This is a genomic window from Actinomycetospora sp. 2LY8.5 (assembly GCF_057180585.1).
The window spans coordinates 1-227,907 of record NZ_JBXUHE010000006.1; the positions used below are offsets into that span (position 1 = coordinate 1).

The following is a 227,907-nucleotide window of genomic DNA, read 5'->3' on the forward strand; positions in this document are numbered from 1 at the left end:
GAACGTCCAACCCGATCCAACTACCCTCGCCAGGCACCGGCGCCTCCCTCGTAAATGCGGCACCGCCACCAACGACGGTGACCCGCGCCAACTTACGAGCGGAGGCGCCGGCCTCCATACGGTCTAGATCAAGCACCTTCGTTCGTGGCTCCGATTGCGGCAGTGGTTCTCTGTTCAATAGCGCGGCTCGGTCAAGAAGTCTGGTGTCACAACGAGTCGATGAAGCGAGCGGCTGACGAGTAGGCGCACAGGGTGAACGACTGTGTTGCTTGCCGTTGCCTTCGCCAACTGCCCTGCCGAATTCGGCTCTAGGAGATCAAGCGCGCCGCCTGCGGCGGCGCGTCGGCGAGGGCCTGGGTACGCGGCGGGCCGGCCTGGGCGGGATCGCGCCGCCGGACACGCGGCGCTGCGCGCGGCTGGCGCCGTGCTCGGCCGCGGCCCGTCGGCTCTTCCGCCCGGCCCGCCCGCGCCGCGAGACCAGACCTGCGGAGCGCCAGCGCAGGCGGCACGACGGTCTCAGAGCGCCGGCACCTGGGCTTCGTCGCCGTGCAGCCCCAGCCCCTCGGAGCGGTCCCACCGATACTCGCGTTCCACGCGGGCCACGCGCACGTGGTAACTCCGGTACCAGCTCTCCTGGCCGGCGTGCATCGTCATCCGGTGCTCGAGGTCGTCACGCCACGCACGCAGGCTCTCCAGGTCCCGCCAGTACGAGACCGAGACGCCGAAGCCGTCGGGGTCGCGAGCCGACTCCACGCCGAGGAAGCCCGGGTAGGTCTCGACGAGGACGCCCATCTGCGTCGCGGCGTCGTCGTAGCCGCCGGCCAGCGGGTCAAGCGTCGTCGTGATCACCACGGTGTAGTACGGCGGGGTGGGTGCCATCGCGTGACGGTAGGTGGAGAGGGCGGCACCAAGCGAACGACTTCCCCGGGCTCCGCCCGAACCCGACACCGCTCGGAGATCAGGGGGAGGGGCAGGGACGGCGGCGACCTCCTCGCGACGCGCCAGAGGCCAGCCAGACCGCGGGCCGCTCCGCGCCAGGCGGGAAGGAGTACCTGGCACTCCGGACCCACGGCCCGGCCGGGGAGGACCCGCGCCGCGAGGAGATCACCACCGGGACCGGTGCGGTGTCCGTGTGCGGACTATTCACGGGCGAGAGCGAAGATCGCTGACGTCGCCGCTGGTCAGACGCACAACGGGTGCGCACTGTAAATCCGTCGCGCAAGCTTCCCAGGTTCGAATCCTGGACCCGCCACCACCAGGCCCATCGCCCCGCTCACCAGCGACGATGGGCCTTCTTCATGATCACGGTCATGTTCGGCTCCGCCCGACTGTGACCGGCCCTGCGCGGGTGTCCACGGCCTATTCACGGGCCGATCTTGGTCGGTCACTCGGGGTCGTCCCCGCGGAGCGCGTCCTCGATCCGTCGCCGGGCGGCGTCCTCCTGGTCGACGATGCACTTGGCGTAGACACGCAACAGCACGTTCACGCTGTGCCCGGCCCACTCGGCGACCTGCGGTGCCGGGACGCCGGAGTTCAGCCAGGTCGACACCGCGGCGTGCCGCAGGTCGTAGGGCCGGCGCGCGAGTGGTGAGGCGACCTCGGAGGCCGTCAGGGCCTTCTCACCACACGCGCTGGTAGACACTGCCGGCGAGCGGGCCACCGTGGGCACCGCGAAACGGCCGGCCCTGCGGGCTCCCGCCCGCCCTGGCCGCGGCCCGGACAGCAGAGCGTCACCGGAGGCGGCGTTCCTGATCTGGCCGCTGCGACAGCGGCCGGACGAACTGCGCGTGGTCGTCGCACCGATCCAGGTAGCCGAGGCGCCGGTAGAAGGCGTGGGCCCCGGAACGCTCACGGGAGCTGTTCAGCGCGATCATATCGCAGCCAGCTTCGACCGCCCGCGCCTCGGCCCTGCGCATCAGCTCGCGGCCGACGCCCATCCGGCGGGCGGTCACGGCGGTGACCAGAGCGACAACCTGTGCCCACCAGCCGGCCCGCTCGAAGCGAGGCGTGAGGTACATGGCGACAACTCCCAGGAGCTCGGTTCCGTCGTCGGCGACCAGGACGTGACCCTGCGGATCGTCGATCCACGCGCGGAGCCGCGCGGCCACGCCGCCGTCCTGCCGGTAACTGAGCTGTTCCAGCAGCTCGGTCAGGGCGTCGGCGTCGTGCCCGCGAGCTGCCCTGATCTCGAACTCCACCCGGCCATGGTCGCCTAGGTGGAGCACCCGGGGTCGGGGAAGAGCACGAGACAGGCTCCGCCCCGACCCGACACCGCTCGGAGATCAGGCGAGTGCAGCACGGCGCCGTGGCGCTCGCCGTCCTCGACGAACTCGTACGACAGCGCGAGATCCATCAGCCGGCGGTACGGTCCACGCCGCGCTGCAGGTCGGCCGGCAGCTTGACGTGCAGGATCCGCGTCATCCTGACGCTCATCTCGGGAACTCCGTGAGCGAGAGGTTGTTGCGGTCCGGGTCGAGGAACCAGGCGATGCGCACGCGGCCCGGCGAGGTCCAGATGCCGCGCTCGTCCCTGCTCCATGAGCTCGTAGCAGGCGACCGTCACGCCCCGGGCCGCGAGTTCGTCGACGGCCGCCGCGACGTCGGGTACCGACCAGCCGAGCACCGTGTACGGCGCAGCGGCCGGTTCGGATCCCGGTGATCTGGAGCATCGTCCCGCCGAGGTCGCCGACCAGCGCGAATGGCCGCCACGAGGCCCAGCGGCCCCGTCCGCTCCAGTGTCCCTTCAGCATGCTCCGGTGGGTAAGACCTCGGGAGACGTACCGTCGCTCCGGTGATCGTCATCCTGCCGCGCGAGCAGTGCGCCGCCGCGGTCGCCCTCTGGCACGCCGTGGGGCTGACGCGCCCGTGGAACGACCCGGACGCCGATCTCCGGCGCGCGCTCGACGGGCCGTCGTCCACGGTGCTCGCCGCCACGGCGGGACAACGGCTCGTGGGGACGGTGCTGGTCGGTCACGACGGGCACCGCGGGTGGCTCTACTACCTCGCCGTCGCCGACGACCACCGCCGGCGCGGTGTCGGGCGCGCGCTCGTCGCGGCCGCCGAGGGGTGGCTCGCCGCGCACGTGCCGAAGGTCCAGCTCATGGTGCGCGACGACAACGCCGCGGCGGTGGGGTTCTACGAGCGTCTCGGCTACGCGCGCCAGGACACGGTCGTGCTCGGGCGGCGTTTCGACGGCACGTGAGCGCGTGGCATTACGGACACTCAACGTCAGCGACGCCACGCCGCTGACATCTCTACAGGCGCGCGGCCAGGTCCGCGACACCGGGGCCGTCGAGGGCGGCGAGGCCCGCAGAGCGACCGGCGGCCACGAGGAGCAGGTCGCCCGCGGGTCCGCGGAGCTCCCGGTCGCCGTCGCCGTGGGACCAGTCGGTGTCGGTCGCGACGAGGCGCAGGCCCGCCAGGCGCTTCGGCGCGCCGTAGAACGACGTCGACAGCACGAACTCGAGGGCGGGGACCGCGCGCTCCGGCGCGACCGCGAGCGTCCGGCGCAACGGGCGGGTGAGGTCCTGGCCGTGCACGAGGATGTCGACGAGCGGGTCCATGGGCTTCGCGCCCATCGGCCGCCGCGTCCACCCCGCCGACTCGCGGAACTGGGTGATCAGCTCCGGCGGGGTGTGATGGGCTGCTCGGGCGCGCGCGGCGTGGTCGATGAAGGCGTTGATGTCGAACCGGGCGGCGAGCACGCCCCGCAGCGCCTCCAGCCGCGTGAGCCGCGACGTCAGCGTCAGGTGCGCCACGAGGGTCTTCACGGTCCAGCCGGCGCACAGCGACTCGTAGTCCCACTCCTCGGTCGCGAGCTCCTCGAGGACGTCGGCCAGCCGGAGCCGTTCGGACGTGATGGCGGCGTGCAGGTCGGCGCTGTCCACGGCGTGCCCCCCGGGTGTCGGCAGGGCGCCGAACCTAGCGCGGCCGTCCGTCCACGTACATCGTCATGCGGACGGTCGTCCCGCCGTCCTCGCTGCTGTGCAGGCGGACGAGGTCGCAGAGCCGGTGGGTGAGGAACAGGCCGTACCCGCGGCCGTCGGCGTCGGCGGGCGGGTGCCGGCCGACGAGCGGGTCGGCGATGTAGCCGGAGTCCTGGATCTCCGCGACCACGCGGTCATCGGTGTGCCAGAGCGACAGGATGCCCGGACCCTCGGTGTGGACGACGGTGTTCACCGCGACCTCGTGCACGGCGAGGCAGAGGTCGGCGGCGCGCTCGGTGGCCAGCCCGGCGGCCCGGGCGTGGTCGGCGACGGCCCGGCGGACGGCGCGGGGACCGTGCGGGGCGGTGTAGACGAGCGTCTCGCCGAGGTCGGGAGGCTCGGGCAGGGGGCCGAGCACGGTCTCGGCGAGCTTGACGGGGTCGCCGTAGGTCGCGTTCGGCACCGCGGCGCCGTCCTCGACGAGCAGGGGGTGCGCGGCTCGGACGTCCGCGGCGGTGTCCGGATCCAGCGACCGCGTGTCGTACGGGCAGAGCATGGTGACGGCCCGCTCGGCGAAGGCGACGTTGGTCAGCGCGTCGTGCTGGAGGTAGGCGGCGCGCTCGTCAGAGGGCCGGCCGGCCCACAGCCCGCCGCCGACGGCACGCACGCGCCGCTCCGGGTGCTCGGCGAGGAACTGGTACAGCAGGGGGACGAGGCGGGCGGGGTTGGGGCCGAGCCGTCGCACGTCCTGGAGCACGACGGACCGTGCGTCCTCGCCGAGCCCCTCGCGGATCGGGCTGAGCTGCTCGGAGGGCAGGGCGATCACGACGGCGTCCTCGGCCTCGAGGCCCTCGCGGATGTGCTCGACGACGCCGGCGACGAACTGCGCGTCGTCGTCGACCAAGAGCGCCGCGTGCTCGAACCCCGGGGTGCCGGTACCGCGGCGATGACGTCCGGTGTGGTCCGACGTACTCACCCGTACTCACCCCCAGCCATCACCCGTCCGATGGCGTCGTCCCCCGACGAGTGTCGATCCTCGTCCGAGTTCCCGCGACCGCAACAGCGTGTACCGCCGGGCGGGTCGGTCGCTGCGGCAGACGGTCGTCACGACTGGGCGGGTCGACTCACGATGATTTCACACCGCGTCCTCGCCGCGCTCTCCGGTCCGGACCCGCAGGACGAGGTCCAGCGGCGTGACCCACAGCCGCCCCTCGGGATGCACGGCGGCGGCGATCTCGTTGACGACGCGGTCGACGAGCTCGTCGTGCACGATCGTCTCGAGTCGCAGGCACGGCGTGAAGCTGTCCTGGACCATCTGGCCGCGATGGATCGTGCGCTGTCCGTCCGTGTTGGGGCCGAGAACCTCGGAGATCGTCATCCCGAGCACCGCGTGCCGTTCCAGCGCACGTCGCGCAGCGTCGAGCGCGTGGGCCGGGATCATCGCGTGCACCGTCTTCACCGCGCGTCCTCCCGTCCGGTCGCCGTGACGCTACGGGCCCGAACGTGATCGGGCGAGGACCTCTTCCTACGCTGCCGCGGTGCCCACGCAGACACGGCCGGTGGTCCTGGTCCTCGGTGGCCGCAGCGAGATCGGGGTCGCGCTCGCGTGCCGCCTCGCCGGGACCGGTCGCGCCGGCACGGTGGTGCTCGCCGCGCGCCGCGCGGACGACCTCACTGCGGAGGTCGCGGCGGTCCGCAGTGCCGGCGCCGAGGTGGCGACCGTCGAGTTCGACGCCGACGACCTCGCCGCTCAGCCGGCGGTGCTCGACGAGGTCGAGGCCGCACACGGGGTGCCCGACACGGTCGTCGTCGCGTTCGGCGTGCTCGGCGACCAGGCACGCGCGGAGCGCGACCCCGCGCACGCCGCGGCGGTCGTGCACACCGACTACGTCGCCCAGGTCGCGGTGCTCACGGAGGTCGCGGCCCGGCTGCGCTCCCGGGGGCGCGGCGAGATCGTCGTGTACTCCTCGGTGGCCGGGGTCCGGGTCCGGCGCGCCAACTACGTGTACGGCTCGGCGAAGGCGGGGCTCGACGGGTTCGCCTCGGGCCTCGCGGACGCGCTGCACGGCAGCGGCGTGCACCTGACCCTCGTGCGTCCGGGCTTCGTCATCGGGCGCATGACGGCCGACAGCGGCCTCCACCCGGCGCCGCTCTCGTCGACGCCCGGCCAGGTCGCCGACGCCACCGCCGCCGCGCTCGCGGCCGGGAAGGACGTCGTCTGGGTGCCGGGGGCGCTGCGCCTGCTGTTCACCGCGATGCGCCTGCTGCCCCGCTGGGCCTGGCGGCGCCTGCCCCGCTGAGGTGCCTCAGCGATGCGTGATCTTCGGCGAGGCGCCGGGGCCGAGCTGCGGGCCGGTGACGGGGACGTCGCCGAGCGCCTCGTCGATCGCCGCGAGCGTGTCGGGTGTCAGCTCGATGCCCGCCGCGGCGGCGTTGGCGTGCACCTGCTCGGGCCGCGAGGCGCCGATGATCGCCGACGCGAGCTCCGGGCGACGCAGCACCCACGCGATCGCCATCTCGGCCATCGAGAGTCCCGCGCCCTCGGCGATCGGGACCAGGCGCTGCACGGCCTCGAGCGTCCGGTCGGTGAGCTTGCGGCGGATGAAGCCGTTCATCTCGTCGCTCGCCGCGCGGGAGTCGACGGGGACCGGCTCGCCCGGCTTGTACTTCCCGGTCAGCACGCCCTCGGCGATCGGCGACCACACGATGTTCGAGATGCCGAGCTCCGCGGTCGTCGGGAAGACCTCGGCCTCGGGCGCGCGCCAGAGCATGGAGTACTGCGGCTGCGACGACACGATCCGCACGTCGTCCGGGCACGCCTCGACGCCCGCGCGGATCTGCTCCGGCGTCCACTCGCTGACGCCGAGGTAGCGGGCCTTCCCGGCGCGGACGACCTCGGCGAGCGCCTCCATGGTGTCCTCGATCGGCGTGTCCGCGTCGAAGCGGTGGCACTGGTAGAGGTCGACGTAGTCGGTCCGCAGGCGCCCCAGCGAGGCGTCGATCTGCTTGTGGATCTGGGCGGGCGACAGGCCCCGGTCGGTGTCCGACATCGGGAAGTAGACCTTGGTGGCGAGCACGTAGTCCTCGCGCCGGTAGTCGGCGAGGATCCCTCCCCACGCCTCCTCCGCGGCGCCGCGGCCGTAGACGTTGGCGGTGTCGAAGAAGGTGATGCCGGCGTCGAACGCGGCCCGCGTGCACGCGGCCGTCGCGTCGGCCTCGACCCCGCCGGAGTAGGTCAGCCACGAGCCGAGGGAGATCTCGGATACCTGCAGGTCGCTCGAACCGAGCTGTCGATGGCGCACCCCCGTACCGTAGGAGCCGCACCCGATGACAGCACACGCAGAGATCGACTCGCAGAGATCGACTCGCAGAGATCGACTCGCAGAGATCGACACTGCCGGCCACCGGAAGGGCGGCGCCGAGCGGCGCACCCGACCGACCGGTTGTCGCAGTTCTCTGTGGCCGACGTGTGAATTCCCGCGACAGCGGGTTCCACCGCCGGGCACGACTGGCACGATGGAGTGCACGAACTTGCGGGAGCCCCGGCGTCGGGCGGCATCGGTGCCGCGACGTCGTGCGGGCCCTCGCCCGGTCACCGACCAGCCGAATGTCGTAGGGGTTTCGTTTCGTGAGCATGTTGCTGGCGCCGCTGCGCCCTCTGGCCGACGTCCTCGACCTGACCGCGGAGGCGATGGCCGCCGTGGGCACCGTGTCGGTCACCGCCCTGGGGCTGGTGCTCGCGCGGGTCGAGGTGCCCGAGGAGCGACGGCGTCTGAGCGTGGCCGGCGGGCGGCCGCCGCAGACCTGACGGGTCGTCAGGACCCGCCGCGCTCCCGCAGCAGCTCGTTCAGCGTGCGCAGCTCGTCGCGGATCTCCATGAGCAGCCCCGGGATCTCGTGGCTGCGCTCCCAGTGCGGGGTGACGTCGATGCCCAGGTCGCCCAGCTCGCGCTCGTAGAGTTCCGCCAGCAGCGTGCGATAGGGCTCGTCGGGCACGGTGCCGTTCTCCCAGCGCGAGAGCTGCGTCTTCAGGCTGGCGGCGCTGGCGACGTCGACCTGGCCGCGTTCGGCCAGCTCTCGGAGTCTCGCCACGGCCGTGGTCTGCGACCAGCCGCGGTCACGGCGGGCGTCGCGCAACGAAACCACCTCGTCACCATAGACGACACGGTGACGACCAGGACGTCAGTCGCGCCGCGGTGATCGTGACGCCCGCTTGGGCGGGGGCAGCCGCGAGGAGCGCCGCGCGGGGGTCCGCGCCGGGGGGTCCGGCTTCTCCGCAGCCTTCTCCACGGCCTTCTCCACGGCCTCGTCGGGTGGGGGCGTCGGACGCAGCGGTTCGACCGCCCGGGGCCGCGCCGCCGCCGGGCGCAGCGCGCGACGGCTCGTCGGGGTGCTGCCCTCGACGGTGGCCGGGGCGTCGTGACGGTCGAGGAACGCGCACAGCCGCGCCCAGGTCGTGTTCTTGGCGGCGCGCCCCGCGAGCACCCCCAGGTGACCACCCGGGGCCGTCGTCAGCCGTGTGTCCGCGCCGATGAGGCGCCGGGCCCCGGCACGGACGGCCCGGGGCGGCACCACCCGGTCGGTCTCGCCGGCGACGAGCAGGACGGGCCGGTGCAGGTCGGCGAAGTCGACGACGCGGTGCCCGACGGGGACCCGTCCGGCCTCGAGGTCCTCGGGCGCCACCATCGCGCGGAAGTAGGTGCCGATGAACCGGGCCTGCTCGCCGATGAGGGCACGCAGGTCGTCCACGGCCTCGAGCTGGGCGAGGAACTCCCGGTCGTCCAGGCGGGCGATCATGGTCAGGGGTGCGGTGAGCAGCTCGTCGAGCGAGCCGAGCCCGAGCGCGCGGAGCAGGCGCGGCAGCGGCATGAGCGCCAGCAGCGTCTGCAAGGTCGCGAGCACCGGCCCGCCCGCTGCGATCGCCAGGGGCCGCGCCCCGACCACCGGCGGCACGCCGTCGAGCGTGAACGGTGTCGCCACCCCGGTGACCGACGCGATCGGCAGGTCGGGGTGCCCGGCGACGCTGAGCACGCTGTGCAGGCCGCCGATCGACCAGCCGACGAGGTGCACCGGGATGCCCTGGTGCGCGGCGCTGACCGTTCGTACGACGTGGGGGAGGATCTCGTCCACCCAGCGCTCGAGGTCGGCGGCGCCCGGCGCGATCGAGCCGCCGTAGCCGACGAGGTCCTCGTCGTCGACCTGGTACACCGGCCGGCCCTCGCCGACGAGGTGCTCGACGAGGCTGTTGCCCCGCCGCAGGTCGAAGGCCACCCCACAGGCGCCGAGCGGTGACACGAGCACGGCCGGGGAGCCCCGCAGCCGCGCGGTCGGGTGGACCGCGTAGCGGTAGGTGCTCACCGACCCGGCGCGGGCCAGCCCGAGTGCCCGTCCGACCCCGTCGCTGCCGGCCTCGCCCGGGCCCGTGTCGAACGCGGTGCGGGGCATGCGGCGCAGGTCGGCCAGCGGTCCCTCGAGCACCCGCGCGCGCACGTTGCCCGCGGCGCGCCACGCCCCGGCCGGGGTCAGGATCACGGTGCCTCCTCGGGCAGGGTGCTCGGCGACCTCGAACGGCCGAGGGCACGAGCCTAGGTCTGGTGGACGACCCCCGCCTCCTGCAGCTTGGCGATCCGGTCGCGGTCGACGCCCCAGTCGGCGAGCGCCTCCGCGGAGTGCTGGCCCGGCGTGGCCGGGGGCGTCGGCGTGCCGCTGGGGGTGCGGCTGAAGCGCGGGGCCGGCGCCGGCTGCGTCACCCCGAAGGCCTCGATGTGCAGGCCACGGGCCTTGTTGTGCGGGTGCTCGGCGGACTCCTCCATGTCGAGCACCGCGGCCACGCAGGCGTCGGTCGCCTCGAGATCGGCGGCCCAGTCGTCCCGGGGCCGGGTCGCGAAGACCTCACCGATCCGCGCGCGGAACTCCGGCCAGCGCGCCATGTCCCACTGGCTGGAGGCGATCTCCTCGCCCTCCAGCCCCAGGCCCCTCATGAGCTCGGCGTAGAACTGCGGCTCGAGGGCCCCGACGGCCACGTAGCCGCCGTCGGCGCAGCGGTAGTGGTCGTAGAACGGGGCGCCGCCGTCGAGGATGTTGCCACCGCGGGCGTGGGGCCACAGCCCGCCCGCGCGCATCCCGTAGACCATCGCCATCTGCAGCGCGGCACCGTCGACGATGGCGGCGTCGACGACCTGCCCGCGGCCCGAGATGCCACGCTCCACCAGCGCGCCGAGCACGCCGACCACGAGCAGCATCCCGCCGCCGCCGAAGTCGCCGACGAGGTTGATCGGGATCGCGGGCGCCCCGTCGCGGCCCGCCATGTGCGCGACGACGCCGGCGGTCGAGAGATACGTGAGGTCGTGCCCGGCGCGCGAGGCCTGCGGGCCGTCCTGGCCCCACCCGGTCATGCGGCCGTAGACGAGGCGCTCGTTGCGAGCGTGGCAGTCCTCGGGCCCGAAGCCGAGGCGCTCGGCGACCCCGGGGCGGTAGCCCTCGAGCAGCACGTCCGCGGTCTCGACGAGGTCCATCAGCACCTCGATACCCTCGGGCGCCTTGAGGTCGAGGGCCACCGAACGCCGTCCGCGGGCGAGCACGTCCTTGTCGGTGTCGCCGAGCGAGAGCCCGCGCCCCCCGGCCGGACGGTCGACGCGCAGCACGTCGGCGCCCATGTCCGCGAGCATCATCGCCGCGAACGGGCCCGGCCCGATCCCGGCGACCTCGATGACCTTGACGCCGTCCAGCACACCCATGGGGCCCTCGTCCTCCTCGTGGTCACGCGGTCCAGCGTGAGCCTACGAGACAGTCAGGCCTGACGGTATGGGTGCGCGCGCTCGGGCGTCGATGACGCAGTGAAGGAGCTCGTCCGGGAGCTCCGCTTGGGCGAAGCAGTAGGCAGGCGTGGGCTTGCCCTGCGTACCGACCGAATAGACGATCACCGGGACGGCCTCACCGACCGCTCGACCGACCTGGACAGCGGTGGGGGTGCCCCGGGCGCCGGCGCCCCGCAGTTGGTGATCACGAGGTCGGGGTCCCACAAGCACCTGCTCGTTGGCTGTCCGCCCGTCGCGATGCGGCACGATCGTCTGCGTCCCGGTCCAGTCGTCGGGCTCCCAGCCCTCGGGCTCGACGACGATCGCGCCGACGAGCCCGTGGTGGCGGTGATTGCGGATGTCGCCCATGTCGTGCAGGTAGCAGACCTGGCCGATGTCCTTGCCCAGCTCGGGATCGGCGTACCACCAGTAGCAGCGCCAGTTCTGTCGGTCGTGCCCGTGGTCGTGCGCTCCGCCAGCGCGTCGTCGGGTCCGTGCCCGTGCGCGGCAGCAACGAGAACACCAACGGGCTGCGGCGCCGGTACTTCCCCCAGGGCAGCAACCTCGCCGTCCATAGCCAGGCCCACCTCGACGCCGTCGCCGACGAACTCAATGAACGACCCCGCGAGAGACGCTGGACTGGGACGACCCAGCCCAGCGTCTCGCTACCCTGTTCGCGAACAGCAACTGACCGCGGGTGTGGCAACCACCCCGCGAACCCGCCCCGACGCAGCGAGAGCGCCGTTCGCTCACGCCAGGCGCGCGCGGGTCACTCCCCGCGCAGGGTCTGGCCCTTCTCGGCCTTCTCGACCAGCGAGGCCGGCGGGGCGAATCGGTCGCCGTAGGCCTTGGCCAGGATGCGGGCGCGCTCGACGAACCCGGGCAGGCCGCCGGGGTAGCCGTCGATGTACTGCGCCACGCCGCCGGTCCAGGCCGGGTAGCCGATGCCCATGATCGAGCCGATGTTGGCGTCGGCGATCGTGTGCAGGACGCCCTCGTCGAAGCACTTCACGGTCTCGAGGGCCTCGGCGAAGAGCATGCGCTCCTGCATGTCCTCGAACGGCAGGTCGCCCCGGGCCGCGCCGAACTCCTCGGACAGGCCCGGCCACAACCGCGTGCGCTTGCCCGACTCGTCGTACTCGTAGAACCCGGCGCCCGAGGAGCGGCCCTTGCGGCCCAGCTCGACCATCCGGTCGACGATGGCGTCGGACGGGTGCCCGACCCAGGTGCCGCCGGCGGCCTCGACGCCCTTGCGGGTCTCCTCGCGGATGTGCTGCGGCAGCGTCAGGGTGAGCTCGTCCATCAGTTGCAGCGGCGGAGCCGGGTAGCCGGCCTGTGACCCGGCCTGCTCGATCGACGACGGCGCGGCGCCCTCGCCCAGCATCGCCACGGCCTCGTTGATGAACGTGCCGATGACGCGGCTGGTGAAGAACCCGCGGCTGTCGGAGACGACGATCGGGGTCTTCTTGATCTGCAGGGCGATGTCGATCGCCTTGGCCAGCGTGGCGTCGCTCGTCTTCTCGCCCTTGATGATCTCCAGGAGCGGCATCTTGTCGACCGGCGAGAAGAAGTGCAGGCCGACGAAGTCCTCGGGCCGGTCGACGCCGGTCGCGAGGTCGGTGATCGGCAGCGTCGAGGTGTTCGAGCCCAGGACGGCGTCGGGCGCCAGGTGCGGGAGGATCTCGTTGAACACCTTCTTCTTGAGGTCCGGGCTCTCGAAGACGGCCTCGATGACGAGGTCGGCGCCCGCGGCGTCCTCGGGCTTCTCGGTGGGCGTGATCCGGGCGAGGACCTCGTCGGCCTTCTCCTGGGTCGACTTCCCGCGCGAGACGGCCTTGTCGAGGATCTTCTTCGAGTAGTCCTTGCCCTTCTCGGCGTTGGCCAGGGCGACGTCCTTGAGGACGACCTCGAGGCCCGCCATCGCGCACGAGTACGCGATGCCCGCGCCCATCATCCCGGCGCCGAGCACGACCACCTTGCGGGCGGCGTGCTTCTCGTAGCCGTCGGGGCGCGAGGCGCCCTTGTTGATGGCCTGCAGGTCGAAGAAGAACGCGCGGGTCATGTTCGTCGACACCTGGCCGCAGGCGAGCTCGGCGAAGTACCGCGACTCGATCTTGCCGGCGTTGTCGAGGTCGACCTGCGAACCCTCGACGGCCGCGTCCATGATCAGGTATGGCGCGGGCATCGGGGCGTTCTTGAGCTGCTTGCGCAGGTTGGCCGGGAACGCCGGCAGGTTCGCGGCGAATTTCGGCGTCGACGGCGTGCCGCCGGGGATCTTGTAGCCCTTCTCGTCCCACGGCTGCACGGCCTCGGGGTTGTCGCGCACCCACTGCTTGGCGCGCGGGATCAGCTCGTCGGGGGTGTCGACGACCTCGTGCACGAGGCCCGCCTCGAGCGCGGCCCTCGGGGCGCGCTGCTGGCCCTGCAGCAGCACGTTCATGAGGCCGTCGGCCAGGCCGAGCAGGCGCACGACGCGCACGACACCCCCGCCACCGGGCAGCAGACCGAGCGTGACCTCGGGCAGCCCGATCTTCGAGCCCTTGGCGTCGAGGGCGATGCGGTGGTGGGTGGCCAGCGCGATCTCCAGGCCACCGCCGAGCGCCGCGCCGTTGATCGCGGAGACGACCGGCTTGCCGAGGGTCTCCAGGCGCCGCAGCAGGCCCTTGATCTCCTGCGACTGGTCGAAGACCTTCTGCGCGTCGGCCTTCGTGTACTTCACGAGGTCGTCGAGGTTGCCGCCCGCGAAGAAGGTCTTCTTCGCGGAGGTCAGCACGACACCGGTGATCGAGTCCTTCTCCGCCTCGAGGCGCTGCAGCGTCTCGGCGAAGTCCTCGCCCCACTTGGCGCTCATCGTGTTGGCCGAGGCAGTCGGGTCGTCCATCGTCAGCGTGACGATGCCGTCCCCGTCGGCCTCCCACCGGAACATGTTCTCGGACACTGCGCTGGCTGCTCCTTCGCTCTCGGGATGACGTTCCGGGGGTGGTTCAGACCCGCTCGATGATGGTGGCGACACCCATGCCGCCACCGATGCAGAGCGTGACGATGGCGCGGCGCAGGTCACGGCGCTCGAGCTCGTCGACCATGGTCCCGACGAGCATGGCGCCGGTGGCGCCCAGCGGGTGGCCCAGCGCGATGGCGCCGCCCGCGACGTTGGTGCGTTCGTGCGGGAAGCCGAGGTCGCGCATCAGCTTCATCGGCACGGCCGCGAACGCCTCGTTGATCTCGAGGAGGTCGATGTCGTCGATGGTCATGCCCGCCTTGGCCAGGACCTTCTCGCAGGCCGGCGTCGGGCCGGTCAGCATGATCGTCGGGTCGGCGCCGGAGACGGCGGTGGCGACGATGCGGGCGCGCGGGGTGAGACCGTTCTGCTGGCCGGCCTCCTCGGTGCCCAGCAGCACCAGCGCGGCGCCGTCGACGATGCCCGAGCTGTTGCCGGGGTGGTGGACGTGGTTGATCGACTCGATCCAGTGGTACTTCTGCAGCGCCACCGCGTCGAAGCCGCCCATGTCACCGATGCCGGCGAACGACGGCTTGAGGCCCGAGAGGCCCTCCATCGTCGTCTCACGGACGTGCTCGTCGTGGTCGAGCACGGTCAGGCCGTTGCGGTCGACGACGGGGACGATCGAGCGCTCGAAGGCGCCGTCGGCCCACGACTTCGCCGCGCGGGTCTGCGACTCCAGCGCGTAGGCGTCGACGTCGTCGCGGCTGAAGCCCTCGAGGGTGGCGATGAGGTCGGCGCCGATCCCCTGCGGAACGAAGCTCGTCTTGAAGTTGGTCTCCGGGTCCATCGCCCAGGCGCCGCCGTCGGACGCCATCGGGACGCGGGACATCGACTCGACGCCACCGGCGACGATGAGGTCCTCGAAGCCGGAGCGGACGCGCTGGCCGGCCTGGTTGACGGCCTCGAGGCCCGAGGCGCAGAAGCGGTTGAGCTGCACGCCGCCGACGTGGTCGGGCAGGCCGGCCGCGATGGCCGCGGTCTTGGCGATGTCGCCGCCCTGGTCGCCGATCGGGCTGACGCAGCCGAGGACGACGTCCTCGATCCTGTCCTGGTCGAGCGACGGGTTGCGCTTGCGCAGCTCGTCGATCAGGCCGACGACCAGCGACACCGGCTTGGTCGCGTGCAGCGATCCGGTCGCCTTGCCCCGGCCGCGCGGGGTGCGGAGGGCGTCGTAGATGAATGCCTCGGGAGGGGAGGAGGTCACGGATGAATCCCTTCGCGCGGGTGCGAGCCGACTGCTCTCAACAGTCACTATGGACTGTTTTTTGCTGGTGTCAACACGCGGGCGCGGCACGGTTACTCATCGGTAGGGGTTGCGCGGCTCGTTGACACACTGCCAACGGCTCACGAGGGTGAATCCCGTGGCCGACCTGCGTCCCGACCCCGGTGCGGACCCGACCCCGACCCTCGGAGCTCCGCGGTGACCGATCCCGGGACGACCTACCCGCCCGAGCCCTGGACCCTCGTCGGTCGGATGGAGCTGTCGACCTTCCTCGTGCCGACCGACCTGCCCGCCGCGACCTGGCCCGACGGCTGGAGCCCGCCCGTGCTCGGCGGGCGCACGCCGGTCGGGGCGGCGTCGGTCGACGACATCCCCGGCGGGTCATGAGCTATCGCGAGCTGCTGGTCGCCGTGGCCGGGCGCGTCGGCACCCGGGTGCGCCCGCACATCGTCGCGATCTGGGTCGACACTGCCGCGTCGCGCAACGGCGGGCGCGAGCTCCGGGGCACCCCCAGGGGACTCGCGACGTTCACCGGCGTCGACGAGGGCGCGCCGGCCATGACCCTGGACGGGGCCGACCGCTCCGCCCCCTCCGCGCGCCTGCGCCACGGCCCGCGCCTGCCCGGGCGCCCGCGGGTCGGCTTCAGCCTCGCCCAGGACCTCCACGGGCGCTGCTGGGGGAGCCCGGTGACCGCCCGCGCCGCCGCCCGCGAGCGATGCGGCATCGCTGGCGTCACACGCCAGGATCGCCACACGCTCGGTTCCGCGACACGCCGATGACCGCCCCGGTCCGCGGTCGGCGTCTCGACCCCGACGCGCGGCGCGAGGAGATCGTCGCCGGGGCCCTGCGCCTGTTCGCCGCGCACCCGTACGCCGCGGTCTCGACCACCGACCTCGCCCGCGAAGCCGGCGTCGCCCGCGGGCTGATCAACCACTACTTCGGCACCAAGCGCGGGCTCTACCTCGAGGTGGTGCGCCGGCTGACGATCATCCCCGAGGTCGCCGTCGCCGAGCTGCCGCCGGGCACGGTCGAGGTCCGGGCCGGCGCGGCCGTGGACTGGTTCCTCGACGCCGTCGAGCGCCACCGCGGCCTCTGGCTCTCGGTCGGCACGGGCGCGGCGGGCGACGTCGACGTCGACGCGATCCTCGCCGAGGCCGACGAGATCGCCGCCGACCGCGTCCTCGCCGCCCTCGCCCCGGACGCGCCCGACGCTCCCTCCCGGGCCCGCGTGCGCTCGTTCTTCGGCCTGGTCCGCTCGGCGTCCCGGGAGTGGCTGGTGCGCGGCACGCTCGACCGCGCCGCCACCCGCGCGTTGCTCGTCGACGTCCTCGTCACCGTCCTGAGCGGTCCTGCCCACCCCGACAGTCAGGTTTGACCGTTCGCGATCTCGGCGGCACGATCGTCTCCGCACGACGACCACACGGGGCACACGGGGCACACGGGGGAGGGATCGAGATGGTGAGCAGCCGCGCGGCGGCCGAGCCCGAACGGCGGTCCCGCGAGCAGCGGACGTCCGACAGTCGCACCCGCATCCTCGACGCGGCGGTGACCTGTCTCGTGGCGTCGGGCTACGCCGGCACCACCACGCTGACGATCCAGAACCGGGCCGGGGTGTCCCGCGGCCGCCTCCTGCACCACTTCCCGTCGAAGGAGACCCTGCTCGTCGCGGCGGCCCAGCACCTGGCGACCAGCCGTTTCGCCGAGGAGGGGCTCGCGCGGGCCGACCTGCCCGCCGCCGACGTCGATGCCGACGCGCGCCTCGACCGGGCCGTCGAGGTCATGTGGTGGACCTACCAGCAGGCCTACTTCTGGGCCTCGGTCGAGCTGTGGACCGCGGCGCGCACCGACGAGGCGCTCGCCGCGGCACTCCTGCCGGCAGAACGGCGCCTCGGGGCGGCGATCCGCCAGACCGTCGACGCGTTCTTCGAGGACTACGCCGACCCGGCGCGGGCCGCGCTGCTGCGCGAGATGCTGCTGACGAGCATGCGCGGGGTTGCCCTGACCTACGGCTTCGACCCCCGCGACCCGCAGACCGACCCGCACCTCGAGCAGTGGAAGCAGCTCGCTCGGATCATGCTCCTGCCCGAGGGCGGGTCGACCGGCAACTAGAGCAGGGACTTGAGGGTCTCGAGCGACGCCTTGACGGTGTCGTGGTCGGGCTCGAGGGGCTGGATGTTCAGCTGGGTGACACCGGCCGCCGCGAACTCCCGGACCTGCTCGGCGACCTCGTTCTCGGTGCCGATCAGCGACACGGCGTGGACGAGCTCCTCGGGCACCTTCTCCGCCGCCTCCTCCTTGCGGCCGGAGAGGTAGAGGTCCTGGATCTCGGCCGCCTCGTCGGCGAAGCCGTACCGCGCGGCGAGGTCGTTGTAGAAGTTCTTGCCCTTGGCTCCCATCCCGCCGACGTAGAGCGCCAGCTGCGGACGCACGTGCTCGCGCAGCTTGCCCGCGCCGGGGCCGACGGCGAACGGCACGTTCACCGAGGTCTGCAGCTTGCCCAGCGCCGGGTCGCGACGGGCCTTGCCGGCCGCCAGGGACTCGCCCCAGACCTCGTGCGCCTTGCCCGGGTGGAACCAGATCGGCTCCCACACCTCGGCGAGCTCGGCGGCCACCTCGACGTTCTTCGGGCCGAGCGCCGCCAGCATGATCGGGATCTGCGCCCGCACCGGGTGGTTGATCAGCTTCAGCGGCTTGCCGAGCCCCGTGCCCTGCTCGGGGGGCAGCGGGATCGTGTAGTGCTTGCCGGAGTACTGCACCTTCTCGCGCCGCCACACCTGCCGGCAGATCTCGACGATCTCGCGCGTGCGTGCCACCGGGGCGTCGTAGCGCAGCCCGTGGAAGCCCTCGATGACCTGCGGTCCCGACGCGCCCATGCCGAGCACGAACCGGCCGTCGGAGACGTAGTCGAGGCCGGCCGCGGTCATCGCGGTCAGCGACGGGGTCCGCGTGTAGATCTGGACGATCCCGGACTCGATGTGCACCCGCGACGTGCGCGCCGCGACGTAGCCGAGCTGGCTCACCGCGTCGAAGCTGTAGAGCTCCGCCACGCTGACCGCGTCGAGCCCGATCTCCTCGAGCTCGACGAGCTTCTCGACGGTCTCGCGGAAGCCGCCCCGGGCGTACGCGAGCCCCATCCCGACCTTGATCGCGCTCATCCGAGGACCACCCGCCCGATGATCTCCTTCATGATCTCGGTCGTACCGCCGTAGATCGTCTGGACGCGGGTGTCGAGGTACGCCTTCGCGACCGGGTACTCCTTCATGTAGCCGTAGCCGCCGTGCAGCTGCAGGCAGCTGTCGATGACCTCCTTGGCCGTCTCGCTCGACCAGTACTTGGCCATCGAGGCGTCCGCCGGCCCGAGCTTGCCCTCGTTCAGCTCGGTGATGCAGCGGTCGACGAACGTCCTGGTCACGGCGAGCTTGGTGGCCATCTCCGCGGCCGAGAACCGGACCGTCTGGAGCTTCGCGAGCGGCTTGCCGAACGCGGTGCGCTCCTTGACGTAGGAGATCGTCTCCTCGAGCACCTTCTCGGCACCCGCGATGGCGCCGACCGCGATCGAGAGCCGCTCGCGCGGCAGGTTCTGCATCAGGTAGATGAAGCCCTTGCCCTCCTCGCCGAGGAGGTTGCCGGCGGGCACGCGCACGTCGGTGAACGACAGCTCGGCGGTGTCCTGGGCCGACATGCCGATCTTCTCGAGGTTGCGGCCGCGCTCGAAGCCCGGCGTGTCGCGCTCGACGACGATGAGGCTGAAGCCGTGGGCGCCGGCGTCCGGGTCGGTCTTGCAGACCACGATCACCAAATCGGACATGACGCCGTTGGTGATGAACGTCTTCTGACCGTTGATCACCCACTCGTCGCCGTCGCGGACGGCGCGGGTCTGGATGCCCTGCAGGTCCGAGCCCGTCCCCGGCTCGGTCATGGCGATCGCCGTGATCATCTCGCCGGAGCAGAACCGCGGCAGCCAGCGCTGCTTCTGCTCGTCGTTGGTGAGCTCGTTGAGGTACGGCGCGACGACGTCGTTGTGGAGCGTGAAGCCCAGCCCGCTCGTTCCGGCCCGCGCGACCTCTTCCGTGACGATCCACTGGAAGCGCAGGTCGGGGATGCCGCCGCCGCCGTACTCCTCGGCGACGTCCATGCCCAGCAGGCCGGTCTTGCCGGCGGCCTGCCAGATCTCGCGGCTGACGTGGCCCTGCTTCTCCCACTCGGGGTGGTGCGGGACGGCCTCCTTCTCGAGGAAGTCCCGGACCATCTGCCGGAAGTCGTTGTGCTCGTCGGAGAAGATCGTGCGCTCCACCGGCTGGCCTCTCCTGCGGGGACGTTCGGACGCCGTCGCGGTCTCGGTGCGTGGGGACCGTGCCGGTGCGGCTCAGCGTGGCCGCACCGGCGGGTAACAGTCAAGCCTGACTCTTCCACCGCTCCGTATGAGCAGTTACGGTCGCGCGTGCCCTGTGGTCGGCGTCACGGCTGCCCGTTTCGTCCCCATCCGCGTGGAGGTCCCCGTGCCGTTCCGCCTGACCGACGTCGTCCGCCAGCACGCGAGCTCCGCCGATCTGGTGGCGATGACGTTCGACGGACAGAGCACCACCTACGCCGAGATGGACCGTCGCGCCGGCCTCGCCGCCCGCGCGATGGCCGCCGACGGCGTCGGTGCGGGCCACCGGGTGGTGTGGCTGGGCAAGAACCGGCCCGAGTTCTTCGACCTCCTCTTCGGCGCCCCGCGCGTACGGGCGGGCACCGCGCCGCTGAACAACCGGCTCACCCACGACGAACTGATCGCGATCATCGAGGACTCCGCGGCGCCGCTGGTGGTCCTCGGGCCCGACTTCGCCGACCTCCGCGGGCGCGTCGAGTCGCTGGACGCCGTCCGGCGCGTGCTGGTCGTCGGCGACGACTACGACGGGTGGCTCACCGCCTCCGACGAGGTGCTCGACCCGCCGGAGGACGCCGAGGACGACGACTGCGTGCTGCAGCTCTACACCTCGGGCACGACCGGGCTGCCCAAGGGTGTCGTGCTCACCCACGTCCAGTTCGCCGCCCTGCTCTCGGTCGGCGACCACTGGGGCTTCGACACCGAGTCCGTCGGACTGGTCGCGATGCCGCTGTTCCACATCGGCGGCTCGGGCTTCGCGTTGGTCTGCCTGTGGTTCGGGGCGCGGTGCGTGCTGATCGCCGACATCGTGCCCGACCAACTGCTCGCGACGATGGAGGACGAGGGCGTCACGAACGCCTTCCTCGTGCCCGCGGTGCTGCAGTTCCTCACGCAGGTCCCGGGCGCGGCCGACAAGGACTGGTCGAAGTTGCGGGCGATCGCCTACGGCGCCTCGCCGATCACGAGCACCGTCCTGAACCGCGTCCTGACGACGTTCCGTGCGCCGCTCTTCCAGGTCTACGGCTCCACCGAGACCACCGGCGCGATCAGCCAGCTCGACCCCGAGGACCACGACCCGGACGGCCCGCGCGCCCACCTCATGCGCTCGGCGGGCAAGGCGTACCCGTGGGTCGAGCTCAAGGCGGTCGATCCGGCGACCGGTGAGGACTCCGCTCCGAACGAGGTGGGCGAGATCTGGATCCGGTCGTCGCAGGTCACCCCCGGGTACTGGGCCCGGCCCGACGAGACGGCCCAGGCCCTGGCGGGCGGCTGGTTCCACACCGGCGATGCCGGCTACCTCGACGAGGAGGGCTATATCTTCCTCACCGACCGGATCAAGGACATGATCGTCACCGGGGCAGAGAACGTCTATCCGATCGAGGTCGAGAACGTCCTGTCCGGCCATCCCGACGTCGCCGACGTCGCCGTCATCGGCGTCCCGGACGAGCGGTGGGGCGAGACGGTGAAGGCCGTCGTCGTCCCCGGCGAGGGTCGCTCGATCGACACCGATGAGCTCCTCGAGTGGTGCAAGGAGCGGATCGCGGGCTTCAAGCGCCCGCGGTCGGTCGACGTCGTCGACGCCCTCCCGCGCAACCCGTCCGGGAAGATCCTCAAGAAGGACCTCCGCAAGCCCTACTGGGAGAACACCGAAGGACGCCACATCGGCTGATCGACCTGGTCGGTGCGGGCGCACCGGAGGCGCGACCCGAGCCCGGCCGGCCTGGGTCCGGGTGGTCCGCCGGTGAAGCAGGCCGCGAGGGGTAACCACCTCCGTGGATCCGCAATCGTCCTGCCCCCGGATTCGGTGTCCTGAACCGATCCAAGCCCATGCGCCCTGTTTTCGCTGCTCACGGCTCGGGCACGCTGACGTCGACTGGCCGCGTCGGGCTTCGGGGGCTCGACGGTCGGCCGTTCCGAGGTCGGCCCCGCTCCTGACGCTGGGGAGCAGTCAGGAGCGGGGAGCCGACCGTCTCCCGACTCGCCACGACGGGTGGACTGGACGACAGCGCCACGAATCGTGCGCGATGGATGGCGTCGCCGATCGGGCGTGCGGGTACAGCCTTCCCGTGACGGTTGAGAACACAGGCGTCGCGCTGGCCCGGCAGGCGACCGAGGCGCTACGGCGTCTCGACGACGAGGGGCGCGAGCTCCGGCCGGACGGCGTCGACCACTTCACGTGGACCGCGGACGTGCTCGACGAACTGGCGCGGCTGGCCGAGACGCTCGGCCGCGCGGTGGAGCACGTCTCGGGCGAGCAGGCCTCCGGTGCGGAGTCGCACGCCCGGGCGCTCGCGATCGCGATCGTGGCCCATCGCAACTCGTTGCTGCGGCACGGGCGCGGCGAACGCCCTTCGGGTGGCGATGACCGGAAGCTCCCCCGGGTCGTCGCCGAGGAACCGTGCGGGGGTATCACACCGGTGGCGGTTGCGGGATGACCTTCGCATTATGGCGTGGATCGCAACGCGGGCGCCACAACTCCGCCGTAACATGACCTGCGTCGGCCGCGCCCCCCTCGGCCGACCATGGTTCCGGGAGCGCATCCCCCCGCGCTCCCGGAACCCCCAGCTCCTACGGGCCCACGTGGTCCAGCACGAGATCGGCGAGCCGGTCCGGCGTCTCGTCGGGAATCCAATGGCTCACCCCGCTCAGCACCTCCAGCCGGTAGGGCCCCGTCACCCAGCGCGGCGTGCCGTCCACCGCCGCCCGGGAGATGGCGCCGTCGCCGTCGCTCCACACCAGCAGCGTCGGCGTCGTGACCGTCAGCTGCAGACCCTTGTGCTCCCAGTACGGCGTCGCCCGGTACCAGTTGATCGCCCCGGTGAGCGCCGGGCGCAGCCCGCCCTTCGCCGCCAGCGCCGCCTCGTCGCGGCGGGCCCGGTCCGGGGTCTGGCCGAGGCGGCGCACGGCCGCGGCGAGCCCGCCCGGCCGGCCGAGTCCCCGTTCCGCGAGCGCCGGGAGCTGGAAGACGTAGATGTACCAGGACAGCGCGAACTGCCTGCTCGTCACCATCGCCTTCACGAACGCCGCCGGGTGCGGCACGGACACCGCGGTCAGCGTGCGCACGCGCTCGGGGCGCAGCGCGGCGACTCCCCACGCGACGACGGCCCCCCAGTCGTGGCCGACGACGTGCACGGTCTCGGCGCCCGCGGCATCAGCGAGCGCGAGGACGTCGTCGACGAGCTCCTCGAGGCGATAGGCGCGCCGGCCCCGGGGCCGCGCGCCCGCGGAGTAGCCGCGCTGGTCGGGGGCGAGCACGCGGTACCCCGCCTCGGCGAGGCGGCGGGCGACGGGCTCCCAGCTCGCCGCGGTCTGCGGGAAGCCGTGCAGCAGCAGGACGGGCTCACCGTCGCCGGGGCCGTACTCGGTGACGTCGAAGCGCAGCGCGCCCCGGGTGAAGGAGTCCACGGCCCGATCGTGCCGCCCCGCGCCCGATCCGTCGATCTTGAGGACATCGATCGCGACACTCCGTCGAAGTGGCCACCCCGCGGGGGAGGGTCGCGTTACGGTCGGTGCGCGCCGCGCCCACCCCGGGACACGGCGCGGGGGCCGGGACGACGGGAGCGGCGCGAGCGCATGTCCAAAGGGTTGAGACGGTTCCTGATCCTGGTCGTCGTGGCCGTGCTGCTCTTCTTCGTGATCTCGCAGCCCGAGGGCGCGGCCGACGTCGTCCGCTCGATCCTGGCGATCATCGGCGACGCGCTGTCCTCGATCGCCCAGTTCTTCCGCTCGCTGTTCTGAGCGGGTTCAGGGCTGGACGACCGCGAACTCTCCGGCCGCGTAGCGCTCGCGGAGCCGGTGCTTGACGAGCTTGCCGGTCGGCGTGCGCGGCAGGTCGTCGGTGAACACGAGCCGCCGGGGCGTCTTGTAGCGCGCGATCCGGCCGCGGACGTGCTCGAGCAGCTCCTCCGCCAGCGCGCCCGACGGATCGTGGCCCGGCGCGGCCTGGACGACGGCGAGCACCGACTCGCCCATCTCCTCGTCGGGCACGCCGATCACGGCGACGTCGTACACCGCGTCGTGCAGTGTGAGGACGTCCTCGATCTCCTGCGGGTAGATGTTCACGCCACCCGAGATGATCATGAAGCTCTTGCGGTCGGTGAGGTAGAGGTAGCCGTCCTCGTCGACGTAGCCGAGGTCGCCCGTCGTCGTCCACGTCTCGTGCGCGGGGTGCCGGCTGCCGCGGGTCTTGTCGGGGTCGTTGTGGTACTCGAACGGCACCCGGTCGCGCTCGAAGTAGACGGTACCGACCTCGCCCGGAGCCAGCGCGCGTCCCTCGTCGTCGCAGACGTGGATCGTGCCGAGCCCGGCCAGGCCGACCGAGCCGGGCCGCTCGAGCCACTGCTGGGAGTTGATGAACGTGATCCCGTTGGCCTCGCTCGAGCTGTAGTACTCGTGGAGCACCGGGCCCCACCAGTCGATCATCGCCCGCTTGACGTCGACGGGACACGGGGCCGCGGCGTGGATCGCCACGCGCAGGCTGGAGACGTCGTAGCGGTTGCGTGTCTCCTCGGGCAGCTTGAGCATGCGGACGAACATCGTCGGCACCCACTGGCTGTGGGTGACGCGGTAGCGCTCGATCGCGGCCAGGGCCTGCTCCGGGTCGAACCTGTGCATCATCACGACGGTGCCGCCGCTCGACTGGATCGTGGCGCCGAAGCGCAGGGGCGCGGCGTGGTACACGGGCGCCGGCGAGAGGTAGACGGTGTCCTCGCCGAAGCCGTACATCGGCACGAACACCGCGAGGTAGAGGTCGCCGGGCTCGTCGATCTGACGGTCGACCAGGTTCGGCTTGATCCCCTTGGGGCGGCCGGTGGTGCCGGAGCTGTAGAGCATGTCGCCGCCGCGTGGCTGGTCGGCCATCGGCTCGGCGCTCTGCACGCCGACGACCTCGTCGTAGTCCTGGTGTCCGGCCACCGGGCCGCCGAACGCGAGGCGCAAGGTGACGTTCGGGGTCTTCCCGACGATCGCCTCGGCCAGCTCGTCCTTCGCCGCCGCGACGACCAGGGCGCGCGCCCCGCAGTCGTCGACGATGTAGGCGGCCTCGTCGGGGGAGAGGTGGTGGTTGACCGCGGTGACGAGCAGGCCGGCGCGCTGGGCGGCCCAGTAGACCTCGAAGACGCGGGGATGGTTGTCCGACAGGAGCGCGACGACGTCGCCGCGGCGCAGGCCGTGCTCGTGCAGCGTGCGCGCCAGGCGCACCGAGCCGTCCTCGAGCTGGCGGTAGGTCAGGCCCTCGCCGGTCTCGGCCATGATCACCGCGGGCCGGTCGGGGTGGGTGGCGGCGAAGGTCCCGGGATACATCGTCGTCTCCTCGGAGATCACGTCTGAACGGCCGCCGTAGAGTAGATTATGTTCTGTTCGAGGGGAACCGACCGCTCGCGGGAGGACGACGCCGATGCCCACGGCGACCCGGCAGGACTACTTCGACCAGGCCCTCCGCCTCCTCGCCCGCGACGGCCGCAACGGCCTGCGCATCGGGCGGCTGTGCACGGCCGTCGGCGTCACCAGCGGGTCGTTCTACCACCACTTCGGCAGCTGGGAGGGCTTCGTCGCGGCGCTGCTCGAGCACTGGGAGCACGAGGAGGTCGGCCGGACCGTCGAGCTGGTCCACGCCGGCGACGACCCCGTCGAGCGCGTGACGCTGATGAAGCACCTCGCCCTGACCATCCCGCACGAGGCGGAGACCGCGATCCGGGCCTGGGCCACGATCGACCCGGCCGTGGGGGCCGCTCAGCAGGCCGTCGACCGGGGCCGCGTGCAGGCGGTCGCCGACGTCCTCGTGCCCGTCGTCGCCGACGTGCGGGTGCGCGAGCGCCTCGCCGCGCTCGGGATCGCGGTGCTCGCCGGGCACCAGCAGATCGCGGGTGTGGTCGACGTCGAGCTCTCGGCGCTGCTCGACGAGTTCGAGGCGGCCGTGCGGGCGCACGCCGACCCGGCCTGGGAGTCGCCGGAGCCGGAGGCGGACCCCTGGCGGGTGGAGGCGGCGGCGCGCGAGGAGCGGTGATCGATGCGGAGTCCCTGGCGTGTGACGCCAGCGATGCCGCATCGCTCGCACCAGAGGTGCGTCAGTCGGCGTAGTTCGGGGCGCGGCCCTGCGTGACGGCGGTGACGGCCTCGGTGAGGTCGTCGGAGATCAGCGCCGACGCGTTCCACGTCGCGATCTGGTCGAGGCCGTCGGCGACCGAGTGGTCGCGGGCGTAGGTGATCGCGTGCTTCGTGCCGCGCAGGGCCAGCGGCGACTTGGCGGCGAGGCCGTGGGCGACCTCGGTGACGTGGGCGAGGAGCGCTTCGGGGTCGTCGGTCTCGACGCACTCGTTGGCCAGGCCGGTGGCCGCCGCCTCGGTCCCGCGCACGTCGCGGCAGGTGTAGGCCATCTCGCGGGCGCGGCCCTCGCCGACGATCCGGGGCAGACGCTGGAGCACGCCGACGTCGGCGGCGAGGCCCATGTCCACCTCCTTGAGCGAGAACTTCGTGCGCGGGGTGGCGTAGCGCAGGTCACAGACCACCGCGAGGTCGAGCCCCGCGCCGACGCACGCACCCTGGATCGCGGCGAGCACCGGGACCCGGCAGCGCTCGACGGTGGTCAGCACGTCCTGGAGGTCGAGGATCAGGCGCCGCAGCGCCTCGCGTGCCCGGCCCGGGTCGACGCCGGACGGTGCCATGCCCTGGATCTCGGCGAGCATCGAGAGGTCGATGCCGGCGCAGAAGTGCTTGCCGGCGCCGGTGAGGACCACCGCGCGCACCCCGGGCTCGGCGTCGAGCGCGCGGAACGTCTCGCGCAGCTCGTGCCACAGCGTGCGGTCCAGCGCGTTCGCCGCCTGCGGGCGCTCGAGGCGCACCGTCGCGACACCGCCGTCACGGGTCACGGACAGGGCCGTCGGGGCCTCCACGTCCAGCGTGCTCACCTCGGGTGCTCCCTTCCGCCGTTCACGCGAAGTCTCCGACGACGTTCTCACGCCCGGAACCACGGGGCTCGCGATGTGGCTGACCGGGGGCCGGCCGAAGGAGCTCGCCCGTCCGCCGCCGGAAGGGTCGCCGCGATGCACCGCCGACCGCGTCGGGCGCTGTCGCGCTCGCTGACCGTGGGTGGTCGAATGGTGACACAGGTCTCGCTCCCATAGCACAACGTACGTTATGGTCGCTTGCGCGGCCCTGGGCGAACGCCGCCGGTGAGGACACCACCCGCAAGGAGGGCACCGATGAAGATTCACGTGGACTGGGACAGGTGCACGGGCATGGGGATGTGCGAGTCGCTCGCCCCCGACGTGTTCGAGGTCGACGACGACGGCTCGCTGATCGTGCACGCCGAGGAGGTCCCGGAGGGGATGGAGAGCGACGTCCGCGAGGCCGTCGCCGCCTGCCCGACCGAGGCCCTCTCCCTCGAGGGCGAGTGAGCGCGTGACGCATCTGGTGGTGGTCGGCGCGTCGCTGGCCGGGCTCCGGGCGGTGGAGGCCGTCCGGCGCGACGGCTTCGGCGGCGATGTGACGCTGGTCGGGGCCGAGGAGCACCTGCCCTACGACCGACCCCCGCTGTCGAAGGAGTACCTCTCGGCCGAGGAGTGTCCCGACCCGCGCTACCGCGAGGAGGAGACGTTCGCCGGCGACCTCGACGTCGAGCTGGTGCTCGGGACGCCGGCCAGCGCCCTGGACACCGGCGCGCACACCGTCACCGTCGGCGACCGCACGCTGTCCTACGACGGGCTCGTCATCGCCACCGGTGCCCACGCGCGCGCCCTGCCGGGCACCGAGCACCTCGGGGGCGTGCACACCGTGCGCACCCTCGACGACGCGATCGCCCTGCGCGCCGCCCTGCGCGCCGAGCACGCGCGGCGGCTCACGGTGGTCGGCGCCGGGTTCATCGGCTCCGAGGTCGCCGCGGTCGGCCGGAAGCTGGGCCTCGAGGTGACGATCCTCGAGGCGCTCGAGACGCCGCTGGCCCGGGCGGTCGGCGAGCGCATGGGCCGCGCGCTGACCCACCTGCACCGCAAGCACGGCACCGACGTGCGCACGGGCGTGGCGGTGGAGGAGGTGCTCGCGTCCGACGGCCACGTGCGCGGCGTGCGTCTCGGGGACGGCACCGAGATCGGGACCGACGTCCTCGTCGTCGGCATCGGCGCCCGGCCCGCCACCGACTGGCTCGAGGACTCCGGGCTCACGATCGACGACGGGGTCGTCGCCGACGAGACCCTCGCGGCGGCGCCGGGCGTGTATGTCGCAGGCGACGTGGCGCGCTGGCCGAACGCCCTGTTCACCGACGTCGTCGACGGGACCATGCGCCTCGAGCACTGGACCTCGGCCGCCGATCAGGGCGGGCGCGCCGCCCGGCACGCCGTCGACCCGTCCTCGGCGACCGCCTACGAGACCGTCCCGTACTTCTGGTCGGACTGGTACGACGGCCGCGTCCAGTTCGTCGGGATCGCCGCAGGCGACCACATCGAGGTCGTGGCCGGCGACCCTGACACCAACGGGGCCGAGGGCGGGCCGTTCACCGCGATCTACCGCGCCGGCGACCGGATCGTCGGCGCGCTGGCCGTCGACATGCCCGCCGAGGTCATGAAGTACCGACGCCTCATCGGCGGGCGCAAGACCTGGGACGACGCCCTCGAGCTCGCCGAGCAGCGGCGACGGCAGCGGGAGGCGAAGAAGGCCCAGCAGCAGGGAGCGAGCACGTGACCACCACGGCGCCGAAGCCCGATCTCCTGGCACCGTCCGCCGGAGGGCGTGCCGGTGCCCGGCGAGGAGGCCCCGGGGTTCTGGCGCCCGTCGGTTTCGGGGGTGGCGGAGCGCACTTCTGCATGGGCAACATGCTCGCGCGCACCCCGTTGCGGCGGATCTTCTCTCAGCTCCTGACCCGGGCCCCGGGCCTGACCGTGGGGGAGCCGGCGATGCTGCGCAGCGACGTCGTGCACGCGGTGAAGACGATGCCCTGCGCGCTCGGGGGCTGAGGCTCGTCCCCGACGGGACGCGGGCGATGAGGGGGCGCGACGTGGTGCCGACGCGGGAGACGACGCCGGTCGGAGCTCGACCGTCGATGCTGGTCCTGTCCGGAGCGCGGTCGCGGGTCGAGCGGGAGCTCGTCCGCGAGTGGACCGCCACGACCTACGGCGAGAGCGGGGTGCAGGTCGTCCCCGACGGCGGCCGCGAGCTCGCGGGTGCGATCGACGGCGCCGGCCCCGACACGACCGTGGTGCCCGTCCGCGTGGTGTGGCCCCCGGCCGAGCGGGACTCCTCGGACCCGCCCGCGCTCACCGACCTCCTCTCCCTGAGCGCCCGCCGCCGCGCGCTGCGCCACGCGCACGCCCGGCTGCGGGGGTGGTCGGCGTCGCGGGGGCGGGTCGTGGCGGGGGACGCGGCGACGCTGGAGCAGCTGCGTCGCGAGGGTGACCGCGAGCTCGGGGCGCCGGACGGCGCCGGCTTCGTGGCGTTCGTGCGCCGCCGGGCCACGGTGGCCTGCGACCGCGCCGAGCGCCGGCTCACCGGCGACCGCTACAAGGTGCCCCGGCTCATGGCCGAGCAGATCGTCGCGTCGGCCGCGGTCCGCGAGCGGGCGGCGGCGCTGGCCGGCGAGCTCGGGCGCTCGGTCGACGAGGTGCTCGCGCGCACCTCGTCGTGCCTGACGGAGATGGCCGCGGTCCAGAGCCCGCCGGCCATCGAGGCGTTCCGCTCGGTGATGAGCCCGCTGCACCGCAAGGCCTGGGACGTCGACGTCGACGCGTCGAGCCTGGAGAGCCTGCGCGAGCAGGGCCGCGCCCGGCCGCTGGTGTTCCTGCCGTCGCACCGCAGCTACGCCGACCCGCTCGTGCTCGCCGAGGTGCTGCACGCCCACGACTTCCCGCGCAACCACGTCCTGGGCGGCAACAACCTCGCGTTCTGGCCGCTCGGCACCCTGGGCCGCCGGGCGGGGATCGTGTTCATCCGCCGCAGCTTCGGCGACGACGCGGTCTACAAGTTCGCGGTCCGGGAGTACTTCGGTCATCTCCTGGACAAGCGCTTCAACCTCGAGTGGTACATCGAGGGCGGCCGCACCCGGACCGGCAAGCTCCGGCCGCCGAAGTACGGGCTCCTGCGCTACCTCGTCGACGCCGCCGACCAGCTCCCGGCCGACTCGCCGGGCCGCGACCCGCTGCTCGTCCCGGTGTCGCTGCACTACGACCAGCTCCACGAGGTCGGGGCGCTCGCCGCGGAGCAGGGCGGGGCGGGCAAGAAGGCCGAGGGGCTCGGCTGGCTCGCGGGCTACATGCGCGACCAGCAGCGCCGCATCGGTTCCGCGCGCATCCGTTTCGGCGAGCCGATCGCCCTGCGCGCCGCCCTGGACGAGGCGGGGGAGGGCCGGTCGCAGCTGGAGAAGGTCGCCTTCCGGATCTGCGTGGGGATCAACCGGTCGACGCCGGTGACGCCCACCTCGGTGGTCACGTTCGCGCTGCTCGGTGCCGGCGGGCGTGCGCTGACCTTCGAGCAGGTCCGCGGGGTGGTCGAGCCGGTCCGCACGCTGCTGGAGCGGCTTCCGGCGATCGGTGACCTCGGCTCCGACGAGGCCCTCGACGACACCCTGGAGCGGCTCGTGTCGGTCGGCGTCGTCGAGCGCTTCGACGGCGGCCCGCAGACGGTGTGGTCGATCGGGGCCGACCGCCACCACGTCGCCGCGTTCTACCGCAACGGCGTGCTGCACCACCTGCTCCTTCGGGCCGTGCTGGAGCTCGCCCTGCTCGCGGTGGTCGACGCGGAGTGCGACCTCGCGGACGACGAGGTCCTCGAGGCGTGCTGGGAGGCGGCCCTCGAGCTGCGCGACCTGCTGAAGTTCGACTTCTTCTTCTCCCGCAAGCGGGAGTTCCGCGGCCAGCTGCTCGCCGAGCTCGACCGGCTCGCCCCCGACTGGCGCGACGCGATCGCCTCGCCGGCCGGGGCGGCGGTGATCCTCGACCGGGCCGAGCTGCTCGTCGCCCCCGGGACGCTGCTGCCCTTCGTCGAGTCGCAGTGGGTGGTCGCGACCGTGCTCGCGGATCATCCCGGCGCCCTCGACGACCGCGGGTCGTTCCTCGACGCCTGCACCGGGCTCGGGCAGCAGTGGTGGCGCCAGCAGCGGCTCCACGGCGCCGACGTCGTGTCCCGCGAGCTGTTCTCCACCGCGCTGCGGGCCGCCGACAACCGCGGGCTCCTCGGGGCCGACGCGACGGCGGAGTGCTCCGTCTCCCGGGCCCGGGCGGCCTGGCGCGACGAGGTCGGCACGATCCGCGACCGGCTGCGTCGCGCCGGGCGGCGTGAGGGCGAGCTGCGGGCGTCGGTGTTCGGAGGGGTGCTCGGTGGCGCGCAGCAGTGAGCTCCGTGTTCTCGACGCCCGGCGGGCGAGCTCGTCGCGACCTCGGCGGCGGTCGGGGAGGGCACGTACACCGGGGAGGTCACCGGTCCGGTGCTGCTCGGTGACCGCAGGGCCGGGGCGGAGCACCCGGTGGTGGTGTCCGCGACCCCGCGCGACGGCGCGCACCCCGTCCTGCCCGTCGCCCCCCGCGGCGGCACGCTCGCGACGCCCGGCGACGTCCCGCGCACCGCCGGGTTCTACGGCGCGCTGGTGAGCGCGGTGGGCACGGCCGCCGCCGTCGGGCTCGCCCGCCGCTCTCGCCGGCACATGATCGACCTGATGTGCTCGGTCACCGGTGACGTCGGGCTGGCGCTCGCCGGGATCGACGTCGAGATCACCGGCGCCGAGTACCTGTGGTCGGCGCGCGATGCCGGCGAGGTGATGTGGCGAGGGCACCAGACGCTGCGCGGCGGCACGGTGCACGTCGAGGTGCTCGAGCCCGTCGACACCTCGGACTGGACCGCCGCGACGCTGACCGAGCGCGTCGAGGACGTCCGCAACCGGTTCGTCGCCGTGCTGGAGGGAGCGCGATGAGTCTCGACCCGACCCCGCCCCGCGGCGACGACGGACGCCTGCTCTGGTCGCGCTCGGAGGAGCTGACCGGCTTCGAGGCGCTGATGTGGCGGGTCGAGGCGGACCCACGGATGCGCTCGACGGTCGTGCTGGTCGAGACGCTGGACCTCGAGCCGGACTGGGACCGTTTCGTGGCCGCCACCGAGTGGGCGTCCCGGGTGGTGCCGCGGTTCCGGGAACGGATCGTCACGCCGTTCCTGGGGGCGGGCACGCCGCACTGGGCGCTCGATCCCGACTTCGACCTGCACTACCACCTGCGGCGCCTCCGGCTCCCCGACGGCGCGGGCCTGCCGGGGCTCTTCACCCTCGCCGAGCAGATCGCGATGACGCCGCTGGACTCGTCGCGGCCGCTGTGGGAGGCGACGATCGTCGGCGGGCTGCCCGACGGCGGGGCGGCGCTGCTGTTCAAGCTCAGCCACGTCCTGTCCGACGGCATGGGGCTCGCGCAGCTGCTGGCCGGGATCCACTCGCGCACCCGGGACCCGATGACCGACAAGCCCCAGCCCCCGCCGCCCGAGGCGCCGCCCGGCGGGTGGACGCGCGAGGTGGCGCGCCAGGTCCGCAGCGATCTCGGGCTGGTCGGCGGTGCCGCCAAGGGCCTCCTCGGCGTGGCCGCGTCCCTGGTCCGGCCGGATCGCGCGGTCCGCGACGTGAGCGCCTACCTCGTGTCGGCGGCCCGGGTCCTCTCGCCGCCGCCCGCGCCGCCGCTGCCGGTGCTCGCCCACCGCAGCGCGTCGTGGCGCTTCCGCGCGCTCGACGTGCCCTTCGCCGACCTGCGCGCGGCCGGGAAGTCGGCCGGCGGGTCGGTGAACGACGCCTACCTCGCGGGGCTGCTGGGCGGGTTCCGTCGGTACTCCGAGCGCCGCGGCGACCCGCTGGCGCTCGATCGCCTCATGCCGGTGACGTTGCCGGTGTCGATCCGTCGGGAGGAGCACGAGCCCGGCGGTAACCACTTCGCGCCGGCCCGCCTGTCGGCGCCGGTCGGGATCGTCGACCCGACGGCCCGGATCGTCGACGTCCGCCGGCGGATGAAGGTGGCGCTCGCCCAGCCGGCGCTGGAGAGCGTCGAGGTCGTCTCGCCGTGGCTCGCGCGGCTGCCCGGCGCCGTCGTCGCGGGCTTCGGGGGCGGCGCGACGAAGAGCAACGACCTGCAGGCCAGCAACATCCCGGGCCTGCGCGAGGACGCCTACCTCGCCGGCGCGCGGATCCTGCGCAGCTACCCGTTCGCACCGCTGCCGGGGTGCGCGGCGATGATCGCGATGGTCACCCACGGCGACACGTGCTGCGTCGCCGCGAACCTCGACGCGGCGTCGTTCGACGACCTCGCGGGCTTCGAGCAGGACCTGGCCGACGGGTTCGCGGAAGTCCTGGCGCTGGCGTGAGCCGGGAACCGTCGGTCCTCCGGTACGGCGCCGGCGTGACCACTGTCCACCGTCCCGTCGTCGAGGAGACGTCCGCATGACCGGTACCGAGACCGACCTGGAGATCGACGGCACGCGCGGGCGGATCGTCGTGCGCCGCCGCGACCCCGACGGCGCGCCACGACGCGTCGTGCTCGTCGCCCACGGCTACGGCGAGCACTCCGGGCGCTACGGCCACGTCCTGGACCGCCTCGCCGCCGACGGCGCCGTGGTCTACGCGCCCGACCACGTCGGCCACGGGCGCTCGGACGGCGAGCGTGTGCTCGTGCACGACTTCGAGGAGGTCGTCGAGGACGTCGACCAGGTCCGCCGCGTCGCGCGCGACGAGCACCCGGACCTGCCGGTCGTGCTGCTCGGGCACTCGATGGGCGGGTTGATCGCGGCGCGCTACGCGCAGCGGTACCCCGACGTGCTCGCCGGGCTCGTGCTGACCGGGCCCGTCGTCGGGGGCAGCCCCGGGATCTTCGGGCTGCTCGAGCACGACCCGATCCCCGAGGTCCCGATCGACCCCGCGGTGCTCTCCCGCGACCCCACCGTGGGCGAGGCCTACGCCGCCGACCCGCTCGTGTGGCACGGACCGTTCAAGCGGCCGACCCTCGAGGCGTTCGTGGCCTCGGTCGACGCGATCGCCGCCGGCCCCGGTTTCGGCGCCCTGCCCGTGCTCTGGGTGCACGGCGAGGACGACCAGCTCGTACCGCTGGGCTCCACCCGCCCGGTGATGGACGAGCTCGCCGGCAGCGACCACACGACGCGCATCGACCCCGGCGCCCGGCACGAGGTCCTCAACGAGACCCACCGCGACGAGGTCCTCGACGACGTCAGCACCTTCATCGCCAGGTGCGCTCCGCGCAGGTGAGCAGAGATCCGGGCTGGAGCCGATTCCTGCTCACATGCCGTCAGGCACCCGTCAGCATGCGCCGGATCAGGTGCATCGCGAGCACGACAGAGCGCTCGCGGACGTCGCCGCGCTCGCCCGGCAGCACCGGGTCGCGGGCCAGGGTCCGCCCGTCGGCGGTGCGCACGCAGAAGCAGACGTAGCCGACCGGCTTCGCCTCGGTGCCCCCGCCCGGGCCGGCGACGCCGGTGATCGCTACCGCGATCGTCGCGCCGAAGCGGGCCAGCGCCCCGTCGGCCATGGCCGCGGCGACCTGCGGCGATACCGCCCCGTGGGTCTCGATGAGCTCGCGGGGCACGCCGAGCACGTCGGCCTTGGCGTCGTTGGAGTAGGACACGACGCCGCCGGCGACGTGCGCGGACGCGCCCGCCGGCGCTGTCAGGCGCCCGGCGAGCAGGCCCCCGGTGCACGACTCGGCCGTCGCGACGACCTGTCCGTCGAGCAGCTCGAACAGCAGCTCGTCGATCGTCTGGCCGGTGCGGGAGAACATCGCCTCCCCGTGCCGCCGGTCGATCTCGGCCACCACCGCGTCGCGGGCGGCGGCGCCTGCCGGCGACGCCGGGGCGTGGCGCAGGTCGACCTCGAGCGCGAAGTCGCGCAGGCACGTCGTGATCTCGAGCGGCTCGAGGTCGACCTCGGCGTCGACGTCGCGCAGGGTCGCGGCGATCTCGGACTCGGGCACGCCGAACAGGCGCAGGTGGGTCTCGGCGTAGGGCGCGGTGCGCGCGAGGATCTCCCGGACCGGCTCCGTCGCCAGTGCCTCGTCCCACATCGCGCGGATCTCGCGTGGCGGGCCCGGGAGCACCAGCACCGTCGGCCCGCCGCGCTCGGGGTGCGGCGGCACCGCCAGCCCCGGCGCCGTGCCGGCCGGGCGGATCGGGGTCGCGCCGCGCGGCACCATGGCCTGCTTGCGGTTGGCGGCGGCGAGGGCGTCGGCGTCCCAGCGCAGACGGTCGGCGAACCTGGCGATGATGTCGCCGACGACCTTCTCCATGTGTTCGTCGAGATCGAGCGGCCGGCCGGTCTCGGCGGCGACGACCTCGGCGGTCAGGTCGTCGGCGGTCGGGCCGAGCCCGCCCGTGGTGACGACGAGGTCGATGCCGTCGCCCGCGAGGAAGCGCAGCGCGGCTGTCATGTCCTCGCCGCGATCGCCGACGAGCACGAGGTGGGACACTTCGACGCCGAGCTCACCGAGACGTTCGGCCACCCACGGGCCATTACGGTCAGTGATCCGCCCGGTCAGCAGCTCGCTGCCGGTCGCCACGATCCCCGCTCGTACCCCGCTGACGGTCCCGTGCCCCTCGTCGGCCACGTCGCACCCCGTTCTCGATCGAGCTCCCGTCCGTGGAGCGCTCACGCCATCCCACCAGAGCGGCGTGCTCCCGGCCGCCCGACGGCGGCCTCGGTTGGGCCGGTCGGGTGGTCTTCGCCCGAACGACACCGAGGGGCGGCGGCTTCGTGCACATCTGTACCGGTGGGTCATCGTTGGAGCGGGTACAACGTGCATGATAGTCCGGGCGAGTGAACTACTGAGCAGTCGAGTGGTCACGATTTGTTGCGCACCGTGAACGCGGCGAGGATGGGGCGGCGGCACCGCGGGGCGCGCGAACGCGTGATCCACGTCCGGCGAACGTGGGGGACGACCGGAAAGGGGTGTGGTGCCGTGAGCCACGTTCCCGTGGCGTCATCAGTCAGCCCCGGTGTCACCCCTGCGCTCGCCGCGCCCGCCGACGTCTCGCCCGTCGCCGTGTTCGTGCTCGGCGGCCTGCTCGTCCTCGTGGTCGTCGGTTCCGTGATCGGCCTGCTGGTCCAGTGGGCCCGTCGCCGGCGGCACGATCTGGAGGCCGCGGCGCTCGCGGACCGGCTGCGCCGCGACGCGTATCGCGACCCGCTGACCGGCCTGCTCAACCGCGAGGGCTTCCTGCACGCGGACCCCTCGGCGGGCGGTGCGGTGGCCGTGGTCGACCTGCGCCTGCTCGGCCAGGTCAACGACACGCTCGGTCACGCCCGGGGCGAGCTCTTCGTGCGCCTGGCCACCGAGCGGATGGTGAGCGTGCGCCTGCCCGTCCTCACCGGCGTCCCGCCCGTCGCGGCGCGTCTCGAGGGCGACACCTTCGCCGTGCTCCTGCCCGGCGTCGACGGCCACGAGGCCCACACCGCCGCCGAGGATCTGCGCGAGCGGCTCCTCGCGCCCTACCTCGTCGAGGGCGTGCGCTTCGAGCCGCCGGTGGTCGTCGGGGTCGCCGCCGACGGGCCCTGGCTCGCCGACGTCCCCGCGGGCCCGGAGCGCACCGCCGCGCTGCTCCGCCGCGCCGACGTCGCCCTCGCCGCGACGCGCGACGGCGGCGACCCGGTCCGCTGCTACGAGCCGAGCATGGGGGAGCGGGCGGCCCGTCGGTTGCGTCTCATCCGTGGCTTCTCGGCGGCCGTGGCCCGCCGCGACGTCCGCGTCGACTTCCAGCCGGTCGTCTCGCTCGGCGAGCGCACCGTCGTCGGGGTCGAGGCACTGGCGCGCTGGGACCACCCGGAGCTCGGCCTCCTGCTGCCCGACGAGTTCGTGCCCGTCCTCGAGGCCACCGGCCAGATCGCCGAGCTCACCTCGTTCGTCCTCGACGAGTCGCTGGCGGCCGCGCGCCGCTGGCTCGACCGCGGGATGCGCCTGTCGGTGGCCGTGAACATCTCCGTGGGCAACCTCGGGGCGACGTACTTCCCCGACGAGGTGGCCTCGCTGCTCGAGGCGCACCGCGTGCCCGCCGAGCTGCTCACACTCGAGCTCACCGAGTCGGGGGTCTCCTCGGAGCGGGACGTGGCGCTGCCCGTGCTGCGCCGGCTGCACGCGCTGGGTTGCCACCTCGCCGTCGACGACTTCGGCACCGGCCAGTCCTCGCTGGCCCACCTGCGCCGCCTCCCCGTCGACCAGGTCAAGATAGACAAGAGCTTCGTGCTGGGGATGGGCACCGAGTACGGCGACGTCGCGGTCGTCCGCGCGATCGTCGAGATGGGCCACACGCTGGGCCTCACGGTGGTCGCCGAGGGCGTCGAGCAGGCGGCCGTGCGCGTCGCCCTGGCCGAGATGGGCTGCGACGTCGCGCAGGGCTACCTGGTCTCCCGCCCGTTGCCCGCCCGGTGCTTCGACACCTGGCTGGATTCGCTCGACGTGCACCCGGGCGAGCCCGGCGAGACGGCCGGACCCCGGACGCTGATCGCGTGACGCGCCCTGTAGTCTGACGTATGGCCCTCCGGGGCAGGCCCCTTTAGCTCAGTCGGCAGAGCGTCTCCATGGTAAGGAGAAGGTCTACGGTTCGATTCCGTAAAGGGGCTCTCGGTGAGCATGCCGGCGAACCTGGGTTCGTCCTGCCATAAGATCGTCGCAGTGTCGTGTGACGGCTGCTCACCGCGGCGGTGTAGCTCAGTCGGTAGAGCAAACGGCTCATAATCGTTGTGTCGCCGGTTCGAGTCCGGCCACCGCTACCACTACAGGGCCGCCGGGTCCAGGCCCGCGGACGCTGCTGCAACACCGTGACGAGAGGAACCTCCGTGGCCACCACCGACATCCGTCCGAAGATCACGCTGGCCTGCGAGGAGTGCAAGAACCGCAACTACATCACGCGGAAGAACCGGCGGAACGACCCCGACCGCCTCACGATCAAGAAGTTCTGCCCGCACTGCGGCACCCACCGCGGTCACCGCGAGACCCGCTGACGCGTGCCGCTCGACGCCTCGTTCGTGGGCCGCTCCTGGCCCGCGGAGACCTACGAGGTCTCGCTGGAGAAGATCCGGGAGTTCGCCACCGCGATCGGCGCCGACGACCCGGTGCACCACGACCGTGACGCCGCCGGGGACGCGGGCCACCGTGACGTCGTCGCCCCGACGACGTTCCCGGTGGTGTTCACCTGGCCCGCGACCCGGCGCGTCGTCGACGACCCGGCGCTCGGCCTCGACTTCACGCGCGTCGTCCACCGCGACCAGTCGGTCGAGATGACCCGCCCGCTCTACGCGGGCGACGTCGTCACCTCGGTGGTCGCCGTGGACGAGATCCGCGAGCTGGCGGGCAACGACGTCATCACCTTCCGCGTCGACGTCACCGACGCCGAGGGCAGCACGGTGCTGACCACCCGCGCGACGCTCGTCGGGCGCGCCGAGCCCGAGGGCGAACAGGCATGAGCGCGGTCGGCGACGCCCACGCGGGCGACCAGCTCGAGCCCCGCACGGTGACGATCACCCGTGCCGACCTCGTCGCCTACGCCGGCGCGTCGGGCGACCAGAACCCGATCCACTGGAACGAGCGCGTCGCGCTCGAGGTGGGTCTGCCGGGCGTCATCGCCCACGGCATGTTCACGATGTCCCTGGCGGCGACCTACGTCGCCGACCTCACGGGCGACCCCGCCGCCGTCGTGGCCTTCTCCACCCGCTTCACGCGCCCCGTCGTGGTCCCGGACGACGAGTCGGGCGCCACGGTCGAGCTCGGCGCCAAGGTCACCGACGTCGCCGACGACGGCGCGCGCACCCTGAGCGTCACGGCGACCTTCGACGGACGCGGCGTGCTCGGCAAGGCCGTCGCCACCGTCCGCCCCCGCTAGCCCCCGCTAGCCCCCGCTCCCCCCGGCGCCCCTCCCGTCCCGAACGTGCTGTTCGCTGCTTCTACGCGCGCGGGGTCCCCGTTCGCGAACGGGCGAGGAGCGCGCCGCAACCGCGAACGGGGACTTCGAACGCCTAGAAGCAGCGAGATACCCGTTCGCTGCGCCAGGGGGCGCTCAGGCGGCCGCCGGCTCGCCGAGGGTCGCGAGGACCGCGCGCGAGAGGGCGGCGGAGCCGGCGGCGTTCGGGTGCACGGGCGCGGCGGGCGCCGTGGGGACGAGGCCCTCGATCCAGCGCTCGGTGGGCAGGGCGCAGACGTCGTGGCCTCGGCTCGGGGTCGCGGTGTCGACGTAGGTCGCGTCGCCGTCCGACGCGGCGTCGGCGATCTCCTCGTTGAGGTGCGAGAGCACGCCGCGCAGGTACTCGACGTCCCCCGGGGTGTACGGCACGACCGGGTAGCAGCCCGGGCCCTCGGCCGGCAGCACCGAGGGGTAACCGACGAGCAGGACGCGCGAGTCCGGGGCGCGGCGGTGGATCTCGTCGAGGACGTGGTCGAGACGGTCGGCGAGGTCGTCGATCCGCGCCGCGAGCTCGTCGTGCGCGCCCTGGGTGTACTTGTCCCGGCACGGCGTCCCGAACGGCGTCGGGCTCACGCAGGCCTGCACGATCTCGGAGAACCCGATGTCGTTGCCGCCGATGCCGACGGTGACGAGCTGGGTGCCGGCGCCGAGGGCGTCGTACTGCGGCGGGTTCTCTCCGCCCTGCACGGCCTGCGGGGCCGCGAAGTCCCGGGTCCGGGCACCGCTGCAGCTCACGTCGGTGAGCGCGGCGCCGGTGCGCTCGGCGACGAGGTGCGGGTAGTTGTTCGCCGAGCGCAGGCAGCCCGGCGGCGGGCCCGCCGGCGCGCCGGTCAGCGGCGAGGCCGTGTAGGAGTCGCCGAGCGCGACGTAGGCCTGCCCGGCGGCCGACGGGGCGCCCATCGCCACGGGCGCGACGGCGAGTCCGAGGAGCGCGACGGCGAGGGGGACGAGCATGCGCAGGACGCTCGGCGGCGTCCCGGGTCGCCCTGCCCTCTCGGCGTGCACCCCTGAAGGCTTCGTCCCCCGTCGTCCCACCGGCACTCCTCTGACGATCCAGGGGTCCCGGCGGGACCGACGGCGCGGATGATCGCGGGTCTCAGCGTGCCTCCGCCAGCAGGTCGGCCATGCGGGTGACGCCGGCGCGCAGGTCGTCGTCGCCGAGGGCGTAGGAGAGCCGGAAGTACCCCGGGCTCCCGAACGCCTCGCCGGGCACGACGGCCACCTCGGCGTGCTCGAGGACGAGCGCGGCGAGGTCGACGCTGGTCTTGGGACGCTCGCCGCGGAGCTCCTTGCCGAGCAGCCCCGCCACCGAGGGATAGGCGTAGAAGGCGCCGCGCGGCACGGGACAGGTGACGCCCTCGATGCCCGAGAGCAGCTCGACGATCAGCCGCCTGCGGCGGTCGAACGCCTCGCGCATCTCGGCCACCGCGTCGAGCGGGCCCGTGACCGCCGCGAGGGCCGCGCGCTGGGCGACGTTGCAGACGTTCGAGGTCAGGTGCGACTGCATGTTGATGCCGGCCGCGACCACGTCGGCAGGGCCGATCATCCAGCCGACCCGCCAGCCGGTCATGGCGAAGGTCTTGGCGACGCCGTTGAGCACCACGCAGCGGTCGGCGATCTCGGGCACCGCGACGGGCATCGAGACGTGCTCGGCGCCGTCGTAGACGAGGTGCTCGTAGATCTCGTCGGCGATCACCCAGACGCCGTGCTCGGCCGCCCAGCGCCCGACGGCCTCGACGAGCTCGCGCGGCGCGACCGACCCGGTGGGGTTCGACGGCGAGCACCACAGCAGCGCCTTGGTGCGCGGCGTGCGCGCGGCCTCGAGCGCCTCGACGGTGGGCAGGAAGTCGGTCGACTCGTCGGTGTCGATCTGGACGGGGTTTCCGCCGGCCATGCGCACGGCCTCGGGGTAGGTCGTCCAGAACGGAGCGGGCAGCAGCACCTCGTCGTCGGGGTCGATCAGCGTCGCGAACGCCTCGAACACGGCCTGCTTGCCGCCGTTGGTGACGAGCACCTGGCGCGCCTCGACCTGCCACCCCGAGTCGCGGGCGGTCTTGGCCGCGATCGCGTCGCGCAGCTCGGGCAGCCCGGCCGCGGGGGAGTAGCGGTGGTTCCTGGGGTCCGAGCACGCCGCGATCGCGGCGTCGACCACCGGCTGCGGCGTGGGGAAGTCGGGCTCGCCGGCCCCGAAGCCGATCACTGGTCGGCCGGCGGCCTTGAGTGCCTTGGCCTTCGCATCGACCGCCAGCGTCGCCGACTCCGCGATCCCGCCGACACGGGCCGAGATACGGCGGTCGGTCGCTGAGGGGTGCAGGGAAGTCGAGGACGACGACGTCATGTCCCGGTATCCTAGGAGAAGCCTCCAGCCCGTTCCGCCGCCCGGGCTGCCGCGCCGCCCCGGCGCCGAACGGGCTCGGCGCTTGACGTAGCATTGCTCACCGGGACGGATCGTCCGTCGCTCCCGCGCGCTCGTCGTCGTGTGGATCGACCTCGGCCCGGACCATCGGCGCTCCCCCCGGGAACGCCACAGGGGCGTAGCTCAATTGGCAGAGCAGCGGTCTCCAAAACCGCAGGTTGCAGGTTCAAGTCCTGTCGCCCCTGCACCGCGACGGTGAGGCCCGCCGACGAGGCGGGTGGTTGGACGAGGACGGTGAGGACGGCGCAGTGAGCGAGGACAGCAGCCGGCGTCGGCGCGGGAGCGACGACGACGACGCGCGTCCGGTCACCGCCGCCGGCCGTCGACGGCGCGCCGACGCGGCCGGGAACGGCAGCGGTGGGGACGCGGACGCCGAGAGCGGTCGCCCGTCGGGCAAGGGCACATCCACCCCGACCCGGGACCGCACCCAGCCGGCGCAGGGGTCGGTGTTCGCCCGCCTGCGTCGCTTCCTGCGCGAGGTCGTGGCCGAGCTCCGCAAGGTGCACTGGCCCACCCGCCGGCAGATCGTGGTCTACACGTTCGTCGTCCTCGTGTTCGTGTCGTTCATGGTGGCGCTGGTCGCAGGCCTCGACTGGGTCTTCGCCAAGGCCGTGTTCGCCCTCTTCGGCTGACCGTTCCGCCGAGCGGCCGGCCGGGCACCGCGCCGCGGTGCCCGCCGTGCAAAGGAAGTGAGTGAGAAGTGACCTCCGCAGGATCCGGCGCAGAGCCCGAGAATGGCACCCCCGACGGCGGCGAGCCCGAGCTCGTCGGTGAGGCCCGCACGCGCGGCGTCATGGTGCGTGACGGCAGCGGCACGTACGGGGACATCAGCACCGAGGAGCGCCCCGCCACGCTCGACGACGGCGAGGTGGCCCGCGTCGCCCAGGAGGCGCGCGAGGCCGAGGACGGCTCCGAAGACGCCGCCGGGGACGTCGACGCCGAGGACGCCGCCGACCCCGAGGCCGACCTGAAGGCTGCGCGCGCCGCACTCGGCGCCCCGGCCGACGAGGACGACTCCGACCTGCCCGAGGAGTCCGCGGGCACGGGCGACGTCGCGGCCCGCGACGACACCGAGGACGACCTCCAGGTCGACGAGGCGCCGGTCTCCGCCGAGGCCGCCGAGGTCGAGGAGGAGGAGGTCGACCCGGCGCAGGCGCTCAAGGACTCGCTGCGTCTGGCGCCCGGCGACTGGTACGTCGTGCACTCCTACGCGGGCTACGAGAACAAGGTGAAGGCCAATCTCGAGACCCGTGTCCAGACCCTGGACGTCGAGGATTTCATCTTCCAGGTCGAGGTGCCCACCGAAGAGGTCACCGAGATCAAGAACGGGCAGCGCAAGCAGGTCCAGCGCAAGGTCCTGCCCGGCTACATCCTCGTGCGGATGGACCTCAACGACGCCTCGTGGAGCGCGGTGCGCAACACGCCGGGCGTCACCGGCTTCGTCGGTGCCACGTCGCGCCCGTCGCCGCTGACCCTCGACGAGGTCGTCAAGTTCCTCCTGCCCCGTCAAGAGACGCCGAAGAAGGCCAAGGGCGGGGAGAAGACCGGCACCGAGGACACCGCCGGCAAGCCCGCGGTCGAGGTCGACTTCGAGGTCGGCGAGTCGGTCACCGTCATGGACGGCCCGTTCGCGACGCTCCCGGCGAGTATCTCCGAGGTCAACGTCGACGCCCAGAAGCTCAAGGTGCTCGTCTCGATCTTCGGCCGGGAGACCCCGGTCGAGCTCGGGTTCAACCAGGTCTCCAAGATCTAGGACCCGGCCCTCGGCATCGGCGCCGGCTCCGCCGGCTCCGTGTCGCCCCACCCGCAACAACGAGGAAGTCATGCCCCCGAAGAAGCGACGGCTCTCCGCGGTCGTCAAGCTGCAGATCAGCGCCGGCGCGGCGACGCCGGCCCCGCCGGTCGGCCCGGCCCTGGGTCAGCACGGCGTCAACATCATGGAGTTCTGCAAGGCCTACAACGCCGCGACCGAGTCGCAGCGCGGTCAGGTCGTGCCGGTCGAGATCTCGGTCTACGAGGACCGCTCGTTCGACTTCAAGCTCAAGACGCCGCCGGCAGCCAAGCTGCTGCTGGCGGCGGCCGGCCTGAAGTCGGGTAGCCCGACGCCGCACAGCAAGAAGGTCGGTTCGGTGACGCAGGAGCAGGTCCGCGAGATCGCGCAGACCAAGATGCAGGACCTCAACGCCAACGACCTCGACCAGGCGTCGAAGATCATCGCCGGCACCGCCCGGTCGATGGGTCTGACCGTCGCAGACTGACCAGTGAGACCTGCGTCGGCCGGTGACCACCGGTCGGCACCTGAGTGGGAGGGCCGCGCAGCCCTGACCACACCTGATCCGTTCGAGAAGGACAGAGAGAAATGAAGCGCAGCAAGGCATACCAGAAGGCCGCCGAGAAGGTGGACTTCGACAAGCTCTACAGCCCGCTCGAGGGCATCGACCTGGCCAAGGACACGTCCACCACGTCGATGGACGCGACCGTCGAGGTCGCCATGCGGCTGGGGGTCGACCCCCGCAAGGCCGACCAGATGGTCCGCGGCACCGTGAACCTGCCCCACGGCACCGGCAAGACCGCCCGCGTCATCGTGTTCGCCACCGGCGACAAGGCGCGCGAGGCCGAGTCGGCCGGAGCCGACGTCGTGGGATCCGATGACCTCATCGAGCGCATCCAGGGCGGCTGGCTCGAGTTCGACGCCGCCGTCGCGGCGCCCGACCAGATGGCCAAGGTCGGCCGCGTGGCCCGCATCCTCGGCCCCCGCGGGCTGATGCCGAACCCCAAGACCGGCACCGTCACCCCGGACGTCGCCCGCGCCGTCAGCGACATCAAGGGCGGCAAGGTGAACTTCCGCGTCGACAAGCAGGCCAACCTGCACCTGATCATCGGCAAGGCCAGCTTCGACACCGAGAAGCTCGTCGAGAACTACGGTGCCGCGCTGGACGAGATCCTCCGGGCGAAGCCGGCCGCCGCGAAGGGCCGCTACGTCAAGAAGATCACCGTCACCACGACGATGGGCCCGGGCATCCCGGTCGACCCGAACCGCACGCGGAACCTGCTCTCCGCGGAGGCCTAGTCGCGACGGTCCCCCGGGGTGAAAGGCGCTCCGGGGGGACCGCGTAGACTCGATGACAGATCGAACCCCGATCCACCCGAGACCGCTGGTCGCCGTTCAGGCCCTGCTTGGACGGACGAAGGCCCCAACGAGGGGCGCCCGCGCAGGAGGACGAGGGTCGTGACCCGCCGGGCCTTCGTGCCCTGCGCCGTCCGACGCCCCGTGCACCTGTGCACGGGGCGTTTCGTCGTTCCGGGGCCGCCGACCGACCGACACGGTCTCCCGAGTACGAGAGAGGAGGCGCGCATGGCTGCAGATGGGACGAGAGCTCCGGCTGCCGACAAGGTGGCCGCGGTCGCCGAGATCGCCGCGGAGTTCCGCGAGGCCTCGGCGATGGTCGTCACCGAGTACCGCGGCCTGTCGATGAAGCAGATCTCGCAGCTGCGTCGTTCGCTGGGCTCGGACGTCACCTACACGGTCGCCAAGAACACCCTGGTCAAGCGGGCTGCCGCGGACGCCGGGGTCGAGGGACTGGACGACCTGCTGGTCGGCCCGACGGCCATCGCCTTCGTCAGCGGGGAGCCCGTGGACGCCGCCAAGGCGTTCCGCGACTTCCAGCGGGACAACAAGGCCCTGGTCGTCAAGGGCGGGTACATGGAGGGCCGCGCGCTCTCCGCCACCGAGGTCACGCAGCTCGCGGACCTCGAGTCCCGCGAGGCGCTGCTGGCGAAGCTGGCCGGCGCCATGAAGGGCAACCTGGCCAAGGCCGCCGGGCTGTTCAACGCCCCGGCCTCGCAGATCGCCCGCCTCGCGGCCGCCCTGCAGGACAAGAGGGCGGCCGAGGGCAGCGCGAGCACCGAGGACGCCGTCGCCGCCGTCGAGTCCGCCGACGCCGAGGCGAGCACCGAGGCCGAGTCCACCGAGGCCGAGTCCACCGAGGCCACCCAGGCCTGACGGCCACCCCCACCCCAAGCCCGCCCGGTCCGTGCCGGGCGTCGTACCAGGAAGGAACCGCCACCATGGCGAAGCTGTCCACCGACGAGCTGCTCGACGCGTTCAAGGACATGACCCTGATCGAGCTCTCCGAGTTCGTGAAGAAGTTCGAGGAGACCTTCGAGGTCACGGCGGCGGCCCCGGTCGCCGCCGCGGCCGCCCCGGCCGCCGGCGGTGCCGCCGCTCCGGTCGAGGAGGAGAAGGACGAGTTCAACGTCGTCCTCGAGGGCGCCGGCGACAAGAAGATCCAGGTCATCAAGGTCGTCCGTGAGGTCGTCTCGGGCCTGGGCCTCAAGGAGGCCAAGGAGCTCGTCGAGAGCGCCCCGAAGCCGATCCTCGAGGGCGTCAACAAGGAGGCCGCCGACGCGGCCAAGGCGAAGCTCGAGGAGGCCGGCGCGAAGATCAGCCTGACCTGATCTCGCGCGCGAGCGCAGCTCTTCCCAGACGGGGCGGGGACCTTCGGGCCCCGCCCCGTCGTCGTCTCCGGAGTGTCTTCGGGGCCGTTGCGGACACCCTCGCCGGTCGCGCGAAAGGGTGTCGCCCGATCCGGCGGCGAAGCGGCGATTCCTGGGACGAACGGTCCTCGGGCTCCACCGAACGCGTGGGAGCAGCCGCTGGTCGCCACCCGCTCGGCGCATCCGTCCTGACGCCTCCGGTCCAGGCCGACCCGGCCGTCGCCCAACTTGCCGCCCGAGTAACCTCCTCGGTCACCCGTCGTTGAAGACGTGACGCCCCTCTCTGGGGGTGCCGGCTCGATGACGTCGGTAACAGGGCGTTGATGGGTCGACACCACGGACCGCAGGAGGAACTGCATGGCCGGCGTCGAGGTCGGGATCAGGAACCTGTCGAAGTCGTTCGGCAGCTCCAACATCTGGTCCGACGTCACGCTCACCCTTCCGGCGGGTGAGGTCAGCGTGCTCCTCGGCCCGTCGGGCACGGGCAAGTCGGTGCTCCTGAAGTCGATCATCGGGCTGCTCAAGCCCGAGAAGGGCTCGATCTTCATCCACGACACCGACCTCGTGCGGTGCTCGGAGTCGAAGCTCTACGAGATCCGCAAGCTGTTCGGGGTGCTGTTCCAGGACGGCGCGCTGTTCGGGTCGATGAACCTGTTCGACAACATCGCCTTCCCGCTGCGCGAGCACACCCGCAAGGGCGAGTCCGAGATCAAGGACATCGTCATGGAGAAGCTCGACCTCGTCGGGCTCGGCGGTGCCGAGGACAAGCTGCCCGGCGAGATCTCCGGCGGGATGAAGAAGCGCGCCGGGCTGGCCCGCGCGCTCGTGCTCGACCCCGAGATCATCCTGGTCGACGAGCCGGACTCCGGGCTGGACCCGGTGCGCACGGCGTACCTGAACCAGCTGATCGTCGACCTCAACGCCCAGCTCGACGCGACGATCCTCATCGTCACCCACCACCTGGGCACCGCCCGGTCGCTACCGGACAACATCGGGATGCTGTTTCGCAAGAACCTGGTGATGTTCGGCCCGCGCGAGGTCCTGCTGACCTCGGAGGAGCCGGTCGTCCAGCAGTTCCTGCAGGGTCGGCGCATCGGCCCGATCGGGATGTCCGAGGAGAAGGACTCGGCCCAGATGGAGGCCGAGATGGCGGAGCTGAAGAAGAAGGGCGGCTCGGCGGAGTCCGAGGAGTCCTTCATCGACCCGCAGCTCGAGGTCAGCGAGGGCGTCCCCGAGCGCAAGGCGGTGCAGCGGCGCAAGGACCGCGTCATGCAGGTCCTGCACACCCTGCCGCCGAAGGCGCAGACCGCGATCCTCGAGTCGCTCACCGAGGCCGACCAGGAGCGTTACGGCATCTCGCGGGACCAGGACCGCACCGAGCTCATCGAGGTCACGCGCACCCAGCCGCCCGAGGACGCCGACCCGTTCGGCTACCAGGCCATGGCGCAGGCCGAGGACAACTCGCTGGTCGAGGGCGGGTCCCGCGAGGGCGACGGCGAGGGGAGCCAGGCCGGCAGCGGCGACCCGGACGCCGACGCCGAGGCGCGCAAGGCCCCGCCCGCCCCGCCGGAGTCCGACGAGCCGCTGGTCGGCGTGCCGGCGGACGACGAGGCCGGCGGCACGGTGGTGCTCCCGCAGGCCGGTGAGCACACCAAGAGCGACGACGAGCAGTCCGACGAGGCCGGTAACGCGCGCGACCAGCAGCAGGGCGGCCAGGCCCCGGCCGACGACGCCCGGACCGAGCAGTTCCAGGCGGTCCAGGACGACGGTCGGCAGGGACAGCAGCAGGAGCAGCGGACCGACCAGCAGCCCGGCCAGCAGCCAGGCCAGCAGGCGGCGGGCGCGGCCGGTGCCGCCGGTGTCGCCGGCGCTGCCGCGGCCGGGCGCCACCACTGGCGCGGTGACCAACCCGAGCACCCCGAGCAGACCGAGCACCCCGAGCAGAGCGGCGAGCAGGGTGTCGCCGGGCTCGTCCCGATGGCCGCACGTCCGGCGAACGACGGCGACGAGCAGCAGCCCCCGCCGCAGCAGGCCCCTGAGCAGCACGCCGAGGACGCGCACCAGGGCCAGGACGAGAGCCGGCGCGGTGGCCTGCGCCGCATGTTCCGGCGGGGCGACTCGTGAGCTCACGCATCGCCACCGGGAACTTCCCCGGTGCCGGCGCACTGTCGTCGACGGGCAAGCTGTTCGCGCTCGGCCTCGACGTGATCGTCGGAATCTTCCAGCGACCGTTCCAGACGCGCGAGTTCGTCGAGCAGTGCTGGTTCATCTCGCGGGTCTGCATCCTGCCCGCGGCGCTGGTGTCGATCTCGTTCGGCTCGGTCATCTCGCTGCAGCTCGGATCGTTGATCCGGCAGTTCGGCGCCCAGTCGTTCTCCGGCGCGGCCAGCACGCTGGCGGTGATCCAGCAGGCGGCGCCCGTCATCTGCGCACTCCTCGTAGCGGGGGCCGGCGGATCGGCGATCTGCGCCGACCTCGGAGCCCGCACCATCCGCGAGGAGATCGACGCGATGGAGGTGCTGGGCATCAACCCCATCCAGCGCCTCGTGGTGCCCCGGGTGCTCGCGTCGATCCTCGTGTCGGCGCTGCTCTTCGGGCTCGTCTCGATCGTCGGCGTCGCCGGCGGCTACTACTTCAACGTCGTGCTGCAGGGCGTCACCCCGGGCGCCTACGTGCAGGGCTTCTCCGCCCTGTCCAAGCCGACCGACCTGCTCGTCGGCTTCATCAAGGCAGCATTGTTCGGGCTCGCCGCCGGGATCGTCGCCGCGTACCGCGGCCTCAACCCGGCCGGTGGTCCGAAGGGCGTGGGCGACGCGGTCAACCAGGCCGTCGTCATCACGTTCATCCTGCTGTTCGCGATCAACGTGATCGTGACGGCCGTCTATCTCAACCTCGTTCCCCCGACCAAGTTCTGATCTTTCTGTTCTGACGTTCTGACCGCCGCTCCCCAGGCCAGGATTCGATGACGATCACTTCTCGCGCACGTCGTGCCGTCGACGCGCCGCTCGGTGTCCTCGACACCCTCGGCGACCAGGCGTCGTTCTACGCGCGCACCCTCGGCTGGATCCCGAAGTCCGTGACGCGCTACCGGCGCGAGGTTCTCCGGCTGCTCACCGAGGTGGCGTTCGGGTCGGGCGCGCTCGCCCTCATCGGCGGCACGGTCGTCATCGTCGCCACGCTGACCTTCTTCACCGGCTCGGTCGTCGGCCTGCAGAGCTACTCGGCGCTGAACCAGATCGGGACGTCGGCGTTCTCCGGCTTCGTCACCGCGTACTTCAACACCCGTGAGGTCGCGCCGCTGGTGTCGGCGCTGGCGCTGTCCGCGACGGTCGGCGCCGGCTTCACCGCCCAGCTCGGCGCCCAGCGTGTGTCGGAGGAGATCGACGCCCTCGAGGTCATGGCGGTGCCGTCGCTGCCGTTCCTCGTCACGACGCGCGTGGTCGCCGGCTTCATCGCGGTCATCCCGCTCTACGTCATCGGCCTGGTGGCGTCGTACCTGGCCGCTCGGCTGCTGGTCACGAACTTCTACACGCAGTCGCCGGGGACCTACGACCACTACTTCAACCTGTTCCTGCCGCCCCAGGACGTCCTGTACTCGTTCGGCAAGGTGCTGGTCTTCGCCCTGGCGATCATCCTCATCCACTGCTTCTACGGCTACAACGCCAGCGGCGGGCCCGCCGGCGTGGGCGTCGCCGTCGGCAACGCGGTGCGGAACTCGATCGTCATCTTCACCGTCCTCGACAACCTGCTCACGCTGGCCATCTGGGGCACCACGACCTCGATCAGGATCGCCGGATGAGCGCCCCGACGCAGGAGCGCGAGGAGTACGCGCCGCCGGTGAAGGACAAGCGCCCGCCGCTGAGCCCGCTGCGTCGCCGCCTCATGGGCATTGCGTTGCTGCTGGTGATCGTGCTGATCGTCGGGCTGTGTCTGGCGAACTTCAACAAGGTGTTCAAGTCGACCGAGACCGTCTACCTGCGTACCGCGACGGTGGGCAACCAGCTCTCCAAGCAGGGCGACGTGAAGGTCCGCGGCGTCATCGTCGGCGAGATCACCTCCGTCGACGCCGACGGGTCGGGCGCGGTCGTCGAGATGGCGATGGATCCCGACTTCCTGCCCACGATCCCGAGCAACACCACGGCGACGCTGATCCCGAAGACGCTCTTCGGCGAGCGCTACGTGGCGCTGGCGATCCCGCCGAACGCGAGCTCGCGGCCGCTGCAGGAGGGCGACACGATCGCCCAGGACCGCTCGGAGAACGCCACCGAGACCGAAGAGGTCCTCAACAACCTGCTGCCGGTTCTCACCGCGGTGCAGCCGCAGAAACTCTCGGACACCCTCGGCGCGGTCTCGCAGGCGCTCTCGGGCCGGGGTGAGCAGCTGGGCGACACGCTGGTGCTGCTCAACCAGTACGTCGAGGGGCTCCAGCCGGCGCTGCCCGACCTGCAGGCGAACCTGCGGGCCCTGGCACCGACCGCGGACATCTACAACCAGGCAGCCCCGGACCTGATCCTGGCCCTCGACAACCTGGTGACGACGAGCCGCACGCTCGTCGAGCAGCGCGCGGCGTTCGAATCGACGTTCCGCTCGGTGACGTCGGCGTCGAACGTGACGACGGACTTCCTCGTCGCGAACCGGGACAACATCATCGCTCTCGCGGCCTCGGCGCGACCGACGTTGGAACTGCTCGCGCGGTATAGCTCGGAGTTCCCGTGCCTGTTCCGACAGTTGACCGACGTCACCCCGTTGATCAACAACGTGTTGAGGTCGGATACCGGTATCCAGATCGAGGCCGAGATCACGATCGACAACGGCAAGTTCGTGCCCGGCGAGGAGCCGCAGTACCTCGACGACCGCGGGCCGCGCTGCTACCAGATCGAGGGCCAGGCCCCGCAGTTCCCGCCCGGCGGCCCGATCCGTGACGGGTCGATCCCGCCCGACCCGACGGCGGCCACCGAGGACGCCTACGCCGGCGGCCAGGACGACGCCATCGACGAGGACTCCCAGACGGGCGACGACTCCCAGGCCTCGGCGCGGCGGCCCTCGGACGGCGGACAGACCACCGGGCAGGCCGCGCCGGGCCGTGTCGACGGCGCCAACATCGGCCTGCCCAACACGCCCAACTCACCGCAGGAGCGGCAGTTGGTGACCGAGGTGACGGCCATGCAGATGGGCGTGCGCCCGGCGCAGGTGCCGTCCTTCGCCCCGTACCTGTCCGCGGCGACGCTGCGCGGCGCGCAGGCGGTGGTCCGATGAGAGGCCTCGCCGCACCCCTGATCAAGCTGGGGATCTTCACGCTCGTCACGGTGCTGTCGGTCGCCCTGCTGCTCACGGCGATCCAGAACACGTACTTCGGCGGCACCGAGGACTACAAGGCGCGCTTCACCGACGCGTCCGGGCTGATCGCGGGCAGCGACGTCCGCATCGCGGGCGTCCGCGTCGGCCAGGTCTCCGAGGTCGCGCTGGTCGACCGCAACGTCGCCGAGGTGACGTTCTCGGTCGACCAGAACCGGAAGCTCCCCGTCGGCTCGATCTTCTCGATCAAGTACCAGAACCTCGTGGGCCAGCGGTACCTCGAGGTCGCCCGCGGCAACGGCCCGATGAACGCGACTCTCCAGCCGGGCGCGACGATCCCGGTGAACCAGACGCGTCCGCCGCTCAACCTCACCGTGGTGTTCAACGGCTTCAAGCCGCTGTTCCAGGCGCTGAGCCCGAACGACATCAACCAGCTGTCGTTCGAGATCATCCAGGTGCTCCAGGGCGAGGGCGGCACGGTGAACTCGCTGCTCGCCCGCACGGCGTCGCTGACCGCGACGATCGCCGACCGCGACGCCGTCATCGGGTCGCTGATCAACAACCTGAACACGGTGCTCGACACGGTCAACGCCCGTGACGAGCGTCTGTCCGGGCTCATCGTGTCGCTGCAACAGCTCGTCAGCGGCCTCGCGGCGGACCGGGTGCGGATCGGCGAGACCCTGCAGCCGATCGCGGACCTCACCACGACGACGGCCGGTCTCCTCGAGGAGGCGCGCCCGCCGCTGCGCGACGACATCGTCCAGCTGGGCCGGCTGTCGGACAACCTCAACCGCAACCGGGGTCTCGTGGAGAACTTCCTGGTGAGAACGCCGCAGAAGGCGAACAACATCGGTCGTGCCGGGAGCTACGGCTCCTGGTTCAACTTCTATCTCTGCGCCGTCGGCGGCAACGTCAGCTTCGACCCGCTGCCGCTGCCGCCCATCGACCTCGGGTCCATCATCCAACTCCCGGATACGGCGAACCGATGCCAAGGATGAAGCCGTTCCGCAAGCGGAACCCGCTCCCCATCGGCGCGGCCAGCCTGGTGATCCTGCTGCTGCTCACCGCCGCGTCGCTGAACATCCGGGACCTGCCCCTCATCGGGCAGGGCCCCACGTACACGGCCCGCTTCAGCGAGTCGGCCGGTGTGCAGCCCGACGACGACGTCCGCATCGCGGGCATCCGCATCGGGACGGTCACCGACCTCACGCTCGAGGGCAGCGACGTCGTCGTGTCGTTCAAGGCGCCGGACGCCTGGATCGGCAACCGGACCTCCGCCTCGATCGAGATCAAGACGGTGCTCGGGCAGAAGTACATCGCGCTCGAACCCGCGGGCGACCAGCCGCTGGACCCCGACCAGGGGATCCCGCGCAACCGCACCCGGGCGCCGTTCGACGTCATCCAGGCCTTCTCGCAGCTGTCGACGACGGTCGAGGATCTCGACACGAACCAGCTCGCCCAGAGCCTCGGCGTCCTGTCCGAGACCCTCGACGGCGCGGCGGGCCCGGTGCGCGGCGCACTGGACGGCCTGAGCCGCCTGTCGCGCACGATCTCCTCGCGCGACCAGGAGCTCGCCCGCCTGCTGGCGAACACCCGGACCACCACCCAGGTGCTCGCCGACCGCGACGGCGAGATCGAGCGGCTCATCAACGACGGGAACCTGCTGCTCTCGGAGCTGCGCGCCCGCAAGGCCGCGATCGACAACCTGCTCGACGGGACGATCGCGCTGGCCGCGCAGCTGCGTGGCCTGGTCGCCGACAACGAGGCGACGCTGCGGCCCACGCTCGAGTCGCTCGACGGCGTGCTGCGCACGCTCGAGGAGAACTCCGCGAACCTCGAGAACGGTCTGCGGCTGCTGGCGCCCTTCGCGCGGGTGTTCGCCAACGTCGTCGGCAACGGGCGCTGGTTCGACGCCTACATCTGCAACCTCGACCCGCCGCTGGACCAGAACTGCGACCCGGGCTCGAGCCTCGACCCCGCCAGCCTGACCGGGCTGTTCGACCCGCAGCTGCTGACCCAGATCCTGCAGAACGCGCTCGCCGTGCTCGGGCTGCCGGCGCTGCCCACGCTGCAGGAGCTGCCGCAGGTCATCGCGGGCCTGAACCCGGCTCAGCTGACCCAGCTCCAGCAGCTCCTCGGGAGTCCGGACACCCCGGGTGCACTCACCCCCCAGCAGCTGCAGATCCTCTTCCCGAACGGAGTGCCGGACGTGAACGCGCTGACCGAGGCGCTGACGCAGGGCGCCGGCGGCGGCCTCCTGCCCGGCGCGGGCGCGGCACCCGCCGGCGGCGGCGAAGGCGGGGGCAACTGATGCCGAACCGCTTCGTCACGTTCTTCGAGAGCGCGGCCCGCACGCTGTCGGTCGCGCTGGTGCTGGCCCTCCTCGCGACCGCGGGCCTCTGGTACGCGCTGCAGCGCGGGAGTCAGCGCACGGTCACGGCCTACTTCGACAACACCGTCGGCCTCTACGTCGACAACGAGGTGACGATCCAGGGCATCCCGGTGGGGAAGGTCGACGACATCATCCCCCAGGGCGACGTCGTCCGCGTCGTGCTCAAGGTCGACAACGACGCCCCGGTCCGCGCCGACGCCCAAGCCGTCATCGTCGCTCCGACGCTGGTCAGCGACCGGTACGTCCAGCTCGGCCCGACCTACGAGAACGGACCGCAACTCGCGGACGGTGCCGTGATCCCGGTCGAGCGCACCAGCACGCCGGTCGAGCTCGACCGCGTCTACCAGAGCCTCGACCAGATCGCTCGGTCGCTCGGGCCGAACGGCGCGAACCAGGCGGGCGCGCTCAACGAGCTCCTGCGGTCGTCGGCCGGTGCCCTCGGCGGCAACGGTGAGCTGCTCAAGAGCACCATCCAGGAGCTCGGCGGCGCCGTCGGCACCCTCGCCGACAACCGCGACAACCTGTTCGCGACGGTCGACAACCTCGGCCAGTTCACGAACATGCTCGCCCGCAACGACGGCGCGGTCCGCGACCTCAACAACCAGCTCGCGGACATCTCCGGCTTCCTCGCCTCGGAGCGGGGCGACCTCTCCACGGTCCTCCGGACGCTGCCGCCGGCGCTGGACGACGTCGCCCGGTTCATCCGGGACAACCGCGACATCCTGCGCACCGACGTCGGACGTCTGCGGAACATCACGGACATCCTCGTGCGCCAGCGCCGGGCGGTCACCGAGTTCGCCAACGTCGCGCCGCTGGCGCTCGGGAACCTGACGAATTCGTACAACGCCCGCTCCGGGACGCTCGACGTGCGGCCGGTGCTGGCGCCCGAGCTCCTCGGCGGCGGTCTCGACCCGCGTGCTCTGCTCTGCAACCTGCTCGCCAACCAGCCCGGCCTCCCGGACGCCCTGGCCGGGCCCGCCGACCCGCTCCTCACGAACGTCGCTCGCGCGTCGGTCGTGTGTGGTGCGCTCCTCGGCGGGACCAACGCGGAGGGCGAGGTCGTCAACAACTCGCCGCTCGGCGTGTCCCTCGCCCCGATCCAGAACCTGCTCGAACTGCTGAACAGCCAGCCATCGCTCGACGCGCTCGTGCCGATCACCGCGCTCGCGAACGGTGGCCGAGCCGGCACGGGTGGACAGGCCGCGGGGGCGAACGGCGGGACGACCGGTGAGGGCGGCGACGGGGTCGGCGATGCGGCCCCGACCCAGCCCGGCAGCGGCATCCTCGGCTTCGAGACGGTCGGAGGTGACCGATGACCGCACGCAACGGTGCGCCGTCGGCGGGGCGCCGCACGCGGCTGGCGACGCTGCTCGCCGTGGCGGTGGTCGCCCTGTCGGGCTGCGGCCTCCAAGCGATCCAGGACGTCCCGCTCCCCGGCGGCGCGGCTCTCGGGCCGAACCCGTACACGGTGACGGCGCAGTTCACCAACGTCGTCGACCTCGTGCCCAACAACAGCGTGCGCGTCAACGACGTGCCGGTGGGGGTCGTCCGCGAGGTGTCGCTGGCGCCCGACGGCTGGACGGCGCAGGTCGTGGTCGACGTCAACGGCGCGGTCGCCCTGCCGGCGAACGCGACGGCACGGTTGCGCCAGACCAGCCTCCTCGGTGAGAAGTTCGTCGAGCTGCTGCCCTCGCCGACCGCGCCGCCGCAGGGCCGTCTGGCGAACGGTGCGACGATCCCCGTCGACCAGACCGACGTCGGAGCGCAGGTCGAGGAGGTCCTCGGCGCACTGTCGCTGCTGCTCAACGGCGGTGGTGTCGAGAAGATCCAGACCATCGCCCGCGAGGTCAACGCGGCGACGTCGGGCAACGAGGAGCAGCTGCGCGCCCTGCTGAACAACCTCGACACGCTCGTCGGGACGCTCGACCGGCAGAAGGCCGACATCGTGCGCGCGATCGACTCGCTCGAGCGGCTCACCCGGACGCTCGTCGACCAGCGGGCCCGGATCGCCAACGTCATCGACAACCTCGGACCCGGTCTCGACGTGCTCAACCAGCAGCGCGGCCTGCTCGTCGAGACGCTGCAGTCGTTGAACCGGCTCTCCGACGTCGGCACCGACGTCATCCGGCGCAGTCAGGCCAACACCGTGGCGGATCTCCGGGCTCTCCAGCCGATCCTCCGGAACCTCGTCGAGGCCGGGGACGCGCTGCCGGGGTCGTTGCAGATCCTGCTGACGATCCCCTTCGCGGACAACTCGCTCAACGTCGTCAAGGGCGACTTCGCGAACATCGACGTCAGCGTCCAGATCAACCTCCAGAGCCTCCTGACGACACTGCTGAACACCAACCAGGTGCCGGGCACCGACGCGATCTTCAAACTGCTGCAGCAGCCCGGCACGACGCCGCAACCGGGTGGCGGGACCGGTGATGAGGCGGGGCAGCGAGGCTCCCAGAACACCGCCGGGCTGGTTCCCCAGCTGCCTGGCCTCGGCGGAGGGAACTGACGTGATCGGGACGAAGACGCTGCGGCTCGTCGCGCTGTTCGCGGTCATCTCGATCGTGGGCATCGTCTACGTCGGCGTGCGCTACGTCGGCGCCGACTCGCTGATCGGTCTCGGCCCGTACACCGTGAAGGTCCAGTTCGCGGACTCGGGCGGCATCTTCCCGGACGCGTCGGTGAGCTACCGCGGCGTCGAGATCGGCAAGGTCGGGGACATGCGGGTCACGCCGCAGGGCCTCGAGGTCGACCTCGAGATCGAGCAGGACTCCCCGGACATCCCGGCGTCGGCGCTCGCCGTTGTCGCCAACCGGTCCGCGGTCGGCGAGCAGTACGTCGACCTGCGGCCGCCGAACGACGACGGTCCCTATCTCGACGACGGATCGATCATCCCGGTGGAGCGCACGCGCACTCCGGTGCCCGTCGACGAGCTGCTCAAGAACGTCAACGCGCTGGCGACCTCGGTGCCGTTGCCCGAGCTCCGCACGACCGTCGACGAGCTCTTCAACGCCTTCGACCGGGCCGGCCCGGACCTCCAGCGCCTGCTGGACGGCACCAACGCCCTGGTCCCCGCGGCCATCGCGAACCTGCCGACCTTCCGTCAGCTGCTGCGCGACGGCCGGATCGTGCTCAACACCCAGGCCTCGCTCGGACCGCAGATCACGTCCTTCAGCCGGGACCTGCAGCTGTTCACCGCGCAGCTCAAGGCCGACGACCCGAACCTCCGCCGCCTGGTGCAGTCGGCGCCACCGGCGGCCCAGCAGCTCGAGGGCCTGATCCGCGACGTCGGACCGGACCTGAGCCGGGTGATCGCCAACCTGCTGACGGTGTCCCGCATCCTCGAGCCCCGGCAGTCGGGGATCGAACAGGTGCTCGTCACCTACCCGGCGCTCTCGGCGGCGGCGCCGTCGGTGCTCCAGGACGCCGAGGACCCGGGACCCGACGGGCGCGTGCACTTCGGTCTCGTGCTCAACGTCGCCGACCCCCCGTACTGCCGCGAGGGCTACCTCCAGCCCGACGCGGGGTGGCGGCCGGCGACGGCGAAGGATTTCATCCCCATGGACACCAGCGTCCGGTGCAACGAGGCGCCGCCGATCAACGTCCGGGGCGCCCAGAACCTGCCCGCGCCGTACGACTCCGAGAACTCCCGGGGCCCCGCCGAGGCCGGTGGAACCGGCTCGTCGCAGAATGAGCAGCAGGACACAGCTGCGCTGGCCTCGCTACCGCCGAGCGGTGTCCTCGAGGGCAGCACGCGCGGCGCGCCCCCGGTGATCATCCCGGGGCTCGGCACCGACTGACCGGAGAGCACGACCCCGTCGGGCGCTCCCCACAGCCCGGCGGACGACCTGAGGAGCTGAGCGCCACGTCCCCGACGACGGCCCGGAAGGCCCCCGAGACCGACGCGTCCACGAAGAAGGCGGCGACCCCCGAGCAGCGCCGCCGGCGTCTGGTGACCGTGCTCGCCGTCCTGACGGTCCTGGCGCTCGCCGCCGCGGTCGCCAGCGGCGTCTACTGGTGGACCGGGACCCAGAGCGACGACGCGAGCGCCGCCGCCATGCGAGACGAGGCCACCGACGCCGCCGAGCAGATCGTCGTCAACATCAACACGGTGCGGCCGTCGACGCTGGACGCGGACCTCGAGGCCGCCCAGTCGTCGCTGACGGAGCCGATGCTCGGCGAGTACCAGCGGGTGCGGCAGCAGTTCGCCGAGAACCTGCGCCAGTCGCAGGCCGAGGTCATCGCAACCCCGGTCTCGTCGGCCCTGACCGCGTTCGACCCCGCCCACGAGCCGCCCACGGCCTCGGCGGTCGTCGCGATCGACGTCAACGCCCGCAGCGCCACGGCGCAGCCCCAGTCCAAGCAGCAGCTGTTCCTCGTCGAGATGATCCGCACGCCGGACGGCTGGAAGGCCGCCAAGGCGACGCCCTCGACCGGACAGCAGTAGCGCCGCGGCCGACCAGAGACTCGGCCCGTCTGAGAAGGGGAGAGTGACCGTGCCACCCCGCTCCCGCACCAAGCCCGGCTCCACGAGCCGCCGCCCGAAGGTCGCCGGACTCCGCCAGCACGCCCACGCGGGCGCCACCGCGCCGCCCGGCGACGACGTCGAGGCGCCCGAGGTCTCCGACCGCCTCGACGCCCCGGTCGAGTCTCCCGCCGAGTCGCCGGTCGAGTCGCCGACGGAGGCGGCCCCGGCCGAGACGTCGCCGGACGACGCCGAGCCCCACGACGCCGAGCCCCACGACGCCGAGCCCCACGACGCCGAGCCCGACGCGGCCACCGCGAAGGCCGAGACGACGGCGCTGCCGACGCCGGCCGACGCGGAGACGAACACCGAGGGCGGCGACACGGCCACCGCGGAGCCCGCGACGGCCGCCGACACGGCCGTGACGGCGGCGGAGACGTCCGCGACGTCCACGACGTCCACCGAGACGGCCGGGGACGCCGGGGACGCCGGGGACGGTGACGCCAAGTCGGTCGTCGCCACGGGAGCCACTGCCGCCACGGCCGCCACGGCCGCGACGCCCGCCACGGCACCGCGCACCAACCGCGCCCGCCGCGGCACGCGGATGACCCCGCGCGCCGTGCCCGCGGAGGAGCAGCAGCCCGCGAAGGCCACCCGCGTCCGGACGGCCCCGGCCAAGGCGAAGCCGCAGCGGTTCGTGCGCCAGCGGGAGGCCCTCGGCCGCTTCGCCGGGTCGCGGGCCCTGCCGGTCACGCTGGTCGTGGCGATCGTGGTCTGCCTCGTCCTCGGCGGCCTCGCCTTCTGGAAGGGTCGTGAGGCCTGGACGACGGGGCCGGTGAGCAACCAGGCCGTCATCGACGTCGGCGGCACCGCTGAGCTCGTCGGGCAGAGCCGCGAGGCGATCGAGAAGATCTTCTCGTACGACTTCTCCCGCCTCGACGACTCGGCCGACGCCGCGCGGACGATGTCGACCGGGCGGTTCGCCGACCGCTACATGTCGGTGTTCGACCAGACCATCCGGCAGCCGGCCCAGCAGCAGCAGCTGCGGCAGACGGCGGCGGTCGTGAACATCGGCGTGACGACGCTGCGCGGGGACCGCGCGACGCTCATGGCGCTCACCCAGTTCTCCGCTCAGCGCACCACGACGGGCCAGTCGACGAATGCTCCGGGGCTGCTGCGCCTCGACATGGAGCGCGTCGACGGACGCTGGAAGCTCGCCGAGCTGACCCCCCTCACGACGAACCGGTAGATCCGTTCCGCGGCGCGCCGGGCGGGCCACGCCCTGATCGTGGCCCGCCCGGTTTCGTCGGCATGTGCGCTGACCTGCGCCGGGTCCGCCGTGCTGGCCGGGCGACACCCAGCGCGCCCCACTTGACTCCGAGGGCACGGGCGGTCACTCTGTTCGCAGCGCGGCGCCCCTGCGTCAGACCCCGGAGGTCGATCCCGCTTCGTGCGGACGCTCCTCCTCCGGCGTGTCACGAGGGGGGCCCGTTCGACAGGTGCCATGATGCATGGCTAGACTGTCGGATCGCGCTGCCCTACGTCTGTTGTGCTCTCCCGTATGCCGACGCCCGGGCCGCGTCCACGCCGACCGGGGCGCTGCGCTGCCCTCCGGACGGTGAAGCTACTGACAGCGTTCAGACAGCGTTGTTCCGGAAGGACGCATCTTGGCAGTTACCCGCGCCACCAAGGTCTCGAACCACCACGCGTCGTTCCCCGGGGCGCCCACCCGGGTTTCCTTCGCCAAGCTGGACCAGCCCCTCGAGGTTCCCGACCTGCTCTCGCTCCAGACCCAGTCCTTCGAGTGGCTGGTCGGTAGCGAGGAGTGGTTCGAGCGTCGCGTGGAGGCGGGTGAGGATCTCCCCGTCGGTGGCCTGGAGGAGGTCCTCTCCGAGATCTCCCCCATCGAGGACTTCTCCGGCTCGATGAGCCTGTCCTTCTCCGACCCGCGCTTCGACGAGGTCAAGGCCTCCGTCGAGGAGTGCAAGGACAAGGACATGACGTACTCGGCGCCGCTGTTCGTCACGGCCGAGTTCACCAACAACACCACCGGTGAGATCAAGAGCCAGACGGTCTTCATGGGCGACTTCCCCGTGATGACCGACAAGGGCACCTTCATCATCAACGGCACCGAGCGCGTCGTCGTCTCGCAGCTCGTCCGTTCGCCGGGTGTGTACTTCGACCGCACGGTCGACAAGACGACCGACAAGGACGTCTTCAGCGTCAAGATCATCCCCAGCCGCGGCGCGTGGCTGGAGTTCGACGTCGACAAGCGCGACACGGTCGGGGTCCGCATCGACCGCAAGCGCCGTCAGCCGGTCACCGTGCTGCTGAAGGCCCTCGGCTGGACCACCGAGCAGATCCAGGAGAAGTTCCACTTCTCCGAGACGCTGCTGGCCACCCTGGAGAAGGACTCCACCGCCGGGCAGGACGAAGCCCTGCTCGACATCTACCGCAAGCTGCGTCCGGGCGAGCCGCCGACGCGCGAGAGCGCCCAGACGCTCCTGGAGAACCTCTTCTTCAAGGACAAGCGCTACGACCTGGCGAAGGTCGGCCGCTACAAGGTCAACAAGAAGCTGGGGTCGGACGTCGAGCCGTCCACCGGCACGCTGACCGAGGACGACATCATCAACACGATCTCCTACCTCGTGCGCCTGCACGCGGGGGAGACCGAGGTGTCCGCACCCGACGGCTCCGGCGAGATCCCCGTCGAGACCGACGACATCGACCACTTCGGCAACCGCCGCCTGCGCACCGTCGGCGAGCTCATCCAGAACCAGATCCGGGTGGGTCTCTCCCGCATGGAGCGCGTCGTGCGCGAGCGCATGACGACGCAGGACGTCGAGGCGATCACGCCGCAGACCCTGATCAACATCCGGCCGGTCGTGGCCGCGATCAAGGAGTTCTTCGGCACCTCGCAGCTCTCGCAGTTCATGGACCAGACCAACCCGCTCGCGGGCCTGACCCACAAGCGCCGGCTCTCGGCGCTCGGTCCGGGCGGTCTGTCCCGTGAGCGTGCGGGCATGGAGGTCCGCGACGTCCACCCGTCGCACTACGGCCGCATGTGCCCGATCGAGACGCCGGAAGGCCCGAACATCGGCCTGATCGGGTCGCTGTCGAGCTTCGCGCGGGTCAACCCGTTCGGTTTCATCGAGACGCCGTACCGCAAGGTCGTCGAGGGGGTCGTCACCGACCAGATCGACTACCTGACCGCCGACGAGGAGGACCGCTTCGTCGTCGCGCAGGCCAACGCGCCGCTCGACGGCGACGGGCACTTCGCCGAGGACCGCGTCCTGGTCCGGCGCAAGGGCGGCGACGTCGACCTCATCGCGCCGGCGCGCGTCGACTACATGGACGTCTCGCCGCGCCAGATGGTGTCGGTCGCGACGGCCATGATCCCGTTCCTCGAGCACGACGACGCCAACCGCGCGCTCATGGGCGCCAACATGCAGCGCCAGTCGGTGCCGCTGCTGCGCTCCGAGTCGCCGCTGGTCGGCACGGGCATGGAGCTGCGGGCCGCCGTCGACGCCGGTGACGTCATCGCCACCGACCGCGGCGGCGTGGTCGAGGAGCTCTGCGCGGACTACATCACGATCATGGACGACGAGGGTCAGCGGACGACCCACCGTCTCCACAAGTTCACGCGGTCCAACCAGGGCACCTGCATCAACCAGAAGCCGATCGTCTCGGAGGGCGACCGCGTCGAGGCCCGCCAGGTCCTCGCCGACGGGCCGTGCACCGAGGACGGCGAGATGGCCCTCGGGAAGAACCTGCTCGTGGCGATCATGCCGTGGGAGGGCCACAACTACGAGGACGCGATCATCCTGTCGCAGCGCCTCGTGCAGGACGACGTCCTGACCTCGATCCACATCGAGGAGCACGAGATCGACGCCCGCGACACCAAGCTGGGCGCCGAGGAGATCACCCGGGACATCCCGAACGTCTCCGAGGAGGTCCTGGCCGACCTCGACGAGCGCGGCATCATCCGCATCGGCGCCGAGGTCGCGGACGGCGACATCCTCGTCGGCAAGGTGACGCCGAAGGGCGAGACCGAGCTGACCCCGGAGGAGCGCCTGCTGCGCGCCATCTTCGGTGAGAAGGCGCGCGAGGTGCGCGACACCTCGCTGAAGGTCCCGCACGGCGAGACCGGCAAGGTCATCGGCATCCGGGTGTTCTCCCGCGACGACGACGACGAGCTGCCGCCCGGGGTCAACGAGCTGGTCCGCGTCTACGTGGCCCAGAAGCGCAAGATCTCCGAGGGCGACAAGCTCGCCGGCCGCCACGGCAACAAGGGCGTCATCGGCAAGATCCTGCCGGTCGAGGACATGCCGTTCCTCGCCGACGGGACGCCGGTCGACATCGTCCTCAACACCCACGGTGTGCCGCGACGGATGAACATCGGCCAGGTGCTCGAGACCCACCTCGGGTGGATCGCCAAGAGCGGCTGGGAGGTCGATCCGGACAACACGGCCGAGTGGGCCGTGAGCATGCCCGACGACATGCGCCGGGTGGAGCCGGACACGAACACCGCGACGCCGGTGTTCGACGGTGCCCGCCAGGCGGAGATCTCGGGTCTGCTCTCCTCGACGCTGCCCAACCGCGACGGCGTGCGGCTGGTCGGCGAGGACGGCAAGGCGCAGATCTTCGATGGACGTACCGGCGAGCCCTACCCGCACCAGATCGCGGTGGGCTACATGTACATCCTCAAGCTGCTGCACCTGGTGGACGACAAGATCCACGCCCGCTCCACGGGCCCGTACTCGATGATCACCCAGCAGCCGCTGGGCGGGAAGGCGCAGTTCGGCGGTCAGCGCTTCGGCGAGATGGAGTGCTGGGCCATGCAGGCCTACGGCGCGGCCTACACGCTGCAGGAGCTGCTGACCATCAAGTCCGACGACGTGCTCGGCCGCGTGAAGGTCTACGAGGCCATCGTCAAGGGCGAGAACATCCCCGAGCCGGGCATCCCCGAGTCGTTCAAGGTGCTGCTCAAGGAGCTCCAGTCGCTCTGCCTCAACGTGGAGGTGCTGTCGAGCGACGGCGCCGCCATCGAGATGCGCGACGGCGACGACGAGGACCTCGAGCGCGCGGCCGCGAACCTCGGCATCAACCTGTCCCGCAACGAGTCGCCGTCGGTCGACGACGTCGTGAATTAGTGCCTCGCGACCCCTCGGCGCCGGGGTGACCCGGCCCGGGGGGTCGTCGGGGGGCGGAGCCCTCCGACTGTGCGGACCCCTCTAGAAAACAGCTCACCCATCCAGGGGAGAACCTTTGCTCGACGTCAACTTCTTCGACGAGCTGCGGATCGGTCTGGCCACCGCCGACGACATCCGCCAGTGGTCCTTCGGCGAGGTCAAGAAGCCCGAAACCATCAACTACCGCACGCTCAAGCCCGAGAAGGACGGCCTCTTCTGCGAGAAGATCTTCGGCCCCACCCGGGACTGGGAGTGCTACTGCGGTAAGTACAAGCGTGTCCGCTTCAAGGGCATCATCTGCGAGCGCTGCGGCGTCGAGGTGACCCGGGCCAAGGTGCGCCGCGAGCGCATGGGCCACATCGAGCTGGCCGCGCCCGTCACGCACATCTGGTACTTCAAGGGTGTCCCGTCGCGCCTCGGCTACCTGCTGGACCTGGCGCCCAAGGACCTCGAGAAGATCATCTACTTCGCTGCCTACGTGATCACCGAGGTGAACACCGAGCAGCGGCACAACGACCAGTCGACGCTGGAGAACGAGATCTCCGGGGAGCGCAAGCGCCTCGAGACCCAGCGCGACAACGACCTCGAGGCCCGCGCGCAGAAGCTCGAGAGCGACGTCGCCGAGCTCGAGGCCGAGGGCGCGAAGTCCGACGTGCGTCGCAAGGTCAAGGAGGGCGGCGAGCGCGAGATGCGCCAGCTGCGCGACCGTGCGCAGCGCGAGATCGACCGCCTCGACGAGGTCTGGACCACGTTCACCAAGCTCGACCGGGGCCAGCTGATCTCGGACGAGACGCTCTACCGCGAGCTCTACGACCGCTACGCGGACTATTTCACCGGTGCCATGGGTGCCGAGGCGATCCAGAAGCTCCTGGAGACCTTCGACATCGACGCCGAGGCCGACAACCTCCGCGAGACCATCCGCAGCGGCAAGGGGCAGCGCAAGCTGCGCGCGCTCAAGCGGCTCAAGGTCGTCGCGGCCTTCCAGGCCACCGGCAACCGGCCCACCGGCATGGTGCTCGACTGCGTCCCGGTCATCCCGCCGGACCTGCGCCCGATGGTGCAGCTCGACGGTGGCCGCTTCGCGACGTCGGACCTCAACGACCTGTACCGCCGGGTCATCAACCGCAACAACCGTCTCAAGCGACTGATCGACCTCGGCGCGCCCGAGATCATCGTCAACAACGAGAAGCGGATGCTGCAGGAGGCCGTCGACGCGCTGTTCGACAACGGCCGCCGCGGCCGGCCGGTGACCGGGCCGGGCAACCGCCCGCTCAAGTCGCTGTCCGACCTGCTCAAGGGCAAGCAGGGCCGGTTCCGCCAGAACCTGCTCGGCAAGCGCGTCGACTACTCGGGCCGTTCGGTCATCGTCGTCGGCCCGCAGCTCAAGCTGCACCAGTGCGGCCTGCCCAAGCAGATGGCGCTCGAGCTGTTCAAGCCGTTCGTCATGAAGCGGCTGGTCGACCTCAACCACGCCCAGAACATCAAGTCCGCGAAGCGGATGGTCGAGCGCCAGCGCGGCCAGGTCTGGGACGTGCTCGAGGAGGTCATCAACGAGCACCCGGTCATGCTGAACCGGGCACCCACGCTGCACCGCCTCGGCATCCAGGCCTTCGAGCCGCAGCTGGTCGAGGGCAAGGCGATCCAGCTCCACCCGCTGGTCTGCGAGGCGTTCAACGCCGACTTCGACGGCGACCAGATGGCGGTCCACCTGCCCCTGTCCGCCGAGGCGCAGGCCGAGGCCCGCATCCTCATGCTGTCGGCGAACAACATCCTGTCGCCGGCGTCGGGCAAGCCGCTGGCCATGCCGCGCCTCGACATGGTGACCGGCCTGTACTACCTGACCCAGCGGCGCGAGGGCGCCACCGGCGAGGGCCAGGCCTTCTCGTCGCCCTCCGAGGCGATCATGGCCTACGACCTGGGCACGCTCGACCTGCAGGCCCCGGCGAAGATCCGCGTGGACGGCACCGTCGTGCCCGGCCCGGGGATGACCAACGGGGAGTACGAGCCCGGCAAGCCGTGGCTCGCCGACACCACGCTGGGCCGGGTGCTCTTCAACGAGCTGCTGCCGGAGGACTACCCCTTCGTCAACGACCAGCTCCCGAAGAAGCGCCAGGCCGCGATCATCAACGACCTGGCCGAGCGGTACTCGATGACCGAGGTCGCGATGACCCTGGACCGGCTCAAGGACGCCGGCTTCCACTGGGCCACGCGCTCGGGCGTCACCATCGCCATCGACGACGTCGTCGTGCCCCCGCGCAAGCAGGAGATCCTCGACGAGTACGAGGGCCGCGCGGAGCAGGTCAACAAGCGCTACCAGCGCGGTGCGCTCTCCTACCAGGAGCGCAACGACGAGATGGTGCGCATCTGGGGCCAGGCCACCGAGGAGGTGGCCAAGGCGATGGAGGACTACTTCCCCGCCGACAACTCGATCTCGCGGATCGTGGCCTCCGGCGCGGCCGGCAACATGACCCAGGTGCGCCAGCTCGCGGGCATGAAGGGCCTGGTCGCGAACCCGAAGGGTGAGTTCATCCCGCGGCCGATCAAGTCCAACTTCCGCGAGGGCTTCTCGGTGGTCGAGTACTTCATCTCGACCCACGGCACGCGCAAGGGTCTCGCCGACACCGCGCTGCGCACCGCCGACTCGGGCTACCTGACCCGGCGCCTGGTCGACGTCTCGCAGGACGTCATCGTCCGCGAGATCGACTGCGGCACCGAGCGCGGCATCCCGATGCCGATCGGCTCGGAGGACGCCGCGGGGACCGGGCTCGTCCGCGACGTGCACGTCGACACCAGCGTCTACACGCGGACGGCGGCCTCGGCCGTCACCGACGACGCCGGCAACGAGCTGCTCGGCCGCGGCGCCGACATCGGCCAGCAGGCGATCGACACCCTCCTGGCCGCCGGCGTCGGCAAGGTTCGCGTCCGCAGCGTCCTGACCTGCGACTCGGCCCAGGGCGTCTGCGCGATGTGCTACGGCCGCTCGTTGGCGACCGGCAAGCTCGTCGACGTCGGCGAAGCGGTCGGCATCGTCGCCGCGCAGTCGATCGGTGAGCCCGGCACCCAGCTGACGATGCGCACCTTCCACACCGGTGGCGTCGCGGGTGAGGACATCACCACGGGTCTGCCGCGTGTGCAGGAGCTCTTCGAGGCCCGCGTCCCGAAGGGCAAGGCGCCCATCGCCGACGTGGACGGCCGCATCCAGCTCGAGGACGGCGACAAGTTCTGGAAGATCACCCTCATCCCGGACGACGGGAGCGAGGAGGTCGTCTACGACAAGCTGTCCAAGCGCCAGCGGCTCGCGACCCTCACGGTCGACGGGTCCGAGCGCCCGCTGCAGGACGGCGACCACGTCGGCGTCGGCCAGCAGCTGCTCGAGGGCACGGCCGACCCGCACGAGGTCCTGCGCGTGATGGGCCCTCGCGAGGTGCAGCTGCACCTCGTCGACCAGGTGCAGAAGGTGTACCGGTCGCAGGGTGTGTCCATCCACGACAAGCACATCGAGGTCATCGTCCGGCAGATGCTCCGCCGGGTGACGATCATCGACTCAGGCGCCACCGAGTTCCTGCCCGGTGGCGTCGTCGACCGCGCCGAGTTCGAGGCGGCCAACCGCAAGGTGGTCTCCGAGGGCGGCGACCCGGCGGCGGCCCGCCCGGTGCTGATGGGCATCACGAAGGCCTCGCTGGCCACCGAGTCCTGGCTGTCCGCGGCCTCCTTCCAGGAGACGACGCGCATCCTGACCAACGCGGCGATCGAGGGGAAGTCCGACAGCCTCGTGGGGCTGAAGGAGAACGTCATCATCGGCAAGCTGATCCCGGCCGGTACCGGCATCAACCGGTACCGGAACATCCAGGTCCAGCCCACCGAGGAGGCGCGCGCGGCGGCCTACGCCCTGCCCAGCTACGACGACGGGTACTACGCCCCGGACGTCTTCGGCTCGGGCACGGGCGCGGCCGTGCCGCTCGACGACTACGATTTCGGGCAGTTCCGCTGACCGTCGAGCCGTAGTCCACGCACGACACCGGAGGGCGTCCCCGCACCGCGGGGGCGCCCTCCGTCGCGTGTGCGGGGTCCGTTGCTCACCCCGTTTCGAGCGAAGGTCACCTTCGGTCGGGTAGACGGGCGAAGGTCGCCCTCGGCCGGAACGAGCGGGGCCCGGTCGGCGTTGTCACACACGTGAGGTGACGGCGCGGTGCGGCTTGCGGGTCGCGGCGGTGTCGGTATCCTCGCGTCCAGTCCGGTCGGTGCGGTGCTCTCACCCGCGTCGGCATGGCCACCCGCGAGGGACAGGTCGAGGACGTCCGAGGGGCCGCGGCGCAGGACACCGACGGCGTTGCCGGGCCGCTGTGGGCGGCATCCGGACCCTGATCCGACCCGCTGCGAGCTGCTCTCGTGCAGGCGCGTACGCTGGGAAGCAGTGCCCGACGTGGTCGGGTCGTTCCGCGTGCCGGTGGGTGTGCGGTGCGCCGGCTCCCTCCCCGGGAGCCCGCGGCGCCCCTCGCCCTGGCCGGCCGAGACGCCGGTCCCTCCGGGCGCGGACACACGAGCCCGATCAAGACAGCAGCAGAGGAACGGAAACAGCCGGTCGATGCCCACCATCCAGCAGTTGGTCCGACGGGGCCGCGAGGACAAGGTCGAGAAGACCAAGACCGCGGCCCTCAAGGGGAGCCCGCAGCGCCGCGGCGTCTGCACGCGCGTCTACACCACCACGCCGAAGAAGCCGAACTCCGCGCTGCGCAAGGTCGCGCGCGTCCGGCTCTCGAACGGCATCGAGGTCACGGCCTACATCCCCGGTGAGGGCCACAACCTGCAGGAGCACTCGATCGTGCTCGTGCGCGGCGGTCGTGTGAAGGACCTGCCGGGCGTTCGCTACAAGATCATTCGCGGTGCGCTGGACACGCAGGCGGTCAAGAACCGCAAGCAGGCCCGCAGCCGTTACGGGACGAAGAAGGACAAGAGCTGACATGCCGCGCAAGGGACCCGCTCCGAAGCGTCCGCTCGTCGCCGACCCGGTCTACGGGTCGCCGCTGGTGACCCAGCTGGTGAACAAGGTGCTCGTGGACGGCAAGCGCTCGCTGGCCGAGCGCATCGTCTACGGCGCGATGGAGGGCTGCCGGGAGCGCAACGGCGCCGACCCGGTCGTCACGCTCAAGCGCGCGCTCGACAACGTGAAGCCGGCCCTCGAGGTCCGCAGCCGCCGCGTCGGTGGCGCGACCTACCAGGTGCCGATCGAGGTCCGGGCCGGTCGCTCGACCACGCTCGGCCTGCGCTGGCTGATCACGTACTCCCGGGCGCGCCGGGAGAAGACCATGATCGAGCGGCTCACCAACGAGCTGCTCGACGCCTCGAACGGCCTGGGCGCGAGCGTCAAGCGCCGCGAGGACACGCACAAGATGGCGGAGTCGAACAAGGCGTTCGCGCACTACCGCTGGTGATCGGGCGGGGCGCCCGGGTGCGAACCATCCGGGCCCCCCACCGATCGGGGAAGACCCGCCGCGGGACCCGCGGCGACGAACCGACGGGAAGAGGAATCTCGTGGCACGCGACGTGCTGACCGACCTGGGCAAGGTCCGCAACATCGGGATCATGGCCCACATCGACGCGGGCAAGACCACCACGACCGAGCGCGTCCTGTTCTACACCGGCATCAACTACAAGCTCGGTGAGGTCCACGACGGCGCGGCCACGATGGACTGGATGGAGGAGGAGCAGAAGCGCGGCATCACGATCACGTCCGCCGCGACGACCTGCTTCTGGAAAGACCACCAGATCAACATCATCGACACACCCGGTCACGTCGACTTCACGGTCGAGGTGGAGCGCTCCCTGCGCGTCCTGGACGGCGCGGTCGCCGTCTTCGACGGCAAGGAGGGCGTCGAGCCGCAGTCCGAGACGGTGTGGCGCCAGGCCGACACCTACAACGTCCCGCGCATCTGCTTCGTCAACAAGATGGACAAGCTCGGCGCGGACTTCTACTTCACCGTGCGGACCATCAAGGAGCGCCTCGGCGCGAAGCCGCTGGTCCTGCAGCTGCCGCTGGGGTCGGAGTCGGAGTTCTACGGCGTCATCGACCTGGTTCGCATGCGGGCGCTGACCTGGCGCGGCGAGGTCTCCAAGGGCGAGGACTACGCGATCGAGGAGATCCCGGCCGACCGCGCGGACGAGGTCGAGGAGTACCGCACCGCGCTGATCGAGTCGATCGCCGAGAACGACGAGGCGCTCATGGAGCGCTACTTCGCCGGCGAGGAGCTCACGGTCGAGGAGATCGAGCACGGCATCCGCGCCGTGACGGTCACCGGCGACTACTACCCGGTGCTCTGCGGGTCGGCGTTCAAGAACAAGGGCGTCCAGCCGATGCTCGACGCCGTCATCGCCTACCTCCCCGCGCCGACCGACGTCCCCGCGGTCAACGGCACGCTGCTCGACGGCGAGACGCCCGTCCAGCGCCACGCGACGACCGACGAGCCCTTCTCCGCGCTCGCGTTCAAGATCGCCGCGCACCCGTTCTACGGGAAGCTGACCTACGTCCGCGTGTACTCGGGCAAGCTCGCCCAGGGCACGCAGATCATCAACTCGACCAAGGACCGGAAGGAGCGCATCGGCAAGCTGCTGCAGATGCACTCCAACAAGGAGAACCCGGTCGACGAGGCCCGCGCCGGCCACATCTACGCGGTGGTGGGCCTGAAGGACACGACCACGGGTGACACCCTCTGCGACCCGCAGAACCCGGTGATCCTCGAGTCGATGACCTTCCCGGAGCCGGTCATCTCGGTGGCGGTCGAGCCGAAGTCGAAGGCCGACCAGGAGAAGCTGTCGACCGCGATCCAGCGCCTCGCCGACGAGGACCCGACGTTCCGGGTCAACCTCGACGAGGAGACCGGCCAGACGATCATCTCGGGGATGGGCGAGCTCCACCTCGAGGTGCTGGTCAACCGGATGAAGTCCGACTTCAAGGTCGAGGCCAACATCGGCAAGCCGCAGGTGGCCTACCGCGAGACCATCCGGAAGACGGTCGAGAAGTACGAGTACACGCACAAGAAGCAGACCGGTGGCTCGGGGCAGTTCGCCCGCGTCATCATCAAGCTCGAGCCGCTCGAGAAGACGGCCGACGGTCCGCTCTACGAGTTCGACAACAAGGTGACCGGTGGCCGTGTCCCGCGGGAGTACATCCCGTCCGTGGACGAGGGCGCCCAGGACGCGATGCAGTACGGCATCCTGGCCGGCTACCCGATCGTCGGGCTCAAGCTGACGCTGCTCGACGGGCAGTACCACGAGGTCGACTCGTCCGAGATGGCCTTCAAGGTGGCCGGTTCGATGGCGCTCAAGGAGGCCGCCCGCAAGGCCGACCCCGCGCTCCTCGAGCCGGTGATGGCGGTCGAGGTGAACACGCCCGAGGAGTACATGGGCGACGTCATCGGCGACCTCAACTCCCGCCGTGGCCAGATCCAGGCCATGGAGGAGCGGGCCGGCGGCCGCGTCGTGCGCGCGATCGTCCCGCTCTCGGAGATGTTCGGCTACGTCGGCGACCTGCGGTCGCGGACCCAGGGCCGGGCGAACTACTCCATGCAGTTCGAGTCCTACGCGGAGGTCCCGGCCAACGTGGCCAAGGAGATCATCGCCAAGGCGACCGGCGAGTGACGCCGGTCCGCGCCCCGGGTGTCGGCCCGGATGGCGGACCACGTCACGGGCCGACACGAGGCCTTCGCTAGCCTCGTGTCGGCCCTCTCGGTCCTCCGAGACACGGCAGGACCCACACCGACGAGCACCATCCGGCCCGCCCCACCACCAGGGGCAGGCCGGGAGAACAGAAGTCCAGGAGGACGAGAGCAGTGGCGAAGGCCAAGTTCGAGCGGAACAAGCCGCACGTCAACATCGGCACGATCGGTCATATCGACCACGGGAAGACGACGCTCACCGCGGCGATCACCAAGGTGCTGCACGACAAGTTCCCGGACCTCAACCAGGCCTCGGCGTTCGACATGATCGACAAGGCCCCCGAGGAGCGGCAGCGCGGCATCACGATCTCGATCGCGCACGTCGAGTACCAGACCGAGAAGCGCCACTACGCGCACGTCGACTGCCCCGGGCACGCCGACTACGTGAAGAACATGATCACCGGTGCCGCCCAGATGGACGGCGCCATCCTCGTGGTGGCCGCCACCGACGGCCCCATGCCGCAGACCCGCGAGCACGTGCTGCTCGCCCGCCAGGTCGGCGTGCCCTACATCGTGGTGGCGCTGAACAAGGCGGACATGGTCGACGACGAGGAGATCATGGAGCTCGTCGAGATGGAGGTCCGCGAGCTGCTGAGCTCGCAGGACTTCCCCGGCGACGACCTCCCCGTGGTCCGCGTCTCCGCGCTCAAGGCGCTCGAGGGTGACGCCGAGTGGGCCAACGCGATCGTGTCGCTGATGGACGCGGTCGACGACAACATCCCGTCGCCGGAGCGTGACACCGACAAGCCGTTCCTCATGCCCGTCGAGGACGTCTTCACCATCACCGGTCGCGGCACCGTCGTCACCGGGCGCGTCGAGCGCGGCATCGTCAAGGTGAACGAGGAGGTGGAGATCATCGGCATCCGCGCGAAGTCGACGAAGACCACCACCACGGGCATCGAGATGTTCCGCAAGCTGCTCGACGAGGGTCGCGCCGGCGACAACGTCGGCCTGCTCCTGCGCGGCATCAAGCGCGAGGACGTCGAGCGCGGCATGGTCATCGGCAAGCCCGGCTCGATCACCCCGCACACCGAGTTCGAGGGCCAGGTCTACATCCTGGGCAAGGACGAGGGCGGACGGCACACGCCGTTCTTCAACAACTACCGCCCGCAGTTCTACTTCCGGACCACCGACGTCACCGGCGTCGTGACGCTCCCGGAGGGCACCGAGATGGTGATGCCCGGGGACAACACGGAGATGTCCGTGCAGCTGATCCAGCCGATCGCCATGGAGGAGGGCCTCCAGTTCGCCATCCGTGAGGGTGGCCGGACGGTCGGCGCCGGTCAGGTCACGAAGATCAACAAGTAGGTCACCAGGGACCCCGGTGCGAGGCCGCGGAAGCGGTCGTGCGACACTGGTGTCCTAGCTCGCACGGGGCGGCCGGCTCATGCGGTATCGAGCCGGCCGCCCTGTTGTGAGCAGGGGTCCGTGAGCCACACCTCAGGGATCCGGGCCAACGGTCACGTGCCGGAGGTCCACCGTGCCGCCCCTGCGGGGTGCGGGACGAACACACGTTGAACAGCGCGGGGTCCGCGGGGCCGCCGGCGTGCGAGAGCACGCGGCGGAGCCTGCCGACGGATTCGACACGCCCGACCGCGTGGACCGGAGACGGTCCTGCGGGGGCAGGGGTCCGGCCGGCACGAGCACCGGGGGCGTCTCGAAGGACGCGAAGCGGAGCCGGAGCATCGGCACCGTCTGGCCAACCACCGGGGGTGCACATCTCCGGCGGGACGAGAAGAGGAACGGCAAAGCCACCATGGCGGGACAGAAGATCCGCATCCGGCTCAAGGCCTACGACCACGAAGCGATCGACGCGTCGGCTCGGAAGATCGTCGAGACCGTGACGCGTACCGGCGCCTCCGTGGTCGGGCCCGTGCCGCTGCCCACCGAGAAGAACGTGTACTGCGTCATCCGCTCGCCGCACAAGTACAAGGACTCGCGCGAGCACTTCGAGATGCGCACGCACAAGCGACTGATCGACATCGTCGACCCGACGCCGAAGACGGTGGATGCGCTCATGCGCATCGACCTGCCGGCGAGCGTCGACGTGAACATCCAGTGAGGTCGGAGATGACTGCAGCACACTCCCCGGCCAAGCCGGAGCGGAAGATGAGCGGCGTCCTCGGCACCAAGGTCGGCATGACCCAGGTCTTCGACGAGGCCAACCGCGTCGTCCCCGTGACCGTCGTCAAGGCCGGCCCCTGCGTCGTGACGCAGGTGCGGACGCCGTCGGTCGACGGCTACAACGCCGTCCAGATCGCCTACGGCGCGATCGACCCGCGCAAGGTGAACAAGCCCGAGACGGGCCACTTCTCCAAGGCCGGTGTCACCCCGCGCCGTCACCTCGCCGAGCTCCGCACGAGCGACGCGGGCGACTACGAGGTCGGCCAGGAGGTCACCGCGGAGACGTTCGCCGCCGGCAACGTCGTGGACGTCTCGGGCACCAGCAAGGGCAAGGGCACCGCCGGTGTCATGAAGCGCCACGGCTTCGGCGGCCTCGGGGCCAGCCACGGCACGCAGCGCAAGCACCGCTCGCCCGGCTCCATCGGCGGCTGCGCCACCCCGGCGCGCGTCTTCAAGGGCACGCGCATGGCCGGCCGGATGGGCAACGTCAAGACCACCACCCAGAACCTGACCGTGCACGGCGTCGACGCCGAGTCGGGCCTGCTGCTCATCCGCGGCGCCGTTCCGGGCCCGCGCGGCGGCCTCGTCCTCGTGACCACGGCCGCGAAGGTCGATCCCGCGAAGGGCGGTGCTGACCAGTGACTTCCGCAGTGTCCACAGCGACCACCACGTCACGCCGCAGCGGCTACACGGCCGGTGAGGCCCGCCGCCTCGCGCGCCGCGACGCCCACGCGCAGGCCGCGGGCGAGACCCGCACGGTGTCGGTGCACACGCCGACCGGCGGCACCGACGGCACCGCGGAGCTCCCCGGGGAGCTGTTCGACGCCCCGGCGAGCACCGCGCTCATGCACCAGGTCGTCACCGCGCAGCTCGCGGCGGCCCGCCAGGGCACGCACGACACCAAGACGCGCGGCGAGGTCCGGGGCGGCGGCAAGAAGCCGTACCGCCAGAAGGGCACCGGTCGCGCCCGCCAGGGCTCGGTGCGCGCCCCGCAGTTCGCCGGCGGCGGCACGGTCCACGGGCCGACGCCCCGCGACTACGACCAGCGGACCCCGAAGAAGATGAAGGCGGCGGCCCTGCGCGGTGCGCTGTCGGACCGCGCCCGCCACGAGCGCATCCACGTCTTCTCCGCGCTGGTCGACGGCGACGCCCCGTCCACCAAGGGCGCGCGCACCGCGCTCGAGGGCGTCGTGACGCCGAGCCGTGAGCACCGCCTGGTCCTCGCGGTCATCGCCCGCGACGACGAGGCCGGGCGCCGCAGCGTGGCCAACCTGCCGGCGGTCCACCAGATCACGCCGGACCAGCTGAACACCTACGACGTCCTGCGCGCCGACGACGTGGTCTTCACGACCGCGGCGCTCGAGGCGTTCGTGAACCGCGCGGCGGAGCGGAGCCGGTCCGAGACCGCCGCCCGCACCTCGGGCGGACAGGAGGCCGAGAAGTGATCGCCGACCCGCGAGACGTGATCATCGCGCCGGTCATCTCCGAGAAGAGCTACGGGCTCCTCGAGGAGCGCCAGTACACGTTCCTGGTGCGCCCGGACGCGAACAAGACGCAGATCAAGATCGCCGTCCAGGAGATCTTCGACGTGCAGGTCGCCAGCGTGAACACGTTGAACCGCGAGGGCAAGCGCAAGCGCTCCCGCCGCGGCTTCGGCAAGCGCAAGGACACCAAGCGCGCGGTCGTGACGGTGACGCCCGAGAGCCGGACCATCGACGTGTTCGGCGCGCCCGGGGCAGGGAGCTGACCAATGGGAATCCGTAGGTACAAGCCGACGACCTCCGGGCGGCGCGGCGCGAGCGTCTCGGACTTCGCCGAGATCACGCGCGACCACCCGGAGAAGTCGCTGATCCGCCCGCTGCACAACAAGGGCGGCCGCAACGTCACCGGGCGCATCACCACCCGGCACCAGGGCGGCGGCCACAAGCGGGCCTACCGGCTGATCGACTTCCGCCGGAACGACAAGGACGGCGTGCCGGCCAAGGTCGCTCACATCGAGTACGACCCGAACCGCAGCGCCCGCATCGCCCTGCTGCACTACGCCGACGGCGAGAAGCGCTACATCATCGCGCCGGAGCGCCTGAACCAGGGCGACACGGTCGAGGCCGGCCCCAGGGCCGACATCAAGCCGGGCAACAACCTGCCGATGCGCAACATCCCCACCGGCACGGTGATCCACGCGATCGAGCTCCGCCCCGGCGGCGGCGCGAAGATCGCCCGCTCGGCCGGCGCCCGCGTCCAGCTGGTCGCGAAGGACGGGCCGTACGCCCAGCTGCGGATGCCCTCGGGCGAGATCCGCAACGTCGACGTCCGCTGCCGCGCCAGCATCGGCGAGGTCGGCAACGCCGAGCACTCGAACATCAACTGGGGCAAGGCGGGCCGCAACCGCTGGCGGGGCAAGCGCCCCACCGTCCGCGGTGTCGTCATGAACCCGGTCGACCACCCGCACGGCGGCGGTGAGGGCAAGACCTCGGGTGGACGCCACCCGGTCAACCCCGCCGGTACGCCGGAGGGCCGCACCCGAGGCCGGAAGGAGAGCGACCGCCTCATCGTGCGTCGCCGCCGCACCGGCAAGGGCAAGAAGAAGCGCTGACGAGAGCAGGAGGGAGCGAAGCGATGCCACGCAGTCTCAAGAAGGGCCCGTTCGTCGACGACCACCTGCTCAAGAAGGTGGACGCGCTCAACGAGGCCAACCGCAAGACCGTCATCCGGACCTGGTCCCGGCGGTCGACGATCATCCCGGACATGATCGGCCACACGCTGGCCGTCCACGACGGGCGCAAGCACGTCCCGGTGTTCGTCTCGGAGTCCATGGTCGGGCACAAGCTCGGCGAGTTCGCCCCGACCCGCACGTTCCGCGGGCACGTCAAGGAGGACCGCCGCTCCCGTCGTCGCTAGTCGACGACGCGGAGCGCGGGACCCCCAATGGCCCGAGACAAGGAAGGTACGTCCCAGATGGCTGCACCAGCCGACACCGACACGGCCCCCCGCGGTGCCGTGGCGCGGGCGCGCTACGTGCGCATGTCGCCGATGAAGGTCCGCCGCGTGGTGGACCTCGTCCGCGGGATGCCGGTCGGCCAGGCCGCGTCGGTGCTCCAGTTCGCCCAGCAGAAGGCGGCCGGCCCGGTGGCCAAGGTCGTCGCGAGCGCGGTGGCCAACGCCGAGAACAACGTCGACCTGGACCCGAACGACCTGGTGATCTCGACGATCACCGTCGACGAGGGTCCGACCATGAAGCGGTTCCAGCCCCGCGCGCAGGGCCGGGCCTACCGCATCCGGAAGCGGACCAGCCATATCTACGTCGAGGTGACCGAGGTGGCCCCGGCGCAGGGCGGCCGAACGCGTGCGAAGAGGAGTGGCCGCTGATGGGCCAGAAGATCAACCCGCACGGCTTCCGCCTCGGTATCACCACCGACTGGAAGTCGCGCTGGTACGCCGACAAGCAGTACGCGGACTACGTCGCCGAGGACGTCAAGATCCGTCGCATGCTCTCCAAGGGCATGGAGCGCGCCGGGATCTCCAAGGTCGAGATCGAGCGCACCCGCGACCGCGTCCGCGTCGACATCCACACCGCGCGCCCCGGCATCGTCATCGGCCGCCGCGGCGCCGAGGCCGACCGCCTGCGGGGCAACCTCGAGAAGCTGACCGGCAAGCAGGTCCAGCTGAACATCCTCGAGGTCAAGGGCGCCGAGGCGGACGCGCAGCTCGTCGCGCAGGGCGTGGCCGAGCAGCTGTCCAACCGCGTGTCGTTCCGCCGCGCGATGCGCAAGGCCATGCAGTCGGCCATGCGCTCGCCGGGCGTCAAGGGCATCCGGGTGCAGTGCTCCGGCCGGCTCGGTGGCGCCGAGATGTCGCGCTCGGAGTTCTACCGCGAGGGCCGCGTGCCCCTGCACACGCTCCGCGCCGAGATCGACTACGGCCTGTTCGAGGCCCGGACCAACTTCGGCCGCATCGGCGTGAAGGTCTGGATCTACAAGGGCGACGTCGTCGGCGGGAAGCGCGAGTCGGAGCGCCAGGCCGCGCTCGACGCCGCGACCCGTGACCCTCGCGGCGGTCGTGGCGGCCGCGGTGGCGGCGGTGGCGGCGGTGACCGTCCGCGCGGTCGCCGGTCGGGCTCGTCGGGCACGACCGGGACGAGCACCGAGGCCGGGCGCGCCGCAGCCGAGCAGGCCGCCGCGGGTGCCAGCACGGGCGGCGCGCCGGCCGGTGCCGCCCCCGAGGCCACCACGCAGACGGAGTCCTGACCCATGCTGATCCCCCGCAAGGTCAAGTACCGCAAGCAGCACCGCCCGGACCGGACGGGCGCCGCCAAGGGCGGCACCCAGATGTCCTTCGGTGACTACGGCATCCAGGCCCTGGAGCACGCCTACGTCACCAACCGGCAGATCGAGTCCGCCCGTATCGCCATCACGCGGCACATCCGTCGTGGCGGCAAGGTGTGGATCAACATCTTCCCGGATCGGCCGCTGACCAAGAAGCCGGCCGAGACCCGCATGGGTTCCGGTAAGGGCTCGCCCGAGAAGTGGGTCGCGAACGTGAAGCCGGGCCGGGTCATGTTCGAGATGAGCTACCCGAACGAGGCGACGGCCCGCGAGGCCCTGCGCCGCGCGCAGCACAAGCTGCCGATGCGCTGCCGCATCGTGAGCCGTGAGGAGACCTTCTGATGGCCGCCGGAACCCCCGCCAGCGAGCTGCGGGAGCTCACCGCCGAGGAGCTCGTCGCCCGCGCCCACGAGGCCAAGGCCGAGCTGTTCAACCTGCGCTTCCAGATGGCGACCGGGCAGCTGGACAACAACCGTCGACTGCGGACCGTGCGTCACGACATCGCGCGCATCTACACGGTGATGCGCGAGCGCGAGCTCGGCCTGTCGGTCAGCCCCGATGAAGGATCTGGCTCCGATGAAGGATCTGGCTCCGATGAGGAGGGAGCGGCATGAGCCTGCCCCAGGAATCCACTCCGTCCAGCTCGGGGGCGACCGCCCCGGAGCGTGACGAGCAGGAGCAGGTCCGCGCCGAGCGCAAGCAGGGCGAGAACGCCCAGCAGAGCCCGGCTGAGGCCCGCAACGACGACCGCGGTCTGCGCAAGGTGCGTGAGGGCCTGGTCGTGTCGGACAAGATGGCCAAGACCATCGTCGTCAGCCTCGAGGACCGGGTGAAGCACCCGCGCTACTCGAAGGTCATCCGGCGCACGAAGAAGGTCAAGGCGCACGACGAGAACAACACCGCCGGCCCCGGCGACCGCGTCCTCCTCATGGAGACCCGGCCGCTGTCGGCCACGAAGCGCTGGCGTCTCGTCGAGATTCTCGAGAAGGCGAAGTGAGCCCTAGAAACCGTTCGCTGGTGCGGGCAGGTCAGGAGAAGAAGTGATTCAGCAGGAGTCGCGGCTGCGGGTCGCCGACAACACCGGAGCACGGGAAATCCTGTGCATCCGCGTGCTCGGCGGATCCTCGCGCCGCTACGCGGGCATCGGCGACGTCATCGTCGCGACCGTCAAGGAGGCCATCCCGGCCTCCGGCGTGAAGCGCGGTGACGTGGTCAAGGCCGTCGTCGTGCGCACCCGCAAGGAGAAGCGCCGCCCGGACGGCTCGTACATCAAGTTCGACGAGAACGCCGCTGTGATCATCAAGAACGACCGTGAGCCTCGCGGGACCCGCATCTTCGGCCCGGTGGGCCGCGAGCTGCGCGACAAGAGGTTCATGCGGATCATCTCGCTCGCGCCGGAGGTGCTGTAGCAGATGAAGGTCAAGAAGGGCGACACGGTCGTCGTCATCGCCGGCAAGGACAAGGGCGCCAAGGGCAAGGTCATCAAGGCCTTCCCCGACCGCGACAAGGTCCTCGTCGAGGGCGTCGGCCGGGTCAAGAAGCACACGGCCCAGTCCGCCAACCAGCGCGGTGCCCAGAGCGGCGGGATCGTCACGCAGGAGGCGCCCATCCACGTCTCGAACGTGATGGTCGTCGACGCCGACGGCGAGCCGACGCGCGTCGGCACGCGTGAAGGCGGCGAGGGCGAGCAGAAGCGCGTGCGCATCTCGCGCCGCAGCGGGAAGGATCTCTCGTGACCAGCCCAGGAACTGTCGAGGCAGCTCCCGAGACGACCCGTCCGCGGCTGCAGCAGCGATACCAGGACGCGATCAAGCCGGCGCTGACCGAGGAGTTCGGGTACGCGAACCCGATGCTCATCCCCGGCGTCGTCAAGGTCGTCGTCAACATGGGCGTCGGCGAGGCCGCGCGCGACTCGAAGCTGATGGAGGGCGCGGTCCGCGACCTCACCCTCATCGCCGGTCAGAAGCCGGAGATCCGCAAGGCCCGCAAGTCGATCGCGCAGTTCAAGCTGCGCGAGGGCATGCCGATCGGCGCCCGCGCGACCCTGCGGGGTGCGCGCATGTGGGAGTTCCTGGACCGGCTGCTGACCATCGGTCTGCCGCGCATCCGTGACTTCCGCGGCCTGTCGCCGAAGCAGTTCGACGGGTCCGGCAACTACACGTTCGGTCTCTCGGACCAGAGCATGTTCCACGAGATCGACCAGGACTCGATCGACCGGCCGCGGGGGATGGACATCACCGTGGTCACCTCCGCGACGACCGACGAGGAGGGCCGGGCGCTGCTCCGTCAGCTCGGCTTCCCGTTCAGGGAGAACTGAGATGGCGAAGAAGGCACTGGTCAACAAGGCCGCACGCAAGCCGAAGTTCGCGGTGCGCGGGTACACGCGCTGCAACCGCTGCGGGCGCGCCCGCGCGGTCCTGCGGAAGTTCGGGCTCTGCCGGGTCTGCCTGCGCGAGATGGCGCACCGGGGCGAGCTCCCGGGCGTGAGCAAGGCTTCCTGGTGAGCGCGGCGAACACCCCGGCGACCAGCTCCGAGCTCCCCGAGGTGCCGAGCGAGGGGCTCATCGCCCCCGAGCTCCTACGCCTCATCCAGCGCGTCGCCCACCGCGAGCACCTGCTCGACGGCACGGCCGACGTCCACGGGCAGCCACGCATCCGTACCACCGCTGACAGCAGCTCCACACGCCGCAGGCCCGCCATCGGGAGCGCCCGCACGCGCGCCACCCGGGGAACCACGGCGAGGAAGGTGACCTGGTCATGACGATGACCGACCCGATCGCGGACATGCTGACGCGCATCCGCAACGCCAACTCGGCGTTCCACGAGAGCGCGACCATGCCGCACAGCAAGCTCAAGGCCCACGTGGCGCAGGTCCTGCTCGACCAGGGCTACATCGCCGGCTTCCGCACCGAGGACGCGACCGTGGGCAAGTCCCTCGTGGTCGACCTCAAGTACGGGCCGAACCGCGAGCGCAGCATCGCCGGCATCAAGCGGGTCTCGAAGCCCGGCCTGCGCATCTACGCGAAGTCGAACGAGCTCCCCCGGGTGCTCGGCGGCCTCGGCGTCGCGATCATCTCGACGTCGTCCGGGCTCCTGACCGACCGGCAGGCCCACCAGCGACGGATGGGCGGGGAAGTCCTCGCCTTCGTCTGGTAGCGGGAAGGGGAACCGAACCATGTCACGCATCGGCAAGGCCCCGATCACCGTGCCGTCGGGCGTCGACGTCACCGTCGACGGGCAGAACGTCACGGTCAAGGGCCCCAAGGGCACCCTGAGCCACCAGGTCGACGAGCCCATCAGGGTCTCGCTCGACGACGGTGTGCTCTCGGTCGCGCGCCCCGACGACGAGCGGGAGAGCCGCGCGCTGCACGGCCTGTCGCGCTCGCTGCTCAACAACCTGGTGCAGGGCGTCTCGCAGGGCTACGAGCGCAAGCTCGAGATCCACGGCGTCGGCTACCGCGTGCAGCTGCGGGGCTCGGACCTCGAGTTCGCGCTCGGCTTCAGCCACCCGGTGAAGATCACCCCGCCGGACGGCATCACGTTCGCGGTCGAGAGCCCGACCCGGTTCTCGGTCCAGGGCATCGACAAGCAGCTGGTCGGCCAGGTGGCCGCCAACATCCGGTGGCTGCGCCGCCCCGACCCCTACAAGGGCAAGGGCGTCCGCTACGCCGGCGAGCAGATCCGCCGCAAGGTCGGGAAGACGGGCAAGTGATGGCAGAGAACGCGACCACCACCAAGGCCCGGGGCCACCTGGGCAAGAACGTCTCGGAGACGCGCCGCTCGGGTCGCACCCGGCGTCACGTGCGGCTGCGCAAGAAGATCGCCGGCACGCCGTCGCGTCCCCGCCTGGTCGTCACCCGCTCCACGCGGCACATCACCGCGCAGGTCGTCGACGACATCGCCGGCCACACGCTCGCGCACGCCTCCACCCTGGAGGCCGACGTCCGCGGGCTGGAGGGCGACAAGAAGGCCCAGGCCGCGAAGGTCGGGGAGCTGGTCGCCTCCCGCGCCAAGGAGCAGGGCATCGACGCGGTCGTGTTCGACCGCGGCGGTCGCCGGTACCACGGCCGCATCGCGCAGCTCGCGGATGCGGCCCGCGAAGGGGGCCTGCAGTTCTGATGGGAGACATCGAGAGCAGCACGCCCACAGGGAAGCGGAGCTCCGCCCGTCGGGACCGCACCCCCATGATCGACACGAACGGAAGGAACGCCTGATGCCGGGACGCACACGGCGCGACGGGCCCGCGGGCTCGGGCGCACAGGGCGGCGAGCGTCAGGGCGGCAGCGCCGGTCGCGACCGCCAGCAGGGCGGCCGCGACCGCGGGCAGGACCGCACCCCGCACCTCGAGCGCGTCGTCGCCATCAACCGCGTGGCCAAGGTCGTCAAGGGCGGCCGCCGCTTCAGCTTCACCGCCCTGGTCGTCGTCGGTGACGGCGACGGGATGGTCGGTGTCGGCTACGGCAAGGCCAAGGAGGTGCCGGCCGCGATCGCCAAGGGCGTGGAGGAGGCGAAGAAGAACTTCTTCCGCGTCCCCCGGGTCGGCGGCACCATCACCCACCCCGTGCAGGGCGAGGAGGCCGCCGGCGTGGTCCTGCTGCGTCCGGCCAGCCCCGGTACCGGTGTCATCGCCGGTGGCCCGGTGCGCGCGGTGCTGGAGTGCGCGGGGATCGCCGACGTGCTGTCCAAGTCGCTGGGCAGCCAGAACGCGATCAACATCGTGCACGCCACGGTCGCGGCGCTGAAGGGCCTGCAGGTCCCCGAGGCCGTCGCCGCCCGCCGCGGGCTGCCCCTCGAGGACGTGGCGCCGGCGCGCATGCTGCGCGCCCGCGCCGGACAGGGGGCCTGACAGTGGCGGAGAAGAAGGCCGACCTCAAGGTCACGCAGACCCGCTCCGAGATCGGCGGCAAGCGCAACCAGCGCGAGTCCCTGCGCACGCTGGGGCTGCGGCGCATCGGCGCGACCGTCGTCCGCCCCGACACGCCCCAGAACCGGGGCCTGATCCACACCGTCCGTCACCTCGTGACGGTCGAGGAGGTGTGACCGATGGGTGAGTCCCCCATCAAGCTGCACCACCTGCGGCCGGCGCCCGGGGCCAAGACCGAGAAGACCCGCGTGGGTCGCGGTGAGGCCTCCAAGGGCAAGACCGCCGGTCGCGGCACCAAGGGCACCGGCGCCCGCAAGAACGTCCCCGCGACGTTCGAGGGTGGCCAGATGCCGCTGCAGATGCGCCTGCCGAAGCTCAAGGGCTTCCGCAACCGCAACAAGGTGTACGCGCAGGTCGTCAACGTCGGCGACCTGGCCCGCCTGTTCCCGGACGGCGGCGAGGTCGGTCCGGCCGAGCTCGTGGCCGCCGGCGCCGTGCGTCCGGGGCACCCGATCAAGGTGCTCGGGACCGGCGAGGTCGGATCGGTGACGCTGCGCGTCAGCGCGCACGCGTTCTCCGGGTCGGCGAGCGAGAAGCTCTCCGCCGCGGGCGGCAGCGCGACCGTCGTCGAGTAAGTCCGCGACAGGCTTCCACCGGCCCCGTGACCCCCCTCCGTTCGTGCGGAGGAGCGGGCCGGGGTCGGTGGTGCTTGCCCGTGTAGTCTCGCCCCGGGCCGGCGCGACCGGTCCGGTCCGGCCCCGGCGCACCGTGCGAGCGGCGCGCGGTCGGTGACCACCGGCCCGCGCGGCCCCGAACCCCAACGAGCCCGCGGTGTGGCCGAACGACATCTGGAGGTCCGAGTGCTCGGCGCCGTGCGGTCAGCCCTGGCCACACCGGACCTGCGCAAGAAGATCCTGTTCACCCTGGGCATCGTCGCCGTCTACCGCCTCGGGGCCACGCTCCCGGCGCCCGGCGTCTCCTACACCAACGTCCAGGAGTGCTTGCGTCAGGTCCAGGGCAGTGACGCCGCGAGCGTCTACTCGCTGATCAACCTGTTCTCCGGCGGGGCGCTGCTCCAGCTGTCGATCTTCGCGCTGGGCATCATGCCGTACATCACGGCGAGCATCATCGTCCAGCTGCTGACGGTCGTGATCCCCCGCTTCGAGCAGCTGAAGAAGGAGGGGCAGAGCGGTCAGAGCAAGCTGACGCAGTACACGCGCTACTTGACCATCGCCCTCGCGGTCCTGCAGTCGACCGGCATCGTCGCCCTGGCCGACCGCAACCAGCTCTTCCAGGACTGTGACCCGTCGCAGTTCCCGATCCTGCCGAACGCCGACATCTTCGACCTCGCGGTCATCGTCATCGTCATGACGGCGGGCACCGCGGTCATCATGTGGTTCGGCGAGCTCGTCACCGAGCGCGGCGTCGGCAACGGCATGTCGCTGCTGATCTTCACCTCGATCGCCGCCCGCATCCCCGCCGAGGGCAACACGATCCTGCAGAACGCCGGCCCGCTGGCGTTCACCGTGGTCTGCGCGTTCGGCCTGGTCATCATCGCGAGCGTCGTGTTCGTCGAGCAGGGCCAGCGGCGCATCCCCGTGCAGTACGCGAAACGGATGGTCGGGCGCCGGATGTACGGCGGGACCTCGACCTATCTGCCGCTGAAGGTCAACCAGGCCGGTGTCATCCCGGTCATCTTCGGCTCGTCGTTGCTCTACCTGCCCGACCTGCTCTCACGGATCACGGGCAACCAGAACTCGGGCTTCTCGCGCTTCGTCCAGACGTACCTCGCGAACCAGTCCAACTGGCTGCACATCCTGCTGTACTTCGCCCTGATCATCTTCTTCACGTACTTCTACGTCTCGATCACGTTCAACACCGAGGAACGTGCCGACGAGATGAAGAAGTTCGGAGGGTTCATCCCGGGGATCCGTCCCGGGCGCCCCACGGCCGAGTACCTCAGCTACGTGCTGTCCCGGATCACATTGCCGGGATCCATCTATCTCGGCATCATCGCCGTCCTGCCGAACTTCTTCCTGGGCCTGACCGGTCAAGGACAGAACCAGAACTTCCCCTTCGGGGGCACGGCTGTTCTGATCATGGTGGGCGTCGGGTTGGACACGGTCAAGCAGATCGAGTCCCAGCTGATGCAGCGCAACTACGAGGGTTTCCTGCGCTGACCCGGGGCGGTCGGCGGCGGTCGGTGTTCACAGGGATGTCAGGCGAAGGAGTGTTGTCGTGAGGATCGTGCTGGTGGGCCCGCCGGGTGCGGGCAAGGGAACGCAGGCGGCGCGGCTGTCCGAGCGCCTCGGCGTGCCCCACATCTCCACCGGCGACATCTTCCGCGAGAACATGAAGAACGAGACCGAGCTCGGCCAGGAGGCCCAGCGCTACGTCGACGCCGGCGACCTGGTGCCCGACGAGGTCACCGTCCGCATGGTCAAGGACCGTCTCGCCCAGCCCGACGCCGCGGAGGGCTTCCTGCTCGACGGCTTCCCGCGCAACACGGCGCAGGCCGAGGAGCTCGCGAGCGTCCTCGGCGACCTCGGCCAGCGCCTCGACGCGGTGCTCGTGTTCGAGGTCGACGACGAGGAGCTCGTCAAGCGGCTCACGGCCCGCGGGCGCTCCGACGACACCGAGGAGACCATCCGGCACCGCCAGGAGGTCTACCGCTCGGAGACCGAGCCGCTGATCGAGCACTACCAGGACATCGCCGTGCGGGTCGATGCCGTCGGCACCGTCGACGAGATCACCGACCGCGCCACCGATGCGCTGGCCGACGAACCCGACGACTGAGTGGGCCACCCGAGCCGCCGCCGGACCGGTCTCACCGAGGCGGTCTCCGCCGGGGTCGGCGGTCTCGCCGACCGTGTGCGGGGGCGCCTCGTGGAGATGAAGACACCCGGGCAGATCGAGGCGATGCGTGCCGCCGGTCTCGTCGTGGCCTCGGCGCTCGCCGCGGTCACCGAGGCCGCAAGGCCGGGTGTCAGCACCGCCGACCTCGACGAGGTCGCCGAGGCGACGATCCGCGAGGCCGACGCCGAGCCCTCGTTCCTCGGGTACCAGGGCTTTCCGGCATCGATCTGCGCGTCGGTCAACGAGCAGATCGTGCACGGCATCCCGTCGCGCGAGCTCGTGCTCGCCGACGGCGACCTGGTCTCGATCGACTGCGGCGCGATCCTCGACGGCTGGCACGGTGACGCGGCGGTGACGCTGCTGGTCGGCACCCAGCGCGCGGACGACGTGATGCTGTCCGCAGCCTGCCGGTCGGCGATGGAGGCGGGGATCGCGCGGCTGGTGCCGGGCGGCCGGCTCGGCGACGTCGGGCACGCGGTCGAGGAGGAGGCCCGCCGTCGCGCCGACGGGGACGGCCGCGAGTACGGGATCGTCGCCGACTACGGCGGGCACGGCATCGGCACGTCGATGCACATGGAACCGTTCGTCCCGAACGTCGGTCGGGCCGGCACCGGGATGCGCCTGCGCAGCGGGATGGTGCTCGCGATCGAGCCCATGCTCACCGCGGGCACCGACGAGACCGAGGAGCTCGAGGACGGCTGGACCGTCGTCACCGCCGACGGCAGCCGGGCCGCGCACTGGGAGCACTCGGTCGCGGTCACCGACGACGGGCCCCGGGTCCTCACCGCACCGGCGTCCTGACCGCGCTCCTTCTGCGCGGGCGCCGGTGGCGGCGGCGAGGGGAGCGAGGGACGCCCTGGGTGCGTGGGGCGTAGTGAGGGTGACCCTCGCTTCGGGGCCGGTGGCGCCGGCGCCCCGGGTGGCGCGTCAACCTCTTTCGGATAGCGGAACTATCCGCTCGCTGTTATCGTGGACCCGTTCCGAGGGAGACGGGGTGGTCGTGGTGGCTTCCGAGCAGATGCGGGTGGCCGACGCCGAGCGCGAGCACGTGGCGACGGTGCTGGCGCAGGCCCACGCGGAGGGGCGTCTGACGCTCGCCGAGTACGACGAGCGCGTGCGTGCGGCGCACGGCGCGGTACTGCGCGCGGATCTGGAGCCGTTGACGGCGGACCTGCCGTCCTCGCCGGTCGCGGCGCCGCCGGCCTCGTCGCCTCGTCGCGTGCCCTCGCGACTGCGCCCGGCCGTCGCCGTGTGGGCGGCGGTGTCGGTGGTGAACCTGGTGATCTGGGTGGCCGTGTCGGTCGGGTCGGGCGAGCCGGTGACACCCTGGTGGCTCTGGGTCGCCGGGCCCTGGGGCGTCGTGCTCGCCCTGCAGGCGCTCGCGATGCGGGCCGGGTTCGCGCCGCCGATGCCGTTCGGCTATGGGTCCTTCCGGCGGTGATAACCCCCCGGTGACGAGGCTCTCGACACGCCGCGCGTACACTTGATGGCTGGTGCGCGTGTCGTGCCGGTGCCCGCGCGCGTGTGCGTCACGGACATCGAGACGCCGCGTTCCGGTCCCACCGGCTCCGCCGCTCCCGAGCGGGGGAGCAACGCGGGACGACAGCGTACGTCGATAGGAATGCGGAGGACATGGCGAAGAAGGACGGCGCCATCGAGGTCGAGGGCCGGGTCATCGAGCCCCTGCCCAACGCGATGTTCCGGGTGGAGCTCGAGAACGGGCACAAGGTCCTGGCGCACATCAGCGGCAAGATGCGTCAGCACTACATCCGGATCCTCCCCGAGGACAAGGTCGTCGTGGAGCTGTCGCCCTACGACCTGTCGCGCGGCCGGATCGTCTACCGCTACAAGTGATCCAGACAGCAGCGAGGAAGAGGACGTGAAGGTCCAGCCGAGCGTCAAGCGCATCTGCGCGAAGTGCCAGGTGGTCCGCCGTCACGGGCGGGTCATGGTCATCTGCGACAACCTGCGCCACAAGCAGCGCCAGGGCTGACGCGCCCGCCCAGGGCACCGCGGGCCGACGCGCCCGCACTCTCCAGATACCTCCCCGCACCTACGTCGGCACAGACCCGGCGGAGCACCCCCGGCACGGGAGGCCGGGGCCCGGACCGTCACGGTCCCGGGACGGGCGGGGAGCCAGACCTCCCGGACGACACGAGGAGCACGTCGCCCCATGGCACGACTCGCCGGCGTCGATCTCCCCCGCGAGAAGCGGATGGAGATCGCGCTGACCTACATCTTCGGGATCGGCCGCAGCCGAGCCCGCGAGATCCTCACCGAGACCGGCATCGACTTCGACCTGCGGTCGAAGGACCTGTCGGACGCGGACGCCGCCACGCTGCGCGCGTACATCGAGAACAACTTCCGGGTCGAGGGCGACCTGCGCCGTGAGGTCCAGGCGGACATCCGGCGCAAGGTCGAGATCGGCAGCTACCAGGGGCTGCGGCACCGCCGCAACCTGCCGGTGCACGGGCAGCGGACGAAGACCAACGCCCGCTCGCGCAAGGGCCCCAAGAAGACGGTCGCCGGCAAGAAGAAGGCCGCGCGCAAGTAGTCGGCGCGCCCTCCACCCCCTCGAAACGGAAGAGAAGAGATGCCACCCAGGACTCGCCAGGGCGCGGCCGGGGCCAAGAAGGTCCGTCGCCGGGAGAAGAAGAACGTCTCCCACGGCCACGCGCACATCAAGAGCACGTTCAACAACACGATCGTCTCGATCACCGACCCGACCGGCAATGTCATCAGCTGGGCCTCGGCCGGCCACGTGGGCTTCAAGGGCTCGCGCAAGTCGACGCCGTTCGCCGCGCAGATGGCCGCGGAGAACTGTGCCCGCAAGGCCGCCGAGCACGGGATGAAGAAGGTCGACGTCTTCGTGAAGGGCCCGGGCTCGGGCCGCGAGACCGCCATCCGTTCGCTGCAGGCCGCGGGCCTCGAGGTCGGCACCATCGCCGACGTCACGCCGCAGCCGCACAACGGCTGCCGTCCGCCGAAGCGTCGCCGGGTCTAGGCCGGCCGGAACAGGGAGGAGACACCACGATGGCCCGCTACACCGGCCCCGCCACCCGCAAGTCCCGCCGCCTCAAGGTCGACCTGATCGGTGGGGACAAGTCCTTCGAGCGTCGCCCGTACCCGCCGGGGCAGCACGGCCGGATCCGCATCAAGGAGTCCGAGTACCTGCTGCAGCTGCAGGAGAAGCAGAAGGCCCGCTTCACCTACGGCCTGCTCGAGAAGCAGATGCGCGCCTACTACGAGGAGGCGAACCGTCGCGAGGGCAAGACCGGCGACGAGTTCCTCAAGCTCCTCGAGTCGCGGCTCGACTCGGTCGTCTACCGGGCCGGCCTCGCGCAGACCCGTCGTCAGGCCCGCCAGCTCGTCGGGCACGGCCACTTCCTGGTCAACGGCCAGAAGGTCGACGTCCCCAGCTACCGGGTGACGCAGTACGACATCATCGACGTCCGGGAGAAGTCCCGGAACATGCTGCCCCTCGTGGTGGCGAAGGAGAACTTCGGCGAGCGCCCCGTCCCGGGGTGGCTGCAGGTCGTCCCGGACTCGCTCCGGGTGTTCGTCCACTCGCTCCCGGAGCGGTCGCAGATCGACACGCCGGTCCAGGAGCAGCTCATCGTCGAGTTCTACTCGAAGTAACCAGCAGTACCCCGGCCCGAGCAGCCTGCTCGGGCCGGGTCGGGTTCGGCGTCAAATAGCGGACGCCGCATCGGAAGGAAACGCGCACGTGCTGATCTCTCAGCGTCCCGCTCTGTCCGAGGACGCCATCGACGACACCCGTTCCCGGTTCGTCATCGAGCCGCTGGAGCCGGGCTTCGGTTACACCCTCGGCAACTCGCTGCGTCGCACGCTGCTGTCGTCCATCCCGGGCGCGGCCGTGACCAGCATCCGTGTCGACGGGGTCCTCCACGAGTTCACCACCGTTCCCGGGGTGAAGGAGGACGTCACCGACATCATCCTCAACCTCAAGGAGCTCGTCGTGAGCTCCGAGGAGGACGAGCCGGCCACGATGTACCTGCGCAAGCAGGGCCCCGGCACCGTGACGGCGGGCGACATCGTCCCGCCGGCCGGCGTGACCGTGCACAACCCCGACCTGCACATCGCGACCCTGAACGACCAGGGCCGCCTGGAGGTTGAGCTGGTCGTCGAGCGTGGCCGCGGGTACGTCCCGGCCGCCCAGAACAAGGCCTCCGGCGCCGAGATCGGCCGCATCCCGGTCGACTCGATCTACTCGCCGGTGCTCAAGGTCAGCTACAAGGTCGAGGCGACCCGCGTCGAGCAGCGCACCGACTTCGACAAGCTGATCCTCGACGTCGAGACCAAGCCGTCGATGACCCCGCGCGACGCCATCGCGTCCGCCGGTCGCACGCTGGTCGAGCTCTTCGGGCTGGCCCGTGAGCTCAACGTCGACGCCGAGGGCATCGAGATCGGGCCCTCGCCCGCCGAGGCCGACTCGATCGCCGCGTTCGCGATGCCCATCGAGGACCTCGACCTCACGGTCCGGTCCTACAACTGCCTCAAGCGGGAGGGCATCCACACCGTCGGCGAGCTCGTCGGCCGGTCGGAGGCCGACCTGCTGGACATCCGCAACTTCGGTGCGAAGTCCATCGACGAGGTCAAGATGAAGCTGGCCGGGCTGGGCCTCGCGCTCAAGGACAGCCCGCCCGGGTTCGACCCCTCGGCCGCGGCGGCCGACTACCCGTCCGAGGGCTTCGAGTCCTACGGCTCCGACGGCGGCTTCGGCGGCTACGGGGTCGTGGACGACGACGGCCAGGACTACGCCGAGACCGAGCAGCTGTAGCAACCCAGCAACTCTGACGTGCTGCCCCCTCCCCGGCCCGCCCCACAGATCGTGGGCGGGGCCGGGGAGGAAAGGCGTCACGAGACAGGAGCAGTGACATGCCCCAGCCCACCAAGGGCCCGCGGCTCGGGGGCTCCCCCGACCACCAGAAGCTGATGCTGGCCAACCTGGCCACGTCGCTGTTCACCCACGGGCGGATCCACACCACGCGGGCCAAGGCCGAGCGCCTGCGTCCGTACGCGGAGCGGCTGATCACCAAGGCCAAGAAGGGCGGCCTGCACAACCGTCGTCTCATCGCGGAGCAGATCCGCGACAAGGACGTCGTGCACCGCCTGACGGCCGAGATCGGCCCGTTCTTCGCGGACCGTCCCGGCGGCTACACGCGGATCATCAAGACGTTGCCCCGCAAGGGTGACAACGCGCCCATGGCCGTCATCGAGCTGGTGAACGAGCGGACCGCGTCGGCGGAGGCCTCGCAGGCCACCCGCACCGCCGCGGCGCCGCAGACGTCGTCCGGCCCGGGCGCCGAGGTCGGCGAGGCGGCCACCGGTGCGGCCGCGACCGCGGCGACGATCGCGGCGGCGGAGGAGACCTCCGAGGAGAACGTCTCGGAGGACACCTCGTCGCAGGAGACCACCGGCTCGACCGGCTCGACCGACTCGACCGATGAGGTCCCCGAGGAGATGGCCGAGAACGCGGCGGCCAACGCCGGTCTCGACCCCACGGACGACTCGTCCGGGTCGTCCGAGTCGTCCGGGTCGTCCAAGGGCACGACGGACGACAAGTCCTGACCGACAGCACCACTCCGGGTCCAGCTCCCCCATCGGGGTGCTGGTCTGATCGCTCCGTGTCCCGCCGCGAGCCCGCTCCCGACGCCGGGAGCGGGCTCGCGGTGCCCGTGCGTCGTTTCCGGCTCGACCTGGCCTATGACGGCACCGACTTCTCCGGCTGGGCGCGCCAGCCGGGCCTGCGCACGGTCCAGGGCGTCCTCGAGGACACGCTGGCGACGACCTGGCGGGTGCCCGTCGCGCTGACCGTCGCGGGCCGCACCGACGCCGGGGTGCACGCCGACGCGCAGGTCTGCCACGTCGACCTGCCGGAGACGGTGGCGATGCACCCGGGGCTCGTCGGCCGGCTGGCGCGAATGCTGCCACCGGATGTCAGGGTCCGATCCGTGGTTCCGGCGCCGGACGGGTTCGACGCGCGCTTCTCGGCGTTCCGGCGCCACTACCTCTACCGCGTCAGCACGGCTCCCTGGGGCCCCGAACCGTTGCGCGCCCGCGACACCCTGCGCTGGCCGCGCCCGCTCGACGTCGACGCGATGAACGAGGCCGGCCGGGGCCTGCTCGGCGAGCACGACTTCGCCGCCTACTGCCGCCCGCGCGCCGGCGCGACGACCGTGCGGGAGCTCCAGCACCTGGAGTGGACCCGCGAGCCCGACGAGACCGATGTCCTCGCCGCGCGCGTGTCCGCCGACGCGTTCTGCCACTCGATGGTCCGCTCGGTGGTGGGCGCGCTGCTCGCCGTCGGCGAGGGCCGGCGCCCGGTCTCGTGGCCCGGGGACCTGCTCGCGGCGCGCGAACGCTCGAGCGAGGTCACGGTCGTCGCCGCCCGGGGCCTGCGCCTCGTCGGGGTCGACTATCCCGACGACGCCGACCTCGCCGCCCGCGCCGCCGCGACCCGCCGCCGCCGCGACGAGCACTGAGACGTGTCAGCGACGTGGCGTCGCAGACACTCAACGTCCGTAACGCCACGCGCTCACGCGGGCGATCGGTCAGGAGCCGCTGCCGTAGGGGCGGGTGAGGATCTCGAGGTTGTGGCCCTCGGGAGAGTCGAAGTAGGCGCCCTGGCCGCCGTCGTTGGTGTTGTGCCCCGGCCGGCGGTGACCCGGGTCGGCGAACGTCGGCACGCCGCGGTCGCGCAACCGCCCCGCGATCACCCCGAACTCCTCGTCCGGGACGAGGAAGGCGTAGTGCTGGGGATGCGGTGCGGCCACGGTCATGAAGTCGAGGCTCGTGCCGTGGGCGACCTCGACGACCGTGAAGGGACCGAAGTGGTACGGCGCGGGCAGCCCGAGGACCTCGGCGAGGAACGCCGCGCCGGCGTCCGGGTCCGGGGACTCGACGATGGTGTGGTTCAGCTCGATGCTCATGCGACCGAGCGTCCGACCTCGAGCAAGGTCGAGGTCAAGGGACGGCGACCGCGATCGTGCCGTCCGCCTCGACGCGGCAGGGGTGGGCGACCAGGTCGCAGCCACCCGGGTCGAGCCCGCGGCCCGTGGCGACGTCGAACGTGTAGCGATGGTTGGCGCAGGTCAGGACGCTGTTCGAGATGCTGCCGCGCTCGAGCGGCCACGCGCGGTGCGGGCAGCGGTTGTCGTACGCCCGGACCTCGCCGTCGACGTGCACCAGCAGCACGCGCTGCCCGCCCGCCATCACGGCGGTCATCGTGCGGTCGCGTAGGTCCGAGAGCGTCAGGACGGGCGTGAAGGTGGTCTCGGGCATGGCGGCTCCCCGTGACGTGGTGACCCCGATCACCCTAGTCGCCGCGGCGGACCGGACCGAGGATCGCCGTCTCCTGCGGGCCGGTGACGAGGTCGACGCGTCGCCACAGGTTGCGGCCGAGGAGGACGACGCCCCGGTCGGGCAGGGTGCGCAGGGTCTCGGTCATCGCCGGGGACAGGCGCCAGAGCCGCCCGGCGAGCTCGGCCTCGTGCGGCGGGAGCCGCTGGATGAGGACGAGGTCCGCGTCGTCGGCGAGATCGGAGACCGCGGGGACGAGGGAGGGCAGCACGACGAGCGTCGTCTGCCGCGGCCGTCGCGCCGACTCCGGGCCCCGGGCGGTCGCGCCGCGGTCGTGGACGACGAGCAGCGGGTCGCCGTCGGGCACCGCGAGGTCGGCGGGGGGTTCGCCGACGACACGGACGCGGTCGTCGGCGGCGTCCCGCACCGCCTCCCACACGGGCGGGCGCCCGGTGACGACGACCGCGCTGGTCCCCGTCCCGACCGTGCGCAGGGTGACCTGCCGGGCGAGGTAGAGCCCGCCGAGCAGCACGGCCCGTGTCGGGGTGGGCCGGACGAGGCTCACGGCCACCGGCTCGCCGTCCCGGTCGGCGCCGAGCACCACCCCCGCGGGACGCACGGGGGGACCCAACGTGTCGACGAGGGCGGGCGGCACCGAGAACGTCGGCGCGAGCTCGGGGTCGGCGCGGGTCGGGGCCGTGCGGCCGAGCGCGCCGGGGGGCTCGGTCACGACTGGGCCCCCAGCGGGAGCGTGGCCGCGAGCCCGGCGGCGTGCTGACCGTCGAGCGCGTCCAGGGCGACCCCGAGTGCGCGCCCGCGGGCGACGAGCTCGCGGCCGGACTCCTCGAGCGCGTCGGGGGTGTCGGCGGTGAGGCGCACGGTGCCGCGGAGCCCGACGGCACCGCCGGACCGCGGATCGGGCTCCAGGGTGAGCGCGAGCGTGCACGTCCGGCCTGCGGTGGCGGTGAGGCCGGTGAGGCGCTCCGCTCCGGCGGGCCAGCCCGTGACGGCGTACGCCGCGTGCCCGACCTCGCCGACGACGACGGCCTTCCAGTGCTCGACGAACCGGGGACTCTCGCCCCCCGTGTCGGCAGCGTCCGTCGCGGCGTCGAGGACCTCGTCGGCGGCGAGCGGGCGGACGGGAGTGCCGTGGTCGGCCAGCACCCGTCCGATCCGCGCGAGCGCCCCCACCACGGCCCGGTGGGCGCCGAGGACGCTGCCGCCGCGCTCGGCGACCGCGTCGGGGCAGCGCGCCGGGTCGAGCCGCACGACGAGCCACGCCTCGCGTCGCGCCAGGGCCGGCAGGCTTCCCAGCACCTCGCGGTAGGCCTCGGCCGCCGGGCTGTCGTCGCGCACGGGGCGGCAGTGCCACAGCGCGCTCACGGCGTCGAGCACCACGCCCCGGTCGGCCAGGCACCCGGCGATCGCCGCCAGCGGGAACGACGCCCGATCGTCCGGAACCAGGCCCCCGGCACCGTCCCCGCCCGCCGGGTCGAGCGCCAGCACCGCGCTCCACCCGCCGCCGTGCCCGACCAGGCCCACCTCGCGCCCGTCGTGGTCGCGCGCGCGGGCGACGGTGAGGTCGCCGGCCAGCAGACGCAACGTGCGCAGGCGCGGGTCGATGTCGTCGACGGCCTGCTCGGGCTCCCGCTCGCGGACCCGCACCCGGAAGCGCAGCGCCAGCCCGATCCAGTGCACGAGCCACCGCCGCCGGACCCGCAGCAGCCCGACGAGCAGGCCCGCGGACAGCACGACCCCGGCCAGCGGCAGCAACCGACGGTCGACCGCCACCAGCGCCACGGCGATCGCGAGCCCGACCTCGACCACGACGATGCCGACGAGCGGGATCCGGCCCAGCGAGGGTCCGGGCGGCCGGCGGTGCGCGGTCAGCAGGGTCATCGCGCGGCCCTTCGGCGCCGGGCGACGAGGGCCGCCGCCACCACCAGAGCAGCGCCGCCCGCGATCCATCCGACCGGCGAGGTGCTCGGCACGGGCGCCCTCGCGGGCGCGGGCCGCACCTCGGGCCCGGTACGCGGCGGGCCACCGCGCACGGCGGCGGCCGCGTCGAGCACGCCGTAGCCGACGGCGTCGTCGCGGGCGCCAGGGACGAGCCCGGGCGTCGGCGACGCGGAGCGGACCAGCGCCGCCGCGATCTCGCGCGCCGGCGTCTCCGGCGAACGGGCGCGCAGCAGCGCCGCTGCCCCGGCGACCCGCGCCGCGGCGAAGCTCGTGCCGACCAGGGGCGCGGTGGTGCCGTCGGGGGCGGTGAGCCCGGTGGTCAGCCCGTCGCCGCGGGCCGCCAGCGACGCCGGGGCGCGGCCGGGCGCGGCGAGGTCGACCCACGGCCCCGCGAGCGACGACGGGTCGGGCGCGCCGGCGTCGTCCACCGCGCCGACCGCGAGCACGTCGTCGCCGAACCAGGCCGGCACCGGGATGCTCCGCACGTCGGCGCCGGTGTTCGGCGCGCACCCGGGCCCCGTGTTGCCCGCGGCGGCGACGACGACCACGCCCCGGTCGACAGCGTCGCGCACCGCGGCGCGCAGGGCACCCAGCGCGGGTGCGTCGGCGGGGTCGGCGACCTGGTCCGGGGTGCGGCACGCGGCGAGGGCGATCGAGAGCACCCCGACGCCGGGGGTGTCGGCGGCGTGGCGGACCGCCCGGGCGAGCGTGGTGACGTCACCGGCGCCGTGGAACGCGCTGGTCTGCCGCACCGCGAGCACCCGCACGCCGGGCGCGACGCCGACGAGCAGGTCGCCCGGGGCGGCGTCGGCGGCGAGCACCCCGGCGACCGCCGTGCCGTGCCCGTCGCAGTCGTCGCGGCCGTCGGAGCCCGCTACGAAGTCGCCCCCGTCGACCACGCGGGGGCCGAGCCGTGGGTGCGCGGCGACACCGGTGTCGATCACGGCGACGGTCTGCCCCTCGCCGCGGCCGTCGGTCCACGCGGCGGCCGGGTCCGGGCCGGGCGGGAGGTCGCCGATGCCGAACCCCGACGGCGCCGGCGGGATCGCCGCGGGGCAGGGCGCGAGGCGTCGCGCGCCGGGGACGCCGTCGGGGGCCGGGTCGAGCGCGGCGAGGGCGGCGGGGTCGGGCGCGGGCGGGACCGGCGCGGTCGAGGCGGCGGCAGGCGGGGCCCCGAGCAGCGCGACGCTGAGCACGGCCGCTCCGACGCGGGAGATCACAGCAGCCGCATCGCCGTGTAGAGGTCCATGACCGCGAGCGCCACCGGCAGCACCGCGGCGATGCCGATCGCCTCGGCGATGTCGACCGCCCGCCGCGCGACCGGCGAGAACCGCCGCCGGGGCACCACGACGCCGAGGGCCAGCGCGCCCGCCCCGGCCGCGAGCGACACGACGGGCACGGCGAGCACCGCCACGAGCGCCGGCGCGGCGAGCAGCCAGCCGATGAGCAGCCCGGCCGCGGCGAGCAGCGCGCACGCGAGCAGCGCGACCGCCTGCACGCCGTTGGCGTAGGTGCGCGAGCGCAGCCCCAGCAGGATGGTGAGCAGCACCGCGAGGACCCAGCCGGCGATGCCTCGCCATCCGGTGACCGGGGCGAGCGCCAGCACCGTGACCGCCCCGGCGGTGACGACCCCGCACCCCACGACCAGGCCCGACAGCGCGGCGTGGGCGCGGTCGGCGCGGCGTTCGATGTCGGCGTGCTCGGCGACACCGGGGTCGTCGGCGAGCTCCTCGGCCGACCCCGGCACGCGGGGGAGCGGGAGGCGGGCGAGCGCGATGCCCGTGCGGGGCAGCAGCGCCGACGCGAGGAGCGCCAGCGCGCCGACCCCGGCCGCGACCCCGGCGGCGTCGCCCGCGTCCACGACCGTCGCGACACCCGCGGCGACGACGAGCAGCACGGCGGCGGTGAGCGCTCCGAGCAGCGCGGCGACCCCGGTGCGCCCGGCCCGTCCCAGCGCGAGTAGGCAGACCGCGGCCACGGCCGCGGCGAGGGCGGCGCCGAGCAGCAGCTGGGGCGCACCGGACGTGGCGGTCAAGGGCCCGGGCGTGCTCCACGGCACCGCCGCGACGCCCGCGACCGCGGCCAGCGCCACCGCGCCGAGCGCGAGCACCGAGCCCGCACCCGTCTCGTCGAGCACCCGGGTGCAGACGGCCGCGAAGGCGAGCGCGAGGAGGGCGGCGACCCCCGCGACGGCCGCGGTGCCGAGCCCGCCCGCGGTGCCCGGCGCGCGCCCGACCACGACCAGGGCGAGCACCGCGCCGGCGAGACCGAGCGCGAGCCCGCACAGCCCGAGCACTCGCGCGATCGCGGGCCCCCACGCCCGGTAGCTTGCCGGTGTCGCCTCGGCGACGGCGTCGACGACGTCGTCGAACAACGGCGGCGGGGCGGCGTCGGCACGGCGGCGCAGCACGAGCTGGTCGCCGTCGAGGACACCGAGGGAGGCCAGCGTGCGCGCGGGGTCGACCGGACCCTGGCCCAGCGGCGCGAGCGTCCACCCGCCGGACCCGCGCCCCCCCGATCCCGACTCGCCGGTCATGTCCAGCAGGACGGGCAGGAGGTCGGCGAGCGGCACGTCCGGCGGCACCGCGACGTCGACGCGGGTGCGCGGCGCGAGGACCGACACCCGGCTCGCCGCGGCCACCGCACCCGATCCGGCCGGCAGCGACGGCGACGTGCGGGTCCCGGGCAGCGCCGCGTTCCGGCTCGTCCGGGCGGTGCCTGTCATGCGCTCCTCCCCGCTCGGGGATCTGCTCGGGGATCTGTTCGTGATCTTCGGGCGGTTCGTCGAGACGGACCCGGCGCGGGCCGCGGCTCCCTAGTATGGCCGCACCGTCGGGGCGGGTGGTGCGATCTCCAGGAACGGGGGACGGGCGGTGGGCACACGGGTCTTCCGGCGCGCCGCGCGCCAGTCCCCGCCCGAGGTCCCCTCCGGCGAGGTCCACCTCGAGGCGCCGCCGGAGATCCCCCGAGCGACGCCCACCTCGCCGCTGCTGCGGGTGTTGCCGCTGCTCATGGTGGTCGGCTCACTCGGGTTCATCGTCGTCATCGGCGTCGACAACCCGACCTCGTGGCTCTTCGGCGGGATGTTCGCGCTCTCGACGCTGGGCATGGTCGCGGGCGGCGTGACGCGGGGCGGGGCGCAGCGGCGGGCCGAGTCCGACGAGGACCGCAAGGACTACCTGCGCTATCTGGCGCAGATGCGCCGGCGGGCCCGCGAGACCGCGGTCGAGCAGCGCCGGGCCCTCGAGTGGACGCATCCCGATCCCTCGGCGCTCGTGGGCCTGGCCCGGGGGGCGCGGATGTGGGAGCGCCGGCCGTCGGACCCGGACTTCGCCCACGTGCGCGTCGGGCGCGGCTCGCAGCGCCTCGCCACGGCGCTCGTGCCGCCCCAGACCGGCCCGGTCGACGACCTGGAGCCCGTCGCCACCGTCGCGCTGCGCCGGTTCGTGCGCACCCACTCGATCGTCCCGGACCTGCCGACCGCGGTGTCGCTGCGCGCGTTCGCCTCGGTGGCGGTCGCCGGGGGCGACGTGGAGGCCCGCCGGGGCCTGGTGCGGGCGCTCGTGGCGCAGCTGGTCACCTTCCACAGCCCCGACGACCTCGTCGTCGCCGTCGCGGCGACGGGCCCGGCGCGCGCGGAGTGGGAGTGGGTCAAGTGGCTGCCCCACGTCGCGCACCCGCGCCTGTCCGACGGGGCGGGGCCGGTGCGGATGGTGACGTCCTCGCTGGCCGGCGTGGAGTCGTGGCTGGCGCCGGAGCTGGCCGGGCGGGGGCGGTTCACCCGCGGCGCCGCGCCGGCGGCGGACACGCGCCACGTCGTCGTCGTCCTCGAGGACGCGGAGGTCCTCGGGTCCGAGCAGATCCTCCTCGAGGAGGGCTTGTCCGCCGTCACGCTGATCGACCTGTCCGACACGCTCGGCACGCTGACGTCGCGGCGCGGGCTCGGGCTCGTCCTGGACCTGGACGGTGACGGGCGGATCGGGGCGGTCGGGCGCCAGGGCGTCGAGTGGTTCGGACGCCCCGACGCCCTGGGCGCCGCGGAGGCCGAGGCGCTGGCCCGGCGGCTGGCGCCGTGCCGCACGCCCGCGGTGGGTGGCGGTGACGAAGAGCCGCTGCTGACCAGCCCCGGGATCCTCGAGCTGCTCGGCGTCGACGGCGAGCCGGACACCTTCGACGTCACCGCCTCCTGGCGCCCGCGCCCGCTGCGCGACCGCCTGCGCGTGCCGTTCGGGGTCTCGGCGGACGGCGAGCCCGTCGACCTCGACATCAAGGAGGCCGCGCAGGAGGGCATGGGCCCCCACGGGCTGTGCGTCGGCGCCACCGGCAGCGGCAAGTCGGAGCTCCTGCGGACGCTGGTCCTGGGCCTGATCACCACGCACTCGTCCGAGACGCTCAACCTCGTGCTCGTCGACTTCAAGGGCGGCGCGACGTTCGCGGGACTCGCCCCGGCGCCGCACGTCGCCGCGGTGATCACCAACCTCGCCGACGACCTGAGCCTCGTCGACCGCATGCACGACGCGCTGGCCGGAGAGATGCAGCGTCGCCAGGAGATGCTCCGCGCCGCGGGCAACCTCGCAGGAGTCACCGAGTACGAGCGCGCGCGGGAGAACGGTGCCGCGCTGGAACCGCTGCCGACGCTGTTCGTCGTCGTCGACGAGTTCTCCGAGCTGCTGAGCCAGAAGCCCGACTTCGCCGAGCTGTTCGTCGCGATCGGGCGGCTGGGCCGCTCGCTGCAGATCCACCTGCTGCTGGCCTCGCAGCGTCTCGAGGAGGGCCGGCTGCGGGGCCTCGACTCGCACCTGTCCTACCGGATCGGGCTCAAGACGTTCTCGGCGTCGGACTCCCGCGCGGTGCTCGGCGTCCCGGACGCCGCCGAGCTGCCGGCAGTGCCCGGGTCGGGCTACCTCAAGGTCGAGTCGTCGACCATGATCCGTTTCAAGGCGGGCTACGTGTCGGCGCCCCACCGCGCCGTGGGGCGCGTCGTGCCCGACGAGTCCCCGCTGCCCCGCGAGATGCGCCCGCGGCCGTTCTCGGCGCGGTGGGTGGAGCCGGCGGCGCCGACGGTGCCCGACGGCAACGGGCACGTCCCGTCCGGTGGACCGCCCGCCGTGATCGGTCCCCGTGGTGGGACCCCCTCCGTGCTCGACGTCGTCGTCGAACGCCTGCGCGGGCAGGGGCCGCCCGCGCACGAGGTGTGGCTCCCGCCGCTGGCCGACCCGGCCACCCTCGACGCGCTGCTGCCGCCGCTGACCGCGACGCCCGACCGGGGGCTGACTGCGCCCGGCTTCCCCGCCAACGGCGCGCTCGCGGTGCCGGTCGGGATCGTCGACCGGCCCTACGACCAGCGCCGTGACGTGCTGTGGGCCGAGCTCGCGGGGGCCGCGGGGCACGTCGTCGTGGCGGGCGGGCCGCAGTCGGGCAAGTCGACGCTGCTGCGCACGCTCGTGGCCGCGGCGGCGCTGACGCACACCCCGGCCGAGGTGCAGTTCTACGCCGTCGACCTCGGCGGCGGCACGCTCGCCGGCCTCGCCGGACTGCCCCACGTCGGGTCCGTGGCCGGACGCGGCGAGCCCGATCTCGTGCGCCGCACCGTCGCCGAGGTCGCCGCGCTGCTCGCCGGCCGCGAGCGCTGGTTCCGCGAGGTGGGGCTCGAGTCGATGGCCGATCTGCGCGCCCGCCGCAGACGGAGCCACGAGGGGAGCACGCCGACAGGGGAGTTCGACGACCTCCTCCGGCGCCGCGGCGAGCTCGCCCACGGCACGGGCGGCAGCGACATGCTCGGTGACGTCTTCCTCGTCGTCGACGGCTGGCACGCGTTCCGCAGCGAGCACGAGGCGCTCGAGCAGACGGTGATCTCGCTGGCCACCGCGGGGCTGTCGTACGGGGTGCACGTCGTCATCACGGCCAGCCGGTGGGCCGAGCTGCGCCCGGCGCTCAAGGACCTGCTCGGCACCCGGTTCGAGCTGCGGCTCGGCGACCCCTCGGAGTCCGAGGTCGACCGTCGGGTCGCCGCGGTCGTGCCCGCCGGGCGCCCGGGCCGCGGGCTGTCGCGGGAGAAGCTGCACGTGCTGACCGCGCTGCCGCGCCTCGACGGCGTCGCCGACACCGAGGACCTCGGGCGCGCGACCGGGGAGCTCGTCGCCCGCGTCGCGGCCGCCTGGAGCGGCACCGGGGCTCCGCGGGTCCGGCTGCTGCCCGAGCGCGTCGGGGTCGAGGCGCTGCCCGGGCCGGACGAGGGCGCGCCGCACCTGCTGCCGCTCGGGCTCTCGGAGGAACGGCTCGCCCCGGTGCTGCTCGACGTGGCCGCCGACCCGCACTTCGTCTGCTACGCCGACGCGGAGTCGGGCAAGACGGCGCTGCTGCGCGGGTTCGCCCACCAGATCGTCACCCGCTACCGGCCCGAGCAGGCCCGCCTGATGATCGTCGACTACCGCCGCTCGTTGCTCGGCGCGGTCGCGAGCGACCACCTCATCTCCTACACCTCCTCGGCGCAGGCGCTCACCGAGGCGATGACCGAGCTGCTCGGCTCACTGCAGCGGCGCCTGCCCGGACCGGACGTCACCCCCGAGCAGCTGCGCGCGCGGTCGTGGTGGACCGGGCCGGACGTGTTCGTCCTGGTCGACGACTACGACCTCGTCGCCGGCGCCGCCACCAACCCCCTCGCCGCTCTGCTCGACCTGCTGCCCCAGGCCCGCGACGTCGGCCTGCACCTCGTCGTCGCGCGGCGCGCGGGCGGCGCGGCCCGGGCGCAGTTCGAACCGGTGCTCGCCCGGCTGCGGGAGCTCGGCTCGCCCGGGATCGTCATGAGCGGCAGCCGGGACGAGGGCGTCCTGCTCGGCACCGTGCGGCCGGGCCCGCAGCCGCCGGGACGTGGCTGGCTGGTCTCGCGCCGCCACGGCGAGCGCCTCGTGCAGGTGGGGTGGCGGGACCCGGATCCCCCGATCACGGCCGCGCCGGGGGACCCGTGAGCGACGGCCCGGTCGTCGCGATCGACCTCGGGGTGACGACGGTGGCGGCGGCGGTCGACACCGGCCCCGACGACCGGTCGGTCGAGGCCGTCGACCCCACCGACCTCCCGCTCGACCTCGCCGCGGTCTTCGCGCCCGCCGACGGCACCGCGCTCGTCGTCGGCGGCGCCGCGCGCCGCCGCGCGCCCACCGACCCGTCGCGCTACGAGCCGACGCCCCGGCTGCGCGTCGACGAGCCCGACCTGCTGCTCGGGACCCGCGTCGTGGGGGTCTCCGAGGCCTGGGGCGCGGTGCTCGCCGAGGCCCTCGGCCGCGCGGGCCCCCTGCTGCGCGGCGGGCGTCCCCGCCACCTCGTGCTCACCCACCCCGCGGGCTGGGACACCGGGCGCCGCGAGGTGCTGCGCCGCGCCGGGTCGGGGCTCGCCGAGGACCTCACGCTGGTCGAGGAACCGGTGGCCGCGGCCGCCCACGCCGGGTGGATGCGCCCGCGGGGCACGGCGCGCCCCCGCCCGCTCGCGGTGCTCGACCTCGGCGCGCGCGGGGCGTCGGCGGCCGTGCTGGCGCCCGTGGCCGGCCGCTGCGGGGACGCGCGGGTGCTCGCCCGGCGCGACGACACCCGGTTCGGGGGTGACGACGCCGACGAGCTGCTGCTCGGGCACCTGCTGGGGTCGCTGCACGACGACCCGGAGGAGCTCGCCGGCGCCGACCGCGTGCGGGAGGTGGTCGCCGGCACGACGCTCGCCGACCGGCGCCACCGCCAGGTGCTGCTCGACGACGTGCGGGCGGCGAAGGAGCAGCTCTCGGACGCCGAGCAAGCGGCGGTCCCGCTGCCCGGGCGCGTCACCGCGGCGTGGCTGTCGCGCGGCGAGCTCGCCGAGGTCCTGCGCCCGGCGCTGCGCGGCGTGGTCGACCTGCTCGCCGACACCCTCGCCGACGCCGGCACCGGCCCCGAGCACCTCGACGGCGTCCGGGTGACCGGCGGCGGCGCCCGGATCCCGCTGCTCGCCGCGCTCGTGCACCGCGAGCTCGGCGTGCCCGCGACCGTCGCGCCCGAGCCGCGGTCGGTCGTCGCACACGGGGCGTTGGTGGTGGCGCGCGAGGACGCGGCGTCGCGGCGGGGTGGGATCCCCGCGCCGCGCTCCGCCCCGGCGGCCGTCGGGGCCCTCGCCGCCGGGGGGCTCCGGTCCGGGCCGCTGCTGGATCCGCCGACGGTCGAGTTCCCGCCCGCCCCGTCCCCCGGCGAGACGGACCCGACCGAGGATCTGTCCGGCGACCCCGCCTGGCTCACCCCGACCTCGTCGGAGCGCACGGACGTGCAGGTGCCGGTGCGCCGCGTCGAGCCACCCGAGGAGGCCACCGCCCCCGCGGAGCCGGTCGACGACACCGACCTGGTCGAGCCGGTGGAGGACGAGCCGCGCCGGCTGCCCGCCCGCCGGAACCTCCCCGCCCGCCGCCCCGCACCGACCCACGGACGGGTCGGCGTCGGCGCAGTGATCGTCGCCCTGCTGGCGGTCGTCGCGCTGGTCACCGTCGTCGTGCTCGGGGTCCGGGCGCTGCGGGGCCCGTCGGGCACCGGGATGGTCGTCGGCGGGCAGACGTTCGTCGCGCCGATCGGCTGGGTGCAGGCCGGCGGCGACCCCGGGGCCCGGCGCCTGCTGCTGCGTCCCGCGGGCGCACCGCGCGGCGCCGACCTCGTCGCGGTCCAGGAGAACCCGCTCGACGCCGCGAGCGCGGCGGACCCCGAGCGCGCCCGCGCCCAGCTCGCCGGGCAGTACGAGGCCGCGCGGGCCGGCGGCGACCCGGTGTCGGGCTACGAGGCGCGCGCCGAGTTCGGCGGCCGCGAGGTGGCCCGGTACCGCCAGGACCCCGCGCCCGGCGTCCGCGTCGACTGGTTCGTCGTGGTGTCCGCGCCGTCGATGGTCAGCGTCGGCTGCCGCCACGGCGTCGACGCCGCCGACGAGCGTCGCGTCCTCGCCGCGTGCGAGCAGGTCGTCGAGACGCTCGAACCCACCGGCTGAGGCGACTTCTCGCGACTTCTCCCGAACGGCCACCACGCCCGCGGCGCGATCGTCATGCTCGATCCGTCACGAGCACACGGGGCCCGCGGGCTCCGCGAGGAGAGGAGATGTGGCGTGGCAGGAGGATTCGGGACCCAGACCGGCGTCATGGTCGACGTGGCCAACCGGCTGGAGACCATCAACGGCGATCTGCAGGGCCAGCTCCGGTCGCTCCAGGGGCGGCTCGAGCCCCTGGTCGCCGACTGGCAGGGCCAGGGCTCCAACGCGTTCCAGGGGACGATGGCCCGCTGGCAGACCGACGCGAAGCGCATCAACGACGCGCTGCTCGGCATCGCCGAGCGGGTGCGGTCCGGCGCCGGCCGCTACGACGCGAGCGAGGCCGACGCGGCCGGGTTGCTCAACGTCCTCGGTGACGGCGGCAGTGGCGGCGGTGCGGGCGGCCCGGGCGGCCCGGGTGGCGGGGCGATCACGAACGCCCTCGGCTGACCGCTCCCGCGGACCGGGGCGACACGGAGAGACACAGCGACACAGCGACACAGAGACACAGAGACACGGAGAGAACGAGGAGAGACGAGGACACCATGACCAGCCCCAACATCAAGGTCCGCTTCGGCGCGCTGCAACAGGCCAGCCAGGACATCAACACCACGCACGCGGGCATCGAGGCGCAGCTCGCGGACGTGCGCACCGCGGTGGGCCAGCTGTCCGTGTGGGACGGCGCGTCGTCCGACTTCTACCGGCAGCAACAGCAGCAGATCGACACGGCGTGGAACGATCTGAAGGAGCTGCTCGCGCAGATCCGCGCGCGCACCGACCAGGCCACCCAGCAGTACATGGAGACCGAGTCGGGCGTCGGAGCGATGTTCCGGGCCTGACGCCGACGTCCGATAGGGGGTGGTCGAGGTCGGCCGCGGGGGGACGCGTACTCTGGAGGATCGTTGCGCGGTGTACGTCCCGCGCCTGCTCGACCCCATAGTGCTTGACCCACAGTGCTCGATCCCACCGGCCCTGTGCCGACCCGCCCAGCCGTCCGTGACGAGGTAGCTTCCGTGCGCACGTTCAGTCCGAAGCCCGGCGACATCGATCGCGCCTGGCACGTCATCGACGCGTCCGACATCGTGCTCGGACGCCTGGCCAGCCAGAGCGCGACGCTGCTGCGGGGCAAGCACAAGCCCACGTACGCCCCGCACGTCGACACCGGCGACTTCGTGATCATCGTGAACGCCGAGAAGATCGCCCTCACGGGCGGCAAGCGCGACGACCGCTTCGTCTACCACCACAGTGGCTACCCGGGCGGGCTCAAGGCCCGCACGGTGGGCGAGGAGCTGGAGCGCTTCCCGGCGCGGCTGGTCGAGAAGGCCATCAAGGGCATGCTCCCGAAGAACCGGCTGGGCCGGGCGATGGGCAGCAAGCTCAAGGTCTACGCGGGCCCCGAGCACCCCCACGCCGCGCAGAAGCCGGTGCCGTACGAGATTCGACAGGTGAGCCAGTGACCACCCCTGACGACCCGACCGACCTGCCCGAGGTCGCCGACAACGACGCGGCGCAGACGCTCGCGGAAGCCGCGGACCTCCCCGAGGGCGCCGTCGGCGGCACCCCGGCGTCCGCCACCGACGAGCCGGGAGACGACGAGGTCGTCGCCGACGTCGTGAGCTCCGACGCCGACGAGGACGCCGACGAGGACGCCGACGTCTTCGGTGCGACGGCGGCCGCGGTGTTCGCCGGCATCGACCGCCCCGTCCAGACGGTCGGCCGCCGCAAGGAGGCCATCGTCCGCGTGCGCCTCGTCTCCGGTACCGGGCGCATCGTCTGCAACGGCAAGGCGTTCGAGGAGTACTTTCCGAACAAGGTGCACCAGCAGCTCATCCGCGAGCCCCTGGTGGTCACCGAGCGCACCGAGCAGTTCGACGTCCACGCCACCCTCACCGGCGGTGGCACGTCGGGCCAGGCCGGCGCCCTGCGCCTCGGTCTCGCGCGCGCTCTCGTCGAGATCGACCCCGACGATCGCCCGGGCCTCAAGAAGGCAGGCTTCCTCACCCGCGACGCGCGGGCCACGGAGCGCAAGAAGTACGGCCTGAAGAAGGCCCGGAAGGCTCCGCAGTACTCGAAGCGCTGATGGCGGGAGACATCGAACTCAGCACGCCGACAGGAGAGCGAGGCTCGGCCCCGCAGGCGGCCTCGGCTCCTCGTCTCTTCGGCACCGACGGTGTCCGGGGCCTGGCCAACGCCGACCTCTCGCCCGAGCTGGCGACCGCGGTCTCCGCGGCGGCCGTGGGCGTGCTCGCCGAGCACGCCCGCGCCGAGGGTCGGCGTGGCGCGGCGGACCGCCCCGTCGCGGTCGTCGGCCGCGACCCGCGGGCCAGCGGCGAGATGCTCGAGGCCGCGGTCACCGCGGGCCTCGCCGCCGCCGGGGCGGACGTGCTGCGCGTCGGTGTGCTGCCGACGCCGGCGGTCGCGTTCCTCACCGACGCCTTCGACGCCGACCTCGGCGTGATGATCTCCGCGTCGCACAACCCGATGCCCGACAACGGCATCAAGCTCTTCGCTGCCGGCGGGCACAAGCTGCCCGACGCCGTCGAGGACGCGATCGGGGCGCGCGTCGACGGCGCGGGCAGCCCCGGCCCCCGGCCCACCGGCCACGACATCGGCCGGGTGCGCGACCTGCCGAACGCGCTCGACCGCTACGTCGAGCACCTCGCGTCGGCGACCCCGACGCCGCTGGCGGGCCTGCACGTCGTCGTGGACTGTGCGCACGGCGCCGCGTCGACCGCCGCGCCCGGCGCGTACGCCGCGGCGGGCGCGCGGGTGACCGCGCTGCACGCCGAGCCCGACGGCTGGAACATCAACGACGGCGTCGGATCCACCCACATCGACGCGCTGGCCCGGACCGTGGTCGCCGAGGGCGCCGACCTGGGCGTCGCCCACGACGGCGACGCCGACCGCTGCCTCGCGGTCGCCGCCGACGGCAGCGTCGTCGACGGCGACCAGATCCTCGCGATCCTCGCCCTCGACCTGCTCGAGCGCGGCGAGCTCACCGACGCGACGCTGGTCGTCACCGTGATGAGCAACCTCGGCCTGCACCTCGCGATGGCCGACGCCGGGGTCACCCTGCGCACCACCGCGGTCGGCGACCGCTACGTGCTCGAGGAGCTGCGCGCCGGCGGGTTCGCGTTGGGCGGCGAGCAGTCGGGCCACGTGGTGCTCCCGACGCACGCCACCACCGGCGACGGCCTGCTGACCGCGCTGCGGCTCATGGCGCGCATGGCGCAGAGCGGGCGGACCCTCGCCGACCTCGCCGCGGTGATGACGCGGCTGCCCCAGGTGCTGGTCAACGTGCCGGTCGCCGACAAGGCCGCGGTGGGCTCGTCGCCCGAGGTCGCCGACGCCGTCGCGGCCGCGGAGGCCGAGCTGGGCGGCCGGGGCCGGGTGCTGCTGCGTCCCTCGGGCACCGAGCAGCTCGTGCGCGTGATGGTCGAGGCGCCCACGCAGGTGGTCGCGGGCGAGGTCGCCGACCGGCTCGCGGGGCTCGTCTCCACCGTCCGCTGACACAGCGCCGCCGTGCGACCACGGTCGGTGACCTGCGCCGACGCCGTCGCGTATCCGGGCGTGCCGGTACCGGGTTCCCGCCCACCGGCGGGCTGCCACGCGTTAACCTGACGGTGGTCGCGCGGACCCGGCGCCCGGAGCGCGGGACGCGGACGTCGGCACAGTCCCGCGCCTGGCGCGGGCCGGAGGCGGAGGACGCGGATGGACTCGGTCCCGCCCGTTCACGGCCCGGCTCGCTCCCTCGATCCCCACGATCCCCACGATCCCGTCGAGCAGGTCCTCGCCGATCTCGATCACGAGGGACGCGACGACGAGCGGGACACCGACGAGGACGCCGTCCAGCCCGACCAGCCCGACCTCCCCGAGGTCGTCGAGGCCGTCACCGGCCGGGCGCGCGACCTCCACCGCCTCGCCGACCGCCTCAGCGCGGAGCAGGGTGCGGACTCCTCGTTGTCCGCGGTCGCCCTGCTGCGCGCCCACGCCGGCGCGGTCGGCGACCTCGCCGAGCACCTCCAGGCCGCCGGCGAGGAGCGCGACCAGCCCGCCGATCCCGGGGCTGTGCCGAGCACCCCGGCCACCGGCGCGGACGCCACCGGTCCCGACGACGCCGACCCCGCCGACGGGTCGAGCGGTCCGGGACCGCGAGGCGTGCCGCGCCACGCCGGTTGAGGGTCGGGTGAACCGCCCCGAGCGCCCGCTGCGGCTCGCGCCCGCGCCGGGTCCGGTCGACCTCGCCGGGCCGGACCGCGCGACCCTGCTGACCACCGTCGACGCCGCGGTCGGCGTGCTGGCCACGCACCTCGCGCGCTGGTCGGCGCTGCCCCCGCGCTGGCGCGGTGTCCCGGCGGGCCCCGACACCGACCCGGCCACGGTCCGGCGCGCCGGCACCGAGGCTCGCGAGCTGCCCGAGCCGGCCGCCCTCGCCGCGCAGGCCGAGGCCCTGCGCGAGGCCGCGACCCTGGTCCGCCGGCAGCACGTCGACACCGCCGAGGACCTCGGTCCGCTGTGGGACACGTGGGCGGGCCCGTCGGCCGACGCCGTGCAGAAGCGGGTCTCCGCGCTGGCGCGATCGGCCCACGGCCTGGTCTCCGAGCTCGGCGACACCGCCGACGTCTTCGAGGTCGCCGCGGCGCGCACGGCGGCCGCGGTGCGCGACCTCGCGGCCGGCGCGGCGGCGGTGCGTCCCACCGACCCGGTGGGCGGGCTGCTCCCCGGGCAGGTCGACGCGCTGCTCGCCGCCGTCCGGACCGACCCGTCGGTGGAGGGCCCGCTGCGCGCCTGGGCGGCCGACCTCGAGGAGCGGACGAGGCACTTCCTGGCCGCGGCGGCCCGCAGCCGAGCCGTCGGCCGCGAGGCCGGGGCCCGGGTCCGGGAGCGGCTCGCGGCGGGCGGCGGCGACCCGCTCAGCCCGAGCCGGCCTCCGTCCCCTTGACGACGCCGTCGAACGCCGCGGCGTAGCGGCCGTCGCCGCCGAGGCGGTGCAGCAGGAACCCGGTCAGCAGCGCGCGCACGAGGGTGCGCGTCGCGGGCTCGCCCTTGCCGTCGAGCAGGACGTCGCTCCAGTGCCGGCCCTCGAGCAGTCCGAGGTGGGTGGCCTTCTTCACCGTGCGCAGCGACGACTCGCCCGCCCAGGCCTTGTCGAGCAGCTCCGCGCCGGCGGCGGGCGGCGAGACGAGGTCCTTGCCGAACCCGAGGTGCATGCCGGGCAGGTGGACCGCGCGGGCGGCCTCGACGGCCGACGGGCGGGTGTCGGTGAGCGCGATCGTGGCGACCGCCTGGATCGCGACGCCGTGCCCGACCTCCCAGTAGGGCTCGCCGACCTCCTGCACGCGCGTGTCGGCGGCCGGGACGGCGGCGGCGAGGACGGCCGAGCCCGCGCCCATGCCGTGCCCGGCGACACCGAGCTTGTGCGGGTCGACGCTGACCGCGGCGCCGCGGGCGGTGCCGCCGAGACGGACACCGGAGACGACGCCGAGCGCGGTGCGCAGGTCGCCGGCGAGCCCGCGGTGGGAGCCGACGGGGCCCCGCTGGGTGTCAGGCGCGGCCGCGACGATGCCCCAGGAGGCGAGGTGACGCAGGAGCCCGAGGTAGCGGGCCGCGGGCTGCAGCCAGTCGTGCCCGAAGGCGACGGCGGGCAGTGCGGTGCCCGAGGCCGGGGTGAACACCACCCCCGGGAGCCCGACGAGCGCCAGCTCACCGCGCAGCACGGGGTGCGGGCCGGGCTGCGACAGCTCGGCGACCACCGCCTTCGGCGCCAGGGCCTTCGGTGCGATCACGCTCGCCATGGCACGGGAACCTAGCGGAGGTACCCCGTCGCGGCCTGACGTGACCCGCCCGGGCCTCCAGGAGGCCACAGGGCGCGTCGTTACCCTGAGGCCCGTGTGCGGGATCGTGGGATACGTCGGACGGCGCGGTGCCCAAGAGGTTCTCGTCAACGGCCTGCGGCGCCTGGAGTACCGCGGGTACGACTCCGCCGGGGTCGCGATCGCGGACGGCGCGGGCGGGCTCGAGGTGCACCGGGCGGCCGGGCCGCTCGACAACCTGGTCGCGGTGCTCCCCGCGGACGGGACGGCGGGCACGGCATCGGACGGCTCCGCTGCGCTGCGTGCCACGACCGGGATGGGGCACACCCGCTGGGCGACCCACGGGCCGCCGACCGACCGCAACGCCCATCCGCACCGCGACGCCACGGGACGCGTCGCGGTCGTGCACAACGGCATCATCGAGAACTTCGCCGCTCTGCGCGCCGAGCTCGAGGCCGAGGGCGTCGAGCTCACCAGCGACACCGACTCGGAGGTCGCGGCGCACCTGGTGGCGCGGGCGTTCGACGCCGACCCCGACCTCGGGCTGACCGCGGCGGTCCGCGCGGTCGTCTCGCGGCTCGAGGGCGCGTTCACGCTGGTCTTCACCCACGCCGACCGGCCCGACGAGATCGTCGCCGCGCGCCGCAGCTCCCCGCTGGTGGTGGGCGTGGGCCAGGGCGAGATGTTCGTGGCGTCGGACGTCGCGGCGTTCATCGACGTCACGCGTGACGCCGTCGAGCTCGGCCAGGACCAGATCGTCACGCTGACCGCCGAGGGCGCCGTCGTCACCGACTTCCTCGGCGAGACCGCGAAGACGCGCCCGTTCCACGTGGACTGGGACATCGAGGCCGCCGAGAAGGGTGGCCACGACTTCTTCATGCTCAAGGAGATCGAAGAACAACCGGCAGCCGTCGCGAACACGCTGCGCGGGCACCTGATCGACGGCCGGGTGGTGCTCGACGAGCAGCGGCTCTCCGACCAGGAGCTGCGCGACATCGACAAGGTGTTCGTCGTGGCCTGCGGCACCGCGTACCACGCGGGGCTGCTGGCGAAGTACGCGATCGAGCACTGGTGCCGCATCCCGGTGGAGGTCGAGGTCGCGAGCGAGTTCCGCTACCGCGACCCGGTGCTCGACCGCTCCACGCTCGTCGTCGCGATCTCCCAGTCCGGCGAGACCGCGGACACGCTCGAGGCCGTGCGCCACGCCCGCGACCAGAAGGCCCGCGTGCTGGCGATCTGCAACACCAACGGCGCGCAGATCCCCCGCGAGTCCGACGCCGTGCTCTACACCCACGCCGGCCCCGAGGTCGGGGTGGCCGCGACCAAGACGTTCACCGCGCAGGTCGTCGCCTGCTACCTGGTGGGCCTGGCGCTGGCGCAGACGTTCGGCACGAAGTACGCCGACGAGGTGGCCCGCGAGTACGCCGAGCTGGAGTCGAGCACGGTCGCGGTGGCGCGGGTGCTCGACGCCGTCGTCGAGCCGACCCGCGCGCTGGCCCGTGACCTCGCGTCGTCGAAGGCGGTGCTGTTCCTCGGCCGCCACGTCGGCTTCCCGGTGGCGCTGGAGGGCGCGCTCAAGCTCAAGGAGCTCGCCTACATGCACGCCGAGGGCTTCGCGGCGGGCGAGCTCAAGCACGGGCCGATCGCGCTGATCGAGCAGGACCTTCCGGTCGTGGTGGTCATGCCCTCGCCCAAGGGCCGCGCGATCCTGCACCAGAAGCTGCTCTCGAACATCCGCGAGATCCAGGCGCGCGGGGCGCGGACGATCGTGGTGGCCGAGGAGGGCGACGAGACCGTGCGACCGTTCGCCGAGCACCTCATCGAGGTGCCCGCGGTGTCGACGCTGCTCCAGCCGCTCGTGTCGAGCGTCCCGCTGCAGGTCTTCGCGGCCGAGGTCGCCCGCTCCCGCGGCTACGACGTCGACAAGCCCCGCAACCTCGCGAAGTCCGTCACGGTCGAGTAGCTGGGTATGTGAGCACTTTCCCGGGCTATAGGCCGGGAAAGTGCTCACATAGTGCGGAGGGAGCAACTGTGTACGGCGTCTGGTCGCCCGAGGAGGTGCGCGCGGCCGAGGAGCCGGTGCTGGCGCGGACCCCGGAGGGCGCGCTGATGCGCCGCGCCGCGCGGGGTGTCGCGCAGGTCGCGCTCGCCGAGCTCGAGCGGCGGACGGGCGGGGTCGCCGGGCGGCGCGTCGTCGTGCTCGCGGGCGCGGGCAACAACGGCGGCGACGGGCTGTGGGCGGGCTACGAGCTGCGGCGCCGGGGCGTCGCCGTCACCGCGGTGCTGGTGAGCCCGGACCGCGCCCACCCCGGGGGCCTGGCCGCGTTGACGAGGCAGAGGGGCCGGGTCGTGACGTCCGTCGAGGAGGGGGTCGCGGCGGTCGACCGCGCCGACCTGGTGCTCGACGCGATCGTCGGCACCGGCGCGCGCGGAGGGCTGCGCCCCGAGGCCGCCACGCTCGCGCAGGCCGCGGCGACCGCGCAGGTCCCGGTGCTCGCCGTCGACACCCCCAGTGGCGTCGACCCGCTCACCGGGGTGCCCGGCGACGACTGCGTGACCGCCGCCGCCACCGTCACCTTCGGCGCCCGCAAGCCGGTCCACGTGCTCGCCGCGCCCCGCTGCGGGCCCGTGACGCTGATCGACATCGGCATCGGCCCCGAGCTGCCGCCCGCCCCGGTGCACGTGCTGGAGGCGCCCGACGTCGGCGCGCGCTGGCCCGTCCCCGGCCCCGGAGACGACAAGTACACCCAGGGCGTCGTGGGCGTCGCGGCCGGCAGCGCGACCTACCCGGGCGCGGCGGTGCTGGCGAGCGGCGCCGCGGCGCTGGCGACCAGCGGCATGGTCCGCTACGCGGGCAGCGCCGCCGACGCGGTGCGCGCCGCCTGGCCCGAGATCGTCGCCACCGACACCGTCTCCGACGCCGGGCGCGTGCAGGCCTGGGTGGTCGGCCCCGGGCTCGGCACGGACGACGTCGGCGCGCGCACCCTCGCCCACGTCCTCGACGCCGGCCTGCCCGTGCTCGCCGACGCCGACGCGGTGACGCTGCTCGGCCGCCACGCCGAGCTGCGGGAGAAGGCCGCAGGCGCCCCGGTGCTGATCACCCCGCACGCCGGCGAGTTCGCCCGCGTCGCCGAGCTGACCGACGACCGCGTCGGGTCCGCCCGGCGAGCCGCCGCCGACCTCGGCGTCACCGTGCTGCTCAAGGGCAACGCCACGGTCGTCGCCGCCCCCGACGGCCGCGTGCTCGTGCATCCCGCCGGCAGCGCCTGGCTCGCCACCGCGGGCTCGGGCGACGTGCTCTCCGGCGTCGCCGGCGCACTGCTCGCCGCCGGGCTCGACCCTTGGTGGGCCGGTGGCTGCGCGGCCTTCGTCCACACCCGGGCCGCCGACGTCGGCGCCGGCGCGGCGGACGGACCCGGCTCGCCCGTGCCGGCGTCGTTCGTCGCGCGGGCGCTCCCGCGAGCGATCCGCGAGGTCAGGGAGGCCCGACGATGACCAGCCCGATGAGCACACGCTCCCGCGTCGAGGCTCGCATCGACCACGACGCCCTCGCCCACAACGTCGGCCTGCTCGCCGGCCTCGCGCGCGCCTCGGGCGCCGCGACGATGGCCGTGGTCAAGGCCGACGGCTACGGACACGGCGCTGTCGACGCCGCGCGCACCGCGCTCGCGTCGGGCGCGACGTGGCTCGGCGTCTGCACCCTCGAGGAGGCCGCGCAGCTGCGCGCCGCGGGCGTGCGCGCCCCGGTGCTGTCGTGGCTGCACCTGCCCGACGACGACTTCGCCCCCGCGGTCGCCGAGGAGGTCGACCTCGGCGTCTCCTCCCGCGCGGAGCTCGACGCCGTCGTCGCCGGCGCCGGACGGGCAGGGCGCCCGGCCCGCGTGCACCTCAAGATCGACACGGGGCTGAGCCGCAACGGCTGCCCGCCCGAGGCGTGGGGCGATCTCCTCGACGCCGTCGAGACGGCGCGTGCGGCGGGCGGGGTCGAGGTCGCGGCGGTCTGGTCGCACCTCGCGCACGCCGACGCGCCCGACCACTCCACGATCGACGTCCAGGCGAAGCGTCTCGACGAGGCCTGGCGCGCCGCGGGCGAGCGTCTCGGCGGACCGCGCCCCTGGCGGCACCTCGCGAACTCCGCCGCCACCCTCACCCGTCCGGACCTGCACCTCGACCTCGTCCGGCCCGGGATCGCGGTCTACGGCCTCGACCCCCTCGAGGCCCCGGACCATCACGGTCTGCGGCCGGTCATGACGTTCCGCACCCGGGTGGCGCTGGTCAAACACGTGGCCGCCGGGGAAGGTGTGTCCTACGGTCACGAGTGGGTGGCCCCCGACGACCGGGTGCTGGCGCTGGTGCCAACGGGGTACGCCGATGGCGTGCCGCGACGGCTCGGAGGGACGATGACGGTGCAGCTCGCCGGGCGACGCCGCCCGGTCGTCGGACGCGTGTGCATGGACCAGGTCGTCGTCGACCTCGGCCCGGCCGCCACCTTCGCCGGCGACGTGGCTCCCGGGGACGAGGTCCTGCTGTTCGGACCGGGCACCGCCGGCGAGCCCACGGCCCTCGAGTGGGCGTGGTGGCTCGACACCATCCACTACGAGGTCGTCACGGGCGTGGGCTGTCGTCCGCGGGTGACGCGCACGCGGGTGTCCTCCACCGATGGCTGAGGCCGGCAAGGAGCACCGCATCTCGCCCGGCGGCGTCGCCGGGGCCGTGGCCGGGGCGGTGCTCGGGGGCGCGGCCGCCGCCGGCGCGGTCGGCGCCGGGCGGACGCGGGCGCGGATCCTGCGCCAGCGCGAGCGGCTCTCGGAGGAGGAGAAGGCCCATCCCTCGCAGCTGGGCCTGCTGCCGCCGGGACGGGAGTCCTCGGTGGCCGCCGACGACGGCGTGCGGCTGTCGGTGGAGGAGATCGACCCGGTCACGCCGGGCGCGAGGCCGGAGCTGACCGTGGTTCTGGTCCACGGCTTCGCCCTGGACCGCAAGTGCTGGCACTTCCAGCGCCGCATGCTCTCCGAGCTCACCGAGCCCGCCGTGCGGACGGTGCTCTACGACCAGCGTCGCCACGGCCGCTCCGGGCAGGCGGGCGCGCGCTCGTGCACGATCGCCCAGCTCGGCTCCGACCTCGACGCGATCCTGCGCGCGGTCGTGCCCGAGGGCCCGATCGTGCTCGTCGGGCACTCCATGGGCGGCATGACGATCATGGCGCTGGCCGAGCGGAACCCCAAGCTGTTCCGCGAGCGTGTCGCGGGGGTCGCGCTGGTGTGCACGTCGGCGGGAGACGTCATGGCCGGCGGGCTCAAGCAGGCCGTGCTGTCGCACCGCAACCCGACGGTCAACGTCCTCGGCCGCATCGCGCACTGGCAGCCCGCGTTCGCCGACCGGGTGCGCCGGGCCGCGGGAAACCTCGTCTGGGCGTTCGTCCAGGGGCTGTCGTTCGGCGACCGCACCACCGACCCCGCGCTGGTCGACCTCGTCGACCGCACGATCGCGGCCACCCCGCTCGACGCGCTGACGTCGTTCGCCAACACGCTCTCGACCCACAACCGGCGCGCGGCGCTGGCGGGGCTGTCGCAGTGCGAGGTGCTGGTCGCGGGCGGGACGCTGGACCGGATGATCCCCTACGAGCACTCCGAGCTCATCGCCGCGGAGATGCCGCACGCCGAGCTCCTGCCGCTCGAGGGCGCCGGGCACATGGCGATGCTCGAGCAACCCGGGGAGTTCGACGCGGCGCTGCTCGAGCTGCTGCGCCGCTGCACCCATCGCAGCCAGGTGCTGCGGCGCCTGCGCCCCAGCGGCCCCACGTCCGCCGACCGCCCGCGCCGCGGGCTGCGCCGGCCCCGCCGCCGTGCCTGAGGTGATCACCGACCGCCGCGTCGAGCTCCCCACCGCGGCGGACACGGCCGCCCTGGGGCACGCGATCGGCACGCGCCTGCAGCCCGGCGACCTCGTGGTCCTCGCGGGCCCCTTGGGCGCCGGCAAGACCTGCCTCGCCGCGGGTGTCGGCGAGGGCCTCGGCGTCGAAGGACCGGTCACGTCGCCGACGTTCGTCATCGCCCGCGAGCACCCTCCGCTGCCCGCCTCCCTCGGCGGGCGTGGCCTCGTCCTCGTCCACGTCGACGCCTACCGGCTCGGGGTCGGCACCGATGTCACCCCGGACCCGCGCGAGGTCGCCGCGCAGCTCGACGACCTCGACCTCGACACCGACCTCACCCGCGCCGCCGTCGTGATCGAGTGGGGCGAGGGCGTCGCCGAGCACCTGGCCGCCGAGCACCTGCTCGTGCGCCTCGACCGCGGCGGGAGGCGTCGAACCACGGTCGACCGGGCGGGCGGGTACGACGGCGGGTACGACGGCGGGTACGACGAGGTGCGCGAGGCGCACCTCCACGGACCCGCCCGGCTGGTCACTCCGTAGGGTTCCCCTCCGTGCTCGTCCTGGCCCTCGACACCGCGACCGCCCGCATCACCGCCGGGGTCGTGGAGCTGTCCGACCGCGGAGCGCCGGTCACGCGGGCCGCGCGCGACGCCGAGGGCGCCCGGGCGCACGCCGAGCTGCTGGCTCCCGCCGTCGCGGACGCCCTCGCCGAGGCCGGGCGCACGCGCGCCGACCTCGACGCCGTCGTGGCGGGCCTGGGTCCTGGACCGTTCACCGGCCTGCGCGTCGGGCTCGTGACGGCCGCGGCGATGGGCGACGGCCTCGGCATCCCGGTGCACGGCGTCCCCACGCACGACGCGCTGGCCGTCGGCATTCCCGGACGCCTGCTGGTGGTCACCGACGCCCGCCGCCGCGAGGTCTACTGGAGCCTGTTCGCCGACGGCGCCCGCACGCACGGCCCCGAGGTCGTCGCACCGGTCGAGCTCGCCGCGCGCCTGGGCCCGGACGGCGACCTCGGCCCCGTCGAGCGGATCGTGGGCGACGCCGCCGACACGGTCGCCACCGCACCCACCCGGGCGTGCGACGACACCCCCGGTCCCCGGCCCGACGGCCTGGTCGCGGTCGCCGCGAGCGCCCTGCGCGCGGGCACCGATCCCGGCCCGCTGGTGCCGCTCTACCTGCGCCGCCCCGACGCCGTGCCGCCGGGGGCGCCGAAGGCGGTCTCCCGGGACACGCAGCGTCCACGGCAGCACGCCGACGGGGGAGCTGGACCATCGGTGCCGTCGTGATCGTCCTCGACGAGCTCACCCCGGCCGACGCCGACCGGTGCGCCGAGCTCGAGGCGATCCTCTTCCCGGGCGACGATCCGTGGAGCGCGCGGGCCTTCCGCGACGAGCTGCGCGCCGGCCACCGCTACCTCGCGGCCCGCGACGAGGGTCGCCTCGTCGGCTACGGCGGGGTCGCCCTGGTGCCGGGCCGCCTCGGGCAGCAGGCCGAGGCCGAGATCCACACGATCGGGGTCGACCCCGCCCACCAGGGCCGGGGGATCGGGCGAGCCCTGCTCGACGGCCTCCTCGCCGCCGCCGACGGGATCGGCGCGACGACCTACCTCGAGGTCCGCGTCGACAACGAGGCCGCGCTGGGGCTCTACCGCGGCGTCGGGTTCGCGGTCCTGGGTACCCGACGCCGGTACTACGCCTCGGGTGCGGACGCCTACACGATGCGACGGCTCCCCGGCGGCGACCCGCCCGTGAGGGACCCTCGTTGATGACTTGGCACTCTCGGCGCTAGAGTGCCAATCAGCACGGCGTCGGAGCCGCCTCGGCACCCGCGACGACGGGGCGGACCCCCGGCGCCGTGAAAACAAGGGACGCAATCCGCTCCGACCCCAGACAGGTGGAGGTCACCGACGTGGCCAGCGTGAACATCAAGCCGCTCGAGGACAAGCTCGTGGTGCAGGCCAGCGAGGCCGAGACCACGACCGCTTCCGGCATCGTCATCCCGGACACGGCGAAGGAGAAGCCCCAGGAGGGCAAGGTCCTCGCCGTCGGCCCGGGCCGCGTGGACGACAAGGGGAACCGCATCCCCCTCGACGTCGCCGTGGGTGACGTCGTCATCTTCTCGAAGTACGGCGGCACGGAGATCAAGTACAACGGCGAGGACTACCTGGTCCTCTCCTCGCGCGACGTGCTGGCGGTCGTCAACTAGGACCCGCGCGCCTCGCAGGACAACGCACGCCGCCCCGGTGGCCCCGAGGGGGCGCCGGGGCGGCGTCGTTCCCGCGAGCCCGTGAGGAAGACTCAGCCGGAAAGGTTGGCTCAGTGCCGAAACAGATCACCTTCGACGAGACCGCTCGCCGCGCGCTCGAGCGCGGCGTCGACCAGCTGGCGCACGCGGTCACCGTGACCCTCGGACCCCGGGGCCGTCACGTCGTCCTGGAGAAGAAGTTCGGTGGTCCCACGATCACCAACGACGGCGTCACCATCGCCCGCGAGATCGAGCTCGACGACCCGTTCGAGAACCTCGGTGCGCAGCTGGCGAAGAACGTCGCCACGAAGACCAACGACGTCGCCGGCGACGGCACGACCACGGCCACCGTCCTCGCGCAGGCGCTGGTCTCCGAGGGCCTGCGGAACCTGGCCGCCGGGGCCAACCCGACGTCGCTCGGCGCCGGCATGCTCGCCGCCACCGAGAAGGTCACCGAGGTCCTGCGCTCGCGCGCCACCCCGGTCGACGGCCGCCAGGGCATCGCCGCCGTCGGCGCGGTCGCCTCGCGCGACCAGACGATCGGCGACCTCATCGGCGAGGCCATGGAGAAGGTCGGCGAGGACGGCGTCATCACCGTCGAGGAGGCCTCGACGCTCGCCACCGAGCTGGAGATCACCGAGGGTCTGCAGTTCGACAAGGGCTACATCTCGCCCTACTTCGTCACCGACAACGACTCGATGGAAGCCGTGCTCGAGGACGCCCAGATCCTCCTGCACCGCGAGAAGATCAGCTCGATCCAGGACCTGCTCCCGCTGCTGGAGAAGGTCGTCGAGGGCGGCAAGCCGCTGCTGATCATCGCGGAGGACGTCGAGGCCGAGGCTCTGTCGACGCTCGTGGTGAACTCGATCCGCAAGACCGTCAAGGTCGCCGCGGTCAAGGCGCCGTTCTTCGGCGACCGCCGCAAGGCGTTCCTGGACGACCTCGCGGCGGCCACCGGCGCGACCGTCGTCAACCCCGAGGTCGGCATCAAGCTGTCCGAGGTCGGTACCGAGGTGCTCGGCACCGCGCGTCGCGCGGTCATCACCAAGGACACCACGACCCTCGTCGAGGGTGGCGGCCGCCGCGAGACGGTCGACGCGCGCGTCGCGCTGATCCGGCGCGAGATCGAGGAGACCGACTCCGACTGGGACCGCGAGAAGCTGCAGGAGCGGCTGGCGAAGCTCGCCGGCGGCGTCGCGGTCATCAAGGTCGGTGCGGCCACCGAGACCGAGATGAAGGAGCGCAAGCACCGCATCGAGGACGCCATCGCTGCCACTCGCGCCGCGGTCGAGGAGGGCATCGTCCCCGGTGGCGGCAGCGCGCTGCTGCACGCCGCGGCCGAGCTCGCCGACGGCCTCGGCCGCACCGGCGACGAGGCCACCGGTGTCGCCCTGGTGCGCCGGGCGCTCGCGGCGCCGCTCAAGGCCATCGCCAGCAACGCGGGGCTCGAGGGTGCCGTCGTCACCGCCCGGGTCTCCGAGGCGGGCTGGGGCGGCGGTTACGACGCCGCGACCGAGAAGTACGGCGACCTCATGGCCGCCGGGATCATCGACCCGGTGAAGGTGACGCGCTCCGCTCTGGAGAACGCCACCTCCATCGCCCGCATGGTGCTCACCACGGAGAGCGCCGTCGTGGACAAGCCCGAGGAGGAGGAGCCGGCCGCCGCCGCGGGCGGCCACGGCCACGGGCACGGCCACGGGCACTAGTCGGTCGCGCCAAGGAGATCGCCAAGGAGATACGGCAGTCAGCCCAATCGGCGTGCTGAGTTCGATGTCGCGCTGCCTACCGACCTCCGGCGCGCTCCGGCGCTCGCCGAGTGCGTGAACGGACGACGGGCCCCCAGCCGCCTCGGCGGTTCGGGGGCCCGTTGCTGTTCGTGAGGGGTCAGCCCAGGCGGCGGGGGCGGCCGGTGGCGGCCGCCACGCGCTCGGACTCCGACATGCCGCCCCAGATGCCGTAGGGCTCGCCGGCGGCGATCGCGTGCCGGCGGCACGGCTCGATGACCGGGCACTCGCGACAGACCGCCTTGGCGCGCCGCTCCCGATGGGCCCGGGCGGGCCCGCGCTCACCGTCCGGGTGGAAGAAGAACGTGCTGTCCATGCCACGGCAGGCCCCGAGTCGCTGCCAGTCCCACACATCTGCGTTGGGTCCGGGCAGCCGGCGGACGTCGGCCATGCGCCACCTCCACGTCGCGTGGACCCGCGGGTCCTGCTGCGCACGTCCCGGTGCGAGCCGCGACCGGCTCCGCATCGCGCCGTGCTCCGGCTGGTCGTCACGCTGTGTGCGCACCGCGGCGCGGACCGCGACAACCGTGACGGACCCTATGGCGGTTGTGCACGACCCGACAAGGGCATGCGACGTGCGCCATTCCCCGATGTATTCATCGCCGAGCGGCGCCCTACATGTCGGGGTGCTTGCCGAACCGGCTCCGATCCGTGATCATTCCCCGCACGCGGAGTACACAGGAGTGTCGCCGGACGGTCGTCACCGGTGGATCTCCGGTCGTCACCGTAGGGTCGCCCGCACGTTGAACAGGGGGAGGGTCGCCACACCGGCCGGTCGGTCCGCCGACCGGCGCCGATCGGCCGTGGAGGTCCTCGGCCCCATCGAGGCGTGGCACGTCCTGCGCCCGTCGCATAGGAGAGCGCATGGACCGGCACGTCGAGCGGGGAGCCGACCGCGGACGCGAACCGGCCGGACGACGGACCGAATTCGCTCCGGGTGGCGGGTCAAGCTCGTCGGTGAGCGCGCCGATGGGGGAGAGTGCTCGCTCATCGGCTGCAGGGTCGCTGCAGAAAGGAGCTCCCGTGACCACGGTGCTGATCTGCGACGATCGTCGCAGCGTCCGTGAAGGCCTCACCAGGGTGATGTCCGCGGTCCCGGGTGTCCACCGCATCGACTGCGTCGCCCACGGTGACGAACTGCTCACCCGCTTCTCGCGGCAGACGGTCGACGTCGTCCTGGTCGGTACCCAGCGCGCGGTGCCCACCGGGGTGGAGGCCACCCGGCGTCTCGTCGCCGCCCACCCGCAGGCCAACGTCATCGTCTTCGGCGCCCCCGACGACTCGGGCAGCATCGCCGCGGCGATCGCCGGCGGAGCCCGCGGCTACCTGCGCTGGGACGCGTCCCGTCCCGAGCTGGTCGCGGCGCTCGCCCACACGCTGGCCAGCACGTCGGTGCCGGCGCCGCGCACCCCCGCCGACTCGGGGGTCCAGCTCACCGAGCGGGAGCTGCAGGTGCTGCGCGGGATGGCGCAGGGCAAGAGCAACGGCCAGATCGGCCGGGAGCTCTACCTGTCCGAGGACACGGTGAAGACCCACGCGCGCCGGCTGTTCCGCAAGCTCGGTGTCCGCGACCGTGCGCAGGCCGTCGCGCACGGGTTCCGACGGGGCCTGGTCTCCTGACCGCGTCTCGGAACGACGGTCGTTCGGGAAGTCCGGTCGGCCCGTCCCACGGGGTCCCCGCCGCCGACGTCCCGACGCCGGTGATCGGCATCCCGCGGGCGGTCAACCGTGCCGCGGACCGGTGGCGTGGCCCGGATCGGGCGAATGCCGCACCTCCTTCGTCCTGGCCTGGTCCGGGTCCGCAGACTGCCCGGTACGCTGAGCCGACCATGGCGCCCGGCCCTCTCACCTCGGCCGGTGTGCCGGACCGACCGGCGGTGGCACCGACACCGATGCACACGGCGCCACCGCCCCGCGTAACACCGGGGCCACGTGCAGCGATGACCGACGCAGGGAACGACCTCGAGGGACTGGTGGCCGCCGCCAACGACGGCGACCGCTCGGCCCTCAACCGCGTTCTCGCGATCATCCGGCCGCTGGTCGTGCGGTACTGCCGCGCGCGCATCGGTCGGCAGGAACGGTCATCGGTCTCGGCCGACGACGTGGCCCAGGAGGTGTGCTTGGCCGTGCTCACCGCACTGCCGGGATACCGCGATCAGGGCCGCCCGTTCCTGGCCTTCGTGTACGGCATCGCGGCCCACAAGGTCGTCGACGCCCACCGTTCGGTCGCCCGCAGCCGGTCCGAACCCGTGGAGGAGCTCCCGGAGGAGCTCGATCCCCGGGACGGCCCCGAGCAGCGGGCACTCAACGGAGCGTTGTCCGTCCAGATGGGTCAACTCCTCGACACGCTTCCGCCCAAACAGAGGGAAATCCTCGTGCTGCGTGTCGTCGTTGGACTGTCGGCGGAGGAAACCGCGGAAGCGGTCGAGTCCACCCCCGGAGCGGTGCGGGTGGCCCAGCACCGGGCGTTGTCGAAACTGCGGACCGCGGTGTCCGCGATCTCGGAAGAGGTGAGTTGAGTGGGCGGCCACCGGGCGTCGGGCGGGTCCGAGGGAGACCTCGTCGACGGCCCCGTCGACCTCGCGGCGGTCCGGGCGGACGACGCCCTGATCGACGCGCTCGCCGGCGGTGCCGGCGCAGCGGGTGACACCGGCGCGTACGGCTTCGGCGGCACCGACGACGATCGCCTCGCGGCGATCCTCGCGGCGTGGCGGGCCGACATCGAGGCCGACCCCATGCCCGAGCTCGTGACGCTCGACGAGGCGGCCGAGGCCGTCGCCGCGGGGCACGAGAGCCGCGACCGGTTGCGCTCCCGTGGCCGGCGGCGGATGCCGTTCGCCATCGCCGCGGTCGCCGCCGCGGTCGCCTGTGCCGGCCTCACGGTCGCCGTCCACGGCGCCATGCCCGGTGACACCCTCTGGGGCGTCTCCAAGGTCTTCTTCGCCGAGCGTGCCGCCGGTGTCGAGCGGGTCGAGGAGGTCCGCAACCGCATCGAAGCCGCCAACGGTGCCCTCGCCCGCGGCGACACCCAGGCCGCGCGCAACGAGCTGGCCCAGGCCAACGTCGCCATCCCGCAGCTCGCCCCCGAGCAACGCGCGCCGCTCGTCGCCGAGCGCGACCGGGTGCAGACCTCGATCGAGAGCGACCCGTCACCCTCGAGCCGCGAGCCCTCGTCGGGCTCGTCGCAGCGCACGTCCGAGCCCTCGGGCGCGTCGCCGTCGCCGGAGGACACCCCGACGCCGGAGCCCGCCGAGCCGGCCGCCCCGCCGGCCGAGGACTCGGACGGCCCGGAGCCGCAGACGGTCGACCCGTCGACGCGCGGCACGGAGGACCCTCCGGGGACCCCGACCCCGAGCGGGATGTCGTCCAGCTCGGGATCCACGTCGCCCACCACGGGCTGACACCCGCAGAACGCCGAACGGCCCGGTCCCCGACAGGGGCCGGGCCGGTCGTCCGTGTGAGGTCTGTCATCCGCCTCCGGCGCGGCGGCTCCCGTCTCGGCGTGCTGCCCTGACCCGTTCCGTGCCGCCTCTACTCGGCGAGCGTCGCGTCCGCGAAGCCCCGGCAGTACTCCCAGGTCACGTAGGCGGCCGGGTCCGGGTCGAACGGGGGCTCGTGCGGGCGCATGTGGCCCTCGTCGAGCAGCTGCTGCAGGCTGGCCCGCAGCAGGTCCCAGTCGTGGTAGTGCTGCTCGGAGCAGTCCTCGCAGTCGACCACCACGCCGCGGATGCCGCGGGGCGCGAGCAGGGCCTCGAACACGGCGAGGTCGCCGAGGTCGGCCACCACCTCGTCACGCTCGGCGTCGTCGAGGGGCGCGTCGTCGGGAGCGTCGGCGTCCTGTCCCCCGAGCGCGCGAGCGGGGTCCGCGGGGTCTCCCGCGAACGGATCGGGCGGCAGCGCTTCGTAGGCCACGACCGGCAATTTACCCAACCTGCGGCTCGCGTCACCCAGCGGCGGTGTGCGCGCCCGGGGGACCCCGTCGGAGTGCGGACTACGATCGGGGTCATGGTGCTGACCGACGCCGGGCTGCGGGACGCGGAGCGTTCGAGGGTGCACGCCGATGGGGGAGCCGGACCCGAGTACAGCGAGAAGTTCGCGTTGCTGGGACTCACCTTCGACGACGTCATGCTCCTGCCGGGCGAGTCGGACGTGGTGCCCTCCGAGGCGGACACGTCGGCGCGCCTGACGCGCCGGGTCACGCTGCGGGTCCCGCTCGTCAGCTCCGCGATGGACACCGTCACCGAGTCCCGCATGGCGATCGCGATGGCGCGCCAGGGCGGTATGGGCGTTCTGCACCGCAACCTCCCGGCCGAGGAGCAGGCGGCCCAGGTCGAGGTGGTCAAGCGGTCCGAGGCCGGCATGGTGACCGACCCCGTGACGTGCTCGCCGGACGACACCCTCGCCGACGTCGACGCGCTGTGCGCGAAGTTCCGGATCTCCGGGCTGCCCGTCGTCGACGAGGGCGGACGCCTGGTCGGCATCATCACCAACCGGGACATGCGCTTCGAGGTCGACCACTCGCGCCGCGTGCGCGACGTGATGACCGCCGAGGACCTCGTCACCGCGCAGGTCGGCGTCACCGCCGAGGCCGCCCTCGGGCTGCTGCGCCGCCGCAAGATCGAGAAGCTGCCGCTGGTCGACGGCGCGGGCACCCTGCGCGGCCTCATCACCGTCAAGGACTTCGTCAAGACCGAGCAGTACCCCCTCGCGACCAAGGACCCGGACGGCCGGCTGCTCTGCGGCGCGGCCGTGGGCGTCGGCGACGACGCCTGGTCGCGGGCCATGGCGCTGGTCGACGCCGGGGTGGACGTGCTGATCGTCGACACCGCGCACGGCCACTCGCGGGCGGTCACCGCGATGGTGGCCAAGCTCAAGCAGGAGCTCGGCGAACGCGTCGAGGTCGTCGGCGGCAACGTCGCCACGCGCGCCGGAGCCCAGGCGCTGGTCGACGCGGGTGCGGACGCGGTGAAGGTCGGCGTCGGCCCGGGCTCGATCTGCACCACCCGTGTCATCGCGGGCGTCGGCGTCCCCCAGATCACCGCGATCCACGAGGCCGCGGCCGCCGCGGCCCCGCACGGCGTCCCGATCATCGGTGACGGCGGCCTGCAGTCCTCCGGCGACATCGCGAAGGCCCTCGCGACCGGCGCCGGCACCGTCATGCTGGGCTCGCTGCTCGCCGGCACGGCCGAGACGCCCGGCGACCTGGTGCTGCTCGACGGCAAGCAGTTCAAGACCTACCGCGGGATGGGCTCGCTGGGCGCCATGCGCAGCCGCGGGCAGCAGGGCTCGTACTCCAAGGACCGCTACTTCCAGGACGACGTGCTCTCCGACGACAAGCTGGTGCCCGAGGGCGTCGAAGGCCGCGTACCCTTCCGGGGGCCGCTGGCCCAGGTGGCCCACCAGCTCGTCGGCGGACTGCGCGCGGCGATGGGCTACACGGGCTCGCGGACCATCGAGGAGTTGCAGCGTGCGCACCTCGTCCGCATCACCGCAGCCGGGCTGGCCGAGTCGCACCCGCACCACGTCACGATGACCGCCGAGGCGCCGAACTACGGCGCGCGTTAGCAGGGAGAGGGCCGCCGCGTGCGCGAGCAGGTCGAGATCGGGCGGAACCGCAGCGCCCAGCGCAGCTACGTCTTCGACGACCTCGACATCGTCCCGTCGCGGCGGACCCGGTCGTCGTCGGCGGTCTCGACGGCCTGGCAGCTCGACGCCTACCGCTTCGAGCTGCCGCTGCTGACCCACCCGACCGACGCGGTCGTGAGCCCCGTCACCGCGGCACGCGTGGGCGAGCTCGGCGGCCTCGGCGTGCTGAACGCCGAGGGGCTGTGGGCCCGGCACGCCGAGACCGAGAAGGTGCTCGGCGAGGTCATCACCCGCGCCGCCACCGACCCGGCCGAGGCCGTCGCGGAGCTGCAGCGACTGCACGCCGCGCCCGTGCAGCCGGCGCTGGTCACCGAGGCGCTCGACCGCATCCGCGTGGCGGGGGGCACGGTCGCCGCCCGCGTCAGCCCCCAGCACGCCCGCGAGCTGACGCCGACGCTGCTGGCGGCGGGCGTCGAGGTGCTCGTCGTGCAGGGCACGATCATCTCTGCAGAGCACGTCTCGGGAGACATCGAACTCAGCACACCGGTCGGGGAGCGGAGCTCGACCATCGGAGGGCGGGACCGGCCCGAGGCCGAGGGCCCACTGGACCTCGAGGACTTCATCGAGGGCCTCGACATCCCGGTCGTGGCGGGCGGCGTCGGCGACTACCGCACCGCGATGCACCTCATGCGCACCGGCGCCGCCGGGGTGATCGTCGGCTACGGGCAGTCCGCGGCGACCACCACCGACGATGTGCTGGGTATCGGCGTCCCGATGGCGACGGCGCTCGTCGACGCGGCCGCCGCGCGCCGCGACTACCTCGACGAGACCGGCGGGCGCTACGTGCACGTCATCGCCGACGGTGCGATGAGCACGTCGGGCGACATCGCCAAGGCCATCGCCTGCGGTGCCGACGCCGTGATGCTCGGTGAGCAGCTCGCCGCGGCGGAGGAGTCCCCGGGCGGCGGCTGGTATTGGACCCCGTCCGCGGCGCACCCGTCGCTGCCCCGCAGCGGCATCACCCGCGTGCCGACCGTGGCGCCCGACCTGGCCACGGTGCTCACCGGCCCCGCCCGCTCGGGTGCGGGCACGATGAACCTCTTCGGCGCCCTGCGTCGCGCGATGGCCAAGACCGGCTACTCCGACCTCAAGGAGTTCCAGCGCGTGGGGCTCTCGGTCCGTCGCTGACCGGTGCTCCCGCGGTCGCGCACGCTCGGCAACCGGGTGACGTCCCACGGAAGTGTTCCTGGACAGAACACGGAGGGTGCGCTGTCGTCTGAATCATGATGGCGCGCCCGGACCCCGCGTGGTCGCGGCGCGCCGTGGTCACGCCGGTGTTCGTGGGGCGCCGGGGCCCGCTCGCCGTGGTCGACCAGGCGTGGGAGGACGCGCGGGCCGGGCGTCCGGCCGTGGTGTGGGTCGAGGGCGAGGCGGGCGGGGGCAAGACGGCGTTCCTGGCCCGCGCCGCCGCCGGCCGGCGCGCGGCCGCCGTGCTCACCGCCACCGGCGACGCCGCCGAGTCCGGACTCGCGCACGGCCTGCTCGACCAGCTCGTCGCGGGCCTGCCGTCCGCGCTCCTCGACCGCTTCCCGCTCCTGCGCCCCGACCGTGCCCCGCGGGCCGACCCGTTCGCCGTCGGGGCGGACCTGCTCGGGGCGCTCGGTGCCGTGCCGGACGACGACCCGGTGCTCGTCGTGCTCGACGACGTGCAGTGGGCCGATCCCGCGTCGGTGCGGGCGCTGGTGTTCGCGCTGCGTCGGCTGCGCCACGACCGCGTGCTCGTCCTCGCGGGGATCCGGAACCCCGCGGGCGGGCTGGGGGGCCAGGCGCTGGACGGTGCGGACGCGTGGTGGGAGCGGCTGCCGGCGACGGGGGAGACGGTCCGCGGGGTGCGTCTCGAGGGCCTGGACCCCGGGGAGCTCTCGGAGCTGGCGGCGGCGCTGGGGCGGCCGCTGGGCTCGACGGGCGCGGCGGAGCGGCTCTGGCGACACACCCGCGGCCATCCGCTGCACGCCCGCACGTTGCTCGAGGAGCTTTCGGCCGAGGTGCTCGCGGGCACCGCCGACGCGCTGCCCGCCCCGCGCAGCCTGCCGTCGGTGCTGCTGGTGCGCCTGTCCCGGGCCGCCGCCCCGACCGAGGCGCTCGTCTGCGCCGCGGCCGTGCTGGGCGAGAGCACTCCGCTGGCGCTCGCCGCGGCCGTCGCGGGCCTCGACGACCCGTCCGAGGCGCTCGACGAGGCCGTCGGTCTCGAACTGGTCGCGGAGCTGCCCGGCGGGCCGCCGGTGCGGATCGGGTTCGTGCACCCGCTGGTGCGCGCGGCGGTCCGCGGCGACCTGCCCCCGGCGCGGCGTCGGGCCCTGCATACCGCTGCGGCCGCCCGGACGGCCGGACGGGCCGCGCTCGACCACCGGATCGCGGCCGCCGCCGGCCCCGACCCGTCGCTCGCCGCCGAGATCGAGGAGCTGGTCGCCGCACCCGGCGCCGCGCTCTCCGGCGCCGAGGCCGCCGACCTGCTGCGCGCGGCGGCGGACCTGTCCACCGAACCCGACGACCGCGAGCGCCGGTTGCTGGCGGCGGCCTCACGGCTGATCGGCGACGGCGAGATCGCGCGGGCGGTGGCGCTCACCGACGCGGTCGAGGGCTGCCGGCCGGGACCCTGGCGCTCGGCGGTGCTCGGCCAGCTCGCGCTGTTCACCGGGCGGTTCGGCGTGGCGCGGCAGTGGTTCGAGGCGGCGCTCGCGACGGCGCCGACGGACGACCCCGGCGAGGAACGCCCCGGCGACCGCGCCCGTGCGGGCGCCGCCGCGCACCTCGCGCTCCTGCACCTGCTGCACGGCGATCCGGAGCGTGCCGTGGGGACCGCCGGGGTGGCCCTGTCCCAGGGCGCGCGCGGCGACGACGTGCGCCTGCCGGGCGGGCTGGCGCTGGTCCTCGGGCTCGCCGCCCTGGGACGCGGCGACGACGCGCGCGCCGTGCTCGACCGCGCCACGGGCGTCGACGGCCGACCGCCCCTCGTCGACGCGCTCATCGTGCGCGGCATGCTCGCGACGCTGGCCGGCGACGACCCGGCCGCCGCCGTCGACCTCGACGACGCCGTGCAGCGGGCACGCGCGGGCGAACCGGTGCGGGGCCTGGCGCTCGCGCTGGCCTTCCGGCCCGCGGTCGCCGACCGGATCGGCGCGCCCGACGGCGTCGTCGAAGGCTTCGAGCTGGCCGTCACCCTCGCGCGCGACGGCGGCACTGCGCTGCCCGGGGCCCTCGCCCACGCCTTCGCCGCCGAGGCGCTCGCGGTCCGCGGGCGCGCCGACGAGGCCCGCGGGCACCTCGCGGCCGCGGCGGCGTCGGGACCGCGGTGGTGGGGGCTCGACGTCTGCGCGGCTGTCGCCGCCGCGCGCCTCGCCGAGGTGTCCGACGACCCCGCCGGCGTCCTCGAGGCGCTGGCGCCGACCCGGGACCCCGGCGTGCGGGTGCTCGCCGACGGGCTCGGGATGCTCGCGCCGCGGGTGCTGGAGACCGAGGCGCTGCTGGCCCTGGGGCGCACCGGCGACGGGGCCGTGGCCCTGGCCGCGCTGGAGGAGCGGGCGGCCGGGCGGCACCGCGTCGACGTCGCGCGGCTGCGGCTCGGCGTGCACGGCGGCCGGCCGCGCACCGTGGCCGAGGCGGGCGCCGAGGGGATCGCCGCGCCGCACGCGCTCGCCCGACTGGAGACCGAGATCGGGCGTCGCCTGCTCGCGGCCGGCGAACGTCGGGCGGGCGTCGACCTGCTCCGCGGCGCCCGCGACACCCTCGCCCGGCTCGGCGCCGCGCCGTGGCGGGCGCGCTGCGAGGAGCTCCTGCACAGCGCCGGGCTGACACCCGCGCCCGACGAGGCCCTCGGCCTCACCCCGCACGAGGAGGCCGTCGTCGCCCTCGTCGCCCGCGGCCTGACCAACCGCGAGATCGGGCGCGACCTCTACATCACCCCGCGCACGGTCGCCTACCACCTCTCCAACGTCTACGCGAAGCTCGGCGTCGCCTCCCGGCGCGACCTGATGCGCCCGCGCCCCATGTGAGCACTTTCCGGGGCTATAGCCCCGGAAAGTGCTCACGAGAGACCTGACTGGAAACCGGACTGGAAGGTCCGGACGGGGTGCACGACCCCTCTCGCGGCGCACGCTCGACGGCGTCGAGGAGGAGGTCCCCATGCACCTGTCGGTCGATCTCCTCCGCACGTCCGACGGGCGTCTGGAGGGCACCGTGATCACCGAGACCGGCCGTGAGCAGGCCTTCTCGGGCACGCTCGACCTGCTGCGGATCCTCGAGGACCTGCAGCCCGAGCGGCCCGGCTCCTCCGGCGCCGAGCGGCGGCCGCGGTGAAGCCGGCGACACCGCGCGTCGCCGCGGTCCTCGGCATCGTGTTCGCGGCGCTGTTCGTGGCGGCCATGCTGGCCGTCGACAACGTGCCGCACCTGAGCGCGCCGGTCACCGACTACGGCGCGTTCTACGGCGGTTCCGGCAACACCGTGGTCACCGCCGTGGCGATCTATCTGGTGCCGCTGGCCGGGATCGCGTTCCTCTGGTTCGCGGTGGCGCTGCGCTCGGTGCTCGCCGGGCTGGAGACCAACCCGTCGGCCATGGCCCACGGCCTCAACCTGCTGTCCGGGGTGCTGTTCGTCGCGCTGCTCTTCGGCGGCACCGCGGCGATGGCGACACCGGTGCTGCTGACCACCATCGGCGGCGGCGCCCCGCTCGACCCGGAGATCGCGCGCGGGCTCGCCGCGCTCGGCTACGGCCTGGTCTTCGGGTTCTCGGTCCGCGGCGCGGGCATGTTCGCGCTGACCACGACCACGCTGCTGCGCGGCGCGGGTGTCCTGCCGCGCGCCGGCGCGATCGTCGGCTACCTCCTCGCGGCCTGGCTCCTGCTCACCGCGACCGACCACCCCGCGAGCCTGCTCGTCCTGCCGGCCTGGGTGCTGCTGGTCGCCGTCGTCCTGCTGCGCCACGACCGCCGCCGGCGCCGGGCGCCCGCGCCGCCGTCCGAGGCGCCGACCCCCCTTCCCACTCCCGTCCCGACCCCGAGGAGCGAGCCATGACCACCACGCCGGACGCCCCCGCTCGGTCCCTCGCGGACATCCCCGGACCGAAGCCACTGCCGATCATCGGCAACGCCCGCGACATCGACACGACGCGGTTGATCCAGAGCGTGATGGAGCTGGCGCGGGAGTACGGGCCGATCTTCGCGCTGCACCGCCCGGGCGGGGCGTCGTACATCGCGTACGGCCTGGAGATGGTGCAGGACCTCTGCGACGACAGCCGCTTCGACAAGCTCGTCGGCACCGGTCAGCGCGAGATCCGCAAGACGCACGAGAGCGCCGGCCTGTTCACCGCGGACACCGCCGACCCGCTGTGGAAGTCCGCGCACGACATCCTGCTGCCGAGCTTCAGCACCTGGGCGATGAAGGGCTACCTCGACCCGATGGTCGACATCGCCCAGCAGCTGATGCTCAAGTGGGAGCGCCTCAACGCCGACGAGCCCATCGACGTCGCGGCGGACATGACGCGGCTGACGCTCGACACGATCGCGCTCTGCGGGTTCGGGTACCGATTCAACTCGTTCTACCGCGACTCCCAGCACCCGTTCGTCGCGGCGATGATGGAGACGCTCGCGGAGAGCAACAGGCGCCAGCGGATGTTCCCCGCGCAGATCACGCTCCGGCGGGGCGCCCAGCGGCGCTTCATGGAGAACGCGAAGTTCATGGACGACACGATCGAGAAGATCGTCCAGGAGCGGCGCGCCTCCGGGGATCCGGGCAGCGATCTGCTCGGCCACATGCTGGTCGGTACCGACAAGCAGGGGAACACGCTGCCCGACCACAACATCGTGGCCCAGTGCGGCACGTTCCTCATCGCCGGCCACGAGACCACGAGCGGGCTGCTGTCGTTCGCCGTGTCCTACCTGCTCAAGCACCCCGAGGTCGTCGCCCGCGCCCAGGAGGAGGTCGACCGGGTGCTCGGCACCGACCCGGGCATCGCACCGACCGTGGCGCAGGTCGGCCAGCTCGGGTACGTCCGGCAGATCCTCGACGAGACCCTGCGGCTCTGGCCGACGGCGCCCGCCTTCACCCGCCAGGCCCGCAGCCCGGGCGAGACCGTGGGCGGGTACGGCCCGTTCGACCCGGGCACGTCGGTCATCGCGCTGACGCCGATGCTGCACCGGCTGACCGAGGTGTGGGGCGACGACGCGGAGGAGTTCAACCCCGACCACGTGGCCCCGGAGCGTCTCGACGCGCTGCCCCCCAACGCCTACCGGCCGTTCGGGTCCGGGCAACGCGCGTGCATCGGGCGGCAGTTCGCGCTGCAGGAGGCGGTCCTCGTCCTGGGCATGCTGCTGCAGCGTTTCGAGCTGGTCGATCACGCGGACTACCAGCTGAAGATCAAGGAGACGCTGACGATCAAGCCCGAGGGGCTGACGATCACGGTCCGGCCCCGGGAGGGGCGCACGTGGGGATCGGCGCCGCGTCCGGTGGCCGTGGCCGCCGAGCCACGGCCGGCGACCCTGCCCGTCGCGCCGTCGGACCGGCACGGCACGCCGCTGCTGGTGCTGTTCGGCTCCAACCTCGGCGCGGCCGAGGACCTCGCCACCCGGATCGCCCGCGGCGGCACCGACCGGGGCTACACCGCCCGCACCGCGGCGCTCGACGAGGCCGTCGGCGAGCTGCCGACCGAGGGCGCCGTGGTGGTCGTGACCTCGTCGTACAACGGCGAGCCGCCGGACAACGCCGGGAGGTTCTGCGTGTGGCTGGACGGCGAGCAGGCCTCCGCGGTCGGCGTAAGATTCACCGTCTTCGGCTGCGGCAACCGCGACTGGGCGGCGACGTACCAGGCCGTGCCGACCCGCGTCGACGCCGGCCTGGAGGCCAAGGGCGGGACGCGCGTGTACCCGCGCGGCGAGGGCGACGCCCGCGGGGACGTCGACGCGCAGTTCGAGGACTGGTGCCGCGGGCTGTGGGACGCCCTGGGCGCGGCGCTCGGGCTCGACGCGACGGCGACCGCGACGCCCGGGGCCGGCCCGCGCCTGGAGGTGCAGATCGAGCAGCGCCGGACCGCGAGCCCGGTCGTGCAGTCCTACCGGGGCCAGGCGGCCACGGTGCGCGTCAACCGCGAGCTCACCGCCCGGGCGGGCACGCCGGGCGGGCGCTCGGTGCGCCACCTCGAGATCGCGATGCCGGCCGGCGCTTCCTACGGCGCCGGCGACCACCTCGGCGTGCTGCCTCGCAACCCGATCTCGCTGGTCAACCGGGTCACCGCGCGCTTCGGGCTCGACGGCGGCCAGTTCGTGACGCTGACCGCGAACGGCAGCGCGCCGACCCACCTGCCGGTCGGCGAGCCCTACCCGCTGCTCGCGATCCTCGCGGGCTGTGTCGAGCTGCAGGACGTGGCGAGCCGCGCCGGCCTCGCGGCGATGGCGGCGGCGATGCCTCCCGGTGAGGCGCGCGACGAGCTCGCGGGCCTCGCGGGCACCGAGAACGCGGCGAAGGCGCGCTACCGGGAGCAGATCGCCAAGCCGCGGCGCACGCTGCTCGAGCTGCTCGAGGCGCACCCGGACTGCGAGCTGGGCTTCGCGGACTTCCTCGACCTGGTGCCGCCGCTGCGCCCGCGGTTCTACTCGATCTCCTCGTCGCCGCAGGCGTCCTCGGACGTCGCGCTAACGGTCGGGGTGCTCGAGGGCCCGGCGCGCGCGGGCGACGGGTCGACCTTCCGCGGCGTGTGCTCCGGGCATCTCGACGAGGTCCCCGAGGGCGGCACGGTGTTCGCGTTCGTGCGCAGCCCCAGCATCGCGTTCCGCCCGCCGGAGAACCCGCACCTCCCGATGATCATGGTGGGGGCGGGGACGGGCATGGCGCCGTTCCGCGGGTTCCTGCAGGAGCGCGAGTCGCTGCGCACCAAGGGCGTGCCGATCGCTCGGTCGCTGCTGTTCCTCGGCTGCCGCGACCCCGAGGACGACCTGCTCTACGCCGACGAGCTCGCGGCGTTCGAGAAGGCGGGCGTGGCGACGCTGTTCCCGGCGTACTCGCGGGTACCGGGCCACCCGTACCGCTACGTCCAGCACGCGCTCGAAGGCGCGGCCGACGAGGTGTGGGCGGCGATGCAGAACGACGCCGTGGTCTACGTGTGCGGCAACGCCTCGACCATGGCGCCGGGGGTGCGCGCGGCCCTGGTGTCGGTGTTCCGCGCGAAGACCGGCGCGGGCGAGGCCGACGGCGAGGCCTGGCTCGCCGGGCTGCGGGCGTCCACCCGGTACCTCGAGGACGTCTGGGGCGAGACCGCGGTGGTGTAGGCGCCGGGTGCCGCGCCCGCCGGTTCCGACCGAAGGGCCCCTTCGGTCGCATGGACGGGCGAGGGGTGCCCTCGGCCGGAACGGGCGCGAGGTCAGAACCGGTCGGCAGGCGGGGGCACGCGGCGTTCAGTCGACGGGACGGGCGAGGCCGAGCTCGTCGAGCAGTGCCGCCAGGACCCGGCCGGCGGCGGCGACGTCGTCGGCGCCGAGGCGGGCGGTGAGCCGCTCCTCGAGGTGCGCGCGGTCGGCGCGCGCCGTCGCCACCGCCCGGTGGGCCGCCTCGGTCAGTGCCAGGGGGTGGCGGCGCCGGTCGCCGTCCGGGTCGCCGTCCGGGTCGCCGTCCGGGTCGTCGGTGCGGGCGACGTAGCCGCGAGTGACGAGCTCGCCGAGCGTCTTTCGACGCCGCCTGCCGCGCGACGCCGAGCAGGCCCGCGACCTCGGTGACCGTGCGCGGCGCACCCAGCAGGAGCTGCACCCACGTAGCCGTGCCCGACGCGCAGGCCGGTGTGCTCGGCGGCCTGCTCGGCGGCCTGCTCGGCGGCCTGCTCGGCGGCCTGCTCGGCGGCCTGCTCGGCGGCGAGGACGTGGGCGTCGACGGCCCCGGCCGGGCGCAGGGCTCGCGGGCCACGGCGATGTGCCGCTGGGCGATCGTGTTCCCGACGCCGCGCGAGCCGGAGTGCAGGAACGGCCAGACCCGGTCGGCGTCGTCGACGGTGACCTCGATGATGTGGTCGCCGCTGCCCAGCGTGCCCAGCTGCGCCTCCCACCCCTTCGTGTCGCGCGACGGGTCGAACCCGGCCTCCTCGGCGAGCTTCGTCAGCTCCCCGACCCGTGGCACCGAGGTCGCCACGACCTTGCGGTGGTGGTGCCCGGCGCCGAGCGGAATCGCCCGCTCGATCGCCCCCGCAGCGGGGCGAGGGAGCCCTTCGAGCGCAGGAGATCCCCGTGGAACTGCGTCCGGACCGCCGCCATGCCGGAGCCGATGTCGACGCCGACGGCCGCCGGCATGATCGCCCGCCGGGTCGGGATCACCGAGCCGACGGTCGCGCCGCAGCCGAGGTGCGCGTCGGGCATCGGCGCGACGTGCGGGTGGATGCAAGGGCATCGTCGCGGTGCGCTCGGCCTGCTCGCGGGTGCCGGCGTCGAGGATCGAGGCCCAGTTCGAGCAGGCGACCGTTGATCTTCTCCATGGTCGGCCTCCCCTCCCCGCGGCTCGGGCGGCGCTCCGGGAGGTGACGGTAGCCACCACGATCGTCGTGCACCCGCGATTCACGCGACCCCGAGCTCGGCGGACATCGCCGCCGTGGTCTCGAGCAGCGCCGCGGTGACGGTCTCCAGGACCTCCGCGGGAGCATCACGCTCCGGGAGGGCGAGGGCGACGACCAGCGGCGGCGAGTCGCCGGTGGTGAACACCGGCGCGGCCACGGACACGATGCCGGGGATGACCCCGCCGGAGGTCAGCGCACAGCCCCGCCGACGGACGTCCTCGGTGATCCGCTCGACCTCGGACTCCGCCGGCTCCGCGCCCTGCGCGCGCAGGACCGGCCCGGTGAGCGACCGGGGGAGGTGCGCGAGAAACACACGCCCCACCGACGACGTCAGCAGCGGCATCGTCGCCCCGACCCGCACGGTGATCGGCAGGGCGTGGGCGCCGTAGTCCCAGCGCACGATCACGGGACCGTGGTCGCCCCACACCGCGAGGTCGACGGCGTGCCCGGTCCGGTCGCGCAGCCCGGGGACGTACCAAGGAGATGGACGTCGCCACCGAGTTCCTGCGCACCGCCCCGATCAGCGAGGCCGACCGGGCGAAGATCGCGCACGGGAACGCCGAGCGGCTCCTGCGGCTCTGACGCCGGTCGTACCGTCACCGGCATGACCCGCTCCTTCGTCCACGACGCGCTGCCGATGCGCGTGGTGTTCGGCCCCGGCCGTCTCGCCGAGCTGGGCGACGAGGTCGAGCGCCTGGGCCTGCGCCGCGTGCTCGTGCTCGGGACGCCCGAGCAGGAGGCGACGCTGCGAGCGACAGCCGACGTGCTGGGCGCCCGCGCGGCCGGCGTCTTCGCCGAGGCGCGGCAGCACGTGCCGGCGGCGGTCGCGGCGGCGGCGGCCGACCGAGCCCGCGAACTGGGCGCCGACGGGTGCGTGGCGGTCGGCGGCGGGTCGTCGGTCGGGCTCGGCAAGGCCGTTGCGCTGCGCCACGGGCTGCCGGTGGTCGCGGTGCCGACGTCCTACGCCGGCTCGGAGATGACCCCGATCTGGGGTCTGACCGAGGACGGCGAGAAGCGCACCGGCCGCGACCGCGCGGTCCTGCCGCGCACCGTCGTGTACGACCCGGAGCTGACGCTCTCGCTGCCCGTGGGCCTGTCGGTGACCAGCGGTCTCAACGCCGTCGCGCACGCCGTCGAGGCGCTGTGGGCGCCCGACGGCACGCCGATCACCGCAGTCATGGCCGAGGAGGGCGCGCGGTCGCTGCTCGCGGCGTTGCCGACCGTCGTCGAGCGCCCCGACGACCTCGACACGCGGGCCGGGGCACTGCAGGGCGCGTGGCTCTGCGGCGCGGTGCTCGGGGCGACGACGATGTCGCTGCACCACAAGCTCTGCCACGTGCTCGGCGGCTCGTTCGACCTGCCGCACGCCGAGACCCACGCCGTCGTGCTCCCGCACGTCGTGGCCCACAACGGGACGTCGGCGCCCGCGGCCGTCGCGGCGCTGGGGCGGGCGCTCGGCGTCGCCGGTGACCCGGACACCGTGGCGAAGGCGCTCGCCGACCGCGCCCGCGACCTCGGGGCACCCACCTCGCTGGCGGCGCTCGGGATGGCGCGCGAGGGGCTGGCGCAGGTCGTGGACGCAGTGCTCGCGCAGCCCTACGCGAACCCGGCGCCGGTCACGCGGGAGAGCCTGACGGCGCTGCTGGAGGCGGCGTACTAGCGAGGGTGGCGAACGCGAGGTCCACGTGCGCGTCGAGCGTCGCCAGCGCGGCGTGGGCGTCGAGGTGGCCGCCCAGGACGTGCACGGCGAGCCCCTCGACGAGTGCGAGCAGGCCGGTGGCGGCGATCTCGGGGTCGAGGGGGCCTCGGGACCCGGCGTCGCGGATCCTGTCGGCCACCGCGGCGCGCATGCCGCGCGTGTCCTGCTCGAGGCGTGCCGCGACGTCGGGGCGGGTGGCCGCGTAGGCGTGGTACGCGACGGCGACCCGGCCCTCGAGCTCGCGGTCGGCGTCGAGCGGCAGCAGCTGGACGAGCAGAGCCCGCACGAGACGGCGCGGGTCGCCGGACGTCGTCTCGGGGTCGTCCTCCAGCCGGGCCTGGACGCGCGCCGCGACCACGTCCAGCGCGAAGATCATCATCTCGTCCTTGGTACGGAAATAGTGCTGCACCATCCCCGCGGTCACCCCGGCCTCCGCTGCGACGTGGCGCAGGCTCACGTCCATCAGCCCGCGGTGGGCCGCGACGCGCAGCAGCGCGTCGGCGAGAAGCGTCCGGCGCTCGTGGTGATCGACCTGCTTCGGCACGGAGGTACCTTGTCACATTGCAGGTGCAACGTCACTCCGATACATTGCACCTGCAACGCCAAGGAGGCCTCCGTGGAGACGACGCTGCCGCTCGAACGGCCCGACCCGACGACCCCGCCGACCGTGTACCGGCGGCTGCAGGAGCACGGACCCGTCTCACGTGTCGTCGGCGCCGACGGCACGCCGGCCTGGCTCGTCACGTCGTACGAGCTGGTCGCGGCCGGTCTCGCCGACCCGCGACTGGGGCTGACCCCGCCCGGTGTCACCGCCGACGAGCGCGCCTCGCTGTTCCAGGACGGCCCCGCGCACGCCCGCCTGCGCCGACTGGTGGCCCGGGCGTTCACGCCGCGGCGGATCGCCGGGCTCGCGCCCCGCATCGAGGCGCTCGCCGACGAGCACGCGGCCGCGCTGGTCGCCGCCGCGCAGGACGGGCCCGCGGACCTCGTCGACCTGCTCGGCGCGCCGCTGGCGGTCGGCTCGCTGGGCCTGCTGCTCGGCGTCGCGCTGGTGGACCACCCCCGATTCCGCGGGCTCGTCGACGACGCCCTGCGCGCCGACCCGATGGGCGCTGCGGCCGACCCGGCGCTGCTCGCCGAGGCGGAACGGGCGTGGGGCGCGCTGATGGGGTTCACCGCGGAGCTGGTCGCGGCGGCCCGCGAGCACCCGGGCGACGACCTGCTCTCCGCGCTCGTCGGGATCCGCGACGCCGACGACGGGCGCCTCGGCGACGGTGAGCTGATCGCGCTGGTCACCGCCCTGCTCGCCGCGGGAGTGATCACGATCCGGGGTGGTCTGGCGGTGGCCGTGGTGCGCCTGGTGGGCGACGACGCCCTGGCCGGCTTCGCGGACCGCCCGTCCGAGGAGGTCGCGGGCGTGGTCGACGAGCTGGTCCGGCGCGCGGGCGTCGAGGTGTTCCCGCGCTGGGCGGGCGAGAACCTGGTGCTGGGCGACGTGGCGATCGCGGCCGGGGAGAAGGTGCTCCTGCGGCTCGAGGCCGCCAACCACGACCCGGCGCGCTTCCCCGACCCCGAGGCGCTGTGCCCGGGGCGCGGCGTCCCCCACCTCGGGTTCGGGCGCGGCCCGCACCACTGTCTCGGCGCGTCGCTGGCCCGCGTCGAGCTCACGGCGGCGCTGACCGCGCTGTCGCGCCGGGCCCCGCACCTGCGCCTCGCCGTCCCGGTCGCCGACATCCCGTGGCACCACGGCGAGGTCGACTCCGGCCCGCTGGCACTGCCGGTCAGCTGCACCCCGCCTACGTGAGCACTTTCCGGTGCTATAGCACCGGAAAGTGCTCACATGACCGGCGGTCAGACCAGCTCGGAGTCGCGCACCTTCTGCATCCCGCGGGCCATGCGGCGCTTGGCCGGCGGGATGCGGTCGATCAGGCGCATGCCGGCGCGCTGGGCCATCACCGACAGCGGCCCGATCACCGGACGGCGCGCGGTGCCGTTGTCGTTCATGAACTCCAGCGACTCGCGGACGGCGAGCGAGGAGTAGCGGCGCATGAGGTCCTCGTACTCGCCGACCGCCTCGAGCAGGGGCTTCTCGCCGTCACGCACCTGCACCAGGCGGTCGCGCAGCTCGCGGGCGTCGCGCAGCGCGGTGTTGGCCCCGGCCCCGCGACCCGGGGTCATCGTGTGGATGGCGTCGCCGATCATCGTCACCGTGCTCGGCGCCCACGCCGGCACGGGATCGGCGGTCCGGATGCCCAGGGCCACCGTCGAGCCGGGGTCGGCGGTGGCGATGAGGTCGAGCCAGCGCGGATCCCAGCCCTCGCTGAGCTCGCCGGCCAGGGCGAGGGCCTCGGGGCCGGTGCGCTCGAGGAAGTCGTTCGGCGCGATCGAGCGCGACGTCGTGATCGCCCAGGAGATGTAGTCGGTGGTGTTGTCGAAGCGCAGGCCGGGCCAGCGGGCGAGCAGCTCGTCGTCGCTGGAGCCCACGCCGTCGACACCGCCCCACGGCATCCGCACCATGTGCGTGATCCCGAACTGGCCGCGGCGGTCGAAGTACATGCCGAAGCCGTGGCGCACACCCTCGGGCACGAGCTGCTCGGACCGCTCGGTGAGCAGCGTCTTGCCGCCGATCGCGACGAGCCCGGTCTCGGTGTGCGTGGCGTGCGGGAGGTGCTGGCGCCGCACCCGCGAGCTCGCGCCGTCGGCGCCGACGAGCAGGTCGCCGGTGTCGGCGCTGCCGTCGTCGAAGTGCGCGGTGACCTGCCCGTCGGTGTGCTGGGTGTAGTGCGTGAACCGGCGGTCGAACGTGATGACGTCGTCCATGCCCGTGAACAGCACCTGGCGCAGCGTCATCCGGCTGACGTTGTGCTCGCCGTTCTCAGGAGCTCGAGCCTCGGGGTCGTCACTCGCGTGCGGGAGGTCGGCGAAGTCGAGGCTGATCAGCGTGCGGTACCGCTCGGTGAGCATCGCGAGCTTCGTGTACGGCGCGGCGGTGGTGGCCACGAACATCGCGAAGAGCTCCGGGTCGAGGCAGGCCTTGAGCGCGCGGGCGCCGTTGGGCGAGATGCCCACGCGGTAGCCGTGCAGCCCGCTCGTGCGGGTGCGGTCGCGCTCGTGGACGGCGACCTCGATGCCGGCGCGGCGCAGGCCGTGCGCGAGACACATCCCGCCGGTGCCCGCGCCGATGATGATCACCTTCATGGTATGTCCTCCTCGACGGGTCGTGCGCTCCTGTCGGCGTGCTCCCCTGATCGCTCCGTCTCCCCGCCGGCCTCGAGCCGGCGTGACTGGTCGAGGAGATCGGCGCGGTCCCAGTGCAGGGCGCCGGTGCACAGGTCGTCGACGAGCCCGGCGATCCAGGCGACGTCGGTCTCGAGGTGGGCGAGCGCGTACTCGGCCTCGACGAGCACGATCCGCGGCAGCGTCGCCGCGACGTGCTCCAGCTCGCGGCGCAACCGCTCGAGCTCGCCGCGGCGGTCGGACAGGCGCAGGGCGAGCGCGTCGGCGGCCACCTCGGGATCCAGCAGCGGCAGGTAGGCGAGCGCGGCGGTGAACTCCGCGAACTCGTGGCGGGGCGCGGTGAGCATGTCCAGCGTCCACGTGATGGCCAGCTCGCGGCCGGTGTCGGTGACCGCGTAGACGGTGCGCTCCGGGCGCGCGGACTCCCGCTCGGTGCCCTGCGCGACGAGCAGTCCGTCGCGCACGAGGCGGTCGATCGTCTTGTAGAGCTGCGAGCGCTGCCCGACGTTGACGACCTGGTCCTTGCCGCGCTCCCGCAGGAGCCGCTGCATCCGGTACGGGTGCATGGGCTCCTCCGCGGCGAGGGCGAGGACGGCGAGGGCGAGTCCGGAGCGCTGAGTCATGGTTCCGACGACACTAGTGTCGTTGACACTAACAGGCAAGCGCGTCGTGTCGTGGGGGTCCTCGGCACAATGGGGCCGTGACCGCCAGTGGTGAGCGCCCCGTCCTCGTCGTCGACTACGGCGCGCAGTACGCGCAGCTCATCGCCCGCCGGGTGCGTGAGGCGCAGGTCTACTCGGAGGTCGTGCCGCACACGACGCCGGTGGACGAGATGCTCGCCAAGGACCCGGCGGCGATCGTGCTGTCGGGCGGGCCGGCGAGCGTGTACGCCGAGGGTGCGCCGAGCGTCGACCCCGCGCTGTTCGACGCCGGGGTGCCGGTGTTCGGCATCTGCTACGGCTTCCAGCTGATGGCCGGCGCGCTGGGCGGCACGGTCGCGCACACCGGCGACCGCGAGTACGGGCGCACCGAGCTGTCGGTGGCCGGGGACGCCGGGCGGCTGCACACCGAGCTGCCTGACGCGCACCCCGTGTGGATGAGCCACGGCGACGGCGTGACGAAGGCGCCCGAGGGGTTCACGGTCACCGCGTCGTCACCCGGCGCGCCGGTGGCCGCGTTCGAGGACGTCGCGCGGCGCTTCGCGGGCGTCCAGTACCACCCGGAGGTCGGGCACTCGCCGCACGGCCAGGAGGTGCTGCGCCGGTTCCTGCGTGACGTCGCCGGTGTGCCCGCCGACTGGAACACCGCCAACATCATCGACGAGACGGTCGCGACGATTCGTGCGCAGGTCGGTGACGGCCGTGCCATCTGCGGGCTCTCGGGTGGTGTCGACTCCGCGGTGGCTGCCGCGCTCGTCCAGCGCGCGATCGGCGACCGTCTGACCTGCGTGTTCGTCGACCACGGCCTGCTGCGCGAGGGCGAGCGGGCCCAGGTCGAGCGTGACTTCGTCGCCGCCACCGGCGTCGACCTCGTCACCGTCGACGCCGCCGAGACCTTCCTGCGCGAGCTCGACGGCGTCGTCGACCCGGAGGAGAAACGCAAGATCATCGGTCGCGAGTTCATCCGTGCGTTCGAGGGCGCCGCCCGGTCGGTGAGCGAGGGCAAGGGCGCGGACTTCCTCGTCCAGGGCACGCTCTATCCCGACGTCGTCGAGTCCGGCGGCGGCTCGGGTGCCGCGACGATCAAGTCGCACCACAACGTCGGCGGGCTCCCCGACGACCTGCAGTTCTCGCTGGTCGAGCCGCTGCGGGCGCTGTTCAAGGACGAGGTCCGCCGCGTCGGCGCCGAGCTCGGGCTGCCCGAGACGATCGTGCGCCGCCAGCCGTTCCCGGGTCCGGGGCTCGCGATCCGCGTCATCGGGGCCGTCGACGCCGACCGGCTCGCGACCCTGCGCCGCGCCGACGCGATCGCGCGCGAGGAGCTGACCTCGGGTGGGCTCGACGACGTGATCTGGCAGTGCCCGGTGGTGCTGCTCGCCGACGTGCGGTCGGTCGGCGTGCAGGGCGACGGGCGCACCTACGGGCACCCGGTGGTGCTGCGGCCGGTCTCCAGCGAGGATGCGATGACCGCCGACTGGACGCGCCTGCCCTACGACGTGCTCGAACGCATCTCGACCCGGATCACCAACGAGTGCGCCGAGATCAACCGCGTCGTCCTGGACGTGACGAGCAAGCCGCCGGGGACCATCGAGTGGGAGTGAGCGTCCGTGCGCACTTTCTGGTGCTATGGAACCGGAAAGTGCTCACGAGACCGGAGGTCACCTCCTGATGGCTGAGACGATCTTCAGCGAGATGTCCCGGCTCGCGCTGGAGCACGACGCGATCAACCTCGGTCAGGGGTTCCCGGACACCCCGGGGCCGCGCGAGGTCGTCGACGCCGCCGTCGCCGCGATGCACAAGGGCTGGAACCAGTACCCGCCCGCGGTCGGCATCCCGTCGCTGCGCGCGGCGATCGCCGAGCACCAGCGCCGCTGGTACTCACTCGACATCGCCGCCGACGGAGGGGTCGTCGTGTGCTCCGGCGCGTCGGAGGCGCTCTCGTCGGCGATGACCGGGCTGCTCTCGCCCGGCGACGAGGTGATCGCCCTCGAGCCGTACTACGACCTCTACGGCGCGACAGCGGCGCTGCTGGGCGCGACGCTCGTGCCCGTGCGCATCCACGCGCCCGACTACGTGCTGGACGCCGCGGCGCTGCGGGCCGCGGTCACCGACCGCACCCGCATGATCGTGCTGAACACGCCGCACAACCCGACCGGCGCGGTGCTCTCGCGCGACGAGCTGCAGTCGATCGCCGACGTCGCCGTCGAGCACGACCTGATCGTGCTGTCCGACGAGGTCTACGAGCACCTCGTGTTCGACGACAACGTCCACGTCCCCATCGCGACGCTGCCCGGGATGTTCGAGCGCACGATCACCGTCGGCTCGGGCGGCAAGACGTTCTCGGTCACCGGCTGGAAGATCGGGTGGGCGACCGGTCCCGCTTCGCTGGTCGAGAAGGTGCTCGGCGTCAAGCAGTGGTTCTCGTTCGCCGCCGGCACCCCGCTGCAGCACGGCATCGCGACCGGTCTCGAGCTCCCCGACGACCGCCTCGCGCACCTCGGCGACGACCTCGCGCGCAAGCGTGACCTGCTCACCGACGGCCTGCGCGAGCTGGGCCTCGAGGTGTTCGGGTCCAAGGCGACCTACTTCGTCACCGCGGACGTGGCACCGCTCGGGGTCACCGACTCCCTGGAGTTCTGCCGCTCGCTCCCCGAACGCGTCGGCGTCGCAGCCGTCCCCAATCAGGTCTTCCACGCCTCCCCGGTGGGCGTGGAGACCCAGGTCCGCTTCGCCTGCTGCAAACGCGACGAGATCCTCGCCGACGCCCTGCTGCGCCTGCGCAAGCTCTAGGTCGCCCGGTCGGCCGGGGCGCCACGCCCACCGTCGACGTCAGGAACGCCGCCACGATCGTCGGCGGTGACCGAGCGCAGGGCCTGCTGCACCTCGGCGCGCAGGCGCCGCAGCCGATCGATGATGGCGGCCATCTCCGCGTCGATGTCGTTCATGGGTGTCCTCCTGCCGGGAGCCGATCGTTGCGGTGCCGTCCCCGTGCCGGCCGACCCATCCCGCACCATGCCGTCGGGGCATGGTCAAGAGGTGTGCTCCGCTCGCCCGGTATCTCCATCATCGAGAGGTATGGTGACGGAGTGAGCGACGTGGTGATCGTCGGTGGCGGCCCCGGCGGGGTGCTCCTGGCCTACCTGCTCGCACGGGGCGGGGTGTCGGTGACGCTGCTGGAGTCACGCCACGACTTCGCCCGCCGCTTCCGGGGCGACACGCTCGCGCCGGGGGTCCTCGAGTACCTCGACACGCTCGGGCTCGCGGGCCCGCTGCTCGACGAGGTGCCGCACACCCGCTCCGACGCCTTCCGCTGGCACACCGCCGAGCGCACCTGGACCCTCGTCGACTACCGCGGCGCGAGCACCCGGTTCCCCTTCTACGCCCTGATCCCGCAGGCGGCGTTCCTGCCGTGGCTCGCCGACCGGGCCCGCGCGCACGGTGCCCGCGTCCTCATGGGCGCGCGGTTCTCGTCGCTGCGCCACGACGAGGTGGGGCGCGTGTGCGGGGTCGAGTACACGGTCGAGGCCTCGAAGCACGAGCTCGACGCCGCGCTCGTCGTCGGTGCCGACGGACGGAACTCCAAGGTCCGCGCCGCGTCCGGGCTCGCGGCCACCGAGCTCGGCGCGAGCCTCGACATCCTGTGGCACGCGTTCCGGCGCCGCGCCGACGACCCGTCGTACTCCGGTCTCGACCTGTTCGGCACCCCCACCGGCAGCGTCGCCCTGCTCGACCAGCGCGGTGACTGGCAGCTCGGCTGGACGATCCGGGCGGGCACCCTGGCGGAGGTGCGGGCGCGGGGTGTCGACGCGCTGCGCGACGCGGCGGTCGGCGCGCTGCCCTGGCTCGCGGGCCGGCTCGACGACCTGCGCGACGTCGCCGACCTGACGCTGCTGCCCGTGCGGATCACGACCGTGGAGCGCTGGACCCGTCCCGGGCTCGTGCTGCTGGGCGACGCGGCGCACGTCGTCTCGCCGGTGGGCGGCAACGGGATCAACCTCGCGCTCGCCGACGCCGCGGACCTCGCGAACCGGCTCGTCGGGCCCCTGCGCCGCACGCCGCCCGACCCCGCGCAGCTGGACGACGCCGCCGAGGGTCTCGAAGCCGCCCGCCGGCCGGGGGTCGAGCGCGAGCAGCGGGCCCAGGTGCGGACGGAGCGTCTCGCGGCGGAGCGGATCGAGTCGGGTGACGCCGGGCCGCCCACGGCGCTGCGGACGCTCGCCCGGATCCCGGGGTTCCCGCGCTACGCGGGCCGGCGCAACCGTCTCGACGTGCCGGCACCGGTGCCGGTGATCGCGGCCGGCGCGCCGTGACCGTGGGGAACTTCCTGCCGCTCTCGGCGTGCTCCCCGGGATCGCCGACTCACCCCGTGCGACCCGCGACGCCTTCGGTGGTCAGTTCGGCGTCCGGGACATAGAGCCGCGGCGCCAGGAGCCCGCTGATCACGGTGATCAGGGCGATCCCGACGAGCAGGAGACCCGGCGCCCAGGACGCGCCGCCGGCCGCGGCGAGGACCGCGGTGGCGGCGAGGGGCACGAAGCCGGACGCGATGCCGGCGAGGTTGGCGGCCAGCGCGATGCCGCTGTACCGCACGCGGGCCGGGAAGAGCCGGGCCAGGAGGTCGCCGGAGACCGCGTAGGGGATCGAGAGCGCCGCGACGCCGAGCGTCACCCCGCCCACGACCGCAACGGCGTTGCGGGTGTCGAGCAGCCAGAACATCGGCAGCGCGACCACCGCGGACGCGAGGCCGCCGACCACCGTCACGCGCGCGGCCCCGAAGCGTTCCGCGAGCCGGCCGCCCAGGACGAGCACGCCGATCTCCACGACCGCGGCGACGAGGGTCGCGCCCAGCGCCAGCGGACGTGGGAGCCCGAGGTCGCCGGTGGCGTAGCTGATGACGAACGTCGTGGCGAGGTAGAAGCCGCCGACCCCGAGGAACGCCGAGCCGGCGCCGACGAGCAGGGCCGGCCACGCGCGGGCGACGACGTCGCGGACCGGGGCGGACGCGCGGGCGTCCTCGGCGAGCAGACGGTCGAACAGGGGCGACTCCTCCACGCGCCGGCGCAGCCACAGGGCCACGGCGAGCAGCGGGAACGCCGCGAGGAACGGCAGCCGCCAGCCCCAGGCGTCGAAGTCCTCGGGAGGCAGCAACGCGACCAGCAGGAACGCCCCGGACGACAGCAGTGTGCCCACCGGGGAGCCGATCTGCGGCATCGCCGCATAGCGCCCGCGCTTGCCGGGCGGGGCGTGCTCGACGGCGAGGGTGATGGCCCCGCCCCACTCGCCCCCGACCGCGACGCCCTGCAGCAGCCGCAGCAGGGTCAGCAGCACCGGCGCGGCGATGCCGATGTCGGCGAACCCGGGCAGCACGCCGATGAGCCCGGTGACCACGCCGATCATCACCACCGTGATCAGCAGGCACTTCCGCCGGCCGATCCGGTCGCCGAGGTGGCCGAACACGATGCCGCCGAGAGGGCGGGCGAGGAAGCCGACGGCGAACGACGCGAACGCGGCGAGGGTGGCGACGACGGCGTCGTCGGTCGCGAAGTAGAGGCGGTTGAACACCAGCGACGCGGCGGTGCCGTAGAGGAAGAAGTCGTACCACTCGAGGGCGGTGCCGACGAACGCCCCGACGGCCACGCGGCGGGCGTCGGCTTCGGTCGGTTGCGGTGCAGTGCTCATGGTGTGTCTCCGTCGGGAGGCAGGCCCAGGACGTCCGCGCCGTGGGTGGCACGCCCGCCCCGGAGGGTGGCGACGACCTCGATGTCGCCGAGTCGGTCGGGATCGATGCGAACGGGGTCGTCGCCGAGGACGACGAGGTCGGCGGCGAAGCCGGGGGAAAGGCGTCCGCGGACGTCCTCGTCGCCGGCGACCCAGGCGGCGTCGACGGTGGAGGCGCGCAGCGCGGTCTCGGCGTCGACGGCCTCGGCGGCGCCGAGCGTCCGGCCGGCCGCCGTGCGCCGCCGGATCATCGACGCCATCCCCCGCAACGGGTGCCCGTCGGCGACGCAGGGTCGGTCCGAGCTCGCCGGGACGTGCAGCCCGGCGCGCAGGAACGACGCGTGGCGGTAGAGCAGATCGGCGCGGTCGTCGCCGACCGCCGCGGCCATCGAGTCCCCGATCTCGTCCAGGAACCGGGCCTGCGGGACCGGGGTGACGCCGAGGGCGGCCATGCGCCCCAGTGCGGCGTCGTCGACGAGACCGGCGTGCTCGAGGCGGTGGCGGGGCGGGCGGACGCGGGGCCAGGGCTGCTCGTCCGCGGCGGCGAACGCGTCGAGGGCGGCGTCGACCGCGCGGTCGCCGATGGCGTGCGCGGCGACCGTCCAGCCGCCCGCGACGGCCTCGACGACGGCGGCGTGCAGGACCTCGGGCTCGTCGCCGAGGTAGCCGGCGTGGTCGCGGTCGGCGTAGGGCTCGTGCAGGGCGGCGGTGCGCGAGCTCAGCGCGCCGTCGAAGAAGATCTTCATGGGGCCGATGCGCAGGTCGAGGTCGCCGAGGCCCGGGCGCAGGCCCAGGTCGAGGCCCCGCCCCGGGCCGCCGTCGGTGTCGCGCAGCACGGAGGTCTCGGGCATGAGGTCGACGCGCACGGCGAGGTCCCCGCGCTCGCGGGCGAGCTGGTAGGCGGCGAGCTCGCGGGGGGAGCGGCCGATCCACCCGCCGCCGATCCCGGCCTCGGTGACGTGGGTGATGCCCTGGCGGGCGAACACCGCGGTGGCCGCGCGGATCGCGTCGGCCAGGTCGTCGACGGCGTAGGGCCGCAGCAGGTCGCCGGCCAGTGCCTGCGCGGCCTCGAGCAGGACGCCGGTGGGGTCGCCGGCCTCGTCGCGGACCACGACGCCGCCGGCGGGCACCTCCGCGGTGCCGTCGAGGACCCCGGCGCGCCGCAGCACCGTGCTCGACACCGCGCAGACGTGGGCGGAGCGGTGCTTGAGCCACACCGGGCGACCGCCGCCGGCGCGGTCGAGCGCGTGCCGATCCGGCGAGCCGCCGAGGGCGACGTCGTCGTAGCCGGTGCCGACGACGAAGGCGCCGGCCGGCAGCTCGGCCGCCCGTGCCGCGACGGCGTCGTAGACCGCGTCGAGCTCGGTCAGGCCGCCCAACGGGATCTCGGCGAGTGACTGCCCGAACCAGGCGGTGTGCTGGTGCGCGTCGTCGAACCCCGGGACCACCGTGGCGCCGCCGACCGCGACGACCCGGCGGGCGCGGACCCCGGCCGGGAGCTCGTCGTCGTCCAGCACGGCCAGGACGCGGCCGTGGTGCACCGCGAGCGCCCGTCCGCGCGGGTGGTCGTCGTCGAGGGTGCGGACGTCGGCGTCCCGGAGCAGCAGGTCGATGTCCACGGTCATCCCAGGTGGTGCACGCGGGTCAGGGGCAGATCGGTGGCGTGGTGCAGCGGCACCTCGCGGCCGTCGATCCGCACGGGCGACGGCTCGCCGGGGATCTCGACCCGCGGTGTCGCGGTGTTGAAGAGCATGTCGACCGAGCCGAGGCCGCGGCTCCCGGTGATCGCGGTGTAGCGGGGTCCGGACGGGAGGGCGGCCCGGGCGGCGGGGTCGTCCAGGCAGGCGGCCGCGACGAACTGGTGGGCCAGGCGCGCCGGGGCGTCGCCGCGGGCGCCGTGGAAGCCGCGCATCCGCCGGGGCTGGCCGAGCCGCGTCGAGCCCGACCCCGACCCGGCCGCGCCCCAGGCGACGAACCCGGACTTGATCACGAGGTCGGGCACCGCGCCGAACCAGGCCGGCGACCACAGTACGATGTCGGCGATCCGGCCGGCGCGCAGCGACCCCACGTGGGCGGCGAGGCCGTGGGCCACGGCCGGGTTGTGCGTGAGCTTCGCGAGGTACCGCAGCACCCGCGCGTTGTTGGCCACGTCGGGGCCGGTCTCGCCGGCGAGGTGGGCCTGCACGTGGGCGAGCTGCCAGGTGCGGCGCACCGTCTCGCCGATGCGGCCCATGCCGAGCGCGTCGGAGTTGACGATCGCGATGGCGCCGTCGTCGTGCAGCCGGTTCTCCGCGGCGATGGCGTGCTCGCGGATCCGGCTCGCCGCGATGCTGCGGTCGCTGGGCAGGTCGGGGTGCCCGCGGTGCACGGTCATCGTCATCGGCCCGAGCTCGCGGACGGTCGCCGCGGTCAGCGGGAGGGTGGGCGTGGTGGAGGACGTCAGCACCGAGTCGAGGCCGACCATGCGCAGCAGATCGGGGTGCCCGCCGCCGCCCTCGACGTGGTACGCGTGCACGGTGCGCCCGCCGACGGCGTCGAGCGTGTCGTCCAGGTAGCCCGACTCGTTCAGCGTGTCGGTGTGCAGGGCGACGGGGAGGTCGGCCTGCTCGGCGACGCCGAGGCACGTGTCGATGGCGTCCGGGCCTGCGCCCCAGTCCTCGTGGACCTTGAACCCGCCCGCCCCGGCGAGCACCGCGCGCTCGAGCAGGTCTGCCGAGCCGGACGACCCGCGCGCGAGGAACGCGGCGTTCACCGGCGCGGCGGTCCAGGAGGCCATGAGCGTGTGGAGGTTGGGCGCGGGGTTCGCGCCGACGTCCCAGACCCCGCCGATACCCATGCCGACCAGCGTCGTCACCCCGGCCGACAGCGCGGCCGGCGCGAGGTCGGCGTTCGAGAGGTGGACGTGGGAGTCGACGGCGCCGGGCGTCGCGACGAGGCCCTCGCCCGGGATCATCGCGGTGTGGGCGTCGACGACGAGCTCGACGCCGTCCTGCACCTCGGGGTTGCCGGCGCGGCCGACGCCGACGACGCGTCCGTCCTTGACCCCGATCGAGGTCTTCCGGATCCCGAGCACGGGGTCGAGCAGCAGGACCCCGAGGACGACGAGATCGAGCGCGCTGTCCCGGGGCGCGCGGTCGGTGACGAGCGCGCCCTGGCGGGCCGTCTTGCCGCAGCCGCCGAGCATCTCCTCGCCCGGTTCGGTGTCGTCGGCGTCCACCTCCACCCAGAGGTCGGTGTCGCCGAGGCGCATGCGGTCGCCGGTGGTGGGGCCGTAGACGCGGGCGTAGTCGGCGCGGTCGAGGCTGGTCATCGGGCGGCACCCCCGAGGCGGACGGCCGTCGTCTCCCGCGTCGCCCCGACGTCGATGCGCACGGCAGTGCCGGCGGCGATGTCGAGGCGCAGGTGTGCGGGATCGGTGCCGTCGGAGACGTCGACCCGGAGGCGGCGGTTGAGCCGGTCGAGCGGCACGTGCGAGGTCACCCAGACCGCCTGGTCGCCGTCGTTGCGCAGGACGACGTCGTGGCGGGCGCGGCCCGGGGCGAGGTCGATCGTGCCGCTCGTCGGTCGGACGGCACCGGGGCCGTCGGTTCCCGGAGGTCCGAACGGACGGTCCACGTGCACGAGCGTGGTGCCGTGCGGGAAGAGCGCCTCGACCTGCACCGACGGCACGGCCGCGGCGACGCCCTCGACGAGCCGGCCGGGTGGGACCACCTCGCGGGCCCGGCGCACCACGTCGTCGAGATCGTGGCCGTCCCAGGCGAGCTCGCAGATCTCGTCGCAGACCAGAGCGATCGCCTCCGCCGCGCCGAGCACCGAACCGCGGGCGAGGCGCCGTCGTGCGAGCTCGGCTGCACTGTGCAGCAGCACTCTCTCGTGCTCGCGAGGGGTGAGGTGCACGGTGTCCTCCCGGGTGAGCAGACCAGGGTGCCTGGTGTCTTCGGTCTCCGGAAGACGTGTTCGCCGCGTCCTGTTCGTTCTAGCTTGGGCAGATGCACAATCGTCGGTGGCGAGACCTGGTGGAACTCGTCCGCGAGGACGCCGACGCCCTGCGCACCGCGTTCCTCCAGCGGCTGCGTCTCGTCCCCGCCTACGCCCGGGGGCTCGTGCCCGCCGAGCGCCTCGAGGCCGACGCCGACGACACGTTCGCCTACCTGCTCGGGCGCCTCGCCGGACGCTCCGTGCCGGAGCGGCTGGGCGGGATCGGGCCCGCGATCGGCCGGGACCGCGCCCGGCGGGGCGTGCCGCTCGACGACCTGCTCACCGCGGTCCGCCAGGACTTCCAGGTGCTCTGGGAGGCCTTCCGCGCCCGCGCGGCACCGGGCGAGGCGGCGCTGCTCGTCGACCACGTCCAGACCGTGTGGTCCGTTGTCGAGGAGTACTCCACGCAGATCCGCCTCGCCTACGAGGAGGAGCAGGCCATCCTGGCCCGGGAGCGTCAGGGTGAGCGGACGGCCCTCGTCGCCGCGCTCCTCGCGGCCGACGACCCCGCGCCCGAGGACGTGACCCGCGCGGCGATCGCGCTCCAGATGGCGGACGACGACGACGTCCTCGTCGTCGCGGCGGCGGGGGAGGACGCGGCGGTGCTCCGGCGGGCGGCGGACCGGTTGGCCGCCGACGGTCGCCCGGTGCACGTGCAGCCGGCCGGTCGGCACAGCGTGCTGCTCGCGCGGTGGGAAGGGTCCGACGGCGCTCCGGTGCGCGCGGCGCTCGAGGGCGTGCGCTGCGGGGTGGGCCCGACGGCCCACGGGCTCGCCGACGTCCCGCGCAGCGCCCGGCTGGCCGCCGAGCTCGCCGACGTCACCGCGGGCGGGCCGGCCGCACCGCGGACCCTCGCGTCGGTCTGGCTCCCGCTGGCCGCCGCACGTCTCGGGGACGTCCGGGCGGACCTGGTGACCGCGGAGCTCGGCGGTCTCGAGGGAGTGGCGCCGCCGGAGCGGGAGCGTCTGGTGGCGACGGTGCGCCGGTACGCCGCGGACGGGTCGGTGCGCGACACCGCCGCGGCGCTGTTCTGTCACCGGAACACGGTGCTGAACCGCCTGCGGCGCGTCGCGGAGCTCACCGGGCGCGACGTCACCGTCCCGGCCGACGCGGCGGTGCTGCTGCTGGCGCTGGCGAGTTCAGCCGAGTGATTTCCTGACGTGGAACGCGAGCGTGGCCGCGAGGCTGAAACACCTCGGTCGGCGTGTCGCGCGAGCGAGGATGTGGCGATCCTGGTGTCACAGGCCAGCGATGCCGCATCGCTAGCAACGGCTAGGACGCGTTACTGGCTGGTATCGCTCGCTGGGCGAGCGATACCAGCCAGTAATCGTGCGGTGCCGTGCGGTGCCGTGCGGTCAGGTCTGACGGCGGCGCAGGGTCATCCACAGGACCGCGGTGCCGACGCCGACGGCGCCGATGACGAGCACCCAGCGCGGGTCGACGCTCGCGAGGGCGCCGGTGAGGGCGAGGAGCGCGACGACGATCGCGGTCAGCCCGGACACGAGGGCCAGCGGGTCGGGTCCGGGGCGGGGCACCGGGGAGGTCTCGTCGGCATCCTCGATCACGTCCACGTCGGGGTGGATCGTGTAGGGCTGGTCGGGGGTCTTGTCATCCACGGCGCACCTCCACGTCTCCGCCGCCACTGATGGCCTGCAGGTCGATCACCGGCCCACCCGGTCCGTCCGGGCCGAGGTCGACGACCCGGCCGGCGTCGACACCGGTGCTGGTCAGACAGGTCACGTCGCCGCCGCCCGACGTGCAGGTGGCGGTCACGTCGGCGTTCTGCGGCACGGTCACGGTGACGTCGCCCGCGCCGCTCTGCACCTGGGTGCGCACCGGGGCCGCCCCGGCGACGAGGCCACGAAGGTCGAGATCCGCGTCGCCGTAGGCTGTCTCGTAGGCGGGCGCGACGGCGTTCGCCACGGGCCGCCACTGCGCGTCGCCGAGGGTCTGGACCGCGCCCGGGCGCTGGTCCCACGGGGCGCCGTCGCCCCACGGTGCCCCGTCACCCCAGGGCGCCCCGCCCCGACCGTCGCCGGCGCTGTTGGCGGCGGCCACGAGCACCAGCGCGAGCGGCACCGCGGCCACGATCAGGCTGCGGCCCTGGCGCCGGAAGGCGCCGACGACCAGCCCGGCGCCCACGACGGCCAGCGCGGTGCCGACGACGGCTGTCGCGCCGAGCGGCACGAGCCCGAGCAGGCCCAGCCCCGCGACGATGGCGGCGGCGACCAGCGCCGCGGCCAGCGTGATCGGTGCGAGCTTCGAGCGCGGCGGCGTCGGCTCCGGCGGCGTGGCCGGCTCGGGCAGGTCCCACGCGAACGGCGCGGCGCCGAGCGGGTCCCACCTGGGCGGCTGCGCCGTTCCCGCGGTCGTGTCCGTGGCGTCGGCCGTCGTGGCGTCACCCGCGACGGCGGGGCGCTGCGGGTCGCGCAGGTGCCCCCGGCTGCGGTGCAGCGCGTAGAGCAGCGCCAGCACGGTGACGACCCCGATGACCGTGCCGAGGTCGCCGGAGAAGGCCCCGACGAGGGCGACGATCCCGAGCAGGGTGCCGACGACGATCGCCCACACCGGCGTCTCGCGGCGCCCCTGCGCGTCCACCCGCGGCAGCACGAGCATGCCGGCCAGGTACACGAGCAGGCCGAAGCCGTAGAACGCCGAGACGACGAACGCGACCCGCACCAGCGTGGGGTCGATCGCGTAGCGCCGCGCGATCGCGGCCGCCACGCCGCCGATCTTGCGGTCCTCCTTGAGACGCGCGGGCCGCGTCTCCCACATCTCGCGCAGGGTCGCGCCGACGTCGGCTCCCGCCGGCGCCCGTGACCCCTGCCCCGGACTGTTCCCCGGACTGCTCACGGCCCTCATCCTCCTCGCTGCGGTCGATCCGGGTACCGACACTGCGGCAGCGATCGCGCCCCGGAATCCGGGAGCCACCCCGGTCCCGCCCCGGAGACGACCCCGAGGACCTCGGGGGTCGCACCGGGCCCACCGGGGGCCGGCGACGTGTGACGATGGTCGACGTGGACGAGGCGACGACCCTGCGCACCGGCACCCCGCCGGCGACCGGGGAGATGTCTGCGCCCACGGAGCCGCCCACCCCGCCGGTCACGGGGCCGGCGATCGCGCGTGTCCGCCGCCGGCGCCAGGGCGCGGTGATCGCGGGCGTGACCGGCGGCGTCGCCGACCACCTCGGTGTCGACGTCCTGCGCGTACGCCTGGTGTTCGTGCTGCTCGTCGCGGCCGCGGGGGCGGGGTTCGGCGCCTACGCCGCGCTGTGGCTCTTCTGCCCGATCGAGCCGCGCGGTGTCCGGCGCGAGGTGCCGGCCCGCGAGCGCCGGCAGGGTCTGGGGCTCGCGACGTTCGGCGTGCTGCTCGCGTTCGTGCTCTCCGGCCTCGGCGGCCAGCTCTCCGGCTGGGTGATCGGGCCGCTGGTCGTGGTCGTCATCGGTGTCGCGCTGGTCTGGCGCGAGGCCGACACCGGCGGCTCGCCGGTCGAGGGCGAGACCGGCTGGCGGTCGCGGTGGCTCGTCGGGCGTCGGCTCGGCCTGCTGCGCCTGCTCGCGGGCGCGGTGCTCGTGGCCATGGGCATCGCGGTCTTCCTGCTGGGCAACGTCGACCTCGGCCAGGTCCAGTTCGGTGTGCTCGCGGCCCTCGCGACGCTGGCCGGCGTCGTCCTCATCACGGTGCCGTGGTGGATGCGGCTGGTGCGCGAGCTCGGCGCCGAGCGCCGCGAGCGCATCCGGGGACAGGAGCGCGCGGACATCGCGGCGCACCTGCACGACTCGGTGCTCCAGACCCTGGCTCTGATCCAGAAGCAGGCCGGCGAGGACACCGCGGGCCGCGAGGTGCGCCGGCTCGCGCGCAGCCAGGAGCGCGAGCTGCGGGCGTGGCTCTACGGTCCCCCGGGCGGCGACGCCGGGCGCCCCGCGGGCTCGACCGACGCGACGCTCGCCGCCGCGCTCGCGAGCGCCGCCGGCGAGGTCGAGGACGACTACGGGATCCGGGTGGCGCCGGTCGTCGTCGGCGACGCCGAGCTCGACCCGAACACCACGGCGCTGGTCGCGGCGGCGCGCGAGGCGATGGTGAACGCCGCCAAGCACGCCGGCGTCGACGAGATCGACGTCTACGTGGAGGTCGAGCCGGACGCCGTCGAGGTCTACGTGCGCGACCGCGGCCGCGGGTTCGACCCCGACGCCGTCCCCGAGGACCGCCGCGGCCTCGCGGGCTCGGTCCGTGACCGCATGACCCGCCACGGTGGCCGCGTGCAGCTGCGCACCACGCTCGGCGAGGGCACAGAGGTCGGCCTCGTGCTGCCCCGCAGCCGTCGCGGCGCCACCCCCGTCGCCGAGGAGACCCGATGACCGAGCCCACCGACACCCCCGAGCCCGTCACCGTCGTCCTCGTCGACGACCACGCGCTCTTCCGGCGCGGGGTGCGCGCCGAGCTCGAGTCGCTGGCCCGGCGCACGGTCAGCGTCGTCGGCGAGGCCGGGTCGGTGGACGAGGCCGTCGCGGTCATCGGCCACCGCAAGCCCGACGTCGTGCTGCTCGACGTGCACATGCCCGACGGTGGCGGGGCCGCGGTGCTCACCCGCACCCGACCCGACCACCCGGACGTCGTGTTCCTGGCGCTGTCGGTGTCCGACGCCGCCGAGGACGTCATCTCGGTGATCCGGGCGGGCGCCCGGGGCTACGTCACGAAGACGATCTCCGGTCGCGAGCTCGCCGACGCCGTCGTGCGCGTCCGGGCCGGCGACGCCGTGTTCTCCCCGCGGCTGGCGGGGTTCGTGCTCGACGCGTTCGCCGACCGCCCCGGCGCCACGGGCGTCGTCGACCCCGAGCTCGACCAGCTGACCCGGCGCGAGCGCGACGTCCTGCGCCTGCTGGCGCGGGGCTGGTCGTACAAGGAGATCGCCGCGGAGCTCGTCATCTCGGTGAAGACCGTGGAGACCCACGTGTCGAGCGTCCTGCGCAAGACCCAGTCGTCGAACCGGCACGAGCTCTCGCGCTGGGCGAGCGACCGCCGGCTGGTCTGAGGGCCTCAGCCGTCGTCGGAGTGGTCGTCCCCGCCGTGCCCGGAGCCGTGCCCGGAGCTCTCGCCGCCACCCGAGTGGTCGTCCTCGCCGTGGTCGTCGCCGGAGTCGCTCCCGGACTCGTGGTCCTCCGCCGCGCGTGACGGCGCTGCCGACGTCGTCGGGGCCGCCTCCGCGAGCGGGGGGTCGAGGGGCAGGCCCGTCGAGGCCGCGCGCGGGCTCGCGCCGTCGACGCTCTCGTCGGTGTCGATCAGCCAGCGGCCGTCGGCGCCGCGGACCATGCCGAGCTCGTGGACCTCGCGGATGCGCTCGCGTCCCTCGGGCACGAAGTCCAGGGTGGCCCGCACGGTGTCGGCGTCGAGGGCGCTCGCGTCGACGACCTGCACCGACGCGATCGTCGCCCAGAACGCCTCGTAGCGCTCGAAGCCGCCGGCCTGCGACTGGAGGTTCGGCCCGAGGCGCGCCCAGCCCGCGGCCTCGTTGCCGGTGACGACGCCGTAGTAGTCGCGGACCGCGGCCACCATGGCGGCCTGCGGGTCCTGCGCCGACCCCGCATCGGGCGCCGCGACGCTCGCGCCGTTCGAGTCGGAGCTCGACGACGACAGCAGCGCGACACCGACGACACCGCCGGCGGCGAGGGCGACGAGCAGGACCAGCACGACGATCGCCGTGGTCGGCCGCCGACCGGGTCGCGGCCGCGAGGGGACCTCCGGGGCGGGCATGCCCTGGCGGGTCGGCGGGCCGGCCGGACCGGACACCGCGGGCCCGGGGCTTGCCCCGCCGGGTCCGGGCATCCACGGGTCCGACGAGTGCCGCGCCTCGGGGACCGACGGCGAGGAGCCCGGCGCGGGGGCGCCGAGCGGGACGAGGTCGGACAGCGGCGGCTCGGCGCGGCCGCCGGCGTGCGCGATGCGGCCCAGTTCCTGGCGGGCCTGGGCGGCGGTGGGGCGCTCGGCGGGGTCGTCGCGCAGCAGCCGCATGAGCAGCGCCGTGAGCGGACCGGCCTGCGACGGCGGGACGACCTTGCCGGCGGCCACCGAGTGCAGCAGGGCCAGCGCGTTGTCGTCGGCGCCGAACGGGGGCACGCCCTCGACGGCCGCGTAGAGGGTGGCGCCGAGGGAGAAGACGTCGGACGCGGACGTCGAGTCGTCGCCGCGGGCGACCTCGGGGGCGAGGTAGGCGGGCGTGCCGGCGAGCATGCCGGTGCGGGTCAGCGTGAGGTCGCCGGTCGCGCGCGAGATGCCGAAGTCGGTGATCTTGACGGTGCCGTCGGCGCCCAGCAGCACGTTGCCCGGCTTCACGTCGCGGTGCACGATGCCGGCTTGGTGCGCGGCGTCGAGCGCGTCGGCCACCTGGCGCCCGATGCGCGCGACCGTGCGCGGCTCGAGCGTGCCCTGCTCACCGAGCACCGCGGCGAGGCTGCGCGAGGGCAGGTACTCCATGACCAGCCACGGCTCGTCGCCCTCGATGGAGGCGTCGAACACCGAGATCGCGTGCGGGTGCTGCAGGCGCGCGGCGATCCGGCCTTCACGCAGCGTGCGCTGCCGCACCTCCTCGGCCTCCCGGTCGTCCAGGCCCGCGTGCAGGAACACCTGCTTGACCGCGACGACGCGCCCGAGACGCTCGTCGGTCCCGCGCCACACCACGCCCATCGCCCCGGAGCCGATGCGCTCCTCGAGGCGATACCGCCCGGCGACCACGCGGGGAGAGCTCACAGGCCGCTCCCCGTCGGTGTGTCCACGAGGGTCACAGTAGAGGTCCCGACCGGGTCACGACCACGCGCCCGTGGCCCGGCACGCCGCTCAGTCGTCCCCGCCGAGCAGGTCGCCCGCGGTGTCGCCGAGGGCGCCGGTGCTGTCCTCGACGGCGTCGCTCGTGTCGTCGACGGTGTCCGAGACCGAGTCGACGGTGTCGTCCACGGTGTCGCTCACCGAATCGGTGGTGTCCTCGACGGCGTCGCTCGTGTCGTCGGCGGTGTCCGAGACCGAGTCGACGGTGTCGTCCACGGTGTCGCTCACCGAATCGGTGGTGTCCTCCACGACCCGCGAGGTCGTGCGACCGACGGCCGGGACGTCGTCCACCGCGTCCCCGGCGGTCCGTCCGGTGTCGCGGACGGCGCCGGTGGCGGTCTCGGTGGCGGGCTCGACGACCTCGTGGGTGGTGTTCCGCAGCGTCGTCCCGGTGGTCTCACCGGTGTCGCGGACGGTGCCCGTGACGGTGCCGGTGGCCGGCTGGACGATCTCGTGGGTGGTGTTGCGCAGCGTGGTCCCGAGGGTCTGCCCGGTGTTCTGCACGAGGCCCGAGGTGGTGTTCGCGAGCGGTGCGACCACCTGCTGCTGGACGGTCCCGACCGTGGTGTCCACCGTGGTGCCGAGGGCCTCGACGGGCACGCCGAGCGGGGCGGGCAGGGCGCCGGCGACGCTGCCGGTCGTGTCGCCGACGAGGTGCCCGACGCCGCCGACGAGGCCGGGGTTCGACCTCGCCGAGGGGTTGTTCCCGATGGTCCCGAGGCCGTCGACCAGCCCGTCCACCGTGGTCCCGAGGCCCCCGGCCAGCCCGTCGACGGTGGTGCCGACGCCGTTCACCGTGGTCGCGAGGCCGTTCCCGGCGTTCGTGACGGTGGTGCCGAGCCCGTTCGCGGCGTTGCCGACGGTGGATCCGACCCCACCGACGACACCGACGACACCCGGGCCGCCACCACCGGGGGTGCCGCCGGGGGTGCCGCCGGGGGTGCCGCCGCCTCCGCCCGGGGGCGCGGGCAGCACGACGCCGCCGGGGCCGCCTGGGCCGGCGGCACCGCCCCCGCCGGGGGGGCCGCGGCACCGGGCGCACCCGCGCCCGGTGCCGCCGCGCCGGGGAACGCGCCCGACGGGGTGCCGGTGAGAGCGCCGCCCCGCCCCGCCCCGGCCACGCCGGCGTTGCCGCCGAGGCCGAGGCCGAGGTCGCTGACCGAGGCGCTGAGGGCCACGCCGCCCGGGACACCGACGCCGGTGGCGCCGAGCACCGAGCCCGGCGCTCCGGGGAGGCCGGGGAGGCCGGGGACCGCGGCGACGCCGGGCGGGAGGGCCCGCGGGTCGCCCGGGTAGGGCACGTCCTCGATGGGCAGGCCCGGCAGCGGCATGCCCGCCAGGCTCGCGATGGTGCCCGCGACCAGGAACGCGCCCGTGCTCGCGCCCAGGGCCCGCCCGCGTCCCACCCGGAACGGGTTGGTGCGCCGGCGCGCCGACCGGCCGGGAGTGGGGGTCGGACGCACCGGCGCGGCGCGGGGTGGGCGGGCGGCGGCGGGCCTCCTCGGCTCGCTCGCCTCGGCGGCGTCGAGGGCGGCGGCGAACGCGAGGGCCTCGGCGAGCTCGGTGGAGTCGGGAGCGTCGTCGGTGGGGTCGTCACCCTCGTCCGCGCTCTCGACCACCGGCTGCGGGCCGGTCAGCCGGATGAGGATCTCGGCGACCGGGATGCCCGCGGTGTGCCGCGCTTCGTCCTGCGCCGGCTCGTCGAGCTGGTCGTCCGCGGGGCGCCGGGGCGCCGGCACGAGCTCGATCCAGTTCTCACCGGTGACCTCCGCGCCGGGCGTGGAGGCCGACTCGACGACCTCCGGGTCGACGTCGGCCGGGAGCGCGGGCGGGGGAACGGTCGGCGGGAGGAGCAAGGTCCCGGCGACCTCGCCCGGCTCGTCGAACCACGCGTGCCGTCCCCCACGCTCGCTCATCTCGTCCGTGCTCCTCGTCCGCTGCTGTCCCGCTGCCGTGCGTGCCCGGTGTCGCCGGACCGCGTCATCCGCATCCACTCCGCGTCAGTGAATAGCTACTCGGACGTCACCGGACGGGGGAGACGTCGTCCGGGGGACGGGTGACCATCGTTCGGGTGTGGTCGCTCAGCGGGCACGTCGACACCATCGATCGACCACACACGTTCGTTAGCCGGACAGGTGCTGCGCCGGGCCCGCTGGGCGCGACGAGCCGACCGTCCGGCTCAGCGGCGGTCAGCGCGGCGGGGCGGCGAGACGCTTGCGGGCGCCCTGGAGCTGGTTCGTCGCGACGAGACCCACCCCGCCGCCGACGAGCAGCGCGATGACGTCCATCGGGATGCCGCCACCCGTGAGGAGCAACGCCACGAGGGCGCCCAGGGCGAGCCCGCCGGCGGCCGGCAGCCGCTTGCGCGCGTCGGTCGCGAGATGCGACGCCCCCGGGCGCTTGGAGGCCACCGACGAGATCATGAGCAGGTAGCCGCCGTAGCCGACGGCGGCGAGCAGGCTGAGCACCGTGACGATCGTGGCGATCAGGTCGATGACCGTTCCCATGACACCAGAGTGCCACCACTCGCGTGAGGTCGGCGCTCGTGGCGACCCCGGTGTTGCTCGGGGTCGCTCCTCGGGGTCGCGCGTTCAGCTGCCGCGGCCGCCGAGACGGCCCCGGCCGAGGCGCAGGAGCAGCATGCCGAGTTCGCGGCCCTCGGCGCCGAGATCGCGGAAGCGGGCGAGCACCTGCATCTCACGGTTGTAGACGATCCGCGGGCCCCCGGCGGCCATCCGCGCCAGGCCGATCCGCTGGGAGATCTCCGTGCGGCGCTGGATCAGCCGCAGGAGCTCGGCGTCGATGCCGTCGATCTCCTCGCGCAGGGCGGGGATCTCCTCGGCGCTCGCGGGGGTGAGCGCCGGGGTCGACGCGGGGTCGTCCTCCGAGGTGGTGGCGGGGGTGGAGTCGCTGGTCGCAGCACTCACGTCGATCGGCCTCCAGGGTGTGTCCGGGTGGTCCACGTCGACCCCGGACACGAGAACGCCCCGGGGTCGGCGAGACTCCGGGGCGGCGTGGGTCGGGCGCGGCAGGCGCGTCAGATGTCCACGGGCACCGGGGTCCGGTACCCGTAGAAAAATCGAACGGTCTGCGCGTGCACGGCTGACATCATGCCACCGTGCTCCCGCGGCGCCAACCGCCCGCTGCGCCGCCCGTCCGCTGTCAGGGGGCCCCGGTAGCGTGGACCGACGATGAGCACCGGTCCCGCCACCCGTCCCGCCGCGTCCGACGCCGGGTCGGGTCCTCCTGCGCGTTCGGCGGCGTCGGCCCTGTCCCGGCGCCTGGCCGCGGCTGCCGCCGGCGGCGGTGACCCGGGGGCCGGCGGGGCGTTGCGCCGCGGGCCGGACCAGCCCGATCCTGCGGACGACCCGCTGCTCGAGGGCATGAACCCACCCCAGCGCGAGGCCGTGATGCACACCGGCTCGCCGCTGCTCATCGTCGCCGGCGCCGGGTCGGGCAAGACGCGGGTGCTCACTCACCGGATCGCCTGGCAGATGCGCCACCAGAACGTCGGGCCGGGCCAGGTCATGGCCATCACGTTCACCAACAAGGCCGCGGCCGAGATGCGCGAGCGCGTCGCCGCGCTGGTGGGCCGCCGGGCGAACGCGATGTGGGTGTCGACGTTCCACTCGATGTGCGTGCGCATCCTGCGCCGCGAGTACCGCCACCTCGAGCTGAGCTCCACGTTCTCGATCTACGACGCCGACGACTCCCGGCGCCTCGTCGCGTCCGTGGCCCGCGGGCTCGACCTCGACGCCAAGAAGTACTCGCCGCGCGGCCTGCTCGCGCGCATCTCGGCGTGGAAGAACGAGCTGGTCGACCCCGTCGAGGCCGCCGACGCCGCCACCACCGAGGCGGAGAAGCGCACCGCCGAGGTCTACACCGTCTACCAACAGCGCCTGCAGCAGTCGAACTCGCTCGACTTCGACGACCTCATCGGCCGCACGGTCGACCTGCTGACGCGTTTCGGAGACGTCGCGGAGTACTACCGGCGCCGCTTCCGCCACATCCTGGTCGACGAGTACCAGGACACCAACCACGCCCAGTACATGCTGGTCCGGGCGCTCGCGGCGGGCAGCGAGGACGGCTCGGTGAAGCCGGCGGAGCTGTGCGTCGTCGGCGACGCCGACCAGTCGATCTACGCCTTCCGCGGCGCGACCATCCGCAACATCGTCGAGTTCGAGCGCGACTACCCCGAGGCGCGCACCATCCTGCTGGAGCAGAACTACCGCTCCACGCAGCGGATCCTCACCGCCGCCAACGCCGTCATCAGCCGCAACGCCGACCGGCGCGACAAGCGGCTGTGGACCGACGCGGGCGACGGCGAGCTGGTCGTCGGCTACGTCGCCGACAACGAGCACGACGAGGCCGCGTTCGTCGCCTCCGAGATCGACCGGCTGGTCGACGCGGGCGAGGTCCGCTTCGGTGAGGTCGCGGTGTTCTACCGCACCAACGGTCAGTCCCGTGTCTTCGAGGACGTCTTCATCCGCCTCGGACTGCCCTACAAGATCGTCGGCGGTGTGCGCTTCTACGAGCGCCGCGAGGTCCGCGACGCCATGGCCTACCTCAAGGTGCTGTCCAACCCCGAGGACACGGTCTCGCTGCGGCGCATCCTCAACGTCCCCAAGCGCGGGATCGGCGACCGCGCCGAGACGGTGGTCGCCGACGCGGCCGACCGCGAGCGCATCACCTTCGCCGCCGCCCTGCGCCGCGCCGCCGCGGGCGAGGTCCACGGGCTGGCCACGCGCTCGCAGCGCAACATCGCCGACTTCGTCGAGATGATGGACGGGCTGGCCGCCACGCTGGTCGAGGGGGCCCCGGTCGACGAGGTGCTCGAGGCGATCCTCGACCGCTCGGGCTACCGCGCCGAGCTCGAGGGCTCCGAGGACCCGCAGGAGCAGTCGCGTCTCGAGAACCTGCAGGAGCTCGTCAGCGTCGCCCGCGAGTTCGTGCAGGACGCGCGCAACGCGGAGGGGCTGGACGGCTCCGCCGACGAGGACGTCCCGGCACCGACCGCCGACGGCGTTCCCGAGCCCGGCTCGCTGGAGGCGTTCCTCGAGCGGGTGTCGCTGGTGGCCGACGCCGACTCGATCCCCGACGGCGGCGACGGCGTCGTCACCCTGATGACGCTGCACACGGCGAAAGGGCTCGAGTTCCCCGTCGTGTTCGCCACCGGGTGGGAGGACGGGGTCTTCCCGCACTCGCGCGCGCTGGCCGACCCGGCGGAGCTCTCCGAGGAGCGCCGCCTCGCCTACGTCGGCATCACCCGCGCGCAGAAGCGGCTGTACCTCTCGCGCGCGGTCATGCGCTCGGCGTTCGGGCAGCCGCAGGCCAACCCGCCGTCCCGGTTCCTCGACGAGGTCCCCGCCGACGTGTGGGAGTGGCGCCGCGTCGAGCCCAGCTCCGAGCGCTCCTCGCCGGTCGGGCGCACCCGGTTCGGCTCCGGGCGCTGGGCGAGCCCCGGCACCGACCTGTCGGGCCGCTCCTCGCGCCCATCGCCGATGCGTCCGGACTGGAAGGAGGCGCCGACCATCTCGCTCGAGGTCGGCGACCGCGTCACCCACGACAAGTACGGCCTCGGCACCGTGGTCACGGTCGACGGCGTCGGCTCCCGGGCCACGGCCACCATCGACTTCGGGTCCTCGGGCACCGTGCGCCTCATGCTCATCGGCGGCGTGCCGCTGACGAAGCTGTAGCGCGCCCCTGCTCCACCCTTCGCGCGCGTGGTGCTCGCCGCGCGCCGTGTTTCTGACCGAAGGGCCCCTTCGCTCGCATAGACGGGCGAGGGGCGCCCTTCGCCGGAACGGGGCGGCGCGCCGACGCCGGGCGAGCGGCACGTTCGGCGGGCGCGCGGGCGCGTCGGTCATGCGCAGGGTGCCGCTCGCGACGCTCCGCGGTATGCACCCGGTGATCACGGGCCGTCATCCACCCCGCGCACGACGAGGGCCCCGGAGCGCGGTGCGCTTCCGGGGCCCAGGCCGTCTTGCGGGGGGAGCGGACTAGTCCTGTGGGGAACCCAGCGAGATGCCGCGCTCGGCGAGCCACGGCAGCGGGTTGATCTTGCGGCCGCCGTCCTCCCACACCTCGAAGTGCAGGTGCGGGCCGGTCGACTGGCCGCGGTTGCCGATCTCCGCGATCTCCTCGCCCGCACGGACCTGCTGGCCCTCGCGGACGTAGGAGCGGTTGACGTGGCCGTAGACGTTGACCGTGCCGTCCTCGAGCTGCACCCGGACCCACTGGCCGAAGCCGCTGGCCGGGCCGGACTCGATGACGGTGCCGTCGCCCACGGAGACGATCGGGGTGCCGATCGGGCCCGCGATATCGATGCCGCGGTGCGACGAGCCCCAGCGGGCGCCGAAGCCCGACGTGAAGCGGCCCTCGGCGGGCTTGACGAAGTCGGGGCGGGCGGCCTCGGCGGCGGCGCGGGCCGCGGCGGCCGCGCGGTCGGCGGCCTTGCTGAGCGAGCCGACCTGGTGGCCGTCGTCGGCGTCGGACGACGACGAGGACGACGACGAGGACGCGGTCTGCGTCGTGTCGCCACCGGTCGACGTCACCGGAAGGACGCCGGAGGTGGCCGCGTCGAGCCCGGTCGCGCTGCCGGCCGACGAGGGGGACGACGGCGACCCCGCCGCGCCGGTGTCGTCGCTCGTGGTGCCGCGGTCGGCGGCGAGGGCGAGCTCGGCGGTGGTCGGGGCGTCGCCGAGGGCCTCGAGGCCGGTGAGGCTGTGGCCCCCGGTCGCGAGGGCGCCGGCGGCCACCGCGGCGACCGCGAGACGGCCGCGCAGGGCCGACGGGCCGCGCTCGGCGGGCGGGGCCGGACGGAGGCCGCGACGCGGGTCGTCGTCGCGGCGCCGGGGCTGGGGGGATCGCTGCGGCGGGCCCGGCGCGGGACGGTGCTCGCGCGGGATCTCGCGGAGGGTCTCGTCACGGGGGACGTCGTGCCGCGCGGGACGACGGTGACCACCGGTGGTCGGACCGGCGGGACGGCCGGGAGCGGGGGCCTGAGGGCCCGGCGGCGGTCCGGGGCGGACCCCGACCGGTCGGCTGGGCAGCGGGCCGGGCGCGTGGGCGGGTCCGCCGACGAAGCCGGCGGCGTCACCACCGCGACGGCCGCCGCGGGCACCGAGCCCGGGCAGACCCCCGGCCAGGCCGGAGAGGTCGGGGAAGCGCGGTCCCGCCGGTCCGCCGGCACCGGCGAGCGCCGGCTGGAGACCGAAGGAACCGAAGAGGGGCGCGGACGGCGGGCGTGGGGAGCTGTTCGCCAAGACCATCCTTCCCGCGGATCGGGGCCGGTCGCGGCGACATGGGGCGGAATTTCGGGGAGTGCCCTGAGGAACGTCGGGGTCGTTCCGTATGTCGTTCGTGACCTGGCCGTGATGAGGACGGCAGGAAGGTAGCGATCAGGTCACGGGCTGAGCAAACAACAGGAGTGCCCCGAGCCGGTCGCTACGCCGTGCGTGCGGGCGTGCGCGCCGAGCGGTCGTGACCGGGTCGGGTGACACCGGTTCGCTCGGTCGGCGGCGGCCCGGGGCGGCCCGGGGCGGCTCGGGGCGGCCGCGGGGCGGCCTCGGAGTGGTTCCGGAGGTCCACGGCCCGCTCGCCGCGGATCCGCGGCCCACCGGCACGTGGCGGCGACCGTTCGACGCGCCGCCGCCCGGGTCACGCCCTCGACGGCGCGGCGTCAGCCCGCGAGCACACCCGTCCGGTCCCGGTTGCTCCGGACGGGCCGCCGGGACAGCAGCCGGGTCACGAGGTGCACCACCTCGGCGTCGACGGTCATCGACAGGTGCCCGACGTGCTCCAGCTCGATCTCGGTGACCTGCAGGTCGGGGTGGGTCAGCCGCGCCGCGCGCTGGGGGATGATCAGCTGGTCCTGACGGCTCCACACCGCCAGGAAGCGCGTGCGGCAGTCCGTGGCCGGCTCCTCGAGCTCGCGCAGCAGGTCGGACCCGGGCTGCAGCTGCACCGGCACGCGCGTGGGCGGCAGGACGTGCGCGATGAGGCTCCCCTCGTGCGGGGTCCCGAGCGTGACGAGCGTGTCCACGCGGGCGTCGCCGCCGAGGCGCTGGACGTAGTAGCGGGCGATGAGCCCGCCCAGCGAGTGCCCGACGACGTGGACCCGGTCGGCGCCGGTGCTGGCGCACAGGCGCTCGACGTGGTGGCCGAGGTCGCGGGCGGCGTCCCGGATGTCGCCGGTGAACGCCGTCAGGACGCTGAAGTTGATCGCGTGCACGACGCCGAACCCGCGGCGGCGCAGGGCGCGGGCGAGCAGCGCGAAGATCGAGCGGTTGTCGACGATGCCGTGCACGAGCAGGACCGGCGTCGTCGAGCTCTCCATGTCCGAGACGACGAGGCTGCGCTGCGCGGGGGAGAGGGTCTCGGTGCGGTGGTGGGCGAACGTGCCCAGTGGGCGCAGCACCTCGTCGACCAGGCCCCACGGGTAGAGCGAGACGTGCACGGCCGTGTAGGCGATCTCGACCGCGAGGCCGCGGACGCCGGCCGGTACCCCGAAGGTGCGCGCGACGTAGCCGAGGCCGCGCCAGACGGCACCGGCGACCGCGGCCACCGGGCGCTCGGGGGGTCCCGGCGTGTCGAAGCTCAGTGCGTCCGCCGGCGCCGCTGCCGGCGACATGACGCCCGTCACGTCCATGGCGTGGACGTTAAGCGTTGTTCACGGGGGATTCCTCTCGAGGGGGACGCCGAACCGATCAAGATCGACCCTGGGTGGGAACCGTTCGGGCCACCCCGGAAACGATTCAGGCCCCGCGCGACCTGCTCGTGTGTCAGGAGTCGCCCCCGTCGCGGCGCCCGGCGCGTCCCGGCGTGGATAGGGTCGCCCGCGCATCCGTCGGGACGTGGGCGCTCGCTGCACTGGAGGGCGCCACGCGACCTCGCCCGGCGACCGCCGTCGGCGGCGCCCGGCGAGTTGGTGAGGAGAGTTCACGAGTGGACCTGTACGAGTACCAGGCGAAGGACCTCTTCGCCGCCCACGGGGTGCCGGTGCTGCCCGGTCGCACCGTCGACACCGCCGCGGAGGCGGAGCGGGCCGCGGAGGAGATCGGCGGTCCGGTCGTCGTCAAGGCGCAGGTGAAGACCGGTGGCCGCGGCAAGGCCGGTGGCGTCAAGCTGGCGCAGAGCCCGGCCGAGGCCAAGGAGAAGGCCGAGGCCATCCTCGGGCTCGACATCAAGGGCCACATCGTCCACCGCGTCCTGGTCACCGCGGCGAGCGACATCGCGGAGGAGTACTACTTCTCCTTCCTGCTCGACCGGTCGAACCGCACCTTCCTGGCCATGTGCTCGGCCGAGGGCGGCATGGAGATCGAGGAGCTCGCGGTCGAACGCCCCGAGGCCCTGGCCCGGGTGCCGATCGACCCGATCGCCGGCGTCGACCGCGCGAAGGCCGACGAGATCGTCAAGCAGGGCAAGCTGCCCGCCGAGGTCGCCGACGAGGCCGCGCAGGTCATCGTCAAGCTCTGGGACACCTTCGTCGGCGAGGACGCGACGCTGGTCGAGGTCAACCCGCTGGTCCGCGACCCGCAGGACGCCGTGGTCGCGCTCGACGGCAAGGTCACCCTCGACGAGAACGCCGAGTTCCGGCACGAGGCGCACGCCGAGCTGGTCGACGAGAAGAGCCAGAACCCGCTCGAGGCCAAGGCCAAGGAAGCGAACCTCAACTACGTCAAGCTCGAGGGCGGCCAGGTCGGCATCATCGGCAACGGCGCGGGCCTCGTCATGTCGACGCTCGACGTCGTCGCGTACGCCGGTGAGCAGCACGGCGGCATGAAGCCCGCCAACTTCCTCGACATCGGCGGCGGCGCGTCGGCCGAGGTCATGGCGGCCGGCCTGGACGTCATCCTCGGGGACGACGACGTGCGCAGCGTCTTCGTCAACGTCTTCGGCGGCATCACGGCGTGCGACGCGGTCGCGAACGGCATCGTCGAGGCCCTGAAGATCCTGGGCGACGACGCCACCAAGCCGCTCGTCGTCCGCCTGGACGGCAACAACGTCGAGGAGGGCCGCCGCATCCTCGCCGAGGCGAACCACCCGCTGGTGACCGTGGTGGGCACGATGGACGACGCGGCCGCGAAGGCCGCCGAGCTTGCCGCAGCCTCCGGCGGAGCCGGCAATTCCACGAAGGCTGGTGCGTGAGATGTCGATCTTCCTCAACGAGAACAGCAAGGTCATCGTCCAGGGCCTCACCGGCTCCGAGGGCATGAAGCACGGCCGCAAGATGCTCGCGGCGGGCACGCAGCTCGTCGGCGGCGTCAACGCGCGCAAGGCCGGCACCAGCGTCGAGATCGACGGCACGAACGTTCCGGTGTTCGGCGGCGTCGAGGAGGCCATGAAGGAGACCGGGGCCGACGTCTCGGTGCTCTTCGTGCCGCCGAAGTTCGCCAAGGACGCGGCCATCGAGGCCATCGACGCCGGCATCGGGCTCGCCGTCGTGATCACCGAGGGCATCCCGGTGCACGACTCGGCCTGGTTCTGGGCGCACGCCACCGCGAACGGCAACCGCACCCGCATCATCGGCCCGAACTGTCCCGGGATCATCTCGCCCGGCAAGTCGCTCGCCGGCATCATCCCGGCGAACATCTCGGGCCCCGGCCGGATGGGTCTGGTGTCGAAGTCCGGCACGCTGACCTACCAGATGATGTACGAGCTGCGGGACGTCGGCTTCTCCACCGGCATCGGCATCGGGGGCGACCCGATCATCGGCACGACGCACATCGACGCCCTCGAGGCGTTCGAGGCGGACCCCGAGACCGAGGCGATCGTGATGATCGGCGAGATCGGTGGTGACGCCGAGGAGCGTGCCGCGGACTACATCAAGGCCCATGTGACGAAGCCCGTCGTCGGCTACGTTGCGGGGTTCACGGCCCCCGAGGGCAAGACGATGGGCCACGCCGGTGCCATCGTCTCGGGCTCCGCGGGGACCGCACAGGCCAAGAAGGAGGCGCTCGAGGCCGCCGGGGTGAAGGTGGGCAAGACTCCCACCGAGACCGCCGACCTCGCGCGCTCCCTGGTCAGCGGCTGACACCCTGCCGTCCCAGCCGACGCCGCCGTCCCCGGGAGGACACCTCATGAGCTCACCGACCCAGGGCCCGCCCCCGGGCGGCCCGTCCGGCCCACGGCCTGGCCAGGCGGCGTCCGGCCCTGGGGGCTGGGGCGCCGGCGGCTCGTACGGGGCGCCCGGACCTCCCGGTGGGGCTCCGTACGGGGGGTCGTCCTGGGCCGGAGCCGGCCAGCAGCAGCCCTACGGGGGCCAGGGTTACGGCGGGCAGCAGGCTCCTGGCCAGCCGTCGGGCCAACAGCCTTCGGGCCAGCCCGGCCAGGCACCCGGCTGGAGTCCGGGGTCTGGCCAGGGGTCTGGCCAGGGGTCGAGCCAGGGGTCTGGCCAGGGGTCGAGCCAGGGCTGGGGCCAGGGAGCGTCGTCCCCGCCCCCGCCCGGCACCGGCGGCTTCCCCGCGGCCACGACGACGATCACCGCCAAGCCGGAGACCGGAGGATCCGACGGCGGCGCCCGGCCCGCAGCGCCGGGCTCGCAGGCCGAGCGCGGCGTCGCGCTGGGCGCGGGGGTCCTCGCGCTGCTGGCCTACCTCTTGACGTTCTTCGGCTCGGCCGAGGCGTCGGGCGTGGCCTCCGACCTCAGCGCGGCCTTCGGCTCGCTGTTCTACCTGCCGCTGGTGCTCGCGGGCGGCCTGCTCACCGCGGCGTCGCTGCTGCCCCGCAGCCCGAACACGCTCGTGCCGGGTGCGGTCGTCGGTGTCACGGGGGCGCTGGCGATGCTGCCGCTGCTCGCCTACGCCGACGCGCTGCTCGTCGTGCAGGTGGTGCTCGCCGTGCTCGCCGCGGTCGCCGCCGTCGTGGCCGCGCTCTTCGGCACCGGCGTGATCAGCGCCCCGGCCGCCCGGCCCGCCTCGTCGGGCTTCGGCGCTCCCGCGGGTGCTGCTCCGGCGGGTGCGCCGGCGCCGCAGCCGACGGTCGCCGGACCGTGGGGCGGGCCGGCGGGACCGCCCTCGGGTGGCATGTCGTCCCCGGGCTCCGTGCCGGGTTCCGCGCCGGGGGCTCAGCCCGGTGCGCAGCAGCACCCCGGCTACGGCGCCCCGGGCTCGCACACCGGACCGGGATCCGGGCAGTTCGCGGCGCCGCGGGGTCAGGCCGGACAGCAGTCCGGACAGCAGTCCGGTCAGCAGTCCGGTCAGCCGGGCAGTCCGGCCTCGGGACCGCCGTCCGGTCCGTTCGGGTCCGGGTACGGCGCGGCGTCGACCACCCAGGTCGTGCCCTCCGCGACCGCCGCCGGCCAGGGTGGCGACGCCTCCCGCGACGAGACGACGCCGAGTGCGACCGGCGCCGCCCCCGGCTCGTCGGGGCCGCAGGGCACACCCGGCTCCCCGGACGCGGCCGGCGCCGCCGGCGCCGCCGGCGCGAGCGCCGCGCCGGCCTCCGGATTCAGCACCTACGGCTCGGGCGAGCCCAGCGGCGGCTCCGGCGACGGTCCGACCACCCCGCCGCAGGGCACGCCGCAGGGGTCGTCCTCCACGCCGGGCTACGGCATCCCCTCCCCCGGCTGGGGCGCTCCGTCGGGCTCCGGCGCGGGGGGCGGATCGACGCCGTCGAACGGCCCGGTCGCTCCGCCGCCGGGTGGCGAGCGTCGCGGCGCCCACGAGTCCGGCGAGGACCCCGGCCGCCCGGCCTCGGAGAACCCGTCCTCCGACGACCGGCGCGGCGAGTGGGGCTCGCCGCGCTGACCCTCGTCGCGCGGTGACCAGGAGAGCGGTACGCACCTCGCGAGTCGCCGAGAGGTGCGTGGCGCTCTCCTGATCTCGCCGGAGAGGCCGCCGTGCGTGACGAGCCGCTGCGGCTCGGCGTGTCGCGCACGAGCCCGTGGCGATCCTGGCGTCAGACGCCAGCAATGCCGCATCGCTCGCACTCCAACCTCACTGATCGTGGCACGTTTCCCTGACGCCGAACGTCTGCGTGGCCGCCACGCCCGGCCCGCCCGCCACGCCCACCGGCCCCTCGCCGGGGGCGCGGCGTGGCGGCGCCGTGCGGCGCCCGCGGTTTGACAGGGTCGGGAGTCGTGAGCGCCCCGACCAGCCAGTCCCCGCGACGCGGCGGTCGCGGGGAGCGCACGGCCGTCGCTGCTCCGGGCCCGCCCGGGTGGGTTCCGGTGCTCGCGCGCGTGGCGCTCCTGCCGCCGCTGACCCTCTACGGCGTGGCGGTCGTGCTCGCCGGCGTGATCGCCGCGCTGGCGTCGGGCACCACGCCCGGCGGTGAGCCCGGGCTCGGGCAGGCGCTCGCCGTCGGGATCCCGCTGTGGCTGGTCGCGCACCTCGTCCCGTTGACGGTCACGGGCGCGCCGCTGGGCATGCTGCCCCTCGCGCCCGCCCTGCTGCTCGCGGTGCTGATCGCGACGGTCGCGCGCGGTGCGGTCTCGCGTCTCGAGCCTCGCGCCGAGGGGCGGGCGGCCGGTCTCCTGCACGGGGTCGGGGTGCCGGTGGTCGCCACGGCCGCGGCGGCGCACGCGGTGATCGGGGTGCTCGCGGCCGCCCTCCTCACCCCGGAGAGCGTCGTCGACGCGTCGCCCGGCCTCGCCGGGGTCGTGTGCGGGCTGCTCGCGGGTCTCGCCGCGACGGCCGGCGTCGCGCGCCCCTGCGGCCTGCTGGCGCTGCCGCGGCGCCTGCCGGTGTGGGCGCGCCACGGGCTGCACGGCGGACTGCTCGCGACGACGGCGCTGCTGACGGCCGGCGCGGGCCTGCTGCTCGCTGTCCTGCTCGCCGACATGAGCGGGGTGCGCGGAGTGCTTGCGGACGTCGCCCCCGAGGCCGGCAGCGGCGCGGGGCTCACGCTGCTCACACTCGCGTACCTGCCGAACGGGGTCGTCGCGGCCGCGGCGTGGCTCGTCGGGCCCGGAGCGTCGATCGGGGCCGCGTCGGCGACGCCGACCGCGATCACCTCGGGGCTGCTGCCGCCCGTGCCGCTGGCGGCGCTGCTGCCGCAGAGCCCGCCGCCGACCTGGGCCGGACTGGCCTTCGCCGTGCCGCTCGCCGTCGGGAGCATCGTGGGCTGGCGCCTCGCCCCGACCGCCGCCGACGCCCCGACGCGTGTCCGCTCCACTCTCACCGCGGCGCTCACCGCCGCCGTGCTCCTGGGGCTCGCGGCCTCCCTGTCCGGCGGGCGTCTCGGGGCGGGGCCGTTCGACCCGGTCGAGGTGCCGGCCCTCCCCGTCGCCCTGGCGGTGCTCGGCTGGGTGCTCGTGCCCGGGCTGGTCGTCGCGCTGCTCGCCGTCCCGCTCGGTACCGCGCCCGGGCGCACCCGGCGCCGACCGGCGACCCGGGCCGCTCGCGCGGCCGAGAGGACCGGGAGGACCGGGAGGACCGGGAGGACCGGGAGGTCGGGGAGGTCGGGGAGGTCGGGGAGGTCGGGGAGGTCGGGGAGGTCCGGGGGGACCGGGAGGACCACCGCGGAGGCACCCGAGCGGACCGACGAGGTCGCCGACGAGCCGACCCCTGACGACGACGAGCAGGATCCCGCCGCCGAGGAGGCGACCGAGGGCGTCCGACCTGGTGGGGAGCCGCGCGGTTAACCTGGACGCCGACACCCACGGCGGCCCGGGAGCAGCGCTGACCACCACCGAGCAGCATCGGCTGAGTCTGCCCGTGCCCGCCCGCGTCGTCGTCCTGGCCTCCGGATCGGGGAGCCTGCTGCAGGCCCTGCTCGACGCGTGCGCCGGCGACGACTTCCCGGCGCGGGTGATCACCGTGGTCTCCGACCGCCCCGGCGTCGGCGCCCTGGACCGCGCGACCGCCGCAGGCGTCGACACCACCGTCGTGGCGCCGGCCGACCACGCCGACCGGACCGCCTGGGACGCCGCGCTCGCCGAGGCCGTCGCGTTCGGCGAGCCCGACCTCGTCGTCTCGGCGGGGTTCGCCCGGCTGCTCGGCACGGCGTTCCTGGCGCGGTTCGGCGGTCGCACGATCAACACGCACCCGGCGCTGCTGCCCGCGTTCCCGGGGGCGCACCCGGTGCGCGACACCGTCGCCTACGGGGTGAAGGTCACCGGGGCGACCGTGCACCTGGTCGACGCCGGCGTGGACACCGGCCCGGTGCTGGCCCAGGAGGCCGTCACCGTCGAGCCCGACGACACCGAGGACGCGCTGCACGAGCGCATCAAGGTGGTGGAACGGCGGATGCTCGTCGAGACCGTGGCCGCGCTCGCCCGCCACGGCGCCACCGTCACCGGACGAGGAGTGAGGATGCCATGAACGCGGCGACCGCCACCGAGGCCCAGGGCGCCAGCGGCGTCGAGGGCCGGCGCCCCATCCGCCGCGCGCTGGTCAGCGTGTTCGACAAGGCGGGCCTGCTCGACCTCGCCACCGGGCTGCACGCGGCGGGCGTCGAGGTCGTGTCCACCGGCTCCACCGCGTCCCGGATCCAGGACGCGGGCGTCCCGGTGACGCGGGTCGAGGAGGTCACGGGCTTCCCCGAGTGCCTCGACGGGCGCGTCAAGACGCTCCACCCGCGGGTGCACGCGGGCCTGCTCGCCGACATGCGTCTGCCCACGCACGCCGAGGCGCTCGAGTCGCTCGACATCGCGCCGTTCGACCTGCTCGTCGTGAACCTCTACCCGTTCACCCAGACCGTCGCCTCCGGCGCCTCGCCCGACGACTGCGTCGAGCAGATCGACATCGGCGGCCCGGCGATGATCCGCGCCGCGGCGAAGAACCACGAGTCGGTCTCCGTCATCACCGACCCCGGGCGCTACGCGTGGGTCCTCGAGCAGGTCGCGGCGGGCGGTGTGACGCCGGCCGACCGGCGCGGCCTGGCCGCCGAGGCCTTCCGCCACACGGCGTCCTACGACGTCGCCGTGGCCTCGTGGATGGGCAACGTGCTGACCTCGGATGCCGAGCCGGGCTCCTCGTTCCCCGGCTGGGTGGGCACCACCGCCCGGCGGCGCGCGGTGCTGCGCTACGGCGAGAACCCCCACCAGGCCGCCGCGCTCTACGGCGACCCGGAGGTCACCTCGGGGATCGCGGGCGCCACGCAGCTGCACGGCAAGGAGATGTCCTACAACAACTACGTCGACACCGACGCCGCCTGGCGCGCCGCCCACGACCACGATCGCGTCTGCGTCGCGATCATCAAGCACGCCAACCCGTGCGGGATCGCCGTCGCGACGGGTGACGACGACGTCGCCGCGGTGCACCGCAAGGCCCACGCCTGCGACCCGACGAGCGCGTTCGGCGGCGTGATCGCCGCGAACACCGAGGTCGACGTGGCCATGGCCGAGACCGTCTCGGAGATCTTCACCGAGGTGATCGTCGCCCCGTCCTACGCCGACGGCGCGGTCGAGGTGCTGGCCCGCAAGAAGAACATCCGCGTGCTCACGGCGACCTGGGCCCCGGCCCCGGTGGAGCAGCGCCCGATCTCTGGCGGCCTGCTGCTGCAGCAGCGCGACGCCGTCGACGCACCGGGCGACGACCCGGCGTCCTGGACGCTCGCGTGCGGCGAGGCGGCCTCGCCGGAACTGCTCGCCGACCTCGCGTTCGCGTGGCGGGCGTGCCGCGCGGTGAAGTCGAACGCGATCCTGCTGGCCCACGACGGCGCCACCGTCGGCGTCGGCATGGGCCAGGTCAACCGCGTCGACGCCGCGCGCCTCGCGGTCACCCGCGCCGGCGACCGCGTGCGCGGTGCCGTGGCCGCCTCGGACGCGTTCTTCCCGTTCCCGGACGGCTTCGAGGTGCTTGCCGAGGCGGGGGTCGCGGCCGTGGTCCAGCCGGGCGGGTCGGTGCGCGACGAGCAGACGATCGAGGCGGCGCAGCGGGCCGGCGTGACGATGTACCTCACCGGCACCCGCCACTTCGCTCACTAGCCCTCCGCGCCGCGGAGGGGCGCTCCGGTGGTCGGCGCGTCACCACTGCCGCCGGAGCCACTCCCCGGCGCGCGCCGTAGACGCCGACGCCGAGCTGGAAGAAGTGCTGCATCTGCGGCCAGACGTCCAGGGTCGCGGGCACGTCGGCGAGGGCCGCCGCGCGCGTGACCCCGAGGGCGTCGTCGAGCAGGACCTCGTGACTGCCGACCTGCACCAGCAGCGGCGGCCACGCCCGCGCCGCGTCGGCGGGCGACGCGAGCACCGGCGCGACCGCGGGAGGGGTCGTGACCGTTGCGGTACGGGCGCGCCGTCCGCGTCAGGCCCTCGCCGCTGCACTCGAGGTCGACCTCGCGGCGGTCCTCGAACGACGCGGAGGCGCACCGCAGGTCCGCCCACGGCGACATCAGGTAGGCCGCGGCCGCACGCGGCAGCCCGGCGCGGGCGGCGGCGAGCAGCGTCTCGAGCACGAGCCCGCCCCGGAGGACTCGCCGACGAGCACGAGCCGCTCAGCCGGGACGGGCTGCAGCTCGAGCAGCCACCGGGCGGCGTCGACGGCGGCGTCGACATCGTGCGGGTACGGGTGAGCATGACGCTGCTGCCCTCCGCGGTTGCGCACAGGCGGTCACACCGAGACCGTCATCACTCTGTGTCGATCACGTGCCGGTGAGTGTCGGCGTTCGGTCCGTCGGCGGGCGCTCCGTCCACCTCGTCCACCTCGTCTTCGACGTCCCGCGGCCGGGCGGCGACGAGGCCCGCCACGAGCTGCACGCCGACGCTCGCGAGCACCAGACCCAGCGGGACCGACCAGCCGTCGGTCAGCTCGTGGAGCCCGCCCATGGCCAGCGGGCCGATCGCGGCGATCAGATAACCCCCGGTCTGGGCGAAGCGGCTGAGCGCGAGGGTGGTCGCCGCGTCCCGGGTGCGCAGGGCGATCAGGGCGACGGCCAGCGGGTAGGTGCCGTGGGCGCCGGCCAGCAGGAGCGCCCACAGCCAGGGCACCGCCCCGGGCGCCAGGAGAAGGCCCGCGTACCCGAGCGCCACCGGGACGGTGACGGCGACGACGAGTCGTCGCTGGCCTGCCGCCCGGGCGGCGAGGAGGGGAACGGCCAGGGCGAGCGGCACGGCGACGAGCGCGGTGAGCGCGAGGAGGCCGCCGGCCGCGGACGCCTCGACGCCGGCGTCGACGAGCACGCTGGGCAGCCACGCCATGAGGGCGAACGCGCTCAGCGACTGGAGGCCGAAGAAGCCCAGCAGCGCCCAGGCGGTCGGGCTGCGGTGCAGGGGGAGCCGGGTGCGCTGCGGACGACGACTCGCGTCGGGGCGTCCCAGCTCGAGGACCCACGGCGCGACGGCCAGCGCGGCGACGACCGCCCAGAGGCCGAGACCGGCCCGCCAGTCCGCCCCGACGGTCTCGGCGAAGGGCAGGCTGACGGCGGCCGGGAGCGCGACCCCGAGGCTCACGCTGACCGAGAAGGCGCCGGTCACGAGGCCGACCCGATCGGGGAAGTGCTCCTTGACCAGCGGTGGGAGCAGGACGTTGGCGAGTGCGATCCCCGCCAGCGCGAGCAGGGTGCCGGCGACGAACACCGCCGTGCCCGGAGCGAGCGCGCGCACGCCCAGGCCGGTCGCCACCGCCAGCGAGGCGCCGGCCAGGACCGGCGGCGCGCCGACGCGACGCCGTAGCCGCGGGGCCGCGGCGCCGATCGTCGCGAAGCACAGCACGGGCAGGGCGCTGAGCAGGCCCGCCAGGCCGGCCGAGATCCCCAGCGCGGCGCGCACCTCGGGGAGCAGGGCGCCGAGGCTCGTCACCGCGGGCCGGAGGTTGAAGCCGGTCACGACGATCGCGACGGCCACCAGGAGGCGTGTCCGAGGGCGAGCTTCAACCATCAAACATTGGTAGCAGGTTGGCACCAACCGGTCAAAGGGCTTCGGTGGTAGGTTCAGGTCTGTGGCCGGACTCGCCGGCGCCGACCTGCTGCGCGCCTTCGTCAACACCCGCGGCATCACGCGGGAGCAGCCCTACGCCCGCGAGGAGCTCGGCTCGACGGAGGCGTTCGCGCAGTGGTGGCGCGAGCACGTCGACCCCGAGGCGACGTGGCGGGCGTCGTCCGCCGACCTCGAGCGAGCGCACACGGTGCGGGAGGGCCTGCGCGGGCTCGTCGCGATCCACCACGACGTCGCCCTCGACGGTGACGCCGCGGCCGTGGCCCGCCTCGAGGAGGTCCTGGCGGACACGCCGCTGCGCGCCACCACCGCGGACGGGGTGGTCGAACCGGATCGGTCGGACTCGGCTCTCGGGGTGCTCGCGGCGGCCCTGGTCCTCGTGCGCGCCCGCGGCGACTGGGAGCGTCTGAAGGTCTGCCGTGACCCGGACTGCCGGGAGGCGTTCGTCGACGCGACCAGGAACCGGTCACGCACCTGGTGCTCGATGCAGGTGTGCGGTGCGCGGGCCAAGCAGCGCACGTTCAGCGAGCGGCACCGACCTCAGTCGGGGGCGTCGTACGACGCCCCCGCGAACTCGCCGCCCACGTAGCCGTCGGTGTCGGCGGTGCGGTCGCCGACCTCGGAGGCGAAGACCTCCGCGTCGTCCTGCGGGCGGTAGCCGATCTCGTGTGCGCCGGCCAGTGACCAGGCCCGGCGGGTGTTGGCCGAAACGCCCCAGACGACGCGGAAGCCGGGAGAACGGCAGGTCAGGGCGGCCTCGACGAGGCGGCCGCAGTCGTCGGGCGAGAGCCAGGTCGCGAGCCCGCGGGCGTTCGGCGGGCTGTCGCTGCAGGTGCCGATGCGCAGGCAGACCACGTCGAGCCCGTAGCGGTCGTGGTAGAGGCTGCCGAGCGCCTCGCCGGTCACCTTGCTCACGCCGTAGTAGGTGTCCGGGCGGGTCGGGAGGTCGTCGGGCACGGGGTCGAGTGCGGGCTGGAACCCGGCGGCGTGGTTGCTGCTCGCGAACACGACGCGGCCGACGCCGGCACGTCGCGCGGCCTCGAACGTGACATAGGTGCCGTGGATGTTCGTGGCGAGGATGTGGTCCCACGCCGCCTCGCCGCTCTGTCCGCCGAGGTGGACGACGGCGTCGACGCCCGTGCACGCGGCGACCATCGCGTCGAGGTCGGTGACGGAGGCGGTCGTCGCCTCCTCGTCCGCGCCGAGATCGTCCGGGATGGCGATGTCGAGCAGTCGCAGCGTGCGTCCGGGGCGAGACAGACGGGCGCGGAGGTAGCCGCCGATCCGCCCGGCGGCTCCGGTGACGAGGACGAGCTCGGGCGCGGGAGACGGAGCGTCGAAGGGAGCACGCCGAGAGGGGGGCTCGACCGTTGTCATGGGTCTCCTTCGTTCTCGTGACCTCGGCCCCGGAGGGCTCGGCGGCTGTCGGGGGTGTGGGTTAGCGTTCTCGGTGTTCGAACACGTGTTCGAGGAGGACGCTCATGGGTGGTGCGTCGTCGTTGCTCGACGAGCAGGGTTCCCCGTCGCGGCGGTGGTCCGACCTCGGGGTGGTGCGGGCCTCGGAGCTGCGGGGCCGGCGGGCGGGCCCTCGTGCCCCGGTGCCGGAACCGGAGAAGGTCGAGCCCCTCGTGGAGCCGCCGCGGGTCGACCGCGAGGGCAGTGCGGTGCTGCCGGTGGCCGGTCCGTTGGCGGGTCTGCTGCCCGACGGTGGGTTGCGGCGCGGGTCGACGGTCGCGGTGTCCGGGTCGACGTCGTTGCTGCTCGCGGTGCTGGCCGAGGCCTCGCGGGCCGGGTCGTGGTGCGCGGTGGTGGGGCTGCCCGACCTCGGGGTGCAGGCCGCGGCGGAGGCGGGGCTCGATCTGGCGCGCACGGCGCTGGTGCCCCGGCCCGGGCCGCGCCCGGCCGCGGTGGTGGCGGCGCTGGTCGACGGGGTCGACGTGGTCGTGCTCGACACCGCGCTGCCCGGTGTGCGCTGGCCCGCGGGCGACCGGCAGCGGCTCGGTGCCCGGGTCCGCCAGAAGGGAGCGGTGCTGGTGCCGGTCGGCGGGCCGGGCACGTGGCCGGGCGCCCAGGTCGAGCTGCGGGCCGAGGGCGGCGCCTGGGCCGGGCTCGGTGGCGACGGCGCGGGTCGCCTGCGCTCGCGGCGGGTCCGGGTGCGCTCGGCGGCCCGGGGCCGGCCGGGCGAGCAGGAGGAGCCGCTGCTGCTGCCCGGGCCGGCCGGGACGTGCCTGCCGGACGGGGAGCTGCCGGTCGGGGCACCGCTGACGGGTCCGCCGCAGCCGATGCCGGAACCCGTGCCGGAGCCGGCACCAGCACGCATCGGGGTGGCGGGGTGAGCGCGCCGGCGCGGGTGCTCGCGCTCTGGTGTCCCGACTGGCCGGTGGTGGCCGCCGCCGCCGAGGCGGGGCTGCCGCCCGCGCGGCCTGCGGCGGTCCTGGCGTCCCACCGGGTGGTGGCCTGCTCGGCGACGGCGCGGGCGCAGGGGATCCGGCGCGGGCTGCGGCGGCGCGAGGCCCAGGCCCGCTGCCCGGACCTCGCGGTGCTCGCCCGCGACCCCGACCGCGACGCCCGCGGCTTCGAGCCGGTCGCGGCGGCGGTCGAGGAGCTCGCGCCGGGGGTCGAGGTGGTGCGCCCCGGGCTCGTCGCGCTCTCGGCGCGGGGGCCGGCGCGGTACTTCGGTGGCGAGGAGGTCGTGGCCGAGCGCCTGGTCGACCACGTGGCGGGGCGCACCCGCGTCGAATGTCAGGTGGGCGTGGCCGACGGGCTGTTCGCGGCGGGTCTCGCCGCCCGCCGGTCGCTGCTGGTGCCGCCCGGCGGGAGCCCGGCGTTCCTGGCGCCGCTGCCGGTCACCGAGCTCGAGCTCGAACCGGGCGTCGAACCCGACACCGCCGGCGCCGGCGGCGACGCCGGCGCGACCCGCGCGGAACTCATCGGTCTGCTGCGCCGGCTCGGGCTCACCACGCTGGGCGCCTTCGCCGAGCTGTCGGCCACCGACGTGGCGTCGCGCTTCGACGCGGCCGCGGTCCGGGCCCACCGGCTGGCCCGCGGGCTGGACGAGCGCCCGCCCTCGCGGCGCCGGATCCCCGACGAGCTCACCGCCGAACTCCCGCTCGACCCGCCGGTCGACCGGGTCGACGCCGCCGCCTTCGCCGCCCGCTCGCTGTCCGAGCGGCTGCACGAGGCGCTGGGTCGGGCGGGCCTGGCGTGCACGCGTCTCGGCGTGCAGGCCCGCACCACCGAGGGCGACGAGCTCGCCCGGGTCTGGCGCTGCGCCGAGCCGCTGACTCCGCACGGCACGGCCGATCGCGTGCGCTGGCAGCTCGAGGGCTGGCTGTCGCGGCGGGGTCGGAACAGTCGCGACGGTGGGCTCACGGCGCTGCGCCTGGTTCCCGAGGAGGTCGTCGACGCCGGGCGCCTGCAGCTCGGGCTCTGGGGCGAGGTCGGCGTGGCCGACGAGCGGGCCGGGCGGGCGCTGGTGCGCGTGCAGGGCCTGCTCGGTCCCGAGGAGGTGCTCACCGGGGTGCCCGACGGCGGCCGCGGCCCCGGCGAGCGGATCCGGCTGGTGCCCTGGGGCGACGAGCGCGCCCCCGCGGGTGGCGATCCGGAGGCGCCGTGGCCCGGGGTGCTCCCGGCGCCCTCGCCGGCGCGGGTGCCGCCCGAGCCGCTGCCGGCGCGGGTGCTCGACGCCGGGGGTGCGCCGGTGCAGCGCGCCTCCCGCGGCCGGCTGACGGCCCCGCCCGCCCACGTGGCGCTCGGCACCGACCCGTCGGCCCCCACCGCGCCGGTCCGCGCGTGGGGCGGCCCGTGGCCCGACCCCGGCCGCTGGTGGGACCCGCGGGCGGTGGCCGGCGGCAGCCTGCGTGTTCAGGTCGTGTGCAGCACCGACGCCGACGAGATCGCCGCCGGCCGCGACCCCGAACCCGACCCGGCGGCCGACCTCGCCCCCGACCCGGTCGCCTCCGGCGCCGACGCGGTCGGGCGGGCCCTGCTGCTGGTCCACCGCGACGGCCGCTGGGCGGTGGAGGGGATCTATGACTGACAGTCGAGCACCGCCGTGGCCTCGAGCTCGACCAGGACGTCGGGCTCGAACAGGCGGTCGACGCCGATGAGCGAGGCCGGCGGCAGGGGCCGTGGCAGGCCGACCTCGTCGGCGACCTTCTCGACGCCCGCCATGAAGTCGCCGATCCTCTCGGGCGACCAGGCGGTGACGTAGAAGGTCAGCCGCACCACGTCGTCGAACGTCGCGCCCGCTCCGGCGAGACCGGTCGCGGTGTTGCGCAGCACCTGGGCGACCTGCCCGGCGAGATCGCCGGGGGCGACCGGCGTCGCGTCCGCGAGGCGGGCGATCTGGCCGCTGACGTGCACCTGGCGGGTGCCGGCGCCGACGGCGACGTGGTGGTACGGGACGGGCTGCATGAGGCCCTCGGGGGTGAAGCGCTGGACGGTCACGGGATCCTCTTCCGCTGCAGGACGCTAGGGATACCGGTGATACCTGGTTGCTCCAGGACACTTCAACGAGACTAGGTGTCGTGCCGGAAACCGACCTCGTCATCGCCGCGCCCCATCGCGAGCTGCTCGACCAGGTGCTGGACAAGTGGTCGCTCGCCATCCTGGGCGAGCTGTGCGAGCGGCCCTGCCGCTTCAACGAACTGCGTCGCGCGATCCCGGCGGTGACGCAGAAGTCGCTCACGGCCACCCTGCGGCGCCTGGAGCGCAACGGGATCGTCGAGCGCATGGTCGTCAGCTCCCGGCCGGTCGCCGTCGAGTACCGGATCACGCCGCTGGGCAAGACGTTGCGCCACCCGCTCGACGTCCTCCTGGAGTGGGCGGCGACCCACAGGCCCGTGATCGAGCAGGCCCGCGCACGGTTCGACGAGGCCTGAGCAGCTCGGAGATCACGAGCGCCGGGTGCATGCGATCGCGACCCGTCACGGCACGACACGCCCCTGATCGCCGACCTCACGCGCTCGGCACCGACAAGATCGCTCCAGGTGCTCCGCACCTGGGCGGATCATGAGCGGCGCGTGCTCTCGGGAGGTGAGCGACACCCTCGGCCTGCCAGCGCGCTGTTCGATCATGCGCGCTGTCGGGCCCGTCGTCTATCGTGTCGAACACGTGTTCGAGGGACGGCTCCGGAGGTGCGGATGGGATGGGGCAACCCGCCGGTGAGCTGGTCGGAGATGGAGCGCCTGCTGGCGGGGCGCCCGGCCGACGGGCCCAGTCTGCAGGGGCGGGGCAACGGGACGCGCCGGGCGGTGCAGGGAGACGCAGCGGAGCGGAGCTCGACCCGGCGGGAGGGAGACGCAGCGGAGCGGAGCTCGACCCGGCGGGAGGGAGACGCAGCGGAGCGGAGCTCGACCCGGCGGGAGGGAGACGCAGCGGAGCGGAGCTCGACCCGGCGGCAGGAGCCGCACGAGGGGCACTGGCCCCCGGACGACTTCGTGCGCGATCCCCTCGCCGTCGACGACGGCGACCGGGTCGACGGCCCGGGGACCATCCGCGCGCCGCGCGAGGAGCACTTCCCCGGCGACGGGGGCGACAGTCCGGCGTGGAGCCGGCACCGCATGCCCTACCGCCCGCCGACCGGGACGCGGTCCACGGGCACGACCGTCCCGTACGCCGAGCTGCACGTGCACTCCAACTTCAGCTTCCTCGACGGCGCCTCGCACCCGGAGGAGCTGGTCGAGGAGGCGGCGCGCCTGGGGCTCGAGGCGATCGCGCTGACCGACCACGACGGCATGTACGGAGTGGTGCGCTTCGCCGAGGCCGCGCAGGAGCTGGGGGTCCCGACGGTCTACGGCGCCGAGCTCTCGCTGGGCCTGTCCGCGCCGCAGAACGGCGTGCCCGACCCCGAGGGGGATCACCTGCTGGTCCTCGCCCGCGACCCCGAGGGCTACCGGGCGATCTCCCGGGCGATCACCGAGGGGCAGATGCACACCCACGGCGAGAAGGGTCGCCCGGTGTACGACCCCGAGCGCGTCGCGTCGACGCTCGGGGGGCACGTGCAGGTGCTCACGGGGTGCCGCAAGGGGTCGGTTCGCCGGGCGCTCGCGGCGGGCGGGGCGGAGGCGGCCGCCCGTGAGATCGACCGTCTCGTCGCGCTGTTCGGGGCCGAGAACGTCGCGGTCGAGCTCACCGACCAGGGCCTGCCGGACGACACCGAGCGCAACGCGGCGCTGGCCGAGCTCGCCGCACGGGCCGACGCAGGACGGGGCCTGCGCATAGTGGCCGCCACCGGCGCCCACTACGCGACGCCCGACCGCGCACGGCTCGCGGCCGCGCTCGGGGCGGTGCGGGCGCGGCGCAGCCTCGACGACGCGGAGGGTTGGCTGCCGCCGGGCCCGTCGCACCTGCGCTCGGGGGCGGAGATGGCCGAGCGTTTCGCGCGCCACCCGCAGGCCGTCGCCCACGCCGCGACGCTGGGCCGCGAGTGCGCGTTCGGCCTGGAGCTGCTGGCGCCCGAGCTGCCGCCGTTCGCGGTGCCCGAGGGGGAGACCGAGGCGAGCTGGCTGCGCCGCCTGACCTGGCTGGGCGCGGGGGTGCGCTACGGCGACCGGCTGCGCTCGCCGCGGGCGTACGAGGTGATCGACCACGAGCTGGACGTCATCGAGCGTCAGGGCTTTCCCGGCTACTTCCTCATCGTCGCCGACATCGTGAAGTTCTGCGACGACCACGACATCTACTGCCAGGGCCGGGGGTCGGCGGCCAACTCGGCGGTCTGCTTCGCGCTGGGCATCACCCACGTCGACGCCGTGGCGATGGGCCTGCTGTTCGAGCGCTTCCTCTCCCCGGAACGCGACGGCTACCCCGACATCGACCTCGACATCGAGTCCGACCGCCGCGAGGAGGCCATCCAGTACGTCTACGCGCGCTACGGGCGCGACCGCGCCGCGCAGGTCGCCAACGTCATCACCTACCGGCCGCGCTCGGCGGTGCGCGACGCCGCTCGCGCGCTGGGGTTCTCGCAGGGTCAGCAGGACGCGTGGAGCAAGCAGATCGACCGCTGGGGGCCGGGCGCCGAGCTGGCCGGCCAGGTGCCCGAGATGCCTCCGGCGGTGGCGTCGCTCGCCGAGCAGATCGCGGGCTTCCCGCGCCACCTGGGGATCCACTCCGGCGGCATGGTCATCTGCGATCGTCCGGTCGACCAGGTGGTGCCCGTGGAGTGGGGGCGGATGCCGGGACGCAGCGTCATCCAGTGGGACAAGGACGACGCGGCGGCGGTCGGGCTGGTCAAGTTCGACCTGCTGGGGCTGGGGATGCTCTCGGTGCTGCACTACGCCGCCGACCTCGTCGCCGCACACCACGGGGTGCGGGTGAAGCTGCACGACCTGCAGCCGGTGGACGAGAACGTGTTCGCCATGCTCGCCGAGGGCGACTCGGTGGGCGTGTTCCAGGTCGAGTCCCGCGCCCAGATGGCGACGCTGCCGCGGCTGCGGCCCCGGACGTTCTACGACCTGGTGGTCGAGGTCGCCCTCATCCGGCCCGGGCCGATCCAGGGCGGGTCGGTGCACCCCTACATCCGGCGCCGCAACGGGCTGGAGCGCGTCGTCTACGACCACCCGCTCTGCGAGCAGGCGCTGGAGAAGACCCTCGGGGTGCCACTGTTCCAGGAGCAGCTCATGCAGCTCGCGGTGGACGTGGCCGGCTTCTCCGCCGCCGAGGCCGACGAGTTGCGTCGCGCCCTGTCGGCCAAGCGCTCCAGCGAGCGCATCGAGCGGATGCGCGCGCGGTTCTACGAGGGCATGGAGGCCAACGGGATCACCGGCGACCTCGCGGACACGATCTTCAACAAGACCAAGGCGTTCGCCAACTTCGGCTTCCCCGAGAGCCACTCGATCAGCTTCGCGTCGCTGGTCTACGTCAGCGCCTGGTACAAGCTCTACTACCCGGCCGCCTTCTGCGCGGCGCTGCTGCGGGCCCAGCCGATGGGCTTCTACTCGCCCCAGTCGCTCACCGCCGACGCCCGCCGCCACGGGGCGGTGGTGCTGGGGCCCGACGTCCAGGTCGCCGCCGACATCCCGGGCCTCGAGCCCCACGAGGGCAGCGCCGGCGGGGTCGCCGTGCGGCTGGGGCTCGCCGGGGTGCGCGGTCTGGGCGACGAGGTGGCCGCGCGCATCGTGGCCGAGCGCGACGCCTGCGGGGCCTACCGCGACGTCGCCGACCTCGCCCGCCGCGCCGAGCTCACCACCGCCCACGTCGAGGCCCTCGCGACGGCCGGGGCGCTGGGCTGCTTCGGGCTCGAGCGCCGCGAGGCGCTGTGGGTCGCCGGCGCGGCCGCCGCCGGGGTCGGGGTGGTGCGCGACGGCGTGCGCCACGACCGGCTGCCCGACACCGCGGTGGGGCTCGAGGCGCCGGCGCTGCCCGGCATGAGCGCGGTCGAGCTCACCGTCGCCGACGTGTGGGCCACCGGCCTGACCCCCGACAGCCACCCGGTGACCCACCTGCGCGCGGCCCTCGACGAGCGCGGCGCGTTCTCGGTGGCCGCGGTCGCCCGCGTGCCCGAGGGTGAGCGCATCGAGGTCGGCGGGGTGGTCACCCACCGCCAGCGACCCGCGACGGCGGGCGGCACGACGTTCCTCAACCTCGAGGACGAGACCGGCATGCTCAACGTCGTGTGCTCGGAGGGCCTCTGGGCGCGCCACCGGGTGGTGGCTCGCACCAGCGCCGCGCTCGTGATCCGTGGCCGCGTCGAGCGCGCCCACGACGCACCCACCGTGGTCAACCTCGTCGCCGACCGGGTCGAACGCCTCGAGCTGCGGGTGCCGTCCACCTCCCGCGACTTCCGCTGATCTGCGATGAGCGAGGGACGTCCCCGCTGCGTCCGACGCAGCGAGGGGGCCCCTGGCGCTCGGCGGGTGTTGTGCGCTGGATCAGCCGCCGATGATCGGCTTGCCCATCGGCATCGGCCTGCCGCCGGTCGCCTGGCCCAGGGCGTCCACGAACATGTAGACGCCGACGAGGGCGAAGGCGAACACCACGATGCCGCCGAGGAACAGCAGCCCGGTCGAGCCGCTCGAGGTGCCCAGCAGCACGATCAACAGGGCGGCGTCGATGAGGACGAACAGCACGGTGAACATCGACGGCAGGCGCAGCGACGCGATGGTCAGCACGACGATGCCGATCAGCCAGGTGAGCAGGAACGTCTCTTGGGCGCCCGTGGCCACGGCGGTGTCGGTGGAGGTGGGCCCGAACCAGTCCGCGCCCAGCGAGGTCGCCAGCACGGCGAAGCTCAGCCAGAAGCCGGTGAAGATGCCGAAGATCGCCGCTACCGCGCCGTTCCCCGTGCGAGCCGCCCAGACGGTGGCCACCAGCTGACCGATGCCCGTGCACATGAACAGGATCGGGAGCATGCCCACCAGCGCGGTGCTCGCGGCGCCCGTGAACCCGATCAGGTACAGCCCGAGCGCCACCGACCCGATGACGAAGGTCGGGACCCCGACCAGTGCCGGGTTCGCGCCGGCCGCCGCGGCCGCGTCCGTGGCGGCGGTGTCGGTCGCGGCGTGCGCGCCACCGGCGTCGGCGGACTGCTCGTCGATCGTGGTCATCCCGACTCCTTCGCGTGTCCGACCGGGATGCACGCATCGAGGCTCGCCCCCTGGGCGCTACACGGCACAACAACGTGAATCCGGTGCGAGACAAAGTGTGGTGTGGGACACGGTCTGGACGTCACCGGACGAACGGAGGGGGACGAACGGAGGGGGGGACCTCTCCATCCGCATCGTGAACCGATCCAGGGCATGCTTCCCCTATGGCCGCACGGCGGGAGGGTGCACGGGTGCTCCGCGAGGCCGCACACGGAGTGCTCGGCGGCGCCGTGGGCACCGCGGCGATGAGCCTCGCGGCCCGGTGTCGCCGTCGGCGCTACGTCTGCCGGCACGGGGTCACCCCCGAGAGCGCGGACGAGATCCTCGACTACGACGACAGCGAGCACGTCGTCGTCGCCGCGTCGACGCTGCTGCGTCACGTCATCGGCTGGGCGCCCCGGTCGCCGCAGGGGCGGCGGGCCCTGTTCTGGCTGGTCCACTGGGGCTACGGCTCGGCGGTGGGCGCGACCCACGTCGCCCTGCAGCACGCCCTGCGGCGCGGGAGACGGAACAGTCAGGCGAGCACGCCGACAGGGGAGCCCGACCGGGGAGTCGAGCCGGCGGCCGGGCTGATGTTCTTCGCCGGGTCGCAGGCCATGGCGCTCGCCCTCTTCCCGGTTCTCGGCGGGACGCCGCCGCCCTGGCGCTGGGAGCGTCGCCTGCTCGTCACGAGCTTCGTCCAGCACGCGATCTACGCGGGCGGTGTCGCCGTGACGAACACCGCGACGGCCCGGCTCGGTCGCCCCACCGGTCCACGCGCGACCGCCCTGTCGGCGTGCTCACCGGGAGGTTCCCTGCATCACAGCGGGTGATCGGTCGCGGCGCGGGAGGGCCGGACGCGCGCTAGGTTCCCGTGACCGTGGCTGCACCCTCGTCGCGCACGGCGCTCGGCCTGGCCGGGGCGTTCGTCACCGGTGCGTTCATCGTCGCGCAGGCCCGGGTCAACGCCGAGCTCGGCACCGCGCTCGGCAACGGTCTGATGGCCGCGGTGATCTCCTTCGGGCTCGGTCTGGTCCTGCTCCTCGTGCTCCTGGCCCTGCTGCCCGCCGGGCGGCGCGGACTGGGGCGTGTCGGCGCGGCCCGGCGTCGCGGACAGCTGCGCACCTGGCAGCTGCTGGGCGGACTCGGCGGCGCGCTGCTCGTCGCCGGCCAGGGGCTGACCGCGCACGTGCTGGGCACGGCGCTGTTCACCATCGCCGTCGTCGCCGGCCAGTCCAGCGGCGGCCTCGTCGTCGACCGCGCCGGGCTCGGCCCGGCCGGCCCGCAGGCCACGACCCCGCCGCGGATCGTCGGCGCGGTGCTCATGCTGGGCGCGGTGGTGCTCTCGGTGGCCCCGTCGATCAGCACCGACGCCCCGGTGGCGCTGGCCCTGCTCCCGCTCGCCGCCGGTCTCGCCGTCGCGACCCAGCAGGCCCTCAACGGGCGGGTGGCCGCGGCCGCGGGCGGGTCGCGCAGCGGGTCGTCGCAGGACGAGAGCGACTCCGTCGTGGCCTCGGTGCTCCCGGCGGCGACGATCAACTTCGTGGTCGGGTTCACGGCCCTGGTGGTCGCCGCGATCGTCGCGGTGCTCCTGTTCGGCCCGCCGAACCCCCTGCCGGGCGCCTGGTACCTCTACCTCGGCGGGCCGTTCGGGGCGCTCTTCATCGGGCTCGGGGCGTGGGTCGTCGGGCAGGTCGGGGTGCTGCTGCTCTCGCTCGGCGCGGTCGCGGGACAGATCGTCGGCGCGCTGGTGCTCGACCTCGTGCTGCCCTCGGCAGCCGGTGTCCCTGGTCTCACCACGGTGCTCGGTGCGCTCCTCACCCTCGTCGCGGCGGGGGTCGCGTCGGCGCCGTGGCCGCTGCGGCGGTCAGCTGCACGGGACGCGCGGTCCGACCTGCCATCATGAGGGTGTGACCGCGACCAAGCTGGACGGGAAGGCCACTCTCGCCGCGATCCTCGAGGACCTGCGGGCACGCGTGGAGACGCTGACCGCCGCCGGCCGCACGCCGGGCCTGGGCACCGTGCTCGTCGGGGACGACCCGGGGTCGCACTCCTACGTGAAGGCCAAGCACAACGACTGCGCCAAGGTCGGCATCGACTCGATCCGCCGCGACCTGCCGGCCGACGCCACCCAGGCCGACGTCGAGCGCGCGATCGACGAGCTGAACGCCGACCCGGCGTGCACCGGGTACATCGTCCAGCTCCCGCTGCCCGGGGGCCTGGACTCGGGCGCGGTGCTGGAGCGGATCGACCCCGACAAGGACGCCGACGGGCTGCACCCCACCAACCTCGGTCGCCTCGTGCTCCAAGAGCCCGGCCCGCTGCCGTGCACCCCGCGCGGGGTGGTCGAGCTGCTGCGCCGCTACGACGTCCCGCTGAACGGCGCGAAGGTCACCGTGCTGGGCCGTGGCGTCACCGTGGGTCGCCCGCTGGGCCTGCTGCTCACGCTGCGCTCGGTGAACGCGACCGTGACCCTGTGCCACACCGGCACCAAGGACGTCGCCGCCGAGCTGCGCGCCGCCGACGTGGTCGTCGCGGCCGCCGGTGTGCCCGGGCTGGTGACCGCGGACATGATCAAGCCCGGCGCCGCCGTGCTCGACGTCGGTATCACCCGCGGCGAGAACGGTCTCGTCGGCGACGTCGCCCCGGAGGTCGCCGAGGTCGCGTCCTACCTGGCCCCGGTCCCCGGCGGCGTCGGCCCGATGACGCGCGGGATGCTGCTCACCAACGTCGTCGAGCGCGCGGAGCGCCAGAGCAACGGATGAGCAGCCGATGAGCACCGGACGCCAGGCTGGACGTCGGGGATGACCGCCGTGACCCCACGACCGGGACGACCGCCCGCGCCCCCACCGGCCGGGGCGCCATCCGCCCCGCCGCGCGCTCAGCCGCCTGCCCCACCGCCTGCCCCACCGATCCAGCCGCCCGCCCCGCGCCCCTCGCCGCGCTCCGGCTCCGGGCCCCGGCAGGCGTCCTCGGACGCCCCGCAGGCGGCGTCACGCCCCGGTGTGCCCCCGCCCGACGAGAGCCCCACCGAGATGCTCCCCGCGGGTCGGCACGCCCGGCCGGCGCGCACGCGGGCGGAGACGCTGCGCAAGCTCCGCGGGCACCTGGCGTTCCTCGCGGTGATGGTCGTCGTGGCTGTCGCGTTCACCCGGATCGGCCTGCAGCACTGGCGCGAAGGCACCACCGAGCTGGGCCTCGCGCTGCTGCTCGCGGGAGCGCTGCGCGCGAGCCTGACCCGGACCGCGGCCGGCCTGCTCGCCGTCCGCAGCCGGCGTGTCGACATCGTCACCTATGTCCTGTTCGGGCTGGTGATGATCCTCGTCGCGCTCACCATCACCGGGGGACCGCTCGCGACCCGGTGACACCGCCCACCTGGGTATTCCTCGGGCGTCGCCGTCCGCGCCCGCGTTGATAGCGTGCGGACAAGCCAGCCGGCGCCGGTGGTCGGCGCCCCATGAGGAGGTCTCTCGAGTCGTGGCGAAGATCAAGGTAGAGGGCACCGTCGTCGAGCTCGACGGTGACGAGATGACGCGGATCATCTGGCAGTTCATCAAGGACAAGCTGATCCACCCGTACCTCGACATCGATCTCGAGTACTACGACCTCGGCATCGAGCACCGCGACGAGACCGACGACCAGGTCACGGTCGACGCCGCGAACGCGATCAAGCGCCACGGTGTCGGCGTCAAGTGCGCGACGATCACCCCGGACGAGGCGCGCGTCGAGGAGTTCGGCCTCAAGCGCATGTACCGCTCGCCCAACGGGACGATCCGCAACATCCTCGGCGGCACGATCTTCCGTGAGCCGATCGTCTGCTCGAACATCCCGCGCTACGTCCCGCACTGGACCAAGCCGATCGTCGTCGGCCGTCACGCCCACGGCGACCAGTACCTGGCCCAGGACTTCAAGGTCCCCGGCCCGGGCACCGTCACGATCACCTACACGCCCGACGGCGGTGCCGACGGTTCCGGGGCCGAGCCGATGGAGTTCCAGGTCGCGACGTTCCCGGAGGACGGGGGCGTCGCGCTGGGCATGTACAACTACAAGGACTCGATCGTCGACTTCGCCCGCGCCTCGCTGCGCTACGGGCTCGACCGCGGCTTCCCGGTCTACATGTCGACCAAGAACACCATCCTCAAGGCGTACGACGGCATGTTCCGCGACACCTTCGAGGAGATCTTCTCCTCGGAGTTCAAGGCCGACTTCGAGAAGGCGGGCCTGACCTACGAGCACCGCCTCATCGACGACATGGTCGCCGCGGCGCTCAAGTGGGAGGGCGGCTACGTCTGGGCCTGCAAGAACTACGACGGCGATGTGCAGTCCGACATCGTCGCCCAGGGCTTCGGCTCGCTCGGCCTCATGACCTCGGTGCTCATGACACCCGACGGCACCGTCGAGGCCGAGGCCGCTCACGGCACGGTGACCCGGCACTTCCGCCAGCACCAGCAGGGCAAGGAGACGTCGACCAACCCGATCGCGTCGATCTTCGCCTGGAGCCGTGGCCTGGCCCAGCGCGGCCGCCTCGACCACAACGACGCCCTCGTCGACTTCGCGCAGAAGATCGAGGACGTCTGCATCAAGACCGTCGAGGACGGCAAGATGACCAAGGACCTGGCGCTGCTGATCGGCAAGGACGCGCCGTACCTCAACACCCAGGACTTCCTCGACGCCATCGACGAGGGCCTGCAGAAGGCCGTCGCGAGCTAGGTCGCGCACGACTCCCGGGCCCCTTCCCGCCGCGCGGGGAGGGGCCCTCGTGCGTCACGGCACCGGCAGGGGGTAGGACGCGGTGCGGCCGGGCACCCGGGCGCGACCATGTCACCGCGCGCATCCCTCCGGAGCTCCCCGATCGCTGACAGACTCGACGCCATGGACGAGGCCCCCGCGTCGCGGGACATCGCACACGGGCGCACCCCCACCCGCGGACACCTGATCGGTGAGGGGCTCTCCTGGACCGCCCGGTGGAGCCTGCGGTTCCTGCTGGTCGTCGCCGCCATCACGGTCGTGGCCTACCTCGTCGTCTCCCTGTGGGACGTCATGTTCCCGGTGTTCCTCGGGTTGGTCATCGCGACGGTGCTCGAGCCGGCGGTGACGTGGCTGCGCAATCACCAGTGGAACGGGACGCTCGCCACCGCGGTGGTGCTGCTGCTCGGGCTGGCGGTGATCGGCGGGATCATCGCGCTCATCGCCCCGTCGGTGGCGGGGCAGGCCCCGGCGATCGCGCAGGGCGCCGTCGGCGGCATCCAGCAGATCCAGGGCTGGCTGCAGGGACCGCCGTTCAACCTGGGCGCGAGCCAGATCGGTCAGTACGTGCAGGCGGCGGTCGAGCGTCTCCAGCAGAGCGCGGGGCAGATCGCCACCGGCGTCCTCACCGGGCTGACGACGGTCGCCAACAGCGTCATCAACGCCGTGCTCGCGCTGGTGCTCGCGTTCCTGTTCGTCAAGGACGGCCCCACGTTCCTGCCGTGGCTGCGCCGTGTCGCGGGCCCGACGTCCGGCGGTCACCTGGCCGAGGTCGGCGCCCGCGCGTGGCTGCGGCTCGGCGGCTTCATCCGCAGCCAGGCGTTCATCGGATTCGTCGACGCGCTGTTCATCGGCATCGGCCTGGTGATCTTCGGCGTGCCGCTCGCCCTGCCGCTCGCGGTGCTGACGTTCTTCGGCGCCTTCATCCCGATCATCGGTGCCCTCGTGGCCGGGGCGCTCTCGGTGCTGATCGCGCTCGTCGTGCAGGGCATCGGGACCGCGATCGGGGTGCTGATCCTGATCCTGGCGGTGCAGCAGATCGAGGGGAACCTGCTCCAGCCGCTGGTCCAGGGACGCGGCCTGGGGCTGAACTCGGCGATCGTCATCCTCGCGGTCACCGCCGGGTCGAGCCTCGCGGGCATCGCGGGCGCGTTCCTCGCGGTGCCGGTGGCGGCGGTCATCGCGGAGGTCCTGCGCTACATCGGGGAGCAGATCGATCTCCGCACCGGGCACCAGGACGAGCCGAGCGAGGACGCCGTCGCGGAGATGACGGAGGACGACCCGGACCTCGAGGGGGACTCCCACCCGGATACGGACTCCGACTCCGACTCGGACTCCGACACGGATACGGATACGGACACGGACACGGACTCGGACACGGACACGGACTCGGATGTCGCCGCGACCGTCGACGTGCCCTCCCGCGGGGACACGTCGGATGGTCGGGGCGGCTGAGCCCTCGCGTCCGCTCCGAGGAGAGCAGGCGCGTGCTGCTGCGCCGGAGGGCCCGGACGGCGACGAGCAGGGCGACGACGGTCAGCGGGGTGCCCATCGCGATCCGGGTACGTGCGGCACCCTCGACGCGGTGTTGCAGGCGTCACCTCCGTGGCGAACGGGTGACGCGGGGGACGGGACGGCGGCCTGTCACCCCGCGGCAACATCGGTCGCCTCTACTGGTTGCCCGCGACCGCCACCAGGAGGTGCGCCGTGATCGAGCGCGTGTCGACCCACGTGCTGGACATCGCGACCGGCCGACCCGCGGCCGGTGTCCCGGCGGTGCTGCGCACGGACGACGGGGCCGTGCTCGGCTCCGGGACCACCGACGACGACGGCCGCATCGGTCGGCTCAACGACGAGCCCTTCGGGCCCGGTGACGTGACCCTGACCCTCGATGTCGAGGATCACGTGACCCGGACCCACGGCACGGTCTTCCACCCCCGGATCACCGTGCACGTCCGGCTGGACGGGGCGCGCGCGCACTATCACCTGCCCGTGCTGGCCGGACCGTTCTCCCACACGACCTACCTGGGGAGTTGATCGGGCGTGGGCATCGTTCTGGGCACCAACCAGTACGGGAAGGCCGAGGTGCGGCTGGTCCATGTGGACCGCTCGTCGCCGCGGCACGTCATCAAGGACCTCAACGTCACCAGCCAGCTGTTCGGCGACTTCACCGAGACGCACACGACGGGCGCGAACGGCGCAGTGATCGCCACCGACACGCAGAAGAACACGGTGTACGCGCTGGCGCGCACCGGCGGCGTCGGTGCGGTCGAGGAGTTCGCGCTGCGCATGGCACGGAACTTCGTCGACAGGTACGAGCAGGTCACCGGCTCGCGACAGGAGATCGAGGAGTACTCGTGGGGGCGGATCGAGACGAGTGCCGGCGGCCCGCACGACCATGCGTTCGTGCGCTCGGGCACCGAGACGCGCACCGTCGTGGTCACCAAGCGCGGCGACACGGAGACGGTCATCTCCGGGCTGACGGACCTGACCGTGCTGAAGAGCACCGGCAGCGAGTTCTGGGGCTTCCCGCAGGTCGAGTACACCTCGCTGGTCGAGACCACCGACCGCATCCTCGCGACGGCGGTGTCGTCGCGCTGGCGCTACGTGGGCACGGGCCACGACCATGATCACAGGGACTGGGACAAGTCGTTCGCCGCGGTCCGGCAGACGATGCTCGACCTGTTCGCCGGCACCCACAGCTACTCGATGCAGCAGACGCTTTACACGATGGGCCAGGGGGTGCTCGAGGCGCACCCGGAGATCGCCGAGATCCGGTTCTCGATGCCCAACAAGCACCACTTCCTCGTGGATCTCTCGGGCTGGGGCCTCGAGAACCCGAACGAGGTCTGGTACGCCGCCGACCGTCCCTACGGCCTGATCGAGGCGTCGGTGACCCGCGACGACGTGCCCGCCGACGACGCGGCGTGGGCGGGCATCGCGGGGTTCTGCTGATGAGCGCGACGGAGGAGGCGGCCGGCTCCGCCGACACCGCCGTCCGTCCCGAGGACGAGAGGTCCGGCGTCGGGAGGTCGCTGCTCTACGGCCTGCAGCACATCCTCGCGATGTACGCGGGCGTGGTCTCGCCGCCGATCATCATCGGCGCCGCGGCGGGCCTGTCGGCGACCGAGCAGGCGCTGCTCGTCAGCGCGGCGCTGTTCGTCTCCGGGCTGGGGACGCTGCTGCAGTCGCTGGGGATCGGGCCGTCGGGACGCAGCTGGATCGGCTCGCAACTGCCGCTGGTGCAGGGCGTGTCGTTCGCGGCGGTCGGCACGATGACGGCGGTGGCCACGGACGACTCGGTCGGGCCGCCCGCGGCACGGATGGCCACGATCTTCGGCGCGGTGATCGTCGCCGGCGTGATCGGCTTCGTCATCGCGCCGTTGTTCGCCTCGCTGGTGCGCTTCTTCCCCCCGGTCGTCACGGGCACGGTCATCACCGTCATCGGGCTCTCGCTCTTCCCGGTGGCACTGCGGTGGATCCGGGGCAACCCGACGATCACGGTGAACGGCCAGTCGGTGCCCAATCCCGCCTACGGCTCGGCGTCGAGCCTGGCGCTGGGCGCGCTCACGCTGGCGGTCACGCTGCTGATCGCACGGTTCGCGCCCGGGCTCTGGTCGCGGATGGCGGTGCTGCTCGGGCTCGTCCTCGGCACGCTCGTCGCGACGCTGTTCGGGCTCGTGGACTGGAGCCGCGTCGGGCAGGGCCCGGTCGTCGGCTTCCCGACCCCGTTCGCCTTCGGCCTTCCGATCCTGTCGATCGGCGTGATCGTCTCCATGACGATCGTGATCCTGGTGATCATGGCCGAGACGACGGCGGACATCCTGGCCGTCGGCGAGATCGTGGGCACGAAGACCGACAGCAGGCGGATCGCGTCGGGCCTGCGCGCCGACATGGCCGCGACCGCGGTCTCGCCGGTGTTCAACGGCTTCCCGATCTCGGCGTTCGCCCAGAACGTGGGCATGGTGGCGATCACCGGCATCCGCTCGCGCTACGTCGTCGCGGCCGGCGGCGGGATCCTCGTGGTGCTGGGGCTCCTGCCCGTGCTCGGACGGGTCATGAACGCCATCCCGCAGCCCGTGCTCGGCGGCGCCGGGATCGTGCTGTTCGGATCGGTGGCCGCCGCTGGCATCCGGACGCTCTCGCGGGTCGAGTTCACCAACGCCAACATCCTCATCGTCGCGGCGTCGATCGGTCTGGGCGTCGTCCCGATCACCGTGCCCGAGGTCTACAACCACATCCCGGACTGGCTGGGCCACATCCTGGAGTCGGGCATCAGTGCGGCCGCGATCACCGCGGTGGTGCTCAACCTGCTGTTCAACCACCTCGGGAGCTCCCGGGACGGCGAGGACACCCCGGAGGAGCGTGCGGGGCCGGCGCACTGAGCCCGTGCGAGCGATGCGGCGTCGCTGGCATGTGACGCCAGGCTCGCCACATCCTCGCTCGCGCGACACGCCGCCGCGCCCGGTCGACGAGGTCGGCCGGGCGCGCCGGCGGGCTCAGCGCCCGTTCAGCGTGCGCCGCGGGTGCCGGACCAGCGCCAGGGTCTCGTGGCGCCGTACCCATGCCACGACGGCGACGCACACGAGCACGACCGCCGGCAGGAGGACCAGCGAGCCGCCGAACGTGACGGCGGTGCTCACGACCGCGCCGATCATCAGGGCGACGCATCCGGTGGCGGCGAGGCCGGCGATGCGGGGGATGAGCAGCCCGATCGCCGCGGCGAGCTCGATGACGCCGATCGTCACCGTCAGTCCGGGGCCGATCCCCATCATGGCGAACCCCGCGACGACCGTCGGGTCGAGCGAGATCTTGCCGCTCGCCGAGAACAGGTAGACCGCGGCCAGCAGGACCTGGAGGACACCGAGTGCCCGTCGTCGCGTCCGGGGGCGCGGGGCGGTCGGGGCGTCGGACGGTGCCGTGGCGCTCATCTTCATCTCTTCGGTTGTACAACCATCTGATTGGATATGAAAACAGGACGAGAAGATACGGTCAAGGGGGGACGTCGGGAAGGCCACCTCGGCGCCTCGCGCCGTCCGCGTCGCTCTAGGGTCGGCGCCGATGGACGTCGATCTCGTGGTGCGCGCCCGCCGTGCGGTACTCCCGGACGGCGAGAGCCCGGCCGCCGTGGCCGTGCACGGCGGGCGGATCGTCGCGGTCGGCGCGCCCGGCGACGTGCCGGCGGGCGCGGACGTCGTCGACCTCGCCGCCGACGAGGTCCTCCTGCCCGGCCTCGTCGACAGTCACGTCCACATCGACGAGCCCGGACGCACGCACTGGGAGGGCTTCGCGACGGCCACCGCCGCAGCAGCCGCCGGTGGTGTCACCGCGCTCGTGGACATGCCGCTGAACAGCGTTCCGCCGACCGTGACCCGGGCGGCGTTGGCCGCGAAGCGCGACGCCGCCCGGGACCGGATCGCCGTCGACGTCGCCTTCTGGGGCGGAGCCGTGCCGCTGCGCGACGGGGAGCCGGACCCGGCGGGACGGGTCGACCCGGACGGCATGGCCGACCTCGTCGCCGACGGCGTCGCGGGCTTCAAGTGCTTCCTCACCGACTCGGGCGTGCCCGAGTTCCCGCCGGTCGGGTCCGACGACCTGGCGCTGGCCGCGCGCACGTGCGCCGAGCTCGACGTCCCGCTCGTCGTGCACGCGGAGGACGACCGCGTCCTCGCCGCCGCCCCGCCCGCGTCGACCGACTACGCGGGCTTCCTCGCCTCCCGCCCCCCGGAGGCCGAGGTGGCCGCCGTGCGCCGGCTCGCGGACCTGGCCGCCGCGACCGGTGCCCGCATCCACGTCCTGCACGTGTCGGCGGTCGAGGCGGCGTGGGTGATCGCCGACTCGGAGCTCACCGGCGAGACCTGCCCGCACTACCTGTCGCTGGCCGCGGAGGCCTTGGCGAGCACGGCCGGCAAGTGCTGTCCGCCCGTCCGCGACGCCGCGAACCGCGAGGCGCTCTGGGCGGCGCTGGCCGACGGCGCCCTGACGATGGTCGTCTCCGACCACTCGCCCTGCCCACCCGAGCTCAAGGCCGGCGGCTTCGACGCCGCGTGGGGCGGGGTGTCGTCGCTGGAGCTCGCGCTGCGCGTGGTGTGGACCGGCGCCGCGGTGCGCGGCCTCGGTCTCGCGGACGTCGTGTCCTGGACGGCCGCGCGTCCCGCCGCCCTCGCCGGGCTCGCCGGCAAGGGCGCGCTCGCGGTCGGCGCCGACGCGGACCTCGTCGCGTTCGCGCCCGACGCCACGACCGTCGTCGACCCCGCCCGCCTGCACCACCGCCATCCCGTCACGCCGTACTCCGGCCACGAGCTGCGTGGTGAGGTACGGCGGGTCTGGCTGCGCGGGGACGCGTCGGGCGCGGGGCGCCTCCTGACCCCCACCACCCGGGAGCGCCGGTGAGTCTGATCGATCTCGCCGTCCGTGCCGTCGGCGGCGGCGTCGTCGCCGCCAGCGACGAGACGTTCGCCGAGAAGGAGAACCTCGTCCGCACGGCGGCGCCGACCCATGCGGCGCACACGTTCGGGCACAAGGGCCAGGTCTACGACGGGTGGGAGACCCGTCGGCGCCGCGACGACCGCGCTCCGGGCGGGGACGACTGGGCGGTCGTGCGGCTCGGGGTGCCGGGGCTCGTGCACGCCGTCGTCGTCGACACCGCGTTCTTCGACGGCAACCACCCCGTCTCCGCGCGGGTCGAGACCGCCTGGATCGAGGGGCACCCGACCGCCGCCGAGGCGGCCGCGGGCCCGTGGACGCCGCTGTGCGAGGGACCGCTGTCGGGCAACGCCGCGCACCGGCTCGCGCCGGACACGCCACGGGCGGCCACCCACGTCCGGTTGCTGATCCACCCCGACGGCGGGGTCGCGCGGCTGAGGGTGCTCGGCGAGGCCCTGCCCGACGCGCGGCGCTGGCGCTCGCTCGGTCTCGACCTCGCGGGCATCGTCAACGGCGGACGAGTCCTCGACGCCTCCGATCGGCACTACTCGCCACCGGAGAACCTGCTGCTCCCGGGCTCCCCGGCACACATGGGCGAGGGCTGGGAGACGCGCCGACGGCGCGACGACGGCTTCGACTGGGTCGACGTCGGCCTCGGCGCGGCCGGGCACGTGCACCAGGTCGTCGTCGACACCACCCACTACCTGGGCAACGCGCCCGGCTCCGTGCGCCTGGTCCGCGTCGACGGCGCCGAGCTGCTGCCCGAGACCCCGCTGCGGCCGGACACCGAGCACTGGTTCGGTCCTCAGGACGGCCTCGACACCGGCCTGCTCGTCGAGCGGGTGCGGGTGGAGGCGCGGCCCGACGGCGGGTTCGCGCGGCTGCGTCTGCTCGGGCGGCCCACCGCGGACGCGGTCGCGGCGGTGGGCGTCCGCCGGTTCGACGCCCTGCCCGCGCCGGAGGCCGAGGCGGTGCTCCGCGCGTGCTGTGCCGCGCCTCGCTGGGCGGTCGGCGTGGCGGCGGCCCGCCCGTTCGGCGACCTGGACGCGCTCGTCGCGACGGCCCTCGCGGGGGTCGCGGCGCTCGACGAGGACGAGCTGCGGGCGGCGCTCGCCGGGCACGCGCGCATCGGTGAGCACGCCGACGGAGCCGGCGCCCGGGAACAGGCCGGGGTGCTGGCCGCCGACCGCGCCGCCCTCGCCGAGGGCAACCGCTCCTACGAGGAGCGCTTCGGGCACGTCTACCTGGTGCGCGCCGCGGGACGGTCGGGGTCCGAGATGGTCGCGCTCCTGCACGAGCGGCTTGCGAACGATCCTGCGACCGAGGCGGAGGTCGTGCGCCACCAGCTCGCCGAGATCACCGAGCTGCGGCTGCGCGATCTGTGGGTGCCGTGAGCTTCGTCGACCGTCTCCACCGTCTCCACCGTCTCCAGGACCAGGCCGACGCGGCGCTGGTCGACGTCGACGCTGCGCTGGCCGCCGACGAGGCCGCGCGGGTCGCGGGGGCCGCCCGGGGGCCGGAGCCGGTACACGTCTGCTACGTGCCCGCCGACCGGGTCCACGCGGGGACGGCGGGGGAGTGGGGGGACTCCGCCACGGAGGTGCTCGCCCGTCACGAGGAGCTGCTGGGGCAGATCGGCGACGACCTGCCGGCCGTGCTGCCCCGGGTTCGCCGCGTGCTCGACGCGTGCCCGGTCGCCGACCTGCGTGCCGATCTCGAGGACGGCTACGGACACCGGGGCGACGTCGCCGAGGACGCCGACGCCGCCGGGGCGGGCGCCGCCGTCGCCGCGGTGCTGGCCGGGGAGCGGGCGCCGTGGCGGGCCGGCCCGAGGGTCAAGGCGATGGAGGCCGCGACCCGCCGTCGGGGGCTGCGGTCGTGGGCGCTGTTCCTCGACGCCTACCTCGACGCCGGCGGCGACCCGGGACGGCTGCGGGTGACGCTGCCGAAGGTGTCCGCGCCCGAGCAGGTGTCGGCGTTCGTGCGGGCGTGCGCTGCTCTCGAGGGCGCTCGCGGGATCGGCCCGGTGCCCCTCGAGATCCAGGTGGAGACGCCGCGGGCGGTGCTCTCGGGGGCCGAGCCGCTGATCGCGGCGGCGGACGGGCGCTGCGCGGGCCTGCACTACGGCACCTACGACTACTCCGCCGCGCTCGGCATCGCCCCCGAGGAGCAGCGCGCCGACCACCCCGCCGCCGAGCACGCCAAGGCGGTGCTGCAGGTCGCGGGCGCCGTGGTCGGCGTCCCGGTGTGCGACGGCTCCAGCGCGCTGCTGCCGGAGGGGTCCGTCGACGACGTCCAGCGCGCCTGGCGGGCGCAGGCCCGCATCGTGCGCCGCGCGCTGGAGCTCGGCATCGGTCAGGGCTGGGACATGCACCCCGGCAACGTCCCGGTCCGCCTCGCCGTCGTCCACGCCGTGCACCGTGCCGGCGCGCCCCGCGCCGTCGAGCGCCTGCGGGCCTACCGTTCCGGCGCGGCGTCGGGCGTGCTCGACGAACCCGCGACCGAACGCGCTCTGGTCGCGTTCCTGCGCCGCGGCCTCGCCTGCGGCGCCCTCGACCCCGGTGAGGTCGGCGAGCTCTGACCGTCAGCGGCGTGGCGTCGCAGACACTGAGTGTCCGTCACGCCACGTCGATCATGGAGCGCCGAGCGCCAGCTCGTAGGACTGGCCGAGCGCCTCGACACCGAAGTCGGTGTGCCACTGCTCGCCGGTGAGGGCGAAGCCGGCCTCGAGGTAGAGGCGCCGGGCGGCGGCGAGGGGCTCGTTGGTCCACAGGAGGAGGCGCGCGTAGCCGGCCTCGCGGGCGAAGTCGACGCACCGCGCCACGAGCCGGCGACCCACGCCGTGCCCGCGGGCGTCGGGGTCGACGAGCAGCAGGCGCAGGCGAGCGGTCCGCTCGTCCTCACGGACGCACAGCACGCTGCCGACGCGCAGGCCGTCGAGCTCGGCGATCCAGCCCGCGTCCCGCCCGGGCGTCGCGTGCCTTGCGAACCCGGCCACGATCGGCGCCGTGACCGCCTCGACCGACCATCCGTACTCGGCGGCGTAGCGCTCCCCGTGGGCCATCAGCACCCAGCCGAGATCGCCCGGCGCACCCAGCCCCCGGATCGTCACCTCACCCATCACGACCTCCTCACTGAAACGTTTGTTTCAGTGAAGCACACTGAGCGGGTGGATCCCCCGACGTTCGCCGTCAACGCCTCTGGCGCGGCAGCTCCGCGGCGCTACCTACCGCCGGTGGCCGCCGGGCCCACGGCACCGTGACCCCGAAGCAGGGGTCGGCGCAGGGGTCGGCGCAGGGGTCGGCGCAGGGGTCGGCGCGGCAGCAGGAGTTGCTCGAGGCCGCGTACGCGTGGGTGCTCGAGCACGGGTGGTCGGGGATGAGCCTGCGCCCGCTGGCCGAGGCCATCGGATCGAGCCCGCGGGTGCTGTTGTTCCTCTTCGGCAGCAAGGACGGGCTGGTGAGGGCGCTGCTCGCGCGCTCGCGCGCCGACCAGCTCGCCGTCGTCGACCTCGTCGGCGAGGCCGGCGACCTGGCGTCGCTCGGCGGGCGCGTCTGGGCCTGGCTCGCCGCGCCGGAGCACCGCGCGCTGCTGCGGCTGTGGCTCGAGGCCTACACGCACTCGGTCAACGACGCCGGCGACGGGCCCTGGGCGGGGTTCGCCGCGCGCACCGTCGACGACTGGGACGCCCTGCTCGCCGACCACCAGGCCGTCGACGACCCCGCCGAGCGCGCCCTGCTCCTCGCGGTCCTGCGCGGGGCCCTGCTCGACCTGCTCGCCACCGGCGACGCCGACCGTCTGGGCGCCGCCGTCGCCGCGCACCTCGCCAGGATCTGACCCACGCCCGTCACACGCGACGCCTATCCTCTCTTCGCCCCGGGCAGCGCCGCCCAGCGAGCGAGCGAGGGAGGCGTCGTGGACGAGGCAGACGACCGGTGGCTGGCCGAGGCGATCGCGCTGGCCGAGCAGAACGTCGCCGAGGGCGGTGGCCCGTTCGGGGCCCTGGTGGTCCGCGACGGCGCGGAGCTCGCCCGCGGCCAGAACCGCGTGACGCGCGATCTCGATCCGACGGCCCACGCCGAGGTCCAGGCGCTGCGCGCGGCGTGCCGGTCGACCGGCGACTTCGCCCTGCCGGGCGCGACGCTCTACACCTCGTGCGAGCCCTGCCCGCTGTGCCTGTCCGCGGCGCTGTGGGCCCGGGTCGCGCGTGTCGTCTACGCCGCCGACCGGCACGACGCGGCGCGCGGTGGGTTCGACGACCTCGCGTTCTACGAGCTGTTCGACCGCCACCCCGAGACCTGGCCGGTGTCGATCGAGTCCCGGGACGTCGACACGAAGACCGCGCCCTTCGACACCTGGCTCGCGACCGCGGACCGGGTGGAGTACTGAGTGGACCTGTCGACGATCACCCGGCTGGAGCGTCCCACCGACGACACCGCGTTGGTCCAGGCGCTGCGCCGGGTCCCGCGCGGTGCCACGACCGCGCTCCTCGGCGGCGGTACGTGGCTGTTCTCGGTGCCGCAGCCGCACCTGGACACGCTCGTCGACCTCACCGGCCTCGGCTGGCCGGCGCTCACCGTCACCGACGCCGGTCTCACGATCGCCGCGACGGCCACGTTGGCCGAGGTCGCGGCCGCCGGGACGCCCGCGGGCCGGACCGGGGCGGCCCTCCTGCGCGAGCTCCCCGACGCCCTCGTCGGCGACCACGCCGTACGGACCCAGGCGACGGTCGGCGGCAACATCGCCCTCGCCCTGCCCGCCGGCCCGATGACCACCCTGGCCGCCGCGCTCGACGCCGACGTCGTCGTCTGGCCCGCCGGCGGCGGCGAGGAGCGGCGCCCGATCACCGACGTCGTCGTCGGCGCCGGGCGCACGGCGCTGGCACCCGGCGACCTCGTCCGCGCCCTCGAGCTGCCCGCCCGCGCCCTGCGCGCCCGCGCCGCGGTCCGCAAGGCCTCCCGCAGCGACCGCGGTCGCTCCGCCGCCCTGCTCGCGGGCCGGCGCGACGCGGACGGTGCGTTCACCCTCGCCGTCACCGCCGCCCTCGACCGTCCCGCCGTCCTGTGGTTCCCCGCGCCTCCGGGACGGGCCGAGCTCGATGCGGCCGTCGACGCTCTCGGCGACGGGCCCGCGGTGTGGTTCGACGACCCCCACGGCACCCCCGACTGGCGCCGCGCGCTGGCCCGGCACCTGGCCGCCACGCTGCTCGCGGAGCTCACGTCGTGATCACCGTCAACGGCCGCGCGGTGCCCGCCCGGCCCCGCCCCGGCCAGTGCCTGCGCACGCTGCTGCGCGAGCACGGGCACGTCGAGGTCAAGCGCGGCTGCGACGCCGGCGACTGCGGCGCGTGCACGGTGCTGGTCGACGGGGCGCCGGTGCGCTCGTGCCTCTACCCGGCGGTCCGCGCCGTGCACCGGTGCGTCACCACGGCGGCCGCCGGCGAGCTCTCCGACACCGCCGGCCGGTTCGCCGCGGCCGGCGGGTTCCAGTGCGGCTTCTGTACACCGGGGATGGTGGTCACGGCCTCGACGGCCTCGACGGCGTGCCCGGGCGAGGACCGCGTACGGGGTCTGCAGGGCAACCTGTGCCGCTGCACCGGCTACCGCTCGATCGTCGACGCACTCGACGGGCGGGCACGGACCGCGCCGGGTGCCGGCCTCGGCGGGTCGGAGCCCGCGCCCGCCACCGCGCGCGTGGTCACCGGCACCGAGCCCTACACCCTCGACGACGTCCCGCCCGGCACCGCGCACCTCGCCGTGGTGCGCTCGCCGCACGCCCACGCGCGCATCACCTCGGTCGACACGACGGCCGCGCGGGCGGTCCCGGGCGTCCTCACGGTGCTCACCCACCACGACGTGCCCGCGACGCGGTTCTCCACCGCGCGGCACCACCACCGCACCGACGACCCTGACGACACCCGGATCCTCGACGACGTCGTGCGCTTCGCGGGCCAGCGCGTCGCCGCCGTCGTCGCCGAGACCCCCGCCGCGGCCGAGCTCGCGTGCCGCGCCGTGGTCGTCCACTACGAGCAGCGGGAACCCGTCCTCGACCCGGAGACCGCCCGCGACGCCCCCGGCATCCACGACGACGCGGACGGCACCGCCCGCATCGCCGACGCCGCCCGCAACGTCGTCGCCGCGCTGCACGACGGCGTCGGTGACGTCGCCGCCGGGTGCGCGCAGGCCGAGGCGGGGGGCGGCGCGGTCGTCACCGGGACCTGGCACACCGGCCGGGTCGCCCCGAGCGCGATGGAGACCCACGGCAGCGTCGCGTGGGTCGACGAGGCCGGACGCGTCGTCGTGCGCACCAGCACCCAGGTGCCGTTCCTCGTCCGCGACGAGCTCGCGCGCCTGCTCGGTCGCGAGCCGGCCGGCGTGCGGGTGCTCACCGGCCGCGTCGGTGGCGGCTTCGGCTCGAAGCAGGAGCTGCTCACCGAGGACCTCGTCGCCCTCGCGACGCTGGCGACCGGCCGGCCGGTCCAGTGGGAGGTGACGCGCACCGAGGAGCTCACGGCGATGCCGGTGCGCCACCCGATGCGCGTGCACGTCACCGCCGCCGCCCGTCCCGACGGCGAGCTCACCGCGCTCGGCATCGACGTGCTCGTCGACGCCGGCGCCTACGGCAACCACTCGCCCGGCGTGATGTTCCACGGCTGCCACGAGTCGATGGCGATCTACCGCTGCCCGAACAAGCGCGTCGACGCCGAGGCGGTCTACACGACGACGATCCCGTCGGGCGCCTACCGCGGCTACGGGCTCGGGCAGGTCCAGTTCGGCATCGAGTCCGCTCTCGACGAGCTCGCCCGCCGCCTGCACCTCGACCCCTTCGACCTGCGGCGCCGCGCCGTCGTCCGGCCCGGTGAGCGGTTCGTCGCCTCCCACGACCCCGACGAGCAGCCCGACGACCTACGCTTCGGCAGCTACGGCCTCGACGCCTGCCTGGACCTGGCGCAGGGGGCGCTCGCCCGGGGCGGGGACCCCGCGCCCGACGGGTCGACGTGGTGTATCGGCGAGGGGATGGCTGTGGCCATGATCGCCACGATCCCGCCGCGCGGGCACCACGGCGAGGCACGCGTGGGCGTCGGTCCCGACGGGCGCTTCACGCTGCACGTCGGGACCGCCGAGTTCGGCAACGGCGCCGCCACCGTGCACGCCCAGCTCGCGGCGGAGGCCCTCGGCACGACCGCGGACCGCATCGCGCTGCGGGGCGGCGACACCGACGCCGTCGCGCACGACACCGGGGCTTTCGGGTCGACCGGCACGGTCGTCGCCGGGACCGCCGTCGCGCGCGCGGCCGCCGACCTCGCGCGGCGTCTCGAGGTCGCGGCGGCCGAGCGCACCGGCGACGACCCCGCCCGCGTGGTGCTCGGGCGGGACGCGGTCCACACCCCCTCGGGGCCCGTTCCCCTCGCCGCGCTCGCCCCGCTCGAGAGCCACGGCAAGCACGACGGCAGCCCCCGCTCGGTGTCGTTCAACGTGCACGCCGTCCGGGTCGCGGTGGACACGGCGACCGGGGAGGTCCGGATCCTGCGCTCGGTGCACGCCGCGGACGCCGGGCGCGTGGTCAACCCGGCGCAGTGCCGCGGGCAGGTCGAGGGCGGCGTCGCGCAGGGCTACGGGGCCGCGCTGTTCGAGGAGGTCCTGCTCGACGACGCCGGCGTGGTGCGCACCGCCGTGCTCCGCGACTACTGGCTGCCCCGGTGCGGCGACCTGCCGGAGACCGAGGTGCTCTTCGCCGACACGGTCGACGACCTGGGGCCGGCGGGGGCGAAGTCGATGAGCGAGTCGCCGTTCAACCCGGTCGCCCCCGCGGTCGCCAACGCGATCCGCGACGCGACCGGCGTGCGCCTGCGCCGCCTGCCGATGACGCGCGACCGGGTCTGGCGGGGCGCCACGCAGGCGCAGCACGCCCGAAACGTCCTCGACACGTCCCGTTCCTAGCGTTCCGGGCGCCCCGCTGCCCACCGTCCCGGGAGGCTCCGTGCCCCTGTCGGTCGATCGCCGATCCTTCCTGCGCTGGTCCGGACTCGCGGTGGGTGGTGCGGCCGGGTTGGCCGCCCTCGCGGCCTGCGGCGAGAGCGGGGGCGACCCGGCCGCGCCCGGGAGCAACTCCTACGGCCGCGAGGCCCTGCAGCTGTCGTGGATCAAGAACACGGAGTTCAACGGCGAGTACATGGCGGACGCGCGCGGCTACTACCGCGAAGCCGGGTTCGAGGGGATCGACCTGCTCGCGGGCGGGTCGGCGTCCACCGGTGTCGAGGCCAACCTCGTGTCCGGCAACTGCTGGGCGGGCCTGTCCGCCCCGGTGATCACCGCGCCGGCGATCCTGCAGGGCGCGCCGTTGAAGATCGTCGGGGCGACGTACCAGAAGAACCCGTTCTGCATCGTCTCCCGCACCACCGACCCGCTGCCCGAACCGCGCGCCATGATCGGCAAGCGGATCGGGGTCCAGGACTCGAACGACCAGGTGTGGGGCGCGCTCCTGCGCGCCAACAACATCGACCCGGGGCAGATCACGCGGGTCCCCGTGCAGTACGACGCGACGCCACTGACGACCCGTGAGATCGACGGTTACCTCGGGTACATCACCAACGAGCCCAACGTGCTGCGCGTGCGCGGGTTCGAGACGCAGTCGTTCCTGTTCGCCGATCACGGCCTGCCCCTGGTGGCCGAGACGGTCACGGTGCTGCAGGAGACGATCGACACCGAACGCGCGAAGCTCAAGGCGTTCCTGCGCGCCGAGATCCGCGGGTGGAACGACGCGGTGCTCGACCCGGCCGCGGCGACCCGGCTGGCCGTCGACACCTACGGCCGCGACCTGGGGCTGGACTACGACGAGCAGCTGCTCGAGGCGAACGACCAGAACGCGCTGGTGCTCACGCCCGACACCCGCGCCAACGGTCTGTTCACCATGACCGACCAGCTCGTCGAGGAGAACCTGGCCGCCCTGCGCCTGGCCGGGTCGGCCGTGACGCGAGAGCAGCTCTTCGACCTCTCGCTGCTCAGCGAGGTGTACGCCGAGGACCCGGCGTTGCGGGTGCAGTTCCCGTGACAGCCGGGGGCACGGAGGGCATCACGGAGGGCATCGCGGAGGGCATCGCGGAGGGCATCGCGGAGGGCATCGCGGAGGGCATCGACGTCGCGGGCCTGACCAAGTCCTTCCGCAGCCGACGGCGGGTCGTCGAGGCGCTGGCCGGCGTCGACCTGCACACGCGGGCGGGCTCGTTCACCTCGCTGCTCGGACCGTCGGGGTGCGGCAAGTCGACGGTGCTACGGGTGCTCGCCGGTCTCGAGGAGCCGACCGCGGGCACCGCGACCGTCACCGGTCGGACCCCCGAGGAGCTGCGTACCTCCGGTGACCTCGGCGTCGCGTTCCAGGACGCGGCGCTGCTGCCCTGGCGCAGCGTCGACGCGAACATCAGGCTGCCGCTGCAGGTCGCGGGCGTGACGCCCGACCGCGAGGTGGTCGACGAGCTGATCGGGCTGGTCGGCCTCGAGGGGTTCGAGGACGCCCGCCCGGCGGCGCTGTCGGGCGGGATGCGCCAACGGGTGTCGATCGCCCGCGCGCTCGTTCTCGACCCGGCCGTGCTCCTGCTCGACGAGCCGTTCGGCGCTCTCGACGACATGACCCGACGGCGGCTGAACCTCGAGCTGCAGCGCATCTGGACGGCGCGGTCGTCGACGACGCTGATGGTGACCCACGGGATCGACGAGGCCGTGCTGCTCTCCGACGAGGTGGCGGTGATGAGCCCCCGCCCGGGACGCGTGCTCGAGGTCGTCCCGATCGACCTGCCGCGCCCGCGCACGCCGGAGATGATGCGCAGCCCCGAGTTCCACGCGCTGCACGACCGGCTCTCGGAGCTGCTGTTCGGGCGGTCCCGCGAGGACGTGCAGGCGTGACCGGCGCGGTCCTCACCCGCGGGCGCCCCGCCTGGGTCGGTCCGGTGGTGGCGGCCGTGGTCGTGCTCGGCCTGTGGTGGCTGGTCGCGGCGACGGTGTTCGCGACGAGCGGGGCGGTCCCGACGCCACCCGCGGTGATCGGGGCGCTGGTCGCCGACGGCTGGGGGTTCTACGCCCCGAACGTCGCGGCGACGGTGTCCGAGGCCGCGCAGGGCTTCCTGTGGGGCAACGGCATCGCGATCCTCCTCGCGCTGCTCGTCGTCGCCCTGCCGTGGCTCGAGTCGCTGGTGGTCAACATCGCCGTGGTCAGCTACTGCCTGCCGGTGGTGGCGGTGGGGCCGATCGTCGCGGTGGTCTTCGGCGGGCGGACGCCGATGATCGTGCTCGCGGCGATCTTCTGCTTCTTCTCCACCACGGTCGGCGCGCTGCTCGGCCTGCGATCGGCGGACCGGGCCGCGCTGGACGTGGTCACGGCGTTCGGCGGCGGGCGCTGGGAGCGCATCCGCCACGTGCAGGTCATCGCCGCCGTGCCGGCGGTGCTCGCCGCGCTGCGCATCGCGGCGCCGTCGGCCGTGCTCGGCGCGATCATCGGCGAGTACCTCGGCGGCGTCGACACCGGTCTCGGCGTGGCGATGACGATCTCCCAGCAGCAGTACCTCGTCGAGCGGACGTGGGGCCTCGCGCTGGTCGCCGGCGTGATCTCCGGGATCGGCTACCTGGCGGTCGGGCTGCTCGCGCGTGCCGTGGCGCCCTGGACACGGGGCGACGCGACGTGACCGCGCCCACGGCCGAGCGGCGCTCCTGGCTCGCCGAGGCCGCGTCGGTCGCCGCCCGACGCCTGGCCCCCGTGGGTGTCGCGATCGTGGCCATCGGCGTGCTCTGGACGCTCTTCCTCGAGGTCTTCGGCATCCGGCGGGTCATCGGGAAGACGCCGTGGGACGTGGTCGAGTGGCTCGTCGTGCTCCCGTCTGCGCCGCAGAACCGGGCCCTCGTGTTCGGCGACCTCGGGGTCACGCTCGTGGACGCCGGCATCGGGTACGTGTTCGGGCTGGTCGCGGCGACCCTCGTCGCGATCGGGTTCGTGCTCTCGCGCCCGGTGGAGCAGGCCCTGATGCCGCTCGCGACCCTGCTCCGGTCGGTCCCGCTGGTGGCCATGACGCCGCTGATCGTCCTGGCCTTCGGGCGGAACCTCACCGCGACCGGCGTCATCGGCGGGATCGTCGTGTTCTTCCCGTCGCTGGTGACGACGGTGCTCGGCCTGCGGTCGGCGTCGCCCTGGGCGCTCGACCTGGTCGCGGCCTACGGCGGCGGCCGCCTGGCCCGCCTGCGCCGGGTGATGCTGCCGAGCGCCGTGCCCGCGTTGTTCGCCTCGGCGCGCCTGGCCGTGCCCGGCGCGATGATCGGTGCGCTCATGGCCGAGTGGCTCGCGACGGGGCGCGGCAGCGGCGCGACGATGATCAAGGCGGTCGGGGGCTTCCGGTACATCGAGATGTGGGCGTCGGTGGTCGTCGTCACCGGCGCCTCGATCGTCCTCTACGCGCTGGTGGGCATCGTGGAGTCGCTCGTCGTCGCCCGCATGGGCCTGACCACCGACCACGAGGACTGATCCCGGCGGAGCCGCCGCACCGGAGGCGGACGGCTGACGAATCCACCACGGCACGCCGACGGGGTCGGGGAACCGTCACGACCACGCGACGGTCAGACGACGAGACCGACCAGCGCCGCGACGACCGTCGCCCCACCCAGCAGGAGGAAGGCCGTCGGGAACCCGCCGACGATGCCCGCGACGGCCGCGCCCCCGGCCGGCGCGATCGCGACCGCGAGCGTCAGGGGCGCGGAGAAGACGCCGTTGATCCGGCCGAAGGCGCGCGTCCCCCAGCGGTCGGAGACGGTCGAGGCCTGCAGCAGCGTGTGCAGGCCGCGCCCGGCGCCGGCGACGACGGCGAGCGCGATGAGGAGCACCGCCGGCCCGGGGACGAGGGCGAGCGCGATGACGCCCGCGCTGCCCAGCAGCAGCGCCGCAGCGAGGCGCGTGCGCGGCGTCGACCGTCGTACCAGCGGCACGAACATCAGCCGTCCGGCGACCTGACCGACGCCCGTGAGGCCGAGCGCGAGCGCGGCGAGGCCGAGGTCGAGGCCCCGGCCCTCGAGCAGGGGGACGAGGTTGATCGTCGACGCGTAGAGCCCGAACGCGCTCAGCGCCATCACCGCGGTCACCAGCACGAATCGGGGGCTGCGCAGCACCTCCGAGGCGTGGTCGCGATCCACGGTCTCGCGGGCCACGGTCTCGCGGGCCACGGTCTCGCGGTTGGGGGCCTCGTGCGGACGCCACGGCGGGGTGAGGACGAGTGCGTGCAGCGGCACGGTGACGACGGCGAGCACCACCGCCAGGACGCCGAACGTGCCCCGCCAGCCCACCGGCCCGAGCAGGGCGGCGGTGAGCGGCGCGAACACCGTGCTCGCGAACCCCCCGACCAGGGTCAGGGTCGTCAACGCGCGCACGCGTTGCTCGCCGTACCAGCCGGTCAGCGCGGCGAACGCCGGCGGATAGAGCGTCGCGGACTGCCCCACCCCGGCGACCGCCCACGCGGCGTGGAACAGCGGCAACGTCGGCGCCGTGGCGATCGCGACGACACCGAGGACGCCGACGACCGAGCCCGCGGTCATCACCAGCCGTGGTCCGCGCCGGTCGATGAGCCGGCCGACCACGATCCCGGCCCCGGCCGAGACCAGGGCGCCGAGCGAGAACGCGCCGGTCGCGGCGCCCACCGACCAGCCGGTGTCGGCGCTGATCGACGTCACGAGCACCGGGAACGCGTAGTAGAGGACACCCCAGCTCACGATCTCGGTCACACACAGCGCGGCGAGGGCGCGGCTCCGGACCTCCACCTCGCCCACCCTGGACCACCGGGGACCGGCTCGGGCGCGCAGCACCGCCTCGCTTCGTGCCGCAGGGTGGCCGCCACGCTTGACCACCCCGCACACGGCGTGTCGCGAATCGAGGATGTGGCGATCCTGGCGTCACATGCCAGCGATGCCGCATCGCTCGCACGGGGCGTACGTTCGGGCGCGTGGCCGTCCCCGCCGATCTCCCCGCTCCCGTGTCGCTGCCGCGGCCGCTGGTCGAGCTCCCGGAGCCGGCGGAGCCCTCGCGCACCGAGGTGCGGGTCGCGCTCGGGCGCGCCGCGGACGGGGCGCTGTCCGACGACCCCGAGCACCCGGCGACGCTCTCCGACGCGACGACGCTGCTCGCGGCGCGGGGCGAGGAGCTCGAGGGCCTGCTCGGGCTGGCCGCCGCCCGTCGCGACGAGCACCTCGCCGGCGAGGGGCGCCCGGGCGTCGTCACCTACAGCCCCAAGGTCTTCGTCCCGCTGACCCGCCTGTGCCGCGACCGCTGCCACTACTGCACGTTCGCGACGGTCCCGGGCCGGCTCCCCGCCGCGTACCTCGAGCGCGACGAGGTCCTCGACATCGCCCGGGCCGGCGCCGAGCAGGGGTGCACCGAGGTGCTGTTCACCCTCGGCGACCGCCCCGAGGAGCGCTGGGCCGCGGCCCGCGACTGGTTGGGCGCGCGGGACCTGACGACGACCCTCGAGCACGTCGAGCAGTCGGCCCGGGCCGTCCTCCACGAGACCGGCCTGCTGCCCCACCTCAACCCCGGCGTCATGGACCTGCTCGAGCTCCAGCGCCTGCGCGGGGTCTCGCCGTCGATGGGGATGATGCTCGAGACCACCGCGACGCGGCTCTGGTCGCGGCCGGGCGGCGCGCACTTCGGCTCCCCGGACAAGGAGCCCGCCCTGCGCCGGCGGGTGATCGACGACGCCGGCCGCGCGCGCGTGCCTTTCACCAGCGGGATCCTCGTCGGCATCGGCGACCACCGCGCCGAGCGCGCGCAGTCGCTGCTCGTGCTCGCGGAGTCGGCGCGCCGGGGCGAGCACCTGCAGGAGGTCATCGTCCAGAACTTCCGCGCCAAGCCCGACACGGCGATGCGCGGGGAGCCCGACGCCGAGTTCGACGCGTTCGTCGCCGCCGTGGCCGTCGCGCGCCTGATCATGCCGCTCGGCGTCAGCGTCCAGGCCCCGCCGAACCTGGCCGGCGAGCTCGACGACTCCCAGAGCGCCGCCGACGACCAGGCTCTGCTCCTGCGCGCGGGCATCGACGACTGGGGCGGCGTCTCGCCCGTCACCCCCGACCACGTCAACCCCGAACGCCCCTGGCCCGGCCTCGACGCGCTCCGCGCCGTCACCGGTGCCGCCGGCTTCACCCTCGCCCCCCGGCTGACGATCTACCCGCGCTACGTCCGCGACCCCAACCGGTGGCTGCACCCGGACCTCGTCGACCCCGTCGTCGCCCTCGCCGACCAGCAGGGGCTGGCCCAGGTGCGCCGACCGGCAGCGGCGCGGTGAGCCTCGGCGCCCCCCTCGCCCGCGCCGAGGCCGATCCTGCCGGCCTGTCCGACGCGGCCTACGTCGACCTGCTCGGCGCCGACGGCGACGAGCTCGACGCCCTGAGCGCGCTCGCCGACGACCTGCGCCGTGACGCGGTCGGCGACGAGCTGACCTTCGTCGCCAACCGCAACCTCGACACCGCCGTCGTCCGCGATCCCGACCACGCGAACGCCCTGGTCGACGAGGCCTGGGCGCTCGGCGCGACCGAGATCTGCGTGCAGGGCCCGCTGCCCGCCGACGTCGCGGACCGCGCGCCGCTCGACCTCGTCGCGCTGATCACCGGGCGGGTGCCGCTGCACCTGCACGGCTTCCGCCCGGCGGAGGTCGCCGACGCCGCCGAGCGTCTGGGCCTGAGCCCCCGCGAGTTCCTGACCGCCGCCCGGGAGGCCGGTCTCGGGTCGGTGCCGGGCACCGCGGCGCGCATCCTCGACGACGACATCCGCGCGGTGCTCACCGGCGGCTCCGACATCCCCGCGACCCGCTGGGTCGAGCTCGTCACCACCGCGCACGAGGTGGGCCTGCGATCCACCGCGACGATGGTCTACGGGCACGTCGAGACGCCGGCCCAGCAGGTCGCGCACCTGCGCGCGCTCGCCGCGATCCAGGACCGGACGGGCGGGTTCACCGAGTTCATCGCCATGCCGATCCTCCCCGAGATGCTGCCGCCCGAGCTGCGGCGTGGCGCGGATCGAGGATGTGGCGATCCTGGCGCTGGACGCCGGCAAAGCCGCATCGCTCGTACGCGGAGCGCGCCCGACGGGCGGGAGACGCGCGCGCTGCACGCTGTCGCGCGGCTGCTGCTGCACGGGCGCATCGCGCACATCCAGGCCGCCTGGCCGAAGCTCGGGCCGGAGCTGACGACCGCCGTGCTGCGCGGGGGTGCCGACGACGCCGGCGGGCTGCTGCTCGACGGCGCGCTCGACCCCGCCGCCGGGGCGGAGGCGGGCCGGCAGCTCTCGCTCGCGCAGGTCGAGGCACTTGCCGCCGACCTCGGGCGCACGCCCCGCCAGCGCACCACCGTGTACGGCGACCCGCCCCCCGAACGGATGGCGATCCTCCGCGCCTGACCGCGAGCGGCACCCACCACGGCGTCGCCTCGCCGCAGGAGGGGCAGCCGCAGGAGGGGAAGCGGCGCTCGGACGCGACGGCGCGGGTCGACGGCGACACCGGGCGTGCGCGGCTGTGGTTCGCGCTGGTCCTGCTCGCCATCCTCGCCGTGATCGGCGTGGTCGGGGTCTTCTGATGCGTGGCCGGAGTCGCCGATCCGGGCGTAGGTTCGGGTCGTGGCTGATCACGGCGGGTCGCGGTGACCGCAGCGGTCGACGTCGACGTCGCCGTGGTCGGTGCCGGGTTCGCCGGCATCGGCCTGGGTGTGCGGCTCGCCCGCCGCGGGCGTGAGTCGTTCGTGCTGCTCGAGCGCGCCCACGGCGTGGGCGGGACGTGGCGCGACAACCGCTACCCCGGCGTGGCCTGCGACGTGCCCTCCCATCTCTACTCGTTCTCGTTCCGTCCCAAGCCCGACTGGTCGCGGGTGTTCGCGCCGGGCGGCGAGATCCACGACTACCTGCGCGAGTCCGCCCGCGACGAGGGCCTCGACCCGCACCTGCGCCTGGGTACCGAGATGCAGCGCGCCCGGTGGGACGGCACGCGGTGGCGGATCGCGACGTCGTCGGGGACCTACCGCGCGCGCGTGCTCGTCGTGGCCGCGGGACGGCTGTCCGAGCCGCGGATCCCCGAGATCCCCGGCCTGTCCGACTTCGACGGCCCCGTCTTCCACTCCGCGCGCTGGGACGGTGCCGCCGCGCTGGCCGGGCGCCGCGTCGGCGTCGTCGGCACCGGTGCCTCGGCCGCGCAGATCGTGCCCGCGCTCGCCGGCGCCGCGGCCCACCTCGTCGTCTTCCAGCGCACCCCGCCGTGGGTCGTGCCGCGCGGCGACCGCGCCTACACCGAGCAGGAGCGCCGCGCGTTCGCGCTCGACCCCGCCGCCGAGCGGGCCCTGCGCGAGGAGCTGTTCGAGGAGGCCGAGGGCGCCATCGGGGCGCGTCGGCGCGTCCGCCCCGACATCGACCGGCTCCGTGATCGCGCGCTCGCCCACCTCGCCGACCAGGTGCCCGACCCGCGCCTGCGCGCCCGCCTGCGCCCGGACTACGAGATCGGCTGCAAGCGCATCGTCGTCTCCGACGACCTCTACCCGGCGCTCGGGCGCGACGACGTCACCCTCGAGCCGAGCGCGCTGGAGCGCGTCGAGAAGACCACGGCCGTCGCGGCGTCGGGCGCGCACCACCCGCTCGACGCGCTCGTGCTCGCCACCGGCTTCTGGACGACGCGGCTGCCGTTCGCGCAGCGCATCGAGGGCCGGCACGGCCTGCTCGCCGACCGCTGGGCCGACGGCATGACCGCGCACGCCTCCACCGCGGTGCACGGCTTCCCGAACATGTTCGTGCTCAACGGGCCCAACGCGAGCCTCGGGCACAACTCCGCCGTCTACATGATCGAGGCGCAGATCGACCACGTCCTCGGAGCGCTGGATCACCTCGCCGAGACCGAAGGACGGCCCCTCGAGGTCACCGCCGAGGCCGAGGAGGCCTACACCCGCGAGATCGACGCGATGAGCGCGGACACCGTCTGGCTGCAGGGCGGCTGCCGCAGCTGGTACGTCGACGAGAGCAGCGGGCGCCTCACGCTGCTCTGGCCCGGCACGGCCCGGTCGTTCCGCGCGCGCAACGGGACGTTCGACCCCCGGCCCTACGGACAGCCACCGCTCGTGGGCGGCGCGTGATCGGCGAGTGACGGGCGGCCACTCGGGGTAGCTACGGGCCACGCGGGCCCGACACACGGGTCCGCGAGCAGTCGGGGACCGCGAGAGGAAGCGCGCCAGCATGACGAGCGCCAGCACGACCGACACGGACGACGGGTCGACCGCGCCGACGCAGCTGGAGAAGCTGCGGGCCCGGTACCACTGGCTCGATCACCTCATCCGGGCCGCCTCGCGGTACACCGAGAAGCACGGCGACCACTACGCCGCCGCCATCACGTTCTTCTCGATCCTCGCGCTGGTGCCGATCCTCATGGTCGCCTTCGCGGCCGCGGCGTTCGTGCTGGCCAACAACCAGGCGCTGCTCACCGAGCTGCAGCAGGGCATCACCAGCGCGGCCCCGGCGGGCCTCGGCGACCTGCTCAACCAGGTCGTCGACCAGGCCATCGCCCAGCGCAACGCGGTCGGCATCATCGGTCTGGCGGGTGCCCTGTTCTCCGGTCTCGGCTGGATGGGCAACCTGCGCGAGGCGCTCTCCGAGCAGTGGGACCAGCGCGGCGACCCGCCCAACATCGTCAAGCGCTACCTCGGCGACCTGGGCGCGATGATCGGGCTGGGCCTCGCGTTCGCGCTCTCGTTCGCGATCACCGCCATCGGCACGGGGCTCGCGAGCACCATCCTCGACTTCCTCGGGCTCGGCGGGCAGGCCTGGGCGAGGTTCCTGTTCTTCCTCGGCAGCCTGGCGATCACCCTCGCCGCGAACTGGCTGGTGTTCCTCTGGGTCATCGCCCGGCTGCCCCGCGAGCCGGTGACGCTGCGCTCGGCGGCCCGCGCCGCCCTGCTCGCCGCGGTCGGATTCGTGATCCTGCAGCAGATCATGACCGTCTACATCGGCAGCGTCACCAGCTCGCCCGCCGGCGCCGCGTTCGGCCCGATCATCGGTCTGCTGGTGTTCGCGAACTTCGTCTCGCGCTTCATCCTGTTCGTCACCGCCTGGGCGGCCACACTCAAGGAGAACGAGCGCGAGGAACTCCCCGAGCCCGCACCGGTGATCGTCCGCCCCGCCGTGACGGTCGGGCGCACCCCGGGTCCGCGCGCCGCGGGCGCCCTGCTCGGCGCCGGCGCGCTGCTCGGGGTGCTCGGCCTCGGGCTCGGCGGGCGCCGCCGCAGCCGGTCGGAGTAGCCGGGACGCCTCGCTAGTCCGCCGGACCCAGCCACGCGCACGCCAGCAGCGCGAGCTCGACGTCGAGGCGGTCGTCGCCCAGCGGCCGGCCCCGGACCTCGTGGGCCCGGGCGACGCGGTACTTCACGGTGTTGCGGTGGACCTGCAGGCGCCGGGCCGCCGTGGCGAGGCTGCCGCCGGTCGCGAGGAACACCCGCAGGGTCTCGCGCAGCCGCCCGACGCCGGGCTCGGGGTCGGCGAGCGGCCCGAGGACCCGGCGCACCCACGCCCGCGCGCCCTCGCGGTCGGCGCACAGGAGCGCGACCGCGCCCACCTCGTCGAACAGCGTCACCGCGGGCGCCCCGGTGCCCGAGGCGAGCGCGACGTCGCGGGCGCGGCGGGCCTGGTCGTGGGTCATGCGGAACCCGGGGACGCCGGCCAGCGGGGCCCCGCAGGCGACGTGCAACCCCTCGCCGTGCCGGGTCACCGCGCGGGCGAGGGCGTCGCGGGCCGGGGCGCCCTCGTCGCGGCGCGTGACCCAGACCCAGGCGCTGCTCGCGTCCCACGGCACCACGAGCGGGCGCCCGACCGCGTCGAGGGCGGCCCCGAGGTCCAGTGCGACCCGTTCGAGCCCCGCGAGGTCGGTGTCGGCGGGCGGGTCGTCGAACCAGACCACGAGCCCCAGGTGCACGGGCGCGAGCCGGTACGCGAGCGTGGTCTCGACGGCCAGCTGCTCCTCGGGGTCGGCGGGGGTGCGCCCGGCGAGGACGTCGCGGACCCGCGCCAGACGCAGCGCGTGCCGGCCCTGGCGCCAGTGCTCGCGCTCGGACTCGTAGGCGCCGATGACGTGCTGGGTGACGTGGTCGACGTAGTCCATGACCACCAGCACGATGCGCTGCGACGCCGCCGCGGCCGCCTCGCCGGGCCGGCGCGCGGCCTCGGCGAACGCCCACTCCATGAGGTGCGACTGACCGACGCGGTAGGCGCGCACGAGCGCGTTGACGGGCACCTCGCGCTGGGCCAGGCGCCGCGCGTAGGCCATCGCCGCGGCGGGGGGCTCGACGTCGCGGGGGTCGAGGTCGTGCCGGAGCACGTGCAGGATCGTCTCGACGTTGCCCTCGACGCTCGCGGCGAGGAGGTCGAGCAGGGCGGGGTCGCCGCGCAGGTCGTCGATGCGGCTGGCGAGCACGTCGGTGATCGACGCGCTGACCTCGGCGCGGTGGGGCGCGAGCGCCGCCGCGACGTCGGCAACCGTGGAGACCGCGTCCTCCGGAGTGGGGGAGGGCTCGATCATCACCACCCTGTGATCACCACCCGAGTGCACCAGCGCCGACCCCCGTCCAGCGACCGTAGCCGCCCCAGGATGTGACGACCAGCACTCGCGGCGACGCTCCACCGTGGGACGTCGGCGGGGACGTCGGCGGGGACGTCGGCGGGGACAAGGCGGCGTGGAGCGTTTCGTCCCGGGCGCACAAGCGGCGGCCGTGTGTTCTGCATCACGCTCGGTGGGACCCCTTCCCCGACCTCACGGGAGCCCCCCATGGCCGTCCACCCCGAGGCGCAGGCACTCCTCGACGCGCTGGTCGAACAAGGCATGCCGCCGATCGAGTGCATGACCGTCCCGCAGGCCCGCGCGGCCGCCGGGGCCTTCATCGACCTGCAGCCCCCGGCGGAGGAGGTCGGGACCGTGTCCGACCGGGCGATCCCCGGCCCGGCCGGTGACATCCCCGCGCGCATCTACGTGCCGCACGGCGGCGGCAGCGGCGGGGTGCTCCTCTACTTCCACGGCGGCGGCTGGGTGATCGGCGACCTCGAGACCGTCGACCGGCCGTGCCGGCAGCTCGCCAACGCCACCGACGTCACCGTGGTGTCGGTCGACTACCGCCTCGCCCCCGAGCACGTCGCGCCCGCGGCGTTCGACGACTGCTACGCCGCCACCGTATGGGTCGCCGAGCACGCCGAGGAGCTCGGCGTCGACGCGTCGCGCCTCGCCGTCGGCGGCGACTCCGCCGGCGGTCAGCTCGCCGCCGCGGTGAGCCTCGCCGCCCGCGACCGGAACGGCCCGGCGATCGCGTTCCAGCTGCTGATCTACCCGGTCGTCGACTTCGACTGGACCAGCCCCTCGATCACCGAGAACGGCGAGGGCTACCTGCTCGGGCGCGCCACCATGCAGTGGTTCTGGGCGCACTACCTCGGCGCGACCGATCCGGCCGACGACCCGTACACGTTCCCGCTGCGCGCGACCGACCTCTCCGGGCTGCCCCCGGCGTTCGTCGCGACCGCCGAGTACGACCCGCTGCGCGACGAGGGCGAGACCTACGCCCGCAAGCTGGCCGACGCCGGGAACAGCGTCACCGCGCAACGCTACGACGGCATGATCCACGGCTTCTTCTGGACGCTCGGCGCGACGCCGTCCGCGGCCCGGATGGTCGACGACGCCGTCGCCGTGCTGCGCCCGGCCCTGACCCCCACCGTCGCCGCCTGACGCGAGGAGGACCCGTGACGGTCACCGAGAGCAGCCCGACCACCCGCGCCGGCGGGGGCGACGACGTCGAGCACGTCGACGTCCTCGTCATCGGCGCCGGTGTCTCCGGCATCGACGCCGGTCACCACCTGCGCGAGCGCTTCCCCGACAAGACGTTCGCCATCCTCGAGAAGCTGCCCGGCCGGGGCGGGACATGGTGGACCCACCGCTTCCCGGGCGCCCGCTCGGACTCCGACCTGTTCACCTACGGCTACGCCCACAAGCCGTGGCGGGGTCCGTCGATCGCGACCTCGGAGGAGATCACCAACTACCTCGACGAGGTCATCGAGGAGGACGACCTCAAGGCGGTGATCCGCTACCGGCACACGGTGACGGCGGCGAGCTGGTCGTCGGCCGAGCAGCTGTGGACCGTCGACGTCCACCGCGACGACACGGGCGAGACGCTGCAGATGACCTGCGGCTTCCTGTGGATGTGCCAGGGCTACTACAACCACCAGGAGCCCTACCGGCCGGAGTGGCCGGGCATGGAGCGCTTCCAGGGGGTCATCGCCCACCCCCAGACGTGGCCGCAGGACCTCGACTGGACCGACAAGCGCGTCGTCGTCATCGGCAGCGGGGCGACCGCGGCGACGGTCGTGCCGGCGATGGCCGAGACGGCCGCCCACGTGACGATGCTGCAGCGCACGCCGACGTTCGTGGCCGCGGTGCCGAAGACCCACGAGCTCGCCGTCGCGCTGCGTGCGCTCGACATCCCCGAGGACTGGACGCACGAGATCCTCCGCCGCGCCTACATCGAGCAGTTCAACGAGCTGACCCGGATGTGCCAGGAGACGCCCGAGGAGGCGCGGACCTGGCTCCTCGACGAGATGCGGCCCTACCTGCCCGAGGGCTACGACGTCGAGAAGGACTTCAACCCGGGCTACCGCCCGTGGCAGCAGCGGATCGCGGTCGTGCCCGACGGGGACATCTTCACCGCGATCAGCGAGGGTCGGGCCTCGGTGGTCACCGACACCATCGACACCTTCACCGAGACCGGCATCCGGACCTCGTCGGGCCAGGAGCTCGAGGCCGACATCGTCGTCTCGGCGACCGGGTTCAACCTCAGCGCCCTCGGAGACATCCCGTTCACCGTGGACTCCGAGCCCGTCGACGTCTCGCGGCAGGTCACCTGGCGCGGGATCATGATCTCGGGCATCCCGAACATGGCCTACGTCTTCGGCTACTTCCGGCACAGCTGGACGCTGCGGGCCGACCTCGTCAGCGACCTCATCTGCCGGCTGCTCACCACGATGGAGAGCCGGGGGGCCCGCTCGGTCACCCCGACCCTGCGCGACGAGGACGCGGACATGGAGATCCGCCCGTGGTCGGACCCGGAGAACTTCAACTCCGGCTACGTCATGCGCAGCCAGGACAAGATGTTCAAGCAGGGTGACCGCGTGCCCTGGACGCACATGCACGAGTACGCCGAGGAACGCCACACCCTGCCCGCCGCCGACCTCGACGACGGGTCACTGCGGTACCGGTGACCACGGGTCGAGCTCCCGCTCCGCTTCCGGAGATCAGCGGAGCGACGAGCGCCGGACCTTGCCCGCGTCGTCGCGCAGCGCCTCGGCCGAGCGCCGCCACGCCCGTGGCCGCTTGGCCGGGGACAGTCGCGCGGCGACGTGGGCGTCCAGGTCGGCGTCGGTGACGTCGCCGTCGGTCTGGACGACCGCGTGCGGCACCGAGCCGAGGTCCTCGTCGGGGGCGGGCACGACGACGGCGGACACGACCGCCGGGTGCTCGAGGATCGCCGCCTCGATCTCCGCCGGGTACACGTTCTGGCCGCCGACGACGATCATGTCGGCGGCGCGGTCGGCGAGGTAGAGGTAGCCGTCGGCGTCGAACCAGCCCATGTCGCCGAGGGACTCCCAGCCGCCGGGACGGGCGCGGGCCTCGGCGCCGATGTAGCGGTAGGTCGTGCGGCCGGGCTCGGGGCGCAGCCAGAGCTCGCCGACCTCGCCGACGTCGCACCGCCGCTCCCCGTCGAGGGTGCGCGCCTCGATCTCCCCGCCGGTCACCCGACCGACCGAGCCGGGATGCTCCAGCCACTCGCGGCCGGTGATCGACGTGCGGGCCTGCGCCTCGGTGCCCGCGTAGCCCTCGTGCACGCGGTCGGGGCCGAGCCAGTCGATGACCGCGCGCTTCACCGCGGGCGGGCACGGGGCGCCGATGTGGAACAGCGTGCGCAGGGCGGGGAGCTCGGGCAGCTGCGCACGTCGGGGCGAGCTCCCCTGCCCTAGCTTGATCATCCGTCCCATCATCGTCGGCACCGCGTAGATCCAGGTGGCGGCGTGCTCCTGCGCGAGCGCCAGCGCGCGGGCGGCGTCGAACCGGCCCATGAGCACGACGTGGTGACCCGACATCAGCCCGAGCAGCGAGAACAGGTACGGCGCGTTGTGGAACAGCGGCGCCGTGCACAGCAACGTCCCGTCCGGCTCGATCCGGTAGACCGCCGCCCGCGACGCGACGATGTCGATCGTGCCGGGCTCGGCGGCGACGATGACCTTGGGTCGGCCGGTCGAGCCGCCCGAGGTCGGTGCCTTCCACGCCGGCGGCGCCGGGGCGGGCGGTGGCGGGGTGTCGGGTCCCTCGGGCCGGTGTCCGACAGGGAGCGCCGTGGTGCCGTCCGGGGCCCGGACCTCGGTGCCCGGGGCGAGCCCGGCGACCACGGGCGGGCGCACCACCTCGAGCACCGCGGCGAGCTCGCCGACGGACAGCTTGTGCGACAGGGGCTGCGGGACCGCGCCGAGCTTCCACGCCGCGAGCGTCAGCGCGTAGTGCTCGGCCACGTTGGGCAGCGCGATCGAGACGAAGTCGCCGGGCCGGACGCCGCGGCCGGCGAGGTCGTGGGCCCAGCGGTTCGCGTGGGCCTCGAGGTCGGCCCTGCTCCAGGTCGTCTCGTCATCGGTCACCGCGGGCCGGTCAGGGCGCTCGCGCGCCATGCGGGTGAACGCTTCCCCCAGGGACTCGATCGCCTCGACCATGTCCCCGATCCTCCGCTCAACGGCGCCCGGAGCGCAGCGCGACCAGGCCGCCGACGCCGGCGACGACCGCCAGGAGCAGCAGCGGCGTGCTCCACGACGACGTCGCGCCGGACTCGGGCGGGACGGCCCCGGCGTCGTCGCCGCCGTTCGGCTCGGGGATCACGCTGACCTGCGGGCCGGACTCCTCGGCGGGTCCGTCGGTGAGCGTGCCGACGCCGCGCAGGTCGGGCAGCGCGAAGCCGTGGTCGAGCAGTGCCGCCGCCTGCTGGTACATCGGGGTGGGTCGCTGCTCGCCGCGCATCAGCACGACGACCAGCCGCCGGCCGCCCTGCTCGGCGGCCCCGATGAACGTGTGCCGCGCGTCGTCGGTGAAGCCGGTCTTCCCGCCGAGGAAGCCCTCGTAGCCCGAGGTCAGCAACCTGTTGTCGTTGACGACCTCGAACGGCGGGTTGGTGCCCCAGCCGGGGAAGGGGATGCGCGCGGTGGCGACGGCCTGGGCGAACGGGGGCTCGCGCATCGCGACGCGGAAGATCGACGCGAGGTCGTAGGCGGACGTCTGCATCCCCGGGCCGTCGAGTCCGGACGGCGTCGCCGCGCGGGTGTCGAGCGCACCGAGCTCGCGGGCCGTCGTGTTCATGAGGTCGACGGTCGCCGGGACGCTGCCGGTGAGTCGCACCGCGAGCGCATGGGCGGCGTCGTTGCCCGACGCCATCATCATCGCGTCGAAGACCTGGCGGATCGTGTACTGCCCGCCGGGCCCCATGCCGACCCGCGTGCCCTCCTGGTCGGCGTCCTCCTGGGTCCCGGTGATCGTCTCGTCGAGGGGCAGCCTGCGGGCGACGAGCAGGCCCGTCATCGTCTTCATCAGCGACGCCGGGCGCAGCCGCGCGTGGGCGTTGCGGGCGGCGAGGACCTGGCCGGAGTCGAGGTCGGCGAGCACGTAGGACACGACGCCGACCGCGGGCGCGGGCGGTGCCCCGGCGGGGACGACGTCGCCGCAGCCGCCCATCGCCGCGCCGCCGACCGGCGGGTCGGGCACCGGGAGCGGCGTGGGCGCGGGCCGGCCGGGCTGCGGCACCTCGGACTCGTCGACCGGCGGGCCGGGCGCGGTGCCGAAGGGGCAGGAGGCGCCGGCGGGGAGGGCCGGTCGGGCGACCGCCGCCCCGGGCAGGGCGCCCAGGGTGAGCGCGAGGAGCACCGTCACCGTCGCGAGGCGTCGTCGGGAACGCACCGGGGCGACCCTAGACGCCGGGGCCGCGCTCGCGAGGACCGACGGGCCGCACGGGAGTGGCACGGCGTTCCGGCGGAGGGGCAGCCTCAGTCCTCCGCGGTGATGTTCTCGGTGGGGAGTTCCGCGCCGTTGTTCTGCGTCTCGCGGGTGGCGGGCTTGCGGCTGCCGCGGCGCTGGGTCGGGCGGGGCGCCGGCATCGGGCCGGAGGAGCCGCCGCCCGGGCCGAGGATGATCTCGGCGAAGGTCGCCATGGCCTCGTCCAGGTGGCCGGCGTTGCGACGCTCGGACTCCTCGTTGGCCTGGCGCACCAGGGCGACGACCGCCTCGTGGTCGGGGCGGCTGACCAGCGTGCCGTCGAGGCGGTCCAACCCGTTCTCGACCGACGTCGACAGCGCGCCGACGCGGTCGCCCAGGCCGGTCTCGACGCCGTCGAGGCGGGTGCCGACCTGGTCGAGCCTGCTGGTCAGCGTCTCGAGGCGCGCGGTCAGCTCGCCGACCTGGTTCGTCGTCTCGGTGCGCGTGGTGTTCGCGTCGGTGCGCGCCGCCTCGCGGGTGCCGGTGATCTCCTCGGAGACGCCGCGGGCGAGGTCGTCGAGGCGGTCGCGCAGCGAGGAGTCGACGGCGTCGACGCGCTCGCGCACCGGCCCGGTGACCGCGGCGGGCAGCCCGTCGAGGCGCATCTCGTGGCGGTCGAGGCGGTTGTCGAGGTCGTCGAGGCGCTTGTGCAGGCCGGCGATCCGGTCCTCGAGCCCGTCCATGCGGCCGGCGACGCCCTCGAAGCGGCCGCTGACACCGTCGAGCCGGCCGTCGAGCTGGGCGAACGGGGTGGCCAGGCGGTCCGCGACACGGTCGACGAGCCCCTCGACCAGCCGGGCGAGGGAGGAGACCGAGGACTCCTGCGCGTCGAGCTTGGCGACGGTCTCGTCGAGCCGCTCGGCGAGCACGCTCATCTCGGTGCGGTCGGGCACGTCGGAGAGGCGCTTGCGCATCGCGCCGAGGGTGTCGAGAGCCGCGAGGCGGCCGTGGATCTCATCCAGCGAGTCGAAGATCTGCTGCTGCTCGCTGTCCCGGACCTCGGCCGCCCGCACGAGCATGCTGCGCATGCGGTCGAAGGACATGGTCTGGCTGTTGTCGATCACGCGGCGCCCAACTCTCTGCGACGGTTCCGGCCCCGGGGACGGTCGGACTCGGCGGGGCCGAAGCGTAAACACCTCCCGAGTGGCCACCCCATCCGGGTGATGCACGGCGCGGGGGTGTCCGCCACATGCGCACCATGCGTGCGCTCCGGTTCAGTGCCGGCGCAGGCGCCCCAGGAAACGGTCCTCGATCCCGCGCCATGCGGCGGCCTCGCGGTCGAAGGGCGGGGACGGCGTCAGGCGCGTCGGGTCCGGGCGCACGACGAACGACACGAGCCAGCCCAGGCTCTGCGAGGGCGCCAGCGCCTCGCGCGTGCGGCTGTCGTTCGCCCAGTCGGCGGCATCGGTGACCAGCTCGACGGCGAGCTCGAGCTGCTCGGCGTCGACGACGTCGGGACCCTCGGTGATGTCGTCGGCGATGCCGGCGAGCACGTAGCGGTTCTCCGGTGCGACCTCGATCTCCAGGTCGCCCCCGGTCGCCGCGCCGACCACCTCGTCCCAGGTGGCGACGTTCGCGAGGTCGTGGCCCTCGGCGCCGTCGTTCGCGATCCACGTGCGCAGGGCTCGCGCCGAGCCGAAGGTCTCGATGGTCCCGCCGCGGCCGAGGAACACCGGCTCGTCGTCGAGGTAGCAGCGCAGGGTGACGACCTCGCCCTCGGTGGTCGTGATCGCGATGGGGTCGATGCCGACCTCCTCCCAGAAGCTCTGCTCGGGCTCCTCGGCCTCGTCGACGAGGTCGCTGCGCAGCGACTCGCCCGCGGTGTCCTCGCGCAGGTCGTCGGGCGCGTCGGCCAGAGGCCCCGATGCGGCCGCGTCCTGCGGATCGGACGCGACCGCCTCCGGGTCCTCCGGGTCGCCGTCGGCGTTCTCGGCCGGTGCGGCCTCCTCGCCGGCCGGGTCGTCGTCGGAGCCGGTCTCCCTCGGCGTGGCCGTGGCCCGCAGGCGGGTGGCGAGGTCCTCGTCGACCTCGGGTGTGCTGATCATCGCGTCGAGCGCGTCGACGACCTCGTCCCAGCGCTCGTCGACGACCTCGCCCAGCTCGGCCCACAGCGCCTGGCCGTCACGGCCGGCGAACGCGGTCGGGCCGGCGGTCAGCGCGGCGAAGGCGGGCGTCGCGTCGAGCACCTCGTGCACGACCTCGAGGTCGCAGGCGTCGGCGAGCGAGCGGCACATCGCGGCGACCTCGGCGAGGTCGTCGAGGGTCCACGTGTCGGGGTCGCCCGCGACCAGCTCGGGAACGCCGACGACGTCGTAGCGCTGCACGTCCTCCGGGGTCAGCTCGTCGACCGAGAGCTTCACGACGACGGGCCAGGCCGGGTGGTCGGCGAGGTCGTGCTCCAGGCCGGACTCCTCGGCGGTCGCGACCCACGCGGCGAGGTCGGCGGCGTCGCCGAACGCGAAGAGGGCCTCGTCGTCACCGAGGAAGGCCTCCCACTCCTCGCCGTCCTGGCGCCACCGCGGGGCCCAGAGCGTGACGAGGTCGCCGGGCGTGAGCGCCAACGTGATCGGGATGATGTCCTGCGCCATGCCGAGCGGCCTCCGCGAGCCTGGGTGACGGGTGCGCGGCGCACCCTATGAGAACGGTCGTGACCTGCCCGTACCGGCAAGGATCCATGCCGGTGTCCGCAGGTGCCGACGGGTCGAGCTCCGTCCCCCGGAAGTGACAGGCTCCCGCCCATGGACGTTCTCCGCACGCCGGACGACCGGTTCGCCGACCTCCCGGGCTTCGCGCTCGCCCCGCGGTACGTGGAGGTCGACGACCCCGACGGCGGACCACCGGTCCGGATGGCGACGTACGGCTCCGGGCCGGACGCGGCACCGACCGTGCTCCTGCTCCACGGCGAGCCGTCGTGGAGCTTCCTCTACCGGCACGTGATCGACGCCCTGGTCGGCGCGGGCCTGCGGGCCGTCGCGATCGACATGGTCGGCTTCGGGCGCTCCGACAAGCCCGCGCGGACCGCCGACCACAGCTACGCCCGCCACGTCGCCTGGACCGCGCAGGCCGTCGACGCCCTCGGGCTGCGCGACGCCGTGCTGGTCGGCCAGGACTGGGGCGGGCTGATCGGGCTGCGCCTGGTGGCCGCCGAGCCGGACCGCTGGGCGGGGGTCGTCGCGGCGAACACCGGACTGCCTACCGGCGACGTCGACATGCCCGCGGTGTGGTGGCGGTTCCGCCGCGCGGTGGAGAAGGCCGAGACGCTCGACGTCGGTCGCCTCGTCGCCTCCGGCTGCACCCGCGGGCTCGCGCCGGGAGACCGCGCCGCCTACGACGCCCCCTTCCCCGACGAGACGTTCAAGGCCGGCCCCCGGGCGATGCCCCTGCTCGTCCCGACCCGCCCCGACGACCCGGAGAACGGCCCCAACCGTGCCGCCTGGGACGCACTCGGGCGCTACGACCGCCCGTTCCTCACGGCGTTCTCGGACTCGGATCCGATCACCGGGGCGATGGCCCCGGTCCTGCGCGCGCACGTCCCCGGCGCGACGGGCCCGGAGCACCCGGTGATCACGGACGCCGGGCACTTCCTGCAGGAGGACGCGGGCGACGTCGTGGGCCGCGTGATCGCGGAGTTCGTCGCTAACCTGCCGCCCCATGGCTGATCCACGGGTCGTCCGCCATCCGCTGGTCGACGTCCGGATGACCACCCTGCGCGACGCGTCCACCGACCGCCCGACCTTCCGGGCCGCGGTGCGCGAGCTGACCGCGATGGTCGTCTACGAGGCGATGCGAGACGCGGCGACGGCGCCGCTCGAGGTCCGCACGCCGGTGGCGACGACGACCGGCGCCGTCCTCGCGAACCCCCCGGTCCTCGTGCCGGTGCTGCGCGCCGGGCTGGGCATGGCCGAGGCGGCGCACGCCCAGGTGCCGGGGGCGGTCATGGGGTTCGTGGGCGTCGCCCGCGACGAGGAGACGCTGCAACCGACGCCGTACATGGAGTCGCTGCCCCGGAGCCTCACCGGCATCCCGGTGTTCGTGCTCGACCCGATGCTCGCCACCGGCGGCTCGATGGCCTACACGATCGACCTGCTGCAGGCCCGCGGCGCCGACGACGTCGCCGCCGTGTGCCTGCTGGCGGCCCCGGAGGGCGTCGACCACCTGGCCGTGACCCACCCGGACGTGCCGGTCTACACCGCCGCCCTCGACGAGCGGCTCAACGAGCACGGCTACATCGTCCCGGGCCTGGGTGACGCCGGTGACCGGCAGTTCGGGGCCATGACATAGGCCACCGACGTAGCCGCTGCGGTAGCCACTGCGGTCGTCGCTGCGGTAGCCACTGGCGTAGCCGTTGGCGGGGCTGTGGAGGATGGACGGTATGAGCATCCCCGTGCTGACCGCCGTGGCGTGGCCGTACGCCAACGGTCCGCGGCACATCGGCCACGTGTCCGGGTTCGGTGTGCCCTCCGACGTCTTCTCGCGCTACCAGCGGATGGTCGGCAACCGGGTGCTCATGGTCTCGGGCACCGACGAGCACGGCACGCCGATCCAGGTGCAGGCCGACGCCGAGGGCACGACGCCCCGCGAGCTCGTCGACCGGTACTCGCGGGTGATCCAGGACGACCTCGTCGGGCTGGGCCTGTCGTACGACCTGTTCACGCGCACGAGCACCGACAACCACCACCGCGTCACCCAGGACCTCTTCACGGCGCTGTGGCACAACGGCTACGTCAGCACGGAGAAGACGCTCGGCGCGATCAGCCCGTCGACCGGGCGGACGCTGCCCGACCGCTACATCGAGGGCACCTGCCCGATCTGCGGCTATCCGAGCGCCCGCGGCGACCAGTGCGACAACTGCGGCAACCAGCTCGACCCGGCCGACCTGATCAACCCGCGCAGCCGGATCAACGGCGAGACGCCGCAGTTCGTCGAGACCGAGCACCTGCTGTTCGACCTGCCGGCGTTCTCCAAGTCGCTCGCGTCGTGGCTCGACACCCGGACCCACTGGCGGCCGAACGTCCTGAACTTCAGCCGCCGCCTCGCCGAGGACCTCAGGCCGCGCGCGATCAGCCGCGACCTCGACTGGGGCGTGCGCATCCCGCTCGACGGCTGGCACGACGCCCCGATGAAGCGCTTCTACGTCTGGTTCGACGCCGTCATCGGCTACCTGTCGGCGTCGGTGGAGTGGGCTCAGCGCACCGGTGACCCGGACGCGTGGAAGCAGTGGTGGTGCGACCCGGACGCGCAGTCCTTCTACTTCATGGGCAAGGACAACATCACCTTCCACTCGGTGATGTGGCCCGCGATCCTGCTCGGCCACAACGGCGAGGGCGATCGGGGCGGCGAGGTCGGCGCGTTCGGTCGGCTCAACCTGCCCACCGAGGTCGTCAGCTCCGAGTTCCTGACGATGAGCGGCTCGAAGTTCTCCACCAGTCGCGGCACCGTCATCTACGTCGGCGACTTCCTGCGCGAGTTCGGGCCGGACGCGCTGCGGTACTTCATCTCGGTCGCGGGCCCGGAGAACCAGGACACCGACTTCACCTGGGACGAGTTCGTGCGCCGCACGAACTTCGAGCTCGCCAACGAGTGGGGCAACCTGGTCAACCGCTCGGTGTCGATGGCGGCCAAGAACGTCGGCGCGGTCCCCGAGCCGGCCTCGCCGGACCCGGCCGACGAGGCCCTCCTGCAGCAGTCCCGCGCGGCGTTCGCGACCGTCGGCGCCCACCTGGCCCGCTCGCGGTTCAAGCAGGCGATCACCGAGGCGATGCGGGTGGTCGGCGAGGCCAACGCCTACCTGAGCCACCAGGAGCCGTGGAAGCGCAAGGACGACCCGGCGCGTCGGGACACGATCCTGCACACCGCGCTGCAGGTCGTGCAGGACGCGAACACGCTGCTGACGCCGTTCCTGCCGCACGCGGCGCAGAAGGTGCACGAGGCCCTCGGCGGCACCGGCGTCTGGGCGGAGCAGCCGCATCGGGAGGAGGCGGGCACGGCAGCGTCGACGGCCGAGCTGGGCACGAGCCACTCGGTGCTCACCGGCGACTACGCCTCCGAGCAGGCCCGGTGGTCCTCGACGCCGATCCCGGTGGGCCGTCCGCTGGCCCGCCCGACCCCGCTGTTCGCCAAGCTCGACCCGTCGCTGGGCGAGACCGGGCCGTCGTGGGCGCCGATCCGGACCGATGAGTGACCCGGACGGTGAGTGACAAGGGCCGCGTCCCGCCCCCGGTGCCCGAGCCCCTCGGCTCCGGGGTCGTCGACGCCCACACCCACCTCGACGCCTGTGGGGCCCGGGAGCCCGAGGTCCTCGCGCAGGTCCTCGACCGCGCCACCGAGGCCGGGGTCACGGCGATGGTCACGACGGCCGACGACCTCGGGTCCGCGCGCTGGGCGGCCCGGGCGGCCGACACCGACCCGCGGGTGTTCGCGGCGGTGGGCCTGCACCCGACGCGCTCGCTCGACCTCACCGACGACGCGCGGCGGGAGATCGAGGCGCTGACGGCCCTGCCGCGCGTCGTCGCGGTCGGCGAGTCCGGGATGGACGACTACTGGACCACGCGCCGCGAGGACTGCGCCCCGGTCGACGTGCAGCGCGAGGCCTTCGCCTGGCACATCGACCTCGCCAAGCGCACCGGGCTGCCGCTGGTGGTGCACGACCGCGACGCCCACGACGCGATCCTCGACGTCCTCACCGCCGAGGGCGCGCCGCCGACGACGGTCTTCCACTGCTTCTCCGGTGGGCCCGAGCTCGCGCGCCGCTGCGCCGAGGAGGGCTGGTACGCCTCGCTCTCGGGCACCGCGACGTTCCGCAACGCGAACGCCGCCGACCTGCGACGAGCGGCCGCCTGGATGCCCGCCGGGCTCGTCCTCGTCGAGACCGACGCCCCGTTCCTGACTCCGCATCCGTACCGCGGTCGGCCGAACGAGCCCTACGTCGTCCCCCACACGGTGCGCGCTCTCGCGGAGCTGCGTGACGAGCCCGCGGAGCGGCTGGCGGAAACCAGTGCCGACAACGCCCGACGGGCCTTCGGTCTCGCCGAACAGCCTCAACCTTCACGTTCCGTCGCACGAGAGAGCACTCAGTAACTACGCTCGTCGTCGTCCGCGTGCCGTTCGGCGCAACACGGTCGTGTCGGCTTGATGGTGCCGACACCCAACTCGTTACCGTGCTGTGACTCGCCGGGATGGAACCACCCCCGAGGCCCGCGTGACGGAGGACTTCCCCAGGTCCGAAAGCACAGGGAGAACGGCACGAGGTCGTGACGGTCTCCCAGGGCGCGGTTCCTGCCCGGATGTACGGACGAAGTGGACTCCCCTGTGCTTGTGCGCTCCCTGAGGGCCCTCCCGCTCGTCGTGCTCCCCGCCGGAGCCGGACGATGAGCGCGGACACCGCCACCAGCCGCAGCCGCGCCGGATACGACGGCGAGACCGACACCGCCGGGCTCCCGGTCATCGGTCACGACCCCTACGGCACCTACGGGTACGGGCAGGATCACGGCGCCGGCACCTGGGCCACCGACTACGGGTCGGACTACGCGTCGGACTACGGCTACGACGCCGCCCACGAGTTCGGGTACGACACCGCGTACGGCGCCCGTGGCTTCGACGGCCGGGCGCCGGCCTGGTTCGACGACATC

218 protein-coding genes, 3 tRNA genes and 5 pseudogenes (1 of these 226 only partly in view) are annotated in these 227,907 nt (G+C 73.7%); 161 read left to right on the forward strand and 65 right to left on the reverse strand.

What is annotated here, in order from left to right:
• Positions 1-516: 516 nt before the first annotated feature.
• The 4 genes from AC2A1K_RS09995 to AC2A1K_RS10010 form a co-directional block, all read right to left on the reverse strand.
• Positions 517-879 (reverse strand): antibiotic biosynthesis monooxygenase family protein, encoded by a 363-nt coding sequence (locus AC2A1K_RS09995; RefSeq protein ID WP_483896174.1) that lies wholly within the window; start codon positions 877-879, stop codon positions 517-519.
• A 505-nt stretch (positions 880-1,384) separates the two neighbouring features.
• Positions 1,385-1,669, reverse strand: a complete 285-nt coding sequence (locus AC2A1K_RS10000; RefSeq protein ID WP_483896175.1) for a hypothetical protein — start codon at positions 1,667-1,669, stop codon at positions 1,385-1,387.
• Positions 1,670-1,730: 61 nt separating this feature from the next.
• A complete protein-coding gene (locus tag AC2A1K_RS10005; RefSeq protein ID WP_483896176.1) occupies positions 1,731-2,198 on the reverse strand; it encodes a GNAT family N-acetyltransferase in 468 nt (155 codons plus the stop codon).
• 14 nt (positions 2,199-2,212) lie between these two features.
• Positions 2,213-2,353 (reverse strand): hypothetical protein, encoded by a 141-nt coding sequence (locus AC2A1K_RS10010; RefSeq protein WP_483896177.1) that lies wholly within the window; start codon positions 2,351-2,353, stop codon positions 2,213-2,215.
• 437 nt (positions 2,354-2,790) lie between these two features.
• On the opposite strand from AC2A1K_RS10010, the gene AC2A1K_RS10015 reads away from it, so the two are divergent.
• Positions 2,791-3,201, forward strand: coding sequence for a GNAT family acetyltransferase (locus tag AC2A1K_RS10015; protein ID WP_483896178.1), 411 nt, complete (start codon positions 2,791-2,793; stop codon positions 3,199-3,201).
• A 52-nt stretch (positions 3,202-3,253) separates the two neighbouring features.
• Here the strand turns inward: AC2A1K_RS10015 and AC2A1K_RS10020 are convergent, their stop codons facing one another.
• The 3 genes from AC2A1K_RS10020 to AC2A1K_RS10030 form a co-directional block, all read right to left on the reverse strand.
• Entirely contained in the window at positions 3,254-3,886 is a 633-nt protein-coding gene (locus AC2A1K_RS10020; RefSeq protein WP_483896179.1) for a maleylpyruvate isomerase family mycothiol-dependent enzyme, read from the reverse strand.
• Between the two features lie 34 nt (positions 3,887-3,920).
• Positions 3,921-4,901 carry an anti-sigma factor RsbA family regulatory protein gene (locus AC2A1K_RS10025; protein WP_483896180.1) on the reverse strand — a complete coding sequence of 327 codons (981 nt, stop codon included), beginning with the start codon at positions 4,899-4,901 and terminating at the stop codon, positions 3,921-3,923.
• A 159-nt stretch (positions 4,902-5,060) separates the two neighbouring features.
• Positions 5,061-5,384, reverse strand: a complete 324-nt coding sequence (locus AC2A1K_RS10030) for a P-II family nitrogen regulator (protein WP_483896181.1) — start codon at positions 5,382-5,384, stop codon at positions 5,061-5,063.
• Between the two features lie 79 nt (positions 5,385-5,463).
• On the opposite strand from AC2A1K_RS10030, the gene dprE2 reads away from it, so the two are divergent.
• A complete protein-coding gene (dprE2, locus tag AC2A1K_RS10035) occupies positions 5,464-6,225 on the forward strand; it encodes a decaprenylphospho-beta-D-erythro-pentofuranosid-2-ulose 2-reductase (RefSeq protein ID WP_483896182.1) in 762 nt (253 codons plus the stop codon).
• Positions 6,226-6,231: 6 nt separating this feature from the next.
• On the opposite strand, the gene AC2A1K_RS10040 is transcribed toward dprE2, so the two are convergent.
• On the reverse strand, positions 6,232-7,227 hold the full coding sequence (locus tag AC2A1K_RS10040) for an aldo/keto reductase family protein (RefSeq protein WP_483896183.1): 996 nt from the start codon (positions 7,225-7,227) through the stop codon (positions 6,232-6,234).
• A 326-nt stretch (positions 7,228-7,553) separates the two neighbouring features.
• Between AC2A1K_RS10040 and AC2A1K_RS10045 the strand changes: the two genes are divergently transcribed.
• Positions 7,554-7,733: a hypothetical protein gene (locus tag AC2A1K_RS10045; RefSeq protein WP_483896184.1), complete on the forward strand. Its 180-nt coding sequence runs from the start codon at positions 7,554-7,556 to the stop codon at positions 7,731-7,733.
• A 7-nt stretch (positions 7,734-7,740) separates the two neighbouring features.
• Here AC2A1K_RS10045 and AC2A1K_RS10050 read toward each other — a convergent pair whose 3' ends face one another.
• From AC2A1K_RS10050 to AC2A1K_RS10065, 4 genes are read right to left on the reverse strand one after another with little or no spacing between them, the layout of a single operon-like run.
• Complete coding sequence (locus AC2A1K_RS10050; RefSeq protein WP_483896185.1) at positions 7,741-8,070, reverse strand: helix-turn-helix domain-containing protein; 330 nt, start codon at positions 8,068-8,070, stop codon at positions 7,741-7,743.
• A 36-nt stretch (positions 8,071-8,106) separates the two neighbouring features.
• Positions 8,107-9,456, reverse strand: a complete 1,350-nt coding sequence (locus AC2A1K_RS10055) for a serine aminopeptidase domain-containing protein (protein ID WP_483896186.1) — start codon at positions 9,454-9,456, stop codon at positions 8,107-8,109.
• Positions 9,457-9,509: 53 nt separating this feature from the next.
• Positions 9,510-10,661 (reverse strand): CaiB/BaiF CoA transferase family protein, encoded by a 1,152-nt coding sequence (locus AC2A1K_RS10060; protein ID WP_483896187.1) that lies wholly within the window; start codon positions 10,659-10,661, stop codon positions 9,510-9,512.
• 42 nt (positions 10,662-10,703) lie between these two features.
• Complete coding sequence (locus AC2A1K_RS10065) at positions 10,704-11,090, reverse strand: hypothetical protein (RefSeq protein ID WP_483896188.1); 387 nt, start codon at positions 11,088-11,090, stop codon at positions 10,704-10,706.
• A 134-nt stretch (positions 11,091-11,224) separates the two neighbouring features.
• Here AC2A1K_RS10065 and AC2A1K_RS10070 point away from each other — a divergent pair.
• A pseudogene (locus tag AC2A1K_RS10070) lies at positions 11,225-11,412 on the forward strand (IS30 family transposase); the annotation flags it as partial.
• 78 nt (positions 11,413-11,490) lie between these two features.
• On the opposite strand, the gene AC2A1K_RS10075 reads toward AC2A1K_RS10070, so the two are convergent.
• A complete protein-coding gene (locus tag AC2A1K_RS10075; RefSeq protein ID WP_483896363.1) occupies positions 11,491-13,647 on the reverse strand; it encodes a 3-hydroxyacyl-CoA dehydrogenase NAD-binding domain-containing protein in 2,157 nt (718 codons plus the stop codon).
• 58 nt (positions 13,648-13,705) lie between these two features.
• A complete protein-coding gene (locus AC2A1K_RS10080; RefSeq protein WP_483896189.1) occupies positions 13,706-14,926 on the reverse strand; it encodes an acetyl-CoA C-acetyltransferase in 1,221 nt (406 codons plus the stop codon).
• Positions 14,927-15,142: 216 nt separating this feature from the next.
• Between AC2A1K_RS10080 and AC2A1K_RS10085 the strand changes: the two genes are divergently transcribed.
• The 4 genes from AC2A1K_RS10085 (at position 15,143) to AC2A1K_RS10100 (ending at position 17,053) form a co-directional block, all read left to right on the forward strand.
• Entirely contained in the window at positions 15,143-15,331 is a 189-nt protein-coding gene (locus tag AC2A1K_RS10085) for a hypothetical protein (RefSeq protein ID WP_483896190.1), read from the forward strand.
• Positions 15,328-15,723, forward strand: coding sequence for a hypothetical protein (locus tag AC2A1K_RS10090; protein ID WP_483896191.1), 396 nt, complete (start codon positions 15,328-15,330; stop codon positions 15,721-15,723). The genes AC2A1K_RS10085 and AC2A1K_RS10090 overlap by 4 nt, the downstream gene beginning before the upstream one ends.
• Positions 15,720-16,319 carry a TetR/AcrR family transcriptional regulator gene (locus AC2A1K_RS10095; RefSeq protein ID WP_483896192.1) on the forward strand — a complete coding sequence of 200 codons (600 nt, stop codon included), beginning with the start codon at positions 15,720-15,722 and terminating at the stop codon, positions 16,317-16,319. Before AC2A1K_RS10090 ends, AC2A1K_RS10095 begins: the two co-directional genes overlap by 4 nt.
• Positions 16,320-16,399: 80 nt before the next feature.
• Positions 16,400-17,053, forward strand: a complete 654-nt coding sequence (locus tag AC2A1K_RS10100; protein WP_483896193.1) for a TetR/AcrR family transcriptional regulator — start codon at positions 16,400-16,402, stop codon at positions 17,051-17,053.
• On the opposite strand, the gene AC2A1K_RS10105 is transcribed toward AC2A1K_RS10100, so the two are convergent.
• The gene (locus tag AC2A1K_RS10105; protein WP_483896364.1) at positions 17,050-18,090 is read right to left on the reverse strand and encodes an LLM class F420-dependent oxidoreductase; all 1,041 of its coding nucleotides are present in this window, start codon (positions 18,088-18,090) and stop codon (positions 17,050-17,052) included. The genes AC2A1K_RS10100 and AC2A1K_RS10105 overlap by 4 nt on opposite strands.
• 5 nt (positions 18,091-18,095) lie before the next feature.
• Positions 18,096-19,238: an acyl-CoA dehydrogenase family protein gene (locus tag AC2A1K_RS10110; RefSeq protein WP_483896194.1), complete on the reverse strand. Its 1,143-nt coding sequence runs from the start codon at positions 19,236-19,238 to the stop codon at positions 18,096-18,098.
• Between the two features lie 205 nt (positions 19,239-19,443).
• Here AC2A1K_RS10110 and AC2A1K_RS10115 point away from each other — a divergent pair, with 205 nt between their 5' ends.
• Together AC2A1K_RS10115 and AC2A1K_RS10120 are read left to right on the forward strand one after the other, a co-directional pair.
• Complete coding sequence (locus AC2A1K_RS10115) at positions 19,444-20,982, forward strand: long-chain-fatty-acid--CoA ligase (RefSeq protein WP_483896195.1); 1,539 nt, start codon at positions 19,444-19,446, stop codon at positions 20,980-20,982.
• A gap of 397 nt (positions 20,983-21,379) precedes the next feature.
• Positions 21,380-21,748 (forward strand): hypothetical protein, encoded by a 369-nt coding sequence (locus tag AC2A1K_RS10120; RefSeq protein WP_483896196.1) that lies wholly within the window; start codon positions 21,380-21,382, stop codon positions 21,746-21,748.
• Positions 21,749-21,881: 133 nt separating this feature from the next.
• Here the strand turns inward: AC2A1K_RS10120 and AC2A1K_RS10125 are convergent, their stop codons facing one another.
• Positions 21,882-22,718 (reverse strand): alpha/beta fold hydrolase, encoded by an 837-nt coding sequence (locus AC2A1K_RS10125; protein WP_483896197.1) that lies wholly within the window; start codon positions 22,716-22,718, stop codon positions 21,882-21,884.
• Between the two features lie 168 nt (positions 22,719-22,886).
• On the opposite strand from AC2A1K_RS10125, the gene AC2A1K_RS10130 reads away from it, so the two are divergent.
• Positions 22,887-23,051 (forward strand): hypothetical protein, encoded by a 165-nt coding sequence (locus AC2A1K_RS10130; protein WP_483896198.1) that lies wholly within the window; start codon positions 22,887-22,889, stop codon positions 23,049-23,051.
• 6 nt (positions 23,052-23,057) lie between these two features.
• On the opposite strand, the gene AC2A1K_RS10135 is transcribed toward AC2A1K_RS10130, so the two are convergent.
• Positions 23,058-24,614 carry an acyl-CoA synthetase gene (locus AC2A1K_RS10135; RefSeq protein WP_483896199.1) on the reverse strand — a complete coding sequence of 519 codons (1,557 nt, stop codon included), beginning with the start codon at positions 24,612-24,614 and terminating at the stop codon, positions 23,058-23,060.
• A 94-nt stretch (positions 24,615-24,708) separates the two neighbouring features.
• Between AC2A1K_RS10135 and AC2A1K_RS10140 the strand changes: the two genes are divergently transcribed.
• A complete protein-coding gene (locus AC2A1K_RS10140) occupies positions 24,709-25,317 on the forward strand; it encodes a TetR/AcrR family transcriptional regulator (protein WP_483896200.1) in 609 nt (202 codons plus the stop codon).
• A 61-nt stretch (positions 25,318-25,378) separates the two neighbouring features.
• On the opposite strand, the gene AC2A1K_RS10145 is transcribed toward AC2A1K_RS10140, so the two are convergent.
• A complete protein-coding gene (locus AC2A1K_RS10145) occupies positions 25,379-26,218 on the reverse strand; it encodes a crotonase/enoyl-CoA hydratase family protein (protein WP_483896201.1) in 840 nt (279 codons plus the stop codon).
• Between the two features lie 294 nt (positions 26,219-26,512).
• Here AC2A1K_RS10145 and AC2A1K_RS10150 point away from each other — a divergent pair, with 294 nt between their 5' ends.
• The 7 genes from AC2A1K_RS10150 to AC2A1K_RS10180 all read left to right on the forward strand — a co-directional run bounded on the left by AC2A1K_RS10150 (position 26,513) and on the right by AC2A1K_RS10180 (position 33,519).
• Positions 26,513-26,707 carry a ferredoxin gene (locus AC2A1K_RS10150; RefSeq protein WP_483896202.1) on the forward strand — a complete coding sequence of 65 codons (195 nt, stop codon included), beginning with the start codon at positions 26,513-26,515 and terminating at the stop codon, positions 26,705-26,707.
• Positions 26,708-26,711: 4 nt separating this feature from the next.
• Entirely contained in the window at positions 26,712-27,986 is a 1,275-nt protein-coding gene (locus AC2A1K_RS10155; RefSeq protein ID WP_483896203.1) for an NAD(P)/FAD-dependent oxidoreductase, read from the forward strand.
• On the forward strand, positions 27,983-28,258 hold the full coding sequence (locus tag AC2A1K_RS10160; protein ID WP_483896204.1) for a hypothetical protein: 276 nt from the start codon (positions 27,983-27,985) through the stop codon (positions 28,256-28,258). The genes AC2A1K_RS10155 and AC2A1K_RS10160 overlap by 4 nt, the downstream gene beginning before the upstream one ends.
• Positions 28,259-28,284: 26 nt before the next feature.
• Positions 28,285-30,630 (forward strand): glycerol-3-phosphate 1-O-acyltransferase, encoded by a 2,346-nt coding sequence (locus AC2A1K_RS10165; protein WP_483896205.1) that lies wholly within the window; start codon positions 28,285-28,287, stop codon positions 30,628-30,630.
• A gap of 90 nt (positions 30,631-30,720) precedes the next feature.
• Positions 30,721-31,203 carry a hypothetical protein gene (locus AC2A1K_RS10170; protein WP_483896206.1) on the forward strand — a complete coding sequence of 161 codons (483 nt, stop codon included), beginning with the start codon at positions 30,721-30,723 and terminating at the stop codon, positions 31,201-31,203.
• Positions 31,200-32,624, forward strand: a complete 1,425-nt coding sequence (locus AC2A1K_RS10175; RefSeq protein ID WP_483896207.1) for a wax ester/triacylglycerol synthase domain-containing protein — start codon at positions 31,200-31,202, stop codon at positions 32,622-32,624. Before AC2A1K_RS10170 ends, AC2A1K_RS10175 begins: the two co-directional genes overlap by 4 nt.
• A 76-nt stretch (positions 32,625-32,700) precedes the next feature.
• Complete coding sequence (locus AC2A1K_RS10180; protein ID WP_483896208.1) at positions 32,701-33,519, forward strand: lysophospholipase; 819 nt, start codon at positions 32,701-32,703, stop codon at positions 33,517-33,519.
• Between the two features lie 40 nt (positions 33,520-33,559).
• On the opposite strand, the gene AC2A1K_RS10185 is transcribed toward AC2A1K_RS10180, so the two are convergent.
• On the reverse strand, positions 33,560-34,822 hold the full coding sequence (locus AC2A1K_RS10185; RefSeq protein WP_483896209.1) for a competence/damage-inducible protein A: 1,263 nt from the start codon (positions 34,820-34,822) through the stop codon (positions 33,560-33,562).
• 399 nt (positions 34,823-35,221) lie between these two features.
• Between AC2A1K_RS10185 and AC2A1K_RS10190 the strand changes: the two genes are divergently transcribed.
• The 6 genes from AC2A1K_RS10190 (at position 35,222) to AC2A1K_RS10215 (ending at position 38,138) form a co-directional block, all read left to right on the forward strand.
• Positions 35,222-36,769 carry a putative bifunctional diguanylate cyclase/phosphodiesterase gene (locus tag AC2A1K_RS10190; protein WP_483896210.1) on the forward strand — a complete coding sequence of 516 codons (1,548 nt, stop codon included), beginning with the start codon at positions 35,222-35,224 and terminating at the stop codon, positions 36,767-36,769.
• A gap of 37 nt (positions 36,770-36,806) precedes the next feature.
• A tRNA-Thr gene (locus AC2A1K_RS10195) sits at positions 36,807-36,879 on the forward strand.
• 77 nt (positions 36,880-36,956) lie between these two features.
• A tRNA-Met gene (locus tag AC2A1K_RS10200) sits at positions 36,957-37,032 on the forward strand.
• 63 nt (positions 37,033-37,095) lie between these two features.
• Positions 37,096-37,260 carry a 50S ribosomal protein L33 gene (rpmG, locus tag AC2A1K_RS10205; protein WP_116708438.1) on the forward strand — a complete coding sequence of 55 codons (165 nt, stop codon included), beginning with the start codon at positions 37,096-37,098 and terminating at the stop codon, positions 37,258-37,260.
• 3 nt (positions 37,261-37,263) lie between these two features.
• The gene (locus AC2A1K_RS10210; RefSeq protein WP_483896211.1) at positions 37,264-37,722 is read left to right on the forward strand and encodes an FAS1-like dehydratase domain-containing protein; all 459 of its coding nucleotides are present in this window, start codon (positions 37,264-37,266) and stop codon (positions 37,720-37,722) included.
• Entirely contained in the window at positions 37,719-38,138 is a 420-nt protein-coding gene (locus AC2A1K_RS10215; RefSeq protein WP_483896212.1) for a MaoC/PaaZ C-terminal domain-containing protein, read from the forward strand. The genes AC2A1K_RS10210 and AC2A1K_RS10215 overlap by 4 nt, the downstream gene beginning before the upstream one ends.
• 174 nt (positions 38,139-38,312) lie before the next feature.
• Here AC2A1K_RS10215 and AC2A1K_RS10220 read toward each other — a convergent pair whose 3' ends face one another.
• Positions 38,313-39,170, reverse strand: a complete 858-nt coding sequence (locus tag AC2A1K_RS10220; RefSeq protein ID WP_483896213.1) for an SGNH/GDSL hydrolase family protein — start codon at positions 39,168-39,170, stop codon at positions 38,313-38,315.
• Positions 39,171-39,312: 142 nt separating this feature from the next.
• Complete coding sequence (locus tag AC2A1K_RS10225; protein ID WP_483896214.1) at positions 39,313-40,554, reverse strand: pyridoxal phosphate-dependent aminotransferase; 1,242 nt, start codon at positions 40,552-40,554, stop codon at positions 39,313-39,315.
• A 190-nt stretch (positions 40,555-40,744) separates the two neighbouring features.
• On the opposite strand from AC2A1K_RS10225, the gene AC2A1K_RS10230 reads away from it, so the two are divergent.
• The 58 genes and pseudogenes from AC2A1K_RS10230 to truA all read left to right on the forward strand — a co-directional run bounded on the left by AC2A1K_RS10230 (position 40,745) and on the right by truA (position 90,851).
• Positions 40,745-40,817: transfer RNA gene (locus AC2A1K_RS10230), tRNA-Trp, on the forward strand.
• 63 nt (positions 40,818-40,880) lie between these two features.
• Positions 40,881-41,264: a preprotein translocase subunit SecE gene (secE, locus tag AC2A1K_RS10235; RefSeq protein WP_483896215.1), complete on the forward strand. Its 384-nt coding sequence runs from the start codon at positions 40,881-40,883 to the stop codon at positions 41,262-41,264.
• Positions 41,265-41,332: 68 nt separating this feature from the next.
• On the forward strand, positions 41,333-42,385 hold the full coding sequence (gene nusG, locus AC2A1K_RS10240; protein ID WP_483896216.1) for a transcription termination/antitermination protein NusG: 1,053 nt from the start codon (positions 41,333-41,335) through the stop codon (positions 42,383-42,385).
• A 70-nt stretch (positions 42,386-42,455) separates the two neighbouring features.
• Entirely contained in the window at positions 42,456-42,890 is a 435-nt protein-coding gene (rplK, locus tag AC2A1K_RS10245; protein ID WP_483896217.1) for a 50S ribosomal protein L11, read from the forward strand.
• Between the two features lie 101 nt (positions 42,891-42,991).
• Positions 42,992-43,702, forward strand: coding sequence for a 50S ribosomal protein L1 (gene rplA, locus AC2A1K_RS10250; RefSeq protein ID WP_483896218.1), 711 nt, complete (start codon positions 42,992-42,994; stop codon positions 43,700-43,702).
• A 285-nt stretch (positions 43,703-43,987) separates the two neighbouring features.
• The gene (rplJ, locus tag AC2A1K_RS10255; RefSeq protein WP_483896219.1) at positions 43,988-44,635 is read left to right on the forward strand and encodes a 50S ribosomal protein L10; all 648 of its coding nucleotides are present in this window, start codon (positions 43,988-43,990) and stop codon (positions 44,633-44,635) included.
• Between the two features lie 65 nt (positions 44,636-44,700).
• Positions 44,701-45,090 (forward strand): 50S ribosomal protein L7/L12, encoded by a 390-nt coding sequence (gene rplL, locus AC2A1K_RS10260; RefSeq protein ID WP_337704288.1) that lies wholly within the window; start codon positions 44,701-44,703, stop codon positions 45,088-45,090.
• 396 nt (positions 45,091-45,486) lie between these two features.
• Positions 45,487-46,485: pseudogene (locus AC2A1K_RS10265) on the forward strand (ABC transporter ATP-binding protein); the annotation flags it as partial.
• Positions 46,486-47,249: 764 nt separating this feature from the next.
• Positions 47,250-48,044 carry an MlaE family ABC transporter permease gene (locus tag AC2A1K_RS10270; RefSeq protein WP_483896220.1) on the forward strand — a complete coding sequence of 265 codons (795 nt, stop codon included), beginning with the start codon at positions 47,250-47,252 and terminating at the stop codon, positions 48,042-48,044.
• 47 nt (positions 48,045-48,091) lie between these two features.
• Entirely contained in the window at positions 48,092-48,928 is an 837-nt protein-coding gene (locus AC2A1K_RS10275) for an MlaE family ABC transporter permease (RefSeq protein ID WP_378024894.1), read from the forward strand.
• Positions 48,925-50,385 (forward strand): MCE family protein, encoded by a 1,461-nt coding sequence (locus AC2A1K_RS10280; RefSeq protein ID WP_483896221.1) that lies wholly within the window; start codon positions 48,925-48,927, stop codon positions 50,383-50,385. The genes AC2A1K_RS10275 and AC2A1K_RS10280 overlap by 4 nt, the downstream gene beginning before the upstream one ends.
• Positions 50,382-51,422: an MCE family protein gene (locus AC2A1K_RS10285; protein WP_483896222.1), complete on the forward strand. Its 1,041-nt coding sequence runs from the start codon at positions 50,382-50,384 to the stop codon at positions 51,420-51,422. The genes AC2A1K_RS10280 and AC2A1K_RS10285 overlap by 4 nt, the downstream gene beginning before the upstream one ends.
• A pseudogene (locus tag AC2A1K_RS10290) lies at positions 51,419-52,354 on the forward strand (MCE family protein); the annotation flags it as partial. The gene AC2A1K_RS10285 and the pseudogene AC2A1K_RS10290, both read left to right, overlap by 4 nt.
• Positions 52,355-52,734: 380 nt before the next feature.
• A complete protein-coding gene (locus AC2A1K_RS10295; RefSeq protein WP_483896223.1) occupies positions 52,735-54,132 on the forward strand; it encodes an MCE family protein in 1,398 nt (465 codons plus the stop codon).
• Complete coding sequence (locus AC2A1K_RS10300; protein ID WP_483896224.1) at positions 54,129-55,319, forward strand: MCE family protein; 1,191 nt, start codon at positions 54,129-54,131, stop codon at positions 55,317-55,319. The genes AC2A1K_RS10295 and AC2A1K_RS10300 overlap by 4 nt, the downstream gene beginning before the upstream one ends.
• Position 55,320: 1 nt before the next feature.
• Complete coding sequence (locus AC2A1K_RS10305; protein ID WP_483896225.1) at positions 55,321-56,610, forward strand: MCE family protein; 1,290 nt, start codon at positions 55,321-55,323, stop codon at positions 56,608-56,610.
• Positions 56,611-56,762: 152 nt separating this feature from the next.
• Positions 56,763-57,257: a hypothetical protein gene (locus AC2A1K_RS10310; RefSeq protein ID WP_483896226.1), complete on the forward strand. Its 495-nt coding sequence runs from the start codon at positions 56,763-56,765 to the stop codon at positions 57,255-57,257.
• Between the two features lie 43 nt (positions 57,258-57,300).
• Positions 57,301-58,524, forward strand: coding sequence for a hypothetical protein (locus AC2A1K_RS10315; protein ID WP_483896227.1), 1,224 nt, complete (start codon positions 57,301-57,303; stop codon positions 58,522-58,524).
• 418 nt (positions 58,525-58,942) lie between these two features.
• Complete coding sequence (gene rpoB / locus AC2A1K_RS10320; protein WP_483896228.1) at positions 58,943-62,428, forward strand: DNA-directed RNA polymerase subunit beta; 3,486 nt, start codon at positions 58,943-58,945, stop codon at positions 62,426-62,428.
• 115 nt (positions 62,429-62,543) lie between these two features.
• Positions 62,544-66,458, forward strand: a complete 3,915-nt coding sequence (locus tag AC2A1K_RS10325; protein ID WP_483896229.1) for a DNA-directed RNA polymerase subunit beta' — start codon at positions 62,544-62,546, stop codon at positions 66,456-66,458.
• 594 nt (positions 66,459-67,052) lie between these two features.
• Complete coding sequence (gene rpsL, locus AC2A1K_RS10330; RefSeq protein ID WP_116708457.1) at positions 67,053-67,427, forward strand: 30S ribosomal protein S12; 375 nt, start codon at positions 67,053-67,055, stop codon at positions 67,425-67,427.
• A gap of 1 nt (position 67,428) precedes the next feature.
• Positions 67,429-67,899 (forward strand): 30S ribosomal protein S7, encoded by a 471-nt coding sequence (gene rpsG / locus AC2A1K_RS10335; RefSeq protein WP_274200568.1) that lies wholly within the window; start codon positions 67,429-67,431, stop codon positions 67,897-67,899.
• A gap of 100 nt (positions 67,900-67,999) precedes the next feature.
• Positions 68,000-70,102 (forward strand): elongation factor G, encoded by a 2,103-nt coding sequence (gene fusA, locus AC2A1K_RS10340; protein WP_483896230.1) that lies wholly within the window; start codon positions 68,000-68,002, stop codon positions 70,100-70,102.
• Between the two features lie 191 nt (positions 70,103-70,293).
• Positions 70,294-71,487: an elongation factor Tu gene (tuf, locus tag AC2A1K_RS10345; protein WP_483896231.1), complete on the forward strand. Its 1,194-nt coding sequence runs from the start codon at positions 70,294-70,296 to the stop codon at positions 71,485-71,487.
• A gap of 448 nt (positions 71,488-71,935) precedes the next feature.
• On the forward strand, positions 71,936-72,241 hold the full coding sequence (gene rpsJ / locus AC2A1K_RS10350; protein ID WP_018177839.1) for a 30S ribosomal protein S10: 306 nt from the start codon (positions 71,936-71,938) through the stop codon (positions 72,239-72,241).
• Positions 72,242-72,288: 47 nt separating this feature from the next.
• Complete coding sequence (rplC, locus tag AC2A1K_RS10355; RefSeq protein WP_483896365.1) at positions 72,289-72,945, forward strand: 50S ribosomal protein L3; 657 nt, start codon at positions 72,289-72,291, stop codon at positions 72,943-72,945.
• A gap of 116 nt (positions 72,946-73,061) precedes the next feature.
• Positions 73,062-73,748, forward strand: a complete 687-nt coding sequence (gene rplD, locus AC2A1K_RS10360) for a 50S ribosomal protein L4 (protein ID WP_483896366.1) — start codon at positions 73,062-73,064, stop codon at positions 73,746-73,748.
• The gene (rplW, locus tag AC2A1K_RS10365) at positions 73,745-74,050 is read left to right on the forward strand and encodes a 50S ribosomal protein L23 (RefSeq protein ID WP_274200572.1); all 306 of its coding nucleotides are present in this window, start codon (positions 73,745-73,747) and stop codon (positions 74,048-74,050) included. The genes rplD and rplW overlap by 4 nt, the downstream gene beginning before the upstream one ends.
• 3 nt (positions 74,051-74,053) lie before the next feature.
• On the forward strand, positions 74,054-74,896 hold the full coding sequence (gene rplB / locus AC2A1K_RS10370; RefSeq protein ID WP_483896232.1) for a 50S ribosomal protein L2: 843 nt from the start codon (positions 74,054-74,056) through the stop codon (positions 74,894-74,896).
• 23 nt (positions 74,897-74,919) lie between these two features.
• Positions 74,920-75,201: a 30S ribosomal protein S19 gene (gene rpsS / locus AC2A1K_RS10375; protein WP_116708465.1), complete on the forward strand. Its 282-nt coding sequence runs from the start codon at positions 74,920-74,922 to the stop codon at positions 75,199-75,201.
• Between the two features lie 57 nt (positions 75,202-75,258).
• Positions 75,259-75,669 carry a 50S ribosomal protein L22 gene (rplV, locus tag AC2A1K_RS10380; protein ID WP_483896233.1) on the forward strand — a complete coding sequence of 137 codons (411 nt, stop codon included), beginning with the start codon at positions 75,259-75,261 and terminating at the stop codon, positions 75,667-75,669.
• The gene (gene rpsC / locus AC2A1K_RS10385) at positions 75,669-76,547 is read left to right on the forward strand and encodes a 30S ribosomal protein S3 (RefSeq protein WP_483896234.1); all 879 of its coding nucleotides are present in this window, start codon (positions 75,669-75,671) and stop codon (positions 76,545-76,547) included. The genes rplV and rpsC overlap by 1 nt, the downstream gene beginning before the upstream one ends.
• A gap of 3 nt (positions 76,548-76,550) precedes the next feature.
• Positions 76,551-76,967 (forward strand): 50S ribosomal protein L16, encoded by a 417-nt coding sequence (gene rplP / locus AC2A1K_RS10390; RefSeq protein ID WP_133829614.1) that lies wholly within the window; start codon positions 76,551-76,553, stop codon positions 76,965-76,967.
• A complete protein-coding gene (rpmC, locus tag AC2A1K_RS10395) occupies positions 76,967-77,239 on the forward strand; it encodes a 50S ribosomal protein L29 (RefSeq protein WP_483896235.1) in 273 nt (90 codons plus the stop codon). The genes rplP and rpmC overlap by 1 nt, the downstream gene beginning before the upstream one ends.
• 140 nt (positions 77,240-77,379) lie before the next feature.
• Complete coding sequence (gene rpsQ / locus AC2A1K_RS10400) at positions 77,380-77,622, forward strand: 30S ribosomal protein S17 (RefSeq protein ID WP_274190952.1); 243 nt, start codon at positions 77,380-77,382, stop codon at positions 77,620-77,622.
• A gap of 43 nt (positions 77,623-77,665) precedes the next feature.
• The gene (gene rplN, locus AC2A1K_RS10405) at positions 77,666-78,034 is read left to right on the forward strand and encodes a 50S ribosomal protein L14 (RefSeq protein WP_116708470.1); all 369 of its coding nucleotides are present in this window, start codon (positions 77,666-77,668) and stop codon (positions 78,032-78,034) included.
• A 3-nt stretch (positions 78,035-78,037) separates the two neighbouring features.
• Positions 78,038-78,361: a 50S ribosomal protein L24 gene (gene rplX, locus AC2A1K_RS10410; RefSeq protein WP_483896236.1), complete on the forward strand. Its 324-nt coding sequence runs from the start codon at positions 78,038-78,040 to the stop codon at positions 78,359-78,361.
• Positions 78,358-78,942 carry a 50S ribosomal protein L5 gene (gene rplE / locus AC2A1K_RS10415; RefSeq protein ID WP_483896237.1) on the forward strand — a complete coding sequence of 195 codons (585 nt, stop codon included), beginning with the start codon at positions 78,358-78,360 and terminating at the stop codon, positions 78,940-78,942. The genes rplX and rplE overlap by 4 nt, the downstream gene beginning before the upstream one ends.
• A gap of 1 nt (position 78,943) precedes the next feature.
• Positions 78,944-79,129 carry a type Z 30S ribosomal protein S14 gene (locus AC2A1K_RS10420; protein ID WP_116708473.1) on the forward strand — a complete coding sequence of 62 codons (186 nt, stop codon included), beginning with the start codon at positions 78,944-78,946 and terminating at the stop codon, positions 79,127-79,129.
• Complete coding sequence (locus tag AC2A1K_RS10425; RefSeq protein ID WP_483896238.1) at positions 79,126-79,386, forward strand: hypothetical protein; 261 nt, start codon at positions 79,126-79,128, stop codon at positions 79,384-79,386. The genes AC2A1K_RS10420 and AC2A1K_RS10425 overlap by 4 nt, the downstream gene beginning before the upstream one ends.
• Positions 79,383-79,781, forward strand: coding sequence for a 30S ribosomal protein S8 (gene rpsH, locus AC2A1K_RS10430; RefSeq protein WP_337707398.1), 399 nt, complete (start codon positions 79,383-79,385; stop codon positions 79,779-79,781). The genes AC2A1K_RS10425 and rpsH overlap by 4 nt, the downstream gene beginning before the upstream one ends.
• 19 nt (positions 79,782-79,800) lie before the next feature.
• The gene (gene rplF, locus AC2A1K_RS10435) at positions 79,801-80,337 is read left to right on the forward strand and encodes a 50S ribosomal protein L6 (protein ID WP_483896239.1); all 537 of its coding nucleotides are present in this window, start codon (positions 79,801-79,803) and stop codon (positions 80,335-80,337) included.
• On the forward strand, positions 80,337-80,744 hold the full coding sequence (rplR, locus tag AC2A1K_RS10440; protein WP_483896240.1) for a 50S ribosomal protein L18: 408 nt from the start codon (positions 80,337-80,339) through the stop codon (positions 80,742-80,744). The genes rplF and rplR overlap by 1 nt, the downstream gene beginning before the upstream one ends.
• A 94-nt stretch (positions 80,745-80,838) precedes the next feature.
• A complete protein-coding gene (gene rpsE / locus AC2A1K_RS10445; RefSeq protein ID WP_337707395.1) occupies positions 80,839-81,471 on the forward strand; it encodes a 30S ribosomal protein S5 in 633 nt (210 codons plus the stop codon).
• A 2-nt stretch (positions 81,472-81,473) separates the two neighbouring features.
• Positions 81,474-81,665: a 50S ribosomal protein L30 gene (rpmD, locus tag AC2A1K_RS10450; protein WP_483896241.1), complete on the forward strand. Its 192-nt coding sequence runs from the start codon at positions 81,474-81,476 to the stop codon at positions 81,663-81,665.
• Positions 81,666-81,668: 3 nt separating this feature from the next.
• Entirely contained in the window at positions 81,669-82,124 is a 456-nt protein-coding gene (gene rplO / locus AC2A1K_RS10455; RefSeq protein WP_483896242.1) for a 50S ribosomal protein L15, read from the forward strand.
• A gap of 225 nt (positions 82,125-82,349) precedes the next feature.
• On the forward strand, positions 82,350-83,669 hold the full coding sequence (gene secY, locus AC2A1K_RS10460) for a preprotein translocase subunit SecY (protein ID WP_483896367.1): 1,320 nt from the start codon (positions 82,350-82,352) through the stop codon (positions 83,667-83,669).
• Between the two features lie 58 nt (positions 83,670-83,727).
• A complete protein-coding gene (locus AC2A1K_RS10465) occupies positions 83,728-84,285 on the forward strand; it encodes an adenylate kinase (RefSeq protein ID WP_483896243.1) in 558 nt (185 codons plus the stop codon).
• A 96-nt stretch (positions 84,286-84,381) separates the two neighbouring features.
• Complete coding sequence (map, locus tag AC2A1K_RS10470; RefSeq protein ID WP_483896368.1) at positions 84,382-85,146, forward strand: type I methionyl aminopeptidase; 765 nt, start codon at positions 84,382-84,384, stop codon at positions 85,144-85,146.
• A gap of 193 nt (positions 85,147-85,339) precedes the next feature.
• Positions 85,340-85,786, forward strand: coding sequence for a DUF1707 SHOCT-like domain-containing protein (locus AC2A1K_RS10475; protein ID WP_483896244.1), 447 nt, complete (start codon positions 85,340-85,342; stop codon positions 85,784-85,786).
• A 191-nt stretch (positions 85,787-85,977) separates the two neighbouring features.
• Positions 85,978-86,199, forward strand: a complete 222-nt coding sequence (gene infA, locus AC2A1K_RS10480; protein ID WP_030532868.1) for a translation initiation factor IF-1 — start codon at positions 85,978-85,980, stop codon at positions 86,197-86,199.
• 25 nt (positions 86,200-86,224) lie between these two features.
• Entirely contained in the window at positions 86,225-86,338 is a 114-nt protein-coding gene (gene rpmJ / locus AC2A1K_RS10485) for a 50S ribosomal protein L36 (protein WP_018330934.1), read from the forward strand.
• A gap of 180 nt (positions 86,339-86,518) precedes the next feature.
• Entirely contained in the window at positions 86,519-86,899 is a 381-nt protein-coding gene (rpsM, locus tag AC2A1K_RS10490) for a 30S ribosomal protein S13 (protein WP_483896245.1), read from the forward strand.
• 39 nt (positions 86,900-86,938) lie between these two features.
• A complete protein-coding gene (rpsK, locus tag AC2A1K_RS10495; protein WP_337707390.1) occupies positions 86,939-87,349 on the forward strand; it encodes a 30S ribosomal protein S11 in 411 nt (136 codons plus the stop codon).
• A 29-nt stretch (positions 87,350-87,378) separates the two neighbouring features.
• Positions 87,379-87,984, forward strand: a complete 606-nt coding sequence (gene rpsD, locus AC2A1K_RS10500) for a 30S ribosomal protein S4 (protein ID WP_337707389.1) — start codon at positions 87,379-87,381, stop codon at positions 87,982-87,984.
• A gap of 88 nt (positions 87,985-88,072) precedes the next feature.
• Positions 88,073-89,146, forward strand: a complete 1,074-nt coding sequence (locus AC2A1K_RS10505) for a DNA-directed RNA polymerase subunit alpha (RefSeq protein WP_483896246.1) — start codon at positions 88,073-88,075, stop codon at positions 89,144-89,146.
• Between the two features lie 98 nt (positions 89,147-89,244).
• Entirely contained in the window at positions 89,245-89,937 is a 693-nt protein-coding gene (rplQ, locus tag AC2A1K_RS10510) for a 50S ribosomal protein L17 (protein WP_483896247.1), read from the forward strand.
• A 56-nt stretch (positions 89,938-89,993) separates the two neighbouring features.
• Positions 89,994-90,851: a tRNA pseudouridine(38-40) synthase TruA gene (gene truA, locus AC2A1K_RS10515; RefSeq protein ID WP_483896248.1), complete on the forward strand. Its 858-nt coding sequence runs from the start codon at positions 89,994-89,996 to the stop codon at positions 90,849-90,851.
• 69 nt (positions 90,852-90,920) lie between these two features.
• Here the strand turns inward: truA and AC2A1K_RS10520 are convergent, their stop codons facing one another.
• The 6 genes from AC2A1K_RS10520 to eccD are packed head-to-tail and all read right to left on the reverse strand — an operon-like array spanning position 90,921 to position 96,352.
• Positions 90,921-91,298, reverse strand: coding sequence for a VOC family protein (locus AC2A1K_RS10520; protein WP_483896249.1), 378 nt, complete (start codon positions 91,296-91,298; stop codon positions 90,921-90,923).
• Between the two features lie 34 nt (positions 91,299-91,332).
• Complete coding sequence (locus AC2A1K_RS10525) at positions 91,333-91,650, reverse strand: Rieske (2Fe-2S) protein (protein ID WP_483896250.1); 318 nt, start codon at positions 91,648-91,650, stop codon at positions 91,333-91,335.
• Positions 91,651-91,684: 34 nt separating this feature from the next.
• Entirely contained in the window at positions 91,685-92,398 is a 714-nt protein-coding gene (locus tag AC2A1K_RS10530; RefSeq protein WP_483896251.1) for a hypothetical protein, read from the reverse strand.
• Positions 92,395-93,567 carry a type VII secretion protein EccE gene (eccE, locus tag AC2A1K_RS10535; RefSeq protein WP_483896252.1) on the reverse strand — a complete coding sequence of 391 codons (1,173 nt, stop codon included), beginning with the start codon at positions 93,565-93,567 and terminating at the stop codon, positions 92,395-92,397. Before eccE ends, AC2A1K_RS10530 begins: the two co-directional genes overlap by 4 nt.
• Positions 93,564-94,823, reverse strand: coding sequence for a S8 family serine peptidase (locus tag AC2A1K_RS10540; protein ID WP_483896253.1), 1,260 nt, complete (start codon positions 94,821-94,823; stop codon positions 93,564-93,566). Before AC2A1K_RS10540 ends, eccE begins: the two co-directional genes overlap by 4 nt.
• 20 nt (positions 94,824-94,843) lie before the next feature.
• The gene (gene eccD, locus AC2A1K_RS10545; RefSeq protein ID WP_483896254.1) at positions 94,844-96,352 is read right to left on the reverse strand and encodes a type VII secretion integral membrane protein EccD; all 1,509 of its coding nucleotides are present in this window, start codon (positions 96,350-96,352) and stop codon (positions 94,844-94,846) included.
• Between the two features lie 148 nt (positions 96,353-96,500).
• Here eccD and eccCa point away from each other — a divergent pair, with 148 nt between their 5' ends.
• The 9 genes from eccCa (at position 96,501) to AC2A1K_RS10590 (ending at position 107,591) form a co-directional block, all read left to right on the forward strand.
• On the forward strand, positions 96,501-100,595 hold the full coding sequence (gene eccCa / locus AC2A1K_RS10550) for a type VII secretion protein EccCa (RefSeq protein ID WP_483896255.1): 4,095 nt from the start codon (positions 96,501-96,503) through the stop codon (positions 100,593-100,595).
• Entirely contained in the window at positions 100,592-102,613 is a 2,022-nt protein-coding gene (locus AC2A1K_RS10555) for a type VII secretion-associated protein (protein ID WP_483896256.1), read from the forward strand. The genes eccCa and AC2A1K_RS10555 overlap by 4 nt, the downstream gene beginning before the upstream one ends.
• Positions 102,614-102,727: 114 nt before the next feature.
• On the forward strand, positions 102,728-103,099 hold the full coding sequence (locus AC2A1K_RS10560; RefSeq protein WP_483896257.1) for a WXG100 family type VII secretion target: 372 nt from the start codon (positions 102,728-102,730) through the stop codon (positions 103,097-103,099).
• Positions 103,100-103,194: 95 nt separating this feature from the next.
• The gene (locus tag AC2A1K_RS10565; RefSeq protein ID WP_337707377.1) at positions 103,195-103,488 is read left to right on the forward strand and encodes a WXG100 family type VII secretion target; all 294 of its coding nucleotides are present in this window, start codon (positions 103,195-103,197) and stop codon (positions 103,486-103,488) included.
• A gap of 174 nt (positions 103,489-103,662) precedes the next feature.
• Complete coding sequence (gene rplM / locus AC2A1K_RS10570; RefSeq protein ID WP_337714712.1) at positions 103,663-104,106, forward strand: 50S ribosomal protein L13; 444 nt, start codon at positions 103,663-103,665, stop codon at positions 104,104-104,106.
• Positions 104,103-104,729, forward strand: coding sequence for a 30S ribosomal protein S9 (gene rpsI / locus AC2A1K_RS10575; RefSeq protein ID WP_483896258.1), 627 nt, complete (start codon positions 104,103-104,105; stop codon positions 104,727-104,729). The genes rplM and rpsI overlap by 4 nt, the downstream gene beginning before the upstream one ends.
• Positions 104,729-106,159, forward strand: a complete 1,431-nt coding sequence (glmM, locus tag AC2A1K_RS10580; RefSeq protein ID WP_483896259.1) for a phosphoglucosamine mutase — start codon at positions 104,729-104,731, stop codon at positions 106,157-106,159. Before rpsI ends, glmM begins: the two co-directional genes overlap by 1 nt.
• A gap of 201 nt (positions 106,160-106,360) precedes the next feature.
• Positions 106,361-106,828 carry a hypothetical protein gene (locus AC2A1K_RS10585; protein ID WP_483896260.1) on the forward strand — a complete coding sequence of 156 codons (468 nt, stop codon included), beginning with the start codon at positions 106,361-106,363 and terminating at the stop codon, positions 106,826-106,828.
• Between the two features lie 7 nt (positions 106,829-106,835).
• Complete coding sequence (locus tag AC2A1K_RS10590) at positions 106,836-107,591, forward strand: hypothetical protein (RefSeq protein ID WP_483896261.1); 756 nt, start codon at positions 106,836-106,838, stop codon at positions 107,589-107,591.
• On the opposite strand, the gene AC2A1K_RS10595 is transcribed toward AC2A1K_RS10590, so the two are convergent.
• Positions 107,563-108,435 carry a dienelactone hydrolase family protein gene (locus AC2A1K_RS10595; RefSeq protein WP_483896262.1) on the reverse strand — a complete coding sequence of 291 codons (873 nt, stop codon included), beginning with the start codon at positions 108,433-108,435 and terminating at the stop codon, positions 107,563-107,565. The genes AC2A1K_RS10590 and AC2A1K_RS10595 overlap by 29 nt on opposite strands.
• Positions 108,436-108,538: 103 nt before the next feature.
• On the opposite strand from AC2A1K_RS10595, the gene glmS reads away from it, so the two are divergent.
• The 9 genes from glmS (at position 108,539) to groL (ending at position 118,287) form a co-directional block, all read left to right on the forward strand.
• Complete coding sequence (glmS, locus tag AC2A1K_RS10600; RefSeq protein WP_483896263.1) at positions 108,539-110,425, forward strand: glutamine--fructose-6-phosphate transaminase (isomerizing); 1,887 nt, start codon at positions 108,539-108,541, stop codon at positions 110,423-110,425.
• A 68-nt stretch (positions 110,426-110,493) separates the two neighbouring features.
• Complete coding sequence (locus tag AC2A1K_RS10605; RefSeq protein WP_483896264.1) at positions 110,494-111,957, forward strand: NAD(P)H-hydrate dehydratase; 1,464 nt, start codon at positions 110,494-110,496, stop codon at positions 111,955-111,957.
• 8 nt (positions 111,958-111,965) lie between these two features.
• Positions 111,966-113,129, forward strand: a complete 1,164-nt coding sequence (alr, locus tag AC2A1K_RS10610) for an alanine racemase (RefSeq protein ID WP_483896265.1) — start codon at positions 111,966-111,968, stop codon at positions 113,127-113,129.
• A complete protein-coding gene (locus AC2A1K_RS10615; protein ID WP_483896266.1) occupies positions 113,122-114,315 on the forward strand; it encodes an alpha/beta fold hydrolase in 1,194 nt (397 codons plus the stop codon). The genes alr and AC2A1K_RS10615 overlap by 8 nt, the downstream gene beginning before the upstream one ends.
• A gap of 4 nt (positions 114,316-114,319) precedes the next feature.
• Entirely contained in the window at positions 114,320-114,874 is a 555-nt protein-coding gene (locus AC2A1K_RS10620) for a tRNA (adenosine(37)-N6)-threonylcarbamoyltransferase complex ATPase subunit type 1 TsaE (RefSeq protein ID WP_483896369.1), read from the forward strand.
• Between the two features lie 11 nt (positions 114,875-114,885).
• Positions 114,886-115,623, forward strand: a complete 738-nt coding sequence (tsaB, locus tag AC2A1K_RS10625) for a tRNA (adenosine(37)-N6)-threonylcarbamoyltransferase complex dimerization subunit type 1 TsaB (protein WP_483896267.1) — start codon at positions 114,886-114,888, stop codon at positions 115,621-115,623.
• Positions 115,623-116,102: a ribosomal protein S18-alanine N-acetyltransferase gene (gene rimI, locus AC2A1K_RS10630; protein ID WP_483896370.1), complete on the forward strand. Its 480-nt coding sequence runs from the start codon at positions 115,623-115,625 to the stop codon at positions 116,100-116,102. The genes tsaB and rimI overlap by 1 nt, the downstream gene beginning before the upstream one ends.
• Before the next feature lie 128 nt (positions 116,103-116,230).
• A complete protein-coding gene (gene groES, locus AC2A1K_RS10635; RefSeq protein ID WP_133829575.1) occupies positions 116,231-116,542 on the forward strand; it encodes a co-chaperone GroES in 312 nt (103 codons plus the stop codon).
• A gap of 113 nt (positions 116,543-116,655) precedes the next feature.
• Positions 116,656-118,287, forward strand: coding sequence for a chaperonin GroEL (gene groL, locus AC2A1K_RS10640; RefSeq protein ID WP_483896268.1), 1,632 nt, complete (start codon positions 116,656-116,658; stop codon positions 118,285-118,287).
• Between the two features lie 178 nt (positions 118,288-118,465).
• On the opposite strand, the gene AC2A1K_RS10645 is transcribed toward groL, so the two are convergent.
• Positions 118,466-118,756 (reverse strand): WhiB family transcriptional regulator, encoded by a 291-nt coding sequence (locus tag AC2A1K_RS10645; RefSeq protein WP_483896269.1) that lies wholly within the window; start codon positions 118,754-118,756, stop codon positions 118,466-118,468.
• A gap of 632 nt (positions 118,757-119,388) precedes the next feature.
• On the opposite strand from AC2A1K_RS10645, the gene AC2A1K_RS10650 reads away from it, so the two are divergent.
• The 3 genes from AC2A1K_RS10650 to AC2A1K_RS10660 all read left to right on the forward strand — a co-directional run bounded on the left by AC2A1K_RS10650 (position 119,389) and on the right by AC2A1K_RS10660 (position 121,766).
• Positions 119,389-119,985, forward strand: a complete 597-nt coding sequence (locus tag AC2A1K_RS10650; RefSeq protein ID WP_116709579.1) for a response regulator transcription factor — start codon at positions 119,389-119,391, stop codon at positions 119,983-119,985.
• Positions 119,986-120,305: 320 nt separating this feature from the next.
• Positions 120,306-120,884: a sigma-70 family RNA polymerase sigma factor gene (locus AC2A1K_RS10655; RefSeq protein WP_285648660.1), complete on the forward strand. Its 579-nt coding sequence runs from the start codon at positions 120,306-120,308 to the stop codon at positions 120,882-120,884.
• The gene (locus AC2A1K_RS10660; protein WP_483896270.1) at positions 120,885-121,766 is read left to right on the forward strand and encodes an anti-sigma-D factor RsdA; all 882 of its coding nucleotides are present in this window, start codon (positions 120,885-120,887) and stop codon (positions 121,764-121,766) included. It abuts the gene before it with no gap.
• 130 nt (positions 121,767-121,896) lie between these two features.
• Here the strand turns inward: AC2A1K_RS10660 and AC2A1K_RS10665 are convergent, their stop codons facing one another.
• The gene (locus AC2A1K_RS10665) at positions 121,897-122,277 is read right to left on the reverse strand and encodes a DUF5319 domain-containing protein (RefSeq protein WP_483896271.1); all 381 of its coding nucleotides are present in this window, start codon (positions 122,275-122,277) and stop codon (positions 121,897-121,899) included.
• A 93-nt stretch (positions 122,278-122,370) separates the two neighbouring features.
• Here AC2A1K_RS10665 and guaB point away from each other — a divergent pair, with 93 nt between their 5' ends.
• The 6 genes from guaB to AC2A1K_RS10695 all read left to right on the forward strand — a co-directional run bounded on the left by guaB (position 122,371) and on the right by AC2A1K_RS10695 (position 132,268).
• Positions 122,371-123,930: an IMP dehydrogenase gene (guaB, locus tag AC2A1K_RS10670; protein ID WP_483896272.1), complete on the forward strand. Its 1,560-nt coding sequence runs from the start codon at positions 122,371-122,373 to the stop codon at positions 123,928-123,930.
• A gap of 18 nt (positions 123,931-123,948) precedes the next feature.
• Positions 123,949-125,139 carry an IMP dehydrogenase gene (locus AC2A1K_RS10675; protein WP_483896273.1) on the forward strand — a complete coding sequence of 397 codons (1,191 nt, stop codon included), beginning with the start codon at positions 123,949-123,951 and terminating at the stop codon, positions 125,137-125,139.
• A gap of 95 nt (positions 125,140-125,234) precedes the next feature.
• Complete coding sequence (locus AC2A1K_RS10680) at positions 125,235-128,003, forward strand: AAA family ATPase (protein WP_483896274.1); 2,769 nt, start codon at positions 125,235-125,237, stop codon at positions 128,001-128,003.
• Between the two features lie 130 nt (positions 128,004-128,133).
• Positions 128,134-128,307 carry a hypothetical protein gene (locus AC2A1K_RS10685; RefSeq protein ID WP_483896275.1) on the forward strand — a complete coding sequence of 58 codons (174 nt, stop codon included), beginning with the start codon at positions 128,134-128,136 and terminating at the stop codon, positions 128,305-128,307.
• Complete coding sequence (locus AC2A1K_RS10690) at positions 128,304-129,023, forward strand: hypothetical protein (RefSeq protein WP_483896276.1); 720 nt, start codon at positions 128,304-128,306, stop codon at positions 129,021-129,023. Before AC2A1K_RS10685 ends, AC2A1K_RS10690 begins: the two co-directional genes overlap by 4 nt.
• On the forward strand, positions 129,020-132,268 hold the full coding sequence (locus AC2A1K_RS10695) for a bifunctional cytochrome P450/NADPH--P450 reductase (protein ID WP_483896277.1): 3,249 nt from the start codon (positions 129,020-129,022) through the stop codon (positions 132,266-132,268). The genes AC2A1K_RS10690 and AC2A1K_RS10695 overlap by 4 nt, the downstream gene beginning before the upstream one ends.
• A gap of 126 nt (positions 132,269-132,394) precedes the next feature.
• On the opposite strand, the gene AC2A1K_RS10700 is transcribed toward AC2A1K_RS10695, so the two are convergent.
• From AC2A1K_RS10700 to AC2A1K_RS10715, 4 genes and pseudogenes are all read right to left on the reverse strand, one after another.
• A complete protein-coding gene (locus AC2A1K_RS10700; RefSeq protein ID WP_483896278.1) occupies positions 132,395-132,727 on the reverse strand; it encodes a hypothetical protein in 333 nt (110 codons plus the stop codon).
• 205 nt (positions 132,728-132,932) lie between these two features.
• Positions 132,933-133,118, reverse strand: a pseudogene (locus tag AC2A1K_RS10705) (RtcB family protein); the annotation flags it as partial.
• Positions 133,085-133,342 carry an RtcB family protein gene (locus AC2A1K_RS10710; RefSeq protein ID WP_483896279.1) on the reverse strand — a complete coding sequence of 86 codons (258 nt, stop codon included), beginning with the start codon at positions 133,340-133,342 and terminating at the stop codon, positions 133,085-133,087. The pseudogene AC2A1K_RS10705 and the gene AC2A1K_RS10710, both read right to left, overlap by 34 nt.
• 195 nt (positions 133,343-133,537) lie before the next feature.
• Positions 133,538-133,999 carry an IclR family transcriptional regulator domain-containing protein gene (locus AC2A1K_RS10715; RefSeq protein ID WP_483896371.1) on the reverse strand — a complete coding sequence of 154 codons (462 nt, stop codon included), beginning with the start codon at positions 133,997-133,999 and terminating at the stop codon, positions 133,538-133,540.
• A 141-nt stretch (positions 134,000-134,140) separates the two neighbouring features.
• Here AC2A1K_RS10715 and AC2A1K_RS10720 point away from each other — a divergent pair, with 141 nt between their 5' ends.
• On the forward strand, positions 134,141-135,196 hold the full coding sequence (locus AC2A1K_RS10720; protein WP_483896280.1) for a maleylacetate reductase: 1,056 nt from the start codon (positions 134,141-134,143) through the stop codon (positions 135,194-135,196).
• Here AC2A1K_RS10720 and AC2A1K_RS10725 read toward each other — a convergent pair.
• Entirely contained in the window at positions 135,153-135,779 is a 627-nt protein-coding gene (locus tag AC2A1K_RS10725; RefSeq protein WP_483896281.1) for a TetR/AcrR family transcriptional regulator, read from the reverse strand. The two genes, AC2A1K_RS10720 and AC2A1K_RS10725, sit on opposite strands and share 44 nt — an antisense overlap.
• Before the next feature lie 72 nt (positions 135,780-135,851).
• On the opposite strand from AC2A1K_RS10725, the gene AC2A1K_RS10730 reads away from it, so the two are divergent.
• Entirely contained in the window at positions 135,852-137,039 is a 1,188-nt protein-coding gene (locus tag AC2A1K_RS10730; RefSeq protein ID WP_483896282.1) for a cytochrome P450, read from the forward strand.
• Between the two features lie 47 nt (positions 137,040-137,086).
• On the opposite strand, the gene AC2A1K_RS10735 is transcribed toward AC2A1K_RS10730, so the two are convergent.
• Together AC2A1K_RS10735 and AC2A1K_RS10740 are read right to left on the reverse strand one after the other, a co-directional pair.
• Positions 137,087-138,433, reverse strand: a complete 1,347-nt coding sequence (locus AC2A1K_RS10735) for an FAD-dependent oxidoreductase (RefSeq protein ID WP_483896283.1) — start codon at positions 138,431-138,433, stop codon at positions 137,087-137,089.
• Complete coding sequence (locus AC2A1K_RS10740) at positions 138,430-139,095, reverse strand: PadR family transcriptional regulator (RefSeq protein WP_483896284.1); 666 nt, start codon at positions 139,093-139,095, stop codon at positions 138,430-138,432. Before AC2A1K_RS10740 ends, AC2A1K_RS10735 begins: the two co-directional genes overlap by 4 nt.
• 77 nt (positions 139,096-139,172) lie before the next feature.
• Between AC2A1K_RS10740 and guaA the strand changes: the two genes are divergently transcribed.
• Positions 139,173-140,732 (forward strand): glutamine-hydrolyzing GMP synthase, encoded by a 1,560-nt coding sequence (guaA, locus tag AC2A1K_RS10745; RefSeq protein WP_483896285.1) that lies wholly within the window; start codon positions 139,173-139,175, stop codon positions 140,730-140,732.
• Positions 140,733-140,799: 67 nt separating this feature from the next.
• Entirely contained in the window at positions 140,800-141,921 is a 1,122-nt protein-coding gene (locus tag AC2A1K_RS10750; RefSeq protein WP_483896286.1) for an aminotransferase class I/II-fold pyridoxal phosphate-dependent enzyme, read from the forward strand.
• Here AC2A1K_RS10750 and AC2A1K_RS10755 read toward each other — a convergent pair.
• Positions 141,918-142,076, reverse strand: coding sequence for a hypothetical protein (locus AC2A1K_RS10755; RefSeq protein ID WP_483896287.1), 159 nt, complete (start codon positions 142,074-142,076; stop codon positions 141,918-141,920). The two genes, AC2A1K_RS10750 and AC2A1K_RS10755, sit on opposite strands and share 4 nt — an antisense overlap.
• A 141-nt stretch (positions 142,077-142,217) precedes the next feature.
• Between AC2A1K_RS10755 and AC2A1K_RS10760 the strand changes: the two genes are divergently transcribed.
• The gene (locus tag AC2A1K_RS10760) at positions 142,218-143,441 is read left to right on the forward strand and encodes an FAD-dependent monooxygenase (protein WP_483896288.1); all 1,224 of its coding nucleotides are present in this window, start codon (positions 142,218-142,220) and stop codon (positions 143,439-143,441) included.
• Positions 143,442-143,490: 49 nt separating this feature from the next.
• Here AC2A1K_RS10760 and AC2A1K_RS10765 read toward each other — a convergent pair whose 3' ends face one another.
• From AC2A1K_RS10765 to AC2A1K_RS10780, 4 genes are read right to left on the reverse strand one after another with little or no spacing between them, the layout of a single operon-like run.
• On the reverse strand, positions 143,491-144,810 hold the full coding sequence (locus AC2A1K_RS10765) for an MFS transporter (protein ID WP_483896289.1): 1,320 nt from the start codon (positions 144,808-144,810) through the stop codon (positions 143,491-143,493).
• Complete coding sequence (locus tag AC2A1K_RS10770; protein ID WP_483896290.1) at positions 144,807-146,474, reverse strand: amidohydrolase; 1,668 nt, start codon at positions 146,472-146,474, stop codon at positions 144,807-144,809. The genes AC2A1K_RS10765 and AC2A1K_RS10770 overlap by 4 nt, the downstream gene beginning before the upstream one ends.
• Positions 146,471-148,159, reverse strand: coding sequence for an urease subunit alpha (locus AC2A1K_RS10775; protein WP_483896291.1), 1,689 nt, complete (start codon positions 148,157-148,159; stop codon positions 146,471-146,473). Before AC2A1K_RS10775 ends, AC2A1K_RS10770 begins: the two co-directional genes overlap by 4 nt.
• On the reverse strand, positions 148,156-148,746 hold the full coding sequence (locus AC2A1K_RS10780; RefSeq protein WP_483896292.1) for an urease subunit gamma: 591 nt from the start codon (positions 148,744-148,746) through the stop codon (positions 148,156-148,158). The genes AC2A1K_RS10775 and AC2A1K_RS10780 overlap by 4 nt, the downstream gene beginning before the upstream one ends.
• A 119-nt stretch (positions 148,747-148,865) precedes the next feature.
• Between AC2A1K_RS10780 and AC2A1K_RS10785 the strand changes: the two genes are divergently transcribed.
• Positions 148,866-149,978 (forward strand): PucR family transcriptional regulator, encoded by a 1,113-nt coding sequence (locus AC2A1K_RS10785; protein WP_483896293.1) that lies wholly within the window; start codon positions 148,866-148,868, stop codon positions 149,976-149,978.
• Between the two features lie 204 nt (positions 149,979-150,182).
• Here AC2A1K_RS10785 and AC2A1K_RS10790 read toward each other — a convergent pair whose 3' ends face one another.
• Both AC2A1K_RS10790 and AC2A1K_RS10795 read right to left on the reverse strand, forming a co-directional pair.
• Positions 150,183-150,443 carry a hypothetical protein gene (locus tag AC2A1K_RS10790; protein ID WP_483896294.1) on the reverse strand — a complete coding sequence of 87 codons (261 nt, stop codon included), beginning with the start codon at positions 150,441-150,443 and terminating at the stop codon, positions 150,183-150,185.
• Positions 150,436-151,680, reverse strand: a complete 1,245-nt coding sequence (locus tag AC2A1K_RS10795) for a PspC domain-containing protein (protein ID WP_483896295.1) — start codon at positions 151,678-151,680, stop codon at positions 150,436-150,438. Before AC2A1K_RS10795 ends, AC2A1K_RS10790 begins: the two co-directional genes overlap by 8 nt.
• Before the next feature lie 155 nt (positions 151,681-151,835).
• Between AC2A1K_RS10795 and AC2A1K_RS10800 the strand changes: the two genes are divergently transcribed.
• Positions 151,836-153,185 carry a PspC domain-containing protein gene (locus tag AC2A1K_RS10800; protein WP_483896296.1) on the forward strand — a complete coding sequence of 450 codons (1,350 nt, stop codon included), beginning with the start codon at positions 151,836-151,838 and terminating at the stop codon, positions 153,183-153,185.
• Positions 153,182-153,859: a response regulator gene (locus tag AC2A1K_RS10805; RefSeq protein WP_483896297.1), complete on the forward strand. Its 678-nt coding sequence runs from the start codon at positions 153,182-153,184 to the stop codon at positions 153,857-153,859. Before AC2A1K_RS10800 ends, AC2A1K_RS10805 begins: the two co-directional genes overlap by 4 nt.
• A 5-nt stretch (positions 153,860-153,864) precedes the next feature.
• Here AC2A1K_RS10805 and AC2A1K_RS10810 read toward each other — a convergent pair whose 3' ends face one another.
• The 5 genes from AC2A1K_RS10810 to AC2A1K_RS10830 all read right to left on the reverse strand — a co-directional run bounded on the left by AC2A1K_RS10810 (position 153,865) and on the right by AC2A1K_RS10830 (position 158,573).
• The gene (locus AC2A1K_RS10810; protein WP_483896298.1) at positions 153,865-155,571 is read right to left on the reverse strand and encodes a serine/threonine-protein kinase; all 1,707 of its coding nucleotides are present in this window, start codon (positions 155,569-155,571) and stop codon (positions 153,865-153,867) included.
• An 87-nt stretch (positions 155,572-155,658) separates the two neighbouring features.
• Positions 155,659-156,441: a hypothetical protein gene (locus AC2A1K_RS10815; RefSeq protein WP_483896299.1), complete on the reverse strand. Its 783-nt coding sequence runs from the start codon at positions 156,439-156,441 to the stop codon at positions 155,659-155,661.
• Positions 156,438-157,562 (reverse strand): hypothetical protein, encoded by a 1,125-nt coding sequence (locus tag AC2A1K_RS10820; protein WP_483896300.1) that lies wholly within the window; start codon positions 157,560-157,562, stop codon positions 156,438-156,440. Before AC2A1K_RS10820 ends, AC2A1K_RS10815 begins: the two co-directional genes overlap by 4 nt.
• A 273-nt stretch (positions 157,563-157,835) precedes the next feature.
• Positions 157,836-158,153 (reverse strand): hypothetical protein, encoded by a 318-nt coding sequence (locus tag AC2A1K_RS10825; RefSeq protein ID WP_483896301.1) that lies wholly within the window; start codon positions 158,151-158,153, stop codon positions 157,836-157,838.
• Positions 158,154-158,237: 84 nt separating this feature from the next.
• Positions 158,238-158,573, reverse strand: a complete 336-nt coding sequence (locus tag AC2A1K_RS10830) for a chorismate mutase (protein WP_483896302.1) — start codon at positions 158,571-158,573, stop codon at positions 158,238-158,240.
• Between the two features lie 456 nt (positions 158,574-159,029).
• Here AC2A1K_RS10830 and pcrA point away from each other — a divergent pair, with 456 nt between their 5' ends.
• Positions 159,030-161,342 carry a DNA helicase PcrA gene (gene pcrA, locus AC2A1K_RS10835; RefSeq protein ID WP_483896372.1) on the forward strand — a complete coding sequence of 771 codons (2,313 nt, stop codon included), beginning with the start codon at positions 159,030-159,032 and terminating at the stop codon, positions 161,340-161,342.
• 303 nt (positions 161,343-161,645) lie between these two features.
• Here the strand turns inward: pcrA and AC2A1K_RS10840 are convergent, their stop codons facing one another.
• Together AC2A1K_RS10840 and AC2A1K_RS10845 are read right to left on the reverse strand one after the other, a co-directional pair.
• The gene (locus AC2A1K_RS10840; protein WP_483896373.1) at positions 161,646-162,554 is read right to left on the reverse strand and encodes a M23 family metallopeptidase; all 909 of its coding nucleotides are present in this window, start codon (positions 162,552-162,554) and stop codon (positions 161,646-161,648) included.
• Positions 162,555-163,327: 773 nt separating this feature from the next.
• Complete coding sequence (locus AC2A1K_RS10845; RefSeq protein ID WP_483896303.1) at positions 163,328-164,296, reverse strand: lipase family alpha/beta hydrolase; 969 nt, start codon at positions 164,294-164,296, stop codon at positions 163,328-163,330.
• 296 nt (positions 164,297-164,592) lie between these two features.
• On the opposite strand from AC2A1K_RS10845, the gene sucC reads away from it, so the two are divergent.
• From sucC to purH, 6 genes are all read left to right on the forward strand, one after another.
• Positions 164,593-165,795 (forward strand): ADP-forming succinate--CoA ligase subunit beta, encoded by a 1,203-nt coding sequence (gene sucC / locus AC2A1K_RS10850; RefSeq protein WP_483896304.1) that lies wholly within the window; start codon positions 164,593-164,595, stop codon positions 165,793-165,795.
• A 1-nt stretch (position 165,796) separates the two neighbouring features.
• Positions 165,797-166,681, forward strand: a complete 885-nt coding sequence (sucD, locus tag AC2A1K_RS10855; protein WP_483896374.1) for a succinate--CoA ligase subunit alpha — start codon at positions 165,797-165,799, stop codon at positions 166,679-166,681.
• Positions 166,682-166,727: 46 nt separating this feature from the next.
• Positions 166,728-168,395 carry a DUF5336 domain-containing protein gene (locus AC2A1K_RS10860; protein ID WP_483896305.1) on the forward strand — a complete coding sequence of 556 codons (1,668 nt, stop codon included), beginning with the start codon at positions 166,728-166,730 and terminating at the stop codon, positions 168,393-168,395.
• A gap of 332 nt (positions 168,396-168,727) precedes the next feature.
• Positions 168,728-170,233 (forward strand): cell division protein PerM, encoded by a 1,506-nt coding sequence (locus AC2A1K_RS10865; RefSeq protein WP_483896306.1) that lies wholly within the window; start codon positions 168,728-168,730, stop codon positions 170,231-170,233.
• Between the two features lie 61 nt (positions 170,234-170,294).
• Positions 170,295-170,912, forward strand: a complete 618-nt coding sequence (gene purN, locus AC2A1K_RS10870; protein WP_483896375.1) for a phosphoribosylglycinamide formyltransferase — start codon at positions 170,295-170,297, stop codon at positions 170,910-170,912.
• Positions 170,909-172,519 (forward strand): bifunctional phosphoribosylaminoimidazolecarboxamide formyltransferase/IMP cyclohydrolase, encoded by a 1,611-nt coding sequence (gene purH, locus AC2A1K_RS10875; RefSeq protein ID WP_483896307.1) that lies wholly within the window; start codon positions 170,909-170,911, stop codon positions 172,517-172,519. The genes purN and purH overlap by 4 nt, the downstream gene beginning before the upstream one ends.
• Here purH and AC2A1K_RS10880 read toward each other — a convergent pair.
• A pseudogene (locus AC2A1K_RS10880) lies at positions 172,491-172,787 on the reverse strand (alpha/beta hydrolase fold domain-containing protein); the annotation flags it as partial. The gene purH and the pseudogene AC2A1K_RS10880 sit on opposite strands and share 29 nt — an antisense overlap.
• A gap of 371 nt (positions 172,788-173,158) precedes the next feature.
• Positions 173,159-174,373, reverse strand: coding sequence for an MFS transporter (locus AC2A1K_RS10885; RefSeq protein WP_483896308.1), 1,215 nt, complete (start codon positions 174,371-174,373; stop codon positions 173,159-173,161).
• 94 nt (positions 174,374-174,467) lie between these two features.
• On the opposite strand from AC2A1K_RS10885, the gene AC2A1K_RS10890 reads away from it, so the two are divergent.
• Entirely contained in the window at positions 174,468-175,052 is a 585-nt protein-coding gene (locus AC2A1K_RS10890) for a CGNR zinc finger domain-containing protein (protein ID WP_483896309.1), read from the forward strand.
• On the opposite strand, the gene AC2A1K_RS10895 is transcribed toward AC2A1K_RS10890, so the two are convergent.
• A complete protein-coding gene (locus tag AC2A1K_RS10895) occupies positions 175,004-175,840 on the reverse strand; it encodes an NAD-dependent epimerase/dehydratase family protein (protein WP_483896310.1) in 837 nt (278 codons plus the stop codon). The two genes, AC2A1K_RS10890 and AC2A1K_RS10895, sit on opposite strands and share 49 nt — an antisense overlap.
• A 104-nt stretch (positions 175,841-175,944) precedes the next feature.
• Here AC2A1K_RS10895 and AC2A1K_RS10900 point away from each other — a divergent pair, with 104 nt between their 5' ends.
• A complete protein-coding gene (locus AC2A1K_RS10900) occupies positions 175,945-176,799 on the forward strand; it encodes a hypothetical protein (RefSeq protein ID WP_483896311.1) in 855 nt (284 codons plus the stop codon).
• Positions 176,796-178,502 (forward strand): Y-family DNA polymerase, encoded by a 1,707-nt coding sequence (locus tag AC2A1K_RS10905; RefSeq protein WP_483896312.1) that lies wholly within the window; start codon positions 176,796-176,798, stop codon positions 178,500-178,502. The genes AC2A1K_RS10900 and AC2A1K_RS10905 overlap by 4 nt, the downstream gene beginning before the upstream one ends.
• On the opposite strand, the gene AC2A1K_RS10910 is transcribed toward AC2A1K_RS10905, so the two are convergent.
• The gene (locus AC2A1K_RS10910) at positions 178,493-178,912 is read right to left on the reverse strand and encodes a RidA family protein (protein ID WP_483896313.1); all 420 of its coding nucleotides are present in this window, start codon (positions 178,910-178,912) and stop codon (positions 178,493-178,495) included. The two genes, AC2A1K_RS10905 and AC2A1K_RS10910, sit on opposite strands and share 10 nt — an antisense overlap.
• Positions 178,913-178,992: 80 nt before the next feature.
• Between AC2A1K_RS10910 and AC2A1K_RS10915 the strand changes: the two genes are divergently transcribed.
• Complete coding sequence (locus tag AC2A1K_RS10915) at positions 178,993-179,346, forward strand: winged helix-turn-helix transcriptional regulator (RefSeq protein WP_483896314.1); 354 nt, start codon at positions 178,993-178,995, stop codon at positions 179,344-179,346.
• A 612-nt stretch (positions 179,347-179,958) separates the two neighbouring features.
• Positions 179,959-183,252 carry an error-prone DNA polymerase gene (locus tag AC2A1K_RS10920; protein ID WP_483896376.1) on the forward strand — a complete coding sequence of 1,098 codons (3,294 nt, stop codon included), beginning with the start codon at positions 179,959-179,961 and terminating at the stop codon, positions 183,250-183,252.
• Between the two features lie 81 nt (positions 183,253-183,333).
• Here AC2A1K_RS10920 and AC2A1K_RS10925 read toward each other — a convergent pair whose 3' ends face one another.
• Complete coding sequence (locus AC2A1K_RS10925; protein WP_483896315.1) at positions 183,334-184,008, reverse strand: GPR1/FUN34/YaaH family transporter; 675 nt, start codon at positions 184,006-184,008, stop codon at positions 183,334-183,336.
• Positions 184,009-184,211: 203 nt separating this feature from the next.
• Between AC2A1K_RS10925 and AC2A1K_RS10930 the strand changes: the two genes are divergently transcribed.
• From AC2A1K_RS10930 to AC2A1K_RS10970, 9 genes are all read left to right on the forward strand, one after another.
• Positions 184,212-184,859: a hypothetical protein gene (locus AC2A1K_RS10930; protein ID WP_483896316.1), complete on the forward strand. Its 648-nt coding sequence runs from the start codon at positions 184,212-184,214 to the stop codon at positions 184,857-184,859.
• Positions 184,860-184,906: 47 nt separating this feature from the next.
• The gene (locus AC2A1K_RS10935; protein ID WP_483896317.1) at positions 184,907-185,932 is read left to right on the forward strand and encodes a DMT family transporter; all 1,026 of its coding nucleotides are present in this window, start codon (positions 184,907-184,909) and stop codon (positions 185,930-185,932) included.
• A 4-nt stretch (positions 185,933-185,936) separates the two neighbouring features.
• Positions 185,937-186,791, forward strand: coding sequence for a bifunctional methylenetetrahydrofolate dehydrogenase/methenyltetrahydrofolate cyclohydrolase (locus tag AC2A1K_RS10940; RefSeq protein ID WP_483896318.1), 855 nt, complete (start codon positions 185,937-185,939; stop codon positions 186,789-186,791).
• 240 nt (positions 186,792-187,031) lie between these two features.
• On the forward strand, positions 187,032-187,391 hold the full coding sequence (locus AC2A1K_RS10945) for a DUF3017 domain-containing protein (protein ID WP_483896319.1): 360 nt from the start codon (positions 187,032-187,034) through the stop codon (positions 187,389-187,391).
• A gap of 112 nt (positions 187,392-187,503) precedes the next feature.
• Entirely contained in the window at positions 187,504-188,736 is a 1,233-nt protein-coding gene (locus tag AC2A1K_RS10950; protein ID WP_483896320.1) for an NADP-dependent isocitrate dehydrogenase, read from the forward strand.
• A gap of 162 nt (positions 188,737-188,898) precedes the next feature.
• Complete coding sequence (locus AC2A1K_RS10955) at positions 188,899-190,227, forward strand: AI-2E family transporter (RefSeq protein ID WP_483896321.1); 1,329 nt, start codon at positions 188,899-188,901, stop codon at positions 190,225-190,227.
• A 252-nt stretch (positions 190,228-190,479) separates the two neighbouring features.
• Positions 190,480-190,809 (forward strand): hydroxyisourate hydrolase, encoded by a 330-nt coding sequence (locus AC2A1K_RS10960; RefSeq protein ID WP_483896322.1) that lies wholly within the window; start codon positions 190,480-190,482, stop codon positions 190,807-190,809.
• 6 nt (positions 190,810-190,815) lie between these two features.
• The gene (pucL, locus tag AC2A1K_RS10965; protein WP_483896323.1) at positions 190,816-191,727 is read left to right on the forward strand and encodes a factor-independent urate hydroxylase; all 912 of its coding nucleotides are present in this window, start codon (positions 190,816-190,818) and stop codon (positions 191,725-191,727) included.
• A complete protein-coding gene (locus AC2A1K_RS10970) occupies positions 191,727-193,157 on the forward strand; it encodes a nucleobase:cation symporter-2 family protein (protein ID WP_483896324.1) in 1,431 nt (476 codons plus the stop codon). The genes pucL and AC2A1K_RS10970 overlap by 1 nt, the downstream gene beginning before the upstream one ends.
• 114 nt (positions 193,158-193,271) lie before the next feature.
• Here AC2A1K_RS10970 and AC2A1K_RS10975 read toward each other — a convergent pair whose 3' ends face one another.
• A complete protein-coding gene (locus AC2A1K_RS10975) occupies positions 193,272-193,703 on the reverse strand; it encodes a DoxX family protein (protein ID WP_483896325.1) in 432 nt (143 codons plus the stop codon).
• Between the two features lie 130 nt (positions 193,704-193,833).
• Between AC2A1K_RS10975 and allB the strand changes: the two genes are divergently transcribed.
• The 3 genes from allB to AC2A1K_RS10990 are packed head-to-tail and all read left to right on the forward strand — an operon-like array spanning position 193,834 to position 197,779.
• Complete coding sequence (gene allB / locus AC2A1K_RS10980) at positions 193,834-195,165, forward strand: allantoinase AllB (RefSeq protein ID WP_483896326.1); 1,332 nt, start codon at positions 193,834-193,836, stop codon at positions 195,163-195,165.
• Positions 195,162-196,592, forward strand: coding sequence for an allantoicase (gene alc / locus AC2A1K_RS10985; protein WP_483896327.1), 1,431 nt, complete (start codon positions 195,162-195,164; stop codon positions 196,590-196,592). The genes allB and alc overlap by 4 nt, the downstream gene beginning before the upstream one ends.
• Positions 196,589-197,779 carry a DUF6986 family protein gene (locus AC2A1K_RS10990; protein WP_483896328.1) on the forward strand — a complete coding sequence of 397 codons (1,191 nt, stop codon included), beginning with the start codon at positions 196,589-196,591 and terminating at the stop codon, positions 197,777-197,779. Before alc ends, AC2A1K_RS10990 begins: the two co-directional genes overlap by 4 nt.
• Positions 197,780-197,830: 51 nt before the next feature.
• On the opposite strand, the gene AC2A1K_RS10995 is transcribed toward AC2A1K_RS10990, so the two are convergent.
• Positions 197,831-198,319 carry a GNAT family N-acetyltransferase gene (locus AC2A1K_RS10995; RefSeq protein ID WP_483896329.1) on the reverse strand — a complete coding sequence of 163 codons (489 nt, stop codon included), beginning with the start codon at positions 198,317-198,319 and terminating at the stop codon, positions 197,831-197,833.
• Positions 198,320-198,456: 137 nt separating this feature from the next.
• On the opposite strand from AC2A1K_RS10995, the gene AC2A1K_RS11000 reads away from it, so the two are divergent.
• The 8 genes from AC2A1K_RS11000 (at position 198,457) to AC2A1K_RS11035 (ending at position 206,703) form a co-directional block, all read left to right on the forward strand.
• The gene (locus tag AC2A1K_RS11000) at positions 198,457-199,035 is read left to right on the forward strand and encodes a TetR family transcriptional regulator (protein WP_483896330.1); all 579 of its coding nucleotides are present in this window, start codon (positions 198,457-198,459) and stop codon (positions 199,033-199,035) included.
• Positions 199,036-199,113: 78 nt separating this feature from the next.
• The gene (locus tag AC2A1K_RS11005) at positions 199,114-199,587 is read left to right on the forward strand and encodes a nucleoside deaminase (RefSeq protein WP_483896331.1); all 474 of its coding nucleotides are present in this window, start codon (positions 199,114-199,116) and stop codon (positions 199,585-199,587) included.
• On the forward strand, positions 199,588-200,424 hold the full coding sequence (locus AC2A1K_RS11010) for an FAD binding domain-containing protein (protein WP_483896332.1): 837 nt from the start codon (positions 199,588-199,590) through the stop codon (positions 200,422-200,424).
• A complete protein-coding gene (locus AC2A1K_RS11015; RefSeq protein WP_483896333.1) occupies positions 200,421-203,138 on the forward strand; it encodes a molybdopterin-dependent oxidoreductase in 2,718 nt (905 codons plus the stop codon). Before AC2A1K_RS11010 ends, AC2A1K_RS11015 begins: the two co-directional genes overlap by 4 nt.
• Before the next feature lie 40 nt (positions 203,139-203,178).
• Positions 203,179-204,249, forward strand: a complete 1,071-nt coding sequence (locus AC2A1K_RS11020) for an ABC transporter substrate-binding protein (protein ID WP_483896334.1) — start codon at positions 203,179-203,181, stop codon at positions 204,247-204,249.
• On the forward strand, positions 204,246-205,097 hold the full coding sequence (locus AC2A1K_RS11025) for an ABC transporter ATP-binding protein (protein ID WP_483896335.1): 852 nt from the start codon (positions 204,246-204,248) through the stop codon (positions 205,095-205,097). The genes AC2A1K_RS11020 and AC2A1K_RS11025 overlap by 4 nt, the downstream gene beginning before the upstream one ends.
• On the forward strand, positions 205,094-205,873 hold the full coding sequence (locus tag AC2A1K_RS11030) for an ABC transporter permease (protein WP_483896336.1): 780 nt from the start codon (positions 205,094-205,096) through the stop codon (positions 205,871-205,873). The genes AC2A1K_RS11025 and AC2A1K_RS11030 overlap by 4 nt, the downstream gene beginning before the upstream one ends.
• A complete protein-coding gene (locus AC2A1K_RS11035; protein WP_483896337.1) occupies positions 205,870-206,703 on the forward strand; it encodes an ABC transporter permease in 834 nt (277 codons plus the stop codon). Before AC2A1K_RS11030 ends, AC2A1K_RS11035 begins: the two co-directional genes overlap by 4 nt.
• A gap of 92 nt (positions 206,704-206,795) precedes the next feature.
• On the opposite strand, the gene AC2A1K_RS11040 is transcribed toward AC2A1K_RS11035, so the two are convergent.
• Positions 206,796-207,986 carry an MFS transporter gene (locus AC2A1K_RS11040; protein ID WP_483896338.1) on the reverse strand — a complete coding sequence of 397 codons (1,191 nt, stop codon included), beginning with the start codon at positions 207,984-207,986 and terminating at the stop codon, positions 206,796-206,798.
• Positions 207,987-208,168: 182 nt separating this feature from the next.
• Here AC2A1K_RS11040 and cofG point away from each other — a divergent pair, with 182 nt between their 5' ends.
• The 4 genes from cofG (at position 208,169) to yhjD (ending at position 213,483) form a co-directional block, all read left to right on the forward strand.
• Positions 208,169-209,503, forward strand: a complete 1,335-nt coding sequence (gene cofG / locus AC2A1K_RS11045; RefSeq protein WP_483896339.1) for a 7,8-didemethyl-8-hydroxy-5-deazariboflavin synthase CofG — start codon at positions 208,169-208,171, stop codon at positions 209,501-209,503.
• Complete coding sequence (locus AC2A1K_RS11050; RefSeq protein WP_483896340.1) at positions 209,500-210,612, forward strand: FO synthase; 1,113 nt, start codon at positions 209,500-209,502, stop codon at positions 210,610-210,612. The genes cofG and AC2A1K_RS11050 overlap by 4 nt, the downstream gene beginning before the upstream one ends.
• Before the next feature lie 239 nt (positions 210,613-210,851).
• Positions 210,852-212,324 carry a flavin-containing monooxygenase gene (locus AC2A1K_RS11055; protein WP_483896341.1) on the forward strand — a complete coding sequence of 491 codons (1,473 nt, stop codon included), beginning with the start codon at positions 210,852-210,854 and terminating at the stop codon, positions 212,322-212,324.
• Between the two features lie 100 nt (positions 212,325-212,424).
• Entirely contained in the window at positions 212,425-213,483 is a 1,059-nt protein-coding gene (gene yhjD, locus AC2A1K_RS11060; RefSeq protein WP_483896342.1) for an inner membrane protein YhjD, read from the forward strand.
• A gap of 13 nt (positions 213,484-213,496) precedes the next feature.
• On the opposite strand, the gene AC2A1K_RS11065 is transcribed toward yhjD, so the two are convergent.
• Positions 213,497-214,756: a PucR family transcriptional regulator gene (locus AC2A1K_RS11065; RefSeq protein WP_483896343.1), complete on the reverse strand. Its 1,260-nt coding sequence runs from the start codon at positions 214,754-214,756 to the stop codon at positions 213,497-213,499.
• A gap of 246 nt (positions 214,757-215,002) precedes the next feature.
• On the opposite strand from AC2A1K_RS11065, the gene AC2A1K_RS11070 reads away from it, so the two are divergent.
• Together AC2A1K_RS11070 and AC2A1K_RS11075 are read left to right on the forward strand one after the other, a co-directional pair.
• Positions 215,003-215,947, forward strand: a complete 945-nt coding sequence (locus AC2A1K_RS11070) for an alpha/beta hydrolase (RefSeq protein ID WP_483896344.1) — start codon at positions 215,003-215,005, stop codon at positions 215,945-215,947.
• Positions 215,948-215,961: 14 nt separating this feature from the next.
• The gene (locus AC2A1K_RS11075) at positions 215,962-217,473 is read left to right on the forward strand and encodes a flavin-containing monooxygenase (RefSeq protein ID WP_483896345.1); all 1,512 of its coding nucleotides are present in this window, start codon (positions 215,962-215,964) and stop codon (positions 217,471-217,473) included.
• Between the two features lie 33 nt (positions 217,474-217,506).
• On the opposite strand, the gene AC2A1K_RS11080 is transcribed toward AC2A1K_RS11075, so the two are convergent.
• The 4 genes from AC2A1K_RS11080 to AC2A1K_RS11095 form a co-directional block, all read right to left on the reverse strand.
• Positions 217,507-218,973 (reverse strand): AMP-binding protein, encoded by a 1,467-nt coding sequence (locus tag AC2A1K_RS11080; protein WP_483896346.1) that lies wholly within the window; start codon positions 218,971-218,973, stop codon positions 217,507-217,509.
• A 16-nt stretch (positions 218,974-218,989) separates the two neighbouring features.
• Positions 218,990-220,204 (reverse strand): D-alanyl-D-alanine carboxypeptidase family protein, encoded by a 1,215-nt coding sequence (locus tag AC2A1K_RS11085; RefSeq protein ID WP_483896347.1) that lies wholly within the window; start codon positions 220,202-220,204, stop codon positions 218,990-218,992.
• Between the two features lie 86 nt (positions 220,205-220,290).
• Positions 220,291-221,343 carry a PA containing protein gene (locus AC2A1K_RS11090; RefSeq protein WP_483896348.1) on the reverse strand — a complete coding sequence of 351 codons (1,053 nt, stop codon included), beginning with the start codon at positions 221,341-221,343 and terminating at the stop codon, positions 220,291-220,293.
• A 150-nt stretch (positions 221,344-221,493) separates the two neighbouring features.
• Complete coding sequence (locus tag AC2A1K_RS11095) at positions 221,494-222,867, reverse strand: primosomal protein (RefSeq protein WP_483896349.1); 1,374 nt, start codon at positions 222,865-222,867, stop codon at positions 221,494-221,496.
• A 150-nt stretch (positions 222,868-223,017) separates the two neighbouring features.
• Here AC2A1K_RS11095 and AC2A1K_RS11100 point away from each other — a divergent pair, with 150 nt between their 5' ends.
• The 5 genes from AC2A1K_RS11100 to AC2A1K_RS11120 all read left to right on the forward strand — a co-directional run.
• Positions 223,018-223,938, forward strand: a complete 921-nt coding sequence (locus AC2A1K_RS11100) for a haloalkane dehalogenase (protein ID WP_483896350.1) — start codon at positions 223,018-223,020, stop codon at positions 223,936-223,938.
• The gene (upp, locus tag AC2A1K_RS11105) at positions 223,931-224,560 is read left to right on the forward strand and encodes a uracil phosphoribosyltransferase (RefSeq protein ID WP_483896351.1); all 630 of its coding nucleotides are present in this window, start codon (positions 223,931-223,933) and stop codon (positions 224,558-224,560) included. The genes AC2A1K_RS11100 and upp overlap by 8 nt, the downstream gene beginning before the upstream one ends.
• Before the next feature lie 91 nt (positions 224,561-224,651).
• The gene (gene metG / locus AC2A1K_RS11110; protein ID WP_483896352.1) at positions 224,652-226,460 is read left to right on the forward strand and encodes a methionine--tRNA ligase; all 1,809 of its coding nucleotides are present in this window, start codon (positions 224,652-224,654) and stop codon (positions 226,458-226,460) included.
• Between the two features lie 8 nt (positions 226,461-226,468).
• Positions 226,469-227,356 (forward strand): TatD family hydrolase, encoded by an 888-nt coding sequence (locus tag AC2A1K_RS11115; RefSeq protein WP_483896353.1) that lies wholly within the window; start codon positions 226,469-226,471, stop codon positions 227,354-227,356.
• A 290-nt stretch (positions 227,357-227,646) separates the two neighbouring features.
• On the forward strand, positions 227,647-227,907 hold the 5' portion of the coding sequence (locus AC2A1K_RS11120; protein WP_483896354.1) for a transglycosylase family protein. It continues 1,305 nt past the right edge of the window; the window shows 261 of its 1,566 coding nt (coding positions 1-261); it begins with the start codon at positions 227,647-227,649; its stop codon lies off the right edge, out of view.

Excerpts from the sequence above, each read along its gene's own strand:
- AC2A1K_RS09995 (WP_483896174.1), bottom strand. The coding sequence starts at position 879 with ATGGCACCCACCCCGCCGTACTACACCGTGGTGATCACGACGACGCTT.
- AC2A1K_RS10010 (WP_483896177.1), bottom strand. The coding sequence starts at position 2,353 with ATGGATCTCGCGCTGTCGTACGAGTTCGTCGAGGACGGCGAGCGCCAC.
- AC2A1K_RS10060 (WP_483896187.1), bottom strand. The coding sequence starts at position 10,661 with ATGGGTGTGCTGGACGGCGTCAAGGTCATCGAGGTCGCCGGGATCGGG.
- AC2A1K_RS10065 (WP_483896188.1), bottom strand. The coding sequence starts at position 11,090 with ATGGGCGACATCCGCAATCACCGCCACCACGGGCTCGTCGGCGCGATC.
- AC2A1K_RS10075 (WP_483896363.1), bottom strand. The coding sequence starts at position 13,647 with ATGTTCCGGTGGGAGGCCGACGGGGACGGCATCGTCACGCTGACGATG.
- AC2A1K_RS10090 (WP_483896191.1), top strand. The coding sequence starts at position 15,328 with ATGAGCTATCGCGAGCTGCTGGTCGCCGTGGCCGGGCGCGTCGGCACC.
- AC2A1K_RS10095 (WP_483896192.1), top strand. The coding sequence starts at position 15,720 with ATGACCGCCCCGGTCCGCGGTCGGCGTCTCGACCCCGACGCGCGGCGC.
- AC2A1K_RS10100 (WP_483896193.1), top strand. The coding sequence starts at position 16,400 with ATGGTGAGCAGCCGCGCGGCGGCCGAGCCCGAACGGCGGTCCCGCGAG.
- AC2A1K_RS10130 (WP_483896198.1), top strand. The coding sequence starts at position 22,887 with ATGTCCAAAGGGTTGAGACGGTTCCTGATCCTGGTCGTCGTGGCCGTG.
- AC2A1K_RS10135 (WP_483896199.1), bottom strand. The coding sequence starts at position 24,614 with ATGTATCCCGGGACCTTCGCCGCCACCCACCCCGACCGGCCCGCGGTG.
- AC2A1K_RS10140 (WP_483896200.1), top strand. The coding sequence starts at position 24,709 with ATGCCCACGGCGACCCGGCAGGACTACTTCGACCAGGCCCTCCGCCTC.
- AC2A1K_RS10150 (WP_483896202.1), top strand. The coding sequence starts at position 26,513 with ATGAAGATTCACGTGGACTGGGACAGGTGCACGGGCATGGGGATGTGC.
- AC2A1K_RS10165 (WP_483896205.1), top strand. The coding sequence starts at position 28,285 with ATGAGGGGGCGCGACGTGGTGCCGACGCGGGAGACGACGCCGGTCGGA.
- AC2A1K_RS10175 (WP_483896207.1), top strand. The coding sequence starts at position 31,200 with ATGAGTCTCGACCCGACCCCGCCCCGCGGCGACGACGGACGCCTGCTC.
- AC2A1K_RS10180 (WP_483896208.1), top strand. The coding sequence starts at position 32,701 with ATGACCGGTACCGAGACCGACCTGGAGATCGACGGCACGCGCGGGCGG.
- AC2A1K_RS10215 (WP_483896212.1), top strand. The coding sequence starts at position 37,719 with ATGAGCGCGGTCGGCGACGCCCACGCGGGCGACCAGCTCGAGCCCCGC.
- AC2A1K_RS10220 (WP_483896213.1), bottom strand. The coding sequence starts at position 39,170 with ATGCTCGTCCCCCTCGCCGTCGCGCTCCTCGGACTCGCCGTCGCGCCC.
- AC2A1K_RS10225 (WP_483896214.1), bottom strand. The coding sequence starts at position 40,554 with ATGACGTCGTCGTCCTCGACTTCCCTGCACCCCTCAGCGACCGACCGC.
- rplK (WP_483896217.1), top strand. The coding sequence starts at position 42,456 with ATGCCCCCGAAGAAGCGACGGCTCTCCGCGGTCGTCAAGCTGCAGATC.
- rplA (WP_483896218.1), top strand. The coding sequence starts at position 42,992 with ATGAAGCGCAGCAAGGCATACCAGAAGGCCGCCGAGAAGGTGGACTTC.
- rplJ (WP_483896219.1), top strand. The coding sequence starts at position 43,988 with ATGGCTGCAGATGGGACGAGAGCTCCGGCTGCCGACAAGGTGGCCGCG.
- rplL (WP_337704288.1), top strand. The coding sequence starts at position 44,701 with ATGGCGAAGCTGTCCACCGACGAGCTGCTCGACGCGTTCAAGGACATG.
- AC2A1K_RS10275 (WP_378024894.1), top strand. The coding sequence starts at position 48,092 with ATGACGATCACTTCTCGCGCACGTCGTGCCGTCGACGCGCCGCTCGGT.
- AC2A1K_RS10280 (WP_483896221.1), top strand. The coding sequence starts at position 48,925 with ATGAGCGCCCCGACGCAGGAGCGCGAGGAGTACGCGCCGCCGGTGAAG.
- AC2A1K_RS10285 (WP_483896222.1), top strand. The coding sequence starts at position 50,382 with ATGAGAGGCCTCGCCGCACCCCTGATCAAGCTGGGGATCTTCACGCTC.
- AC2A1K_RS10295 (WP_483896223.1), top strand. The coding sequence starts at position 52,735 with ATGCCGAACCGCTTCGTCACGTTCTTCGAGAGCGCGGCCCGCACGCTG.
- AC2A1K_RS10300 (WP_483896224.1), top strand. The coding sequence starts at position 54,129 with ATGACCGCACGCAACGGTGCGCCGTCGGCGGGGCGCCGCACGCGGCTG.
- rpsL (WP_116708457.1), top strand. The coding sequence starts at position 67,053 with ATGCCCACCATCCAGCAGTTGGTCCGACGGGGCCGCGAGGACAAGGTC.
- rpsG (WP_274200568.1), top strand. The coding sequence starts at position 67,429 with ATGCCGCGCAAGGGACCCGCTCCGAAGCGTCCGCTCGTCGCCGACCCG.
- rpsJ (WP_018177839.1), top strand. The coding sequence starts at position 71,936 with ATGGCGGGACAGAAGATCCGCATCCGGCTCAAGGCCTACGACCACGAA.
- rplC (WP_483896365.1), top strand. The coding sequence starts at position 72,289 with ATGAGCGGCGTCCTCGGCACCAAGGTCGGCATGACCCAGGTCTTCGAC.
- rplB (WP_483896232.1), top strand. The coding sequence starts at position 74,054 with ATGGGAATCCGTAGGTACAAGCCGACGACCTCCGGGCGGCGCGGCGCG.
- rpsS (WP_116708465.1), top strand. The coding sequence starts at position 74,920 with ATGCCACGCAGTCTCAAGAAGGGCCCGTTCGTCGACGACCACCTGCTC.
- rplV (WP_483896233.1), top strand. The coding sequence starts at position 75,259 with ATGGCTGCACCAGCCGACACCGACACGGCCCCCCGCGGTGCCGTGGCG.
- rpsC (WP_483896234.1), top strand. The coding sequence starts at position 75,669 with ATGGGCCAGAAGATCAACCCGCACGGCTTCCGCCTCGGTATCACCACC.
- rplP (WP_133829614.1), top strand. The coding sequence starts at position 76,551 with ATGCTGATCCCCCGCAAGGTCAAGTACCGCAAGCAGCACCGCCCGGAC.
- rpmC (WP_483896235.1), top strand. The coding sequence starts at position 76,967 with ATGGCCGCCGGAACCCCCGCCAGCGAGCTGCGGGAGCTCACCGCCGAG.
- rplX (WP_483896236.1), top strand. The coding sequence starts at position 78,038 with ATGAAGGTCAAGAAGGGCGACACGGTCGTCGTCATCGCCGGCAAGGAC.
- AC2A1K_RS10420 (WP_116708473.1), top strand. The coding sequence starts at position 78,944 with ATGGCGAAGAAGGCACTGGTCAACAAGGCCGCACGCAAGCCGAAGTTC.
- rpsH (WP_337707398.1), top strand. The coding sequence starts at position 79,383 with ATGACGATGACCGACCCGATCGCGGACATGCTGACGCGCATCCGCAAC.
- rplF (WP_483896239.1), top strand. The coding sequence starts at position 79,801 with ATGTCACGCATCGGCAAGGCCCCGATCACCGTGCCGTCGGGCGTCGAC.
- rplR (WP_483896240.1), top strand. The coding sequence starts at position 80,337 with ATGGCAGAGAACGCGACCACCACCAAGGCCCGGGGCCACCTGGGCAAG.
- rpsE (WP_337707395.1), top strand. The coding sequence starts at position 80,839 with ATGCCGGGACGCACACGGCGCGACGGGCCCGCGGGCTCGGGCGCACAG.
- rplO (WP_483896242.1), top strand. The coding sequence starts at position 81,669 with ATGGGTGAGTCCCCCATCAAGCTGCACCACCTGCGGCCGGCGCCCGGG.
- map (WP_483896368.1), top strand. The coding sequence starts at position 84,382 with ATGAAGACACCCGGGCAGATCGAGGCGATGCGTGCCGCCGGTCTCGTC.
- infA (WP_030532868.1), top strand. The coding sequence starts at position 85,978 with ATGGCGAAGAAGGACGGCGCCATCGAGGTCGAGGGCCGGGTCATCGAG.
- rpsM (WP_483896245.1), top strand. The coding sequence starts at position 86,519 with ATGGCACGACTCGCCGGCGTCGATCTCCCCCGCGAGAAGCGGATGGAG.
- rpsK (WP_337707390.1), top strand. The coding sequence starts at position 86,939 with ATGCCACCCAGGACTCGCCAGGGCGCGGCCGGGGCCAAGAAGGTCCGT.
- rpsD (WP_337707389.1), top strand. The coding sequence starts at position 87,379 with ATGGCCCGCTACACCGGCCCCGCCACCCGCAAGTCCCGCCGCCTCAAG.
- rplQ (WP_483896247.1), top strand. The coding sequence starts at position 89,245 with ATGCCCCAGCCCACCAAGGGCCCGCGGCTCGGGGGCTCCCCCGACCAC.
- AC2A1K_RS10520 (WP_483896249.1), bottom strand. The coding sequence starts at position 91,298 with ATGAGCATCGAGCTGAACCACACCATCGTCGAGTCCCCGGACCCGGAC.
- AC2A1K_RS10525 (WP_483896250.1), bottom strand. The coding sequence starts at position 91,650 with ATGCCCGAGACCACCTTCACGCCCGTCCTGACGCTCTCGGACCTACGC.
- eccE (WP_483896252.1), bottom strand. The coding sequence starts at position 93,567 with ATGACCCTGCTGACCGCGCACCGCCGGCCGCCCGGACCCTCGCTGGGC.
- eccD (WP_483896254.1), bottom strand. The coding sequence starts at position 96,352 with ATGACAGGCACCGCCCGGACGAGCCGGAACGCGGCGCTGCCCGGGACC.
- AC2A1K_RS10565 (WP_337707377.1), top strand. The coding sequence starts at position 103,195 with ATGACCAGCCCCAACATCAAGGTCCGCTTCGGCGCGCTGCAACAGGCC.
- glmM (WP_483896259.1), top strand. The coding sequence starts at position 104,729 with ATGGCGGGAGACATCGAACTCAGCACGCCGACAGGAGAGCGAGGCTCG.
- AC2A1K_RS10585 (WP_483896260.1), top strand. The coding sequence starts at position 106,361 with ATGGACTCGGTCCCGCCCGTTCACGGCCCGGCTCGCTCCCTCGATCCC.
- alr (WP_483896265.1), top strand. The coding sequence starts at position 111,966 with ATGAGCACACGCTCCCGCGTCGAGGCTCGCATCGACCACGACGCCCTC.
- AC2A1K_RS10615 (WP_483896266.1), top strand. The coding sequence starts at position 113,122 with ATGGCTGAGGCCGGCAAGGAGCACCGCATCTCGCCCGGCGGCGTCGCC.
- AC2A1K_RS10645 (WP_483896269.1), bottom strand. The coding sequence starts at position 118,756 with ATGGCCGACGTCCGCCGGCTGCCCGGACCCAACGCAGATGTGTGGGAC.
- AC2A1K_RS10655 (WP_285648660.1), top strand. The coding sequence starts at position 120,306 with ATGACCGACGCAGGGAACGACCTCGAGGGACTGGTGGCCGCCGCCAAC.
- guaB (WP_483896272.1), top strand. The coding sequence starts at position 122,371 with ATGGTGCTGACCGACGCCGGGCTGCGGGACGCGGAGCGTTCGAGGGTG.
- AC2A1K_RS10680 (WP_483896274.1), top strand. The coding sequence starts at position 125,235 with ATGATGGCGCGCCCGGACCCCGCGTGGTCGCGGCGCGCCGTGGTCACG.
- AC2A1K_RS10685 (WP_483896275.1), top strand. The coding sequence starts at position 128,134 with ATGCACCTGTCGGTCGATCTCCTCCGCACGTCCGACGGGCGTCTGGAG.
- AC2A1K_RS10695 (WP_483896277.1), top strand. The coding sequence starts at position 129,020 with ATGACCACCACGCCGGACGCCCCCGCTCGGTCCCTCGCGGACATCCCC.
- AC2A1K_RS10710 (WP_483896279.1), bottom strand. The coding sequence starts at position 133,342 with ATGCCCGACGCGCACCTCGGCTGCGGCGCGACCGTCGGCTCGGTGATC.
- AC2A1K_RS10720 (WP_483896280.1), top strand. The coding sequence starts at position 134,141 with ATGACCCGCTCCTTCGTCCACGACGCGCTGCCGATGCGCGTGGTGTTC.
- AC2A1K_RS10735 (WP_483896283.1), bottom strand. The coding sequence starts at position 138,433 with ATGAAGGTGATCATCATCGGCGCGGGCACCGGCGGGATGTGTCTCGCG.
- AC2A1K_RS10740 (WP_483896284.1), bottom strand. The coding sequence starts at position 139,095 with ATGACTCAGCGCTCCGGACTCGCCCTCGCCGTCCTCGCCCTCGCCGCG.
- AC2A1K_RS10750 (WP_483896286.1), top strand. The coding sequence starts at position 140,800 with ATGGCTGAGACGATCTTCAGCGAGATGTCCCGGCTCGCGCTGGAGCAC.
- AC2A1K_RS10755 (WP_483896287.1), bottom strand. The coding sequence starts at position 142,076 with ATGAACGACATCGACGCGGAGATGGCCGCCATCATCGATCGGCTGCGG.
- AC2A1K_RS10765 (WP_483896289.1), bottom strand. The coding sequence starts at position 144,810 with ATGAGCACTGCACCGCAACCGACCGAAGCCGACGCCCGCCGCGTGGCC.
- AC2A1K_RS10770 (WP_483896290.1), bottom strand. The coding sequence starts at position 146,474 with ATGACCGTGGACATCGACCTGCTGCTCCGGGACGCCGACGTCCGCACC.
- AC2A1K_RS10775 (WP_483896291.1), bottom strand. The coding sequence starts at position 148,159 with ATGACCAGCCTCGACCGCGCCGACTACGCCCGCGTCTACGGCCCCACC.
- AC2A1K_RS10800 (WP_483896296.1), top strand. The coding sequence starts at position 151,836 with ATGGTCGACGTGGACGAGGCGACGACCCTGCGCACCGGCACCCCGCCG.
- AC2A1K_RS10805 (WP_483896297.1), top strand. The coding sequence starts at position 153,182 with ATGACCGAGCCCACCGACACCCCCGAGCCCGTCACCGTCGTCCTCGTC.
- AC2A1K_RS10820 (WP_483896300.1), bottom strand. The coding sequence starts at position 157,562 with ATGAGCGAGCGTGGGGGACGGCACGCGTGGTTCGACGAGCCGGGCGAG.
- AC2A1K_RS10825 (WP_483896301.1), bottom strand. The coding sequence starts at position 158,153 with ATGGGAACGGTCATCGACCTGATCGCCACGATCGTCACGGTGCTCAGC.
- pcrA (WP_483896372.1), top strand. The coding sequence starts at position 159,030 with ATGAACCCACCCCAGCGCGAGGCCGTGATGCACACCGGCTCGCCGCTG.
- AC2A1K_RS10845 (WP_483896303.1), bottom strand. The coding sequence starts at position 164,296 with ATGGACGTGACGGGCGTCATGTCGCCGGCAGCGGCGCCGGCGGACGCA.
- sucD (WP_483896374.1), top strand. The coding sequence starts at position 165,797 with ATGTCGATCTTCCTCAACGAGAACAGCAAGGTCATCGTCCAGGGCCTC.
- AC2A1K_RS10860 (WP_483896305.1), top strand. The coding sequence starts at position 166,728 with ATGAGCTCACCGACCCAGGGCCCGCCCCCGGGCGGCCCGTCCGGCCCA.
- purH (WP_483896307.1), top strand. The coding sequence starts at position 170,909 with ATGAACGCGGCGACCGCCACCGAGGCCCAGGGCGCCAGCGGCGTCGAG.
- AC2A1K_RS10895 (WP_483896310.1), bottom strand. The coding sequence starts at position 175,840 with ATGACAACGGTCGAGCCCCCCTCTCGGCGTGCTCCCTTCGACGCTCCG.
- AC2A1K_RS10900 (WP_483896311.1), top strand. The coding sequence starts at position 175,945 with ATGGGTGGTGCGTCGTCGTTGCTCGACGAGCAGGGTTCCCCGTCGCGG.
- AC2A1K_RS10925 (WP_483896315.1), bottom strand. The coding sequence starts at position 184,008 with ATGACCACGATCGACGAGCAGTCCGCCGACGCCGGTGGCGCGCACGCC.
- AC2A1K_RS10930 (WP_483896316.1), top strand. The coding sequence starts at position 184,212 with ATGGCCGCACGGCGGGAGGGTGCACGGGTGCTCCGCGAGGCCGCACAC.
- AC2A1K_RS10955 (WP_483896321.1), top strand. The coding sequence starts at position 188,899 with ATGGACGAGGCCCCCGCGTCGCGGGACATCGCACACGGGCGCACCCCC.
- AC2A1K_RS10970 (WP_483896324.1), top strand. The coding sequence starts at position 191,727 with ATGAGCGCGACGGAGGAGGCGGCCGGCTCCGCCGACACCGCCGTCCGT.
- AC2A1K_RS10975 (WP_483896325.1), bottom strand. The coding sequence starts at position 193,703 with ATGAGCGCCACGGCACCGTCCGACGCCCCGACCGCCCCGCGCCCCCGG.
- allB (WP_483896326.1), top strand. The coding sequence starts at position 193,834 with ATGGACGTCGATCTCGTGGTGCGCGCCCGCCGTGCGGTACTCCCGGAC.
- AC2A1K_RS10995 (WP_483896329.1), bottom strand. The coding sequence starts at position 198,319 with ATGGGTGAGGTGACGATCCGGGGGCTGGGTGCGCCGGGCGATCTCGGC.
- yhjD (WP_483896342.1), top strand. The coding sequence starts at position 212,425 with ATGACGAGCGCCAGCACGACCGACACGGACGACGGGTCGACCGCGCCG.
- AC2A1K_RS11065 (WP_483896343.1), bottom strand. The coding sequence starts at position 214,756 with ATGATCGAGCCCTCCCCCACTCCGGAGGACGCGGTCTCCACGGTTGCC.
- AC2A1K_RS11070 (WP_483896344.1), top strand. The coding sequence starts at position 215,003 with ATGGCCGTCCACCCCGAGGCGCAGGCACTCCTCGACGCGCTGGTCGAA.
- AC2A1K_RS11080 (WP_483896346.1), bottom strand. The coding sequence starts at position 218,973 with ATGGTCGAGGCGATCGAGTCCCTGGGGGAAGCGTTCACCCGCATGGCG.
- AC2A1K_RS11095 (WP_483896349.1), bottom strand. The coding sequence starts at position 222,867 with ATGGCGCAGGACATCATCCCGATCACGTTGGCGCTCACGCCCGGCGAC.
- AC2A1K_RS11100 (WP_483896350.1), top strand. The coding sequence starts at position 223,018 with ATGGACGTTCTCCGCACGCCGGACGACCGGTTCGCCGACCTCCCGGGC.
- upp (WP_483896351.1), top strand. The coding sequence starts at position 223,931 with ATGGCTGATCCACGGGTCGTCCGCCATCCGCTGGTCGACGTCCGGATG.
- metG (WP_483896352.1), top strand. The coding sequence starts at position 224,652 with ATGAGCATCCCCGTGCTGACCGCCGTGGCGTGGCCGTACGCCAACGGT.